The sequence below is a fragment of the Rhodopirellula halodulae genome (assembly GCF_020966775.1).
GTDB lineage: Bacteria > Planctomycetota > Planctomycetia > Pirellulales > Pirellulaceae > Rhodopirellula > Rhodopirellula halodulae.
Genome location: NZ_JAJKFV010000029.1, coordinates 2,210,742 through 2,441,427 on the forward strand (window position 1 = coordinate 2,210,742; position 230,686 = coordinate 2,441,427).

The 230,686-nt window shown below is 55.9% G+C and carries 189 protein-coding genes, 1 tRNA gene, 1 other RNA gene and 1 pseudogene (1 of these 192 running past the window's edge); 99 read left to right on the plus strand and 93 right to left on the minus strand.

The features are described 5' to 3' along the window. From LOC70_RS20865 to LOC70_RS20895, 7 genes are all read left to right on the plus strand, one after another. On the plus strand, positions 1 to 6,712 hold the end of the coding sequence (locus tag LOC70_RS20865) for a hypothetical protein (protein ID WP_230256228.1). 13,196 nt of this gene lie to the left of the window's left edge; only the last 6,712 of its 19,908 coding nucleotides appear in the window; its start codon lies off the left edge, out of view; its stop codon occupies positions 6,710 to 6,712. Between the two features lie 255 nt (positions 6,713 to 6,967). Then, on the plus strand, positions 6,968 to 8,449 hold the full coding sequence (locus LOC70_RS20870) for a sulfatase family protein (protein WP_230255904.1): 1,482 nt from the start codon (positions 6,968 to 6,970) through the stop codon (positions 8,447 to 8,449). 52 nt (positions 8,450 to 8,501) lie between these two features. Then, complete coding sequence (locus LOC70_RS20875) at positions 8,502 to 10,049, plus strand: sulfatase family protein (protein WP_230255905.1); 1,548 nt, start codon at positions 8,502 to 8,504, stop codon at positions 10,047 to 10,049. Positions 10,050 to 10,115: 66 nt separating this feature from the next. Beyond that, positions 10,116 to 11,501 (plus strand): Gfo/Idh/MocA family oxidoreductase, encoded by a 1,386-nt coding sequence (locus tag LOC70_RS20880; protein ID WP_230255906.1) that lies wholly within the window; start codon positions 10,116 to 10,118, stop codon positions 11,499 to 11,501. Between the two features lie 177 nt (positions 11,502 to 11,678). Then, complete coding sequence (locus LOC70_RS20885; protein ID WP_230255907.1) at positions 11,679 to 12,317, plus strand: family 16 glycoside hydrolase; 639 nt, start codon at positions 11,679 to 11,681, stop codon at positions 12,315 to 12,317. Positions 12,318 to 12,413: 96 nt separating this feature from the next. Next, the gene (locus LOC70_RS20890; protein WP_230255908.1) at positions 12,414 to 14,045 is read left to right on the plus strand and encodes a sulfatase-like hydrolase/transferase; all 1,632 of its coding nucleotides are present in this window, start codon (positions 12,414 to 12,416) and stop codon (positions 14,043 to 14,045) included. A 135-nt stretch (positions 14,046 to 14,180) separates the two neighbouring features. Next, complete coding sequence (locus tag LOC70_RS20895; protein WP_230255909.1) at positions 14,181 to 16,616, plus strand: sulfatase-like hydrolase/transferase; 2,436 nt, start codon at positions 14,181 to 14,183, stop codon at positions 16,614 to 16,616. A gap of 39 nt (positions 16,617 to 16,655) precedes the next feature. On the opposite strand, the gene LOC70_RS20900 is transcribed toward LOC70_RS20895, so the two are convergent. The 3 genes from LOC70_RS20900 to LOC70_RS20910 form a co-directional block, all read right to left on the minus strand. Continuing rightward, the gene (locus tag LOC70_RS20900; RefSeq protein ID WP_230255910.1) at positions 16,656 to 17,564 is read right to left on the minus strand and encodes a hypothetical protein; all 909 of its coding nucleotides are present in this window, start codon (positions 17,562 to 17,564) and stop codon (positions 16,656 to 16,658) included. 93 nt (positions 17,565 to 17,657) lie between these two features. Continuing rightward, complete coding sequence (locus LOC70_RS20905) at positions 17,658 to 18,917, minus strand: NAD(P)/FAD-dependent oxidoreductase (protein WP_230255911.1); 1,260 nt, start codon at positions 18,915 to 18,917, stop codon at positions 17,658 to 17,660. 25 nt (positions 18,918 to 18,942) lie between these two features. Continuing rightward, entirely contained in the window at positions 18,943 to 19,914 is a 972-nt protein-coding gene (locus tag LOC70_RS20910; RefSeq protein ID WP_230255912.1) for a dihydrodipicolinate synthase family protein, read from the minus strand. Between the two features lie 121 nt (positions 19,915 to 20,035). Here LOC70_RS20910 and LOC70_RS20915 point away from each other — a divergent pair, with 121 nt between their 5' ends. Continuing rightward, a complete protein-coding gene (locus tag LOC70_RS20915) occupies positions 20,036 to 20,788 on the plus strand; it encodes an AraC family transcriptional regulator (RefSeq protein ID WP_230255913.1) in 753 nt (250 codons plus the stop codon). A gap of 34 nt (positions 20,789 to 20,822) precedes the next feature. Here the strand turns inward: LOC70_RS20915 and LOC70_RS20920 are convergent, their stop codons facing one another. Continuing rightward, positions 20,823 to 22,166, minus strand: a complete 1,344-nt coding sequence (locus LOC70_RS20920) for an outer membrane protein assembly factor BamB family protein (protein ID WP_230255914.1) — start codon at positions 22,164 to 22,166, stop codon at positions 20,823 to 20,825. 307 nt (positions 22,167 to 22,473) lie between these two features. On the opposite strand from LOC70_RS20920, the gene LOC70_RS20925 reads away from it, so the two are divergent. The 4 genes from LOC70_RS20925 to LOC70_RS20940 all read left to right on the plus strand — a co-directional run bounded on the left by LOC70_RS20925 (position 22,474) and on the right by LOC70_RS20940 (position 27,812). Continuing rightward, positions 22,474 to 24,045 (plus strand): hypothetical protein, encoded by a 1,572-nt coding sequence (locus tag LOC70_RS20925; protein WP_230255915.1) that lies wholly within the window; start codon positions 22,474 to 22,476, stop codon positions 24,043 to 24,045. A gap of 201 nt (positions 24,046 to 24,246) precedes the next feature. Beyond that, complete coding sequence (locus LOC70_RS20930) at positions 24,247 to 25,476, plus strand: ankyrin repeat domain-containing protein (protein ID WP_230255916.1); 1,230 nt, start codon at positions 24,247 to 24,249, stop codon at positions 25,474 to 25,476. Positions 25,477 to 25,481: 5 nt separating this feature from the next. Further along, positions 25,482 to 25,964, plus strand: a complete 483-nt coding sequence (locus tag LOC70_RS20935; protein ID WP_230255917.1) for a protease complex subunit PrcB family protein — start codon at positions 25,482 to 25,484, stop codon at positions 25,962 to 25,964. A 237-nt stretch (positions 25,965 to 26,201) separates the two neighbouring features. After that, positions 26,202 to 27,812, plus strand: a complete 1,611-nt coding sequence (locus LOC70_RS20940) for a TolC family protein (RefSeq protein WP_230255918.1) — start codon at positions 26,202 to 26,204, stop codon at positions 27,810 to 27,812. Positions 27,813 to 27,978: 166 nt separating this feature from the next. On the opposite strand, the gene LOC70_RS20945 is transcribed toward LOC70_RS20940, so the two are convergent. Next, on the minus strand, positions 27,979 to 29,454 hold the full coding sequence (locus LOC70_RS20945; protein ID WP_390889065.1) for a sulfatase family protein: 1,476 nt from the start codon (positions 29,452 to 29,454) through the stop codon (positions 27,979 to 27,981). Between the two features lie 612 nt (positions 29,455 to 30,066). Between LOC70_RS20945 and LOC70_RS20950 the strand changes: the two genes are divergently transcribed. The 3 genes from LOC70_RS20950 (at position 30,067) to LOC70_RS24550 (ending at position 33,756) form a co-directional block, all read left to right on the plus strand. Beyond that, entirely contained in the window at positions 30,067 to 31,254 is a 1,188-nt protein-coding gene (locus LOC70_RS20950) for an ABC-three component system protein (RefSeq protein WP_230255920.1), read from the plus strand. After that, entirely contained in the window at positions 31,244 to 31,747 is a 504-nt protein-coding gene (locus LOC70_RS20955; RefSeq protein ID WP_230255921.1) for a three component ABC system middle component, read from the plus strand. Before LOC70_RS20950 ends, LOC70_RS20955 begins: the two co-directional genes overlap by 11 nt. Before the next feature lie 317 nt (positions 31,748 to 32,064). Beyond that, entirely contained in the window at positions 32,065 to 33,756 is a 1,692-nt protein-coding gene (locus LOC70_RS24550; protein ID WP_230255922.1) for a DUF3732 domain-containing protein, read from the plus strand. A gap of 406 nt (positions 33,757 to 34,162) precedes the next feature. Here LOC70_RS24550 and LOC70_RS20965 read toward each other — a convergent pair whose 3' ends face one another. The 3 genes from LOC70_RS20965 to smpB are packed head-to-tail and all read right to left on the minus strand — an operon-like array spanning position 34,163 to position 36,834. After that, on the minus strand, positions 34,163 to 35,530 hold the full coding sequence (locus tag LOC70_RS20965) for an ABC transporter permease (RefSeq protein WP_230255923.1): 1,368 nt from the start codon (positions 35,528 to 35,530) through the stop codon (positions 34,163 to 34,165). After that, positions 35,527 to 36,210 carry an ABC transporter ATP-binding protein gene (locus LOC70_RS20970; RefSeq protein WP_230255924.1) on the minus strand — a complete coding sequence of 228 codons (684 nt, stop codon included), beginning with the start codon at positions 36,208 to 36,210 and terminating at the stop codon, positions 35,527 to 35,529. Before LOC70_RS20970 ends, LOC70_RS20965 begins: the two co-directional genes overlap by 4 nt. 60 nt (positions 36,211 to 36,270) lie before the next feature. Then, positions 36,271 to 36,834, minus strand: coding sequence for an SsrA-binding protein SmpB (gene smpB, locus LOC70_RS20975; protein WP_230255925.1), 564 nt, complete (start codon positions 36,832 to 36,834; stop codon positions 36,271 to 36,273). Between the two features lie 144 nt (positions 36,835 to 36,978). On the opposite strand from smpB, the gene lipA reads away from it, so the two are divergent. Beyond that, positions 36,979 to 37,929 carry a lipoyl synthase gene (lipA, locus tag LOC70_RS20980; RefSeq protein WP_230255926.1) on the plus strand — a complete coding sequence of 317 codons (951 nt, stop codon included), beginning with the start codon at positions 36,979 to 36,981 and terminating at the stop codon, positions 37,927 to 37,929. Positions 37,930 to 38,074: 145 nt separating this feature from the next. On the opposite strand, the gene LOC70_RS20985 is transcribed toward lipA, so the two are convergent. The 8 genes from LOC70_RS20985 to LOC70_RS21020 form a co-directional block, all read right to left on the minus strand. Then, positions 38,075 to 39,250, minus strand: coding sequence for a hypothetical protein (locus tag LOC70_RS20985; RefSeq protein WP_230255927.1), 1,176 nt, complete (start codon positions 39,248 to 39,250; stop codon positions 38,075 to 38,077). A gap of 1 nt (position 39,251) precedes the next feature. Beyond that, positions 39,252 to 40,433, minus strand: coding sequence for a PepSY domain-containing protein (locus LOC70_RS20990; RefSeq protein WP_230255928.1), 1,182 nt, complete (start codon positions 40,431 to 40,433; stop codon positions 39,252 to 39,254). Positions 40,434 to 40,438: 5 nt separating this feature from the next. Next, on the minus strand, positions 40,439 to 41,473 hold the full coding sequence (locus LOC70_RS20995) for a DUF1559 domain-containing protein (RefSeq protein WP_230255929.1): 1,035 nt from the start codon (positions 41,471 to 41,473) through the stop codon (positions 40,439 to 40,441). Positions 41,474 to 41,788: 315 nt separating this feature from the next. Further along, entirely contained in the window at positions 41,789 to 43,375 is a 1,587-nt protein-coding gene (locus LOC70_RS21000; RefSeq protein ID WP_230255930.1) for an aspartate:alanine exchanger family transporter, read from the minus strand. A gap of 140 nt (positions 43,376 to 43,515) precedes the next feature. Then, entirely contained in the window at positions 43,516 to 46,689 is a 3,174-nt protein-coding gene (locus LOC70_RS21005) for an efflux RND transporter permease subunit (RefSeq protein ID WP_230255931.1), read from the minus strand. After that, a complete protein-coding gene (locus tag LOC70_RS21010) occupies positions 46,686 to 48,134 on the minus strand; it encodes an efflux RND transporter periplasmic adaptor subunit (protein ID WP_230255932.1) in 1,449 nt (482 codons plus the stop codon). Before LOC70_RS21010 ends, LOC70_RS21005 begins: the two co-directional genes overlap by 4 nt. Positions 48,135 to 48,169: 35 nt before the next feature. Next, entirely contained in the window at positions 48,170 to 48,985 is an 816-nt protein-coding gene (locus tag LOC70_RS21015) for a TetR/AcrR family transcriptional regulator (RefSeq protein ID WP_230255933.1), read from the minus strand. A 159-nt stretch (positions 48,986 to 49,144) separates the two neighbouring features. Continuing rightward, the gene (locus LOC70_RS21020; RefSeq protein WP_230255934.1) at positions 49,145 to 50,266 is read right to left on the minus strand and encodes an acyl-CoA desaturase; all 1,122 of its coding nucleotides are present in this window, start codon (positions 50,264 to 50,266) and stop codon (positions 49,145 to 49,147) included. Positions 50,267 to 50,655: 389 nt separating this feature from the next. Here LOC70_RS21020 and epmA point away from each other — a divergent pair, with 389 nt between their 5' ends. The 9 genes and pseudogenes from epmA to LOC70_RS24645 all read left to right on the plus strand — a co-directional run. Then, complete coding sequence (epmA, locus tag LOC70_RS21025; protein WP_390889098.1) at positions 50,656 to 51,645, plus strand: EF-P lysine aminoacylase EpmA; 990 nt, start codon at positions 50,656 to 50,658, stop codon at positions 51,643 to 51,645. A 9-nt stretch (positions 51,646 to 51,654) separates the two neighbouring features. Then, on the plus strand, positions 51,655 to 53,262 hold the full coding sequence (locus LOC70_RS21030) for an aquaporin (protein ID WP_230255935.1): 1,608 nt from the start codon (positions 51,655 to 51,657) through the stop codon (positions 53,260 to 53,262). A 76-nt stretch (positions 53,263 to 53,338) separates the two neighbouring features. Continuing rightward, complete coding sequence (locus tag LOC70_RS21035; protein ID WP_230255936.1) at positions 53,339 to 54,901, plus strand: sulfatase family protein; 1,563 nt, start codon at positions 53,339 to 53,341, stop codon at positions 54,899 to 54,901. A 179-nt stretch (positions 54,902 to 55,080) separates the two neighbouring features. Beyond that, positions 55,081 to 56,652 carry an arylsulfatase B gene (locus LOC70_RS21040; RefSeq protein WP_230255937.1) on the plus strand — a complete coding sequence of 524 codons (1,572 nt, stop codon included), beginning with the start codon at positions 55,081 to 55,083 and terminating at the stop codon, positions 56,650 to 56,652. 131 nt (positions 56,653 to 56,783) lie between these two features. Next, positions 56,784 to 57,305, plus strand: a complete 522-nt coding sequence (locus LOC70_RS21045) for a hypothetical protein (protein ID WP_230255938.1) — start codon at positions 56,784 to 56,786, stop codon at positions 57,303 to 57,305. Between the two features lie 32 nt (positions 57,306 to 57,337). After that, positions 57,338 to 57,763 carry a hypothetical protein gene (locus LOC70_RS21050; RefSeq protein WP_230255939.1) on the plus strand — a complete coding sequence of 142 codons (426 nt, stop codon included), beginning with the start codon at positions 57,338 to 57,340 and terminating at the stop codon, positions 57,761 to 57,763. Positions 57,764 to 58,227: 464 nt separating this feature from the next. Beyond that, positions 58,228 to 58,758, plus strand: coding sequence for a DUF6398 domain-containing protein (locus LOC70_RS21055; RefSeq protein WP_230255940.1), 531 nt, complete (start codon positions 58,228 to 58,230; stop codon positions 58,756 to 58,758). Between the two features lie 226 nt (positions 58,759 to 58,984). Further along, positions 58,985 to 59,341, plus strand: a complete 357-nt coding sequence (locus LOC70_RS21060) for a hypothetical protein (protein WP_230255941.1) — start codon at positions 58,985 to 58,987, stop codon at positions 59,339 to 59,341. A gap of 12 nt (positions 59,342 to 59,353) precedes the next feature. After that, positions 59,354 to 59,557: pseudogene (locus LOC70_RS24645) on the plus strand (hypothetical protein); the annotation flags it as partial. Between the two features lie 187 nt (positions 59,558 to 59,744). On the opposite strand, the gene LOC70_RS21065 reads toward LOC70_RS24645, so the two are convergent. Continuing rightward, positions 59,745 to 59,818 (minus strand) — tRNA-Arg (locus LOC70_RS21065). A 188-nt stretch (positions 59,819 to 60,006) separates the two neighbouring features. On the opposite strand from LOC70_RS21065, the gene LOC70_RS21070 reads away from it, so the two are divergent. After that, positions 60,007 to 62,073, plus strand: a complete 2,067-nt coding sequence (locus LOC70_RS21070; RefSeq protein WP_230255942.1) for a hypothetical protein — start codon at positions 60,007 to 60,009, stop codon at positions 62,071 to 62,073. A 75-nt stretch (positions 62,074 to 62,148) separates the two neighbouring features. Continuing rightward, positions 62,149 to 62,580: a hypothetical protein gene (locus LOC70_RS21075; RefSeq protein ID WP_230255943.1), complete on the plus strand. Its 432-nt coding sequence runs from the start codon at positions 62,149 to 62,151 to the stop codon at positions 62,578 to 62,580. 239 nt (positions 62,581 to 62,819) lie between these two features. Here the strand turns inward: LOC70_RS21075 and LOC70_RS21080 are convergent, their stop codons facing one another. The 4 genes from LOC70_RS21080 to LOC70_RS21095 all read right to left on the minus strand — a co-directional run bounded on the left by LOC70_RS21080 (position 62,820) and on the right by LOC70_RS21095 (position 66,713). Further along, positions 62,820 to 64,154: a beta-ketoacyl-[acyl-carrier-protein] synthase family protein gene (locus tag LOC70_RS21080; RefSeq protein ID WP_230255944.1), complete on the minus strand. Its 1,335-nt coding sequence runs from the start codon at positions 64,152 to 64,154 to the stop codon at positions 62,820 to 62,822. A gap of 271 nt (positions 64,155 to 64,425) precedes the next feature. Then, positions 64,426 to 65,775, minus strand: coding sequence for a hypothetical protein (locus tag LOC70_RS21085; protein ID WP_230255945.1), 1,350 nt, complete (start codon positions 65,773 to 65,775; stop codon positions 64,426 to 64,428). A gap of 246 nt (positions 65,776 to 66,021) precedes the next feature. Continuing rightward, positions 66,022 to 66,363: a hypothetical protein gene (locus tag LOC70_RS21090; protein ID WP_230255946.1), complete on the minus strand. Its 342-nt coding sequence runs from the start codon at positions 66,361 to 66,363 to the stop codon at positions 66,022 to 66,024. Further along, complete coding sequence (locus LOC70_RS21095) at positions 66,360 to 66,713, minus strand: 4a-hydroxytetrahydrobiopterin dehydratase (RefSeq protein ID WP_230255947.1); 354 nt, start codon at positions 66,711 to 66,713, stop codon at positions 66,360 to 66,362. The genes LOC70_RS21090 and LOC70_RS21095 overlap by 4 nt, the downstream gene beginning before the upstream one ends. Positions 66,714 to 66,904: 191 nt before the next feature. On the opposite strand from LOC70_RS21095, the gene LOC70_RS21100 reads away from it, so the two are divergent. After that, positions 66,905 to 67,600, plus strand: coding sequence for an RNA polymerase sigma factor (locus LOC70_RS21100; RefSeq protein ID WP_230255948.1), 696 nt, complete (start codon positions 66,905 to 66,907; stop codon positions 67,598 to 67,600). Positions 67,601 to 67,716: 116 nt separating this feature from the next. Beyond that, positions 67,717 to 68,646, plus strand: coding sequence for a YihY/virulence factor BrkB family protein (locus LOC70_RS21105; protein ID WP_230255949.1), 930 nt, complete (start codon positions 67,717 to 67,719; stop codon positions 68,644 to 68,646). A gap of 144 nt (positions 68,647 to 68,790) precedes the next feature. On the opposite strand, the gene LOC70_RS21110 is transcribed toward LOC70_RS21105, so the two are convergent. The 8 genes from LOC70_RS21110 to LOC70_RS21145 form a co-directional block, all read right to left on the minus strand. Then, positions 68,791 to 69,963: an App1 family protein gene (locus LOC70_RS21110; protein WP_230255950.1), complete on the minus strand. Its 1,173-nt coding sequence runs from the start codon at positions 69,961 to 69,963 to the stop codon at positions 68,791 to 68,793. A 69-nt stretch (positions 69,964 to 70,032) separates the two neighbouring features. Beyond that, positions 70,033 to 74,943 carry a chemotaxis protein CheB gene (locus tag LOC70_RS21115; protein WP_230255951.1) on the minus strand — a complete coding sequence of 1,637 codons (4,911 nt, stop codon included), beginning with the start codon at positions 74,941 to 74,943 and terminating at the stop codon, positions 70,033 to 70,035. A gap of 474 nt (positions 74,944 to 75,417) precedes the next feature. After that, a complete protein-coding gene (locus tag LOC70_RS21120) occupies positions 75,418 to 75,867 on the minus strand; it encodes a response regulator (RefSeq protein WP_230255952.1) in 450 nt (149 codons plus the stop codon). Between the two features lie 146 nt (positions 75,868 to 76,013). Beyond that, positions 76,014 to 76,829 carry a CDP-alcohol phosphatidyltransferase family protein gene (locus tag LOC70_RS21125; protein WP_230255953.1) on the minus strand — a complete coding sequence of 272 codons (816 nt, stop codon included), beginning with the start codon at positions 76,827 to 76,829 and terminating at the stop codon, positions 76,014 to 76,016. Then, on the minus strand, positions 76,826 to 77,977 hold the full coding sequence (locus LOC70_RS21130; RefSeq protein WP_230255954.1) for an endonuclease/exonuclease/phosphatase family protein: 1,152 nt from the start codon (positions 77,975 to 77,977) through the stop codon (positions 76,826 to 76,828). Before LOC70_RS21130 ends, LOC70_RS21125 begins: the two co-directional genes overlap by 4 nt. A gap of 65 nt (positions 77,978 to 78,042) precedes the next feature. Further along, positions 78,043 to 78,594 carry a DUF421 domain-containing protein gene (locus LOC70_RS21135; protein ID WP_230255955.1) on the minus strand — a complete coding sequence of 184 codons (552 nt, stop codon included), beginning with the start codon at positions 78,592 to 78,594 and terminating at the stop codon, positions 78,043 to 78,045. 124 nt (positions 78,595 to 78,718) lie between these two features. Further along, entirely contained in the window at positions 78,719 to 78,898 is a 180-nt protein-coding gene (locus LOC70_RS21140; protein ID WP_230255956.1) for a YqaE/Pmp3 family membrane protein, read from the minus strand. Between the two features lie 54 nt (positions 78,899 to 78,952). Then, positions 78,953 to 79,228, minus strand: coding sequence for a hypothetical protein (locus tag LOC70_RS21145; protein ID WP_230255957.1), 276 nt, complete (start codon positions 79,226 to 79,228; stop codon positions 78,953 to 78,955). Between the two features lie 369 nt (positions 79,229 to 79,597). On the opposite strand from LOC70_RS21145, the gene LOC70_RS21150 reads away from it, so the two are divergent. Further along, entirely contained in the window at positions 79,598 to 79,816 is a 219-nt protein-coding gene (locus LOC70_RS21150) for a hypothetical protein (protein ID WP_230255958.1), read from the plus strand. Here the strand turns inward: LOC70_RS21150 and LOC70_RS21155 are convergent. After that, positions 79,813 to 80,052: a carbon storage regulator gene (locus LOC70_RS21155; RefSeq protein ID WP_230255959.1), complete on the minus strand. Its 240-nt coding sequence runs from the start codon at positions 80,050 to 80,052 to the stop codon at positions 79,813 to 79,815. The two genes, LOC70_RS21150 and LOC70_RS21155, sit on opposite strands and share 4 nt — an antisense overlap. Before the next feature lie 384 nt (positions 80,053 to 80,436). Here LOC70_RS21155 and LOC70_RS21160 point away from each other — a divergent pair, with 384 nt between their 5' ends. After that, complete coding sequence (locus tag LOC70_RS21160) at positions 80,437 to 80,610, plus strand: hypothetical protein (protein ID WP_230255960.1); 174 nt, start codon at positions 80,437 to 80,439, stop codon at positions 80,608 to 80,610. A gap of 107 nt (positions 80,611 to 80,717) precedes the next feature. Here the strand turns inward: LOC70_RS21160 and LOC70_RS21165 are convergent, their stop codons facing one another. The 10 genes from LOC70_RS21165 to LOC70_RS21210 all read right to left on the minus strand — a co-directional run bounded on the left by LOC70_RS21165 (position 80,718) and on the right by LOC70_RS21210 (position 87,535). Continuing rightward, positions 80,718 to 81,068: a hypothetical protein gene (locus tag LOC70_RS21165; protein ID WP_230255961.1), complete on the minus strand. Its 351-nt coding sequence runs from the start codon at positions 81,066 to 81,068 to the stop codon at positions 80,718 to 80,720. A gap of 141 nt (positions 81,069 to 81,209) precedes the next feature. Beyond that, on the minus strand, positions 81,210 to 82,676 hold the full coding sequence (locus tag LOC70_RS21170) for a sigma-54-dependent transcriptional regulator (protein WP_230255962.1): 1,467 nt from the start codon (positions 82,674 to 82,676) through the stop codon (positions 81,210 to 81,212). 171 nt (positions 82,677 to 82,847) lie between these two features. After that, entirely contained in the window at positions 82,848 to 83,966 is a 1,119-nt protein-coding gene (locus LOC70_RS21175) for a glutamate--cysteine ligase 2 (protein ID WP_230255963.1), read from the minus strand. A gap of 98 nt (positions 83,967 to 84,064) precedes the next feature. Further along, a complete protein-coding gene (locus LOC70_RS21180) occupies positions 84,065 to 85,273 on the minus strand; it encodes an amidohydrolase (RefSeq protein ID WP_230255964.1) in 1,209 nt (402 codons plus the stop codon). Continuing rightward, on the minus strand, positions 85,270 to 85,620 hold the full coding sequence (locus tag LOC70_RS21185; protein WP_230255965.1) for a DUF4235 domain-containing protein: 351 nt from the start codon (positions 85,618 to 85,620) through the stop codon (positions 85,270 to 85,272). The genes LOC70_RS21180 and LOC70_RS21185 overlap by 4 nt, the downstream gene beginning before the upstream one ends. Before the next feature lie 112 nt (positions 85,621 to 85,732). Further along, positions 85,733 to 86,014: a hypothetical protein gene (locus LOC70_RS21190; protein WP_230255966.1), complete on the minus strand. Its 282-nt coding sequence runs from the start codon at positions 86,012 to 86,014 to the stop codon at positions 85,733 to 85,735. 6 nt (positions 86,015 to 86,020) lie between these two features. Next, a complete protein-coding gene (locus tag LOC70_RS21195; RefSeq protein ID WP_230255967.1) occupies positions 86,021 to 86,506 on the minus strand; it encodes a phage holin family protein in 486 nt (161 codons plus the stop codon). Between the two features lie 8 nt (positions 86,507 to 86,514). Next, positions 86,515 to 86,718 carry a hypothetical protein gene (locus LOC70_RS21200; RefSeq protein WP_230255968.1) on the minus strand — a complete coding sequence of 68 codons (204 nt, stop codon included), beginning with the start codon at positions 86,716 to 86,718 and terminating at the stop codon, positions 86,515 to 86,517. Further along, entirely contained in the window at positions 86,715 to 87,101 is a 387-nt protein-coding gene (locus LOC70_RS21205) for a hypothetical protein (RefSeq protein ID WP_230255969.1), read from the minus strand. Before LOC70_RS21205 ends, LOC70_RS21200 begins: the two co-directional genes overlap by 4 nt. 2 nt (positions 87,102 to 87,103) lie before the next feature. Beyond that, positions 87,104 to 87,535, minus strand: a complete 432-nt coding sequence (locus LOC70_RS21210) for a CsbD family protein (protein WP_230255970.1) — start codon at positions 87,533 to 87,535, stop codon at positions 87,104 to 87,106. A gap of 519 nt (positions 87,536 to 88,054) precedes the next feature. On the opposite strand from LOC70_RS21210, the gene LOC70_RS21215 reads away from it, so the two are divergent. Beyond that, entirely contained in the window at positions 88,055 to 88,543 is a 489-nt protein-coding gene (locus tag LOC70_RS21215; protein ID WP_230255971.1) for a TIGR03067 domain-containing protein, read from the plus strand. Between the two features lie 57 nt (positions 88,544 to 88,600). Further along, the gene (locus LOC70_RS21220) at positions 88,601 to 89,083 is read left to right on the plus strand and encodes a DUF1269 domain-containing protein (RefSeq protein WP_230255972.1); all 483 of its coding nucleotides are present in this window, start codon (positions 88,601 to 88,603) and stop codon (positions 89,081 to 89,083) included. A 195-nt stretch (positions 89,084 to 89,278) separates the two neighbouring features. Here the strand turns inward: LOC70_RS21220 and LOC70_RS21225 are convergent, their stop codons facing one another. Continuing rightward, positions 89,279 to 90,160 carry a GIY-YIG nuclease family protein gene (locus LOC70_RS21225; RefSeq protein ID WP_230255973.1) on the minus strand — a complete coding sequence of 294 codons (882 nt, stop codon included), beginning with the start codon at positions 90,158 to 90,160 and terminating at the stop codon, positions 89,279 to 89,281. Positions 90,161 to 90,269: 109 nt separating this feature from the next. Here LOC70_RS21225 and LOC70_RS21230 point away from each other — a divergent pair, with 109 nt between their 5' ends. The 3 genes from LOC70_RS21230 (at position 90,270) to LOC70_RS21240 (ending at position 91,762) form a co-directional block, all read left to right on the plus strand. Further along, complete coding sequence (locus LOC70_RS21230; RefSeq protein WP_230255974.1) at positions 90,270 to 90,476, plus strand: MerR family transcriptional regulator; 207 nt, start codon at positions 90,270 to 90,272, stop codon at positions 90,474 to 90,476. A 66-nt stretch (positions 90,477 to 90,542) separates the two neighbouring features. Beyond that, positions 90,543 to 90,707 carry a hypothetical protein gene (locus tag LOC70_RS21235; protein ID WP_230255975.1) on the plus strand — a complete coding sequence of 55 codons (165 nt, stop codon included), beginning with the start codon at positions 90,543 to 90,545 and terminating at the stop codon, positions 90,705 to 90,707. Beyond that, positions 90,704 to 91,762 (plus strand): PDDEXK nuclease domain-containing protein, encoded by a 1,059-nt coding sequence (locus LOC70_RS21240; RefSeq protein WP_230255976.1) that lies wholly within the window; start codon positions 90,704 to 90,706, stop codon positions 91,760 to 91,762. The genes LOC70_RS21235 and LOC70_RS21240 overlap by 4 nt, the downstream gene beginning before the upstream one ends. 183 nt (positions 91,763 to 91,945) lie before the next feature. Here LOC70_RS21240 and LOC70_RS21245 read toward each other — a convergent pair whose 3' ends face one another. Continuing rightward, positions 91,946 to 93,022, minus strand: a complete 1,077-nt coding sequence (locus LOC70_RS21245; protein WP_230255977.1) for a YheT family hydrolase — start codon at positions 93,020 to 93,022, stop codon at positions 91,946 to 91,948. Positions 93,023 to 93,169: 147 nt separating this feature from the next. Between LOC70_RS21245 and LOC70_RS21250 the strand changes: the two genes are divergently transcribed. The 5 genes from LOC70_RS21250 to LOC70_RS21270 all read left to right on the plus strand — a co-directional run bounded on the left by LOC70_RS21250 (position 93,170) and on the right by LOC70_RS21270 (position 99,115). Next, entirely contained in the window at positions 93,170 to 93,823 is a 654-nt protein-coding gene (locus tag LOC70_RS21250; RefSeq protein WP_230255978.1) for a hypothetical protein, read from the plus strand. Between the two features lie 117 nt (positions 93,824 to 93,940). Further along, entirely contained in the window at positions 93,941 to 95,473 is a 1,533-nt protein-coding gene (locus LOC70_RS21255) for a mechanosensitive ion channel family protein (RefSeq protein WP_230255979.1), read from the plus strand. Continuing rightward, positions 95,470 to 96,744 (plus strand): DUF2254 domain-containing protein, encoded by a 1,275-nt coding sequence (locus LOC70_RS21260; RefSeq protein WP_230255980.1) that lies wholly within the window; start codon positions 95,470 to 95,472, stop codon positions 96,742 to 96,744. The genes LOC70_RS21255 and LOC70_RS21260 overlap by 4 nt, the downstream gene beginning before the upstream one ends. A gap of 113 nt (positions 96,745 to 96,857) precedes the next feature. Continuing rightward, on the plus strand, positions 96,858 to 98,087 hold the full coding sequence (locus tag LOC70_RS21265) for a mechanosensitive ion channel family protein (RefSeq protein WP_230256221.1): 1,230 nt from the start codon (positions 96,858 to 96,860) through the stop codon (positions 98,085 to 98,087). After that, positions 98,087 to 99,115, plus strand: a complete 1,029-nt coding sequence (locus LOC70_RS21270; protein ID WP_230255981.1) for an AI-2E family transporter — start codon at positions 98,087 to 98,089, stop codon at positions 99,113 to 99,115. The genes LOC70_RS21265 and LOC70_RS21270 overlap by 1 nt, the downstream gene beginning before the upstream one ends. A 139-nt stretch (positions 99,116 to 99,254) precedes the next feature. On the opposite strand, the gene LOC70_RS21275 is transcribed toward LOC70_RS21270, so the two are convergent. From LOC70_RS21275 to LOC70_RS21295, 5 genes are all read right to left on the minus strand, one after another. Continuing rightward, entirely contained in the window at positions 99,255 to 99,737 is a 483-nt protein-coding gene (locus tag LOC70_RS21275) for a pyridoxamine 5'-phosphate oxidase family protein (RefSeq protein WP_315857323.1), read from the minus strand. 279 nt (positions 99,738 to 100,016) lie between these two features. Beyond that, positions 100,017 to 100,277: a GlsB/YeaQ/YmgE family stress response membrane protein gene (locus LOC70_RS21280; protein ID WP_230255983.1), complete on the minus strand. Its 261-nt coding sequence runs from the start codon at positions 100,275 to 100,277 to the stop codon at positions 100,017 to 100,019. A gap of 58 nt (positions 100,278 to 100,335) precedes the next feature. Further along, on the minus strand, positions 100,336 to 100,821 hold the full coding sequence (gene dps, locus LOC70_RS21285) for a DNA starvation/stationary phase protection protein Dps (RefSeq protein ID WP_230255984.1): 486 nt from the start codon (positions 100,819 to 100,821) through the stop codon (positions 100,336 to 100,338). Positions 100,822 to 100,880: 59 nt separating this feature from the next. Beyond that, entirely contained in the window at positions 100,881 to 101,687 is an 807-nt protein-coding gene (locus LOC70_RS21290) for an SDR family oxidoreductase (RefSeq protein WP_230255985.1), read from the minus strand. Positions 101,688 to 101,724: 37 nt separating this feature from the next. Further along, a complete protein-coding gene (locus tag LOC70_RS21295; RefSeq protein ID WP_230255986.1) occupies positions 101,725 to 101,943 on the minus strand; it encodes a hypervirulence associated TUDOR domain-containing protein in 219 nt (72 codons plus the stop codon). A gap of 251 nt (positions 101,944 to 102,194) precedes the next feature. On the opposite strand from LOC70_RS21295, the gene LOC70_RS21300 reads away from it, so the two are divergent. The 3 genes from LOC70_RS21300 to LOC70_RS21310 all read left to right on the plus strand — a co-directional run bounded on the left by LOC70_RS21300 (position 102,195) and on the right by LOC70_RS21310 (position 103,679). Then, positions 102,195 to 102,392 carry a zinc ribbon domain-containing protein gene (locus LOC70_RS21300; protein ID WP_230255987.1) on the plus strand — a complete coding sequence of 66 codons (198 nt, stop codon included), beginning with the start codon at positions 102,195 to 102,197 and terminating at the stop codon, positions 102,390 to 102,392. Positions 102,393 to 102,718: 326 nt separating this feature from the next. Then, on the plus strand, positions 102,719 to 103,216 hold the full coding sequence (locus LOC70_RS21305; RefSeq protein ID WP_230255988.1) for a nucleoside deaminase: 498 nt from the start codon (positions 102,719 to 102,721) through the stop codon (positions 103,214 to 103,216). Further along, positions 103,209 to 103,679 carry a response regulator gene (locus LOC70_RS21310; protein ID WP_230255989.1) on the plus strand — a complete coding sequence of 157 codons (471 nt, stop codon included), beginning with the start codon at positions 103,209 to 103,211 and terminating at the stop codon, positions 103,677 to 103,679. Before LOC70_RS21305 ends, LOC70_RS21310 begins: the two co-directional genes overlap by 8 nt. 60 nt (positions 103,680 to 103,739) lie before the next feature. Here the strand turns inward: LOC70_RS21310 and LOC70_RS21315 are convergent, their stop codons facing one another. The 4 genes from LOC70_RS21315 to LOC70_RS21330 all read right to left on the minus strand — a co-directional run bounded on the left by LOC70_RS21315 (position 103,740) and on the right by LOC70_RS21330 (position 107,044). Then, positions 103,740 to 104,093 (minus strand): SPW repeat domain-containing protein, encoded by a 354-nt coding sequence (locus LOC70_RS21315; RefSeq protein ID WP_230255990.1) that lies wholly within the window; start codon positions 104,091 to 104,093, stop codon positions 103,740 to 103,742. Beyond that, entirely contained in the window at positions 104,093 to 104,725 is a 633-nt protein-coding gene (locus tag LOC70_RS21320) for a vitamin K epoxide reductase family protein (RefSeq protein WP_230255991.1), read from the minus strand. The genes LOC70_RS21315 and LOC70_RS21320 overlap by 1 nt, the downstream gene beginning before the upstream one ends. Positions 104,726 to 104,729: 4 nt before the next feature. Next, a complete protein-coding gene (locus tag LOC70_RS21325) occupies positions 104,730 to 105,785 on the minus strand; it encodes an NAD-dependent epimerase/dehydratase family protein (protein WP_230255992.1) in 1,056 nt (351 codons plus the stop codon). Between the two features lie 197 nt (positions 105,786 to 105,982). Beyond that, entirely contained in the window at positions 105,983 to 107,044 is a 1,062-nt protein-coding gene (locus LOC70_RS21330) for a sodium:calcium antiporter (protein WP_230255993.1), read from the minus strand. Between the two features lie 346 nt (positions 107,045 to 107,390). Between LOC70_RS21330 and LOC70_RS21335 the strand changes: the two genes are divergently transcribed. Both LOC70_RS21335 and LOC70_RS21340 read left to right on the plus strand, forming a co-directional pair. Continuing rightward, positions 107,391 to 107,702, plus strand: a complete 312-nt coding sequence (locus LOC70_RS21335; RefSeq protein ID WP_230255994.1) for a hypothetical protein — start codon at positions 107,391 to 107,393, stop codon at positions 107,700 to 107,702. 6 nt (positions 107,703 to 107,708) lie between these two features. Next, positions 107,709 to 108,326 (plus strand): DedA family protein, encoded by a 618-nt coding sequence (locus LOC70_RS21340; RefSeq protein ID WP_230255995.1) that lies wholly within the window; start codon positions 107,709 to 107,711, stop codon positions 108,324 to 108,326. Positions 108,327 to 108,335: 9 nt separating this feature from the next. On the opposite strand, the gene LOC70_RS21345 is transcribed toward LOC70_RS21340, so the two are convergent. After that, entirely contained in the window at positions 108,336 to 108,845 is a 510-nt protein-coding gene (locus tag LOC70_RS21345; protein WP_230255996.1) for an MgtC/SapB family protein, read from the minus strand. Positions 108,846 to 109,025: 180 nt separating this feature from the next. On the opposite strand from LOC70_RS21345, the gene coxB reads away from it, so the two are divergent. From coxB to LOC70_RS21375, 6 genes are read left to right on the plus strand one after another with little or no spacing between them, the layout of a single operon-like run. Next, a complete protein-coding gene (coxB, locus tag LOC70_RS21350) occupies positions 109,026 to 110,093 on the plus strand; it encodes a cytochrome c oxidase subunit II (RefSeq protein ID WP_230255997.1) in 1,068 nt (355 codons plus the stop codon). Continuing rightward, entirely contained in the window at positions 110,090 to 112,615 is a 2,526-nt protein-coding gene (gene ctaD, locus LOC70_RS21355) for a cytochrome c oxidase subunit I (RefSeq protein WP_230255998.1), read from the plus strand. Before coxB ends, ctaD begins: the two co-directional genes overlap by 4 nt. Beyond that, positions 112,615 to 113,031 (plus strand): transmembrane prediction, encoded by a 417-nt coding sequence (locus LOC70_RS21360; RefSeq protein ID WP_230255999.1) that lies wholly within the window; start codon positions 112,615 to 112,617, stop codon positions 113,029 to 113,031. Before ctaD ends, LOC70_RS21360 begins: the two co-directional genes overlap by 1 nt. Next, the gene (locus LOC70_RS21365; RefSeq protein ID WP_230256000.1) at positions 113,031 to 113,696 is read left to right on the plus strand and encodes a cytochrome c oxidase assembly protein; all 666 of its coding nucleotides are present in this window, start codon (positions 113,031 to 113,033) and stop codon (positions 113,694 to 113,696) included. Before LOC70_RS21360 ends, LOC70_RS21365 begins: the two co-directional genes overlap by 1 nt. 58 nt (positions 113,697 to 113,754) lie before the next feature. Next, positions 113,755 to 114,846, plus strand: coding sequence for a c-type cytochrome (locus LOC70_RS21370; RefSeq protein WP_230256001.1), 1,092 nt, complete (start codon positions 113,755 to 113,757; stop codon positions 114,844 to 114,846). Between the two features lie 32 nt (positions 114,847 to 114,878). Next, positions 114,879 to 115,259, plus strand: coding sequence for a DUF3140 domain-containing protein (locus tag LOC70_RS21375; protein ID WP_230256002.1), 381 nt, complete (start codon positions 114,879 to 114,881; stop codon positions 115,257 to 115,259). Between the two features lie 134 nt (positions 115,260 to 115,393). On the opposite strand, the gene LOC70_RS21380 is transcribed toward LOC70_RS21375, so the two are convergent. Continuing rightward, positions 115,394 to 116,326, minus strand: a complete 933-nt coding sequence (locus LOC70_RS21380) for an SDR family oxidoreductase (RefSeq protein ID WP_230256003.1) — start codon at positions 116,324 to 116,326, stop codon at positions 115,394 to 115,396. A gap of 220 nt (positions 116,327 to 116,546) precedes the next feature. Between LOC70_RS21380 and LOC70_RS21385 the strand changes: the two genes are divergently transcribed. Further along, the gene (locus tag LOC70_RS21385; protein WP_255716528.1) at positions 116,547 to 117,485 is read left to right on the plus strand and encodes an NAD(P)-dependent alcohol dehydrogenase; all 939 of its coding nucleotides are present in this window, start codon (positions 116,547 to 116,549) and stop codon (positions 117,483 to 117,485) included. Between the two features lie 16 nt (positions 117,486 to 117,501). Here the strand turns inward: LOC70_RS21385 and LOC70_RS21390 are convergent, their stop codons facing one another. From LOC70_RS21390 to LOC70_RS21400, 3 genes are all read right to left on the minus strand, one after another. Further along, positions 117,502 to 118,860, minus strand: coding sequence for a dihydrolipoyl dehydrogenase family protein (locus LOC70_RS21390; RefSeq protein ID WP_230256005.1), 1,359 nt, complete (start codon positions 118,858 to 118,860; stop codon positions 117,502 to 117,504). After that, the gene (locus tag LOC70_RS21395) at positions 118,857 to 119,369 is read right to left on the minus strand and encodes a carboxymuconolactone decarboxylase family protein (RefSeq protein ID WP_230256006.1); all 513 of its coding nucleotides are present in this window, start codon (positions 119,367 to 119,369) and stop codon (positions 118,857 to 118,859) included. Before LOC70_RS21395 ends, LOC70_RS21390 begins: the two co-directional genes overlap by 4 nt. A 77-nt stretch (positions 119,370 to 119,446) precedes the next feature. Next, entirely contained in the window at positions 119,447 to 120,013 is a 567-nt protein-coding gene (locus tag LOC70_RS21400) for a type 1 glutamine amidotransferase domain-containing protein (protein ID WP_230256007.1), read from the minus strand. Positions 120,014 to 120,388: 375 nt separating this feature from the next. Between LOC70_RS21400 and LOC70_RS21405 the strand changes: the two genes are divergently transcribed. The 7 genes from LOC70_RS21405 to LOC70_RS21435 all read left to right on the plus strand — a co-directional run bounded on the left by LOC70_RS21405 (position 120,389) and on the right by LOC70_RS21435 (position 136,355). After that, a complete protein-coding gene (locus LOC70_RS21405) occupies positions 120,389 to 121,216 on the plus strand; it encodes a C39 family peptidase (protein WP_230256222.1) in 828 nt (275 codons plus the stop codon). Positions 121,217 to 121,379: 163 nt separating this feature from the next. Beyond that, complete coding sequence (gene sbnA, locus LOC70_RS21410) at positions 121,380 to 122,408, plus strand: 2,3-diaminopropionate biosynthesis protein SbnA (RefSeq protein WP_230256008.1); 1,029 nt, start codon at positions 121,380 to 121,382, stop codon at positions 122,406 to 122,408. Continuing rightward, positions 122,405 to 124,093 (plus strand): FAD/NAD(P)-binding protein, encoded by a 1,689-nt coding sequence (locus tag LOC70_RS21415; protein ID WP_230256009.1) that lies wholly within the window; start codon positions 122,405 to 122,407, stop codon positions 124,091 to 124,093. The genes sbnA and LOC70_RS21415 overlap by 4 nt, the downstream gene beginning before the upstream one ends. A 4-nt stretch (positions 124,094 to 124,097) precedes the next feature. Next, the gene (locus LOC70_RS21420) at positions 124,098 to 125,654 is read left to right on the plus strand and encodes a Y4yA family PLP-dependent enzyme (protein ID WP_230256010.1); all 1,557 of its coding nucleotides are present in this window, start codon (positions 124,098 to 124,100) and stop codon (positions 125,652 to 125,654) included. A 358-nt stretch (positions 125,655 to 126,012) separates the two neighbouring features. Then, positions 126,013 to 127,200 carry an AI-2E family transporter gene (locus LOC70_RS21425; protein WP_230256011.1) on the plus strand — a complete coding sequence of 396 codons (1,188 nt, stop codon included), beginning with the start codon at positions 126,013 to 126,015 and terminating at the stop codon, positions 127,198 to 127,200. A 79-nt stretch (positions 127,201 to 127,279) separates the two neighbouring features. After that, the gene (locus LOC70_RS21430; protein ID WP_230256012.1) at positions 127,280 to 128,761 is read left to right on the plus strand and encodes a catalase; all 1,482 of its coding nucleotides are present in this window, start codon (positions 127,280 to 127,282) and stop codon (positions 128,759 to 128,761) included. A gap of 367 nt (positions 128,762 to 129,128) precedes the next feature. Continuing rightward, positions 129,129 to 136,355 carry a choice-of-anchor Q domain-containing protein gene (locus LOC70_RS21435; RefSeq protein WP_449314301.1) on the plus strand — a complete coding sequence of 2,409 codons (7,227 nt, stop codon included), beginning with the start codon at positions 129,129 to 129,131 and terminating at the stop codon, positions 136,353 to 136,355. A gap of 332 nt (positions 136,356 to 136,687) precedes the next feature. Here the strand turns inward: LOC70_RS21435 and LOC70_RS21440 are convergent, their stop codons facing one another. From LOC70_RS21440 to LOC70_RS21505, 14 genes are all read right to left on the minus strand, one after another. Beyond that, a complete protein-coding gene (locus LOC70_RS21440) occupies positions 136,688 to 138,724 on the minus strand; it encodes a flagellin N-terminal helical domain-containing protein (protein ID WP_230256014.1) in 2,037 nt (678 codons plus the stop codon). Positions 138,725 to 139,058: 334 nt separating this feature from the next. Next, positions 139,059 to 139,529 carry a PA2169 family four-helix-bundle protein gene (locus LOC70_RS21445; RefSeq protein ID WP_230256015.1) on the minus strand — a complete coding sequence of 157 codons (471 nt, stop codon included), beginning with the start codon at positions 139,527 to 139,529 and terminating at the stop codon, positions 139,059 to 139,061. A 210-nt stretch (positions 139,530 to 139,739) separates the two neighbouring features. Then, entirely contained in the window at positions 139,740 to 141,083 is a 1,344-nt protein-coding gene (locus LOC70_RS21450) for a PAS domain-containing sensor histidine kinase (RefSeq protein ID WP_261368043.1), read from the minus strand. Positions 141,084 to 141,105: 22 nt separating this feature from the next. Next, on the minus strand, positions 141,106 to 141,651 hold the full coding sequence (locus LOC70_RS21455) for a heme NO-binding domain-containing protein (protein WP_230256016.1): 546 nt from the start codon (positions 141,649 to 141,651) through the stop codon (positions 141,106 to 141,108). Between the two features lie 108 nt (positions 141,652 to 141,759). Further along, entirely contained in the window at positions 141,760 to 143,142 is a 1,383-nt protein-coding gene (locus LOC70_RS21460) for an ATP-binding protein (RefSeq protein WP_230256017.1), read from the minus strand. 2 nt (positions 143,143 to 143,144) lie between these two features. Then, positions 143,145 to 143,531, minus strand: coding sequence for a response regulator (locus LOC70_RS21465; RefSeq protein WP_230256018.1), 387 nt, complete (start codon positions 143,529 to 143,531; stop codon positions 143,145 to 143,147). Between the two features lie 66 nt (positions 143,532 to 143,597). Beyond that, positions 143,598 to 144,002, minus strand: coding sequence for a response regulator (locus LOC70_RS21470; protein ID WP_230256019.1), 405 nt, complete (start codon positions 144,000 to 144,002; stop codon positions 143,598 to 143,600). A 57-nt stretch (positions 144,003 to 144,059) separates the two neighbouring features. After that, positions 144,060 to 145,196 carry an HD domain-containing phosphohydrolase gene (locus LOC70_RS21475; protein ID WP_230256020.1) on the minus strand — a complete coding sequence of 379 codons (1,137 nt, stop codon included), beginning with the start codon at positions 145,194 to 145,196 and terminating at the stop codon, positions 144,060 to 144,062. After that, the gene (locus tag LOC70_RS21480) at positions 145,193 to 146,401 is read right to left on the minus strand and encodes an HDOD domain-containing protein (protein ID WP_230256021.1); all 1,209 of its coding nucleotides are present in this window, start codon (positions 146,399 to 146,401) and stop codon (positions 145,193 to 145,195) included. Before LOC70_RS21480 ends, LOC70_RS21475 begins: the two co-directional genes overlap by 4 nt. A 3-nt stretch (positions 146,402 to 146,404) precedes the next feature. Further along, on the minus strand, positions 146,405 to 147,673 hold the full coding sequence (locus LOC70_RS21485) for a hybrid sensor histidine kinase/response regulator (protein ID WP_230256022.1): 1,269 nt from the start codon (positions 147,671 to 147,673) through the stop codon (positions 146,405 to 146,407). A gap of 600 nt (positions 147,674 to 148,273) precedes the next feature. Further along, complete coding sequence (locus tag LOC70_RS21490; RefSeq protein ID WP_230256023.1) at positions 148,274 to 149,170, minus strand: glycosyltransferase family 2 protein; 897 nt, start codon at positions 149,168 to 149,170, stop codon at positions 148,274 to 148,276. Then, positions 149,167 to 150,261, minus strand: a complete 1,095-nt coding sequence (locus LOC70_RS21495; protein WP_255716531.1) for a glycosyltransferase — start codon at positions 150,259 to 150,261, stop codon at positions 149,167 to 149,169. The genes LOC70_RS21490 and LOC70_RS21495 overlap by 4 nt, the downstream gene beginning before the upstream one ends. A 44-nt stretch (positions 150,262 to 150,305) precedes the next feature. Then, on the minus strand, positions 150,306 to 151,391 hold the full coding sequence (locus LOC70_RS21500) for a glycosyltransferase family 4 protein (protein WP_230256025.1): 1,086 nt from the start codon (positions 151,389 to 151,391) through the stop codon (positions 150,306 to 150,308). Between the two features lie 144 nt (positions 151,392 to 151,535). Further along, positions 151,536 to 151,817, minus strand: coding sequence for a hypothetical protein (locus tag LOC70_RS21505; RefSeq protein ID WP_230256026.1), 282 nt, complete (start codon positions 151,815 to 151,817; stop codon positions 151,536 to 151,538). Between the two features lie 273 nt (positions 151,818 to 152,090). Between LOC70_RS21505 and LOC70_RS21510 the strand changes: the two genes are divergently transcribed. The 6 genes from LOC70_RS21510 to LOC70_RS21535 all read left to right on the plus strand — a co-directional run bounded on the left by LOC70_RS21510 (position 152,091) and on the right by LOC70_RS21535 (position 159,565). Then, positions 152,091 to 153,515, plus strand: coding sequence for an MATE family efflux transporter (locus tag LOC70_RS21510; RefSeq protein WP_230256027.1), 1,425 nt, complete (start codon positions 152,091 to 152,093; stop codon positions 153,513 to 153,515). A 790-nt stretch (positions 153,516 to 154,305) separates the two neighbouring features. Further along, entirely contained in the window at positions 154,306 to 155,460 is a 1,155-nt protein-coding gene (locus LOC70_RS21515) for an ABC transporter permease (RefSeq protein ID WP_230256028.1), read from the plus strand. 117 nt (positions 155,461 to 155,577) lie between these two features. Continuing rightward, entirely contained in the window at positions 155,578 to 156,099 is a 522-nt protein-coding gene (locus LOC70_RS21520) for a hypothetical protein (protein WP_230256029.1), read from the plus strand. After that, positions 156,099 to 157,658 carry an HlyD family efflux transporter periplasmic adaptor subunit gene (locus LOC70_RS21525; RefSeq protein WP_230256030.1) on the plus strand — a complete coding sequence of 520 codons (1,560 nt, stop codon included), beginning with the start codon at positions 156,099 to 156,101 and terminating at the stop codon, positions 157,656 to 157,658. Before LOC70_RS21520 ends, LOC70_RS21525 begins: the two co-directional genes overlap by 1 nt. Next, positions 157,658 to 158,362, plus strand: a complete 705-nt coding sequence (locus LOC70_RS21530) for an ABC transporter ATP-binding protein (RefSeq protein WP_230256031.1) — start codon at positions 157,658 to 157,660, stop codon at positions 158,360 to 158,362. Before LOC70_RS21525 ends, LOC70_RS21530 begins: the two co-directional genes overlap by 1 nt. A 69-nt stretch (positions 158,363 to 158,431) precedes the next feature. Next, positions 158,432 to 159,565, plus strand: a complete 1,134-nt coding sequence (locus LOC70_RS21535) for an ABC transporter permease (RefSeq protein WP_230256032.1) — start codon at positions 158,432 to 158,434, stop codon at positions 159,563 to 159,565. A gap of 34 nt (positions 159,566 to 159,599) precedes the next feature. On the opposite strand, the gene LOC70_RS21540 is transcribed toward LOC70_RS21535, so the two are convergent. Both LOC70_RS21540 and rnc read right to left on the minus strand, forming a co-directional pair. Further along, complete coding sequence (locus tag LOC70_RS21540) at positions 159,600 to 160,517, minus strand: DMT family transporter (RefSeq protein ID WP_255716532.1); 918 nt, start codon at positions 160,515 to 160,517, stop codon at positions 159,600 to 159,602. Positions 160,518 to 160,752: 235 nt separating this feature from the next. Continuing rightward, the gene (rnc, locus tag LOC70_RS21545; RefSeq protein WP_230256224.1) at positions 160,753 to 161,508 is read right to left on the minus strand and encodes a ribonuclease III; all 756 of its coding nucleotides are present in this window, start codon (positions 161,506 to 161,508) and stop codon (positions 160,753 to 160,755) included. A 636-nt stretch (positions 161,509 to 162,144) separates the two neighbouring features. Here rnc and LOC70_RS21550 point away from each other — a divergent pair. The 5 genes from LOC70_RS21550 to LOC70_RS21570 all read left to right on the plus strand — a co-directional run bounded on the left by LOC70_RS21550 (position 162,145) and on the right by LOC70_RS21570 (position 168,172). After that, positions 162,145 to 164,343: a M28 family peptidase gene (locus tag LOC70_RS21550; RefSeq protein ID WP_230256034.1), complete on the plus strand. Its 2,199-nt coding sequence runs from the start codon at positions 162,145 to 162,147 to the stop codon at positions 164,341 to 164,343. Positions 164,344 to 164,514: 171 nt separating this feature from the next. After that, a complete protein-coding gene (locus LOC70_RS21555) occupies positions 164,515 to 165,117 on the plus strand; it encodes an OmpH family outer membrane protein (RefSeq protein ID WP_230256035.1) in 603 nt (200 codons plus the stop codon). Positions 165,118 to 165,278: 161 nt separating this feature from the next. After that, complete coding sequence (gene lpxC / locus LOC70_RS21560; protein WP_315857291.1) at positions 165,279 to 166,187, plus strand: UDP-3-O-acyl-N-acetylglucosamine deacetylase; 909 nt, start codon at positions 165,279 to 165,281, stop codon at positions 166,185 to 166,187. A gap of 75 nt (positions 166,188 to 166,262) precedes the next feature. Further along, the gene (gene lpxA / locus LOC70_RS21565; protein ID WP_230256037.1) at positions 166,263 to 167,072 is read left to right on the plus strand and encodes an acyl-ACP--UDP-N-acetylglucosamine O-acyltransferase; all 810 of its coding nucleotides are present in this window, start codon (positions 166,263 to 166,265) and stop codon (positions 167,070 to 167,072) included. Then, positions 167,069 to 168,172 carry a Gfo/Idh/MocA family protein gene (locus tag LOC70_RS21570; protein WP_230256038.1) on the plus strand — a complete coding sequence of 368 codons (1,104 nt, stop codon included), beginning with the start codon at positions 167,069 to 167,071 and terminating at the stop codon, positions 168,170 to 168,172. Before lpxA ends, LOC70_RS21570 begins: the two co-directional genes overlap by 4 nt. A 440-nt stretch (positions 168,173 to 168,612) precedes the next feature. On the opposite strand, the gene LOC70_RS21575 is transcribed toward LOC70_RS21570, so the two are convergent. Continuing rightward, entirely contained in the window at positions 168,613 to 168,876 is a 264-nt protein-coding gene (locus LOC70_RS21575) for a hypothetical protein (protein ID WP_230256039.1), read from the minus strand. Between the two features lie 429 nt (positions 168,877 to 169,305). On the opposite strand from LOC70_RS21575, the gene LOC70_RS21580 reads away from it, so the two are divergent. Continuing rightward, positions 169,306 to 172,077: a phosphoenolpyruvate carboxylase gene (locus tag LOC70_RS21580; protein ID WP_230256040.1), complete on the plus strand. Its 2,772-nt coding sequence runs from the start codon at positions 169,306 to 169,308 to the stop codon at positions 172,075 to 172,077. Positions 172,078 to 172,122: 45 nt separating this feature from the next. On the opposite strand, the gene LOC70_RS21585 is transcribed toward LOC70_RS21580, so the two are convergent. Both LOC70_RS21585 and LOC70_RS21590 read right to left on the minus strand, forming a co-directional pair. After that, the gene (locus LOC70_RS21585) at positions 172,123 to 173,358 is read right to left on the minus strand and encodes an O-antigen ligase family protein (protein WP_315857324.1); all 1,236 of its coding nucleotides are present in this window, start codon (positions 173,356 to 173,358) and stop codon (positions 172,123 to 172,125) included. A 125-nt stretch (positions 173,359 to 173,483) separates the two neighbouring features. Next, on the minus strand, positions 173,484 to 174,218 hold the full coding sequence (locus tag LOC70_RS21590) for an apolipoprotein acyltransferase (protein WP_230256042.1): 735 nt from the start codon (positions 174,216 to 174,218) through the stop codon (positions 173,484 to 173,486). An 810-nt stretch (positions 174,219 to 175,028) separates the two neighbouring features. On the opposite strand from LOC70_RS21590, the gene LOC70_RS21595 reads away from it, so the two are divergent. After that, positions 175,029 to 175,469 (plus strand): thioredoxin family protein, encoded by a 441-nt coding sequence (locus tag LOC70_RS21595; protein ID WP_230256043.1) that lies wholly within the window; start codon positions 175,029 to 175,031, stop codon positions 175,467 to 175,469. Between the two features lie 236 nt (positions 175,470 to 175,705). On the opposite strand, the gene LOC70_RS21600 is transcribed toward LOC70_RS21595, so the two are convergent. Next, positions 175,706 to 176,161 carry an FHA domain-containing protein gene (locus LOC70_RS21600; protein WP_230256044.1) on the minus strand — a complete coding sequence of 152 codons (456 nt, stop codon included), beginning with the start codon at positions 176,159 to 176,161 and terminating at the stop codon, positions 175,706 to 175,708. A gap of 214 nt (positions 176,162 to 176,375) precedes the next feature. Between LOC70_RS21600 and LOC70_RS21605 the strand changes: the two genes are divergently transcribed. After that, on the plus strand, positions 176,376 to 177,551 hold the full coding sequence (locus LOC70_RS21605; RefSeq protein ID WP_230256045.1) for a TIGR01212 family radical SAM protein: 1,176 nt from the start codon (positions 176,376 to 176,378) through the stop codon (positions 177,549 to 177,551). Between the two features lie 65 nt (positions 177,552 to 177,616). On the opposite strand, the gene LOC70_RS21610 is transcribed toward LOC70_RS21605, so the two are convergent. Next, the gene (locus LOC70_RS21610) at positions 177,617 to 178,402 is read right to left on the minus strand and encodes a DUF4332 domain-containing protein (protein ID WP_230256046.1); all 786 of its coding nucleotides are present in this window, start codon (positions 178,400 to 178,402) and stop codon (positions 177,617 to 177,619) included. A gap of 317 nt (positions 178,403 to 178,719) precedes the next feature. On the opposite strand from LOC70_RS21610, the gene LOC70_RS21615 reads away from it, so the two are divergent. From LOC70_RS21615 to LOC70_RS21635, 5 genes are all read left to right on the plus strand, one after another. After that, positions 178,720 to 179,337 (plus strand): hypothetical protein, encoded by a 618-nt coding sequence (locus LOC70_RS21615; RefSeq protein WP_230256047.1) that lies wholly within the window; start codon positions 178,720 to 178,722, stop codon positions 179,335 to 179,337. Between the two features lie 223 nt (positions 179,338 to 179,560). Continuing rightward, positions 179,561 to 179,934, plus strand: a transfer-messenger RNA (tmRNA) gene (ssrA, locus tag LOC70_RS21620). Positions 179,935 to 181,049: 1,115 nt separating this feature from the next. Continuing rightward, entirely contained in the window at positions 181,050 to 182,120 is a 1,071-nt protein-coding gene (locus LOC70_RS21625) for a DUF1559 domain-containing protein (RefSeq protein WP_230256048.1), read from the plus strand. Then, entirely contained in the window at positions 182,117 to 182,551 is a 435-nt protein-coding gene (locus LOC70_RS21630; RefSeq protein ID WP_230256049.1) for a hypothetical protein, read from the plus strand. The genes LOC70_RS21625 and LOC70_RS21630 overlap by 4 nt, the downstream gene beginning before the upstream one ends. A gap of 14 nt (positions 182,552 to 182,565) precedes the next feature. Continuing rightward, a complete protein-coding gene (locus tag LOC70_RS21635) occupies positions 182,566 to 183,924 on the plus strand; it encodes a hypothetical protein (RefSeq protein WP_230256050.1) in 1,359 nt (452 codons plus the stop codon). A gap of 98 nt (positions 183,925 to 184,022) precedes the next feature. On the opposite strand, the gene LOC70_RS21640 is transcribed toward LOC70_RS21635, so the two are convergent. Further along, entirely contained in the window at positions 184,023 to 184,946 is a 924-nt protein-coding gene (locus tag LOC70_RS21640) for a sugar phosphate isomerase/epimerase family protein (RefSeq protein WP_230256051.1), read from the minus strand. Positions 184,947 to 185,168: 222 nt separating this feature from the next. Here LOC70_RS21640 and LOC70_RS21645 point away from each other — a divergent pair, with 222 nt between their 5' ends. Then, positions 185,169 to 186,299 carry an NAD(P)-binding domain-containing protein gene (locus LOC70_RS21645; protein ID WP_230256052.1) on the plus strand — a complete coding sequence of 377 codons (1,131 nt, stop codon included), beginning with the start codon at positions 185,169 to 185,171 and terminating at the stop codon, positions 186,297 to 186,299. A gap of 28 nt (positions 186,300 to 186,327) precedes the next feature. Here LOC70_RS21645 and LOC70_RS21650 read toward each other — a convergent pair whose 3' ends face one another. Together LOC70_RS21650 and LOC70_RS21655 are read right to left on the minus strand one after the other, a co-directional pair. Beyond that, a complete protein-coding gene (locus LOC70_RS21650; protein WP_230256053.1) occupies positions 186,328 to 187,941 on the minus strand; it encodes an amidophosphoribosyltransferase in 1,614 nt (537 codons plus the stop codon). Positions 187,942 to 188,076: 135 nt separating this feature from the next. Further along, positions 188,077 to 189,618: a sodium/glutamate symporter gene (locus LOC70_RS21655; RefSeq protein ID WP_230256054.1), complete on the minus strand. Its 1,542-nt coding sequence runs from the start codon at positions 189,616 to 189,618 to the stop codon at positions 188,077 to 188,079. Positions 189,619 to 189,916: 298 nt separating this feature from the next. On the opposite strand from LOC70_RS21655, the gene LOC70_RS21660 reads away from it, so the two are divergent. Further along, a complete protein-coding gene (locus tag LOC70_RS21660) occupies positions 189,917 to 190,720 on the plus strand; it encodes an MBL fold metallo-hydrolase (protein WP_230256055.1) in 804 nt (267 codons plus the stop codon). Positions 190,721 to 190,815: 95 nt separating this feature from the next. Continuing rightward, entirely contained in the window at positions 190,816 to 192,264 is a 1,449-nt protein-coding gene (locus LOC70_RS21665) for a GMC oxidoreductase (RefSeq protein WP_230256056.1), read from the plus strand. Between the two features lie 34 nt (positions 192,265 to 192,298). On the opposite strand, the gene LOC70_RS21670 is transcribed toward LOC70_RS21665, so the two are convergent. After that, entirely contained in the window at positions 192,299 to 192,862 is a 564-nt protein-coding gene (locus tag LOC70_RS21670; RefSeq protein ID WP_230256057.1) for a MaoC family dehydratase, read from the minus strand. Positions 192,863 to 193,445: 583 nt separating this feature from the next. On the opposite strand from LOC70_RS21670, the gene LOC70_RS21675 reads away from it, so the two are divergent. The 8 genes from LOC70_RS21675 to LOC70_RS21710 all read left to right on the plus strand — a co-directional run bounded on the left by LOC70_RS21675 (position 193,446) and on the right by LOC70_RS21710 (position 204,487). Beyond that, complete coding sequence (locus LOC70_RS21675; protein ID WP_390889099.1) at positions 193,446 to 194,180, plus strand: 3-keto-disaccharide hydrolase; 735 nt, start codon at positions 193,446 to 193,448, stop codon at positions 194,178 to 194,180. A gap of 4 nt (positions 194,181 to 194,184) precedes the next feature. Continuing rightward, positions 194,185 to 194,916 (plus strand): class I SAM-dependent methyltransferase, encoded by a 732-nt coding sequence (locus tag LOC70_RS21680; protein ID WP_230256059.1) that lies wholly within the window; start codon positions 194,185 to 194,187, stop codon positions 194,914 to 194,916. 172 nt (positions 194,917 to 195,088) lie between these two features. Next, the gene (locus LOC70_RS21685; protein WP_230256060.1) at positions 195,089 to 200,611 is read left to right on the plus strand and encodes a bifunctional serine/threonine-protein kinase/formylglycine-generating enzyme family protein; all 5,523 of its coding nucleotides are present in this window, start codon (positions 195,089 to 195,091) and stop codon (positions 200,609 to 200,611) included. Between the two features lie 124 nt (positions 200,612 to 200,735). Next, the gene (locus tag LOC70_RS21690; RefSeq protein WP_230256061.1) at positions 200,736 to 201,197 is read left to right on the plus strand and encodes a hypothetical protein; all 462 of its coding nucleotides are present in this window, start codon (positions 200,736 to 200,738) and stop codon (positions 201,195 to 201,197) included. Next, positions 201,194 to 202,564 (plus strand): glycosyltransferase family 2 protein, encoded by a 1,371-nt coding sequence (locus LOC70_RS21695; protein WP_230256062.1) that lies wholly within the window; start codon positions 201,194 to 201,196, stop codon positions 202,562 to 202,564. Before LOC70_RS21690 ends, LOC70_RS21695 begins: the two co-directional genes overlap by 4 nt. Before the next feature lie 13 nt (positions 202,565 to 202,577). Next, positions 202,578 to 203,267 (plus strand): glycosyltransferase family 25 protein, encoded by a 690-nt coding sequence (locus LOC70_RS21700; protein ID WP_230256063.1) that lies wholly within the window; start codon positions 202,578 to 202,580, stop codon positions 203,265 to 203,267. A gap of 253 nt (positions 203,268 to 203,520) precedes the next feature. Then, positions 203,521 to 203,997: a ribosomal protein S18-alanine N-acetyltransferase gene (gene rimI, locus LOC70_RS21705; RefSeq protein ID WP_255712622.1), complete on the plus strand. Its 477-nt coding sequence runs from the start codon at positions 203,521 to 203,523 to the stop codon at positions 203,995 to 203,997. A 91-nt stretch (positions 203,998 to 204,088) separates the two neighbouring features. After that, the gene (locus LOC70_RS21710) at positions 204,089 to 204,487 is read left to right on the plus strand and encodes a cupin domain-containing protein (protein WP_230256065.1); all 399 of its coding nucleotides are present in this window, start codon (positions 204,089 to 204,091) and stop codon (positions 204,485 to 204,487) included. A gap of 65 nt (positions 204,488 to 204,552) precedes the next feature. Here LOC70_RS21710 and LOC70_RS21715 read toward each other — a convergent pair whose 3' ends face one another. The 3 genes from LOC70_RS21715 to LOC70_RS21725 form a co-directional block, all read right to left on the minus strand. Further along, complete coding sequence (locus LOC70_RS21715) at positions 204,553 to 205,407, minus strand: sialate O-acetylesterase (protein WP_230256066.1); 855 nt, start codon at positions 205,405 to 205,407, stop codon at positions 204,553 to 204,555. A gap of 76 nt (positions 205,408 to 205,483) precedes the next feature. Next, the gene (locus LOC70_RS21720) at positions 205,484 to 205,831 is read right to left on the minus strand and encodes a P-II family nitrogen regulator (protein ID WP_230256067.1); all 348 of its coding nucleotides are present in this window, start codon (positions 205,829 to 205,831) and stop codon (positions 205,484 to 205,486) included. Positions 205,832 to 206,187: 356 nt separating this feature from the next. Further along, complete coding sequence (locus LOC70_RS21725; protein WP_230256225.1) at positions 206,188 to 207,594, minus strand: ammonium transporter; 1,407 nt, start codon at positions 207,592 to 207,594, stop codon at positions 206,188 to 206,190. 514 nt (positions 207,595 to 208,108) lie between these two features. On the opposite strand from LOC70_RS21725, the gene LOC70_RS21730 reads away from it, so the two are divergent. The 5 genes from LOC70_RS21730 to LOC70_RS21750 all read left to right on the plus strand — a co-directional run bounded on the left by LOC70_RS21730 (position 208,109) and on the right by LOC70_RS21750 (position 213,502). Continuing rightward, a complete protein-coding gene (locus tag LOC70_RS21730) occupies positions 208,109 to 208,702 on the plus strand; it encodes a DNA-3-methyladenine glycosylase family protein (RefSeq protein ID WP_230256068.1) in 594 nt (197 codons plus the stop codon). A 416-nt stretch (positions 208,703 to 209,118) separates the two neighbouring features. Continuing rightward, entirely contained in the window at positions 209,119 to 210,537 is a 1,419-nt protein-coding gene (gene rho / locus LOC70_RS21735; protein ID WP_438811137.1) for a transcription termination factor Rho, read from the plus strand. A gap of 69 nt (positions 210,538 to 210,606) precedes the next feature. Continuing rightward, positions 210,607 to 211,074 (plus strand): 6,7-dimethyl-8-ribityllumazine synthase, encoded by a 468-nt coding sequence (ribH, locus tag LOC70_RS21740; RefSeq protein ID WP_230256069.1) that lies wholly within the window; start codon positions 210,607 to 210,609, stop codon positions 211,072 to 211,074. 57 nt (positions 211,075 to 211,131) lie between these two features. Beyond that, positions 211,132 to 212,451, plus strand: coding sequence for an ATP-binding protein (locus LOC70_RS21745; protein ID WP_230256070.1), 1,320 nt, complete (start codon positions 211,132 to 211,134; stop codon positions 212,449 to 212,451). A gap of 109 nt (positions 212,452 to 212,560) precedes the next feature. Continuing rightward, positions 212,561 to 213,502: an SGNH/GDSL hydrolase family protein gene (locus tag LOC70_RS21750; RefSeq protein ID WP_230256071.1), complete on the plus strand. Its 942-nt coding sequence runs from the start codon at positions 212,561 to 212,563 to the stop codon at positions 213,500 to 213,502. Here the strand turns inward: LOC70_RS21750 and LOC70_RS21755 are convergent, their stop codons facing one another. The 4 genes from LOC70_RS21755 to LOC70_RS21770 form a co-directional block, all read right to left on the minus strand. After that, positions 213,503 to 215,377 carry an ATP-binding cassette domain-containing protein gene (locus tag LOC70_RS21755; protein ID WP_230256072.1) on the minus strand — a complete coding sequence of 625 codons (1,875 nt, stop codon included), beginning with the start codon at positions 215,375 to 215,377 and terminating at the stop codon, positions 213,503 to 213,505. It lies immediately after the preceding gene. Next, complete coding sequence (locus LOC70_RS21760) at positions 215,374 to 216,378, minus strand: ABC transporter ATP-binding protein (protein WP_230256073.1); 1,005 nt, start codon at positions 216,376 to 216,378, stop codon at positions 215,374 to 215,376. Before LOC70_RS21760 ends, LOC70_RS21755 begins: the two co-directional genes overlap by 4 nt. Positions 216,379 to 216,590: 212 nt before the next feature. Then, complete coding sequence (locus LOC70_RS21765; RefSeq protein ID WP_230256074.1) at positions 216,591 to 218,258, minus strand: PH domain-containing protein; 1,668 nt, start codon at positions 218,256 to 218,258, stop codon at positions 216,591 to 216,593. Then, positions 218,255 to 219,028: a PH domain-containing protein gene (locus LOC70_RS21770; RefSeq protein WP_230256075.1), complete on the minus strand. Its 774-nt coding sequence runs from the start codon at positions 219,026 to 219,028 to the stop codon at positions 218,255 to 218,257. The genes LOC70_RS21765 and LOC70_RS21770 overlap by 4 nt, the downstream gene beginning before the upstream one ends. Before the next feature lie 150 nt (positions 219,029 to 219,178). Here LOC70_RS21770 and LOC70_RS21775 point away from each other — a divergent pair, with 150 nt between their 5' ends. Both LOC70_RS21775 and LOC70_RS21780 read left to right on the plus strand, forming a co-directional pair. Next, positions 219,179 to 221,149 (plus strand): DUF1592 domain-containing protein, encoded by a 1,971-nt coding sequence (locus LOC70_RS21775; RefSeq protein ID WP_230256076.1) that lies wholly within the window; start codon positions 219,179 to 219,181, stop codon positions 221,147 to 221,149. A 17-nt stretch (positions 221,150 to 221,166) separates the two neighbouring features. Then, a complete protein-coding gene (locus tag LOC70_RS21780) occupies positions 221,167 to 222,552 on the plus strand; it encodes a DUF1552 domain-containing protein (protein WP_230256077.1) in 1,386 nt (461 codons plus the stop codon). A gap of 133 nt (positions 222,553 to 222,685) precedes the next feature. Here the strand turns inward: LOC70_RS21780 and LOC70_RS21785 are convergent, their stop codons facing one another. The 4 genes from LOC70_RS21785 to LOC70_RS21800 form a co-directional block, all read right to left on the minus strand. Then, entirely contained in the window at positions 222,686 to 224,158 is a 1,473-nt protein-coding gene (locus tag LOC70_RS21785; protein ID WP_230256078.1) for a FecR family protein, read from the minus strand. Continuing rightward, entirely contained in the window at positions 224,115 to 224,645 is a 531-nt protein-coding gene (locus LOC70_RS21790; protein ID WP_230256079.1) for a sigma-70 family RNA polymerase sigma factor, read from the minus strand. The genes LOC70_RS21785 and LOC70_RS21790 overlap by 44 nt, the downstream gene beginning before the upstream one ends. A 63-nt stretch (positions 224,646 to 224,708) precedes the next feature. Beyond that, on the minus strand, positions 224,709 to 225,794 hold the full coding sequence (locus tag LOC70_RS21795) for a hypothetical protein (RefSeq protein WP_230256080.1): 1,086 nt from the start codon (positions 225,792 to 225,794) through the stop codon (positions 224,709 to 224,711). Further along, on the minus strand, positions 225,794 to 227,665 hold the full coding sequence (locus tag LOC70_RS21800; protein WP_230256081.1) for an FAD-dependent oxidoreductase: 1,872 nt from the start codon (positions 227,663 to 227,665) through the stop codon (positions 225,794 to 225,796). Before LOC70_RS21800 ends, LOC70_RS21795 begins: the two co-directional genes overlap by 1 nt. A gap of 281 nt (positions 227,666 to 227,946) precedes the next feature. Here LOC70_RS21800 and LOC70_RS21805 point away from each other — a divergent pair, with 281 nt between their 5' ends. Together LOC70_RS21805 and LOC70_RS21810 are read left to right on the plus strand one after the other, a co-directional pair. Further along, a complete protein-coding gene (locus LOC70_RS21805; protein WP_230256082.1) occupies positions 227,947 to 229,098 on the plus strand; it encodes a DUF1559 domain-containing protein in 1,152 nt (383 codons plus the stop codon). An 8-nt stretch (positions 229,099 to 229,106) separates the two neighbouring features. After that, positions 229,107 to 229,304 carry a hypothetical protein gene (locus LOC70_RS21810; RefSeq protein ID WP_230256083.1) on the plus strand — a complete coding sequence of 66 codons (198 nt, stop codon included), beginning with the start codon at positions 229,107 to 229,109 and terminating at the stop codon, positions 229,302 to 229,304. 82 nt (positions 229,305 to 229,386) lie between these two features. Here LOC70_RS21810 and nth read toward each other — a convergent pair whose 3' ends face one another. Further along, complete coding sequence (gene nth, locus LOC70_RS21815) at positions 229,387 to 230,040, minus strand: endonuclease III (protein ID WP_230256084.1); 654 nt, start codon at positions 230,038 to 230,040, stop codon at positions 229,387 to 229,389. Between the last annotated feature and the right edge of the window lie 646 nt (positions 230,041 to 230,686).

The following is a 230,686-nucleotide window of genomic DNA, read 5'->3' on the forward strand; positions in this document are numbered from 1 at the left end:
TGACCCCGATGACCCGAATCGTTTGATTGTGACCTTCGATGAAACGAACTGGGACATCCCGGTGCGAATCGGCGTGCAGGCCATCGATGATTTGAAGGTGGACGGTGGCGATACAAAGGTCTTCGCTCCCGGACCAAACACGTTGAGCGGAATCCTGGGGCCCGTGGTGGTCAATGGAGCCGGCGGGGATGGATCGTTGGCGGGGCTTGGCGATCCGGAAATTTTGCCACAAGAAACGAATGTCAAACCAGCGACGGGTGAGGTCGATTCGATCGTTGGAACATCGGTCAACTTGGACGTTTTGACGACCGACCAATTGGCTTCCATCGGGATTTTGCCGGATCTCAGCAATGTCGGGACGTTGATTGGGAAAACGTTCGAAGTCGTTGCCACGTATCCCACCGCGGATTGGCTGCAGGTCTTTCCTTCGGCGACGGTGGGCAGTCCACGAGATCCCGTGGTGGGACAATTTCGATTGATCACCGATGCCACTGTGGATGGCAACCAAATCACGCTGACGTTGAATGAACGTTTTGGTGCGGGAGCGGCGACGTTTGACATTCAACCCGGAGCGACCTCTTCAACGATCGAGGTGGAGTTGTCTCGCCAGGAACAACTGCGGTTGGGCGTTTCGAATGTCAGCGATCTACACGGACGCACCATTGAATTGCTCGATGCGGATGGGACCGAATTGTCATCGGTGGTCATCGACTCGGCTGGAGTGACTTCCGATGGGAAGATCTCCATCGAGGTGCAAGCCGATTGGACGTCGGTGGCGAATGCAACCGCATCTTTCTTCATTCAGTCAGAAGACTTGATCCAAGGATTTGCCATCACCAACGAGAGTCTGAACTTCTTCGTTGATGAGTTCAATGCTGTGGACTACATGTTCGTGCACGACGAAGACAGTCCGGCCGATAGCACCGGGTACCTGACTGCTGAACGATTGTGGGGATTGAACTTGGGACCGGATGTGACGGTCGGCGGGCGGCTTCAGCCGGGCGGTATTCAATACGGCAACTTGGAAGTGTTGCAGGTCGATCTTGGTCGTGGGAACAACGACTTTCATGTGTTGGGAACACACAAGCGTGCGGATGATCCGAGTACCTTGGCGGATGAAACCTTCCAAACATGGACGATCATCAATGGTGGGAACGATGTGTATTGGCCCGTCACTGATCGCATTGGTGATCACTTCACGGTTGGGATCAACGCGGTCGATCATTTTGACGTGGTAGCAGGCACGGTCGCCGAGGGGCACAACCCGAGCGAAACGGAATTGGCGAGTCTGACTGATTCCACCGCCCCGTTTGGCGATACAGATGCCTTGGTGGGCATGGAGGTCACTTTGACCGGAGTCAACGGGACGCAGCAAACGCGAACAATCATTCGCAACACGGTCGACACGTTGTTCATCCGAGGGACTTGGACGGAGCTTCCGACGCTCGGCGACACCTACACCATCACCGATCGTGCCGATGGCCCGCTGGCGATCAACGCGCAGGGTGGTGACGACTCAATTGACGCAACGGGATCAACGTTGGGTGTGGTTGCCTTCGGTGGCCTCGGAAAAGACACGTTGATCGGTGGCTTGGGCGATGACATTCTGTTTGGTGACCAGGGGCGTGTTGACTATTCCACCGTCGCGGATGCCGACGGGCACACCCGCATCGTGACTCGTTTGGGAGATGCTGCATCACCAATTTCCGGCACGGTGACCGGTGATTATGCCGACGCTTCGAACTTGGTTGATTCCTCGGCGAACTTCCCCGTGCCAGACGGATTCGACATCGGCTTGGTTGGGTTGATGGTCGACATCAACAACGGCACCGGCTTCTTGCAAACGCCGCGATTGATCACGGACAACGACGCTAATCGCTTGTCGATTTCACCGGACTCTACAACGACGCTCGATGCCACCAGTGCGTATCGGATCTCGACTGATCCGGAAGACCAAACGGACGGAATCGTTCGCGGACCGACACGTTTGATCACCGTGGATGACCTGCTAGGCGACATCGACACCATCCAAGGCGGTGGTGGAGCGGATCAAATTATTGGTGGTGTCGGGGACGATGATTTGTTCGGCGACGCCGGTGACGACGTGATTTTGGGTGACGCCGGAGTGATTGAGCGGTCCGCCGTGGCCGCCAATGCGACGGGAACCGTCGTCGCCAGCGTTCTGGATCGAGTCCGGACAAAAGCCCCGGATGCTGGTGGCAAAGATCTGATCTCGGGTGGAGATGACAACGACATCGTGTTCGGTGGTTTTGAAACGGACTACATCAACTACGACCGGTCTGAAAATCCGGGCGTCGGCGAGTCCGGCAACGACATCATCGTCGGAGACAACGGACTGGCGGATTTTGACGTCTCGTCCGGAGTCGCCATTTTGGTGGAGGTATCAACGAACGAGCCCACATACGGTGGCGATGATTGGATCACGTCGGGTACTGGTGAAAAGATCTTGCTTGGTGGTGTGGGCGATGATCACTTGCTCGCGGGCAGCGATGCATCTCCCGACATCATCATCGGTGACGAAGGCACTGCGACGTTTGATTCGGAAGCCGGTTTGCGATACCGAATCGCGACTCAGACACCCGGCGTCGGCGGCGTTGACACCATCACGGCAGGAGACGCGTTGAATTTGCTGCTTGGTGGCAGTGGTGGCGACTTCATCACGGGCGGGAATTCCCAAGACGTCATCTTTGGCGACAACGGGGAGATTCTGTTTGATGCCGCTGGAATTCGCCAAAGATTGATCACGACTGACCCAACCTATGGCGGCGTGGACACAATCGCCGGACGTGGCGGTAACGACATCATCATCGGAGGAACCGACGGCGATCTGATCAGCGGCGGATCAGATCACGATGTAATTCTTGGAGATCACGGCGAAGTGGATTTCACGCGTCCCGCTGATCGCAATGTCATCAGCCGTTTCATTGAAGCCAGCGACGGCGGCGGTGATGACACCATTGATGGCGACGACGGCGATGATTTTGTTTGGGGAGGCCAGGGCAACGATTTGATTCGCGGTGGTGCCGGACAAGACGATTTGGTCGGTGGTCACAATGTGCCGTTCGGAAGCGACACGGATGACACGATCGAAGGTGGCGACGATGAAGACGCCTTGCTCGGTGACAACGGAATCATCACCCGAGAGTTGATCGGATCCGAGCTCGGAAACTGGACGACGTACCTAGCACCCTTTGCTCATGTTGTGGTGCGTGAGTTGCAGCCGTTTGATGACCTGGACTTGATCGGTGGCGACGACGTTTTGCGTGGCGATGCCGCGATGGACATGTTGCTCGGACAACGTGGCGACGACACGATCGAAGGTGGCGACCACGACGACGAATTGATCGGTGGACTCGGTGCGGACACGATTCAAGGCGGATCAGGACACGACTTCATCTTGGCCGATGCCGGTCAAATTCTGAAGGATCTTCACAGCGATGGCTCCCCGCAAATTAACCATGATGGCGTTTGGCATCGAGACTTCGTGACGGAACGAATCGCTCGTGTCAGCGATGTCATTCCATTGAGTCCAACCGCTCTGAGCGAGTTGCCCGCTGATCTGGTGGATCGACTGTTGGACGCCGACCAAATCGTGCTCGCGAGCGTGCATCTGCCAACCGGGCAATTCCACACGGATCACAACGGTGTCTCACAAACCGTCGCATTGTTGTTGGATCTGGTCGCCGCCGATGACGACATCGTGGATGGTGGCGATGGCAACGATGTGGTGCTTGGTCAACGTGGGGACGACTTCTTGCGCGGAGGTGCCGGCGATGACCTGTTGGTTGGTGATCACGGAATCAATGTCGCGCCGTATGAAACGGATCTTCCACAGATGGTGGATGCAACGCGTCTGATTGGCACTGTCGCCGGTTATGATTCGTTGTCTGGAATGGAGTTGGATTTGCCGGGACTGGGGCATGTGATTGTTCCTGATTTTGTCGCTGAGCCCGGTAAGCTCGTCGATGAGCGGCCTCGTTGGGATCGCGTCACGGACATCAATTCCGATCTTTCGAACATCGCCAACGACGACCGCATTTCGACCACCGACAATTTGCACCTGTCCGCGTCTGTCATGATCACCCCAGACTTGCAGGGACACACGAGTGTCCTGTCGGGCGGTGATACCGTGTTGGGTGATGATGGGGATGATTGGATCGTCGGTGATCAGTGGATCGTGAACAGCGAACTGCATTCGGGCATCACCGCCGTTGACGAAGCCATCGAACGAGTTCAGTCGACCATCGCCGGCGTCATGCACGCATTGTCCTCGGCGACATTGGATCGTGACGTAGTTCGGCACGAACTCCATTCACAACCGATCGTCGAGACCGACATTCGCGTTGCTAACGACACGCTGCAAGGCGGCGACGACAATGACACGCTGATTGGCGACAATGGCACGGTTGAGTTGCCATCCACGCAAGCGATTCCCGGATCCGGAACGGTGTCTGAGAACGCGTTGACTTTGTTGAATCGATTGAACGCCTACCGAATGATGGCAGACGACGCGATCCAGCTCGTTTCACGCGTGCACTACGGGTTGATCGAACAACTGTTGGCCGATGCCGAGTCGGCTCGTCCGGGATTGCCAAGTTTGTCAACGAACCAGATTGAGTTCGTCCAATATCGCCAATTGTTTTGGGGCAACGATGAGATCGACGGGGACTCTGGCAACGACACGCTGGTCGGTGGCGATTCGTTGATGGTGGCGCCGTACGTTACAAGCGAAGAAGCGGATTTCCCCGAAACCGAAGGCGCGATTGGTCTGGACGCCGATTCACTGAGAGTCTTGGAGCACGAATTGTTTGAACACCTGCGGGTTCAACAAGCTTCACTGGAACAACGTCACCAATCGCGACTGGTCAATGTTGCTCAAGAGATTCAACGCGGGCCTGGATTGGATCGCATCGCCTACGTTCCGTCATGGGATCGTTCATTGGACAACGATACCATTCGGGGCGGAGAAGACGACGATTGGATCGGAGGTGATCTTGGCATTCTTGTGTCGCCGTTACTGCGTGATGTTCCATTGACGGACGATGCACAGCGAGACTTGGATCAACACGTCGAGGCGATGCTCGACCAAATTTCCAATCTTGATCGCGATCAGCACGCGACCAGCTTCGATCGTCGCGTTGGCAGGCTTGCCCAAGCCGCTTCCACGACCGATGCGATGACTCCGGAAGCTCGTCACGACCGGATCCAAGGACAGTGGATCATTGGACAAGACACCCTGTTTGGTGACGGCGGCGACGACATCGTGTTGGGCGATCACGGTTCGATGGTTGCGGCGATCACCGTGCCCACACCAATGGATTACACATCGCTACGGAGATCGAATTACCACCTGGAGTTCATCGACGATTCGATGCGGACGTTCCTGGAATCGTCCACCCTTGATGACGTGGACGTGCGACTTCAAGGCGATGTGATTCGCGGTGGCGATGATGACGACGTGCTGATGGGAGCCGTCGGCAATGATGACATGGATGGTGACGCGGGCAACGACACGTTGCTTGGTGGTAACGGAGCCGACTTGCTCAGCGACGGAAACGGAACCAATTGGATTCGATCCGACGGTGGCAACTATCCCAAATTGGATCTGCAAGTCGAAATGGGACAATTCCGTTTCGATCATCTGTCCTCCATCAACCAACAGTTGTTTTTGGACGCCGCGGCGGGGGCACTCGATCCTGTGGGTTGGAAAGTTCAGTCTGATGGCAATGAGTTCGATCCCGGCAATGGCGATCCCGATGCGCCGGAGACTCCCGAGGAGCGGCAGGTCGATCTCGATGGCGAATTGGATGCCGTGACGGGACAAGCGATTCTCTATTCCGCAACGGTCACGGACTTGCCTGGCGGAGCTTTGGTGGGCTATCTGTGGGAAGTCCACAACGCGGACGGGGAGATCGTTTTGACGGGCGCTGGTCAACGCGTCGCATTCACCCTGCATGCTGCCGGGCAGTACACCGTCCAAGTGCGTTCGTCGGATACTCAGAATGGTGCCGGGGTTGCTGCTCTCACATTGACCGTACACGCAACCCGATTGATTGCCGACGACGATCATCCAGGCAAATTCATTTTGTCGATCGGAGGGACGGACGAAGACAACGACATTCGTTTGATGGCCGATCGCTCCTCGGCCGATTCCGTCGAAATGCGAACGCGAATTGGACGTGGTACTTGGGACCGGCAGTGGTTCACCGATATCTCACGCATCGAGGTTTATGGTGGAGATGGCAATGACGATTTGTCCTCCGACCGACGGCTCCGTATTCCTGTTCGCTTGTTTGGTGGGGCAGGTGATGACGAACTACGTGGAGGGGCCGCGAATGATTTACTCGATGGCGGAGTCGGGGATGACCGGCTGCAAGGACAGTCCGGCAACGATGTGGTGATTGGTGGCTATGGTGCGGATCGAATCGACGGCGGCTTTGATGATGACTTGCTGATCGCTGATGCTTTGGATGCGTTCTCAGCCGATCGTCTGTTGGCGGATTGGTCTGACTCCGCTTTAGAACCCGCCGACCGGATGGCTGGTTTGGTCAACGACATGCTGGCCGCCAAAGTCGCGGATGGTGCCGTCGATGACTTGGATGGTGACCGCGGACTTGATTGGCTCTTTGGACAGACCATCGAAACGCTTCACGCACGACGCGGAGATGACGACCTGACAACGCTCTATTGATTCGGTCGTTGGTGAGACCGAGATCTATATGTTTGGAGCTTTCGAAAAAGCGTGAATCCAAAGGCGGGGTTAGCGCGGGAATCGTCGTGTCGGTGTAGACTGACAGGCCGTTGATGGGATGTTTCTCCTCCGCTCGTATGATGTGCAGGAGCTGATCAAGCCGTTGAGCTTGTCGATCACAACCCCGTCCACGTTCACGTTGGCGGATCGCGAGGGTCCGCGAATGTTTGCCCGCCTCCATCCCCCTGGGTTCTCGTGCTCCGATTCACCATCGCTTTGTTGACGTGTTGCATCACGTCATCGTTGTTCGCGCAAACGCGTCCGAATTTGGTTCTGATCATCGCCGATGACATGAACTGGGACGATTGCGGAGCCTATGGGCATCCGGCAATTCGGACGCCCAATCTAGATCGTTTGGCGGCGGAAGGAATGAAGTTCCAGCACGCCTATTTAACAACCAATTCTTGCAGTCCTTCGCGTGCCAGCATCATCACGGGGAAGTACCCACACAACACGGGGGCGGAGCAACTGCACTGGCCGCTTCCCGATGACAGCGACACCTTCGTCGGACGCTTGAAGGACGCGGGGTACTACACCGCCGCCGCGGGGAAGTGGCACATGGGCGATGCGGTGCGAGACCACTTTGACAAAATCTACGAAGCATCGACGGCGGGGTTTGTACTTCCGTCCGGGAAGGACGGTCAGCCCGCCAAAATGATCGCGGCGCAGCCGAGCGGTTGCGAAGATTGGGAGCGTGCGTGTAAGGAACGTCCTCGCGATCAGCCGTTCTTTCTATGGTTGGCAGCCTTGGATCCGCACCGGGAGTACAACGATGGGGCGTTGGATCCTCCTCATTCGCACGACGACGTGATCGTACCACCGCATCTGCCAGATGTCCCCGACGTTCGCGAGGATTTGCGTTTGTACTATGACGAGATCGGGCGTCTGGATTCGTATGTCGGCAAAGTGATGCGTCAATTGGAACGGCAAGGAGTGGATGACAACACGCTCGTTCTATTCATCAGCGACAACGGGCGCCCTTTCCCTCGCGACAAGACATCGCTGTATGACGGTGGGATTCGAACCCCGTGGATCGTGCGGTATCCCAAAAAGGTTGCTTCTGGGACGACTACCCAGGCATTGGTCAGTGCGGTCGACATCGGTGCGACGTTCTTGACTATGGCTGGCGTTGAAAACCGCAAAAGTTTTTCAGATTCCAGTCGCAGCTTTGCGGCGGTTCTGAACGATCCCACGAAGTCACATCGCGAGTATGCGTTTGCGGAGGATCACTGGCACGATTTCGAAGATCACGCCCGTGCGGTGGCGACCCATCAATACAAGTTGATTCGCAATGACTACGTCGATTTGCCGGCAACACCTTCCGCCGATGCGGGACGCGGGCTGTCTTGGCAAGCGATGTTGCGTTTGCAAGACGAGGGCAAGTTGACCGAAGCACAGCAAGCGTGTTTTCGTTCCCCTCGCGACGCTTGGGAATTGTATGACTTGCAACGCGACCCCGGCGAATTGACCAACCGATTTGACGATCCTGCCTACGCCACGGTTCGAGAGGAACTGCAATCCGCGTTGATGAAATGGACACAGCGGACATCGGACTACATGCCCACCCGACGAACTCCTGATGAATTTGATCGAGTCACCGGGGAACCCGATCACTCGGTTCGCAAGCGACCCCGTCCGTCGAAGCTACAGATGTTTGGGACGAATGGCGCTTACTGAGTTTGTTTCCTGCCACATTGCCCGACTTCTTTCACCAAACAAACGTGACCTTATGAGAAGATTGCTTCCAGCACTATTCGTTTTCGCCAGCTTGAGTTTTCTGTCGTCGACGTCGGCGGATGATCGGCCGAATGTGCTGTGGATCACGATCGAAGATTGGTCCGCGGATCTGTCGTGCTACGGAACGAAAGGCGTGCACACACCGAACGTTGATCAGCTCGCGGCGGAAGGCATCCGTTATGAACGAGCCTTCACCACGTCGCCGGTTTGCTCGACGTCACGTTCCGCAATGATGACGGGCTTTCATCAAAACTACATCGGTGCAAATCAGCACCGTGAGTACAACAAGCAACCTCTGCCGCATGGAGTGCGACCGATTCCGCATCTGTTCGCGGATGCGGGCTACTTTACCGCACTCATGAGCTACAAAACCGACTGCAATTTCCTTCCTGACAAGAAGGAGCAATTATTCGAAGGAACGGATTGGAGTCAGCGTGAAGAAGGGCAGCCGTTCTTTGCACGCATCACCTTTGGGGGCACCCACCGGGCGTGGAAACGTGATCCAAAGCGTCCCATCGCGGAAGAAGACGTGGAACTTCCGCCGTACTACCCCGACACCCAATTCATCCGTCGTGATTGGGCCAATGGTTTGGAGCAAATGCAGTTGGTGGACCGAGAAGTGGGGCAGCTTCTCAAGCGTTTGGATAGCGAGGGACTGACCAAGAACACCATCGTGTTCTTCATCGGGGATCACGGTCGATGCCACATTCGCGGGAAGCAGTTTTTGTATGACGGTGGCATCCGCATTCCGATGATCATGCGTTGGCCTGGCAAGGTGGATGCGGGGCAAGTCAGTGAGGACTTGGTCATGTCGATCGATATCTGTGCCACCATCCTGGAAGCCGCCGGAATCGAGCCTCCCGTCGCCCTGCACGGAATGAGTCTGCTGGATCCAAAGCTCGCCTCACGCCAATACGTTTTCTCGGCACGAGACAAAATGGATGAAACGCATGACGCCATGCGAGCGATCCGTTCGAAGGAATTCAAGTTGATACACAACTTGATGCCGGAACGAGCCTATTGCCAATTCAATCAGTACAAAGAAGGTGCCTACCCGGCGCTGGCGGAGATGAATGTGCTGCACATGCAAGGCAAGTTGAACGCCGCGCAAGCTCATTTCATGGCTTCGGTCAAACCTGAGCTGGAACTCTACGATCTGCGGGAAGATCCGCATGAAGTTCACAATGTGATCGATGACCCAAGCTATGCCGACACACGTGACAATCTGCTCAACCCTCTGAACGAGTGGCGTGAGAACGTGATTTTGGATCAGGGCGTCAGCGAAGACTTCCGTGCATTGAACGTTTTTCCTGCCGCGATCTCCGGCATGAGTGTGGATCGCTGGGTCGAAAATCATCGCGATGAGTACGACTATGAAAAGTACGGATGGCCGAGTTGGTATCCCACTCGCTCGTTGGAACAATGGCAGGCGGCCCGCAAAGCATGGGAACCTTGGGTCTTTCGGGAACCTGATTCCAAGATGGAACGACCCGCGTTGACGCTTCGCCAGCAGAAACGAAAAGCTGCGAAAAAGAAGTGACGTTATGCGTGCGCAAGACATAAGCCGAGTGGACCAACCCGCAACGACTTCCCCGAACGTCTCAACATGGTTTTGAAGATTGAATCACCGTCATCCGCGTGCTCTCGTCGCGGCTTTCTAAAAACCGCTGGCGTGGTTTCAGCAGCGACCTTGACGCCATGGAGCATGCCTGCGCGCCAGGCGTTGGCGAAGTCACCGAATGAACGCAAGCGTTTTGCGTTGATCGGCGTTGGTGGCAATGGGACCCGGACCTCGCCCGTCGGAAAGCAATTCGCGGACTTGGTGGCGTTGTGCGATGTGGATCAGCGACACCTGGATCGCGGCAATGGCTTGCTCTGCGAAGGAAAGGCGGATCTAACCAGCGACTATCGTGACATCATTTCGCGGGACGACATCGACTTCGTCCAAATTTCAACGCCCGATCACTGGCATGCAAAGATCCTGATTGAGGCCATGCTCGCGGGAAAAGACGCCTACTGCGAAAAACCGCTCACGCTGACGATCGATGAAGGGAAGTTGGTTCGCAAAATTCAGCAGCAAACCGGCCGAGTGGTTCAGGTGGGGACGCAGCAGCGAAGCAGTTTTGACAAATTCAATCGGGCTTTGGCCATCATCTCCGAAGGCCGCATTGGCAAGCTGAAGCGGTTGGTGGTCGGAATTGACGCGGGAGGATGGAGCCCGGAAATCGCTTTGGCGGATGTTCCCAAAGAGTTGGATTGGGATCGCTGGTTGGGGCCGACTCCTGAGATGGCGTATCGCTATCAAAAGGATGCCCGACGTGATGATAAAAACTACACGAACGGGCACACCCATTTTCGTTGGTGGTATGAACACTCCGGTGGCAAGCTGACCGACTGGGGTGCCCACCATGTTGACATTGCCATGCTGGGCATCGCTGCCGCGGGACAAAACAACGACCCCGTGTCGGTCGATGGAACGGCCGAACATGATGTGGAATTCCGCGATGGAATGCCCTTGCAAGACAACCGGTACAACACCGCTCGTGCATTCGATTTGAACGTCGCATTCGCCGATGGCGACGTGGTCATGAACATTCGTCATGACGTTGACAATGGCATTTTGTTCGAAGGCGAACACGGACGCATCTTTGTCAATCGAGGACGCTTGGTTGGCAAGCCAGTCGAAGATCTGGAGAACGATCCGCTGCCCGAGGATGCCGTTGCCAAGATTTACCGTGGGATGCCAATGGAAGGCAATGATCGGCCGGCGCACTGGGCCAACTTCATGCACGCGATCGAAAATCGCTCGCAGCCCATTTCAGATGTCCACTCGCACATGAAAATGCTGAATGTGTGTCATTTGGCGGGCATCTGTTGTCGGTTGGGCAGAAGAATCCAATGGGACCAAGCGTCCGAATCCGTGATCGGTGACGAGTTGGCGGCATCGATGATGAAGCGTGACTATCGAGCAGGATACGAGATCCAATTGTGACGCGGGAGTCACTTGCGAATCATTCCGCGTGAACGAGATCCTGTTTCCTTCTCAAGTTTCCCATTGCTTTTCATTCCCAATCTAAAAATGCAATCCATGTGTTTTCTACGTTGTCTCCTGATCCTCTTCGTTTTGACCCTCCAGGGCTTCGCGTCATCACATGCTGATGAGGGAAACGTGGCGAAGGCGAGAGCGTCTTTATTGTTTGAGGATGACTTCGAAGGGCGAAGTCAACTCGGCGATGGCTATCGGACCGGTCGTGGAATGGAAGACGCGTGGACCATTCGTGATGGTGTGCTATTCGGCGAGCAGATTCGTGACGACCACGGATCGACGATGCGAAAACAGATGAACTTTGACGATCTGCATGTTGCTTTTGATTTTCGATTTAACGGTGGCAGTCGATTCAATTTTGTGATTGACGACAACAACGACAAAACAGTGCACGCCGGGCATGTGGCGCGTGCGTCGGTCTCACCCAAACGAATGTCGATCAGCGATGACAAAGTCGGATCGATGAATCTGAAAGTGCGAGAGATGCGGCAAAATAAATCGCTCGCGCCTGCCCCAAAAAAAAAACTCGACGAGATCCTCCGACGTACGCAGGCCTCCGCGAAAGTCAATCTCGCAAGCGGGGAATGGCATCAAATGGAGGTGATCATCCAAGGAACGGTCATGACAGTTCGGTTGGATGGAGAGAAGGTGCTTTCCCTGGACTCGTCCGGTTTCGCTCATCCAACGAAAACCCAGTTTGGCATGACCGTGAATGGATCGAGCATCGACTTTGACAACCTGAAGGTTTACTCGACGGATTGATTCGCTTTCGTCAGTGTTCAACATGCTTCTACCACTCATCAGCCAACGTCCCCAACCATGAACAATCCGATCAGACGCTTTGTGCAAGCTGCGTTGATGACAGTTTTACTGTTTTCGTCCAACTTGCATGCCCAGGATTCACGACCCAACTTCATCTTTGTTCTGACGGACGATCAGTCCTACGGGATGATGGGATGCGATGGCAACGAACGGACTCACACGCCGAACCTGGACCAATTGGCTCGAGAAGGTGTCTTCTTTGACCGAGCTTATGTGACCAGTGCCATTTGCACGCCGAGTCGCATCTCGATTTTCCTCAGTCAGTATGAACGCAAGCACGGCGTCAATTTCAATTCGGGGACCAGTGTCGCTCCAGATGCTTGGAAACAGTCGTACCCGGTGTTGATGCGAGATGGCGGTTACTACACGGGCTATGTCGGAAAGAATCACGCTCCAATTGGCAAGGGAGGATACCAGAGCGGTTTGATGGAAGAATCGTTCGACTATTTCTATGCCGGTCACGGTCATATACGGTTCTACCCCAAAGATGTGCATGACATCTTTGAAGGAGCGGAATACGACACACAGGTGGAGATCGTGAATGAGGGGGCGCAAGATTTCTTGTCCAACGAGCATCGCCTCGAAGGGGCGGTACGTTTTCTCGATGAGCGACCAAACGACAAACCATTTTGTTTGAGTATCTGTCTGAACCTGCCTCACGGTGCCGGAACCAGCACGATGCAAAGGCGAGAGAGCGACGATGAGATTTACAAGACGCTCTACCGCGACATCGATATCCCGCTGCCTGATCATTACGTCGCAAAAGCGGATATTCAAACGCCAAAGTTGCCGGCAAACGTTCTTCACGCGCAGGAGCGTCAAACGGGCTACGACTACGTGGACCAACCAGACACATTGAAGGAACGCGTGATTCGGCAAATGCAAGCGATGACTGGCATCGACCGGATGATCGGGAACCTGCGAACCAAACTTGAAAACGACGGGCTGGATGACAACACGGTGATCATCTTCTGTTCCGATCACGGATTGCTCATGGGACAGCACGGATTGGGCGGAAAGGCACTTTGCTACGAGCAGACGACTCACGTGCCAATGATTGTGTTTGACCCGCAATTGCCTGCGGTTCTGCGAGGTGCTCGCTGCAATGAGTTGGTGCAAACCATCGACATCGCCGCGACCATGTTGGATTTGGCTGAGATCGAATCGCCGTCAACATTCCAAGGGAAATCGCTGCGTCCATTGCTCAGCGGCAGCGGTGGTGAAATCCGTCCGTATGTTTTCACTGAAAACTTGTGGGTCACGCATTTTGGCAACCCTCGGATCGAGGCGGTTCAAGACAAACGTTGGAAGTACATTCGATACTACGAGAATCAACGCACACCGGCTTCACTGAAGCTCAAGGTTGCCAAACAAATGGGCATTCCCGTGTCCAAGATGCTCTACGGCGTTCATGACAATGAGATCCCCGTTTATCGACATCATGCTGAATCGTCGCTGCAGGGCGAAGAGCCAATTTACGAAGAGCTCTACGACCTTCAAAGCGATCCGGACGAACTTGCCAACCTAATTAATGATCCGCATTCGGCGGCCGAATTGCAGCGGCTTCGGGCTGCGTGGAAAGCAGAGTTGACGAAGGCCCGAGGCGAAGGTCCTCCAAAGGTTCTGCGATACACGGTGGAAAGCGAAAAGAACTACAAGTCAAAGTGAGCCGTTTGTCAGCGAGGACGAATGGTTCGTCACAGTGATGGGGCCTTCGCTTTCAATTTGGACGTTTGTTTCCAAACACGCGGCAAAGATTCCGCGAGCCAATAATATTCAATCATCTCGGTGAAGAAACGATCTATGTGTTTTCGAATTTCTTTTGTCATCGCCATCGTCGTCGCGGGAGCGTCCTCTTCGGCTCGTGCGGACGCGGAGGAACGTCCTAATATCGTTCTCATCGTGGCGGACGATTTGGGGTTCAGCGATGTGGGATTCAATGGCTGCCAAGAGATCCCGACGCCTCGATTGGATGCGTTGGCAGAATCGGGCGTTGTCTTCAGCAGCGGTTACGCATCGCATCCTTATTGCAGCCCCAGTCGCGCTGGGTTGCTGACCGGACGCTACCAGCAACGATTCGGACACGAGGCAAACCCGCCCCATGATCCGGAATGGCATGGCGAAGAGACCGCGGGAATGCCTTTGTCGGAACAGACGCTGGCGGATGCATTGAAGGAAGCGGGCTACGTGACCGGGGCGATTGGCAAGTGGCACTTGGGCGATGCGAAACCGATGTGGCCAAACCGACGAGGCTTCGATGAATGGTTCGGTTTCAGTGGTGGCGGACTGAGCTACTGGGGAGCGGTTGGAAACAAACCGCAGCAATTCGGCGTGCACCGCAACGATGAGCACGTGGACGTCGACACTTTGACCCACCTGACCGATGACTTCTCGACGGAAGCGGTCAAGTTCGTGCAGCGTCATCAGGACGATCCGTTCTTTTTGTATTTGGCCTACAACGCACCACACGCACCCGACCAGGCGACTCGGGCCCACCTGAAACACACAGAACACATCGAATACGGCGGTCGAGCCGTTTATGGTGCAATGGTGGCCGGAATGGACGCGGGCATTGGTCGCGTGGTCGACGAGATTGAACGACAAGGATTGTCCGAGAAGACTTTGGTGATCTTCTACAGCGACAATGGTGGACGTCGTGAGCACGCACGAAACTTCCCGTATCGTGGTCACAAAGGCATGCTATTCGAAGGCGGCATTCGCGTGCCGTTCTTGATGACTTGGCCGAACAAATTGCCGTCGGGTGTGCGAGAGGATGCCCCCGTCACGGCGCTGGATTTGTTCCCGACCGTCTTGGCCGCCGCCGGGGTTTCGCCTTCCGAAGAATCAAAGTTGGACGGCGAGAATCTGCTTCCGTCGTTAACACAAAACGATGTGTCCATGCCGAAGCGTCCGTTGTTTTGGCGTTATTCGATGGGTGACGGCAACTATGGCTACGCCGTTCGCGATGGTCGATGGAAATTGGTTGACACGCGGTACAAGGATCGAAAGATGCTTTTCGATCTGCAAAGCGATCCATACGAAACACGCGATCTGTCGGATGACCATCCAGAACGAGTTGCCGAACTCTGGCAGAAAGTCGTGGCGTGGGATGCAGACAACTTGGCTCCGCGTTGGAACGATCCCCATGGTGTGAACGTTCGCAAAGAAGAGGCGGAACGCTCACGGCAAGTTGAAAATGCGGCACGTGGTGAACGCCCCGCCAGCGGCATCAACCTCTCCGCGATGATGCAGCCCGTTCCTGCTCAGGCGAAATTCATTGATGAGGACCAATACATCTGGGGCGGAAGCATGGTCCGCGATGCGGATGGGGTCTGCCATTTGTTCTATAGCCGCTGGCCCCGCGAATTGGGTCACATGGCTTGGGTGACGCATTCCGAGATTGCGCATGCGACGTCCGATCATCCACTGGGGCCGTACAAGTTTGTTGATGTGCCGCTGCCCGCTCGTGGGAAAGAGCTTTGGGATGGTTTGTGCACCCACAATCCAACCGTCCATGAATTCGACGGCAAGTACTACATCTATTACATGGGCAACACGGGCGACGGCAATCCAACGAAGAAGCTGAACTACATTCATCGCAACAACCAACGAATCGGTGTGGCGGTCGCCGATCATCCCAATGGTCCGTGGAAACGCATGGATCAGCCACTGATCGATATCACTCCGGATGATTCCGCACCCGACGCGTTGATGGTTAGCAATCCGTCCATGTTGCGACGCGACGATGGCACCTTTGTTCTGATCTACAAAGCGGTCGGAAAGAACGGACGCGTTCCCTTCGGTGGACCCGTGGTGCATTTAGCAGCGTTGTCTCAATCACCGACAGGTCCGTTCGTGAAAGAGATGGAACCGTTGTTCGCGTCTCCTGGCGTCCAATTCGCTGCCGAAGATCCCTACATTTGGTTCCAAGACGGAAAATGCTGGGCAATCGTCAATGATCATCAGGGGATGTTCAACGGAGTGGACAGTGATTCGCTGGCTCTGTTTGAATCAGTGGACGGACTTCAATGGCAGGTCGCTAAATCATCGCTCGTGACCAAACGCGTGATTGCTTGGGCGGACGGTATCAAACAACCGGTTCATCGTCTGGAACGTCCTCAATTGTTCTTGCAGGATGGTGAGCCCGCGGTCCTATTCTGTGCCGCGGAAGAAACGGAAGCCAAACTGCATTCGTTCAACGTGCACATCCCATTGAAGCCGGTTGAGAGCATCAAGTGATTGAAGTCGATCGGTTCTTTCAATCGAAGAACCAAGCATTCAGCGGTCTGAACTCCGAATCACGTCATTGATCCATTGCCAAGCCTTTGTTCGATCCGCGCTGGGAAGCGACAGCCAGCGGTCGTTGTGGCTAGCTTTGGCAAATTGATTGGGAAATTCGCCCAGAATGGCTTGGGTGTTGATGTTCAAAAACTGAATGTTTTCAGAACGCGGCAGCACGGTTTCAACGAATGACTTGGTTCCGTAGTGCCCGTTTTGGCAGACGAGATAAGGACGACCGGCAACCCGCTTCAGACGGATCGCCGCCTGCTCTCGATACTGGTCCAGAGGGCTGCCCCACTGCGTTCCCGTCCATTCGCGAACCCCATCAAAATGGTCGTGCGTGACAAATGCGGTCCAGAGGTTCGCGATTTCGTCGTCATGCAGCCCGATATGATTCACCGCAATCGCACCGCGGGAGAACCCGCAGAGAAAAACCGCGTTCGGATCAGCGCTGAACCGTTGGATGATTCTCGGCACGTTCGTTTTGGCGTATTGGACCGTTGCGGTCAGGTCGCCCCACCAGCGATCTTCGTTGCGTCGGCCGTCACTGCTGATGAACGGCAAGACCACCCAAATGAATCTGCCTGCCGAAAGGCCAAAACCGAGACCGGCGTCTTCCACCTTGCCCGATGATCCCGATGGCGGATGTCGATTGCCCGTGTATTCGAAAATGATTGGAATCGGGGTGCCGTCTGCCGTCCAATCAGACGGCAGGTACAACGTGTGATGCACCTCGGTGCCGGCGTATTCAACCGGGGTAACAATCGTTCGCGCGCCAGGGGTGGGAGCAGAGTGAACTGCTCTTGGCGTTTGAAGCTTCAACTCCGAATGCATGGGCAACGTGACTTGCGCTGCGACATGCGACGAAACAAAGATCACCCACAAGCAACCAATCCAAACACGCATGCCAGCACACTTTTCGCAGAACAGGATTGCTGGCTTCACCCGGATTCGGACCAGCACCAAGAGTTTAGCTTCTGACCGATGAAGAGACGCGTATCAAAAGCGAGTCGGCGAGTAAGCGTCTGGTTCGAGATGCGGCGATTGTCCGGTCACCAATTCCGCGACCAGTCGCCCGGTCGCCGGAGCAAGGCTCAGCCCAAGCATGTTGTGGCCGGTGGCGAGCATACCGTTGGAGTGATTTGGCAATCGTCCGATGATTGGCAAACTGTCCCATGTCATCGGACGCCATCCATACCAAGTGGACTGGGCGGGGCCGTCCACGGATGCGACCAAGTACGGACGCGCTGACTCGCGAAGTTGTTGGATGCGATGGGGAGGAATCGAGGAATCAAACCCAGAAAACTCCATCATCGAGCCCAATCGCAACCCGTCGGCGAACGGCGAAACGCCCACTTTGTGTTCGGGGAATAAAATCGCGTTGGATGGTGAGTGTTCGGGACGCTCCAGCGTCACTGAATAGCCTTTGCCCGGTTGAACCGGAATCGAACACTGCAATTGTTTTCCCCAGTGTTTACTCCAAGCTCCCATCGCAAACACGTAATGCGTGCTCTGCATTTCGCCAGCGCTGGTTTCCAGCGAAACGATGCGGGACCCTTCCGTGCGAACCGATTTCAATTCGCAGTTCTCGACGAATTCGACATGACGTTGTCTCAGCGAGTTCGCCCACGACAGATTGAGTTTGTCAGGACGAACCGAAGTGTCATCGGGATAGTGGTAGGCACCTGCCAAACCCGAGCGGAGTCCTGAATCGAATCGCGGGAGGTCTTCTCCAGAGATATGGGTTGCCGCGATTCCAAATTCTTCGGTCAGCAGTCGATCGGTTTCGGCAAAGGTTTCCATTCCGCGTTCGGTTTGCAGCACGTACAACAGCCCATCGCTTCTCCATTCGCAATCCAGACCGTGTCGGACGATCAATTCGCGGTATTCGCTCATCGACGAGTCGAGGATGGCTTGAAGAGGACGTCCAGCCGAAAGCATCTGCCGATGGGTACATCGTTTCGCGAATTGGAGCATCCACTTCAGGAGCGAAGGATCCAATTGAGGTTTGACGCGAAATGGCGAGTTGGGTTTAAGCAGCGAACGAAGAGCCATCGCGAACGCGCCGGGTTCGGTCAACGGCAATGCGTGGCTGGGACAGATGTAACCGCAGTTGGCATGCGAACACGCCTCGGCCACGCCGGCTTTGTCGATCACGGAGACGCGAAGACCGGCTTCTGCCAGATAGTGGGCACACGCCAAACCGACAATGCCGGAACCGACGACGGTGACGGAGTCTGATGAAGCAGCGGATGTCATGGTTGATGATCCAAAAGCATCCGGTTCAATTGGCTTGATAGGACTTCCCGGGCCATTGTTTCCACCATGCTTGAAAACGAGCCAGTTGGGCCTCGGCGTAGGTGGCTTGGCTGGCGGTCAGAGCGTCCGATTCATTCAATTGGAATTCGTAGTCCGCGTCGCCGAGCAGATACAGCAGGTACTTGTAGTACAGCACCAAGTCCGGGCCTTCGTCAAAGGTTGAGAGAACCGTCAGCGAGTTGGACAGCTCTTGAGCAAACTGATCCGCTTGCACGTCGCCGGCCGCGGCGGCTTCACAAAGTTCAACGTACTTCAGGACCTCGAAGGGCAGGCAGTTGCCGATTCCAGTGATCGCGCCGACCGCACCGCATCGGACGAACCCGTGGTAGACCTGCGTGTCGACACCGGCCATCAACAGCACGTCGTCGCTTTGGTGGGTGATGTGCTCGCCGGCGTAGGAGAGCGAAGCCGCACCGCCGAATTCTTTGAAGCCGACCAAGTTGGCGTGGTCGCGGCGTAGGTCGAAGAACAGGTCCGCCTTCGTTTCGAACCCGTAGTACGGGCTGTTGTAGATCACCGCGGGCAGTTTGGGTGCCGCGGAAAGGATTGCAGCGAAGTGATTGCGCTGAGCGGCGGGTGAGGTGGCTCGAGATAGAACACGCGGGATCACCATCAACCCGGCGGCACCAACTTCCGCGGCGTGCGCCGCGTGGGCGGCCGCGATGGAGGTGTTTTGTGCACCCGTTCCGACGATGACCGGAACGCCGGCATCGCAGAGAGCTTTGACGCCATCTTGGCGTTGTTGGTCAGTGAGCAGAGGCCAATCACCCATCGACCCGCAGTAGACCACAGCGGTCATTCCCGCGGCCATCATCTCTTTGCCTTTGCGAACGAGGCCATCCAGATTGATTTGCCGGTCCGCATCGCAGGGCGTCATCAAAGCGGGGATGCAGCCACGAAAAACGGACGAGTCGATGGCGGTGTTGGAATCACTCATGAACAAAATGCTCGCAAACAAAATGCAGGACGCGAATGGACGGCAACAGAATAGTTTCGCCGTGCGATGGCTGTCTTGTCGATCACTCGACAACAGGCTTGAAAATGCGCACAATCCAATCATGCCATCTCAACCGCTCACCCACGAACTGTTCGGCCAACTTGCGGACCCCTACACCGCCGAACGTCTGTTCGACGGGCTGCACGACACCGTGTACTTCATCAAGAACGCGGAAGGTCAGTACGTGGTCGTCAACGAAACGTTGGTGGAGCGGTGTGGGATGCAACGAAAAGACCAGTTGATTGGTCGCAAGTCCGATGAGATTCTGCGTCCGCCTTACGGTGAGATCTTTTCCGAGCAGGATCGTTTGGTCCTGCAAACAGGAACGCCACTGATCACTCAGTTGGAACTGCACCTGTATGCGACGCACGATGTCGGATGGTGCTTGACCAACAAGTATCCCTTGCGAGGCAAAGATGGCAGCAACATTGGCCTGGTCGGATTTTCACGAGACTTGGGAAAGCCCAATCAAGCTTCAGACGATTACCGAAGTGTGGCTAAAGCGGTGCAGCTCGCCGAAACGAAGCGGGATCGGCCCATCAACGTCATGGAAATGGCGCAGATCGCTGGTTTGTCGCGATTCCAATTGGATCGACGCATGAGGATCGCTTTTGGGCTGAACACCGGGCAGTGGCTGCTGAAACAACGGATCGACTTTGCTCGCCAGCAACTCGATGGCAGCGACAAGCCCATCGTGACGATCGCGCGAGACGCCGGCTACGCCGATCAAAGTGCGTTCACCCGGCAATTTCGCCGAGCGACGGGGCTTTCGCCGAGCCAGTATCGCAAGACGACCCGGTCCAAGGCTGATTGACTCGGCTCGGAAGTTATTCCATTGCCTCGGGCGATCACTTCCGGATGCAGAACAGATGTTTCGCGGTTCGGAAGTACAAGGCTTCATTGGCGATCGCGGGGGTGGACCAAGTCAACTCGTCGATCTCGTTCTCTGCGATCACTTCGAAATTGGGGCCTCCTCGCAGAACGAACGTCGTTCCGTTGGTGTCCACGCAGAATACTTGATCGCCCATCGTCCAGGGCGAGGCCCAAAACGCTCGAGCACCCGGGATGCGTTTCTGGTACGCCTTTTCGCCGGTTTTCGCATCGATGCAGTGCACCACTCCGCTGCGACGTTCCAGCAAATACAGGTATCCGTTGCAATAGGCCGGAGACGCCATTTGGATTCCCGATCGTTCCACCTTCCATGAAACGAACTCGGTCGAGTCCTGCGAATCCGACGGCGTTAGATCGCCGCTGCCACCAGGTTTGATTGCGAACAGAAAGCCACCGCCATCGTCCGCTCCGCCACGGTTTCGATATTCGGTACCGACGTACAAGCGATCGTTCAACGCCAGTGGCGTGGCTGAGCTGCGTCCTTTTTCCATGTTCAATTGCCACAACAAATCGCCAGTGTTGGGATCGTACGAACGGCAAAAGGTGCCTCCCACGATCAGTTCTGCTCGCTGGCTGTTCCGCCACAGTACTGGCGAGCTGTACTGAGATGATTCCTCGCGATCGACCCGCCAAATGTCTTTGCCGGTCTGAGCGTCCAACGCGACCAGAAAGCTTTGCGATTCGTTGTCGATCTGCAAGTAAAGTTTGTTATCGAACAGGATTGGCGAACTGGAGGTTCCCCACTCGGCACGCATCGGGTAGTTGCCGAGGTCGCGTTGCCAGACCAATTCGCCGTTGATGTCGAAACAGTAGACGCCCATCATTCCAAAGTAGGCGTAAACGTATTTGCCATCGGTGACAGGAGTTTCGGTGGCGTAGGTGTTGCTGCTGTGACGACCCAAAACCGGTCGTCCTTCGCGAGCGGTTTGTCGCCAACGTTCCTCACCCGTTTTCGCATCCAGGCAAACAACTTGCAGTCGATAGGTGCGATCTTTGGGATCCGCTTCCCGGTTCCGGCGTCGATCACCGCCCGTGTTGGTTGCGTCCGGTTGAATTGCCTCTTCGCCAACCGGTACGGCTTCCGTGACGAAAAGCAAATCGTTCCAAACCACGGGGCACGACCAACCTTCGCCTTCCAGATCGGCAACCCACGCGACGTTTTCGGACTCGCTCCAACGAACCGGATGTTCCGTTGTGGCCTGACCATCCATTTGGTCGCCGCGAAATTGCGACCACTGATCCATCGCGGACACCGAACCGGTTGTGATTTCAGCCGCCAGCATCAGAAGGAGGCACGGCATCAAAGCGAGGCACAGGCGAGTTGTTTGGATTCGTAAAGTGTTCATGGAAGATGTTAGGGGGTATTTGGGGGAACGCAAATTCCACGGTCTGACGGCGAGGGCGAACGTCGCCGGAGCTTGCACATTCTATGACATCCATTCGGTCTGTTGGCGAAAACATGGATGCGGTCGGTTGCATTCGCGGGATCCACCCACGGTGGATCGATACGAAAAACGTTTCAAGTGCCGCATCAGGAATTCGTACAATGAAAGATTGAATGGTCGAGTCGAATCATTTCTGTCGCGAGTCGCACGAAGGAAGCAAATCATGGCGGTCCAATCTCATCGAGCAAAATTTCAAGTATCTGGTCAAATGCAGAGACGAGGTTTTCTGGGGGCGGTTGCCAGTGCATCGACCGTGCTCGCGTTGTCGGATCAGTTGCTGATTGGTTCTCTGCCGCGAGTGAGTGCTGCGGAGGCAACGCTGGATGCCAATGCCGTTCGGTTCTCAGATGAGATTGAACCCCTGGTTCGGTTGTTGGAGGAGACGCCTCGCGAACGCGTGGTGGCGGCGTTCGCCGAACGCATTCGCGGAGGCACCAGCTACCGCGAGGTGTTGGCGGCACTCTTGTTGGCCGGCGTTCGAAATGTTCAGCCTCGTCCGTCCGTTGGTTTTAAGTTCCACGCGGTGTTGGTTGTCAACTCGGCTCACTTGGCCAGTTTGGGTTCACCCGACGAAGATCGTTGGTTGCCGATCTTTTGGGCACTCGACTATTTCAAATCCGCTCAGTCGCAAGACATCAACGAAGGCGATTGGACGCTGCACGCCGTTGATGAATCCGCCGTGCCACCGCCTCATCGAGCCAAGCAGGCATTTCACGACGCGATGGATCGTTGGGACGTGGAAGCCGCCGACGCCGCGGTTGCCGGGTACGTGCGGACCGCGGGGGCACATGAGGTATTCGAGTCGCTCGCCCACTACGGATGTCGTGACTTTCGAAGCATCGGTCACAAGGCCATTTATGTTGCCAACGGTTTCCGAACGTTGCAGTGCATTGGCTGGCGATATGCGGAACCGGTGTTGCGATCGCTGACTTACGCGTTGCTGAACCATCATGGCGAACCCAATCCATCCAAGAGCAACCTGGAAGCTGATCGAGCGATTGAGGTCACGCAGGAACGGATCGCTGATTGGAATACGGGTTGGAACCTTGGCAAACCAGACTCGGCGGCAACGCTTTCGCTCTTGCAAACCTTTCGTCAAGCAACGCCCGAAGAGGCGGTGCGTGAGGTCGATCAATTGATGCGATCCGGGATCCAGCCGCAATCGACGATCGATGCGATGTATTTGTCGGCGGCTGAGATGGTGATGCGTCAACCGGCGATTGTGGCGTTGCATTCGGCCACCTCCACCAATGCCTTGCAGTACGCCTATCGCACCGTGGGCAGTGATCGAACACGGATGAGGTTGCTACTCCAGAACGCCGCATTCCTTCCTCACTTTCGCGAGTCGATGCGTTCACGAGGGAAGGTCAGCGACATTCAGATCGACGAGTTGAACGCTGATTCCGCATCCAATGACCTCGGCGATGAAGATCAAAACGTGCGTCAAATCTTTGACTTGGTGGGACGTGATCGAGCATCGGCTGCCGACGCGACGCATCGCTATCTGTCGGTTGACGGGCCGGCGGAAGAGATCATTCATGCGGCTCGGCAGTTGGTGTTTCTGAAAGGAAACGATTCGCACGACTACAAGTACAGCTCCGCGGCGCTCGAAGATTACTACAGCGTCTCGCCTGAATTTCGGAATCGTTATCTGGCTGCGGCAACCTATTTGTTGCCTGGAAACCAGGATCGAGACAACGGATTGGTTCAACGGGTCCGAGAAGCGTTGAGCTAGCAGACCATCCGTTAAAGGCGTGGTAATGCCCACCTTTTGCGGGCAAAATCACGAATTGCCGCGAGTCCGGCAAGCTAATTCATCTTTTTCTTTGAGATGGGTGAGGGGATCGAGCCGAGGTTTTCGCAAGGACTGGTGAAGCGACGTTGCCGTTCAACAAGTCGCTCGCTTTGGCCTCGAAAATGAAAGTACGAATCGATCATGCTCCTCTCAATTCTTCTCGCCGCGTCCGCTCTGCTGAGTCCCCTGCAGTTCGACAAGACAGTCCAGAATGCTTCTGCCGCGATCCAGGCAGACCGAGCAGTCGCGCGAACGGTTGTTCATCCGGCGAGCCCTTCGACAGCGACGTTGAAGCGACGGCTTCGAGGTGTGAACCCGCACTGGCTGACGCATTCCCCCGACTTGCTGGTTCTTGATCGAGTGGCCGCGGATATCGACGAGACCCAATTGCTGAAGCTTCACTTCGGTCTTGTCATTGATGAACTTCAAAACGCGGATGTGTCGCATCTAACCGACGCTCAGTTGCGGGAACGTCGAGCCAATATCGAGCGATTGATCGCCTACATGGAAGCAGGGCAGTTTCCACGCAACATTTATTCTTGCAAACGCACGCCGGTATTCATCGATCTTTGGGGGACTCATTGTGCGGTGGGGCACCTGATCGCGAAATCGGGTCATGCCAAACTGGCTCGGTTGATCAATCAGCAACATTGTTTGGATGTGATTGGTGACATCAAAACCGATGGGGTGTTGGATTGGCAACTCGCGTCAGGATTCAGTGTCCAAGAATTGGCGAAGATTCAGCCTCACTATCACTTCATGCGAAACAGCCAAGGCATCCAGTATCCCGCCGAGATCGAAGACTTGATCTTGGGAGATTCCAGCAAGCTTGTTGAAGGAATCGAAGCAGGGCGAATCGATGTGAACGCTCGCTGTGGTGGAAAGACTTTGCTGCACATCGCGGCCGCATGCGGCGATCTGGAGTTGGTTCAGAAGTTGATTGGACTGGGTGCAGAGATCGATGCTTTGTCTCAAGCCGGGTCAGAAACAAAGCTGGTCATCGGTCAGGGACACTGCAAAGTGGTAGTGCGTTGGGACGAGCCAACGCTGGTTACGAAGCAAAATCATCGTGTCGCGGCGGGACGTTCTTGCGAAACCCCAAATGGGATCTATCTGGTCAACGTCCTGCGAGACTCTGAAGGTGGAGTGGAAGGGAAGAACGCGTTGTACTTCGCAACCGTGGAATCATCCAACAAAGGGCCGTTCCGAAATTACTGGAGTATCACGGTCGCTCCGCCTCACACCCCAGGCTTACGCAAACCGAGTTTGGACAAGAAGGTCGAGCACCCATTGCAAGCTCTGAAAGAGCGTCGTGCCGAAGTGGCGAAGTGGTTGACGCAAAATGGGTTGAAGACTGAGGGTCTGGAGTGATTGCCATGAAGACTCATTCACCTGGAAAGATCCTTGTGACCGTGTTGCTTTTCGCGGTCCTCGGCGGTGTGGGCTGCACTCAGCCGACCTCGCCGTTGCCGATCGCGGAGCAAGACAAAATTTCGATTCTAAGAACCGTGTCTTTGGATCGGATCGAGCAGGAAGGAGTCGAGGTGGTTCGTTCCGAAGCTCAACTGATGAAACTGCTGGGAACCTCATCGAATGAACATCCATCGGGTGCGCCGAAAGTCGATTTCGAGAAGGAAACGTTGTTGATCGCTTCTCTCGGAGAATGCAACTCAACCGGCTGTTCGATTTCCATCCAAGGGATCAGTCTTCAGAACAGTTTGCTGAAGGTTTTCGTGAAGCGGTCTTCGCCAACGCCCGGTCGCATGGTCGGGATGGCGATGACCTATCCGTCACACGCGGTGGTGGTGGCGAAGTTGCCGGCTGACATTGCCGTTGAGGTTGTTTCAATCGAGAGCTGATCCAGACTCCATCAAGTCCGATTCAATTCATTCCGAGCGTGAAACTTCGATCGCAATGCTTGCAAATTCGAAACCCGGTCTCGGTGCAGGAAGCGATCACGCAACCCGAACAATCGTTACAGCTTCTTCGAGTTGCAGGTTGAACCCAACGGGTTGTAACGAAGATGGATCATCGAAGAGTCCTGAGGAACCGATCTAAATTGCGGGCTAGTGCAATTTTGAACGGAAGGGACCGAGGTGCGAACGCGACTCACGAAGGGGTGGAACTCCCAGGCGATCCAGCGTGCGAGCTGCCTGCTCTCGATTGGATTGCTGACTGGATGCCAGACGCTGCCGTCCGGCATCGAGAACAGGAAGACGGCTGAAACAACGCCTCCAAACGCTTCGGTGTTGACCACGGAGTCCAATCTGGTGGATTTCGAATCCATCCCACCAGTTCCGGAGGCGAAGGTTCGTCTGCGTGCCGAGACGAATGTCAAACCAGTGGTGTTTGACCAAGTCGAACCCGTGGCGGCCACGTCTGAAATGGAGCTTGCCTGGCACCTGAGCAGCCATGCCGCAATTGAAACGAATGACTCAACCGCGGCCGCCGCAATCGCGGACGCGGCTGCATGGAAGGCGAGCGTTGATGCAGTTGAGAATCAAGTTGTCGATCCAACACTTTCTTCACCCGCATTGGTCACGCCAGCCAACGGTCTCCGTTTGGAATCGCTTGAAAGCATGGCCATGGCAGCCCACCCGTCCATTTCGGAAGCCCGAGCACGCGTTTCGTTTTCCGACGGGCAAGCGGTTCAAGCTGGATTGCCGTTCAATCCCGTTTTGCAGTACCAGTCCGATGAGATTGGCAACGAACAGTCGTCCGGGATGCACTCGGTCCAAATGTCGCAACAGTTTGTGACCGCCGACAAATTGAAACTTGCCCAACAGGTGCAGGCTCACGAAGCCGAAAAACGTCGCTCACAGCTACGAGCCACTGAATTGGAAGTGCTCACCCGCGTCCGCTCCGCTTTCGCGTCCGCACTCGTTGCTCAACGTCGTGCCGAGATCGCGGAGCAAATTGTTTCGCTGGCTGATGAGTCTCTAAGTTCCGTGAAGACTCTATTGGAAGCCCAAGAAGTATCTCGTGTTGTTTGGTTGCAAGCGAGGGTTGAGGCGGAGCAAGCTCGGATCACGGCTGAGAACGCTCGCACCCAGGCAATGGCCGCACGTCGCGGATTGGTCGCGGCAGTTGGCGCGGGCGAACTGCCGGACGAGCCTTTGGTCGGCGATGTCGCGACCGGGTTGGACGAGGCACCCTGGGAAGCGTTGCTGAGTGAGATTACAGCAACCAGCCCCGAACTGTCCGCGGCGGGATCCGAATTGGAACGAGCCAGGTGGTCGTTGCGGTTGGCGTGTGCACAAGTGGTGCCCAACGTGACCGGACAAATTGGCGTCGGTGTCGACACAGCGTCGGACGATACCTATGCCAGCGTCGGAGTCAGTTTGCCGTTGCCGATTTGGAATCGAAATCAGGGCAACATTCGAAGTGCTCGTGCGAGCATCGCGGAGGCTTCGGCGGCAATGAATCGGACTCGGTTGAGCTTGGAAGGTCGACTCGCGGAGGCTGCTGGGCGATATCATATGGCCTTGGAACGTTACCGGCGATTGAACGATTCCGTGCTGCCAACGTCGGAGGAAACGTATTTGCTTTCGCAACGTGCATTTCAAGCGGGCGAGACGGATTACCTCCAATTGCTGACCATCCAACGCACGCTGTTCAACACTCGACTGAGTGTTCTCGAAGCCGCCGCCGAGGCACGATTGGCCGCCGCAGAGATCGAAGGGCTGCTCGTTACCATCCGCGAATAGTGGTTGCGGGAACTCCCTGAAATGCAGTGACATTCCGTCGCGCGGTATCGACCGTCGACCACGCAGTGCACATCCGTTTGGATCACGATCACAGAGCCCATGACCATGCGGGGCATGGCACCAAGCCCATCGATCGTAGCTTTGGGATATCAGGTGTCGAGTTCAGCTATTTCTTTCCAAGCCCGCGCCATCGATCGACTGGCGGCGATGCGTTGTCGTACTCCTTTCCCGCATGGCTTTGCTTCGACGACTCCAGGAAAGAGAGGATCTCTTCTCGCATGGAAGCGACGCGGTCCGGATGTTGGTCGGCCAAGTTGTTTTGCTCTTTGACGTCGGTCGCGAGATGAAACAAACGGTCTTTTTGGGTGTTTTGGGGAGACTCGATGATCAGCTTGTAGTCATCCGAAACCAGGCAAGCGAAGTTGCCGTAGCGAAAAGGAATTGGTTTGGATCGCTGGGAAATTTCACCTTTCCAAATGGGCCAAGCGTTTTCTCCATCAAGTTGTCGCTGCGGATGGGGCTTCGCTTCGGTGAGATGAGCGATCGTGGGCAGCAGATCCAACACGGAGGTTGGTGTCTCGCTGCGAATCCCGCTCGGCAAGTGCTTGGGCCAATGCACAAACGCGGGGACACGCACACCGCCGTCCAAAACGCTTCGTTTGCGGCCTGAAAACTCGCCTGCGCTGCCGGCTCGCCTCGTTTTCGATCGGTCCTTGGGAACTCCGCCTTCGGGCCCGTTGTCGCTGCAGAAGAAAACCAGCGTGTTGTCGGCAACATGGAGTTCTTGAAGTTTCTCGCGAAGACGACCCACCTGATCGTCGACGGCTGTGATGCAACCGTAGTAGTGGGCCGCTTCCCCGTGGCCTTTATATTTCGCCAAGTACTCGGGGCCTGCCTGGATGTCTTCGTGCGGGGCATGGAACCAGATCACGCTCAAGAATGGTTTTTGTTGCCGAACCGAATCTTCAATGAAGGGAATCGCACGGTCCATCAGCACCCGCGAATCGCAACCGAGCACGTTCTCGTGGGTTGGTTGTCCATTTTCGAAGTAAGGATTGTTTTTCGATCGTGGTCCGATGCCCGGATCCCAGGTGCACACGGCCGATTCCGTGACGAACGACGTGTCATAGTCACGTTCCCACGGCGGCGAATAGTGCAGGTCAGGACGTCGCTTTTGACCCTTCGAGGACATGGTTCGGCTCAGTGTGCCGAGATGCCACTTGCCGAAATGACCGGTCGCGTAGCCTTGATCATGCAGCATCCGAGCGAGCGTGTATTCTTCCGCCGGCAGATGTCCTTGGTTCGCGGTCCAGACTCCCATCCGGTAGTAGTGACGACCGGTCAGAAACGAAGCTCGCGTCGGCGAGCAGACCGGTCCGACGGAATAAAAGTGATCAAGGATCACGCCCTCACTTGCTAATTGGTCCAAGTTCGGCGTTTGGATGATTGTGTTGCCGTTGAAGCCCGTGTCGCCCCACCCCAGATCGTCGCACATCATCAAAACGATGTTTGGCGGTTGTTCGTCGGCCGCCTCGCATGGAAGCGCAACCAACAAGCTAGCAACGATGCAAAAGCACGCAGCGCAAAGCTCGTGGGGCCTGGCTCGTTGCAGAAAAAGCCGAAAAGCGTGTACTCGATTCATAATCACCACTCGGGGAGGAAAGAATACGAATCAGCATAACGCGTCGCACGCCCGATTGGCATTTGATAGCAACGCTCGCAATCAAAATGCTGAAAGCGAACCGGCACACGGGATCCAACACCAACTGCGGAGTACGACCACTCGCAGTCCCCCCTCAGCAGCGATCGAGTGATTCGTCACCGACGCTGGAGCTCACCCGATCCAGCGAAAGAACCAGCATTCAAACTCCGGCGTCGGCCACCGGAGCGAGCCCTGGACGAGCGAACTAATCCATTCCGGATGGCCTTCGAAGCTTCGATCAACTCCTTTTATCTTTCAGATTCAACGTGTTGTTCGACAGAAATCCGCCAGGCGATCAAGGTGCATTGGATGCGTTCTGCCAACAGCCACAGTTTGGCTGCGATGTCAGGCTTGGGTGGGCGAGCCGGAAACTACACTCGCAAAGCCTTTGTGAAGTGCCGTAAAGCGTAGAATCGCAGAATTTAAAAGAGCTCGGTGAGCGGATAATGACACAACTCACGGCATCTCGATAGTTTTAGTGCACCTCTGTTGACGTAGGCATCTTTAGCCCGAAAATGGCAGATCACTGACCTGTATCTGGGCAATCTCAATATGACGAAGCACGACGCAGCGGGGCCGGCGGCTGGCTATCTCTTTCAACCGGAAAAAGCACTTTTGCGGCTTGCGAAAGCACCGAGATCTGCTTGGGTTGGAGTTGAAACAGGAGATGACGTCGTTGAGATGCTCGATGGCGTTGTCACCGACTCCGAGCAATTAAAGAACACAGTTTTGGGCCAGGGCAACCCATTTGCAGACCGTAGTGTTGGGTTGTGGAAAACACTTTCGATTTGGATCTCGGCGTTGGAAGTAGAGCCCGAGCGGGTCAACAATTCTCAACTCATCTTGAGCACGAACCGAAAAATCCCAAGTAATTGCCTAGCCAAAATGCTGGCGGACGCGCGAGAGCCAGAGAGTATTCAAGAGGCTGTCCAACAATTGCGTTACAAAGGAAACACTCCCTCAGATGCAATAAGGGAATTTGTTGAAATAGTCGAACGCACCGACGACGACACTTTGCACGACATCGTTGGTCGAATACGAATCGATGATGGGACAGAGCTATCTAATTCTATTAAGGTAGACACCATTGAGTATTTGCAACTTCCATCAAATGTGGATGGACCACATGTCTATGATTCCTTGCTTGGTTGGCTGAATCAAACGCTCAAGCAACTATGGGATGCATGTGAACCCGGTTGGATATCTGGCGAGGCATTTGCAAATCAAAAACACGCTGTGATCGACAACTGCCATCGCGAAAGTTTGTCGGCTCGAGCTGCTTGTTCAATCAGTGTCTCAGACTCGGAACGCAACGCCAAAAAAAATGACCTTTTCGTCATGCAACTTCAGCTAATTGACGCTGACGATGACGAAACCATCGACGCTATCAACGACTTGATTCGTGAATCAAAAGAGATTTTTCGCCTATGTCAGCGTGGCCTTATCACTAAACCTGAGTTCGTTGCGCGCGACGCTCGGCTGTACGAACGATGGAAACGGATAGCCCGAAGGCATAAGCGGTCACCGGGAGAACGCACGGATCAACAGATCGGGTACTTCATTTACGATGACGCCACTGACCATGATGAACCGTTAGGGAAGTTAAGGCCAATTGATCGTTACATGACGTCGGGAGCGTTTCACCGCCTAGCCAATGACTTGGACTCTGACTTCTTTGTGGGCTGGCACCCCAGTTTCAAAAAGTTACTAAAGACATTGGAGGAATCGAGTGTTCTTTGAAGATCGGCTTGCTGAATTTAAGCTTGTCCAAAACGAAGTTTTCGGTGCCACTATATTATGGAACGCTGTCTCCGAGTGTTTTCAATCGCAAAAAAAAGTACGCGGTATGCCGCTGCCGCTTTGTATGCTCGTCTTGCCGATTTGCTATCACTTGAAGACTGCGGAGAGTATCTCAAAATGTCAGTTGAGCAGTGGGATTTACATGGCTCTATCAAAAGACCCGACCATTCCCGCAGGGCTTCAAGATCGCATGATTGACATGGCGGACCAGACGTTTGAAGCGATTCGAGTTGGAGCAAATGTTGGACTCATTTCCCTCGACAGAACAACAACGTCGATAGACCTTGTTCCCAAAAGAAAAACGAAGCCAGGCGAGTTTAAATTTGATCTCGATCAGACCAAAAATATCGAGCGTACCGCCAAGAGACTGGGAAGGTGGTTTGGTGAATTGCCACTTCCGACAATTTGTTCACTACTGCGAGTAGGTTTTTAGTGCGATTCACAATTGAGAAAATAATCCTTTGGCCGAAAGATCACGATAAGCCGCGACGAGAGATACGGTTTGAGCCGAATTGTGTGAACGTGATTACGGGTCAAAGCGCTACGGGCAAATCAACACTCATTTGGATCATCGACTACTGTCTGGGGTCTAGTAAGTGCGCCATTCCGGTTGGATATCCAATTCGCGAAACCACGGAGTGGTTCGGGATACAGGCCATCGTTGGAAGCAGACCCATCGTTTTCGCGAGACGGAATCCTGGTGACCAAGTTCAGACAAGCGATGTCTTTATCCAAGAGGGAGAAGACGCTGTGCCTCCTGAGATCGTCGAAAAAAACTCCAATGTAACAAACCTGAAAAATCGACTTAATCAGCTTTCAGCTCTTCCCAGCTTAGACTTCGGCTTGACTGAAGGACGTGTCGGCTTCACTGCACGCCCAAGTTTCCGAGACATGATTGCGTTTTGCTACCAACCGCAGCACGTAATTGCAAATCCGTTCACGCTTTTCTACCGAGCGGACACGTCTGAACATCGCGAACGGCTGAAGACGATATTTCCATTGGTGCTGGGAGCGATCAGTAACGAACATCTCGCTTTGCGTCGCGAGTTACGCGAACTCGAAGCCGAGATCCAGAGAGAGGAAAGGAAGTTCCAGAAGCTTCTTGACGCTGCGAACGATTGGCGTAGCCGTGTTTCAGGATTGTTTCTACAGGCCGTCGAACTTGGGCTGATTGACAACAAAAATACCTCGAAATGGAGTGCCTCTGAATACATAGCCGTATTACGGGACTTGCCTGATTCTGTAAGGGAGAACTCGATTCCCAAACTAAATGAAGGACTTACTGCAACGTCAGTCGCACAGTTGACTGACTTGCGTAACCGAGAGGAGGAGGCAGCTTCAAGCTTGGCAATGCAACGAATTCACCTCGCGCGGGTGGATTCCCTTGTGAAAACGGTTGAGAGTTTTGGTGAAGAGGCGAAAAGCAACACCGATCGAATTGTGCCGCTGAAATGGTTTCGCGAACGCGTAGTCGAAAATGCCGAATGCCCTTTGTGCGGAGGTGAAGACAAGAAGAGCAAAGAGCAGATTGACCTCCTAGACGATCTCGCGACAGACTTCCAGGCAGTGACGGCGTCGGTCCAAGAAACACCAATTGTTCTTGACAAGGAAGTCTCCGAAACCAAGGCAGCAATAACTAAGCTGGAACGAGCACTAAACGACATTCGTGTTGAACGGCGAGCCCTCGAAGACAAGTCGAATGAGCTGGCAAACCGACGACAGCAACTCGTTGAAGTATACCGTTTCGTTGGAAGGTTAGAGCAGTCGCTCGAGAATGTTGCGGAAACGGATATCGATAGCGAAACGCAGGCCACGATCAACCAACTTCGGATACGAGTAGACGAGATTCGAGCAAGATTGGATGCGAATTCAGAAAAGACGCGACTTGACGATTCAATCAATCGAATCCGTGGATACATTCGAGATTTTGCAACGATTATCGACCTAGAACGAAAGGACGATCCCGCAACTTTGGACATAAGCGAGTTGACGATTCGCGTTGCTGCCGAAAGTCGACGTGACTACCTATGGGAGATTGGAAGCGGAAAGAACTACATGGGTTTCCATGTGAGCACTATGCTTGCATTGCATTTGCGATTTAGTGAATTAAAGGATAATCCGGTTCCTTCATTTCTGGTTTTCGATCAACCAAGCCAAGTTTACTTCCCAGAGAGGTGGCCGGGGGATCCGGACCCGAACGACCCAGAACGATCTACGTTGTCCGCTGAGGAAATCGAACAATACAAAGAAATCGGAGAAGTGCACAGAGTGTTCCGTGCGTTTGCAGAGGCAGTCACGAAGAGCAAGTCACTCCAAATAATTGTGACAGATCATGCGGGGCCTATTACGTGGCGAGGAATTGACAAAGTTCACCTTGTGGAAGAATGGCGTGGCGAGGCGGACTTTTTAATCCCAAACTCGTGGCTCGCCGAACGTCGCTGATCCCAGTTGCTGGCGTAGCAGGTCGGCCTGGCGTTCGTTGTGAAGCGATTACGCAGCGTTCCAGGACGCTATTCCCATTACATTCCATGGGCTGTTAGGTCGTGAGGTGGGCGCATGCAAACCGGTGCCGAACTGCTCCGGTGGAAGACACCGGAGGGTGGAAGCCGTAGCTTTTGCCGGGGCATCGGTGGATAGAACCTTTCTCTGAACTCACCCTGCAGATGCGCTGCTGGTGGTTTGGGAGCTCTAAAGTAAATTCTGAGATCGGTGATCGGGCGATTGATGGGGATTCGCTGAGCGGGCTGATTCTTGCCGAATGGGTTCGCTTTCACCCGCCTGGACCGGGGCCGCAACCTGCCGCAAATTCTTGGAATGCTGCGGCGCTTTTATTTCGAGCTTGCTCGAATCAAGCCGATAGGTTGGTGCCCACGTCGGTGCGATAGGCGGAGGCCGCCGGGACGATGCCTGCCAGCAAGCTCAGCCCGATCACCAATGGCAATAGGAACAACTCGTATTGCGAGATGCTGAACAAGCCGACCGAAACACCCGTTCGCGATTCAATGAGGGGGCTGGCCAGATAGATTCCCAGGTGAGCCAGGAACCAACCCGCGACGCCACCGATGAGGGCGATGATCAAGCTTTCAAACAGAATGATCCAAGTCACGCTGCCTCGGCGGGCGCCCAAAGCACGCATCACCGCGATGTCTCGTTTGCGGTCATTCATGGAGTTGTAAATCGCGACCAAGACACCCACCGCGGCCACCACGCAGGTGATCAACGTGATTGCCAACAAGGCCTGCATCAATGGTCCCACGATCATCGACATTAACTTGTTGATCTCGCCAATCGGTGTGGCGGCTTCCGCGCGAACGCTTTCCTTGATCCGATTCTGAAGCTGGGGAGCCATCATCAAGTTGCCGTTGCGAACCAGGATCGACGTGACTTCGCGTTCAGGGATCGTCAGCAACAACGGTTCGTCTGGATCAGCGTTGGTCGCGGATTCTGGCAACACGATGACGGCGTCATCCGGAATCGGTTTCGCGTGGCCTTCGAGCAAGTAGAAACCTTCCATGTTCACAAAGGCCGCACGGTCGTTGGGCGTGCCGGTGGAATCCAAAACGCCAACGATCTGGAACCCCTGCCCGTGACCTTTGCCGTCGGGGTCTCCGTGCGTTGGATTCATCACATCGCCCACGCCGACTCCCATCTCGTCAGCAACCCGAGCACCCAGAACACATTCGTAGTAGCTGTTTTCTTCGTTGTGATATTCGAAGTTGCGACCTTCGCGAAACGTGAAGTCTTGATCCACGTCCGGTCCGTGTTTCAGCAGTTCAAAGAAGTCCGGCGTGGTCCCGACGACTCGGAATTCGCCGAAGTAGTCACCCAATGCCAGTGGAATCGCGTAGCCACCTTTCATGTAACCTGCGTACACGCCATCTCGCTCGCCCAAGGCGGGATCGCCGCCGAAGGTGCGGACCATCTCGGCGCGTTCTTCTTTGGTGAAGAACTCCATGTACTCGGTGTAGGGCAGATTCTCGATGGGTTGGCTGAGGTAATAAACCGCGTTCAGCGTCAACTGCAACGTGCTGCCTTTGGGACCGACCACCAAGTTGTAGCCCACTGATGCGTTGCGAACGAAAGCTTCGCTGATGATGCCGTAGATGGACATGACCAACACCACCAAGGCAACGCCGAGTGTCAATGAGAGCGTGGTGAGGAAACTGGACAGTGCACGGTAGCGAAAGTTTCGCCAAGCGATGAATAGAAGGCTCATGATCCGGCTCCCATGGGTGAGAATGCACGGTTGATGTCTTCCAACTTGTCGCAACGCTGGAAACGTTGCGCCACATCCATGCTGTGTGTGACCATCAAAAGAGCGATGCCTTCGTCGCGGCAGGAGTCCATGATCAGATCCAAAACGGTTTCGGAACTGGCGGGGTCCACGTTGGCGGTTGGCTCATCCGCCAAGAGCAACTTGGGCCGTCCGGCGAGAGCTCGTGCGATGGCAACACGCTGTTGTTGTCCCACCGACAACTGGCTGGGCCGATAGCCGGCTCGGTCCGCCAGTCCAACGCGGTCCAGCAAGTCCGAGGCACGAATTGGATCCACATGCCCGCTGCCGAAAGTCATCCCCAGCTTGACGTTTTCCAACGCGGTGAAGGCGGGCAACAAGTTGAACGTTTGGAAAACGTAGCCGATCGTTCCCGCACGGAATCGATCGCGACCTTGTTCGCTCAGTCGAGTCAGTTCCAGGTTGTTGATGCGAATCGAACCGGACGTGGCGGTCAGCATTCCCGCGATCAAATGCAGCAGGGTCGTTTTGCCGCCGCCACTTTGCCCGATCAAGGCGACTTGTTCGCCCGCCGCGATTTGAAAGGACGGGATGTCCAGCACCGTCAATTCGCCTCCGTTGGGTTGGTCGAATCGTTTGATCAGATTTTCAATCTCAAGCATGTCGCAGTCTGAGTTGGGTGGGGGAACCGGCGTGGTTCGGGGGCAGGTGTCGGGCCGTGGCTATTTGCGACGCATCGCCCGTTGCAAACCTCGGTCGGCGTCTCGTTTCTTCAGCGTTTCGCGTTTGTCGTGCAGCTTCTTACCTTTGACCAATCCCATCACGCATTTGGCCAATCCTCGGTCATTGAAGTAAACGCGCAGGGGGATCAGAGTCAGCCCGCGTTCGTGGGCTCGGCCCGCGAATTTGTCAAACTCCTTGGCGTGCACCAGCAATTTTCGGGGGCGGCGTGGATCGTGGTTCCACATGCCCGCGTTGTTGTAATGAGCAATGTCCGAACCCACCAACCACAGTTCGCCATTGGTGACGCGAATGTGGGCTTCATCCAACGACAGTTTGCCTTCGCGCATGGATTTGACTTCGCTGCCCATCAGCATCATGCCGCACTCGATGCTGTCTAAAATCTCGTAGCGGAACTTGGCTTTGCGATTTTCCGCGACCGGGGTGATGTTCGGCTGATTCTTTTTTGCGTTTTTGGCTTTGCCCTTGCCCGACTTTTTACCGGCCGCTTTTTTGGCGCCAGCTTCGGTCAAGGTCGGTTTCTTTTTGCTTTTGTTCTTGGACATGGTCGTGATTGTATCGGGATCCCGCGAAAGCAGGATGGGGCGACCATTTTCGTATCGCTTGTGGCCCATTACACTGGGTAGGTCGGCATGGGTTACGAATCTTCAAATCGAACGGTTCAGCTACCCGACGCCCGCAACTGATTTTTGATTTTTTGCCTATCACCCGGATGGACGCACATGGCTTTTCGTTTGCCAGTTGTCGCCGAACCAGAAATGCCCGTGGGGACCGATGTCAGTTCGACCGGTCGATTGCCGCGATGGCTCAAACGGCCGATCCCCAAATCCAATTCGAATCACCTGACCGATTCGTTGATGGAAGAATATGGGCTGGAGACCGTCTGCGACAACGCGAAGTGTCCGAACCGGATGGAGTGTTACAGTCAGCAGACTGCGACCTTCATGATCTTGGGCAATGTCTGCACGCGGCCATGTGGTTTTTGTGCCGTCAGTCGCGGACGTCCACCGGCCGCTCCCGCCGTGGATGAACCCGAACGCATCGCGAAAGCGGCGGAACGTTTGGGATTGAAACACGTGGTCATCACCAGTGTCACGCGAGACGACTTGCCCGACGGCGGTGCGGATCACTTTTATCAATGCGTGGTCGCGGTTCGCGAGCGGACCGGTGCAACAACCGAGGTGTTGACGCCGGACTTCGTGCATTGCAAGGACGCTTTGGCTCGCGTCATCGAAGCCAAGCCCACGGTGTTCAATCACAACATGGAAACGGTCCCACGTTTGTATCGACGCGTGCGTGGCCCCAAAAGCGACTACGCCTGGACGTTGGGCATGATGAAAGACGTCAAACAATACGACGCCGACGTCAAAACCAAGAGCGGTTTGATGTTGGGATTGGGGGAAGAACGTGGCGAGCTGCTGGATGCTCTGTCCGATCTTCGCGAACACGACGTCGACTTCTTGACGCTCGGGCAATACCTCCAACCAGGCGACAAGTACTTGCCCGTGGTTCGCTATGTGCCACCCGAGGAATTCGACGAGTTGGCTGACATCGCCAAGTCGATGGGATTCAAGAAGGTCGCCAGTGGCCCGTTTGTTCGCAGCAGCTACCACGCTCGCGACATGGCGGAAACCGAATAGTCAACAACGTGGGCATCTCATCCGTTGACGTTGTGTTGCCGACGGATGAGTTCGTTTGTTTGGACGATGTCCAAATCGCTTCGTCCGTGAGTGGTTTGGCCCGAGAGCGACACAAGCCGTGAGCGAATCAGGCAGGGAGCGGGCTTTAACGCTTCAGTGCCGCGTCAACCTGTTCGTCTGACAAGCGACGCGCCGCAGGAAACAACTCGCTCAGTGGCAGGGCTTTGTCTTCGGTGATTCCAAAGGACTCGGCGACACCAGTCGCCTCTTTCGTTCCGAGCCGAGCGTTCAACTCAGTCGACTGAATTTTCTGATCGCCGTTGGTGTCGATGGCGTGCCAAGCGGAGCAAACCGCAATGGCTTTGACCAGCATCTGCGTGCGTCGCTCCAGGCCTCGTTGTTGCCGATCCATGTTGGCCGGGGCTGCGGATGTTGGCGACTCGCCGGAGGTCTCCGTTTCTTCAACCGGTGCAGGCGTCAAAGCTGCGATCAGAGCGGGAATCAGTTCGTCGCGAGTGATCTTGCGGTCGCGGTTGGAATCCAGGGAGACCACAAATTCGGCGTTGGTATTGATGTTGGACTCGGGTGTTGCAGCCGCGCCTCGCCCACGTCCCTGTCCGCCGCCGCGTCCCTGACCACCACCATGACTGTGCCCGCCAGGACCATGCCCACCGGCGCCTCGTCCGCCAGCGCCGCGTCCGCCAGCGCCGCGTCCGCCACCGCCGGCACCCTGGCCACCTCGATTTCCACCACGGTTACCACCGGCACCTCCGCCGCCATGGTTGTGGCCTCCGCCACCGGAGTCCATTCGTGAACGCAGCTCGGCCCAGGCTTCGCTGTATTCTTCGAAGGTGACCTTGTTGTCAGAGCTTGCTGGTTGGCCGCTCATGTACGCGTTGATCTCGTCGCCTTCCCAAACACCGTTGCGATCGCGATCCATGGAGTCGAATTTGGCCCGGATCTCTTCTGGTGAATTGGGGGCAACATGGCCGCCGCCGCTTTGTCCGCCGCCTCGAGCGCTTGCACCCGCGCCGCGTCCTCCTCGTCCGCCTCGACTTCCACCCACCGCATCGGGCGAATCGATTCCTGAGGCCCGCAACACCTTGACCAAACCCAACAGCGAAACCGAGTCCGCGTTGGGTTCGCGGGCGGTTTGTTGGATACCGGCCCACAAGGTTTCCGCCATCGCATCGGCTTTGTCTTCGATGGTGGGTGTGGGCTGATCGTCGGCGAATGATTGAACGCCGCTCAGCATGACTGTGCCGAGGAACGTTGCGGTACAGGCGAATTTGCGACCGCGATTGGTGGATGGCTTCTTCATGTCAAGATCCTTGTGCGTTGGTGTCGATCGTTGTTTGCTGAACGGACTTCATCGTCAAAGCGTCACTGGGGGCTGCCGTTGCGATTGACGCACCGCGGTTGCCGCCTCCTCCTCCGCCACCGCGACCACCGCGTCCGGCACCGGTGGTCATGGAGTCATGCATGTTCATCGCAAGCATGGCGGTGAAAACAAAGCTAGCGATCAACACGCCGGCCCCCAGCATTCGCGTGCGTTTGACTTGCCACCACATCATCAATCCGGAGACACCCCAGAACACCATCGACACAAACATCACATCGACGATCAACGCCCACACCCAGCGGACATCCCAACCGGGCGAGTAGTGGCGAGCCAGGTGAAGCCGTTGAAGAAACGATTTGGTTTCCATCTGTGGTCTTGAATCTTCACGGATCGAGGTGATGCCTCCGTTGCCCATGTTCCAAGTCACGATGCACGGGACTCCGTCGGCGATGGCCGCGAATTCCAGCGATGGCGAACGTCGACCTGTAAACGCTTCGCCGCTTTCCAAACCGAGCTCGTCGAGCACCTTGGGCACCGAGTTTTTCGCAACATCGAGTGGACCGCCGGGGACGGACGCTTGGAAGATGCCCGCGAGTGGATTGAGTTTGGGTTCGTCGTCCGCTGCCTCATCTTCCTTCACCACGTGCGTGGTGCGGATTTCACCGTCGCCAGTGTGTGGGTTGACCGTCACCTGATGCGACGCGGATTCGGTGTTCACGGTGTAGCTCAAGAAGCCGGTGAAACGCGGCGAGCGCGCGTCTGACAACTCGATGTTCGGGCCACCAATCAGAAACGATTCCAAGTTCATCTCTTCCACAACAGATGCCGCCAAAGCATCGGGCGTCGGTAAATCGCGGAGCGATCCATCGGACAGGTCCGCTGCGGCGAACGAGCGAACTTCATCGCCGGTGAACAAACGCGGATGATTGAAGAACCAACCGGTGAAACCATACAGCAGCACGAACGGGAACATGAAGATCCCCGAGTACAGGTGCGTGCGACGGACCAGCATCAGCGAAGATCGTCCAAGCTTTCCGTACCAAGTTTTCTTCTTGGGTTTGCGTTTGGGCTTCGTGGAAGTCGTTTGCGCTGGCTTGTCCGCGAGCCCACTGTTCAAAGTGGTTTCCGACTGGGACTCAGGGCTTTCGATGGTGGCTGACATGACGTTCAAAATTCCGTGGTGATTTCACGACCGCGAACGGTCCACAAGCCTCGGTACAGTTCCAGTTCGATGCTGTCGGTGATGAAGCGAACGCTGCCGTCCGCCAAACCGATCATGACGCCGCCTTCGTGTTGGCTGCGTGGTCCAGCGGCCATGTAAGCGCGGATGGAAAGGTCAGGCAGCGCATTGTTGGGTGTGTACCAACCGTTAATCGATCCGCCACCGCTGCCGAAGCCCGAGATCCAAGCGGTGTTGCGAGTGCCGGACCAGTTGGTATGAGATTCAATGAACGTTCGCGGATCAGTGTTCCAGGTGGTGTCACGAAAGGTTTGCATGTCAGAAACATCGCGTCCCGATCCTGTCGCGATGTACTTGCCGCCTAAATGAAATGGGATCTCGGTCAAATCCGATCCCGGACCCATCAGGGTTTCCGCGACCAAGATGGTGTTGGAGGTCCCGTCCAAGATGTCTCGGAAACGAGTTTCGGAATCGACCCAAAACAGACCGTCGGTGGCGCTGCCCATGTCGACGTTCTCGTCAGTGCCGGTTCCAACGTTCATCGAGTAGTTGAGACCGGCATGTTCCCAACTGTAAGAGTTGCGACCTCGCGTGTAGGTCACCATCTTTTTGGGCGGAACATCGTCACTCGGGCAGTTGTAAAACGGAACCACCGTCGCGGCGGCGACATCATTCGGCGGGTTGAATCCTGCGGTGGAAGCAGCCCGACCCAAACCGGCTTCGAAGTCGATCACGTCATAGAGTCCGGCCTGCTCCGCATAAGGAAGCAATTGTGCTTGGACGCTCCATCCGTTTGAAATCGAATCGCCGATTCCGGGGAATCGTTTGAAGGTTGAGTGGTAGTTGTGAGCGGCGAGCGAAACTTGTTTGACGTTGTTGCTGCAGCTCATGCGGCGGGCTGCCGCACGGGCGGATTGGACCGCGGGAAGCAGCAGGCCCACGAGCACGCCGATGATGGCGATGACCACCAACAGTTCGACCAGGGTAAAACCGGATTGGGATTTGCGCAAAGCTCCGCGCATGAATTCTTCCTTTTGCTAACGTTTGAATCGTTCGATCGAACTTCACAGAACGATCGTGGCGGTCCGACGTTGGCTGGCGAGGGAAGGCTCGTCTGATCCAAAGGCGGGAGGCAAATGAAATTGCCTGGAATCGGATCAGGACACCGGGAGGTGACGCTTCGTTGGCTTGCTACGTGATCGGTAGATGAATTTTGATATTGAGACCGAATCTCAATAGCCGGCATTTTCCACAAGTCACTGGATGTTGCAAGCTTCACTCTGCAAACATTTCGCGAAAGGTTGTAATTTTCCTGTCGAAATCGACCGTTCGCGTCGCTAGGAAAGCAAGCCGACCAGCCAAGGTGCCGCGACGGTGATGAGGACCAAGGCAACCGGGTAGGCCGCGACGTAGCTGGTCGCCGGTTGGCTGGAGTCCGTCGCACCGGTCAAAACCGCCAGCCCGGGAGTCGACGTCATTCCGCCGCAGGTTGCCCCCAGTGATTGCCAAAGTGTTCGTTTGCCCAGGAACCGTGAGCCGCAGAAGCCGACCAGCAACGGGATGATCGCGACCGCCGCCGCAGCAACACACAGCAGCAAACCGCGTTCGCGAAGGACCTGCATGACGTTCGCCCCCGCGTTCAATCCGGCATCCGCTAAGAACAATGCCAATCCGCCCTCCGTCATCAACAACATTGCGGCGGGTGGATAGGAGCCTCGGATGGGACCCAGACGTCGAAAGTGCCCCAAGACCAGCCCAATCATCAGCGGGCCGCCGGCGACTCCCAACGACATCGACACACTGCCGAACTGCAACGACAGTTTTCCCAGCAAGATTCCCGCGACGATACCCGCCACCAACGAGAGCAAATCCGTTTCATTGACGGTTCGAGGCCGGTGCCCCACCGCCGTCGCGATGGACGCGAGCGCATCAGGTTCGCCCACCGCGGTCAAGGTGTCGCCAAACTCCAATCGTGTTCGTGCGGAAGGAACGAATTCGACGTCGTGTCGTTTCACGCGAACGATCGTCACGCCGTACTTGGATCGAAGCCGGAGTTCTTTCAACGTGCGGCCATAAATTTCAGGCGAAGTCACCACCACGTAGCGACGTTCACGATCAGCGTCGACGACCGGATCGGCGACGTTCATCCATTCGCCCAAAGTCTCCGAAACTCGATGCAGATCCGCTTGCTCACCGACCAGCATGACTTCGTCGCCCATCTCGAATTGGTAGTCGGGCGGTGTTGGACGCCAGCGGCCTTCCCGTTGGACGCGAGACATCTGACAAGGTGAATCGGCGAAGGCGACGATTTCGCTGGGACGTTTTCCCGCGACGATCGGGTTGGCAATGCGGACGACGCCTCGACCAATGTCGTGATCGCTCGTCTCCGGCAAGTTCATCTTGGAATCCGACGAGTCCTCGGTTTCCTTTTGGCCAAACGCTTTGATCGCGACTTGCACGAACAGCACCACCGCGATAATGCCAATGGGATAGGCGACCCCAAAGCCAACGGCAACCGACGACGGATCATTCGCGGATTCGGTGATGGCGCCGAGTGCGGGTGTGCTGGTCATCGCCCCGGCCATCAAACCGCCCGCGAGCTCGGCCGGTAAATCCAACAACCGCGCGCAAATGTAGGTCACGATCACTCCGGTCAGGACAATGCTCGATCCGGTGATCGCCATCGCACGGCCGTGAGATGCCAGGCCTCGAAAGAAAGTGGGGCCGGCGGAGATTCCCACGCAGTAAACGAACAGTGCCAAACCCAACGTTCCGAAACCGCTGGGGATCGTCCATCCAAAATGCCCCGCGAGAAGCGCGACAAACAAAATGGCAGAGGTGCCGAGCGAGATCCCTCGAAAGGATACGCGGCCCACCAGCAATCCCAGTGCGATGACGCCGAGTAATACGAGAATGGAATTCATAATCTCCGTGACCCCAGGACTTGGAATTTGGTCGGACGATAAGAGTGATCGACCAAATTCACAACCTGTTGCAAACAAATCTCTGGCGAAGATTTGGCTAGGTCATGATCGTGACCCATAGCCGCGAGTGACGGCGGGCCTCAAGAGAACTGCAGCAGTCGCCGATGCAGTGTCGGCACCAAAACCAAGGCCAAGAGCGTCGCCCCGGCGACACCCCCGGCGATGGATACCGCCATCGGAGGCCAGAACCCGCCGCCATCCAAAATCAACGGGGTGAAACCAGCCATGGTGGTCAGCGTCGTCGCGACGACGTGTCGAGACGTATGCATGGTTTCCTGGACGGTTGCTTCGACGTCACCTTCGCGAGCGGCCGGGTTGGCTCGGATGCCGGCCAGCACAACGATGGAATCATTGATGGCGACACCGATCAATCCCATGGTGCCAATGATCGCCATGAAACCAAACGAATAACCGCTGATGGAAAGAGCCGCCAAAGCCAAGCCGATCGATAGCATGGCGACGACCGAGATGATGCTGGCCATGCGAAAGGAACCGAATGAGAGCACCAACGTTGCCAGCATCAACACCGCCAACACGCCAACGGTCGAAAACAAATTGCCAACCGCATCGTCACGTTTGGATGCTTCGCCGCCGAATTCGACGGAGTAACCCGCGGGCAGTTGCAATGGGTTCAAAAGCAAATCTTCTTCCAGTTGCGACTGAACCGAACTGGGCAGAACTCCCGCATCCAAAAACGCAGCCACTTCATTCATTCGTCGACGGTTCAACCTTGGAATGGCGGCCGATTCCGGTTGCAGGGTGGTCTCCGCGAATGCGGACACGGGCGTGCGTTCAGGCTGGATTGAGTTTCGACCGGTGCCCGTCGATGTCAGCATCAGGTCCATGCTTTCCAGTCGCCCCAGGTCGCCTCGGTGGGAAGCGTCGACGCGAACGATGATGGGGAGTTCTTCGTTTCCTTGAAGCACGCTGCCGCCGCGTTGCCCATCCAAAGCGGTCGCCAATTGTCTGGACAACTCGCCGGGCGTCACGCCGGCTTGTGCGGTCAAGGCGTCGTCGACGTCCAACGTCAGTTGCGGCAACACTTCGGACAGATCTGTTCGCACCGCCACCACATCAGGAATGCGACTCAGCCGAGCGCGAACGTCTTCGCCGATCTCTCGCAAGACCGTCAAATCGGGACCAAACAAACGCACCTCGATCGGGGCGGCAAACGGAGGCCCTTGTTCCAGTTGTCGAACGAGTACTCGTGAGGACAGCACTTCCTGATCGAGTTTCCGTTGCAATTGCCGAATGACGGGCGTTGGGTCACGCCCCTCCGCGATCCGCACCAACCCTTGCGCGAAGTTGGCGGTCCCCTGCCGATTCGCGATCACGTTGTAATAAAACTGCGGGGCACTTTCGCCGTAGAACCAATCGATCCGTTCCGCACCCATCTCTCGCGTCAGTTCGTCGACGACCTGGACCGTCTCTCGAGTTTTCGCAAGCGACGAGGTGGCGTCGCCTTCGACGGTGATATGAAATTGATTGCGTGAGCTTGGCGGAAAGAATTGTTCTTCCAAAGTGGCTGACAATGCAAATCCGAGAATCGGTAACGCAAATGCTAACGCCAGTCCAAACAGTGGGCGTTTCACCGCGGTGCGGACGACTGATTGGAACAGGCCGGCCACTCGCGGAAGGCGAAGGCCATGGTTCCACCAGTGCAATTGTTTGCCGTCGTTGGCACCGGTTGTTTCTGTTTCCTTTGACTCTGCTCGCGGAAGCACTCGTGCGGCGATTGTGGGAATAACGGTCAGCGCCAGGAACAGTGACGATGAGATCGCCAAGATCACACTGATCGCGATGGAGCCAACGAACTCGCCCGCGGGACCAGGCATCAAAGCGATGGGGGCGAACGCCAGAGCCGTGGTCAACGTCGAACCCAGTAGTGGGACGGCCAAATGGGAAACGCTTTGCGTCATTGCGTCGCGAGGGGAGGTTCCTTTTCTTAATCGAGCCTGCACTTCATCGACCACGACGATCGCATTGTCGATCAGCAATCCCAAGGCGATGATCAAACCGGTGATCGACATTTGATGAATGGGAATCCCGGCGATTCGCAAACCGAACAAGACCATCAAACTGGCCAGCGGCAACGTGAGTGTGACGATCAAGGCGGAACGCCAACCCATCAACAACCAGATCACAGCGGCCACCGCCAACGCACCCAACAAGAGGTTTTGGGTCAGCGATTGCAGACGATCATTCACGTAGTCGCTTTGTCGCAGGATCGTGTCCAGCTCAATGCCGTCGGGCAGCGTTTGAGCGACTTCGGCCAGCACGGTTTCCGCTCGATTGGTCCAGGTATCAATGCGATAGGAGGGCCGCACCATCATGCCCAATACAACGGCTTCGCGACCGTCGATCCGCGCGGCCGTGGCGGGCGGGTCCGGCAGCGACAATTCGATGGTTGCGAAGTCACCGAGCCGCACGTCCGTTCCATCGCCCGCGCGAATTGGAATCTCGGCGATCTGTTCCGTGGCGTCGAGTTGATTGCCAATTTCAATCAACATCTGCATCGGCGCGTTTCGAAGTTGGCCTGCGGTCCCCTTAGCATCGTACGAAGCCAACCGTGTGGCGACGTCAGAGGGAGTCAATCCAAGTGACGCCAATCGCCGCGGATCCAATCGCACGTCAATCTCTTCGCCCGGATCGCCGAAACGATCAATCGAATCCGTGCCTGGAAGGTTCTGCATGCGGTCTTGCAGGTCCACGGCCAATCGCCGCATCAACCGGGTGTCGGCGGGGCCGTTTCCGGTCCACGTCAGCCCAATGATCAACGCGTAGGCTCGCACCTCCAATTCGTCAAATTCAGGACGACTGGCGTCCGGTGGCAACGTCGGCAGCGAGTCTTCGATGCGACTGCGGACGCGAGACCACACCGTGTCGGTTTCGTACACCTCGTCGCGTAGTTCAATCGACAGGGTGCTGATGCCGACGCGGCTGACGGACCGGATCTCTTTGATTTCCTCGATGTCACGCAGTCGGTCCTCGATCTTCTCGGTGACCAATGCTTCGACGCGTTCCGCGGCGGCTCCGGGCAAGCGTGTGTTGACCAACGCCACACGCCGCGCCAGCACCGGATCCTCCATTCGAGGCAAAATGGCAAGGCTGCTCAGTCCCGCGACCAGAACCAATGCCAGAATCAGAACGAGCAGTCGACGATCATCAAAGAAACGTTCGGCCGTCGAGGTGATCCAGTCCTTTCTCGTCTGAGTCGAGGCCGCTGCGTTGTTGGTCGAGGGCGAGTCGGTCATCGAGCCTTCCGTTCTTCTTCGGAGGAACTCGAGGGGGCGGTTCTCCAAACAGCGACGGCGCGAACGCCCGGACCGACCCGCTGGGTTCCTTCGATCACCAAAGCGTCCGTGGTGGCGACTGGACCGGAGACAAGCGACATCTGCCCCGCGGTACGCAGAACTTTTACGTCACGTCGTTGGATCGAAACGACCGCCGAAGCGTCGGGTGGTATTTGCGGGAAATCCATGTTTGATTGGCTGGTCCGTTGCGTTGCATCCGCATCGATCTGCGGTTCGGCGACGTAAACCGACCATAGCCCGCGAACACCTCGGACCAACGCCGCTGTCGGCATCCAGAAAGATTGCATTGCGTCGCTGTCTTGATTCACAATCCAGTTGTCACGTTGAGTCTCTGTTTGCGACCAAGGAATCCAAAGCGTTGCTGTGTTGCCGATCAAAGCGATGGAGTCTCGTTCGGATGCCTTTTCCGTGGAGACTTGGGCGGCATGAAGTCGCAACTCGATCCGGCGTGTCCTTGTGATCGGATCAATCTGAGGCTGCATGCGAATGATCGAGCCCGGAATGGATTCCTTGATGCCTCGTTTCCCGATTGAAACTTTGAGTGAATCGTTCAATCGAAGACGGTCTGCCACGTCGACTGGAACGCCAAAGGTCGCGTGAACCGGTGGAGCCTCTAGGATTCGCAGCACGGGTTGGTTGGGCCCGATGATCGCTCCTTCGTCAAACAAACGTTCCGCGATGACACCGTCAAATGGCGCAATGATTTGGCTATCGGCCCGGTCGACTTCAATCTTTTTTCGCGTCGCCTTGGCAGCTTCCAATCGGGCCGCCGCAGCGGCAATTTGTTCTTGTCGTGTGCCCTCACGAAGTTCGCTCAGCGTCGCCATCGCCGCGGCTTGATCGGCTTTGAGTGCGTCCACGGCGTATTTCGCATCATCGAATTCTTGTTGGGTTCCGGCGCCGCGCCTGCGCAGGGATTCCTGACGCAGGAACCGATTTTCAGCGGCCGAGATCTGCGCCGAAAGCTGATCGACGCGTGCGGCGGCCGCATCAATGGTTTGCTGGCGAGGGCCCGCGAACGCTTCGTCCAAAACCGCTTTGGCGGAGGCAACGTCCGCGTCGGCGGTGGCGGCTGCTGCGTCCAGGTCGGAGATGTCGATGCGGGCGAGCACGTCACCTGCTTTGACTGTGTCGCCTTCGTGCACCGCGACTACCACGAGTCGTCCGCCTCGTCGCATCGCCAGGGAACTGTCGCGACGGGCGATGATCTCACCGCGGTATTGATGGAACAATTCCGGGCCTTCGATGGAACCTGCTTCGGCAACTCGAACGTGCAAGCGTGGAGCGGTTTCCTTGGACGCTTGCTGTTCCGCCGCCGGGTCCAACGCGATGACACCGGTGCCCAAGACAATCGACAGAACCGTCGCCAGAACAAGGAAGGTCATCACTAGCGTGATTGATCGGGTGGGCCATCCACGATTCATGAGGAGGCTCCTTGGGTATCAGGTGCAAGCCACCGCATGCAGTCGGGGGATTGCCGGATCTTCTCCGCACAGCTCTCAAGATGTGGGCGAAGTTTTTTGACAAAGGCGTTGTACCGGCGGGGTTCAAACAGTGGTTCCCATCCCACGCTGTCCAGCAATCGATTGCCGTTGCGACGAATGGTTTGTCGTGGATCCTCGATGCCGACGGCGTTGAGCGATGGGCTTGTTGCCTCCAACACCAATCCACCGTAGCTGAGCGACCACAATCCAAAGACCAAGTCTTGAATCAACTGCGATGCGGCTCGGCCTCGCTCCGGTTTCAAGTGTCCTTGGTCGATTGCCCGCTGAATCACGCCACCGAGGGCTCCAATGCATTTCTGTTCGCAATCCGATAGCAAGTCACGACGTCCCGGCGAAGTCTTTTGCCAAACCACGTCGTGGCGAATGATTTGTTCAATCGCGAATTCGTCCGGCATGTGATCGGCGTAAACCTCGACAGCGATGCCAACCGCCGCACATTGGTCACGGGGGACGGTTTGGCTTTGAATCGCACATTGGAACAACGCGATTCGACGCTGAACGGCACGGGTCGCGAGGGCGAGTTGGATTTCTTCTTTGTTGGCAAAGTGGTTGTAGATTGTGCCGCGAGTGCAACCCATTTCTTTCGCGATGGCGTTCATGTTGATCGCGCCCGTGCCACCGCTGCGGAGCATCGGAAACGCTTTGTCCAGAATCCGAGATTCACGTTGCTGAATCTCGAATTGCTTGGGCGTCAGTTGAGGCGGCGTCGATTCGGTGGCGGATGCGTGCATACCGACATCATGGTTGCGACCTGGAATTTGACAAGGCGCCAAAATTGACATTTTGTCAAAAAGTGGGAGCTGGTCATTCGACAATTGGTCCGCGCATGAAAAAAGCCGTGCCTCGGAGGAAGCACGGCTTTTCGATAAAACGTTTGTGAAGGTTGGGAATCAGGCGGCGGTTGCCTTGTCGCCCGCACCTTCTTTCTCGGCCAAACGAGCTTTCTTTTCAGCAACGGTTCGATAGTCGACCACGTCCCAAACCAGTCCAGTCGCACGAAGCAACTTGATGGCTTGCCAGGTGATGTCGAACTCCCACCACTTGTGACCGTGTTTGGCCATGCGTGGGTAAGCGTGGTGATTGTTGTGCCAGCCTTCGCCGTAAGCCACGATGGCGACCAACCAGTTGTTGCGGCTGTCGTCGGTGGTTTCGTAGTTCTTGTAGCCCCACATGTGCGAAGCACTGTTGACCATCCAAGTTGCGTGAAGCACGGCAACCAAACGGACGAACATGCCCCAAACCAGCATCGAGATCCCCAGTTCCCAACCGCCGAAGGCATAGCCGATGCCGAGCAGTGCGAACGAAGCCACGATGTGAATGGGCAGGAAGAGCACGTCAAAGGCACGCATCACGGGATCTTTGTACAGATCCGGCACCCAACGTTTCAGGTAAGCGTCGCGATCGCCGTTGTGCGTGTGGAACGCCAACCAGAACACGTGGCTCCAGACGCTGCCGTCGTGTGGTGAGTGCGGGTCGCCTTCGAGGTCACTGTGGGCGTGGTGTTTGCGGTGATCAGCGACCCAATCCAGTGGAGAACCTTCGCCGGCGAAACAACCGATGGCGGCGAAGGTGTATCGCACCCAGTTGTAAGTCTTCATGCCGGTGTGAGTCAGCAGGCGGTGATAACCCAAGCAAATGCCGAGACTTCCGGCGACCCAGTGAAGCACCAGGGCGGTGATCAAACCGGTCCAGGTGAACGTGAATGGGGCGGCGAGGCAAACGAGGTGAGCCATCGCTAACCAGCCGACTGCCCACCAACTGATGTTGTCCATGCGGACGCGATCGGCCTTGGTCGGTTTGGCTTGATCGCGTTTTTTGGCCTCTTTCTGAGCGACCAGCGACGAAAAACCGTCGGCGTCTTCTTTGCCAGGTTGATCCAAACGCAGGTTCTTGCCCGCATCTGGCGTATCCAAAGTGGCGGGTGCCGATTGGATTTCAGGTGATTGTTTATCCTCGTTGCCCTGCTTTTTGACGGGGCCCCGGTTTTTGGTGGGTTCAACAACGGTCGACATCAGAGAACGATCCTGGTCTCGTGTTCACTACTGGTCCAGTCAAAACGCGGCCAGGGTTGGCGTGCGTCTCGATTCCGCGGGAAGAATAGCAACCCGATGCCGTTTCGAGGTCTCGCTCAATGTAAATCCGTGTAACGGTTGTGTAATTGTTGGCTGGGCCCGCCGATTCCAGAGGGGGCAGGTTGCAGCCGAGGGGGCGATCTGGTTCTTTTGAGGGCGCAGATCGAGCGGTCAATGGGCGGACACCGTCAATCCATGACCCGGTTTGCTTCCCCACCCCACCCATTCGCCCAGCTTCTAGCTATCCGAATCAACCGTCCGAAGTTGCAAGGACGAGTTGAATCGAGGCTCTCGCACACGTGAACACTCCCTCCAACGATTCGGCTGCGGTGAACTCGTCGCACGGCCAAGGTGACGCCGTTCCGTTGGCGATACGTTTGCAACAGCGTGCCGAGATGCTCCGCGAAGTGCGCTGGTTTTTTGACTCACGTGGTTTTATCGAAGTCCAGCCACCGTGTTTGAGTCGCGATTGCGTCGTGGACGCTTTTCTGGATCCGATCGAAGTCGACGCGTCCCAGGTCGGCTGCACCGAATCGGATGCTCCCGAGCGGTTTTATCTGCAAACTTCGCCCGAGTCCGCAATGAAACGGTTGCTGGCCGAAGGTGCCCCGTCCATCTACGCGATCACACCTGTGTTCCGTAAAGGTGAGATCGGGGATCGGCACAACGTCGAATTCACCATGTTGGAATGGTACGAGGTCGCGGGTGACGGGCGATCCGCCATCGCATTGATGGGCGACCTGGCCACGGAAATTTTGCGAGTCCCTTCCTATCAAGTCGTGACTTACCGCGAGGTGTTCCAATCGCATCTTGGTTTCGATCCGATTGATGTGCCGGTGAATGAGTTGTTTCGGCATGTCAATGATTTCGACGCGGTACTGGCTGAGTCAATCGGTCCGGATCGTGATGCGTTGTTGGATGTGCTACTGAGCGAACGGATTGAACCAGTGTTTGCCAGTGAACAGCCCACCATTCTGACTCGCTATCCGCTGACGCAAGCCGCTTTGGCAAAGCCATGCGAAGCAGATCCGCAGTGTGCTGAGCGGTTTGAGTTGTTCTATCGAGGCATCGAGCTGGCCAATGGCTACGACGAACTACTCGACGCAGACGAGTTGGTCCTGCGATACAAGCAAAACAACGAAACGCGAATACGACACGGGCGTCCAGCGTTGCCGGTGCAGACGACTCTCGTGGACGCCATGCGTCGTGGGTTGCCGGAGTGCAGTGGCGTTGCACTCGGCATCGACCGATTGTTGATGCTCCGTGTGAACGCTGACTGCATTGAAGATGTGATTCCTTTCCCCACCCATCGAGCCTGATTGAAGACCATGCAACTTTCCTTGTTCCGTCGATGTGTGTGCGAGGTGATCGGGACTTACTGCTTGGTGCTGCTGGGGTGCGGCGCGATGGTGGTGGAGTCGCAAACGGGGCTGTTGACACATGTGGGTGTCGCCACCGTTTGGGGATTGATCGTTTTGACAATGATCTATTCGATTGGTGACCTGTCGGGAGCTCACATGAATCCGGCGGTTTCGTTGTCGTTTGCTATCGTCAAACGTTTGCCTTTCCCGGATGCCATCGCTTACATCGTTGCGCAGTGCATCGGTGCGACATTGGGTGCGGCATCGCTGTTGATCGTGTTGGGGAACGACGAGATGAAACTCGGGGCCACCATGGCAACGTTGCCGGACGGGTCGGCTTGGGCTGTGGAGTTCATGATGACGGCGATCCTGATGTGGATTGTCATGGGGGTTTCAACGGGTGCGAAAGAGAAGTCCATCACCGCTGGTTTGGCCGTGGGGGCCACCATTGCTATGGAAGCCTTCGTCGCGGGGCCGTTGACCAAAGCGTCGATGAATCCGGCTCGCAGCCTGGGACCCGCGGTCATGTCGAACCACTATGATTTGTTATGGCTGTATCTGACCGCACCGTTTGTGGGAGCCATCGCGGGCGCGTTGCTGTATCAGTTCGTGCGGGTTGAAAGTGATTCCGAGACCGAGGAAACCAAGGTGAATGAAAAACTAGCGACCGTCGTGGTGCTGGCCATCGGTTTGGCGTGGGGAGGCTCGGTCGCCACGGCTGACGATTCGAAAGCTTTGTTGCGTCCCAACGACCGGATCGCCGTCATCGGGGGAACGTTCGTGGAACGCATGCAGCCTCGTGATGAATTGGAAGCCGCGTTGCAAACACGACGACCGGATTGGAAGTTGTCGTTGCGAAACTTGGGGTGGTCCGGAGACACGGTTTCCGCGATCGCACGCAAGCGTTTTGAAACCATCGAAGCCGGGCGAGCTCGCAGAATCGCGGACATCGAGGCCGCTGATCCGACCGTTGCATTGGTCTGGTACGGCCAATCCGAAGCGGGTGACTTTCAAGAGAACGCTGATGCCTACCAAGCGGAACTGATGCGGTTGGTGGACGATTTGCAGGAACGTTCCATTCGAGTGGTACTGCTAACCCCGGTGTCGGTGCCTGGTGATCGCCGACCGGATTACAAGGCCGGTTTGGAGGCTTTCACAACGATGCTTCGTGACGTGGCTCGAGCGAAGTCATTGGCGTTGGTGGAGCTGAATTGGCATCCGACGGAGGAGCAACTTGTGGAGGACCGCTTGCTACCCAGCGATCTCGGCTATCGCCAATTGGCCGCCCAGCTTTCGCAAGCCTTGCTGGCTTCGCCGGAGCACCCAGCAACAGCGGATCATGACGACATATTGGAGGCTGGCGAAGATTCCAGCCGCAATGCTTTGTTGGACGCGATTGCTCGAAAGAACGCTTTCTTTTTTCATCACTACCGGCCGCAAAACGAGACGTACCTGTTTTTGTTCCGCAAGCACGAACAGGGCAACAACGCGGTGGAAGTCGAGCAATTCAAGCCCATCATTCAGGCCGCGGACGAAGCGATTTGGAAGGCGGCTGGCCGGGCTTCGTCTTCGTGATCTCGCCCCATCGCTGAGTGCATGATTCGACTACAATGGCGGCCTCCCCACATCCCGCCTCTCTTTACGGTTGAATATGCGCCCCATCGTTTCAAACCTTCGTTCGTTTCTATTGATCTTGGTTGGTGCCGTTGCCGTCCAGCACGGTGCCAATGCCGCCGACCAACTGCCGCCGACCCCCGAACGTGATGGCGTCCAGCCTCGCAATGTGGTTTTCATCCTGACCGATGATCACCGTTTTGATGCGATGGGCTGCGCCGGGCACCCGTTCTTGGAAACGCCGAACCTGGATTCCATTGCGGCCAACGGAACGCACATCAAGAACGCGTTTGTCACGACCAGCCTTTGTTCACCCAGTCGTGCATCGATCCTGACCGGTTTGTACACGCACAAACACCGTGTGATCGATAACAACCGTTTGGTCCCCGATGGCACGTTGTTCTTTCCCCAGTACTTGCAACGTGCCGGGTACGACACCGCGTTCGTGGGCAAGTGGCACATGGGCGGCCACCACGACGACCCACGTCCCGGGTTCGATCATTGGGTCAGCTTCCGTGGTCAAGGAAATTACTTGCCACCGGGACCGAAGTACACGCTGAATGTGAACGGCGATCGTGTGAAGCAGAAGGGATACATCACGGACGAGTTGACGGACTACGCCGTTGATTGGTTGAAACAACGCAGTGACGACAAGCCGTTCTTTTTGTATCTGTCGCACAAAGCCGTCCACTCCAACTTCACTCCCGCCGAGCGGCACCAAGGTCGCTACGCCGAAGAAGACCTGAGCTTCTTGCCCACGGGGAAAGAGTTATCGGCGGAGAAGAACACGCCTCGCTGGGTCCGTGACCAAAAAAATAGCTGGCACGGAATCGATTTCTCTTATCACAGCGACAAAGGTTTGGATTACCTCTATCGTCGTTACTGCGAGTCAGTTTTGGCTGTGGACGACAGCGTCGGACGAGTGTTACAGCAGCTCAAGGATATGGGAATCCACGACGACACGTTGGTCATCTACATGGGCGACAATGGCTTCATGTGGGGCGAACATGGTTTGATCGACAAACGTGTTTCCTACGAAGCCTCCATTCGGGTGCCGATGTTGATGCAGTGCCCCAATTTGTTCGAAGGCGGAAAGCCGATCGAAAACGTGATCGGCAACATTGATGTCGGCCCAACGATTCTGCACGCGGCCGGCCTTCAAACACCGGAGTACATGGATGGTCAAAGCTTCCTCGATCTGCCCAATGACCGCGATGCGGATTGGCGAAAGTATTTCTTGTACGTGTACTACTGGGAAAAAAACTTTCCTCAAACGCCCACGCAGTTCGCCCTTCGTGGCGACCGGTTCAAGTACATCACGTACTACGGGTTGTGGGACACCGACGAGCTTTATGACTTGCAGACGGATCCGGATGAACTGAACAATCTGATCCACGATCCAAACTACAAATCCGTCGCGAAGGAAATGGAAAACCAACTCTATTCGATGCTTGGTGACGAAGGCGGAATGGACATCCCGATGAACCAGCCGCGTGGTGGTTCGAACAACAAGCGTTGGGCGGAACAAGGTGGTGAGGATGCCGCTGACTTTCCAAAGGCATTCGTGGTGGAACAGCCTTTGAATCGCAACGCCAACTGATCTTTGTGGTCCAGATGACAATTTGTTTCAGCGGAGCGACCTTGCTCGCCCGCTGAAATTCAGCACCGTCGCCGTCCGGTTTCTTTAGTGTGTGTCGTAGCCTCGGTTAACACTCAGCGTGCGGCGATTGCCCTTTTCAACTCATGCACGCCCGTTTGGGCATCCCGAAAGCGTCTCTCATGATGAATCGTTACGCTTGCATCACTTTGTTTTTGGCGGTCGTGGCATGGTCTTGCGAGTCTGCATCGGCTGACGTCGCTGGTTCGCGACCGAACATTGTGTTCGTCATGGCGGATGACATGGGATGGGGCCAGCCCGGGTTCAATGGCGGCGATCCCAAACTGACGCCGAACATGGATCGTTTGGCTTCGGAAGGAATGCGGCTGAACGAGTTTTACACCCACAGTGTGTGTGCTCCGACCCGTTCCGCTTTTTTGACGGGGCGTTACGCATTCCGAACGTGGAGCGATTGGCGGTCGGAAGACTTTGGCAAACCCAGTTACCTTGCCAAATTGGGTTTGGAGCTGGCTCACAATGAACGCGGTGAACCCACGCGACGCATTCACGCGTTGGACACGGACGAGCGAACCATTGCCGAAGCACTGCGAGATGCGGGGTACTTCACTTCACTGATTGGAAAGTGGCACCTGGGCGAATGGCTGCCGGAGCACTTGCCGATGGGGCAAGGTTTCCAACATCAATACGGGCACTACGCTTGGGGAATCGACTACTTCACCAAGACCATTGTTCACAACGCGCCTGCCCGTTTCGCGGTCTACGACTGGCACCGCAATCAACGACCGGTCCAGGAAGACGGCTACGCCACGGATTTGTTTGCGGCGGAAGCCGAACGGGTGATCGCGGAACGCAAGAACGATGACCGCCCGTTTTTTATGTATGTGGCCTTCAATGCGGTGCATGGGCCGTTGAACCCGCCGCCGGGATTTCAAGGTGCTGCGGACGATCCGATGGCAATTCGCGAGGCGATGCTGAAACGATTGGACACCGCACTGGGTCGAATTAGCGACGCCATTGATCAACATGGTTTTCGCGACAACACCGTGTTCATCTTCACCAATGACAATGGGCCGGTGCTGGAAGAACTCAGTCAGCCGTTCCGCGGAACTAAAAACACCACTTTCGAGGGTGGTGTGCGTCAGCCGGCGATCATCCGTTGGCCCGGCCATATCGAGCCGGGAACCAGCAAAGATGGTTTGATGTTCATCGCCGATTTCTTCCCGACCTTCGTGACATTGGCGGGTGGCAGCCACACACAACCACGCCCGGTCGACGGAATTGACATGACTTCCATGTTGTTTGAGGGCGGTCAAAGCAAGCGAGAAGAGATCGTCTTCGATGTTTCGGGCAGCGTGCGGATGCCTACCATTCGGCGAGGTGATTTCAAGTTGATGGGCGATGCGCTCTACGACATCGCAAACGATCCGTTCGAGAGATCCGACGTCGCGTCTGAGCATCCTTTGTTGGTCGCGGAGTTGAAGACTCGATTGTCGGAGATCGGCGAGGAGCGACCACCGCTGGGAGACAAACCGCTACTGATGGATCCTCCCCTGCCTTATGTCTACGGATTGGAGGAACAGCAAGACGTCCCAGCGTGGCTGATCCAGGCCGTCGAGAAGGTCCGTGCCACGCAACCCAAGGAGTGGGCGGAAGGAGAGACGCCTTGGCCCAAAGCTCCCATCGGCCCCGACGCCAGCAAAATGACTGGCCTCAAAGACGAGGCCGTGAAGTGATGCGAATTTGGTTTGATTGTCGCTGACGAGCTCGCTTTCGGTGGATCCTGTCGATGGCATTGGAAGTCGCGAAGAGCGACGCGTGTTGGTTCTTTTTTGTAACTTAAATCCTGCGTCCGGAAGGGGCTTTCATGTCACGGATTCTTTATCTGGCAGTCACCTTGTCGACTTGCGTCTTTGCCGTTTCGGCTGCCGCGGAGAACACCGTCAAAATTGACGGGACCTCACACATGGCAGAATTCAGCAGGGCGGTCATTGAATCGGCCGAACGAGCCAACTTCCTTTTGCATTGCGAGAATCAAGAATCTGGCGCGGGGGCCGGGCTCAAGCACTTCGTCATGAAATACACCGACATCAACAAAATGACGAGAGAGCTGAAGGAGCGAGAGCGGAAACAGTGTGAGAACAGCGACTTTCATTTCTTGGAAATTCTTTTGGCGCACAGTCGCGATGAGGCGGAAACATTCAGGCTGTTGGTGAACCGCGAGTCATTGACGAAAGAAAGCGTGAGGATCTTTCTGGGGCACTGTCTATCGGATAGCGTCCAGGCTTTGGCGGACCAGCATGCAAAACGACTGGATGCCGCGGAATTGAGAGAAGCAAGAAATCGATTTCGAGAGGCGATTTTCAGCACGGTGGCAAACGTCAAGTAACGAACGTTCAAACTCGTTGAGGAAATGAATCCGTGTCTTCGTTGTTGAAAAATGCCTTGGCTTTCGTTGCTGGCGTGGTTTCGGGAAGCGTCGTCAACATGTCGATCATTCTCGTTGGCACGGCATTGATTCCGGTTCCGGACGGAGTCGATATGTCCGATATGGAGCGTTTCTCAGAAAACCTCAGGCTTCTCAAACCGGTCAACTTTTTGACGCCTTTTTTAGCGCATGCGATCGGAACTCTGACGGGTGCCTGGGTGGCTGCAAAACTAGCGGTCAGTGCAAACATGAAGATCGCCTTGGGTATCGGAGCGTTCTTCCTGCTGGGCGGGATCATGATGGTGGCAACGTACGGAGGACCTCTTTGGTTTGCGATCTTGGATCTGCTGGTTGCGTATGTTCCGATGGGATACCTGGGCGGAAAGTTGGCTGGAGCGAAGAAGGTCAGAACCGCCTGAGTCAGCACGCTGTCCACCGGTCCTCGCCGAGTTCTGCGGTTTCGATCGTCCAGCCAGTACAGGAGCACTCAGCTTCGTGGGAGTTCGCAAAGTTCTCCGCCTGTGGGAATTGAGACGTTTTACGATCGAAGGCAACTCGACGCATAACGATGCGGTGTTTACGTCAGCTCTACATCGCACGCACTGACATCAGCGGCGAGGGCTTTGCAGAGCTGCAATCAACATTGTCTAGTTGCAAGGTGGTCGACCAGGTTTGAGTCGATTTCGCTCGAAATGCTTTGTCCGATTGCTGGCCGGTGGTGGGGGGGCGCGTTGTGGCAACCAAGTTTCGAGCTGATCATCAGCAAGCCGATGCATTTGATCTCGAATGCGATTGAGCCCGTTTGTGTTTTCGATATCCATTTTTTCCTTGCCGACTTCGTCGCTATGCTATTGGTTTCTGGATCCACCAACCGAGAGAAAGCATGAGCGGCGCCTCAACCCTCAACGATATTCCGATGCCCTTCCGTGAGCGATACACAGACATCGTTGAAATCGTGGAAGCGTTTTGCCGGGACCACTTGAACGATGAATACTTCGCTGTTTCTCGGGAATTAGCAGCTCACGTTTGCCAAGAAGGCTCGCCGGTGCGTTCGGGGAAAGCTTCTAGCTGGGCGGCAGGAATTTTGTGGGCTGTTGGTCGCGTGAATTTTCTCTCCGACCCGGCTTCTGAGCCTTGCATGACCCAATCGCAATTTGCGAAAGCGATCGGTGTTTCCGTCGCGACCATCAGCGCCAAGTGTCGGGTAATCTGGGACGGGATGGAGCTGATGCAATTGGACCCCAGGTTTTCGATCGCCAGTCAACAAGACTCGAACCCATTGGTTTGGATGGCGGAAGTGAATGGTTTTTTGATGGACCTTCGAACCGCCCCGCGAGAGATACAGGAAGCTGCTTTCGAGCAGGGAGTCATTCCCTACGTTCCCGACGCCCGATCAGACGAGGCATCGGACTGATTGTTGGATGGAGGGCACCAATTTCCGCTTTCAAGCTCCGAGGACGAGCGATCGTGCGATACGATGAAACGCCGATCCAGGAATTGCCTGGAGTCAAAGCTCATGCATTCGTGGATCGGTCGAGGATTGCAGGGAACCCTCAAAGAAAGCAACTTCAATGTCTGTGTGGAAGAATTTACAAGCGTTGTTCGTAGTCACATTTGTGCTTGGATGCACTTCGCGGGAGATGCCTCCTCATCCATTGACACGTCCATTGGTTGAAACGCTTGCTTGCCGGATCGTGGCAAGCGGTGCATACGATGCTGCCTTGGTTGCGGCTGCCCGAGCGGAATCAAGCCGCGTCGTCAGTCAAGCTGGAAAGACCGTTGGTGAATGGGTACCTGTAGCCGACCCGAGCTTGGCTGCTTCCGACATTGACGCACTGCCGGATGCGGTGTTGCGTCAAACTGAGTCAGGTGCAGAAATCCTTGTCGTGTTTTCTGAAGGTGACGTCACCGATGCGGATGTTGCCGCGGTCCACTCTGGTGGTTCCGACCTCGATGGGCAACCGACCATCACGCTCACCCTGACCGATGAGGGCTAAAAAAAGTTTTTCGACTTTTCCGTCAAAAACGCCAGTCGTCATGTGGCGATTATTGTCGGTGACGCGGTCCAGTCGGTGCCTCAGATACAAACGCCGATCAGCGATCAGTTCGTCATCGTTTCTCCGACGCAAGCCGCATCTGACAAACTTGTACTCGCACTGACTTCGCCGCCAACAACGACGGAGTCATCCGATGCGCTCGAGTCACGCAACTGATCGTTTCCAAAGCAGCCGGGGCACCGCAACGAAGTGTGTTCACAAAACGTCGCTTACGGCGCTGAGCAAGCCGCCGACGGTTGCTGAAATCTGCGAGAACCACAGATTCCTTAGGTGGCTTCGATCATCCCCGGCCGATAAGCCATGAGCAAAAGCGAGGATCGATTGCCACTCAAGCAAAGAAGAGCACACCCGGCAGGATTCGAACCTGCAACCCTCGGTTCCGAAGACCGATGCGCTATCCAATTGTGCCACGGGTGCGTTTGAAAGATGGGTGGCTCGCTGGAGAGCTTGCCACGACCTGCGACAGTATGCCGAACATCGCCGGGTGTGACAAGCCGGACAGGATGACTTTCATTTGCTATTCTCTGCCGTCCTGCAGTGAATTGCATCGCTGCGAAACAAGTGATTTGGATGGATCTTCGGTGGCGTTGAATTTGAGGCAAGATGTGAGTCGATCGAGACGCGAAAAGATGGGCTGGACACTGGGATCGCTCTTGCTGGGGTGGATGTTCGCTTGGTCTCCACTGTCGGCTTCCGCAGCAGGGTCGACGAAGTACGCACGTAGCGATAGCGACAAGCCGTTTTTGCATCACATCGATTTGTATGATCGCAACAACCGAAAGATCACCGCGGATTCGACGGAGCCCTATTCGGTTGAGAAGACCTGCGGACGTTGCCACGATCTGGAGACGATCGCCCACGGATGGCACTTCAACGCTTTTGCGAGCGAGCTGGAACGCCAGCGATTGAAGGCGGAAGCGGGGAACGAAGCGGAGTCGTCCGAGGTTGCCAAGCAGTCCGGGGAAAATCCTGACTCAGCGAAAGAATCAATCGCATCTGATCACGCAGTCGAGCACGACGCATCGCTGTATGACGGGCGGCCTGGCGAGCCTTGGATTTGGACGGACGCACGCACTGGGACTCAATTGCCGCTTTCTTATCGAGATTGGAAGGGACGATTCAATCCATCCGAAATTGGAATCAGCACGCATGAGATGACTCAGCAATTTGGCGCTCGGATTCCAGGTGGCGGTGTGGCGGCGGATTGGGATGCAAAGGCTGAGTCGGAACTGCAGGATAGCGAGCCGACTCGTTGGCCGATCACCGGAACGCTCGAAATCGACTGCATGGCGTGTCATGCGAAGTCGGGCGTTTACGATTTCGAACGGCGGCGTGAAATCATCGAGGATCAAAATTTCGCGTGGGCTCCCACCGCGGCGTTGCGATTGGGGGAGGTGTCCGGTTCCGTTGCGCGGTTGAAAACGGGGACAGATCTCAGCGACGAAAAAGTCCAGGCGAGGTTGCCGAAAGTTGAGTATGACAGCCGCCGATTCTCATTGGACGGCACCGTGTTCTTTGACCTCGTGCGAAAGCCTGAAAACGGCGCGTGTTACCAGTGTCACAGTCAGCGAACCGTTTCCGATTCCGGGATCGACGAGCGTTGGAATCACGATCAAGACGTTCACCTCCGCGCGGGCATGGCGTGCGTGGATTGCCATCGCAATGGAATCGATCACCAAACAGTGCGAGGATTTGAAGGCGAACAACACCCGGCCGGGGCAGCCGTCGCGACGCTCAGTTGCCGAGGTTGTCACATGGGCAATGCCAACGAAGCGGACGATCATGGGGGCTCGCTCTCGTTGACCGAAATCGCTTTCCGAGCCGGTCGTTTGGGTTCGCCGTACCCAAATCACGAAGGATTGCCACCAGTACACTTCGAAAAGTTGAGCTGTACGGCTTGTCACAGTGGTCCCATTCCTGGGGACCAGGCCGTTGGCTTGATGACCTCGCTTTCGCATGGGCTGGGCGAAAAAGGCCATCGCACGGGAGCGGAGCTACCCAGCATTCAAGGGCCCGTGTTCGCGAAGGCGGAAAGCAACGGATTGGTGACACCACACCGCGCGATGTGGCCGGCGTATTGGGGCAAGGTCGTCGATGGGCGAGTGTCACCGTTGCCACCGGAAGAGGTTTACGCCAAAACCCGTCGTGCACTACGTGTCCGAAAGGACTTCATCGAAGAGGTTTCGGCCGAAGGGAAGGAGACGTTTGACGAGAAGGTTTCCGCCGCACTGGAGGCCATCGAGAAAACGATGGAGGTGGAGCAAGCGGTTTACGTTTCAACGGGCGTCGTGTTCGCTCGTGGAGAGCAAGACGGCACGCTTCAGGAAGTTACCGTCGCCAACCCGGAGGCAGTCGAAATGGTTCGTTGGCCGATGGCTCACAATGTTCGCCCGGCGGGTTGGGCTTTGGGAGCCACAGGGTGTTTGGAATGTCATTCCGACGATGGGCTGGTGTTCACTTCGACTGTAGCAGCGAAAGGACCGGCGCCGATCGAGGTTGAGCCTGTGAGCATGGCCGCAATTCAAGGACTGGATGAGGCGACTCGATTGGAATGGAACCAATTGTTCGGTGGACGGAAAATGTTCAAGGTCCTCACAGCGACTTCGCTGATCGTGTTGTTGTTGGCTTTGGTGGGGAGTTGTTTGCCAAGCATGAAGTCGCGGATGGATTAGACGGCGACTCAATGAATGAGTTGTTGCTGAGAAGGAATCTGGTTGGTTGATTGGTTTAATCGGAGTCGTGTTTTGTTGTCTTTGATTCGAAACGTTTCGTTGTTGGTTCTCGCGTTCGCGACGGGAGTGTCTTTCGCGACGGCGTTGCCCACGTTGTGGGGCGGGCACTTGGGAGGCGCGACGTTGCGTTTTCACATGATGGCCAGCGGCGCCGTGGTGACGATGTTGCCAGTCTACGCGGTGGTTCAATTGCTGCAGCGAAACCGGGACGCACAAGGTTCGATGCTGGAGATCAGCGTGTTTCGGGCGCTGCTGGTGATGGGAGTGGCAACGATCGCGACCATGTTCGTTTGTATGTTGCCGATTGCGTCCACGGACACCATGCATGAGTTGGTCGAGCTGCATGGATGGTTCGGTTTTGTGCTGGCGGCGCTGGTAGCTCTCAGCGTTTGGATCGCGGTGAAGATGCGGGCGGAACGGAGTTCCAGCGGCCACGCGGCAACATAAGGAACGGTCTAACAGAATTGTCGGCCGCCACGGCGTGCTGAGACCGAGTCAGTATGTAGGCCGGACCGCAGCGAAGCGAAGTTCCGGCAATCCCCAACGTTGTAGCGGAATGGGCGCGAGCCCTCCGGTGTTGCGTCATCGGCAACTGGTTGCCGGCGCGGCCGTTTTGGATGGGAGTCCCGTGCTTGAACCACGGGCAGGTAGCACCGTTGGCCGGCATCGCTTTGCCTGACAGCAACTCAGCGAGGTTTGGAAATCCAAACGGCCGAGGCTTGGCCTTGAGGCGTGATGTTCAGGTTGATGAAGCTGTCGCCGGCGGGGCGATCGTTGCTGGTCACCGCCGCGATCGGGCAACTTGCATCCAGTTCATTCAGGTTGCGAATCGGGAACAGCTCACTTCCGAGGCATTGCAGGCTGGCAATCATTTCCACCATCCCGCTGCCGGCTCCGATGTTGCCCAAATGGCCTTTGGCTGTGGTCACCGGAGGTTGGGCTTCTGGGAATCCGAACACATCCGCGATGGCGGCGGCTTCGCAGGTGTCGGTGTCAACGTCGGACAAACCGTGTGCATGGATGTGCCCAACGTTCACGGGACCATTGCTTTCGACCGAGCCATTTTCGCGTGCGGATCGAATGACGCCTCGCAGGACGTTTGCAAAGCCGGTGCGAGCGGGTTGGTCACCGGCAGCCGGGCCAACGGCACTGCTACTGCAAGCGATGATTTCGCCGTAGATCGTCGCGCCGCGTTTTTCGGCGTGTTCCAATGATTCGCAAAGCAACGCTCCGGCGCCTTCGCCCACCACGCTGCCATCTCGCGTTGCATCAAACGGGCGAGACATCTGCGTTGGGTCTTCTGTGTCCGATGCCAGGTTCTCTTGCATGGAAGCGTGAAGCGTCCGCAATGTGTGCACGCGTGAACCGGTGGAGCCAACGACCAGGGCATCCGCGTGACCGCGGGAGATGGTCGACACGGCTTCCGACAATGCCGCGCCGGCGGAGGCTTCTCGCAGAGTGATCGAGTTGTTGGGACCGCGGAGGTCGTTGTAAATCGCAATGTGCGAAGCGGGCATGTTGGGCAAGTACTTCAGCAACCACAGTGGATTGACTTTGGGCAACCCGAGATCGCCCCACTTGGTGAAATCAAATTCGCCGTCGGTCGTGCAGGCCGCGATGCCTTCGGCGTATTCTTCCGGCAGCGACATGATGTAGTCACATCCGTACACGACACCGGTTCGGTCGCGATCAAAGTCGTCTGGGTTGTGACCGCCGTGATGCAACGCCAGTTGAGCGGCCGCGACACCCATCTCAATTTCGCGGCACATGACCTTGCTGCCTTTGCGGATGGTCCGCTGCAAGGTTTTCTCAAGCGGTCCGTAGTCGCTGATGTGGCCAGTGAATTGGTTGGCCTCGGCTCCATTGCTGATCGGCAATGCATCCGTTGGGATTTGGGTGAACGGAGCGATGCCGCTCTTGTTTTCACGCAATCCGGTGAGAAGTTCGTCCGGGGTGTTACCGAGCGGGCTGATCACGCCGATGCCGGTGATGACAACGCGTTGGGCGGAAGAAGCTGGCATAGACGAAAATGGATCTGAATGGTTTCACCCGAGCCACGCGGGGCCGGATGCAAATGGAGCGGGTTCGGGGGACTTTGCGGGCCGGCGAAGATAGCAAATCCGGCTCCGGTGCGGGAGTCGGATGTTGCTGGGCCAATCGCGGTCGGACGTGGGTTGGCCTCGTTCGAGGGGGCGATTGCCCGTCGAGCGGTTCAAGACACGGGGATTTCATTCGCTCATGAAATTCACTTCCCTGCCGGTGGTCGCGGAGTAAACGACCGGCGAAGGGCGATCAATAGCGGCCGCGATTGGGGGCGGAAACGCGAGTTCCGATTTGCGGAACCAACGGAGTCGTCGTCAGGTTGTCCGACGCTCGGCCACGAAATTCGACGAACATCAGTGCGTCGGAACGTCCCGCGGTGGTTCCGGTGATCGAGCTGAGATTCAACAGCGGAACCATCGATTGATTCCGTTCGGGGCTGGCAACCACGCCGCAAGAGAGCAGTAGGACCATATCCGATGGCCAGCGAAAACGTTCGTGCAAACGCCAGCTGACAAGTTGTGGGACTTCGATCTTGGTGCGGTGGACTTGGTTGTTTGGCAGCGGCAGGTCCAGTTCGACGGGCACAAATTTGTCGACTTGGTCGATGTCGGCTTTGATCACGCAGTCCAGGGTTCGACCGTCGACGCTGAGCAGCGGGCTGACTTCGATTTGAAAGCCTTCTTGGATTTCGCCGGTTTCCGGTTCGTACGGCGGCCAGTGTGCGGGTGACGGTTTGACGTTCAGGACGTAGTTGCGACCGCGGGTGCTGGCGAGTTTTTCCGTTTGGCCGTTGTTCATGATCAGGTCGACGGCTTGAACTTCACGAACGTCGGTACGCGAACGCAGAGTGTTCATGACCAAAGCGGCGTTTTCTTTCGTCAGCAACCAAGCCTGCAGGCCCGGTGACTGAACGTTGACGTGCTGCATCAACATGTGAGCGTTGCTGCGCCAATTTGGATTGCTGACGGTCATCAAACGCAAATTCATGACTTGGGGTTCTTTGTCACCCGCGACGAAACGTTCGACAATGCCCGCGATGACTTGGTGCATTTCGTTGGTGTGATAAACCTTCAGCTCGTCACGGTCGGCACTCATGAAACCGAATGGTTCCGTGTGCCAAACGTCCGTGCCGGTCTCGCGAACGATCCAGTCCACGACGGCTTGGTGCGGGCGATCGTGTTTGGTCAGGTAACCGGTGTAGGGGCTGAGGTTGTAAACGCGGTGTTCTTGTCCAGCTTCGCGAGGCAGTTGACCGCCGGCGGACAGTTGACCCGATGCGGCACCGCTGGACGGCAACGCGTTGTTGGCCGAGCCTCGATTTCCGGACGAGGGTGGCGTTTGCAAGCTTGGCGGTGTGTTGGCAGCGTTCGGTGCCGGCGTTCGCGGCGCGAAGCCTTGCGAATTGTTGTCTGGTGTGTTGCCGGGGGAGGTCGATGGCCCGCGTGCCACCGAGTTGGATGGCAGGCTGAACGATTGGGCGGCGAGCGGCTCGCACGCGATCGCAACGCCAGCGGTCAGCAAGCATGCGGAGGCGATTCCACGAAAAATGCGTGAGCGAACGGATTTTGGGAAGGATCCCAGAAGGTTTGCTTGGGCCATGGTGGGTTGCGATTGAAAAGAGTCGGGCATGAGAAGCCAGCAAAACACGGAAACGGGACCGTGGATCACTCGCACCGACGCCTATACCGAAACCCGCAAACTCGCAGCAAGTCCGAAAGAAACGCGGGAAACTGCGATCCAACTACGATCAGCCCAACTACGATCAGCACGCGAAGCGGCGAAAAAGCGAGCGGCGACCCGTCGAAATGAACGTCCGCGATCCCGCAAGGCCAGCCGGCGTGCGGTTCAATCTTCGAAAACCGCTTCTTTAATGTTGCGAACCAGAGCCTGTCGTGTGAACGAGATCGCTTGGATCGAATCCACGTCGACGCCCAGTTGGCGGCCGAGCTTCAGTGCCAAGTCGACATCGCGGACACCGTGATATTGATTGACGACGCGGCGGCCGAGGTTTGGATCCGGCACCGAGATCGTTTGGTCGCGGTATCGATAGCTGCTTTCGAAGGCGTCGGCCAATTCCTCGATCCAATCTTCGGGAACTCGGCGGAGCCGACAATGTTCCACGCTCCACAGGTCATCCCCATGGCATTCGTCGAGAAGGCTCAACGCCACGTCGAATGGCAGACTCATTGGACGACCGTGTCGATCTTGGCGGCCAAGATAAAATCGTTCTCGCTCAACCCGCCAATGGCGTGCGTGGTCAAGACGACTTCGAGATGCCGATAACCGGTGAGATGCAGATCAGGATGGTGCTGCTCTGCCTCCGCGAGATCCGCGATGGATTGGATCAGGCTCACCGCTTTTACAAAGTTGCCCGTGTTCAACCGTCGACGAATCGTGGTGCCGTTGTCATTGAGTTCCCAATTTGGCAACGCCTTCAAATGGAACGTGGCGGTGTCCGCGCTGATCTGGTCAACGCCACCCTCGCAGGGAACGCAGCGTTTTAATTTCCAGTCGATGTGGGTTGGTTCTGATTTCATTCCTAAATTTTAACATGTCGACGGTGAATTGATCGAGACTTGCATCATCGGTTGTGTCCGGATGTTTCGATCCGTGTCGCTTCTTCGTGAGGTTGTCGATCGATCGGGGAAGGCGACCTCGTTTGTGAAAAATCCACGACGCGAAAAACGCTTGATCGACGAGGTCGGCGTTTGTCGTTAATCTGAAACGCATGAATGCTCCCGGTCCCGACTCCGCCTCTTCCGATCGCGAATTTGAAATTCGTTTGGTGGAGCAGATCCGCGCGGGAGACTCGGATGCTTGGCAACAGTTGATCGATCGCTTCGAAGGTCGTTTGTTGGCCTTTGCCAAACGACGTTTGAACGACACGTCGACCAGCGAGGACATTGTTCAGGAAACCTTTGTGGGGTTCCTGGTTTCGCTTCCCAATTTCGATTCGCGTCGACGGTTGGAGAGCTATCTGTTTTCGATCTGCAGCTACAAGTTGACGGACCATCTGCGGCATGTCGGGCGACGTCCCGAGTTACCGTTGCTCAGTCGCAGCACCCCGTCGGGAACCGGCAGTGGCGAAGTCTTGCAGGCCGATGGAATGCGGTTGCCAAGTTCCATCTGTCGAAGTGCGGAACGACGCGCGTTGGAACAAGATTTGGTGGTGGAGGTCATTCGTGAACAAGTCGCGAATTGGCAATCACGCGGGAACTTTTCCAAGCTGAAGGCGATCGAGATGTTGTTCGTCTTGGGCCGTGGCAATCGAGAAGTCGCCGAACGGCTGGATCTGACCCAGCAGCAAGTCGCGAATTTGAAGAGCGATTTTCTGACCCGAATCGCCGCGGTGATCAAGCGACGCGATCTGAATTTGGACGTGTTTCCGGAATTGCGAGACGAACCCACGTCGTCTGGCGGTTGAACGCTCGGTCCCAAAATGGTGGCCTCACCGCCGTTGCGACACCCCGCAGCAACTTCGGCACGATGGTTGCGTTTGAAGGTTGATGGATCCGTTTCCTTCAAGCATTTGGTGAAGTCGTGGGTTTTCTCAAGCAAACCTTTTCTGAGTTTTCAAAAGACCGCTGCAGCACGTTGGCCGCTGCCCTCGCTTACTACACGGCGTTCGCCCTGCCGCCGCTGTTGTATCTGATGTTGACCGTTTTGACATTCAGTTTGTCGGTGATGTACGACAGTGAACAAGCAACGGAAAAGGCGCAAACCATTCTGCAGAGCCAAGCATCGCAAATGATCGGCAATCCCGCGGCGGTGGATCAGATCGAAACGATCATGAATAACAACGAGGCGGCCTCGGGGAAGTGGTGGAAAACGCTGCTGAGTTTTGTTGGCATTTTGGTCGGGGCCACAGGAGTCGTCGCGGCGCTCCAAGCGGCGTTGAACCAAGTGTGGGAGGTCAAACCGGATCCGGAAACCAGCGGTGTCAAAACAATGATTGGCAAACGATTGCTGTCGTTTGGAATGATCTTAGGGCTTGGTTTTCTGATGCTCGTGTCGTTGGTGGTCTCGTCCGTGCTGTCGGCACTCGGGGATCAAGTCGGCCAATGGGTGGGAATGTCTCAGGTTGGTGCCGAAGCGGCCAATTTTGGCGTGCAGGCACTGGTCGTGTTTGTGATCTTCGCAGCCATTTTCAAATTCATGCCCGATGCGGTCACGCGATGGCGTGACGTTTGTGTCGGAGCCGCGATCACCACGGTGTTGTTTCTGATCGGACGCTACGCGATGCAGTGGTATTTTTCGATCAGTGATCCTGGCGCACAGCTCGGAACCGCGGCGGCTTCGCTGGCCGTCTTGCTGGTCTGGGTTTATTACAACGCGATGATTGTTCTTTTGGGGGCGGAAGCCACTCAGGTTTACGCGGTGCGATACGGAGAAGGCATTCGTCCCGAACCCGATGCCGTTCGCGTGGTCGAGCAGATCAAGCATGGTCGCAATGCACCCAGTGCAGGATAAGCTTCGCTGACTCAATTCGCCGACGTTGTCTGTAGCAACGTCGGCGAACGCTTGATTGATGACGCCGTTCGCGACCCCGTTAGTTTTGTTGGACGGGAGATGTTGTCGGGGAGTGATTGCATCCTTGCTGATTAAGTTTGCTGATCAACCTCGCTGATGATCACGATCGGTGGCCTCTCGAATGGTCGCTAGCGTTTCCGGTTGCAGCAATTCCAATTGCACCGCGATCTCAGCAGCTTCCGTGCTGTCTTTGACCAAATGCATTGGCACACCAGCCCGATAGCTTTTTTCTTGCCACTGAGTGACGCGTTCGTCATGTTTGCTGTTGGAAAGAGGGTTCACGTCGCGAATGAAGATGGCTCGAATACGATCGCCCATCTTTTCTGCTGCGGTGGCATACAGTCGAGCATCTTGTTGACCGGAATCACCCACCAGCACAAACGGTAAGTGCGGGAGGTCATTCATGATTTCCAACGCGCGATGCAGTTTGTGATCATGACCGGCCGCGATGAACTTGTCCGGATCGACTCCAAGGTCTCGCAGGAACAGTGGACCGCTGGGGATCGAATTGTGTTGCAGAAACTCGTCCAGCAGATCGTAAAGGTTCCAAGGTGATGAGGAGACATAAAAAATCGGGTTGCAGTTGGGGCCGTGCAACGTTCCTCGGCGTTGCATGCACTGGTAAAGCTCGGCTGCACCCTCCAGCGGTGCGCGCGAACGTGCGTTGCTGAGCAGAGTGAGCTTTGCCATGGTCAAGAAGTCGGTGGCGGACGAGTGCAAAATCGTGTCATCGACGTCACTGATCACGCCATAAGTCGCCGTTTCCGGGATGTTGAGAATAGGGCACGTCGTGATTGATTCCAACGACGAAACGGCATCATGTTCGGCGATGCAGACGCGTGCTTCCGTCCACAGCTGCGAAGCGGGCTCCGTGCGGCGGTCCGGAATCTGGAAGTGGAAGTAACCTTCGCGGTCGCTTTGGGAAGGGTAGGTTTCGCCGTCCCACTCGGCTTCCAGTAGTACGCCCGGTACTTCATCGCTGGCGAAACGGCGGTACGAGTTGGATAGATTCTGCCACCATCGATCTTGTCGACCGCGAATTTCTCGAGGTGGGTTGGTTAGCACCCGGCCTCGCAAATGAATGTGCTCTGGCGTGGCGTACCCGCGGTAGCTTTGGATTTGTGGAACGCCCACCCATTGTCTGCTCCGACGCAATTTTCGAATGGCATCGTCGGCAATATCATCGACGGAAGAGGCGGCTCGTGTGAGCCACCGACGGACTTGTTGATTGAGGCTGGATGGATCGGAGGTTTGCATGACAATGTGTTTTCGCGAAGTGGGTGAACACTGCTTCGCGAATGCAAACCGCACGCCAGAAGTGTCTGATCAGGCGTCCAGAAGCGACTTGGCGATTCGAAGCAAACGATTGACTTTCAATGGTTTACTCAGGTACTCGTCAAACCCTTCGCTGATCAGTCGCCGCCGCGTGCCTTTCATTGCATCGGCGGTGAGCGCGATGATCGGCAATTCGATGCCTTGCGCGCGAATTTCGTGAACCGCGCCGAGACCGTCCAGTTCCGGCATTTGCATGTCCATCAAACAGAGATCAAACGGAGAATCGGTTTCGATGGAACGCAGGATCATGTCGACGGCTTGGCGACCGTTCTCGGCAACTTCGACTTCGCACCCGGCCTTCTTCAAGAAGTGTTGGGCCACGAATCGCACATCACGCATGTCATCCGCGATCAAAACCTTTGCGTTCAAGTGAACGTCTTGGTCCACTGAATTCTTGTTGCCGTCGTTGTCGTTTTCGTCGTCCGTTTTGATGGTCAGCCGACCCATTTCGCCGATCGGGTCAACCGGCAAACGCACGGTGAATTCGCTGCCCTGCCCTTCGCTGCTCTGAACATCAATCGTGCCGCCGAGTGCGTTGACCAGACGCTTGGTGATGCTGAGTCCTAATCCGGTTCCGCCAAAGCGATTCGAGATCGTCGAGTCCGCCTGCACAAAGGGTTCGAATAGGGTGCGTAACTTTTGTTCGGCGATCCCGATCCCGTTGTCGATGACTTTCAAAATCAAAAACGTTTGATCGTTTTCGCGTTCGGCTCTGGCGACCAAATCAACGCGTCCCTTGGGAGCAAACTTGATCGCGTTGGCGACAAGATTGATCATGATTTGTCGCAGTCGCGCCGGGTCGGTCGTGATGCTGCGAGGAAGCGGTTCGCTGATGTCCAGGTGCAAGGTGTTCTGGTAGTCGAGCGTCCGCATCTGCATCGTTTCGTAGATGTCGCCTAAGACTTCGCTGAGGGAAACGCTGTTGTTCGCAGTCGTGAACTTGTTGGCCTCGATTCGCGATAGATCCAGCACATCGCCGAGCAATCGCAACAAGTAGTCCCCGTTTCGCTGAATGGTTCCGAGATATTCCTGGGTCGTGTTCGGATCCGGATCCTCTTGCAGAATTTTGGTGAACCCGAGCATCGCCGAAAGTGGCGTCCGCAGTTCGTGGCTCATGTTCGCGAGGAATTGGCTCTTGGCTTCATTCGCCGCATCCGCCGCGAGTTTTGCTTCGCGTAATTCGTTTTCCGTTTGCAATCGTTGTTGAATGTTGACGAATGTGACCACGGCGCCGATGAAGTTGCCGTCTTCGCGGATGGGGTGGCACCAATATTCGACGGGGAACGTTTGACCGTCTTTTCGGCAGAACTGTTCATCGAATCGATTGATCGCATCACCGCTGCGGATAGCGGAAAACATGCTGAAGTCTTCACGCTCGATGGACGAGCCATCGGCTTTGCACGGTCGTGCCAGGTCGACCAAGTCCAGCCCCACCAACTCGCTGCCGTTTTCGTAGCCCAGCATTTGAGCCGCTTTTTCGTTGCTGAACGTGCAGCGACCGTCGATGTCCAACCCAAAGATGCCTTCGGCGGTGGAGTCGAGCAACAGACGGATGGTTCGTTCGTTGGTTTCCGTCTGTCTCGCAATTTCAATGCGTTCGGTCACGTCGTTTTGGACACCGATGAAGTGGGTCAGCGTCCCCGTTTCGTCTTGCACCGGCGTGATGAACAAATCATTCCAAAACGGCGTTGAGTCCTTCCGGTAGTTCTTGATCAACGCACGAATCGAGTCGCCTCGATCCAAAGCAACATGGATGTTCCGCACGGTTTGCGGATCGGTGTCTTCGCCTTGAAGGAAACGACAGTTGCGACCGATGACATCCTTCTCGGCGAAGCCGGTCATTTCCAGGAAGCCGCGATTGACGAAGGTGATGGGGTGGTCGGGCTGAGAGCAGTCGGTAATGACCACGCCGTTGGCTGCGGATTGAATCGCTTTGCTGAGCAATCTCATTTGCGATTCATGCGACTTCCGTAACGTGATGTCGCGGATCGAAGCAAATGTGAATTGTTCGTTTTGATTCTCGACCGGCGTCAGAGCAATTTCGACGGGCACATCGAGCCCGCCACGGTTTTTCAAAATGGATTCAAACAGCACCCCGCCGTTTTCGTGAGCCTCTTTCAATCGGTCCGGGAACGATTCCGTTGATTGGGGCGATTTGTAGCGTGACAAGGGATTCGATAGCAATTCATCCCGCGGCATATCGAGGATTTCGCACGCCTTGTGATTGGCGTAGCTGATCTTGCCGTCTTCGTCCAGCAAAGCCAACGCATCGATATTCGCGTCGGCCATGAATTTGAACTTCAAAACGTCTTGTTCGGCTTGGCGAAGTACATCGACGTCCACGAACGCGATCACCACACCGCACATTTCGTGGTTGCGAAGGTACGGTAGGGCGCGAACGAGATAGGCGGTTTGGTGAACAGTGACTTCCCACTCGAGTTCTTTTCGTTCATCTCGAACTTGTTCCAGACGTTCAATGAACGAATCATCAATGACGGGCTGCAGGAAAGTCGAAAAGGCGCGGCCGACGTCGTCTTGTTCAATCAGTAGCAGACGCGAAATTTCGGGTGTGATCCGCCGAATGCGGAGGTCTTCGTCCAGGAAGATCACGCCGGCCCGTGTGGTGCTGAGCAAGTTCACCATGTCGGCGTTGGCTTCGTTCAGTTCATTGACTCGAAGCTGAAGCTCAGCGTTGACGGTGTAGAGCTCTTCGTTGACGCTTTGAAGTTCTTCGTTGGTACTTTGCAGTTCCTCGTTACTGGCCACCATCTCTTCATTTGTGGCCTGCAACTCCTCGTTGGAGGTTTCGAGTTCCTCGATCGTCGCCTGCAAATTTTGGCGATTGAAGTTGAGTTCCTGTTCCAGGTTCTCGATTCGCGAATGCGCGGCGACGCTGAAGTCGTGAGTTTCCTGGGCGGACGAGTCGCTCGCCGATTCCGCCTGCAATTCTGCCAACGTTGATACGATCTCGGTGGGTTTGAACTGGATCAGTGCGAACTTACCGGCGGCGTGAGGCACGTCGTAAGGCTCCACCACCAGTTCCAAGTGCCAATTGGGGCCATCACTTGGCGAGGGGATGCCGTGATAGTGAACTGGTTTTTGTTGCTTCATTGCTTGGGTGACAGCCGCACCAATCGACGCCCGAAGCTCTTTGGTCACCATGTGAAGGATGTTGTCCGTGGGGACACCATTGGGAACCCGCAGGTATTGGTTGACTCCCGGAAAAATATGCAGCACCCGAAAATCGCTGTCGATCAACACGCTGGGTGGCATCTTTTCAGCCAGCAACGCGTTGTAGACCTCGACCATGTTGTCTTGACGGCGGGGTGCTGGCGATGACCCGAGGGAAGCCGAACGCGGTGCCCGATCCGAGATTCGTTGGTCCGTCAGTGGCATCCTGAGTTCGATCGGCAGGCGAACGTCTCGACGTTTGCGAAAGATTTTCCACTGTGCGTTGATCGAGTCGAATTCGTCGCCGATATCGCCAACGCTCTCGCTGGGGCCGAGAAACAACACGCCGTTGGTTTTGAGCGCGAAGTGAAACAGCGAAAGTGTTTTGCGTTGAGCCGGGGATTGCAGATAGATCAACATGTTCCGGCAGGAGACCATGTCCATCTGCGTGAACGGCGGGTCGTTGATGACATTCTGTGCCGCGAAAACGACATTGCGACGCAGCGTGTCTTTGACCACGTAGTCGTTCTCGCGTTGCGTGAAAAAACGCTCGCGACGTTCTTCGGAAACCTCGGCCAGTTGGGCTTCGTTGTAGCAGCCCGCAGCGGCGTATTGCAGTGAGCCTCGGTGAGGGTCCGTGGCGAACATTTTGAAATCAATGTCGCGGCCTGATTTCTCAATCCCCTCGCGCAAGAGCATGGCGATCGAATAGGCTTCTTCGCCCGTGGCGCAACCACAGCACCACACGCGAATGGTTTCGTCGGCGCGTTCGATCAGATCAGGAATGACCACGTCTTGGAGTGCGTCGAAGGCTTCGCGGTCTCGGAAAAATTTGGTCACTCCAATCAACAAGTCTCGGTAGAGCTCGTTGACTTCTTCCAGATGCTCTTCGACGTAGTGCACGTAGTCCGCGAGGCGGTCCAGGTGCAACAAGTCCATCCGACGTTGAATGCGTCGATGGACCGTGCCGGTCTTGTAGTGATTGAAGTCAATGCCGTGGTTCTTCTTCAGCAATTGAAAGACCCGGTCCAAGCCGGTTCTTTGAATGGATTCCAACGTTGAAGTTGTCGTTTGATCGGAGCGCTGCCCATCAAACAGGTATTGCTGGATGGCTTCGCCAATGTGTTCTGGCGGCAATTGCAAGTCGACGACGCCGGTGTTGCGAGCATTCATCGGCATGGAATCAAACTTGCAAGTCGATGGTTCTTGGACGATCACCAAACCGTCGTTGTTGCTGATCTCGACGACGCCGCGCGATCCATCGCTCCCCGTGCCTGACAAGATGATTCCGATCGCATGCTTCCCTTGGTCTTGTGCCAGTGAACGCAAGAATTGGTCGATCGGGTGCGTCAGAATTTTTTCGCTTCCGCGATCGGTCAGCAGCAACTTGCCATTGCTGATCACCATCTCTTTCTTCGCGGGGATCAAATAGATCGTGTCGGGTTGAACCTCAACGCCGTTGTTGACGACTTCCACCGGAATGTTGGTGACTCGCCGTAGCAAATCATCCATGTGGCTTTTGAAGTCGGGGGACAGGTGTTGAACCACGACAAACGATGTGCCCGTCGCCACAGGCATCTTGCTGAATAACTTTTCAAGTGCCTCCAGCCCTCCAGCGGACGCACCGATCCCGACAACGAAGTGTTTTGGTCGAGACGGCGAGGAGGTCTCCGGTTCCGATGCTGATTCGGCGGAGTCGGATTCTTCAGAGTGAACGTTCGGGTCGGCCATGGAGAAGGGTCAAGAAGGACGGGTGGTCATCTTCGGGGCCCTCGGACGCGATGGCGTTTGCGACGCCGGGCTGTGAGCCAGAAGCAAATGGATCGATGGCAATCAGCTCGCATTCATCGCTCATGAATGTACCGGAAAGCGATCGGGGATCGTTTCGACTAAGACTCGAGGGAAGCCGGTGCGTAGCAACAATTGTACCGGACGAAAGCCGATTCCGAGCCAGTTTAGGACCGTGATAAGCGTTGTCAATCAAGCCGAAGATCAACGCACGTTGCCGGGACGAGAACGCGTTTACGTGGGCTGGTTTGGGTGACTTTTCCGCCTGTTTCGAGTCCCATCGACTGATGCATCCATGGGGGCGCACTGAAGGGGCGACTTGGAAGCGTTTTGCTTGGTTCCCCGCAGGTCAGCTTGGTCATTTGGCGACCATCGTCGGTTAAAGACTCAAACGCAGTCGGCAAGCATGGTCCACCATTAGAACTCACGGAATTCCGACGCGATCCGGCGAAATTTCGCGGACACAGCGTGAGCAGGCGACGAGTTGTCGTCAAACCGGATGGCAGGATCGCCTTCGGTGAGTTGTCGAACGCAGGCCGTCAGTTGCTCTTTTGCCACCGGCTTTCTCAGGTAGGCGCTTCCACCCAGTGTTTCAACCATTCGGTGGATTTCGCCGTCCTCCAGACTGCTGGAAACGATGACCGGGGTGGACGCAACTGCTGGATCCGCATCGGTGCGGATGGTTTGTAATAAATGCAAACCACTGAGGTGCGGCATATCGATGTCAGCGATGATCAAATCCGCCGCATCACGCCGCAACGCGGTCAGTGCAGTCGCACCACAGGATGCGTGCACGACCATGTATCCAAGCTCTTTCATCCACTTCCCAAGCTGTTCACGAATGACGCGGACGTCGTCTGCTATCACGCACCGAAGCGAATGTTCGGCCGGAGATGTGGGGTTCAATGGCATAATGTCTCGTGTGGGGAATCGTGGTTCCGCGTCGGAATGCGAAACGTGTGCCAATCGAACGAGTCGCGTGCGTTCTGAGATGAATTGGCGTGGAAGAAGCCTCATGGTTCGCGAAACGGGGATTCATTTGCCCGCAACTGAATCTTGGGTGCTGTTTTGAAAGAGGTGTTGTGAACGCTTCGCGACAAAACGCAAGAGGCAATCGCGTAACAAACCGGATAGATCAACGAGATCCCAAGCAGCCACGGTGGCGGAAGCGGATAGTCCCAAGTCATGCCGAGCAAGGTCAATGACCACAAGGCAGCACCGATGAGGACCCACCCTCGATGACGCTGCGGAGCCAGGTTGGGATAGATCATGCGAATCGGTGAGACCGTCAGCACGGTCAAGCAACCCAGCAAGCATGCGACGGACCAAGGTCCCGCCCACTGAAACAGGATGCCGGCGTAGAACACCGCGATGTTCCAATAGGATGGAAAGCCACGAAAGAAGCCGTTTGCTTCATCCTTGGCGTCGCGGTGAGCGAATCCAAGCAAACTGGCGCCCATCGCCAAGGTGGTTGTCCATCCCAAACCCGCGGGCAACCAATCCATCCGCCAAACCAACAACAGAGGGATGAAAGCAAACGTCAAATAGTCCAGCAGATCATCGATCGTCCGGCCGTCGATGGATGCCGCGAATCGTTTGACATGGAAGCGGCGAGCCAGAGGACCATCGATCGCATCAATGACGGTCGTCACCAGTAAGTAGAGAAACACCACACGAGGATCACAATCTGGTTGCATGATCTCGTGCATCGCTAAAGCGGCGGGCACGATGCCCGACGCGGTTAGCAAATGGACGCAGTACGCCAGAGCCTGCTGGCGAGGCCTCGGTGTGCCGACGACGTCGACATCATCAGATGCGTTGTCGATCACGGCTGCACGGCCGGACTTCGATGGGGAGTCGGTTCCGAAGCCTGCTCTACCAATTCGGCTTCCGCGGCTCGTTCTAGTTTCTCCTTCGCGTCTTCTTCATCCGTCGACTTTTGTTCCAACGGTTCGTGCTCCCTTTGCATGGACGGTTGCAGTTGCAGGTCAATTAATATCGGAAAGTGGTCCGATCCAACGTGCTCGAGTCGTCGAATTTCACGAATTGCGAAATGGTCGGAATGAAAGACGTGGTCCAATGGGAATCGCATCCACCAGCGATCGGCATGGAACGAATTGAAGAAGCCTCGTCCACGGCGAGGATCCAGCAGGCGACTCAAACGTAAAAACAATCGCGTCGATGGTGACCAAGCGACATCGTTCAGATCACCGCCGATGACGATCGGACGGTGGTCTTCGGCAAGCTCCTTGCCCCACAGCACCAACTCGGCGTCTCGTGCGGTCGAGTCATTGTCACGAATGGGTTCCGGTGGGCGTGGGTGAACACCGATGACACGAATGAGTTCACCACTTTCCAGCTCGATCATGGCATCGATCGATGGGATGTCATCCTGGACGCGAAAACGAATCGCGTGTTTCTCGATCGGCAATCGAGACAGCATCGCCATGCCGTACCAGTTGTCTTGCGGGTAAACGATTTGGTTCGGTAGGTCGGCTTTTAAACTTTCAATCGCTGGAAGCCAGTCTTCGCTGATCTCCGCCGCGATGACCATATCGGCATCGGCTTCCTTCACGACTCGCGTCCATGTTTCGTATTTGTCGTTCTCCATCTCAACGTTGGTGACCAGCAAGCGAAGTCGGCGCTGGGACGCATGGTTGGACGTCGCCTGAGTCGATTTCCAGGCGGCCACTTGAGGCTTCGTCAGTGGCGTGTAAGGGATGATTCGAAAGAGATGCCAAAGCGAAATGGTCACGCCAAGTGCCGCGATCACCCACAAGTTCCAACGCATTGCCGCATCGGAATGATTCATCCAGACGAAGATGGCAGTGGCCGCGACGGTGACCAGCACCAATTGGAACCGAGGAAAGTCCCAGCCTCGAATGAACCAGTGTGGGTGCGAGCTGAGCGGAGCAAGCGAACCAAAGATGAGCACCGCAAACAACAGGTAGATCGCAACATTCAACGCGGTCTGCATCGGATCATCCTAGGTGTTTGTGGCATCGAAAAAGAGAGGATTGGGGCACTACGAGCCCGAGTTGGTCAGTTGTTATCCGTCCGGAAACGATCGGCTCCGAAAACATTGGATAGCAGTGTCGGGTCGATTCCTTCGTCATCACAGGCGTGAATCACGCTGACATCTCCCGTCGTTTCAAAAACCACAGCTTTGACGTCGCTAAGACGCCTAGTGTTGGCTTCCCGGAGTTTGCCCATCAGGTCGCTGACCGTCAGATTAGATTTCTTCAGATTGTCGTGGAGGATCTCGCTGCCGTGCATCAACAAAACCGGTTGGTTGTCGATGCAGCGACTGACTTGGGAAGATTTTCGGCGGGCGAATGCGATGGCCCACTGAATAACGAACAATGCGAGCAACGCCAAGCCACCCGCGAAAAGTGTTGGCGACGGTTGAGAGATGGTCGCACCCAAGATCGAACCTGTCGCAATGGTCATTGCGAAATCAGGGGCGGACATTTTCGAAAAGCTCCGCAGTCCGGTGATGCGTGTGTAAAGAAGAACGGCAGCGTAGGCACCAAATGCCGTTATCAAGATGCCGACGACTTCTTTCGTGGAAATGTCAATCCATTTCTCGAACATTAGTTAACAGTTGCTGGAGTGTTCATGTTAGTGGATGGAATGAGCAAAACCTAAAAAGAGAGGCGACGGGTCGGAGTTAACTTCCGGCCATGTCGCCTTCTCAAGTCAGAACGTTCGATGTCGATCAGAGAACGACAATCAAAGCGTGAATGATTCCGACGATCCAGAATCCAACCAAGGTCAAGACGACGTTGAGTAGAAACTGTCCGCCCATGCCTTTGTCCATGAAGACAGCCAGTGGTGGCAATAAGATCGCCAGAACGACTTTCAGAATCGTGTTTTCGTTGCGAATTGCGGTGGTCATTTCATTTCCTCAATGGTTTGCAGGTGGTGATCAGAAAAACGCGTCAGCGTGAGATCACTCGTCGGCTGGAAGGTCGACGTCAATGTCTGGCGTCTTGATGGTTTTCTCTTCGGTGGTGACATCCACATCCGGAACTTCAACCTGGGTCTCTTCCATCTTCATGTCGACTTCTGGTGCATCGACGTCGTAGCCAGGAAGTTGGCCAGGATCGCCTTCAACATTGACGTCCACATCGGGCAGCTCGCCTTCGCGAGTTTGTTCCACGTCACAACCAACGGTTGCGAAGGCAAGTGACAGCGACAGCACGGTCATTGAGAATGTCTTATTCATCGTTCTTTCTTTGTAAGTTTCGTCAGTGACGTGCGGCGGTCGCTGACGTCGTTGTTGTTTGATGGCCGCGGTAGAACAAGCTGGCAAACCCCGTGCCAGAGCATTTGGACGCGGAAGAAAGAACGCTATGTCAGAGCGTTTGTAGATTGAATCTGCCAAGAAAACTCGCGGATCGGGACATGGTTGCCCTTCGCGTTCTGTTTTGCGGTCAGCGAGATGCTGTTGGAGCGATCGAGGCGAATGTGGATCGCCCGGCGACTCTATGAAAGAGGGGCGAGGCTAAGAAAGGAGCTCGACGGCATCGGCAAATGCGATTGCGGGCTGAACGCTGGGCTTCGATTGATCCGCGTGGACGAGAAGCGTCCTTGCATGAAGACCAAGTTGAAAGAGTTTGCGTTGCGGGTCACCGCGAATGCTGAGTGGTTGACTGTTGATCGGTCAGGACGCGCGGACACCGACCAGTCCGTAGGAAGCGTGCTTCTGCTCAGCGGAGTGAATGGGACGATACAGCGTCAGTGGGGTTCGCTTCCGATGCATGTGCTCAGTTGCGAATTCGGCCGTCGTGTTCGTGTGCTAGAGGTCGTCTAGCAATCTGGTTTGGCAGCGACATGAACCGAAGCAGCGGCACCGCGACCTTGCCGCGCGGGGGCTTCTGAGCTCGCTTGGGTGAGTTCGCGTTCGATCAACTCGCCCCGAGTGATCTTCACGTCGTTGGGAGCATCGATTGCAATGGAGACTCGATTGCCGCTGATCTTGGTGACTCGTACGACAATGTTGTCGCCAATGACCAGTTGCTCATCCACTTTTCGGCTCAAAACCAACATCGTTTTCTTCCTTGCAACGAGAATGACTGTTCGGACGGGTTCCAACCAGGCAAATTGCGTTCCCAATTGCGATCGTTTTGATACCGCAATGGCGGACTTGAGCGAAAGTACGCTGAATCTTCAAGTTAATTCCACTTTGAGGGATACCGAGAGTGGGCAGGTGTTCACAGGTCTCTGTGGTCGGAAATGATTCAGTTGGTGCGCGATCGACCGCTTTAGTGGTGCGGTACTGCTCAGTTGCCGTCCATTAACGGTCCATCATGTTCCCCAGCGGAATCGCAGATTTTTGCGAGCTTGTTCAGTTTCGAATGTCTGGCACGAAGGTTGCGTCTCCTTCAGTTGAGCCTCGCAGATTGGGGCGTACTCACACGAAGGATAAACGAAATGTCGAATGAGACAGGTATTGTCGAAGAAACGAAGAAGGCTGTCGCAGATAACGAACGTCCGTTGGGCGAACACGCTCCTGGCACACCGTTCATGTTGGTCGCGTTGAGCTACCTCGCGGTGCTGGCCGCCGTCGCTGGCGTTGTGGCACTGATCATGTGGGCCGGCAACTGACCGGCCCGCTTCGGGGCGGTGTGGCAGCAGTTCGCGCGGTCCCTGCCGTCTAGGTTCGTTTAGTTCGCTTCTGTCGAGCGAAAGCAGTCACGCGGTTCATGGGTGATTCACGGACTGGCGGCGAGTGCCTGGATCTCCACCATCAATTGTTCCAGCTTCGGTGATACCGAACGATGGGCAACCTTTGCCGTGTCCGTGTCTTCATTGCGGGCCGCGTCAATGAACGGTTGGAGTTCGTTGACGGGGGCGCCACTTTCAAAGGTGCTCAGCAGTCCTTTCAGTGCGTGGCCTGTTCTCGCCGCCTCGGTCAAGTTTCCGTTTTCGACGGAGCTTTGAACCTGCTTCAGCATTGGTGGGCCGTCTTCAGCCGCGATATTCGCGAGCATCACGAGCATTTCTTCGTCACCAGCGACACGTTGGAGAGCTTCTGCGAAACGTTGGCGTTGATCTTCTGTCATGGGAGTTCATGCGGGAAGAAAGCGATTCTTCCCGCGAGAGTTGTGAGATGGGATGAGGTGGGAAATCCGCCGACATGTTTTATTGACGTGAGGCAAATGACGATCGGCGGTGCATCGAGAAGAAATCTTGGTCCAGACGACTCAAGATTTCACAGCGACATCGCTCTTCAACACAATGTTGTATGTGTTGATCCGGTCACGAAGTTTGCCGCGTGTGATGCCAAGGATTTCGGCGGCTTGGCTTTGATTGCCATCCGTCGCTTGCAGCACTTGCAGGATCACGAAACGCTCCATGTACTCCATGGCTTCCCCATAAACGTCGGTCGACTTTTCGTCGAGCAAACGTTGCACCAACTGAGGCAGTTGACTGCCGGGTGCGTTCGCTTCGGCTTCTTGTGATGCGGAACCTCCATCACTGGAATCCGTCTTTCCCTTGCCGCCGACAATCGCGTCAGGAAGCACATCGGGTGTGATGACGGGCATCACCGTGTCCAATACACAGCGACGAATCACTGCGCGCAATTGACGAACGTTGCCAGGCCAATCGTAGGAGGTCAGTAATTCGACCGCCTCTGGCGACAGGCCTTCCAAATCCGGTTTGTTGAATTCCTGTTTGGCTTGCGCCAAGAAGAATCGAATTAACGCTGGCACGTCACTCAGACGATCGCGAAGAGGCGGAAGCTCAATCGTCACGCCGTTCAGGCGATAGAGCAAATCCTCGCGGTAGTCACCGTCTTCGACCATTTGTTCCAAAGGTCGGTTCGTTGCGGCGATGATCCGCACGTCAGTCTTCAGTTCCTTGTTGCCGCCGACACGTTCGAAGCGTTGCTCCTGCAACACCCGCAAGACTTTGGCTTGGACGGTTGGTGCCATGTCACCGATTTCGTCGAGGAACAACGTGCCGCCGTTGCACTGTTCGAACTTACCGATGCGACGTGATTCGGCACCGGTGAAGGCACCTTTCTCGTGACCGAACAGTTCGCTCTCCAGCAAATTGTCTGGTAACGCCGCGCAGTTAACCGCCAGGAAGGTCTCGTCGCTGCGATGACTGTATTGGAACAACGCACGAGCCACTAATTCTTTGCCCGTTCCGCTTTCGCCGCGAACGAGAATAGGCACGTCTTGCTTCGCAACTTTGCCGACTGCTTTGAAAACGTCCAGCATGACTGGCGATCGACCGATGAAAAGCTCGGCGGAATTGCCGTCGCCTTCCGCGTCGGCTGAGATCGCAACTGGAACGCTGCTAATTTGGCGTTGCTCAATCGCCTTTTCGACCAAATCACGAAGCGATTCGACGTTCAGCGGTTTGGCGATGTAATCGAACGCTCCCAGCTGCATCGCTTCGATTGCAGTCTTGCTGGCGGCTTCCACCGTCATGAAGATGACCGGGATTCGTCGATCGTGCTCACGGATTTCGCAGTAAACCGCCAATCCGTTCTGATCGGGAAGCTGAATGTCGAGCAGAACCGCGTCGAATTCTTGGCTGCGAAGCAACTCCAAGCCGTCCGCCGCATTCGCCGCGACCGAGATATCCGCGATGGGAGCCAAGGCTTTCTCGGCGAGGGCCAAAATCGTTCGGTCGTCATCAATGACGAGAAGATTAGGCATGGATTTGGACCATTTCGAACGAGGTGCGGGTTGGCTGCCCGTATCGTGCGGGGAAGCTTCGGTTGCGGTGCCTGCTGGCATAAGAGATCACCTGGGCGGTTGTAGATTATCGTGTTCAAAATCGTTTGTCGATCAGTTTGGTTGATCGCCGAGCAATTTCTGGGCCAACTTTCACGCCGGAATCACGTTGGGCACGGTTTCCGCGACGACCTGCGTCACGATGTTGGACAAATCAGAACCACGTCGCTGACGATCGGCACCCGTTCCATCGCTCAAAAGGCGGTTGGCAAAGTGCTCCACCGGCCCGGCTTCCCCGGTGGCTTTGAGTGCGGGAGCCAGCACGTCCATGGTTCGATCCAGCAGTTCACCGGCCGGGACTTTCTCACACGATTCCGCGTCGACCAGATCCTCTGTCATTCCATATCGAGCCGAATGCCAGATGGCGTAGGAGAGGACCGACGGCCGAATCGGTTGGAAATCGATCGCTTGTCGTTCCGCGTCCATCGCGTGCATGACGATGGCGCGAATCAGGCCGACATAACCGACGGTCTCTTCGACCTTGGTCATGACATCGGCGGCTCGAAATTCGATCGTGGGAACGCGGGTCGGCAGTCGAATGTCCCAGTACAGAAAGCTCTCGTCCTTGATCGCACCGCTGCGAATCAGTTGATCGACGCAGTCTTGGTAATCGCTGAGCGAATCAAAGTGCGCCGGCGGGCCCGCCATCGGCCACTGCGCCCACAACTCGCGACGATAGCTCGCGTAACCGGTGTCGACGCCATTCCAGAAAGGCGAGTTCGCGGTGATGGCTTGCAGGATGGGCAGCCAACGACGGCAACGATTCATCACCCGTATCCCGAGGTCTTGATCATCCATTGCAACATGAACATGACAGCCGAAGATAAACAGGTCACGAGCGATCTGTTGATACCGATCCGTCATCGCTTGGTAGCGGTCTTTGGGTGTCAACGCGTCGTCTTCTGGAACGGGGAGCGGGTTGGTGCCGGCGGCCGCCAGTTCAGACTCGTTGGTGCGTGCCGCGTCGACCAGCATCAGCCTGGTTTGGTTCAGCGTGTCTCGGACTTGTTCCAACGATTCGCAAACCTCCGAAGCCATCTCGATTTGATTCAAATGCAACTCGTGTTGAATCTCTGAGTGAGCCTTCTCCTCACCGCCGCTGCGACGAATGGTTTGCATCACCTGTTTGCAATTGGGAATCAAGGATCCGTCTTTCGGATCGACCAATTGATACTCTTCTTCGACGCCGACCGTGGGAATGACGTAGTTCATCGGATCTCCAATCAGGAAGCTCGCCGCCGATTGGAAACCGGACGCGGCATGGGCAAGGGGAAAAAAATAGAAGCGAAGTCGAAAACAACCATTCGCGGTTATTGGTCTTGGCAGTCACCGCTGGTCCGACGGATGGCCGCGAGAGCAAGCACGCTGGCGCCGATCGGCAGTGACGATTCGTCGATGTCGAACTTAGGCGTGTGGAGTGGTTCGCTCCCCAAGTCGATGCCGGCGACTCCCAGTCGAAACATCGCGGCGGGAACTTGTTGAGCGATGAAAGAAAAGTCTTCGGCGCCCATGCTGGGTTGAGCGATGTCGCGAACGTTGCTTTCGCCGAGGAGTTCTTGTCCAGCGTTCCGCAAGCAACGGGAGATTTGCGGGTCGTTGATCACGGGCGGTGTGTGTTGACCGAAGTCCAAATCGATCCGGCAATGATGCATCGTGGCGATGGAACGCGAAATTTCGGCCATCATGTCTTTGGCTTGTTGAGCACTCTCGTTGGAAAGCGTTCGCAGAGTTCCGTGCATGGTTGCGGTGGAGGGCACCACGTTCGCCGCGTTGCCTGAATGGATGCTGCCGACGTTCAAGACAACCGCATCGCGGGCGTCTGTCGAGCGAGGCACGCGTCGGTACACATCCATGACCCATTGCGCGGCGGCTCCGACCAGATCGCCGGTGAGGTGAGGGCGAGCCCCGTGTCCGCCCTGCCCTGACATCTCCACCTGAAACACATCGCAACCCGCCGTGAAAGCACCTTCGCGCACGCCGATCGTGCCGACGGGACGAGTCGGATCAACGTGCAAGGCGATGGCGGAGTGGACGCCTTGAAGAGCACCGGAGCGGATCATGTGCAAACCGCCGCGGCTAGTTTCCTCCTCCGGTTGGAAGATGATCCGCGCGTTGACCGGGACGCCTTCGTTTGCCATCTCATTCAAGATGACCGCGGCACCATAAGCCATCGCGGCGTGGGCGTCGTGACCACAGGCGTGCATGACTTGGTCGGTACCGCTTGCATATTCGTGCTGCACCGAAGTCTGAATCGGCAAAGCATCCACGTCGGCGCGAATCGCGGTGCGTCCCAAGTCCTTTTCTGGACCAATGTCAACGAAGAGTCCTCGGGAATCTTCGGCGATGGTTGGTTCCAACCCGAGGTCGCGAATGATCTCTCCCAGAAACTCCGTCGTTCGGTACTCGTAGCCGGACAATTCGGGATAGCGGTGCAGGTAACGACGTACCTCCCGCATCTTGATTGCCCCCGACCGAGCGAGCTTGGAAACGCGATCGGAGATTGCTTCGCCGGTGATCATGGGGTCGACCGAAACGAGCGGTAAGCACTGGACGATGCTCGTCGCGATGCGATGCGAGCGGCGCCAACGATGGCTCCGGAGACGGCACCCCACAACAACGCCTCCCGCCAAGCCACTTCGTGTGAAGTTGGGTTCTTCGGCGGGTCACGTTTGAGCGCGGCTCGCCAACCATATTGCAAACCTTGTCGGACCAGAAAGGTGCAGCCAATCGCGGTGGCAAATGCCAGCATGTTTTCACCTTGGCCGATGCCAGCGTTACGGCCGTCGGCTTCGGCACTTCCGCCGTCATGATCCGAGTCTAAGAAGTCGGTTGCACGGTCCTTAAGTTGTTCGAGTTGTTCTTGCATCAGTTCGTTCCTTTGCGAAAAAGGGAGCAACCGTCACCGATTGCTCCCGTGTGGAAGGCTCCTGCGATAGAGCGTTTAAAAGTGCGGATGTTCTCCGCGTCTGACGTCGGGATCAGGGCTTGAGTTTCCAACCCACCAAAACGCCAATTCCAAACGCCCAACATGCAGCGACGTCTGGGTTGTCCTTGGCGTACGACTTCATCAGTCCGAAGATGTCTTGCGCGGGTTCACGCACGTAGTGCTGAGCCGCGTCACGGCTGAACTCGACCGCACTGTGGCTGACTCGGTCGGCAGCCTCGCGAGCATGTTGTGACATGCCGTTGGCTTCACTGTTACTCGACGAGGTGCCGGTTGGATTGCTTTGCGATGTTTGCTTTGTCGATGTATCTGTCATGGGTCATTACCTTTGAGAGAGAGGGGAAACAGGATCTGGCGTGTAGTACCGTTGCGACGATCCGTGCGTTTGGAACGATTCGCGACGAAGTTGATTGCGAGCCGACGTGGACGGCGACAACATGGTTGCTTTCAGCCATCGGACGTTCTCGGCAAGCTCCGATTTGGTCTCGCTCATCGCTTGTGCCGCGGCCTGCACTGCCTTGGCGGCAATGAACAGGAACACGCCAACGACGGCGAAGAACACGACGGCAACGATCGATAACGAGGCCCCGGTGGAGAGCTCAGAAAACTCGCCCAAAACGAATCCGAGGCCGATCATCAAAACGGTCAACGCCGATCCCGCCAGGGCCATCGAAACCACAGAAAAGATCACCGCGGTTGTCAGCTTTCGCTTGGCGGCTTGAGCGTCGACCGACAGCAACTGCATTTGCAGTTCGCAAAGATCGAGCACGTCACGCAGAACGTTTTGGATACTGGAATTGGAAGACATGGGATTCTCTATGGGCGGCGTTTCACCAACCAACCCAAAGCGATGCCCACGGCTCCGGCGGCGACCAACGATGCGGCTGGATACTTAGCAACGGAGCAGCGAACCACGTCGAGTTTGGTCGATGATGGATCGTCGGACTCTTGTTCCGGGATGGAGTGCACCGAGACCATCTGAATGCGTCGCGGTGGTTGTGAATGAGCGGGAGCAATCATGAGTTTCGTTGGGTCAAAAGGCGGCTGAGTTGATTGGCCGCGACGGATCCGGCCTGACGCAGTGCAAGTGTCATCACGGTTCCCGCGATACCAGCCACCAACCCCTTCTTGGCTGGCTCGGGAGTGGATTGACCGGACTGCGAAGGCGTTTCACGAATGATGATTCGCTCGGGCGTTCGTTTGTGAGGAACGACCAAGTAACCCAAGATCGCGGCGCCGGCCAGCAACGGCAGTGGATGCCGCTTCATGTGGTACTTCCAATCCGTCAACTGTTTCACTCGCACGCGAGCGTCGTCGACTTCGTAAGGAAGTTCGGTGCGGATCTCGGCCATTCGCTGTTTGATCGCGGCGGCCTGTTTTTCGGTAGCAAGTGTCGTTGCCATGATCACTTCTTGTTGCCGAAGAACAGCAATGCACCTGCGGCGATTCCCAGCCCAAATGCGATGGCCAGAGATTCGCCAGGTCGCGTGCGGACCGTGTCAGCCAACTTTTGACCGTACTCGCCCGATCGCGATGCGAAGCGTTCGTAGTTCTGACGTGCGTAGGCTGCAGCATCCGCAGCGGCTGCCTGTGCGGCGTCCGAATATTGCTGAACGGTCTCCGAGGCTTGATCGCCGAAGTTGCGATTCAACACCCCGTCGAGGAACTTCTCGATTTCGTTTTGTGTTGCACCGGTCTTTTGTTGAACGACGCCTACCAACTGCTCGGCGGATCCGCGAGCTTGTTGGAGGTCATCTTCGGTCAACTGTCCCCAGTGCTCTTTCAGGCGACCTTTGACTTCGTTCCAGTGTCCCTGCAATTCTTGTCGGTTAACCATCGTTGGCTCTCCCATTGATTGAGTGTTCGGTGTTGTGACGCCGATTCGCCAAGCAAGCTTTGGAAGCTGCATCGAAAGGATGTTGTCGCGGTCGGCGGAGGCTTTCGTTCTGAAAGCGTTGGAACAACAGACGCACATGGCGGGCCAATTCCGAAACGTGGTCCGCAAAATTTCTCGCACGAACAAAGTTCTGTCGAAAACCGTCAGCGGCGGCGTTTGATTCTCATCAGTTATTCACGACAGGGCCGTCGATCCGCGTTTCGGGGGTGCAAATGGCTGCGTCTGCGTGTGAGTTGCGACCAGCTTGGTTGATCGTCGATCAAATGCTTCGGAAATGCACATTGAATGACCATCGCGAACTTTCAAACTCAGCTCGCGCGTCATCAGCGGTATGGCGATTGCGTTCCAGCAGAGTGAACGAATAGCCGGTTAGCACTGTGAACGCACAGCCGTCCGCCAAGTGTCCGGCAGTCAATTCTGATGATCAATCAAAGCACAGGGTCAAACCCCAAGGAAAGAATGATGAAACGCAAATTCTCGATCGCCACTGTTCCAGCCATCGCCGCATTGTGTCTGGCTCTGTTCGGCCTGACGCCGTTCGGCCTGGCTTCGCTATCCGCTGAGGAGCACACCGGATCTCTCAAGCAACGTTTGATGGGAGTGTGGGAGGTGGAGGAAGGTGTGAATCAAGGCGAAGAAATTCCGGAGAAGGAATTGGAAGGCACGGTCATGAAAATCGAAAAGAACGTGATCATCACCTACGACAAAGACCAACGTGAGGTGTATCGAGCCATGTTCACGCTGGACGAGACCAAGAAGCCTGTTCACATCGACATGATGACTGAGATGAAGGGCATGCCGCCGATGAAGTCCTTGGGCATCATCAAGATCGAAGACGGCGACGAGTTCGAGTTGTGCTACGCCCTTCCCGGTGCGGAACGTCCCACCAAATTCAAGTCCACCAAGGAAAACAAGACGATGCTGTTCGAAGCTGAACGTGAAGACTGATTCGAGTCGGATCGCAAACGAGCACATCAGCAGACGATCAACGAAAGGAACGAGAAGATGAAACAGCAATGTTTAGTCGCGGAATTCGCGAATCGTGAAAAGCTCGCCATTGCACTTGAGGCACTCGGCAAAGACGGCTATTCACCGCAAGACTACAGCGTTGTCACCGCGTCCGATTCAGCCAATGAACTGAACGGAGGCGACGGCGGCATCGCGGACTCGCCGCCCAGCGAGAAAACAACCGGAGCGGCGACGCTCGCTGGTGGTGCCATCGGAGCGTTGCTGGCTGCACCCACGATGATTGGACCGTTCTTAGTCGCGGGGCCCATCGCGGGAATGGCCGCGGGCGCTGTGGGCGGTGGCCTGCTGGCTTCTGTGAAGAGCTGGGGTTTAGACGACAAAGCTTCCGCCAGCTACGAAAAGAACCTGCAAGCAGGATCGTCGTTGGTCGTCATCGAGGGAGACAATCCCAAGCTGAATGCCGCGGCACAAACCCTGCAAACCTGCGACCCAGTCTCCGTCGATCGCTACCAGGCCTAGTTGCCGATTCGATATTTGCCGACGTGAAACGTCAGCGAGTGGAGGGCCCAAATGCTTGGGGTTCACTCGCTGGCGTTTTTTGCTGTCTGGCCATCATTGCTTCGGCAAATTCTCGATTTGGTTCAGGAACGTGATGGCGGCTTTTTCGTGCCAGCGTTCTCGGTGTTGATCGAAGACGCCGGTGTGGCCACGTCGCTAAGCGTCGGCTGATACGCTATCGATCTCGTTCGTATCTCGGTGAATTTCGCTCAGCGTGGTACCGTTTTGGTCTTTCCATTCAACCCAACCGTTTGCGCTCGCCCCCAACACAACACCGGCAGCAGCGCTTGGTGACGAAAATAAAAAGTCTTGCAAGTAGTGATAGACGCCACCACGTTCCTCCAAGACCCCTGACTCAACCATTCGTTGGCGTTGCGATCGAACAGATTCGGGAGCTGTCGGCGTTTGTCCGGTGCGGGAACGGCTTCCCTCCATCACGACGAACCCATCCTCAACCAATTCGCCAGATGCATCGCATCCACGGGACCGAATAAAGAACAGAGGTGTTTGGCCGACTGTCTTCGATACGGGTTCGAAAACCGGGTAGCCGAGCGTTGAAACTAAAGTGTTGATGGTTTCAAACACGTCCAGCAGTTCCGCTTCCATGGGTTCGGGAACGTAAGTCGAGTCGTCAGGTACTTGGCCATTGTCGAGCGCATAACGATTGACCTCTTTTGCTCTCTGCATGCAGTACCATTCCAAATATCGAATATGGGCTTGCGTGAAGTTTTGAGTCTTGGACACACAGAAAACCGCCGTCTTCCAAAAGGTCTTGGTCTTGTTGTGACTATCGAATCGCTTGCGGGCGTCTTCTGTTTGGCCGATATAGACGATCGGTTTCGCGCCCTCTTCGTCTTCTCCGAACAAGAAGTAGATTCCCGGTAGATCGAGTTCCTTGCGCTGCTTGCCTTGAGCAAGATCGCTGCGAGGAATTAAAACGGCCTGAACAATACGCGTCGTAATTTCCGCAATGCGGATTCCACGTGGCTCGCCCGTGGGCAAATAGATTTGAATGGTCTTGGCGGTCGGCGTCGTCATTGCATTCTCTCTACTGCGATACGAAGGCCTGGAGCATATCGCAGTCGTGCAGACTTTGGTAGACTTGGAGATGCGAGGTTGATCCGAACAACACAACGGGAGTCGCTAGATGCCAAAGCTAAGTGAGTACGTGAAAACGGCCGAAGCAGCAGAGATCCTCGGCGTAGCGCAAAACACGCTTCGCAAGTGGGCTGAGAGCGGTGACATTCCCATGCGACGCAACCCAGCAAACGGATACCGGTTGTTCAAGAAATCGGACCTGGAGCAGTTCTTAAAACAGCTCGACCAACCAACAACTATCAAGCGTCCTAAGTAGCAGAAAATCACTTGAGAGGTGTCCTACACAACGTGCGTCCTTGCAAACGGCCGGTTCTTGTTAGACGTGACGCTGAAAATTCCGCGTCCAAACGAACTAACGGCGATCGCCAAAGTTCTCTCCGACATGGACGCCGAGATAGTCGCCTTGAAGCGACTCCGCGAAAAGACGGTCATGCTCAAGCAGGGGATGATGCAGGAGCTGCTCACCGCAAAAACGAGGTTGATATGAGTGACAAGCAAGAACTGATGCTCATCGAATCAACGCTGCTGCCTGAAATCCGGCAGCTCATTGACCAGTCACGGCAGCGTGCAGCAGTTGCCGTCAACGCGGAGCTGACCATGCTTTACTGGGACGTCGGGAGTGCGATCAGCGAGATGCTTGGTGGTCAGCGAGCTGAGTATGGCCGTGAAATTGTCACTCAGCTCGCCAACGTTCTGACCGCTGAATACGGTCGCAAATGGGGCGTGTCTACCCTTCGACATTGTCTTCGCGCCGTCGAGGCTTTTCCGGACCGTGAGATTGTGTACGCACTGCGTACACAGTTGAGCTGGACCCATTTGAGAAAGATCATTTTCATCGAGGATCCGCTCAAACGCGAGTTTTACACGGAAATGTGCCGTTTGGAAGGCTGGTCGACGCGGCAGCTCAACGAGCGGATCCAGTCGATGCTCTATGAACGGACGGCAATCTCGAAGAAGCCGGAAAAGACAATCCAGAGCGATCTGGAGATCCTTCGTGCTGACGGAAAAGTGTCTGCTGATCTTGCGTTTCGTGATCCCTACGTGCTGGACTTCTTGGGGCTCGCCGACACCTACAGCGAAAACGACCTGGAATCGTCCATACTGGCCGAATTGCAATGCTTCATTACCGAGCTGGGCACCGATTTCGCCTTCATCGCTCGACAGAAACGAATTGTGATCGATGATCGGGATTACTACATCGACCTGCTGTTCTTTCACCGCAGACTCAAGTGTTTGGTCGCCATCGACCTGAAGATCGGTGAATTCGAAGCCGGGTTCAAAGGCCAGATGGAGCTGTATCTCCGCTACTTGGAGAAACACGAGCGTGTGGAGGGAGAGAATCTGCCGGTCGGACTGATTCTATGCAGTGGGAAAAACGAAGAACACGTCGAACTTTTACGACTGGATGAAGCGAATATCCGCGTGGCCGAATACATGACCCAGCTACCAAGTCCAGAATTGTTGCGGCAAAAGCTACACGAATCGATCGAACGCGCCCGAGCCAAGGCCCTCATGGATCAGGAAGACGCCAGCGATGCCTGAACAGTCGCAATCAGAACGACAAACCTAAATTGGGGTGGCCAAACGCTTCACGGACAAATCACACCACAAGTACCTGGGCTATCGGCATCTCTGAGACTGGAGCAAGCGAGAAAACAATTGCCCCATCGAGACGAAGTACTTGAAGGAAAACTTGGTCGAGCGTGGTAAATCCGACGTTCAGATCTAGGTCGGCTTCGGCGAATTCTCTATTTGGTCTAGGAACGTGATGGCGGCTTTTTCGTGCCAGCGTTCTCGGTGTTGATCGAGGAAGCCGGTGTGGCCGCCGGATTCGCACAGCAGCGGGTATAGGTTGTCGTTTTGCGACCACTCGACATCGCGGAAAACATTCGCATCCACGACCGGATCGTCGTTGGCATGAAGCAACAACGTGGGCGTTCGGATTTGATCCAACGTGTCGATGGCCGAATTCTCGGCGTAGTATTCCTCCGCTCCTGAGTATCCGAATCGCGGTGCGGTGAAACGATCGTCCAGTTCCCAAACGCTTGTGACGTGATTCAGGATGTCTCGTTCGGCGTCAGTTAGCTTTGCGTTGCTGCGCAGCAATTCATCGCGTTGCTTGTGAAGCAGGTATTGGTCGAACGGACGATTCGCACCGGTTTGCAGATTTCGAGACGTGATTTCCATGTCGATCGGTGCCGAAACACTGATGGCTGCTTTGAGATCACTCTGCTCGCCTTCTTCGGCCAGATACTTCAGTAGAAGGTTGGCTCCCAGTGAGAACGCGACGCTGGCCAGGCCGTTTCGAGTCCACTCTGGTCGTTCAGCTTTCAGGTGTTCAATCAGATGGCAAACATCGGCGGTCAAACCTGGATGGTGATAGCGTCTGCACTTGGATGCTGACTGCCCCGCACCGCGGTGGTTCCACAGCAGAGCGTCGTATCCGTTGTGGTTGAGTCGTTCAGCCATCGATCGCATGTAACGACTGAGAGCGTGACCACCCATGCCATGGAACACCAGAACCAATGGTCGCGAACTTGATTGGGCGTCCGAGTCGTTGCGGTCTGTGGCGGGAAAGTAGTGGCCGCTCATCTCATCCGGCGGCGTGTGATCGTCGGGAACGGAAATCGAAACCGCGTCGTCTCGGGTGTCCAGCGAGAGTTCAGGCTTCATCCATTTGACGCTGATTGTTTGCAACCAACCGCCTCGGCAAAGTGGATGTGGTTGAAATGGATCGATGCCATCAATGCGTTCAGCAGCGTCGCTCTTGATCGAAAGGGATTCGGTCGTGAGATCGGACATGGCGATGTTTCCGCGTGCGATGAAGAGGATTGGCCGTCGCGATAACAAGAAGCGAATTGCACGCCAAACGGGATTGGCGCGGAGTTTGCGAGGATCCCCTCAGGTCTCCAAACCCTCGAAAAATTCCGTCTCAACTGGAACACAATCATGAAACGTTTTCTGGCATTCACGTTCGTTGCGATCAGTGTCGCAACTTGGACCTCGCTCCCAATCACCGCCGATGACGGTTTGTTCGATACCGACGGAGCCGCCACGGCGACCGGCGACATTTTAGAATCGCAGGGCGACCTTGCCGAAGGTTTGGGACGCGGCGCCGCATTGCGTTCGTTGTCTGCCGTTCGATTGCAGGAAGCCATCGACAAACAACTGGAAAACCGACGCGAATCAGTGGAGCTGTATTACGACCTGAAGCAACTTCGCGAAGAGCAATTGGAAAAGGACCGTCTGTCAGCATCAGAACGAATGAAGATTGCCAACTCGAAGAAGCCCGATCGCTTGAGTGACAATCAGATCCAACGTGACTCGGGCAAGATCTACTGGCCCGAGCCCTTGGACAGCCCCGTGTTGGAGCCGTACCGTCGTCCGATCGAAAAGACTCTGGCAAAACGCAGCAACCCAGAAGCCGACTACAGCGAATTCGACTTCATCAAGGTTCACCGCATGGTCAAGCGAATCGAAGAAGCAATCGAGTCGATTCGTGATGAATTGGACACGCGTGAATTGGTGGCTTTGAAGGACTACCTGGTCCAGATTGATTACGAAGCCCGGTTCGACAGCAAGAACAACCGAGTCGATTTCTAATCACCGGTTGTTCTGTTCGTTGTTTGCCCCTCGTGCTCTGCAGTTCGCGGGTCACGTCTGAATCAACAGTGGGACCTTTGAACGAGTTCCCTGTTGTCTTTCCGTGGCATGCATTCTTTGCTTTGTTCTGCCACTCTCTACTCGCTCCGCATCTCTTCTTTCGCACTGCCCATGTTGTTTGAGCAATCACGTCCGACCATTCGCACTCATCTTGTGTTCTGCGTTTGGGTGTTGGTTTGCCTGTTGTGCTCCGTCGGAGTGCTATCGGCACAGGACGAAACGCCCACCGCGGAAGAAGTGGCAGCGGAGGTCACCGGTGCCGAGGCAGGCGATTCGGCGAAGGATGTCCAAATCGCGGATGAAGTCCAAGTCGAACCGGTCAATAGCGACGAGAAGATAGAAAATCGATTGACAGAAATCATGCGCGCGACGGGTTGGTTCACGGACCCAGAAGTCAAAGTGGATCGCGGTGTGGCCTTCCTATCGGGAACCGTCGACACCAAAGCACATCGAGAATGGGCAGAAGCAACCGCGATCAAAACATCGGACGTGGTGGCCGTGGTCAATCGTCTGTCGGTCGCTGAACCACCGCTTTGGAACTTCGCACCGGCGATCGCTTCGCTGAAACAGCTCGGCCGAGAAACGACGGGCGTCTTGCCGTTGGTGATCGTTGGTATCGCCGTGACGGTGCTGTTCTACATGCTGGCAATCGCCGGCGCTCGAATGACTCGCTGGCTTTCGCGAAACCGGATCGACAGTGCCTTGTTGCGTCAGGTCGTTGGCAACGTCGTTGGCGTGTTGATCTTTATCATTGGGATCTACATCGCGCTGCGTGTGTCGGGGCTGACGCGATTGGCCGTGACCGTGCTGGGCGGTACCGGGTTGGTGGGTCTGGCTCTCGGTTTCGCGTTCCGAGACATTGCGGAAAACTATCTTGCTAGCATTTTGCTATCGCTGAACCATCCGTTCCGCGTGGGTGACCTGATCGAGGTGGAAGGTGCAAAAGGGTTTGTCCGCAAGGTGACGACTCGCGGGACGGTTCTGAACACGCTGGAGGGCAACCAGATCCAGATGCCCAACAGCACGGTCTACAAAGGCAAAATCATCAACTACACCGCAACGCCGCTGAGCCGGCAGGACTTCGCGATTGGAATTGGTTTTGAAGACTCGATCGCGGAAGCGCAAGAAATTGTCATGGAGGTTTTGACGGAGCACGTCGGCGTGGTTTCTGATCCCGCACCTATCGCAATTGTTGAATCGCTCGGGTCGGCGACCGTGAATCTTCGCGTTTACTACTGGTTCGATCAAACCAGTCACTCGCCGTTGAAAGTCAGCAGCAGTGTCATTCGTTTGGTCAAACAACGATTGACCGACGCGGAAATCACGATGCCGGATGAGGCTCGCGAATTGGTATTCCCGCAGGGCGTCCCCGTGCAATTGATGGAGCGTTCATCGAATGAGAACGAGGGCAGCCTAGCCGGCATGGGTGGTGTTAACGAGACCTTGAATGGACGAGTGAAAAACAAACAAAAGACCAAGCCGGCTCGCGAACCGGAAACGTCCGTCGGAGAAGGCGACTTGAAGCCGGAACAGGACGACGTGCTGCGAGCGACGGAAGACGTCGATGACGAGGCGAATCTGATCGCATGAGAGCGTCTCTTCAACAATGGATTTATCGCATTCAAGGCAGCTACTGGTTCATCCCGTCTTTGATGGTGCTGACCGCGATCATGTTGTCGCAATTCACCATTTGGTTGGACCGGACGGTCGGGAGCGAGTGGTTGCAAGACTTCTGGTTTAGTTCGATGAACCAGCCGGACGGTGCTCGAGCGTTGTTGGCAACCGTGGCGGGATCGATGATCACCGTTGCCGGCGTGACGTTTTCGCTGACTATTTTGGCGGTGTCCCACGCGACCTCGCATTTTGGACCGCGGTTGCTTGACAATTTCATGCGGGATCGAGGCAACCAGGTCACGTTGGGGACATTTGTCGCGACCTTTTTGTATTGCTTGTTGGTGTTGAAAGTCGTTCGGGGCGGTTCCGTTCCTGAGGACGCAAGTGACGCCGTGGAGGCATTCGTGCCGCAGTTGTCGCTGCTGATTGGTTTGGTACTGACCATTCTCAGCGTGGCGGAACTGATCTACTTCATTCACCACGTTCCCGACAGCATTCACATCTCGACGGTGCTGCGACGATTGGCGACCGATATGTCGGCCAAGTTCGACGAGTTGTATCCGGAGACTTTGGGCGAAGGCATGTCCGACGTCGACAGCGTCCCGACGCTGATCGATGATTTCCTGCACACGGTTCGATCGGACGTCGCCGGGTATTTGCAGGGTGTCGATGAGGACGAATTGATGAGCTTCGCAAAGAAGCACGACGTGGTGGTCCGGCTGAAGAAACGCCCTGGTGACTTTGTGCGTCGAGACGAATTGATCGCCGAAGTTTCGCGGTGTGAGACTTGGAGCGACGAACGTGCCGACGAAGTGCGACACGGTTTCGCTTTTGGTTACACGCGAACGCCAACTCAAGATGTGTTTTTCATTCTAGACGAGTTCGTCGAGGTTGCTACCAGGGCGTTGTCACCGGGAGTGAATGACCCATTCACCGCGATGCAATGCATGGATTGGTTGTCGGACGGTTTGGTGCAACTTTCGAAACGAAAGATCCCGACTCGCTTTCGCATTGATGAGCAAGACGAATTGCGGATCATCACCACCAACGTGACTCGCGAGGACTTCGTTGAAGCAATGCTTCGGCAGTTGTTGCCTTATGTCAAAGAAGACCGAAACGCGAGCCAGTACTTCGTTCAGTCGATGCAGCAAGTTTTGGAAATCTCCAAAAGCCAGACACTGAACTCGTTGATCGAAGACGCCGTCGCCGAACTAGAAAACGCACGCAATGGCGAGTGTGAACGCTGATGGACGTGCGTTTGCAACGCATCGTCGGTCCGGCATTCGTTTGCCGATACAATCTTTGGAAGGATAGATCGTTGAAGAATCGTTGTTTCGTGCTGGTGGCTGCTTGGCTGCTGATGACCTCTGTCTCGTTGGGACAAGAAGCGGCGGAGGAAGAGCCGGTTCTCGAATCCAACGCACCCGTGGACACGGTTGCGGTCACCGATATCGTTGACGATGAGGCCATCCGAAAGCGTTTAAGTCGCATTTATTCGTCGGCGACCGAGGCGGGGTGGTTACAAGGTGCCGAGGTGCAAATCAGCAACGGCATCGTGACGCTGCAGGGCCAAGCCGACACGGAAGAACATCGACAATGGGCCGAAAACGTCGCCAGGAAGACGGAGGACGTGGTCGCCGTGATCAACGAATTGTCGGTCGATAGTGCGGTGGATTTGGAATCAACCCGCGATGTGGTGTCGAACTCCCTGGGCTCACTCTGGACCGACTTTTTGAAACGATCGCCGTTGCTGCTGGCGGCATTGCTGATCGTGGTGATCACCAGCCTGCTTTCCAAGGGCGTCAGTTGGGCGACGCATCGCGTCTTGGATCGACGTGGGATGCGTGTGAGTTTGAAGGACTTGATCAACCAAATGGCGTCCATCGCGATTTGGATCGTGGGATTGCTGGTGGCGACCGTGGTCGCGTTTCCGGGGATGACGCCATCCAAAGCCTTGACCGTGCTCGGTTTGGGATCCGTTGCCATCGGTTTTGCCTTCAAGGACATCTTTGAAAACTTCTTCGCCGGAGTGTTGATCCTGTGGAACTATCCTTTCGACCGAGGCGATTTCATCACTTGCGAGGAGGTCACCGGCGAAGTGAAGCAAGTCACGATTCGCAACACGATCATTCGCAGATTGGATGGTGAATTGGCGGTCGTTCCCAATGCGACATTGTTCAAGAACAATGTGGATGTTTTGACCAGTCAACCACAACGCCGAGTTCGAATCATCTGCGGCGTGGCGTACGACGAAGACGTGGATGCATCGCGAGAAGTGATTTTGAAAGCGGTGCAGAGTTGCGATTCGGTGCAGGGCAAACGAACGGTCGAAGTGTTCGCACAAGAATTCGCCAGCTCGAGCATCAACTTTGAGGTCGCGTGGTGGACGGGATCCAAACCGGTGGATCTTCGTCGGAGCCGCGATGAAGTGGTTGCGGCGATCAAACGCGAATTGGATGCGGCTGGAATTGAAATCCCGTTCCCGTATCGAACGTTGACATTCAAGAACCCGGAACACTTGGGCTTTCGTTGTGACACGAGCGGCCAAGCGGATTCCGCAAACATGGACAACGAAGGAGACGATGTTTGATGGAAGGCTCAAGTTTTGTTCGGCGGGTGTTGCTCGCGTGTGCCGTGGTGTTGGTTTTTGTCGCTTTGAGCGCGTTGATGGTCGCGGCTCGGGATCTGCTGCCGCTGATCTTCGGTGCGGTTTTGATCGCCGTGGTCTTGAACGCTATGGCGAAAAAGCTCGCGAGGTGGCTACCTGGTTTCTTAGGACAAACCGGACGGGTGAGTTTGGTGATCGCCAGCTTGCTTTTGTTGGCCGGCCTGACGACCTACTCATTCGCGAATTCGGCGGCGCAGAAAACCATGCAGTTTCGCGATCGAATTCAAGAGTCATTTCAAGAAAGCGTCGAAACACTTCGTGATCAACCGGTGATCGGCGAGCAACTGCCCGAGAAAGAAGAGTTGCCTTCGATGATGCCGTCTTCCGGCAAGTCGCTCGGTCTGCTGAAGAATTTCTTCACCTCGACGTTCGGCGGCTTGGTGGATGTGCTGATCCTGTTTTTCTTGGCGTTGTACTTCGCCGTCAGTCCGGAAAAGTATCGAGTCGGGGTGATTCGATTGCTACCGCTGTCGTGGCGTACCCATGTTTCCGAGTTGATGTCAGATTCGAGTGAAACGCTTTGGCGTTGGATGATCGGCCGGCTGATCGCGATGGCTTTGGTGGGAATTCTGTTCGGAGTGGGTTTGAGTTTCATTGGTGTTCCCATGCCGCTGGAACTCGGCGTGTTTGCCGGTTTGGTCACCTTCATTCCAAACATTGGTGGCGTCGCGGCGGTCGTTCCCGCTTTGTTGCTTTCTTTCCAAGAAGGAACATCGGCGATGGTCGCTGTCTTGGTGCTCTATTTGGCGATTCAAACCGTCGAGAGCTACTTCATCACGCCAATGATTCAAGAACGCCAAGTCGAGCTTCCTCCGGCAATGGTGATCCTGGCCCAAATTCTTGGGGGTATCATCTTTGGCTTCTGGGGCGTGGTGTTCGCAACGCCGATGGTCGCGGTGTCGATGCTGTGGATTAACCGACTGTATGTCGAGGAATGGTTGGAGGCATGATTCCCCGCATCTTTCCTTGTGCGGTGCGAACGCAACGGCATGCCTGAGACGTCGGTAGCGGAGTGAAACGAAGACGGGCCCCGAACGTTCTTGCACGTCGGGGCCCGTTGCGTTGATCGCTTGTTGAATTGCGAGTGGACTACATCTTGACCGTCGCGTTGATCTTTTCGTCGGTCTCGGCACGCTCGCCTTTGACGTAAGCGGTGCCGGCTTTGATCAGATAGTTGATGCCGCTCAATCCGCTGTTGTCCCAGTATTCACCTCGTTCAGGCTCGACTCGCAGCAACGTGATGTCTGGATCGTTCTTGCCTTCCGGGAACCAGACCTTCCAGGCTTCTTTCCAAAGCTCGTTGATTTTGCTCCGGTCGTCGATCACGCGGCATTCGCCGGACAGGGTGACGAACTTGTTGGAGCTTTGCATGGTGACCGCGACGTCGCGATCAAGCATCAGTTCAGCGATCTTGCCGGAGTTGCGACTGGTCACGAACCAAATGTGACCGTCTTCGGTTGCCTCGGCGATCGCCATCGGACGGGCGTCCAGTCCGCCGTCATCGGTTTTTGTCACGAGCATCGAGTTGTCGAAATCTTGGATCAGATCGATCAGCTTTTTTTGAGTGTCCATGGTTTCTCCTAAGTTGTCGCGGCGAGGCATCTCAATCACCGCGGCGATCGAATATTTCGTCGATTCGGAACCGCGTCTTGGCCTCACCGCAGATGGCTTCGTTGGAAGATTGAGGTTTCGATAGGAAAGAGAGCAAAGCAGAGGCCAACGATCGCAACTCGTTGTGGACTTTTCATGAAGACATAAAAAAAGCGAGAGGTTTCCCCCTCGCGATTTTCTCGTGCCAGTCGAATGGAACGTCCAAAATTGGGCCGAGCGATGACGACTTGCTGGGTTTGACTAGACGGCCCGTGGGCTTCCCCAGCGAGCGGCGATCGCTAGCACGAGGACGGCTCCAATGATCGACCCGATCCATCCGGAAGCCTGCATTGCGGATCCGCCGAAAAGGAGGAACGCCAGAAAGCCACCGACGAACGACCCGACGACGCCGAGCAGAATGGTTTTGACAAAACCCAGATCTTGACGTCCGGGGTAGAGCAAGCGAGCGATTGCGCCGACGATCAGACCGAACACGATCCAGCCAATGATTGGAATTAACATTTGATACTCCACTCAGTTTGAGTCAGTTGATGATTCGATTCAGGTTTCTTGTGCAGATTCAGGCTTCTTGTGCCTGCAACATCCACAAGTGTTTTTCGAGCTCACCGGAGATGGCGATCAGCATGTCTTCGCTGATGGCGTCCAGCTCGCCCAGTTTCTCGATGGCGTCACGCAACGAGTCGATGACTTGTTTCGTTGCATCCGCAACGCGTGAGATGGTTTCAGGAACCTTCACGAATCCAGCGGGATAATTCTCGACATCGCTTTCCGCAGCGACGGTCGACGAACGTCCGTCAGCGGGGACGCCGAGCGTCGCAATGCGTTCGGCCACTTCATCACTGGCGTCGCGCACCGTGACGATGATCTCGTCCAGTTGCAGGTGAATGCTGCGGAAGTTCGTTCCCACCACGTTCCAGTGTGCCTGCTTCATCAACAGGGCGAGGTCGATCAGATTGGTGAGGTTGTCTTGCAGAATGCCCGCAACATTTTCGGACTTGTCGTCGTTCAGAATGTCGCGAGCGAAGGGAGAGGTCTTGGTAGTCATTTTGAAATCTCTTGGAAGGAAGTGGCAGAAGCTGCCGTAAAAAATGGGTTGAATGCTGACTAGCTCGCCAGCAGGTTTTTGCGAAACGCTTCTGCCGCCAATGGTGTTGCGGCTTCGAAGCCTCCATCAACGGGCCAGCGGGCACCGGTGACGAACCCAGACGTGTCACCGGCGAGAAAGGTCACCACGGCAGCAATTTCATCCGGATGGCCAACACGCCGAACGGGAATGGCATCCCGGTGCGAACTCATCGCGTCATCGGGATCCATGTCATTCATCGGGGTCGCGATCTCGCCAGGAGCCACTGAGTTGACCGTGATGTTCAACGGAGAAAGCTGTAACGCCAGACACTTTACGAGACCGCCAAGAGCGTGTTTGCTCATCGTGTAAAGCGTGTCGTTTGGATTCGCGATCGCTTCGTGAACACTGGTCACAACAATGATTCGTCCCGGCGTTTCGCGTCTGGGTCCTTTCAGGCCTTCGGGCAACATGTGCCCGGCAGCCCGCTGGATCGCGAGCGTTGCACCAATCGTGTTGACGTGGAACAGTTTGGTCGCTGTCTCGACATCCAACTCAGGCATGGTCTTGTTGACCATCATCCCGGCGTTGCTGACGAAAACGTCAAGGCCGCCCAATTCGTCAACCATTTCATCCACGACCGGATCGGCGGTCTCGGGGTTTGAAAGGTCGAGCTTTTTGACGACGCACCTTTGGCCCGTTTTGGCGATCATCTCGGAAGTTTGGTGAGCCTCCTCTTCGCCGTGAGCGTAGGTGATTGCGACATCATGACCGGCACGAGCCAATGCAATTGCGGTGGCTCGGCCGATCCCGGTGCTGCCGCCGGTGACGATTGCTTTGCGTGACATGGTCGGTTGCTCCTGTAGGGAGTGATGTGGTTGAGACTCAAGCGTCGCTGAGTTCGCTTTCGCTTTTCAGGACGTGATCGCCGTCTTCCTGTTCGATGTAGTAGGCGGGATCGTCATCCGTTGCATTCCGAGTCACATCGTTACCTTTGATGGTTTTGGTGACTTTGGATTTGTACGACTCTTTGATTTGGCCCTTGGCAGTGCCGCCGCCGTAGTTCCACTCGACGTATTGGTTGACTTGGAATTTCTGACCCATGACTTGGTTTCGTTAAAAGATTGGGAAGCATCGCGACACGTCGGTTTGGCCGTGTCTCAGCGACATGAAAAAGCTGATCTCGATTGGCATGACCATCAACGCAACTGGTGGGCCAAAGATCAAGCGGATCGATTTGGCTCGATCCTTGCTTGCTTGTTTTCATCCTGTGAGTCGCAGCGAAAACTCACGGGCACCTCAAAAAACAGTTTTTGAGCCAGCCAATATCAATTCCTTTCACCAACGAAAGAATCATGTCGAAATCAACGAATGAACAAGTGCCGTTGAACCACGTTGCCTGTCCTCAGTGCGGCAAAGAGGTGGACGATCGCGTGCCAGCCTGTCCGAAATGCGGCGAAAAGATCTACGTGGAACACCCCGGCGGGATCACTCCCATACGTCACGAGCCACTGTCGGCGAACTCTCACGACAAGCAGGCGGCGAAGGATTGAGCGAAGAGCGATCAGGTTGTCCGGAAAGCCGTCTGGCAACCGCGGTCACTGCGACCGTCCTGTCTGACTTGCCCCTCTACCGGCCGACGCGAAACAACGAATCAACTGGCTTGGCGCGCGTTCGGTTTTTGGCTTGGGGCGAGGTGGCGATACAAACGCATTTGCATTCCATCATTTCGTCGTTGCTGAGGTTGTAAATCGAGCGTCTGTTTCGTCCGCGGCACGTTACTTGCGTTTTCAACAACGTTGTAAACCTTTCCGTACTGACGCTCGGATGAGGTTTCATCGACCGTCGTTCGAATCACTTCTTCTGGCATCCCACTGCAATGAACCCCTCGTGGAACATCGATAGCAAGCTGCTTCGTCAATGGATGAAGTCGGTGCTTGCCGTGACCGTCGAAGGTGTGGCGCGAGGCGAACATCCTTTTGGTGCAGGTGTGTTTCGTGACGACGGATCGCAAGTCGCGATCGCTCACAACGAAGTCGCCTCTCGCAACGATCCAACGGCACACGCGGAGGTCTTGGCTCTCAGCCGAGCTGGCAAGCGTTTGCACTCGCCGGACCTCTCAGGCACTTGGCTGGTCAGCAGCGGTGAACCATGTCCCATGTGCCTCTCGGCAATCGCTTTGTCAGGAATCCAGAACGTTGTTTTTGGGGCGTCCGCTGGCACAATCGAGGCGGCCAATTTCGGAACGTTGGGATTGCCGGCCGCTGAATTGGAGTCGCACCTCAAACCGTCGATCGAATTGATCGGTGGGGTGTTGGAGTACGACTGTTCGGCCTTGTTAATCAATCATCGCAAGAAGGAGACTCAAGATGGTTGAGTTGAATGTGCAAGTGGCGGAACAATTATCTTTGTCCACATTGGGGCTACGCAAAGTATTGATCGTCGACGACGTTTCGGTGATGCGAGTGATCGTCTCACGAATTTTGTCCGATCTGGAGGTCGAGTCGGTCGAGGCAACCGATGGTTACGAAGCTTTCAAACTATTGAACTCGGGTGACTTCGATGCGGTGGTGACCGATGTTGAGATGCCAAAGTGGAGCGGGTTTGAATTGGTGGAAGAGATGCGACGTTCAGATGATCCAAGAATCGCAACCATGCCAGTCGTGGTGACAAGCACCGTCGCCAGCAAGGAAACGGCATTGCGAGCTCGGCAGTATGTCGGTGTCTACTTCCTACCCAAGCCCATCTCTGTCAAGCAACTCAGCGTCACGTTGAAAATGATTGCCACCAGCCGTTGGCTGCATCAACGATACGCGGACGGGAGCAGCATTTCCGCGTAGTCGGAATCGCGTCGTCTCTTGCTTTTGGTCATTGAAGACGTTGGTCTTCTTCTATCTCGCTCACTCGGCGGGTTCGGTGTTTTCTAGCTGCCATGCAAGAGGCGGCAAGGATGCATGGTTGGGGATCAGCGCGATCATCATCAGAAAGAGTCCGGCAACGATGTGGTTTTGATGCGCCGGCGGGGGCGGTGAATCCGCGAAACGCCCCCAAATCACCAGTCCGATCGCGACCAGCAGGATCGCGACGTGCGAGTGGCGTGTCGGATTCCAAAAGGACAGTCCCGATAGGACGCAAATGGTCAGGGCGATCAGCTGATCAGCCCAGAGAATCGATGGATCCGTCTGGACGCCAAAGACGAAGGGGCTGATTGCCAGCCAAACGGCCGTTGTGATTTCGATGACGCGTCCCCACATCAGCTTGTTGCTCCGGATAAAAACTCATTGCCCAGATGTTCGAGTCTGGCCTCACGGTGACCCCAAAATGCTTTCCAGAGAAGGCGTTTGCTTTTGTCGCGTTTCCAGACCAAGTAGAGATAACCGATGGAGACGCGAACTTCGTCCCATGCCATGTAAACGAGAATCAGTGAGATCGTCGCTGTCACGAGGCAAAGAAAACACCACTCGCCGACGATGAATGCTTGGCAAAGTACAAGCACACTGCTGACGATTCCCAATGGAATGACATCAATGCCAAAAAGGATGACCATCCACGGGCGATATTGCCATCGGCGTGTGGATCCCGCGAATCCGAGAACCGCATCACCGAGGTAGGCCAGCACGCCGAGTGCAGCATCGTGGATTCCCAGTAGCCGATACATGAAGTCCGCGGTGTCGGATTTGAGAACGCGGTTGCTGCCGTCGCCAAAGACGGGATCCCAAGTGCTTTCGATCAATCCCCATTGATAGAGCGATAGGTGTGCTGAGATCGCGGCCGCGACAAACGCCAGCAGGCAAATTGGAATGCGCTGGCTCCAAGCAGATGGGTTGTAGGAATAGGGCGGTACCGAAACGTTCCAGCCCGACGTGTCGATGGAAGGAGTCTGCATTCACTCACCCCAGTCCGTTTTTGCGATAGAACGTCTGGGGATCTGATTTGATCAGCCCCGTCATGGTCGCGACTTCGTCGGCCAAGTGGTGCGTGGGTGTCCACTCGAGCAAGGACTGTGCTCGGCTGATATCTAGCGCATAGTGATCATCCGCCATGTCCACCATGAATGGTTTGATGAACGCGCTGCCGCCTTGAACCATATCCGTTGCGGCAGCACCCACTTTGGCCAGACGTTTGGGAATACGAATGGTTGGCCACGCATCACCATGAATTTGACTGCCGATCAAGTGCTGCAACTCAGCGTACGATGGCGGGTCAGGCTCGCCGATCAAAATTGGCGTGCAGGATTCGATCCGATCACGCCGCTGGACGGTCCGGACAATCGCGTCCACCGCGTCGTCCAGGTGCACCGCTGATTGACCCGCCTCTGTATTGCCCGGATAGAAATGGCCCTGGAAGTCTTTTTCGTAGATGCGTTTGATCTGTTGGGCCAATGTCGGTTGTCGACCGAATTCGGTGTAGACGCCACCGATCCGCAAAAAGACCGAACGCACATTGGGATGACCGTCGCGAATCAGTCTTTCTGTGTCGATCTTGCTTTGCGGGTAAGCCCAACGAGCTTTCAGAGGATCATCTTCCCGAATATGCTTGCCGACTTCGCAGGGGGCGTGAACCAACATCGTGCTGGTGAATACAAACTGATCAAGTTCAAAGTCTTCCAGTTCGTTTAGCAGACGGTCGGTTCCCTTGACCGTGACTTCGTCATAGAGCTCGCTGTCCGAACCCGAGAAATCGTAGTAAGCAGCCATGTGGACCACGCTCGCGATTTTGTCACCGGAAAGCTGCCGTACCTTTTGCATCGCGGAACGCACCGATGCCGAGTTGGACACATCGCATTCGATGTCGCGAACGTGTTCCATGACTTTGGGAGGTTCGGGCAAGCCAACACGATCGAAACCGTAAACTTCATACCCGAGGTTGGCGAGTCGCTGGCAAAGTGGATGGCCGAGCAGTCCAGAACTGCCGGTGACGATGACTGCGGGGCGTCGTTCAGACATACCAGATTGATGCGAAGAAGGATGAAGCTGGTGATTTCGTTCGCGAAAGGCTGCCATGATGTCTGCTATTTCAAATCGCAGACCAGACGGAGCGGCGATTTCACCTGAGCCTTCTGGTGATTGGTTGCGTTAAGTTTGTTGCGTGTCGCCGCAAGTCACATGCCAGTCCAGATGTGTGGTCTTGTTGGGTTGTCTGGCTAGAGCGTCCAGTAGATTGCTAGTCCGCCAACGTAGGTCAGCAAGACGGTGAACGAGTCGTAGCCCATGCCGAGAATCGTTCGGTCGCGTCTTTCCAAGATTCCCCAGAGATACAGACTGGTGACAACGATCCCGAGGCATCCAAGGAAAGCCGCGGACGGCGGGACCGCATCGATGATGTTTCCCTCGCGATAGGCAAGTTCAGCGGGGAGAAACAGTGCGATCTCCAAACTGTTTGTTCCAAGAATGTTGGCGGCAGCCATGCTGTACGCGCCGAAACGTACCGCGGAGTAGGTTGTGCTGACTTCTGGAAGGCTGGTGGCGAGCGCGACGAGGGTTGCACCAATGAAGCTTTGTCCCAGTCCCGATTGGTTGGCGATCGCTTCGCCCGATTTCGCGACAACGAATCCTCCCCCGAGGACGGCGAGGGATGCCAAAGCGAAGAAGGCAATCAGCTTTCCAGTGCTGACGTCTCGGAATTTGTCTTCATGAGCGTCTTTCAGATCACGAGCGGATTCGGGTGGTTGAGTGATGTCGCCCCGTGGTTCCCAACGTGGGTCGCCTTCGTATCGGTAAATGACCCACATCGAAAAGAGATAGGCCGCAAAAAGTGCTAGCGGCCAGAAGCCGACGCCGAAGATCGAAAACAGTTCGCCACTGGACACCGCCGCGGACGCGAGAGCGACCAGGCCGATCAATAAGACGCCACTGATCAGAAGTGAAGATTGAGGTGAGAAAAGCGTGAGCGGCTTTCCGCGTAGTACAAAGGCGTCAATGATCGCGAGCACGGCGACTTGCATCACAACGCCACCAAGCAGATTGGTTCCGGCAAGCTCCGCCGCGCCGGACGACGCGCTCGTTAGGGTGGTCGCCAACTCAGGAAGGCTGGTCGCGCCACCGAGAAGAAGGGCTCCGGCGAATGCCTTTCCCATTCCGGTTCGGTCGGCGAACAAATCAACGTATTGGCTCAACTTGGTTCCGGCGAACCATACCATGCCGGCACCAACTAGAAAGACGCCAAGGTTGGCTAGCAACGATTGATCTTGAAGTGAAAGCATCATGCTGCCCCGTCGCCGCAACCGTTGCGCCAGTCAGATGGGCCGGCAGTTGATCGGCGCGATTTGAAGGAGCGTCACCAGTTCGGCTGATCGTCGCTACTGATGGCTGTGATCTTCGCCGTGATCACGCCGAGACGCACCGTTCGTAAGAATGACCGCGAGTGATCGCTGCGGGGTTCACCCATCTCATCTTGTTTCACTTCATCGACGCCTCGGGCGGAACATCCTTTGCGGCACTGTTGATGCCCGTTCAGTATCCATCAGGCACTAAACCGATTGGACATCCATTCGGGCGATGTGATTGTGACGTCGTCTGTGTCAATGAATCGTGACTAAAAAGGAGTCGAATATGTCAACCATTCCAGAGCAAACCCAATTTCACGCAACCGCTCAGCAGCACCGGGCTCGTGAGGCGGGCGAGCTGAACAGCGTCAACGAATCGGGGGGTTGTGAGGGCCGTGTCGCGAAAATGCTTGAATCGCAAACTGCGAAGTTGCCTTCGGACACATGGCTGTACGCCGCGGGAGGATCGATCTTGCTGTCACTTGCGTTGCAGGCGAGCGGGCAAAAACAAAAGGCCCTTTTCGTTGGTAACTGGGCTCCCACCATGTTGTTGTTTGGTATTTACAACAAAATGGTGAAACAACACGGATCGGACTGATTCATTATGGATCAATGGATCGAGCAGGTTCTCGAGCAGTTTGGTGCCGTCGGTGTCGCCGCGTTGATGTTGCTCGAGAATGTCTTCCCGCCCATTCCGTCCGAAGTCGTCATGCCCTGGGCCGGCTACGCTGCAACCCAGGGCTTCTTTTCGTTTCCAGCGGCGGTGCTTGCCGGCAGCATCGGTTCTTTCGCGGGAGCCTTTGGTTGGTACTGGTTGGCTAGGAAAGTCGGCAAAACGCGGCTTGCAAGTTGGGTGGACCGGCACGGAGCGTGGCTGACGTTGTCACTTGGCGATCTCGATGCGGTTGAACGATGGTTCGACAGGTGGGGAACCGTGGCGGTGTTCGTTTGTCGTCTGATCCCGGGATTAAGAACGTTCATCAGCGTTCCCGCTGGTTTCTCGAAGATGCCGATGGGGCCGTTCTGCATTTACACTCTGCTTGGTACTGTCCTTTGGACGGCCATGCTTACCGGTATCGGTGCTTGGTTGGGACGCAATCACGAGGATCTGGCCGGACCACTTGGTTGGATCAGCACGAGCGTGATCATCGCGATGTTCGTTTGGTGGTGCATTCGGTTGGTGCGACAAACGCGACGACGAACGCAACAAAACGTTCACTAGTGGTTTGCATCAACCGCGATCGGTTCGCTTGTCGTCCGGATGCGGTGGCATGTCATTGCGATGAAACCACCGCATCAATCGGTGTTCGATGAAGCCGATCACGAGCAGCACGAAGACCGCGGCCACGGTGACCACCGTGGCAAGTTCCGTTCGCCCGACTGCCACGGCGACCCCGATGCCCGCTGTTAGGAAGATGCTGGCGGCCGTGGTCAAGCCTTCGACCTCTTCGCCTTTTTGGTGGACGATGGTTCCGGCACCAAGGAAGCTGATGCCGACCACGATCGCTTGCAACACACGAATTGGATCGGTATTGAGCATCGAGTCCGCTTCGCGTTGTTGGAATTGATCCACCACTTCTTGGGCAAGCAACATCATCAGGGTCGCGCCCGCACAAACGAAGATGTGCGTTCGGATGCCGGCGGGCTTCCTGGCGAATTCTCGTTCAAGCCCGAGAAGTCCTCCCAGTCCCGCGGAGATGGCGATGGTTTGCAGATTGTTGAGGTCGGTGGCTTCTAACATGTGGCGGCCGGGGTGCAAAACCTGTGCCCCGCGTTGGTTGCTACCAGATCAAAATCGATGGCGTAACGCGTCTCTACGTCGGCATACAGATTGCAGCAACTTGTACCGCTCATCATTCATTTCATTGCCAATGATTGATGTAATGTCAAAGGCTTTCGTGACTCATCGTCGATTAGCTTGATGCTTCCAACGCCATCACAATCTGCGCTCGATCCCGCTGGCACTGGCGCGGAATCAATCGCAACGTTGTTTTGGTGGATGGTCAGCGGTGGCGCGTTGATTTGGGCATTGGTGATCGGGCTGTCGGTCTATGCGATCTACCATCCCGGTCAACACGCTCCGAAGTTGACGCGACGCTTGGTGATTGGGGGTGGTGCTGTGTTCCCCACGATCGTGCTGACTGTGTTGTTGTCATACGGGCTTTCCATGCTGTCTGAGTTGCAGCGACCCGCACCGGATGGAAGCTTGATCGTTGAGGTCTCTGGTGTTCGTTGGTGGTGGCGAATTCGCTATTTGCTGAACGATGCCAATGTTGCGGTCACGGGTGAGCGTTTGACGCAGCAAGCTGCTTCGGACCAGCAGAGCACATTGATCGACGATCCTATTGGCCATAACGATTCGTCGTTCGCGGGTGAGGTCAATCCTGACCTGGATGTTCGTTCCGCTGACTTTGTCGAGAGTGCCAACGAACTGCATTTGCCAGTCGGCGAACCGGTTGAGTTCAAGCTCTTGAGCGAAGACGTGATTCATGCGTTTTGGATTCCGGCTTTGGGTGGCAAGGTCGACATGATGCCAGGTCGCGTCAATCGGTTGAAACTGCATCCGACACGAGAGGGGACGTACCGCGGTCTGTGTGCCGAGTACTGCGGCACCTCTCACACTCAAATGATGTTTGACGTGATCGTGCACTCCCGCGACTCGTTCGATCAGTGGCTTTTGAATCAAACGAAAGCGGCGGATGTCGATCGGTTGCCCGAGCAAGGTTTGGCATTGTTCAAATCAATCGGATGTGGTGCATGTCACACGATCCGAGGTGTCGTAGAAGCCGCCTCGGTGGGGCCTGAGCTGACTCATTTCGGCAGTCGCTTGAGACTGGGGGCGTCGGCGATGGCCAACAACGAGGAAAACCTTCGGCGATGGATTCGGAATGCGAAGGACGTGAAACCCGACGCCGCGATGCCTTCGTTTGAAACGTTGTCCGATGAGGAGCTGAACACGCTGGTTGAATTTTTGGGGGCATTGCAATGAATGACGCCCGCGAAAGTGATCTGGAAAGATCCCAAGCAAGACGTCTGCTGAAAGCTTGGGAAACGCCGCGAGGTTGGCGTTACTGGTCCGCGGTCAACAACAGTGAGGTCGGTCTTTGGTACACCCTGACCGCCTTTGCGTTCTTTTTGTTCGGCGGGGTTCTCGCGCTGGTCATGCGGATTCAATTGGCCGTTCCAGAGAACGACTGGCTGACCCACGATCAATACAACCAAATCTTCACCATGCACGGCAGCGTGATGATGTTTTTGTTCGCGGTGCCGATCCTGGAAGCCATCTCGATCATGTTGTTGCCGGAAATGCTGGGCGCACGCGATCTGCCGTTTCCGCGATTGTCCGCCTACGGATACTGGTGCTTTTTAATTGGCGGGGTGTTTGTCTGCGGTTCACTGTTCTTTGACGCCGCGCCGCGAGGCGGTTGGTTCATGTATCCGCCGATGACGACGCAGTATCAAGACGGAATCGGAGTGGATGTCTGGTTGCTGGGTTTGTCTTTCATCGAGATCGCATCGATTGCCGCAGCGGTCGAGCTGATCGTTGGTGTGTTGAAATGTCGTCCGCCGGGGATGAGGCTAAATCTGATTCCGTTGTACGCGTGGTACATCTTGGTGGTCGCGGTGATGATTCTATTCGCCTTTCCGCCACTCATCGCTGGCGACGTGCTGATGGAATTGGAAAGGGCAATGGACTGGCCGTTTTTTGACGTCAGCCGGGGTGGCGATCCGATGTTGTGGCAGCATCTTTTCTGGATCTTCGGTCATCCGGAGGTCTACATCGTCTTTCTGCCATCGATCGCTTTGGTGGCGATGATGGTTCCAACGTTTGCTCGCACGCCGATGGCGGGTTACGGCTGGATTGTGCTGGCTGCGGTCGGAACCGGCTTCCTTAGCTTCGGTTTGTGGGTGCACCACATGTTCACGACGGGGATCCCGGGAATCTCAATCGGGATCTTCTCCGCTGCATCAGAAGCCGTGGCCATTCCGACCGGGGTGCAGATTTTTTGCTTCATCGCCACGCTGCTGATTGGCCGAGTGAAGCGTGCCGTGTGTTTGCAGTTTGTTTTGGCGGGGCTGGCGACCTTCATCATCGGCGGATTGACGGGTGTAATGGTGGCAATTGCGCCGTTTGACTATCAAGCTCACGATACTTATTTCATCGTTGGACATCTGCACTACGTGCTCGTTGGCGGCACAATCTTTCCCATCGTTGCGGGGTTCTATTACTACTATCCGTTTGTGACGGGCAAGCGGCTGTCTGAACGTTTGGGCAACCTTGCGTTTTGGTTGATGCTCATCGGATTCAACGTGGCCTTCTTTCCGATGCATCTGTCCGGGCTGATCGGGATGCCGCGTCGCGTCGCCACCTATCCCAGCGGAATGGGACTTGAGATTCCGAACATCATCTCCTCAATCGGAGCTTTCGTTTTGGGGCTTGGGTTTGTGGTGTTGCTGTGGGATGTGTTCCGTCCCAAATCGAAACAGCCACTGGTACGGCGAAATGTTTGGGACGCGGGAACGTTGGAGTGGAGCGGCGAAGTTCCGGATCAACCATGGGGAATTCGCTCCATCCCGATCATTCAGTCTCGCTATCCGCTGTGGGAGCAAAAGAACTTGCTCGAAGGCATTGATCGCGGGAAGTTCTACTTGCCGGATGCGGAAGAAGGCCGCCGAGAGACACTGGTCACCAGTGCCGTCGATGCGGAGTTGGTGCATTGTCTGAGAGTTCCAGGCCCATCTTTCCTGCCGTTTTGGGCCGCGGTGTTCACCGGCGGAGTCTTCATCTTCTCGACCTATCACTGGTGGACCGCAGCGGGAGTTTGCGCGGTCATGTCGTTTTGCACGATCGTCACCTGGTTGTGGACTGGTACCGCGGAAATTCCGGAGAAGCCAACGAAGTCTGTTGGCATGGGGCAGTCATTACCGCTTTATGTTTCGGGGCCCTCGGCGGTTGGGTGGTGGGCCATGTTCATCACGATGCTGGGCGACATGACCGCGTTCATGTCGTTGGTGTTTGGCTACTTCTTCTACTGGACGGTCCATGAAGAGTTTCCACCCGCGGAATGGGATGGTGCGGAGGTGTACGGTCCCGGGACGCTTTGGCCAATGGTCGGTGTTGCCTTGGGAATCATGGCTTGGTGTGCCGTGATACTGGCAAGGAAATCGAACCGTTCCGATCGATCCATTGCGTTTTATGGGGCGGCGATCATCGGGATCGTGTGCTCGCTGCTATCTGCATTGGCTTTGTTCTACGGTCCCTATCAAAACGGAATGGACCCAACGCAGCACGTTTACACGTCTTCCACGGCGGTCTTGTTGCTTTGGACCATTCTTCATTTGGTTTTGGGAGGGGTGATGTTGGCGTACTGCATTGCCAGACGAATCGCTGGGCGGATGGATCGGCAGCACGATGCAGATCTTGCGAATGTGACGTTGGCGTGGCACTTCATTGCGTTGACCACCGTGATCACCGGAGCCACCGTTGCACTGTTCCCGTGGGTGGCTTGATGAGCACGGAACCAGACATTCATCCGATCGCGAAACATGATTCTGCGGCGGAACGTCCGTTGTCGCAGCAGCTTTGGTGGATCGTTGTTTCACCGAGCCTTTGGGCGGTGCATTTCATGGTGTGTTATCTCACCGCCGCGATCTGGTGCGAGAAAGCGGGAGTGCAAGCGGATCCGTTTGCGTTGCACTTCGCGATCACCGTCTACACGGTTGTTGTTTTGCCGGTGATGGCATGGGTGGCGTGGAGCAGTCATCGCGAATTCAGGCGTAGCGAACCGCCGGTGCCGTATGATTTTGATGATCCCGCTGACCGAACGCACTTTCTAGGATTCACAGCGTTTTTGCTGTCTCTTTTGAGTCTCGTCGCGACGCTTTTCACCGTGTTGGTGTTTGTCTTCGTGAGGAGTTGTCACTGATGAAGCCGTGGCTTTGGAACATCGGTTGGTTGTTGCTCGCCTTTGGTTGGTTGGGGCCGTTGCCGGAATTGGCCGAGACCTCGTTCGCGGCACACATGACTTTGCACATGTTGGTGGTCAGCATCGCTTCGCCTCTGCTGGCTGTTGCGGCCGCTGGAACGCGACTGGATCCCGTGGAACGTTTTCCGAAACTTTGCTCGCCGGTGATCGCTTCGGTGGGCGAGCTGTTGATCGTTTGGGCTTGGCACGCACCCGTTCTTCACCACTTCGCTCGCCATGCCGCCGTTGGGTTTCTCTGCGAACAAACCATGTTTTTGGGAGCGGGTTATTGGGTCTGGATTTCGGCGTTTGGAGGCGGGACCCCGAGAATTCTTTCGCGAAGCGCGTCTGGCGTGGTTGGTTTGTTGCTGACTTCGATGCACATGACCCTCTTGGGAGCGTTGCTGACGTTGTCTCCTCGTTTGCTGTATTCGCATCATCAGTCGTTGTGGCTGGACCCGATCACGGATCAGCATCTCGGCGGAGCGGTAATGCTGGTCGTTGGTGGCGCTTCGTTTCTCGTGGGTGGATTGGTGCTGACTCGTGATTTGTTGAGGGAGAACCCTGAGTCTGACGGGCCGCCCGCACCGTCGTGGATTCGTTCAGTCACCGGAGCGACGCGATGAGAGATGGAGTGAAGGGACACCGTTGGACCGCGAAGCGAACGATGGAGGAGACAACGTGATGAAGTTGACATGGCGGGCTGTGTTTGCTGGTCTGATTTTGGTTGCGATCGTTGGCGGGATCGTTTTGGTCAGCGGTGTCGTTCCCATCAAGGCGAGCAGTGGGCACTGGGCGATCACTCGGGCATTACTGGATTTTGCGAGCGATCGCTCAGTTGCGTTTCATTCGCGCGATGGGGAGCCGCCGGATGATTCAACAGCAAGGGATTCTCGATTGGGACGAGAGGTTTTTCGTACAAACTGCAAGTTTTGCCACGGTTGGCCCGGTGAACCGATTCCTCCAGTCGCCGCAGGGATGACTCCCAAGCCTCCTGTGCTGGGATCCGAGGTTCTGAAGAAAGAACCGCGGGAGTTGTTCCACATCATCCAACACGGGATCAAGTTCGCGGGTATGCCCGCTTGGCCGGTTCGACAACGTCCCGACGAAGTTTGGCCCGTCGTCGCATTTCTTCGTGAGCAGAACAGCGAGCAAGTTCGAGACGAAGAAGCACTGCATCGCAGTCACGACTCGGCACCGAATCGAGTTGCGGGTTTGGATGCGTGCGCGGCGTGTCACGGCGAAGACGGTTTCAGCCGTGTGGGGTCTCAAGTACCGACCTTGGCTGGTCAATCGCGTGAGTACCTGGTGGCAGCGCTGACGGATTATCGCGAGGGCAAGCGATCCAGCGGGATCATGATGCCAATTGCACATCAGCTCGATGATCGTCAGATCAATTCGCTCGCATTCCACTATGCAAACGCAAACATGGTCATTCCGTCTGCAGCGGAATCGCAAACTACCGTGAAGGATGTCGATGCAGAAGCAATCCAACGTGGGAAACGTCTTGCTGAGCGTGGCGATGGAACGCGAAAGATCGCGGCTTGTTCGGAGTGCCACGACCGAGATGCGACCTCGCATCATTCGAGTTATCCGCGACTGGCCGGGCAAGGAGCATGGTATCTGCGAAAACAGTTGGAACTGTTCGGCGAACAGACTCGCAGTCAAACCGAGCGTGGGCAGCGGATGAGCGAGATCGCGAAGAGTCTGACGGCTCGCGACCGTTCTGACTTGGCAGCTTATTACGCTTCGTTGACGTGGCGTCCGGAAGAATGAAGACCCGTTTGGCCCGATGTTTGCCAGTCTGAATGACGAATCACTCAAAACACACACAAGGAAAAATCATGGCGGCGACATTGTCGGATCAAGCGGAAGAGGTTTACCAAGAGTTTTACGACTTGGTGAACATGCAACCGAAGGAAATTGAGGATTGGTTGGATACGGACGAAGCAAAGTCGGTGGGACAAACCAAAGACGGCGAAGACGAGTCCGTTGGCTATCAATCCGGAAAGAAAATCATTGAAATCAAACGCACCAACAAAGACGAGTTGAGCGACGACCAAATCGATCACATGCGGAAAGTGTGCGGCTACATCAAACGGCACAAAGCACAGCGTCCTGACGGCGATGTGGAAGACACGGATTGGTGTTTCAGTTTAAAGAATTGGGGCCACGACCCGACGAAGTGAGTTGGGTGAAGTGAGTCGAAGAAAGCGTTCATGAAAATGAACAGCTCGCGGTGTCGTTCCAAGACGCCAGCGAGCTGTTTTTGTAATTGGAGGACACGCCTTTTTCGCGAATCCGTCTCTAAGCCGGCAATTGTTTAGACTGGGCTTCGTCCGCCGGTGCAGCCAAAAACTTCGCCGGTGACGTAACTTGCGTCGGTACTGGCGAGCCACACAAACATCGGTGCCAATTCAATCGGTTGAGCCGGACGGCCAAACACCGTGTTGTCCCCAAACTGTTGAAATTTTTCCGCTGGCATCGATCCGGGGATCAGGGGAGTCCAAACGGGACCCGGGGCGACCGCGTTGACTCGAATCCCACGTTCCATGGCCATTTGCGCGAGCGCCTTGGTCATTCCCAACATGGCCGATTTGGTGGATGCATACGGCAGCAAGTAAGGCGACGGATCGTAGCCCTGGATGGAGACCGTGTTGATGATGCTGCCACCTGGCGGCAAATGCTTCATTACGGCTTTTGAAAGCCAAAACGGAGCATAAACATTGGTTTTGAAGATGCGATCGAACAGGTCCGTTGAGAACTCTTCGATTTGATCGGCGGTTTCTTGGTAGGCCGCGTTGTTCACCAAGATGTCGATGCCACCGTGTTCGTCGATGGATTGCGCGACCAAGTCGTTGCAAAACGATTCCTCTCGCAAATCACCGCCGATGACCGACACGTTGACTCCGGATTGTTTGGCAATTTCGGCGGTTTGGTGCGCGTCGTTCTGTTCCGACAAATAATTGATGGTGACGTTGGCTCCTTCGCGGGCGTAACAAATCGCGATGGCTCGCCCAATGCCGCTGTCGGCTCCGGTGATGAGGGCGTTGAGTCCCTTCAATTTGCCGGACCCTTGATAGGTTTCTTCGCCGTGATCAGGCGATGGGGTCATTTTGTCAGTGCTGCCAGGCATCGGCATGGCCTTTTGTTTGTCAAACGGCGGCCGAGCGTAGGCATGCCGCGGATCTTTCAGCTCAACTCGATCGGCGGTTTGATTGTTGGTGTTTGTTCGGGTGGAGGTGGCGGTGGACATCACGTTCCTTTGGGATGTGTTCAATGGAGGTTGAATTCAATCCAGCACGTTTGCAAACGGCGTTCCCAGTCGACTCGGAGACCAGTGGCATGAGGGTTGCGTTCGTTGTCTGTTCAGGACTGAACTATTAATCGACTGAACGAGGAGGCTCAACGTGAATGAGTTGAAAGAGAACGAAGTGGTGAACCCGAAATCGAACAAAAGCGTTCCACCCGGATCGATGAACGCGATTGTTTTCCACGATTACGGAGATTCGAGCGTTCTGCAGCCAGGGGTGATCGACATCCCTGATCGTCTGCCGGGGCAAGTGTTGATTGACGTCAGGGCGTCCAGCGTGAACCCAATCGATTACCGGTTACGGAGCGGTGAGATGAAGGGGCTACTGCCCGGCGGGTTTCCTCGCGTGCCGGGGTATGATGTGGCAGGGGTGATCGCGGATTGTGCCGGAGATTCACCATTCGCGGTGGGCGATCGAGTCATGGCGTTTTTGGATTCGGCTCGAGGCGGAGCGAGTGCGGACTTCGCAGCGGCCGCCATCGATGTGACCGCGTCGATTCCCGATTCCATGTCCTTCAACGAAGCCGCCGCGATCCCATTGGCGGGCACAACGGCGCTTCAATCGCTGCGTGACCACGGAAAATTGGAAGCCGGCCAACGGGTGCTGATCAACGGCGGAAGTGGCGGTGTCGGAATGTTCGCGATTCAAATCGCAATAGCGATGGGTGCGAAGGTCGATGCGGTCGCCAGTGGTGACAACCAAGAGTTTTGCCTGAAGCTTGGAGCGGAACGTTTCTTCAACTATGAAGAAACCGACATCGCCCAGACCAGCGAGACTTGGGACCTGATCTTCGATGCAGCGGGCAAGTTGGACTTTTGGGATGTTCGCGAACGGTTGTCGGAGTCGGGTCACTTTGTGTCAACGGAGCCCGACGTGAAAGGCATGTTGATGACCATCGTGACTTTGCCGATGTCGAAAAAGTCGCGAGTCATGTTGGCTCAGCCCAATGCCGATGATCTTCGGGAGTTGATTCGGTTGCACGAAGAGGGGCAATTGCAAATCACGATCGATGCGATTTATCCGATATCTCAGTTGAGCCGGGCGCATCAACATGTCGAAGAGGGCGTCGAACGTGGGAAAGTTGTGGTCACGTCGGATTGAGTGGGCGACTTTGCCTTCAGAGCATTGAGCGGACATCGGCGGCGGACGTTGGAAACGCGAATAGCGTTGACTTCATGTCCGTCGCGGTGTGTCCGAATCGCATTGCCAAAGCGAACAAGTTGATCGTCTCTTCCGCATTAGGTCCCAGGATATGAGCGCCGACAATCTTGTCTGTTTGTGAGTCGATTAGCAGTTTGTATCCAGCGACCGTGGATCCTGTTTTTCGAACGCTGCCCCAACCGGACATGTCACCCGAACGCACTTCAAGGTTGCTGAATTTCTCGCGAGCTTCCTGTTCCGACAAACCGATCGAAGCGATGCTCGGGATGGTGAATGCAACCTTAGGGACATCGCCGTACCGGGGTACGTAGTCCATTTCTGCGGCAAAGAGATTCTTGCTCACGGCACGAGACTCTTCGTTGGCCACGGGGGTCAAGCGTGGCATTCCGCTGTCAGCACAATCACCCGTCGCGAAAACGGCGGGGTTGGAAGAGCTCCGCATGAATTCGTTGACGGCAATCCCGTTTTCCGAGAAAGCGACATTGCCTTGTGACAGTTGCAACGCACCAATGTTGGGAACACGCCCCGCGCCGTGGACCACCAAGCCCGCATCGATCCGACTTTCGTCTTTCATCGAGACTCGCAGGGAATCCGCGGCATCATCATTCTTAGAAATGCTCTCGATCGTGGCATTGAGGTAAAATTTCACCCCACGGGATTCGTATTCCTTACGCAACTGCTGCACGAGATCTGGATCGAATCCGGACAGAATTTGTTCGTTGCGTTCGATCACGTGAACGCTGTGCCCCGCGGCGGCTACAACGCCAGCGAATTCCATCGAGATGTATCCGCCGCCAATGAACACGACGGTGTGGGGGAGTTGTTTGAGTTGAAGGAAATCGTCGCTTATTGTTACCAGCGATTCGCCTCCGATGCCCAAGTCGCTGGGGCGAGCACCAGTGGCGATCACGATGCGGTTCGCGGATAGCCGTTGACCAGCCACCTCGATTGCCTTCTGGTCAACAAACTTTGCGACACCGTGAAAGGTTTTGATGCCTTTCTCGCGGAAGGCGTCTTCCTTGCCTTCCGCGACCGGTCGAGTGAACTCCTCTTTGAAGTCGTGTAGACCCGACCAGTCAATCCGAACCTGCCCGTCTTCGATGAGCTTTCCGCGAGCCCGGCGAACTTGGTCGGCAAGTTCGCCGGCGTTGACATAAACCTTCTTTGGGTTGCAACCACGAAGCGCGCAGTTGCCACCAAAGGTTCGCGAATCGACCAAGGCGACGGACTTGCCCGCTTCGGCCGCTTTGCTCGCGATCGTTCCACCGGATGGTCCAGTACCAATGACGATCACATCGAAATGTTCGTCGCTCATGGCAGTTGGATGTCCAAACCATGGTTCACGCGATTGGTGAAGTTGGCAAGAGCGACCGCGGCGGCCAGCGTGACCAATTGCTTCTCATCCAGAAAGGCTTGAATCTCTTGCACCAAGGCTGCGTCCATATTGGCTTTGACGGTCAACTGCTCTGCGTACTTCAGCACCGCCTGTTCTTTTGAGTCGAACAAATCAGTCGCCGAAGCATTCATCGAATCAAGCTGTTGGTCAGTGAGGCCGGCTTTCTTGGCTGCTTGACGATGATAATGCGAGCAATAGTCACACGAGTTGAGTTGGGACGCTTTGTAGTACGCCAATTCGCGATACTTTGCCGGCAGGTCATTCTGCAAACCGTCGTTGATCTGCGTCATGCCTCCCAAAACATCCGGTTGATGAGCCAATGTGCTGAAGATGTTCATCGACTGGCCGAACTTTTCTTCGATGGCTCGCAGGATCGGCTGCGATTTCTCAGGAGCGTCCTCGATGGACAATGGTTGTGCATGGGGCATGGAAAGTCCTTTGCAAAATTAAATGGTGGGGATGAAAAGAAACGTCCGCGGCTCGAGGCCGCGGTGTCGCCGGAGGATCAGACCGTTTGTTCTGCGTGTTTTCCTTCCGCGAATTCCTCGACGGCCTTCTCGCAGAACGCTGGAATGTCGTCTGGGTTGCGACTTGTGACCAAGCCTTGGTCGCACACGCATTCTTCATCGACCCACTCCGCACCGGCGTTGATCAGGTCCGTTTTCAAGCTGGGCCATGAGGTCACTCGTCGACCGCGAACCACGTCGGCTTCGATCAACGTCCAAGGCCCGTGGCAGATCGCCGCGACGGGTTTGTGCTGCTTGAAGAAATCTCGAATGAAGCTGACCGAGACCTCGCATGTCCGAAGCGTATCCGGATTAGCGACTCCGCCAGGAAGAACCAAGCCGTCGAAGTTCTCCGCACTGGCGTCTTTGACATTCATGTCGACGTCGAATTGGTCGGCCTTTTCATCGTGATTCATGCCTTGGATCTTGCCGTCTTTTGGCGAGACCAACACGACTTCCGCACCCACGGACTGGATGGCTTGCCACGGCTTTGTCAGCTCGACTTGTTCGAAGCCGTCGGTTGCCAGAAATGCAATTCGTTTGTTTTGAAGTGTTTGATCGCTCATGGTGTTTCCTTTTGGTAGAAGTTTCGATGCAACTCGCGAAAACGCGGATGCGATGCAACGGCTTCCACGCAGATGCCATGCCGCAAACAGGAAGCGAAAAACTTCTTCACGCTCGCACGACGCCTTTTTGTCGGGTGAAGGAGCAGGCTGGTTTGCCAGCGAGCAGAGACCAGGTGGCGGCTCTGGTATGGCTGGTGATCCATTCGGATTGCCGCATCGCAATCGATGAAGTTTTGGTCTATCAATTGCGTGGAAACCGACAGCCACGCTACTGCCGTTGTGTTTCTTGGTTTCAACCCATCCGGAGAAAACGTGTCCGTTATCGCAACCCTGACGCAAGGCGACGCCTCGGATCTGCTGCTTGCAATCGTGGTGATGTCGATGCTATCGCTCGTCGCCGCTTTGTTCGCGTGGAAGGTGGCTTATTCGGACAAGGGTCAGCGAGTCATGTTGATGTTGTCCGTTTCAACGTTGGCAATGATTTACTTTTTGTTCTACGGATCAGGGCAATTGTTTTGGGCCAAGTGGGTGCCTGATTCCGCAGCGATCATTTACACCAACTTTGCTTCGATCTTTGCCGCGTTGGCTGCTGGCTGGGCGTTTCGACTGCCCAACACACCGATGTGGCGTCGCGCTGGATTGTCGTTCTTTCTGGCATGTGCCAGCGTTGCCGCGATCTTTTGGCCTTTGTTGTCGGTTGCGATTCGACCGGCACCCAACGGTGGAAGTGAATGGAAAAACGGTGTGGCCATGCAGACCAGTTGGGCGACCTGCAGTCCAGCCGCGGCAGCGACCTTCCTGAACGCGGAAGGGATTTCGGTCGATGAATCGCAGATGATTCCATTGTGTCTGACCGATTCCAGTGGCACACCCACGCTGGGTTTGTACCGGGGCATCAAGCTGCTTGCGGAGCAGAACCAAGCGGAGGTGGAGGTTCTGGACGAGTCTTTGGATGAGTTGTGGTCGAAGAACGATTTTCCCGTGTTGATGGCGGTGGAGCTTCCTTACGGCGTGGAAGATCGACGCTATGCGGATCAATGGGGTTGGATCCCCGGAATGGGACACAGCGTCGTTGCATTGGGGATTCGTGAAGATGGGCAGCGAATGTTGGTTGGCGACCCATCGATTGGTTTGGAAGAGTGGTCGAAAGACGATCTGGAAGTGCTGTGGCACGGCAATGGGATCCGGTTGCATCGCCCGTGAGGCGACGCTTCGCCAGTTTGTCGAGAACCCAAACTCGCGTTTCGATCGCAGCAGCAATCCAATTGGCGGCTGTATGTAACGGGGGTGGCTTCACCGGTTGTGTTTTGGCACAGGGGTTGCGTTAAGGGAGCGGCAATTCAACCGTGCCCCCGAGACACTTTCTATGAACCCAATCTCCAACCGAGTATGCAACGGTGTGCTGGACGCGATCGGGCACACCCCATTGATTCGACTGAATCGTTTCTTGGATCGCGAAGATGTGGAGCTGTTGATCAAATGGGAAGCCGGCAATCCAGGCGGCAGCGCCAAGGATCGACCTGCTGCGAAAATGTTGGAAGAAGCGTTCGCGCGAGGTGAAATCTCGTCCGAGACCACGATCGTCGAGTCAACTTCCGGCAACATGGGGATTGGTCTGGCACAAGCTTGCCGCTACCACGGGCTGCGCTTCATTTGTGTCGTCGATCCTCGAGCACAGAAACAAAACCTGGCGATCATCGAAGCTTTGGGCGGTCAAATCGAGATGGTGCATCAGCCGCTCGGTGGAGATTTGCTGGCCGCACGAATCGCGAAAGTTTGCGAGTTGATTGAGACGACGCCGAATAGCTATTGGCCCAATCAATACGCCAACCGAGACAATCCACGTTCGCACTTCGAAGGAACCATCGCCGAGATCGATGACGCGTTGAACGGCGAGTTCGACGTGCTGTTCGTCGCCACCAGCAGCACGGGAACCGCACAAGGGTGTCGTGACTATTTGCGTTCACGTGGTCGAGACATCGAAGTCATTGCCGTTGATTCGGTCGGCAGTGTCCTGTTTGGCGGAGCGTCGGGGCCTCGCAAGATTCCCGGACTTGGTGCTGGCAAGGAGCCTCGTTTGGCAGCGGGGCAATCCTTCGATCAAGTCGTCCGCGTGACGGATTTGGACTGCGTGGTGGGTTGTCGAAAGCTGGCCGAACGTGAAGCGATTCTGGTTGGTGGTTCGGCCGGCGGAGTTTTGACCAGCGTCGGACGGATGCAGCACGAACTGGCGGGCAAACGCTGCGTCGCCGTGTTGCACGATTCCGGCACACGTTACTTGGAGACGGTGTTTAACGACCAATGGGTGAGTGATTCGTTGGATTGTTCCTCCGAATCGCTGCACGCATTGGTGCATTCTTCCTCATTCGATGTCATTGAAAAGGTAAACGCATGAGCGTTGCGATATCAGGCGGCAGCATCGCGGATCTTCCGTTCTTTGATGGGGCGAGCCCTCGTTCACCCATCCAGTTGGCAATCGTTGGATGCGGTCCTCGTGGGCTGCAGTGTTTAGATGCGTTGTCGCGAAATTTGTCAAAGGATGAACTGGCTCAGGTGGAGATCACGGTCTTCGAACCTTCCACTCACCCCGGCGCCGGATGTGTGTACGACCTGAAGCAGTCGCGTATGTTGCGTATGAACTTCGCAACCCAGTACATCGATTTTTGGAAAGTCGATCGTGACCAAACAACTTCTAAGTCTGGGTCGCTGATCGGATGGTTGGATCGAAACTATCCCGAGTACGCTGCGTCGGATCAGTTTGTGCCGCGTGCGGTCGTGGGCGAATACCTTCACGATTGTTTCGAGGTGGTTTGCAAACGGTTGCGTCGTTGGACGAAACTGAATGTGGTACGGGCTCGCGTCGAAAGCATCCGTCATTGTGCCGCTGGTGAAGCGAACGCCGAGGTAGCTGCCACCACGAAGGCGATGACGCTGAATGACGATGAGGGTTGGTGGGTGTGGGACGGCAGCGAAGAGCGAAAGTTTGACCGTGTTGTGCTGACCACCGGCCACGAGGGCCTTCGGAGTTCGGACGAGATCCAAAGTCAAGATACGGGGGCGTTTGTGTATCCCGTTGAAAACAGTTTGTCGGAGGAGCGGATTCCTGCGGGAGGTGATGTCTTTCTACGTGGTTTCGGTTTAACCGCGATCGATGCGATCCTGATGTTGACCGAAGGGCGAGGTGGAACGTTCGTGCAAGGCGACGGGCTTCCGACTTACCAGGCCAGCGGTCAGGAGCCGAACTGCATTGCGGTGCATTGCCGGTCGGGGCGTCCGATGTTGGCCAAACCCACCGCGAAGTTGGAGCCGATCAACGATCGATTCTGGGAGCCATACCGGCAAACATTGTCGAAACATGAGGCGAGCCATGGCAGCGTGAAGTTTTGCCGCGACATTTGGACGGTCGTGGCCGAAGCAGCATCGGAATTGCTGATTCGATCCGGTGATGCGGTGTCACGCCGTGATGTCGAAGAATGGTTTCGCGGTTGGTCGCGCTACAAGATGGACGACGTGAGTGCTCGGAAAGCAATGCTGCAGTCGTACGGCGTGGCCACCGGTGCTCGAGAAATGGATGTTCCGTTTGCCTTGGGCGAGGCTTGGCGGCAGTTGTACCCGCAAATTGTGTCGCTGATCAGCTTTGGCGGTTTGGCCGAAGGGCAATGGAAAGCGTATTCACAAACCGCGGCGGAGATGGAACGGATTGCGTTTGGGCCCCCGGCCGAGAGCGTCGCGAAGGTGCTGCGTTTGATCCGCGACGGGAAAGTACGTTTGTGCGAGCAAAACGAACCGTCGCAGGACTCGGTGATTGTCAACGCGGTGATCGCCAGTCCCCATCAAGCCAACGAAGACGGTCCGCTTTCGCAATTGATTCTTCGTGGCGACGTGCAAGTCGATCCGGTGACCGAAGCCGTTCGCGTGAGCGAGTCTGGCAGTGTGTTGGGTGGCCGGAAAGGCTTGGCGATTTTTGGTCGTGCGACGGAAGGTTGGGTGATTGGTAACGATACGCTATCCCGAACCTTGCACCAACAGATTCAAAATTGGGCCGAAACCATTGCGGTCGATGCACACTCTCGAGGTTGATTGAATGCCCATCGCTGTTCCAACTCACCTGACGTCGAACGATTCGTCGGATGCGATTTCCAACCGAACGTCCTCGTTGAATCAATCCGTCGAGTCGTCGGTGGACGTTGCGGACGAAATGGCGGTGCGAAGTTTCTGCATGGGATTGCTGCCGTTGAAGGCTCGTTTGGAGCCGTGGATGGTGCGGGCGGTGCAATCTGAATCCCTGCACGAATGGGTCGAGCAAAATGGTTCGCCGCTTAACCTACTGAACGTGGATCCGATGCGTCGGAACGTGGGTGAGCTGCAACGAGCTGCGTCGGACGCGGAGGTGGATTTGCGAGTGTTCTTTGCTCGTAAGGCCAACAAGTGTTTGAGTTTCGTGGATCTGGCAAATGAAAAAGGCTGGGGCGTTGATACGGCCAGCGAGAACGAATTGAAGCAGTGTTTGCAACGTGGTGTTGCACCCGCGAATTTGATTTGCACGGCGGCGGTCAAAAGCGAAACGCTGATCCGTTTGTGTCTGAACGAAGAAGTTTGCATCGCGGTCGACAATCACGATGAACTGAATCGGATTGCGGATGTCGCAATGAAATGTGCCTGCCGCTCGACGGTTGCGATTCGTTTGGGCGGTTTCGAACACAAGGAAAAGAAGCTGCCCACGCGTTTTGGATTCGATGTGGATCGCGACCGAAATCTGCCGTTCGAACTGGGGAGTTTGCCCGTTGATGTGGAAGGGGTTCACTTTCATTTGGACGGCTACGATGCGGACCAACGCGTGTCTGCTCTTGCGACCGCGATGGATTGGATCGAGCGATTGCAAGACGCTGGTCACGAACCCACGTTCATCGACATGGGAGGCGGAGTCCCGATGCGATACCTCGACGAGGAATCGCAATGGCTCGAATTTTGGCAGCAGCATCGCGCGGCCATGTTGGGTAAGAGTGAGCCATTGACCTATCGCGGTCACGGTTTGGGGACGATGGTTGTTGACGGTCGATTGGTTGGCACACCCAAGGTGTATCCGTTTTATCAATCGCTGATACGTGGGCCTTGGTTGTCAAAGATTCTGAACGCGCGGCTGGGTGATGACTCAGTCGCGGAACGGTTGAAGTCGCTTTCGTTGCAACTGCGATGTGAGCCGGGGCGCAGTGTTCTGGACGGGTGTGGGATGACCGTGGCACGAGTCGAATATCGCAAGCAGAACGCCGACGGCGATTGGTTGGTTGGCGTTTCAATGAATCGAACGCAGTGCCGAACGTCCAGCGAAGACTTTTTGGTCGATCCGCTGGTGGTTCCAAGTTCGAAGGATGCTTCTCGAATCGCCGATGAGACCGATTGCACGATCGAAGGCTACCTCGTCGGCGCGTACTGCACGGAGTCTGAGTTGCTGTGCCTACGCAAGCTGCGTTTCCCAGGCGGGATTCGAGTGGGAGACTTGGTCGTGTTCCCAAACACAGCCGGGTACATGATGCACTTTCTAGAAAGCCGCTCGCATCAATTCCCGTTGGCGAAGAATCTGGTGCTCAGCGGCGAAATTGCAGCCGCGGAACTCGATCTGATCGATCAGAAACCAGATTGATCGTTCGTTGCCGTTCGCTATCGGAATCGGGACTTTGCGAATCAACGGATCGGTAGGGCATTCGTAATATCGAACGCGAATGCTGTGATCTTTGTCCGATTCTGGACCAGCCAGCTCATCGGCACAACGTTTGCGGAATTGGCGACCGTCCTTTCACCGTCTCTCGGTCAGACGCGTCACACGCCGTGAATCTATCCGACCGATGGTGTGATGAGGATTGCTAGTTGTCAGTCTGTATGCAGGCGTTTGCCATGGTCCCTCCTCTTTTCGGTTTGCGGCGTCGAGCTTGTGCGTCATCGAGGTTGGTGTGTCGCCGATGTGAGGATTTTGGCTTGCTGTTTGTTCGGGGAGAGCGTTGATGGTTTCGCACAGTCATCGCTTCCATACGATCCTGACCGGACCTCGATCGGAGCGTTCCAAACCGAAGGCGGAATCGCTGCTCGAGCTGGAGCGGCTTTCTTCGCGAGTGAAGCATGCGAACGTTGGCATTTGGATTTGTGCAATTTTGTTGTCGTTGTATGCACTGTACATCGGTCGCAACCTTTTCATGCCGATTTTGGTTGCTGTGTTTGCCTATTTGACGCTGCGTCCCGTCATTCGCGGGATGGGCCGGATGGGAATCCCGTCCGGCATCGCGGCCGGTTCGATCATGTTGGTGATGGGATTGTCCGTTGGCACCATTGGCTATGTTTTGTCCGGGCCAGCCCAAGAGATTTTGCAACAGATCCCCGGTTCGCTACCGGAAGTCAAAGACAAGTTGGGTTTCATCTTTGAGCACTTGGAAACCGTCAATCAAGCAACCGAAGACATCTCTGACACGGCTGATCAAGAGAACCTGACCGCGGAAGAAAAACCCGTGCCGGTCGAAATCAAGCAACCAGCTTGGACCACCACGTCGCCGTTGATAGCAGGGACCGGCAATGCCGTTTCGTTCATCTCAATCGCGGCCGTGTTGCTCTTCTTTTTGATGGCGGGCGGTGACTCGGTGATTCTGTCGGTCGTCAGCATCTTGCCATCGTTTTCGTCCAAGCGTCGCTTCATGGAAGTGCTGGTCGGCGTGCAAGATGGGCTCAGTAGCTATCTGGCCTGGGTGACCTGCATCAATGCTTGCTTGGGAGTTTGCATTGGCACTGCCATGTGGGCCTTGGGTATGCCATCGCCTTTGTTGTGGGGCGTGGCGGCGATGCTATTGAATTTCATCCCGATGGTCGGGGCACTGATAGGGATCGCCGCGGTTTTCTTCGTTGCGTTGGTCAATGTCGACCACGTGTCATACGCATTCATCGTGGCGGGAGCCTACGCAGCTCTGACCGGTTTGGAAGGCCAGTTCATCACACCGATGTTGCTGGGCAAGAGCATGCGACTTTCGTCCGTCTTGGTATTCCTGTCCATCGTCGTTTGGGGGTGGATGTGGGGCATCCTTGGTGTGTTCCTCGCGGTCCCGATTTTGATTGCCATCGTGATGGTGGTTGAAAAGCTAGAAGCCACCTCACCCGTGCAAGAAATGATCAACGGCACCGTGGGCAAAAACGTTCCTGCTGACTGAGCGTCGGCCGATGCCTTCGTGCTCTTTGCCAATCAATCACTTTAAATCTCTGTTTGTTCCCTTTTCAGAAGACAACACCATGCCTGATGAACCGAAGTGCCCGTTTCAGACTCAACAGTTTGGACGTCCCGTCGACAACAACCAACATTCTCAAACGGCGGGTCCTCGCGGGCCGATGTTGATGCAAGACGTGCATCTGGTTGAGAAGATGGCTCATTTCAATCGGGAACGCATTCCAGAGCGAGTTGTTCACGCGAAGGGGTATGGTGCGTTTGGGACCTTCACCGTGACCAACGATATCACTGAATATTGCATGGCGGATCTCTTCTCCGAAGTCGGGAAGAAGACCGACACGTTCGCAAGGTTCTCCACGGTGGGCGGGGAAAGCGGTTCGGCCGACACGGCCCGTGACCCGCGCGGATTTGCGTTGAAGTTCTACACCGATCAAGGCGTGTGGGACATGGTTGGCAACAACACGCCAATTTTCTTCGTTCGTGACCCGTTGAAGTTCAGCGACTTCATCCGAACGCAGAAACGCGAGCCGCAGAACCACCTGCAACCGCATTGGCGGCGTTGGGATTTTTGGGGCGAGGTGCCCGAGGCGTTGCATCAAGTCATGTTTCTTTACAGTGACCGTGGCACACCCAAGAGTGCACGGTTCATGAATGGTTACGGCAGCCATACCTTCAGCATGTACAACCGCGAAGGCGTGCGTCATTGGGTCAAGTTCCACTTCAAGACGGAACAAGGTTCCGAGAACTTCAGCGCGGATGAAGCCATTCAGATGGCCGGGGAAGCGCCTGACTATTCCACGCGCGACTTGTTCGAGGCAATCGAAAAAGGCGATTACCCGCGATGGCGGATGCACATCCAAGTCATGCCGGAAGCGGATGCTGCCAACTACGAATGGCATCCGTTCGATTTGACGAAGGTTTGGCCTCACGACGACTATCCGTTGATCGAAGTGGGGACCTTTGAACTCAATCGAAACCCATCCAACTACTTCCAAGACGTGGAGCAAGCCGCGTTTGAGCCTGGCAACTTGGTGGAAGGCATTGGTTTGTCACCGGATCGCATGTTGCAGAACCGTGTGCTTTCTTATCCCGACGCTCACCGTTATCGATTGGGCGTGAACTATCACCAAGTCCCGGTGAATCAACCGCGTTGCCCGTATGCGACCTACCATCGTGATGGTGCGATGCGAGTCGATGGAAATGGCGGTGGCACCGTTGATTATGAACCAAACAAGATGGGCGGCCCAAGGGAAACCGGCCAATCAATCGAGCCTCCGATGCCGGTCCACGGTGACGGCGATCGATACGATGAATTCGCTTGCGATGACAAGGATTACTACGGGCAACCGAAGATGTTCTGGAACAAGGTGCTCGACGAAGGGGCTCGCGAAAGGTTGTGCACCGCGATCTCGAACTCGATGGCTGATAGCCCCGAATTCATCCGAGAGAAGATGCTGGCGCAGTTCGCGAAAGTTCACGAAGATTTCGCGGACGGAGTGAAGTCGCGGTTGGAGCAACCGGAGTCACAACCGATCCCAATTGCATAATCGTTTCAATGGTACATCTGTTGCTTTGTTCAGCGGCGACCCTCCCCAGCACGGGCGGTCGTCGCTTTTTTTATGCTTTCGATGCGGTTAAACGCGGGTGGATGCGTGATTTGGGCGGTTTACAGTTCCGTGGCTTCACCCAGTTTTTGACTCATCGGGAAACAGTATGTTCCATTTTCGTTCAATCGGATCGCGCGATAATCAACCAACGGATCAGGAGGTAAGTTCTCGCGGACGGGACGAACGTTTCCACACTCGCAAGCAACATCGACGCTCTTCGAAGCGGCGTCGTACTCGTTTGAGTTCCCTGCTGGGCGAGCGATTGGAAGAACGCCGTGTTTTGGCTGCTTACGTGGTCGACACCGCAATGGATGTGGTTGCGGAAGACGGGATGGTGAGTCTCCGGGAAGCCATCCAGGCGGCGAACTCCAATGCCGCGGTCAATGCTGACACCATCGCTGGCGAACCGACGGCGACTGCAGTTGATCGGATTACATTCGCCGAAGGATTGAGCAGTATCACGCTGAGCGGAGAACTGTCGATCACTGAGTCGATCGAGATTGCGCTCGGCGATGCGTCCAGCCAAATCATCAGCGGGGACGATGCATCCCGGATCTTTTCGATTGACACGTCCGGAGTGGATCCGATCGATGTCGACTTGAGTGGACTGACGTTGCAGGATGGCTTGGCGGAGTCCGGTGGTGCGATCTACCTCGGTCCGGGGCATTCACTCTCGATGACCAACATGACGTTGTCAGATAACGTCGCGACGGGTGCCGCTGCGGACCAAGGTGGCGGTGCAATCTTCATTGATGGAGGAACCGCGACCATCACGGATTCGACGATCACCGGAAACGTCGCGAATGGTGCGTCAGGCAGCGGCGGCGGGATTTTGAACCAAGGCACGTTGGTCGTGTCCGGTGGTTCGATCAGTGAGAACGTTGCCAATCGCGCCGGTGGTGGGATCGAAGCGACCGGTGGAACGTCGACGACGCTGACCAATGTGTTGATGGATCAGAACGTGGCCGGACCGGATGGCACGGCGGCACCTGGAAACGGTGGTGCATTGCACATCAGCGGTGATGGTGACGCGACAATCACCGGCGGCACGGTCAGTAACAACGTGGCGGCTCGCGAGGGCGGTGGCTTGTGGAACAACACCGGTGCGATGACCGTCAGCGGCACGACTTTGATTGGCAACATCGCCTCGGGTGATGCGGCTGATGACGGCGGTGGCGGTATCTTCAACAACGGTGGGACGTTGACGGTGTCTGATGCAACGCTGTCGGGCAACGCTGCGGACGGAACGCTTGGTAGCGGCGGAGCGATCTTCAGCATCGATGGCGATGTGACGATCAATTCGTCTCAGATTGGCGGTCCGCTTGGTTCCGACGGGAACACCGCGAATCGTGCCGGTGGCGGCATCGAAGTGGTGGAAGGCAGCGTGACGTTGAACCTTGGGACGGACGTCTCCAACAACTTCGCCGGGATCAACGGTGGTGGTTTGCACTCGACGGGTGCAGCGGAAGTGATCTCGAATTTTTCGATCTTCGGTAGCAACGTTGCAGCCAGCGAAGGCGGGGGACTATGGAACTCGGCCACGGGGACCATGACGATCAACGGCGGAGCAATCTCTTCCAACACCGCCAGCGGTGATGCTGCTGACAACGGTGGAGGTGGCTTGTTCAACGATGGCGGTGTGATGAATGTCGCCAACGCGGTGATCGGCTTCAACGTGGCCGATGGTGCGTCCGGAAGCGGCGGTGGAATCCTGAATGATGGCGGAACGCTGACGATCACCGGCAACACCACGATCTCGGAGAACCGAGCCAATCGTGCTGGTGGTGGGATCGAAGCCACCGGTGGATCGACGAGCACTTTGACGGGTGTGTCGTTGGACTCCAACAACGTCGGGATCAGTCCCGCGGTTGCATCACCCGGCAATGGCGGTGGTTTGCACATCACGGGTGATGGTGACGTGACGATCACCGGCGGCACGGTCAACAACAATGTGGCGGCATCCGAGGGCGGTGGTCTTTGGAACGGTAGCGGTGTGATGACGGTGACAGGCACGACGATCGATGGCAACGTTGCAAGTGGCGACGATGCTGACAACGGTGGTGGTGGGATCTTCAATGTTGCTGGGACGGTGAACATCACTGACTCAACGGTCACCGGAAACGTCGCGGATGGTGCGTCAGGCAGCGGCGGCGGAATTTTGAACCAAGGCACCTTGGTCGTGTCCGGTGGTTCGATCAGTGAGAACCTCGCCAACCGAGCTGGTGGCGGGATCGAAGCGACCGGTGGAACGTCGACGACGCTGACCAACGTGTTGATGGATCAGAATGTGGCTGGGCCGGATGGCACGGCGGCACCAGGGAACGGTGGTGCGTTGCACATCACCGGCGATGGAGTCGTCGAGCTGTTTGGTGGAACCGTTTCTGGCAACGTGGCAGCAGCCGAAGGCGGCGGGCTATGGAACAGTGTTTCCGGCAGCTTGAGTTTGGATGGGACGGAAGTCAGCGGCAATTCGGCTCCGATTGGCGGCGGTGTCTTCAATGACAGTGGTGTGGATCTTACGACGCAGACTTTCACGACCACTCTGAGCGAGCTGAATGATTCGGGAGTCGCCGGGACGGCGCGTGTCACGGTCGACACCAGTGATCCGGACAACCCTTCGGTGACGGTATCGATTCAGGCATCGGGCTTGGTCCCCAACCAACCTCACATTCAACACATTCACGGCCGCTTTGCTTCGGACCTGGATTCCACCGGAACGATCGACGGGCCTTTCGTTGGCGATGGCGGTTCGTCGATCGATTCGCGAACGCCTGATTTAGGTGATGATACGAACGGTGATGGCTTCGTCACCGTTGGTGAAGGATTGGCGGGTTACGGCAACGTGCTGTTGAACCTTTCTAGTCCACGGGCTCCGGTTCCGATCGAAGGCAACTCGCCGCTGGCTGATTTTGACCTGGCCGACTTTCCAACGGCTCCCGACGGAACGATCGACTTCAGTGAGACCTATGTTTTTGACTTAAGCGATTCGGATCAGGCTCGTCAGTACAACAACCTGTTGCCGATGTCGCTGCGAGAGATCGTGCTTCATGGCGTGAACACCGACATTGACGTCGATGGTGACGGTTCACCGGATGGTTATCGAGTCACCGGTCCGGCGGCAGCGGGAACGCTTTCTGCAGTCGGCGGGACATTGACCATTGCGAACTCGACCATCACCGGGAACACGGCCTCGGGCAACGGCGGCGGAATCGCGAATGAAAGCGGCCGCGTTACGATTACCGATTCGACGATTTCGCAGAACGTCAGCGGTGGCGATGAACTGGGCGAAGGTGGCGGAGGGATCTTCAACGATGGCGGTACGGTCACGCTGACCGATACTGATGTATTTGAAAACACCGCGATCGTTGGACTTGGTAACGGCGGCGGCATTTTGAACAACTCGGGCGGTTTCTTGGTCGTTCGAAGCGGTTCGATTTCGGACAACGATGCGGCGCGAGCTGGCGGTGGCGTTGAGAACGCTGGTGAAGCGACGTTCTTTGAAGTCGAAATGGATAGCAATGACACCGGGATCAATGGAGGCGCGCTACATACCTCGGGACCGTGGACCGCGAATTTCATTGATTCGGTGATCACGAACAACACGGCCGGAGCGGAGGGCGGCGGTGTTTGGAATAGCGACACCGGTGAGATGACATTGGTGGGTACAAGGGTGACCGGCAATACCGCCAGCGGCGATGAAGCGGATCAAGGCGGCGGCGGAGTGTTCAACGATGGTGGCGTGTTGATGATCACGACCTCGACGATCAGTGACAACGTCGCCGATGGAGTGTCGGGCAGTGGCGGTGGTGTGCTGAATACCGGCACGTTGACGGTGTCAGACTCAACGATCAGCGGCAACGTTGCCAATCGTGCTGGTGGTGGGATCGAAGCGACCGCGGGAACGACAACAACACTCACAAATGTTGCATTGAATCTCAACAACGTCGGAATCAGTCCTGCCGCGGCGGCTCCAGGTAACGGCGGTGGTTTGCACATCACCGGCGATGGTGATGTGACGATCACGGGCGGCACGGTCAACAGCAACGTGGCGGCATCCGAGGGCGGTGGTCTTTGGAATGGCAGCGGTGTGATGTCCGTGACCGGCACAACGATCGATGGCAACGTGGCCAGTGGCGACGATGCTGACAACGGTGGTGGTGGCGTCTTCAATGTTGCTGGGACGGTGAACATCACTGACTCGACGGTCACCGGAAACGTCGCGGATGGTGCGTCCGGCAGCGGCGGCGGGATTTTGAACCAAGGCACTTTGGTCGTGTCCGGTGGTTCGATCAGTGAGAACGTCGCCAACCGTGCTGGTGGCGGGATCGAAGCGACCGGTGGAACGTCAACGACGCTGACCAATGTGTTGATGGATCAGAACGTGGCCGGACCGGATGGCACGGCGGCACCGGGTAACGGTGGTGCGTTGCACATCAGCGGCGATGGTGACGCGATAATCACCGGCGGCACGGTCAGCAACAACGTGGCGGCTCGCGAGGGCGGTGGCTTGTGGAACAACACCGGTGTGATGACCGTCAGTGGCACGACTTTGATTGGCAACATCGCCTCGGGTGATGCGGCCGATGACGGTGGTGGCGGTATCTTCAACAACGGTGGAACGTTGACGGTGTCTGATGCGACGCTGTCAGGCAACGCGGCGGACGGAACGCTTGGTAGTGGCGGAGCGATCTTCAGCATTGATGGCGATGTGACGATCAATTCGTCTCAGATTGGCGGTCCGCTTGGTTCCGACGGGAACACCGCGAATCGTGCCGGTGGCGGCATCGAAGTGGTGGAAGGCAGCGTGACGTTGAACCTTGGGACGGACGTCTCCAACAACTTCGCCGGGATCAACGGTGGTGGTATGCACTCGACCGGTGCAGCGGAAGTGATCTCGAATTTTTCGATCTTCGGTAGCAACGTTGCGGCCAGCGAAGGTGGTGGACTATGGAACTCTGCCACTGGAACGATGACGATCAACGGTGGAGCGATCTCCTCCAACGTCGCCAGCGGTGATGCTGCTGACAACGGTGGAGGTGGCTTGTTCAACGATGGTGGTGTGATGAATGTCGCCGACGCGGTGATCGGCTTCAACGTGGCCGATGGTGCGTCCGGAAGCGGCGGTGGAATCCTGAATGATGGCGGAACGCTGACGATCAGCGGCAACACCACGATCTCGGAGAACCGAGCCAATCGTGCTGGTGGTGGTATCGAAGCCACCGGCGGATCGACGAGCACTTTGACGGGTGTGTCGTTGGACTCGAACAACGTCGGGATCAGTCCCGCGGTTGCATCACCCGGCAATGGCGGTGGTTTGCACATCACGGGCGATGGTGATGTGACGATCACGGGCGGCACGGTCAGCAACAACGTGGCGGCATCCGAGGGCGGTGGTCTTTGGAACGGCAGCGGTGTGATGACGGTGACCGGCACGACGATCGATGGCAACGTTGCCAGTGGCGACGATGCTGACAACGGTGGTGGTGGGATCTTCAATGTTGCTGGGACTTTGGTCGTGCAAGATTCGACCATCCAAAACAACGTCGCTGATGGTGCAGCCGGAAGCGGCGGTGGGATCTTCAATGCGGGGACCGCCACCATCACTGGCACTGAGATCACAGAAAACACTGCGAATCGTGCTGGCGGTGGTTTGGAGGTCATCGACGGGACGACGACCACGATTTCGGCCAGCTTACTGGTGGACAACGTTGCTGGCCCGGATGGTTCAGCATCTCCCGGCAATGGTGGTGCACTTCATATCTCCGGCGGTGGTGAGGTGACGATTGTCGACACCTTGGTCGAAGGGAACACGGCGGCCAGCGAAGGAGGTGGTTTGTGGAATAGCAGCACCGGAACGTTGGTCGTCGAACGTTCAACGGTCTCAAACAACTTCTCTGTCGACGGAGGCGGTGTCTTCCAAGACGGCGACGCGGGGATTCTCGAACTGATCAATTCGACAATCGCGATGAACGCTGCGTCGAATGACGGTGGCGGGCTTCTCACCGAAGGCGGCAGCGTTGATTTGATCAGCGTCACCATTGCGGACAACGATGCCGCGACAGGTGGAGGCATGAAGGCTGACAGCGGTACCGTTTCGGTGATCAACTCCATTGTTTCCCGCAACACGGCCACGACTGATTCAGACGTGTCGGGGGCGTATCAGGACGATGGAAATAACTTGGTTGGGACGGAAGCGGGACTGGGAACGCTCGGTGACAACGGTGGCCCCACCCCAACAATTGCTTTGATTCCAGGCAGTCCCGCTTTGGACGCGGGTATTCTCGCGGGATTGAGCGTCGACCAGCGAGGCGTCAGTCGACCGCAGGGAACGGGGGGCGACATTGGCGCGTTCGAGTCCGGATTGTCGGCTCCTGTGGCGGCTTCTTTGTCGATCGCGGCGGACGATGCGGCGATCGCAGAAGGCGATTCAGGCAACACGTCGTTCACCTTCACCGTGACTCGCAGTGACAACACGGCGGGAGCGATCTCTGCCAACTATTCCGTGATTGGTAGCGGGGAAAATTCCGCGGACGCGAGCGATTTCGGGGGCAGTTTCCCAAGCGGCGTTGTGAGCTTTGAAGACGGTCAATCGGTCGCGACAATCACGGTGAACGTGAGCGGAGACGAGACAGTCGAACCGAATGAATCGTTCACGGTAACGCTTGACTCGGCAAGTGACGGGGCTGTCATCGAGCAAGCTTCCGCCGTGGGCACGATCTTGAATGATGACATCAACGCGGTGGAGACCAGGATTCTGATTCCAGAGTTTGTGGCTCGACCTCACCTGCTGATTGGCGATGGGGTTCCAACCGCGATCATCTTCCAGGCTTTGAGTAGCACGACGGTGACCGTGACCCCGGTCGCTCAGGCGAGCGTGAGTGAATCGGTGCGGATCGTGGATGCGGACACTGTGACGATCAGTTCTTATCAGAACGGTGTTGCCACCGCCGATTTGGAAGCTGGCGAGTTGTACGCGGTGATCTTTGGTTCGCTGAGCACCGATCGGATCTATTCCATCCGTTCGTCCGCGGGTGTGGATTCGCTCACCAACCGAGCTGCGACAAACATTTTGCAACCGACCGACACCTCGGCCGACGGAGAAACCACCGCACTGGATGCCTTGATGGTGATTAATGAATTGAATCGCATGAGCGATGCCGGTGGTGAACCCTTGCTGGGTAGTTTCGTCGATGTCAACCGCGATGAGAACGTCACCGCGTTGGATGCGTTGTTGGTAATCAATCACCTGAATCGCACGCAAGCCGTAGGCAACGCGGAAGGTGAGGCGATCGCTCCGCAAGCCTCGTTTGTTGGCAATCCTGATCGCGGCCTAACCGACGACGATGTCGATCAGGTCTTCGCCGATCAGCCGACAATGGGGGTCGGTGAAAATGTTGATTTGGTGCCCGTCGCGGATACGGTCTCCATGCCTGCTCAGGCCGCAGTTGTCGATGAAGTGATGGACGACTTGGGCGACGACGAAGCCTTGCCGCTTGTTCTCGAGGTTGAGCTTTTGGCGGGTTTGACGTTCTAACGACCAGCGGTCATCTGTTTCCGATCGCGACACGGTCTTGAACGAGGCCGTGTGGTTCGGATCGCTTTTTGATTGCAGCGACGGTGGTTGTCGGTACGGCGAACGACGTCGCCTGATGAAACAGTTGAGACAACTGTTCTACAATAGGGCAGTTGCGGCAAATGTTTGACGCTGGTGAGTTGAGAGTAGAACAATTGTCCCCAATTGTTCTGCGTGTGGAGAGAACTTCGCGGGCGATGTCTTCGCCAGCTCAAGTTGGCCGTCGTCTGCGGCTGAGTAACGTGTCGCCGGCGAAGTCGCGTTGGTTCGTTTCTTCCCACGCGTCGCGAAAATTAGCCCAATAGCGACAGCACATTTCTTGGGTTTTGATTCGCCAACGACAGAACATTGGTTCCGGATTGCACCAAGATCTGGGCTCGTGTGAGGTTGGCGGATTCTTGAGCGAAGTCGGCGTCGCGGATGGAGCTTTCCGCTTCTTGCAAATTGGCTTTGGTTTCGTTCAGCGAAATGAGGCTGCTTTCCAGCGTCGTGCTTTGAAACGATCCGAGTCGCCCTCGCATGCCGACGACTTTGCCGATGACTTCGTCGATCACCTCGATCGCGCCTCGCGGATCATTCTCGAGCGATTTGGCTTGTCCACTACCGAGTTCATATAGCCGGCCAGATGATCCGCCAAGTTGTCCGGTGGAAACGCTGCTGATCCCCAGCGTCGCGCGTTGGGTGCTGCTGACATCGGGGCCGATTTGGAAAGTGGCTCCCCCGCCGCTGATGCGAAAACTGAAATTGCTGCTACTGCCCTCTTCGACGGTCAAAGACAAATCGAGGGACGCGGTGTTGATGGAGAAGTGGTTGCCTTTGCCGCCCGCCTCGACCCCGTTGACTGTGGCTTGGATATCCGTTCCTTGCGCACGGGAAACGTTCAAATCATCTTCGAATTTCCCGTTTGCCCCTTCGCTTATCACGTCGACTTCAACCAACGCTTCGCTGCCGTAGTCTTCGCTGGAGAAGGTCAGCCCGTTATCCGTGCTGGCGACAACGCCGGTCGAATCACTGACCAAATTGACTGCTGCGGCGATCTGCAGATTGGTCGTACCAGATGAAAACTGAAACGTTTCGCTTCCTGAGCTGCCTTTCAACTCAAACACCAGATCATCATGAAGGGCGGGTTCAAAGTTGCTGTTGATGGAGTTGAAGTCATCAGCGGTCAAATCAAGTCGTTGTGCCACGCCACTGGCTTCGTTGCCTTCGGAATCGTAGACGGTGGCTTCCAGCTCAACCCCATCGCCGAAACTGGAGAGGTCATTGATGCGTTGAGCGATGTTCAAGAAGGCTTTTTCTTCTTCGTCGGTTCCCAGGTCAACAGTGACGGTGTTGGTTTGTTCGTCGTAGCTGACCGCCGTCGCGGCCTGGTCAGAATCTGTGTACTGAATCGCAATGTTGCCGCCGTCGCTGCGGCTGACTTCGAGGCTTTTATGAACTGCTTTGGGAGTGACGGTTTGTTGCGTGAACTGGTAGGTGAGACCAACCGCTTCAGCTTCGATGCCCGGAAGACTGTTGATTGCCGAAGCACTCAGGGAAATTGAGTGAGGGTGGTCGAATGAGTCGTAGGTCAGCAGCAGATCGCCGTCGGTGATCGAGGCCGCCGGAAAATTGTTGAAGTTGCCGTCGTCAACGAAGCTGACTGTGTCGAATTCGCCCGTGATCCAAATGCCGCTGGTGGGAGAAACGGCATGGTAATACTTGTTGACCGCCAACTCGGTGCTCGCGGCTGCGTTCGCATTCAGTGGCGGGTCAAAAGCGGCGCCGCCTAGATCAACGCTGGCTTGGCTCGCGGCAGATTGCACATTGACTTCCACATCGAGGTTGCCGGTGGCCCCGAGGTTTGCCTGCTCAATCGTGAAATCTTTCACGCCGGGAACGGAGCCGAGGTTACTGATGAAGTCCTGCGAACCGTCCAGCAGCTTGCGACCTTGAAAGGTGGTTGTTTGCGAGATGCGATTGATCGCTTCTAAAGACGAGTCAATTTGCAACTGATTGGCGGAAATTTCTTCTTTGGAGAGTCCGCCGGTGTTGGCCGCTTCGACGAACAAGCCGCGTACTTCGCTGAGTAGATTGCTGACTTGCCCCAATGCATTGTCGGCGGTGCTGATGATTTGGCTTGCACGCGTCGTGTTGCTGATCGCTTTTGTCAGTCCCGTGATTTCGCTGCGAAGGGCTTCACTGGCCAGCAACCCGGCCGGATCATCGGAACCCGCGTTGATCCGTAAACCCGTCGACAATCGCGTCAACGATTGTTGCAGATCCGTGTTGCTGCTCTGCAGTCGGTTTTGAGCAACCAACGAAGAGACGTTCGTGTTGATGCGGGTCATGGCAGCAGGGGCAATGCAAGCCAGAGAACATGAGTTGGACAAATCGAGGTGAGCTCAACCATGACACCTTTTCGGACACACTCCGCTCCCTACAACGCTCGCGTTGGATCAATTTGATCTCGAAAGGTTTTGCCCACCTATCGCAATCATCACAGCCCAAACAAATGGACGATCAAACCACCACGAGGTTCGACAGAAGTTCCCACACGACGTTGCGAACTGTAGCTTATTGATTGGCACTGACGGAGGGGGCAGTTGTGTTTTGGCGGAGCCGAAGGCGCACAAAAAAAGCCGCGTCAACTGACGCGGCTCTCTTTCGGATTCCAAATCAAGCTCAGCTGGCTTTGTAAGCATCACGCAAATCGCGGATCTTATCGTGCCCGGCTTTCACCTTGGCGTACTGGGCGGTTAGCACATCATTCATCGCACTACCGGCGGTGTCCTTCAAGACATCCTCGTAGGCTTCCTTGATATGGTCTTCCCCACGTTCGGCTTCGATCAAGATCACGGTGGCATCGCCTCCGTTCAGCTTGCCGCGAATGTTGATCCAGATGCGGTGCGTTTTGGCTGCGACGCTGCCGTCGTCCTCGGCTTCTTTTCCATTGAACTCAACGTACTGCTGCAATTCGCTGGCCATGGCCGAACGTTCGTCACCAATCGAGCGGAACAGTGTTGAGAGACGTTCGTCTTTCAACTCTTCAGCGGACTCGTGAAAACCGTTGTACGAATCAATGTTCGCACGAATCAGCTTTTGCAGCTTTGCGATGGTGGTTTCATTCAAATCAATTTTAGTTTCAACAGACATTTCAAATCCTTTCAGGTAGATAGTTGGTTTCTCAATTCTCTCGAATTGGCTGATAGGAAAAGAAAGTCGCAATTGACGTGCCAAAGACTCGGTTGTCAGTCACGCATTGCTTGCTTGGGACGCTTGGCAATCAGAACGTCGAGTTCAGGTGTCCGTGATGCATCACGCCGGTTGCTAGTCACGCAATTCGGAGTTTCTTCGGCCAGGCATTCAGGGCGATGGAGCTGATAGCGGCAGTTCCAAACAGACCGACGTCCCGCCCGCAGGGGTGGGAGAGACACGGATTTGGCCACCGTGCTGATCGACGATCACGCTGTATACGAACGCGAGTCCCTGCCCCATGCCTTGGCCGACCTCTTTGGTCGTGAAGAACGGTTCGAAGATGCGATCCAAGATGGATTCGGGAATGCCGGGGCCGTTGTCGTTGACCATGACCCGTGCGGTTTCTTCGGTTCGCTCGGTGTGAACAGTGATCTTTCCGAGGTGGACTCGATCATCGTGTTGCAACGCTTCGCAGGCATTTGCAAGCAAGTTTAGGATGCATTGATTGATCTGGACTGCATTGCAGGGAACATCGTTCAGAGTGGAATCAAGGTTGGTTGCAATCTCAGCGACATCTTGATAGTGGTTTTGCGAAACCTTGATCGCGTTGCGAATCGATCGATTCAAATCCACCAATGCTTTGCAGTCGGCAGTGGGACTGGAAAACTCTTTCATGGCACGGACGATGCCGGCGACTCGTTCAATGCCATCAATCGATTGTTGGATGGCTGTGGGGAGTTCTTCCTTCAGGAACGGAATGTCGGCTGATTCGATCCGTTGTCGGATCTGTTGCAAATTGGATGCAAACGTATCCGACGAAGTCTCCGTTTGTGGAAAGGAGTCGTAGGCATCGAAAAGCGCCTCCAGATCGGTGAAGGCATTCTGCAGGAACAGCAAATTGTCTCCGATGAACTGGATCGGCGTGTTGATCTCGTGGGCGATTCCCGCCGCCAGGTTTCCGACCGACTCCATCTTGCGAGCCTGGTTCAAACGCGACTCCAAGATCTTTCGCTGGGATAGATCGCGAACCAGCATGGTGAAGAGGACAAGGCCGTTGCGGACACAACGACTGATAGCAACCTCCGCACAGAAGCTGGTCCCGCCGTTTCGACGCGCTGACAACTCGATCGGATGCGCACGGCACATCCCGTCTTCAGGCGAGACTTCAAGCGGATGATCGTCCTCCGATGTTGGCATGCAATTTGGAAACAAGGCATCGTGAGTTGCCGACTGCTCTTCGAATAGATCTTGGATTTGCACGGCGACGACATATTCGCGACCGAACAGCTCGCAGGCGGATCGATTGAAGGTTTCGATGCACCCTGATTCGTCGTAAACGATGATGCCTTCGGCGGCCGTTTCCACGATCGCTTTGGTGCGTTCGGCAAGGTCAATCAGTTTTTCGTTGGTTTCATAAACCTCACGCGACTTCTGCTCGAGCAACTGCTCGGCAGATTTTCGTGCGGCTTTTTCTCTGGCAAGCCGTCTTTGCAGCAATTCCAATTCGGACATGAGTCGATCCGATGAGGTGGATTCAACAAGCGATGGGTGTAATCCGGAACTCCGCTTCCGTTCCATCTTTGGCACCCAAATTCTCGCGTGCAATCTCGACGTGATCGCCGTAGTGCTCGGCGGTGGCTTGGATCAGACCTTCGGCGAGATCAGCGAAGGGGCGTTTGGATCGATAGGTCATGACCAGCGTTTGGCCATCCATCGAACAATCAAATGATGGAAGCTCCGCATCTGGATAAAGCTTTCGCACTTCGACGTGGATATAACTTTCGACGAGAGGCAAGAAGTCAAATGTTGATTTCGATGCTGCAAAAAACTGTGGATACAACGCGTGGAATCGACCCAGCAGATGGACGCCGAAGGATCGGACCAATTCGGGAACCGGCACATTGGTCTCCGCCGACAAGGAAAGAACCAATTGGATTAATTGACCGTGGTCGTAGGTCCCCACCGCGGTGTACGCACCATCGTTTTCCAAATCCGCACCCACGATCATGCGGTCGGCGATCTCGATGCCAAGATCGTTTTCCACCATCTCAATCAATTCAGTGAATACGATGCCCTTCATGATTCATCCGTCCTTCAAAACGAGAATTGGTGGAGCCTGCCCCTGGAGGCTGGTGGCGTTTTAACAGTGAGTATTGAAAACGTCAAACTTTTGGGGGCAACGATTGGTTCATGTGGCGGCCGGTTGGCGGACGCAGGGAAGTCGCATGGTGACCTTGGTGCCAATGCCGGCTTCACTTTCGATGCTGATTGAACCGTTGTGTTTCTCAAAGATGCCATAGGCGATGGAAAGCCCAAGCCCGGTTCCTTCGCCAACCGCTTTGGTTGTGAAGAAGGGCTCGAAGACATGTTCAATGTCAGACGCATCGATCCCAATGCCGTTGTCTTCCACAACGATGGTGATGTTGGAATCAATCACATCCGTCCGTAACGTGATGCTGCCGCCGTTGCGACTGGCTTGACCGGAGTTCAACAACACCCCCGCGATGGCTTGCCCGACTTCAGCGGTGTTGCACTGCACCGTAGGCAATTCGGACAAATTCATCTCGACCTCGCAATCCTTTGGTAACTGAGCCGCGATGAGGTTGCAGGTGTTTTGCACGATCTCGTTAACACTCGCTTCCGATTTCCCGTTTCGGTCGACTTGTGAGAAGTCTTTCAAACCCTTCACGATGGACTTGATGCGAGCCACCCCGTCGCGGGTCTCTTCCACCAAACTTTTCGTGTCTTCGATGACGAAGGCGAGTTCCTGTTCCTCGGCATTGGATTGCAGTTTGGAAAGTTCCTCCGGCGTATCAACATCCGCGCTGACCAGGGATTCGCAGAGTGTTTCATACAGTCCGATGGTGGACTCGATGACTTGGATGTAGTCGTTCAGCGTCGTCAGATTCGCATCGACAAAGAACAGCGGGTTGTTGATTTCGTGGGCAACACCCGATGCCAGAACGCCGACCGAAGCCATCTTGGCGGAGTGGACCAACTGTGCCTGTTGTTCCGCAAGATGACGATTGGCGTCCTTCAGTTTGGCGTTGACCGCAACCAGCGAATCCATGGCTTCGGAGTAGGAGGCCGCAAGGTCCAATCGCATCAAATCCAAGCAGAAGTGACATTCGATCTCGCCAAATTCCGTGTTCAAGACACATTTGCCGGTTCGGAACTTGGGATATCGGATCTGACCAAAGTAGATTCTTGGTGCGGTGATCGTGAGTTTGGCATAGGATTCCTGCAAACCAACGATGGCTTCACCGACGATGGTATTGAGCGTTTCGGACATCGCGTCGCAGATGTCTTCCCGGATCTCTTCGCGGTTCTCGTCGGTGATGGTCGTATCCATGCCGATGATTGCGGCCGCGGTGGATTCGTCCATCGCCAACATGTATTCCCCGTAGACCGTTCCTGTGTAATAAATCGACAGGATGAAAGATTTCTCTGTTTGGACGGAGTTGGTGGTTTCAACTTTTGACACGGCCGGCGGTTGGATGCCAAACATTTCCGAACAAGTTCGACTGGCAATCGAAGCGAAGGCGTCGGTGTAGCGGGTGACGTTGTCCATCTTTAAACAGTCCTTCCGGCGGCTTCTTCGATTGCCTCGCACAAGCGTTCGAGGTCGGCTGGGCTTCCGGGACGAATGGGCTTTTTCAGAAAACCACACGCGCCGTATTCGAGACAACGGTCAATGGTTTCCTGATCTTGAATGGCCGACAGCATCACCACGCGAGCGTCGGAATCCATGCGGCGCACGTGTTGCAAACATTCCACTCCGTCCATGTTCGGCATGGTGATGTCAAGCAACAGAACATCCGGACGGTTCGATTCGTACTGGGCGACACCTTCGTGCCCGTCGAATCCCACTCCAACGACTTCGAAGCCCATTCGCTCAACAAGTGCTTTGACTTGCTTGGCCATGAACTTACTGTCGTCGACGACTACAACTCGGATCATTGGGACGGGTCCTTCACGGAATGTGGTTGGATGGTTGTGGCAGGCTTCGTGTGCGACGAGTTCCGGTCAGGTGACCGAAGAGTGCTTTTCCAGATAATCGTCGGGGATGGTTGCTAGTCCGTCGCGGATGGCCAACGCCAATTCGACGTCGCGGATCGGTTTGGTTAGGAAGCGAAACACACCTCCGCGATTGATAACGTCCTGGGCTAAACGGACATTGGGATGGCCGGTGAGCATGATGCGAACCGATTCCGGGAAGTGTTCGCTGATCCAAGCGATCAGTTCTGAGCCAGGGCTGCCGCCTAGGTTTTGGTCGACCACCGACAGATCGAACGCTTCGCGGCGAAACATGCTCTGAGCCTCTTCGCTGGACCGAGCGATGTAGAGTTTGTAGGGCTGGTCGCGAAGGGAGCGGCGTAGGCCGCGAAGCAAATTGAGGTCGTCGTCAACGAGGAGGATAGAGTGCTGCATGGTTTTGTGTTCTCAGTTTTGGGTTGCTACGGATGTGGCGAGGTCGTTGGTGGACAATCAGCTTGCCATGCTGGACGTGACGGACGATGTGTCGATGGGAACCATTCGCCGGACATGAATCGGTTCGCGAACTCCGCTGCCCGAGTTATGGAGCGAGATCAGTTTGTGAATCAGCGTTTCGTGCATTTCGTTGCCACGCGCGATCAGCACACGACCCGCGAGGTCAACCACGTTCTCTTCGAGCACCATGCCTTCGGACAGTTCGGCAACGCTGACTTCCGCGTCTTGGAACGTGGACTGCACAAACTCGCTGAGATGCCGAAGTGCCGCCGCGTCGTATTCGGGGCGTCCTTCCATCGCACGCAGAGCCGCCAGTGGCGATGCGTTGGTTCGGATGCGTTGGAAATCGCCAACGACACGTAGCACACGCGCGGTCGGCAAGGTCGGATCGGTAGGTGGCTCATATTGGGTAGCGATGATCTCGGCAACTCCCTCCAACCGAGGAATTGTCGAGACCAAGTCGCTACCCAATCGCGCCGAGTCTTCGATGGCTTTTCGTTCGACTGAGTTCAGGTCCTCATCGTTGAGGTATCGGTCAATGATTTCCGGCGGAAGGGAAACGCATCCGATACGCATCAGCATCGCTGCGATTTCGACTTCCCAAATGGGACGAAGCTGCATGCCATTGGCGATTGCCCGAGAAAGCGTGCGTGCTTCTTGAGTCAAACCGAAGGCACTGGGCATGGTCAGCGAGAGAACTTGGGTCAGCATGCGAATGCTGCCCGAAAGCGTGTTGTTCAGCAGTTCCGATTCCGCCGTGATCAGCCGGTAGTGCTCAAGTGCAGCGTCCAACGTTTTCGAAAACGCCTCGGCCGCGCAGGGTTTACTCAGAAAGCGGAAGATGCTGCCTTCGTTGACGGCATCCACCGCGGTCTTTTGATCCGCGTTTCCTGTCAGCATCACACGAACGGTTTGCGAATTGAGTTGTCGAATGTGTCCCAATAATTGAACACCATTCATGACCGGCATTTGCATGTCGGAAACGACGACGGCAAACGGTCCGTTTTCTTTGTACTCTTCAATCGCAGCGGCCCCGCCGACGGCGAGCGTCAGGTCGTATCGTTTGCGGAGTTGGCGTTTGATGCCTTGCAAAACGTTGGGTTCATCGTCGACCAAAAGGATTTTCTTGTTCACGACACATTCTCCAAACCGACGGCGCCTTTCCAAATGTCCAAACGGTCGGTGACTCCCAGTCGTTGGAGGTAAGCATGGTCGAGTTGACCGCTGGATATCGTTTCGGCTCCTCCCGCAGCAATCGTGTCGTTGCACCATGCGTTGGCAACGTGGACTGCTGTCAAAGGTGTGAATTGAGTGTCGTGAGCATCGCTGGGGCGGTGATGAAGGGCGACTGCCTCAACGATGGACTGTGAGAGTCCCCACAATCCCAGCAAATGAGCACCGACGGAATCAAATGTGGTGTCCGAGGGGTTTCGGGTCGCGTCGCCGAGTTGCTTCAGCCACTCCTTGTAGTTTGGCGGAGTGGACGGTGAGTCCGACGATTGCTGTATGGAGAAAATCAGTTTGCCAATGTCGTGCAGCAAGCCAGCGATGAAAGCCTCGTCATGCAGTTCGGCTTGATCACTTTCGGTTTGGGCAATGCGACGCGCTGCATTCGCAACTGAAAGACCATGTTGAATTTCGCGGTCCATCTGACTCGCTTGCTGGTCATCGCCGTCGAACTTTCGAAAACCTTTGGAATCAAGAGCCAAAGGCCGGATCACGTTCAGGCCCAGCAGTGAAACGGCATGTTTGGGCGAGGTCACGTGGCTGGGAAGCCCGAAGAAAGATGAGTTGACCAGTTGAAGCACTTTCGCACTCATCGCCAAATCGTTCTCGATGATTGAGCCAACCTTTTCGATGCAAGCGTCCTCCGACTGAAGCTCTTTGACCAGCTCGTTGAAGACATCGGGCAAGCTCGGCAGAGATGTGATTTGGCTGCTGAGCTGCAACAATTCTTCGTTGGGTAAGTGGTCCTGCAGATTAAGAGCCTGTTCGATGGTTTGCATCAATCGATCTGGATCGCACGGCTTGGAAAGAAACTGATGAGCTGGCCCGATCACTCGGAAAATCTTTTCCTGTTCGGATTGACCGCTGAGAACCAAACGGACGGTGTGCGGGTGTTCTTTCGATACTCGAGTCAGTAATTCCGCCCCATCCATGATGGGCATTCGCATGTCAGAAACGATCACGTCGACACGCTGCTCCTGAAGCAGTTCCAAGGCTTTGTCGGATCCACAAGCAAAGTGCATGTCCCAAACTTTGCGTTGCCCGCGGAGCATCCGCCGCAATCCCGAGAGGACGTTGGCTTCGTCGTCAACAAACAGAATCTGTCGTTTCATGGGTTACACCTCGGTGTGAATGGGAGATTGCGGTGCGTGAACGACGCAGACGGGTGCGGTTGGCATGGAGGGGGCGGCGAACGTGCTGCCTTCGCGTCGCGCTTCCAACGGCACTTGGATAATGAAGGTGGTGCCGACGCCGACTTCGCTTTCGACTTCGATCCGACCTCCGTGGTTTTCGACGATCACCGTTTGCGCGATGGCCAAACCTTGCCCGGTACCTTTGCCAGCGGCTTTAGTCGTGTAAAACGGAGCGAACACCTTTTCGACGTCTTCGGCGGGAATGCCAGTGCCCGAATCCGCGATGCGGATTTCAGCGTGCGTTCCACGGAGATGAGTGGAAACCTTGATGGTTCCTTTCTCACCGGGGCGATCACGAATGGTGTCTCCAATCGCGTGGGCGGCGTTCACCACCATGTTCAAAAGAACCTGGTTGAGTTCACCGGGCAAACATGGAACCAATGGGACCTCGGGATCGAATTCCGTTTCCAACTCGGCCACGTATTTCCACTCATTGCGAGCGACCATCAATGTGTTTTCAATCGACTTGGGCAGGTCCGTCGGAACCATCTCCGAAACGCCGGGATGAGCAAATTCTTTCATCGCCCGAACGATGTTGGCGACTCGGTCAACGCCTTCCAATGTTTGCCGAATGGCGGATGGAACCTCTTCCATCAAGTAATCAATGTCGGTCTCTTCCAAGAGAACGCGGATCTCGGACGCAACATCAGCCGACCCAGCGTTATGTGCCAGTTCGCTGCATCGGCTGAGTGCGTCAATGAGATCCACGCATGAGTCTTGTACAAAGCGAGTGTTGTCGCCGACGTATTGGATCGGCGTATTGATCTCGTGAGCGATGCCGGCCGCGAGTTCGCCAATCGATTCCAGTTTCTGTGCTTGAGCCAAACGTTGTTCCAAACGGTTCAAACGTTCTGCGAGCGTGATGTTCGCCTGGATGGCTGAGTTTTGACGCGGATCGAGAATGCAATCCAAGAAGCCTTGTTCGTAGGCGTCTTCCATCACGGAAGAATCATCGTTGGTCAAAGCCACCAAATAGTGACAGTGTGTTCGAAGCAGATCGAGGAAGGCTTCGGGTGAGTCGCTGTAGGTGAGCGGAAAACGAACGAACGCCGCCGAGAGCGGTTCCTTCGAAATCGCCGATTGGGTTTCTTGTTCCGAACCAGAAGTGGAGACTCGAATGCTTTCGGTTGCGATCCTGTCTGCCCAGGCATCACGCAGTTGCGAATCGGGATCAACGATCAGGACATGCATGGTGACTCTCCTCCGTCTGAGGTTGAGCCACATGAAGGCGGCGATGGTTGCAACTCGGCAAAGCTTCGCTTCATCGGCCAAGGTGCATGATCGTCCGCTTTCAATATGCTGTGTGAGCGGGATGCAGATGCGGTGCCCTGAAGAGACTTTCGTGAACGATGTCCGGCTGAACGATCAACGAATGGGTAGAAGATCAACCAGCGAAGTGAGTTGGGACTGGTTGCGATGCGACGCCGGTGCTTTGCGTTGCATGCGTTGGAAAGAGAAATCGCAGACATCGAACTTTGACTCGCTAAGGATGTGTGCCCCCATGCCTAGCAAGAACCGGCGATCACGACTGACGCCGCCTAATGGAACCATGTGATGGAAACCACCCTTAGTCCATTGGTTTCGTGTTTCTCAGCCACGTTGTTGTCGAGAAAGGTTCACCTTTAACGGATGTTCCGTCGCCTCACGGGCGTAGATTTCGCGTTGTTTCAAACGTCACTCGCTCCGCAGTAGGGGAAGCGTCGAAAACGCGAAATGAATTGGCTGAGAGAGAAGTGATTGCAACACGAATAGCTGCGGATCAACTCATCAGGTTGGAGGCTAACGCGGTATTTAGAAGCCGGCCGGCGTCATGGTTTGGCAAGCACGGATTTCAGAATCGGTCGGCAGGCGGTTGATCTGAATGTGATCGGATGCTTGATCAAATTCGATGAAGTCTTCCGCTGCGAAGGCTTTCAACCAAGCTCCCATGGGCCAGCATCCCCACTTCTTTCGAAACTGTTCCGCATTTTGGACGATCGGTTGCAAATGATTCAGAGGTGGTTTGCAGACCGCGTGATGTTGATGGTACGCGACCGCGTCGACGAAACCGAACGGGACACCGGCACGGCGAGCTGAAAACGAAAAGTCCGTGTCTTCCCCGCCGTAGCCATCGAACGACTCATCAAAACCGCCGATGTGATCGAATGAATTGCGTGTGATCGCGAAACACAGGGACCAGAACAGTTCGTATCGATCCGATGCGATCCATTTGTTCTTGTCCAGAGACGGCTGCAACGGATGATCGACGGCTTGTTCGGCTAGCTCGGTCATCGACCACGCGGAAGCGTTGGTCGTCCCCTCGAGAGTTGGTTTGCCGCTTTGTGTTGCACCGGCCGGGAGGTACATCGGGTGTCCCATCCACAACCGATCTTCTTTTGTCAGTGCTTGAGCAAAGCGGTCGAGCATTGACGGTGAAGGAATGCAGTCGACATCCAAGAACACCATCGCGTCCGTGCGGCACAGCGACGCAGCGTGGTTTCTCGCGGCGGCAAGTGGCAACGCTTCCGTGGGATGATGCACACTGCTCGTCCGTATCGTGAATTGATCCGTCGAAGGCAATGAAACGTCTTGATTCATCCCGACCACGACCCATTCGATGGGCGCAAGTTCGGATTGCAACAAACCACGCATTTGATTTTCGAGATGGCTCTGTCGGCCTCGAACGATGGTGAGCACTGAAAGTTTCATAGCGAGATCAATTGAGCGGTTTGACGTTTGTTATGAGACCAACTTGCCACCGAGGCTATATGCTCGGCAGCTTGAATCGCGCCGTCGCGTTGGAACACTTTGTCCCAGCGACTGACATCCAGTTGCAAAGCAGAGCCAATCAAATCAGGCCATTGGTCAGCACTGGGCCAGGCCGAAAGTCCGATCGCGAGACCTTCTCGATCCAGAATGTGTGACTTGCGAACTTGTTCCTCGAAGGGCCGCTCCTCGGCAATGGCGATGAATCGTTGGCGAGATCGGCCCAACTCCATCACACTGTTATGCCCGGCCGATGTGATCACTACGTCGGCGGATCGTAGGATCTCGTCTGGAGAATCGTGCCAACCAAGAAATTGAAGGTTCGTCGGCGTTTCGCGACGGTCGTTGTTGTCCTCTTTGCCGAGCACCAACCATTGTGAATGTGGCAATGATTCTGCTGCTTTGCGAAGATGTTCGTGAACATTGCCGGTGCCTCCACGACCAAACATCACGACCACCCGAAGCGAATCATTCGCGTCGGTGAAGTTACTAACCGAAGTTCGCTCGCTCGCGTTGGTTCCCGTCGTTGATGGATCGCATTCAAAGCGACAGAATCCATCTAGGTAGATGGTCTTTTCCCGAACGAAGTCGGGGGTGATGTCGTCTTCCATGCTTTGGGGAAACGGAGCCAGCAGTGAATGAGCGGCTTCGTACGCGGTGAGGTGAGCCGGGTCATCACGCCGCCCATGTTGTCGCATCACGATCTGTGGCACGGATGCCAAACGAGTCAGCAGGGAGATCTCTGCCGACACGTCAACCACCATCACGTCAGGTCGTCGCTCATCAATCCACCGGGTGTACTGTGCGACACGCCGGGTGACGCTGGGCGTCCACAGAGGAGCGAAGTGCAACGCCGAAACGTCGTCTGCATGTTGCAGTCCCTCCGGGTGAACCTCATCGTTGTCGCAATCAATGCCAATCACTTCATCGAGCGTCGGACCGTTCCAGTCCAACGAATGGATTCGGCTGGTGACGACGCTGGCCGGACACGATAGCTCTCGCAGGATGGATTCCGTTCTGTGTTTATGGCCCATGCCGTGATAATGGACATAGAAACCGACACGAGGTGTTGAATCGTTCACGCGGCAACCTCGGTCGGGAACACCGATCCCGTTTGACTCTTGTACAGTGCCTCGTATTGGTCAACCATTCGATCAAAGCTGAGATGTTCTTGTGCAACGCGTCGGCAAACCTCACCTGGCAAGTCCATGCAATACGTGATGGCACGTGCGAGTTGGCGGACGTTTCCAGGCGAAGCCAATCGTCCCGTGGATGGACTGATCAACTCCGGCATTGCACCACGGCGGAAAGCGGCCACCGGAGTCCCGCATGCGAGCGATTCTGCGACGACCAATCCGAACGGTTCATCCCAACATGGTGAAACAATGGTCACCGCAGATTGGCTGATCAGCCCGCATAGTTCTTCATGAGTGCGATGCCCCAGATAGCGATCCTCGGCTTGCATCAGCGGCATGACTTCACTGTGGAAGTAGTCTTCGTCTGAGATCGGGCCCACCACGTCCAGGGGAATCCCAGCACGATGAGCGGCACGCAAAGCCAAGTGGGTTCCCTTGTCTGGCAAGATCCTTCCAAACCAAATCGCTCGGCGTTTTTTCGGAGCTTGGCAGCGAACCCAAAAATTCGTGTCAACGCCATTGCGAACGATCGTTTGCGACGGTAGCAGCCTTCGCCATGCGTTCGCGTTTGCTTTTGAAATGTTGACGAAGTGGCCGCAATGCTCTGGTCCTCGAACATCAATCTCACTTGCCATGCGTGGCAGCACGGGAGCGTGCAGCGTCGTCAACAAACGTGATGGAAGTAGCTCGGCAAATCGCAACGGGATGGGGCTGAGTGAGTGATTGTGAATCACGTCGAAGTCGCTGGTGCTGAGTTCCGACATCAACGAAGCGTAAGCTTCGTCCTCGACGCCTTCGATCCATTCGTGGCACACACGTCCGGTGCGTGATTGCGATTCAGGGATGGTTGCTGCGGGTGTGATCGATCGCAGCGGAAGTTCGCGATCGGAATCTCCCGATGCGAAGAGCGTGACGTCGTGCCCTCGTAATTGCAACGCTCGTGTGTAAGCGTGAGTGAAGGCTTCCAGTCCACCAGCGAATGGTTTCGCGATCGGGAACTTGAGGTGACCAATGATGCCAATTTTCATCGTGAGATGCTCCCGCGCGGATGGTGACTGAATCGAGTGGTTGATCTGAAAAACCATCCATGGTGTTGCTTTCATTCCGTTGGTCTCGGCGAAAGCAACGCCCGTGCCAAAGTCATCTCGTGGGGAGCAAAGAGATGATTGGCATCATTGATTGCGCGGTTGTGGATTGGATTGTGAAGTCGTTTGTGAGACGATGACTGGAACGCGTTCCGCGTGTGGGACAACGGCGTGAACATTGGTCAGTTTTCGGTCGGATCGGTCGAGGAACCCAGCGAAGGCTTGCACCGTTCGCATCACGCTCCATCCGAAAACGGTGACCGCTTGGGTGATCGGGAAGTTACGGCCAATCGAAGTTGATCGATTTGCGAACACGCGAGCGTTCGAGGCACGGTGGCTGCGGCGACGCAAGACGGTTTCACTGGACATGGCGATGCCTTTGATTGTGATTGAATGTTTGTGATGCGAGAGCGACGTTGGCTGAGTTCTGTGGGAGGTCGCTTTTCGATCAATTGAACTCACGTCGTTTGGATGGCACGTGGTTCGCTTTCAAAATGTGGATCAAGCTCTTAAGCGGGCTGTTCACCCAAGGAGGCGACGGGGTGCGCGAGAGAACGAATCGAGACCATTGACGACAGTGGAATAGGTCAGCATCTTTCGAGCCAGTTTGCCCATTCGATCACCGGAACCATCCGCGAATTCATGTTGCAGTCACCCAATCGCTCGAAAAACGATGCTTTTGGCTATCGAGCGATGGTGTCCGTCGCCATTCCCTTGGCAGCAACGGTGGGTTGTTTCTCGCTCACGTTGTTCACTGACCGCACCCTGTTGATGTGGTATGGTCCGACTTCCTCTGCGGCATCGATGGCGGCGGGAAACCTCTACTGGGCGATTGCGTGCATCCCGGTGACCGCCATGGGGTTCATCACTCCTCTGGCCGCGATGGCACTCGGGAAAAAGCGAAACCGCGGGGCGGTGGCCCAGCGAGTTTGGTCGTTGTTGTGGCAGTGCGTTTGGTTCACGCTCGCATGCGTGCCCGCGTTCGCTTTGATCGGCTGGGCCAGTCCGCTGCTCTTTCAAGGTTTTGGGCATGCCGCCGAATTGGCGGATCAGGAAGCGAAATACTTCCGAACGCTGCTGTTGGTCGCACCAGCATCCATGTTGGAAGCTGGCCTGACCGCGTTCTTCGTCGGACGCCGAGTGACGCGTCCGATTCTTCGTACCAACCTCGCTTCCTCGGCCCTGAATGTGGCATTGGATGTCTGGTTCATTTTCGGCGGTCTGGGCTTGCCAGCGATGGGTGTCTTTGGTGCTGCACTGGCCACGACCGTTTCCATGTGGTTCAAGGTGGCCGTCTTTCTCACCATGTTGCTTCGACTGAAATCGTTTGCACGCCACCGATCATCCGCGTGGAAACCCAGACGCCAATTGATGCGTGAGATCGTCGGCCCCGGTGCAGCGATTGGTTTGCAGCAACTGATTCGTTCCGGCTTGTTCAGTTTTGTTCTGTTGGTCATCGGAGCGGCATCGGTGACCGGGTTGGCTGCGACCTCGGCGGCACTCACGCTGTATCAATTGCTGTCCATCCCCGCGATCGGGTTGGGAACAGCGATCACCGTGGTGACTGGGCAAGCCTTGGCATCCAACGGAATCGGATTGGCGTCGGAGACCATTCGACGTGGAATGACGCTGGGAGTCGCGGTGGCGTTGGCACTGGCGATGATTCTGGTCTTGTTTCCAGATGCGTTGTTGCAGATCCCGTTGGGGGGCGTCGATGCGGCAGAACGCGCGGACATTCAACCTTTGGCGGTGCAGTTGATGCGATACGCCGCGGTGTATGGCTTGGTGGACGTCGCGAGTTTGTTGTTGGCGGCATCAATGAAAGGCATTGGCAAATCGTTTTCGATTCTGATCGCAACGGCGGTACCAGGGATCGCCGTGGTCGGTCTCGGATGGTTGCTCGTCCCTGGAGGTTCTTTCAGCTCGGCGACGGTCGACGATGCAACGGTGGTGACTTATTGGTGGTCCGCCTTGGTGATATGGTCAGCCGCCCAGTCCGCAATTCTGGCCGGGAGTTTGTTTTTCACAACGAAACAATCGAGCGAAGCAATGCTGGAATTGGGATAAGGCAATCCTGAAGCTTCGGAACGGTTGTCGGTCATCTCGCCTCGTTTCCAGCTTGATGCGTTGAATACGCATGGCTAGACTCAGGCTTATGAGAACTCCCTTCCTTGTCGCTTTGCTGGTTGTCAATTTATTGACATGCCCGATGCGTTGTTTGCCTTGCCAAGCGGAAACAACTGGCGACGACACCGCTGCGCCAGCGACCTGCTGCTGTTCTCAGCACTGCGAACCCAACGCAGAGTCTGCGCCATTGAATTCTCGGACATCCGAACGGAGCGAACTGCCTTGCGATGGCGAATGCGCCTGCCCGGGATGCATCTGTGACGGTGCGGTTCGGTGCGGCGAGATCGAGTTTTGTGTTTCCACCGACGTGGTGAATTGGTTGCATGAAGTCGACTTGGTGGACCAATCTTGCCGTGGTGTCGGCGCCATCCTTTTTCGTCATGGACCGCCGGATCCGGTGCGCATGACTGGGCGTCAGGTGCGCGTCGCGCATCAATCTTGGGTGATTTGAGCGGAATGCTTCTCGGCACGCTGCTGCCGGGGAACTCTTGCTTCCGCTGAATCCATTTCTTTCGACGCGATGAACGTGTGCGCCTGCTGTTGCGCCACGATTGTTCAACGTTGCCCTGACAACGGGGCGGAATTGGTTCAGTCATTCGTTGGAACGGTTCCGCTGTCGGGGATCATTCCTGGTCGACCCATGCAATGTATGAAACATGAAATTTGAACGAGCCATGCACGTTGTGCTTCAAGCATTACCCACCCTAACTGAGCGCAGGCGTGATCGCTGATGTTGTTGCCGTGGGAATATGGCGTTCGCAATCTCGCTCGGCGACCCGTGCGAACCACATTGACTTTGGTTGCCCTGGCGACCGTCGTCATGTTGGTTTTTGTGGTGGTTGGTTTCATCCGTGGGTTGGAACGATCGCTAGCGATCAGCGGTGATGAGGACGTCGTCTTGGTCTACTCAGTCAATTCAGAAGAGAACGTCGAAAACTCCTCCATCGCGGCTCGAACACCATCTTTGTTGGCCGCCAGCCTGCGTGGAACGATGCGTCGGTATGGCGTGCAGCACGTATCGCCGGAGCTTTATCTAGGAACACGAGTGGCAACGGGATCGGGTGAGTTTGGATTGGGATTGGTGCGTGGGGTGGAGACGTCGGCGCCTTTGGTGCGGCGAACGGTCCAGATCGTCGATGGTCACTGGCCGTCCGCCGGCGAAGTCATGGTGGGGCGGTTGGTCGCCGCGAAATTGGGCTGTGAGAAAGAGGCGTTGCGAACGGGAAAACAGCTGAAGTTCGAGGGCCGTCAGTGGACAATCAGCGGTCTATTCGCATCGGGCGGATCCGCGTTTGAATCGGAAATCTGGTGCGGTTTGAACGACTTCCAAACGGCGACCAAACGCCAGGATTTGAGTTTAGTTGCGATTCGATTGAAGCCGGGAAGCTCTGCTGCAGAGGTTCAATTGTTCTGCAAAGAAAGGCTGGATCTGGAGCTGCATGCGATTCGTGAAACGGATTACTACGCGTCGCTTCAACAGCACTACAAACCCGTGCGAGTCTTGGCTTGGTTTGTCGTGCTCCTGGTGTCGGGAGCCGGAGTCTTTGCCGGACTCAACATGATGTATGGGGCCGTGGCGGGACGAATTCGAGAGATCGCAACGTTGCAAGCAATTGGCTATCGGCGAAGCGCAATTCTGGTCAGTGTGATCCAGGAAGGTGTGTTACTCGCGGCGGCGGGAGCACTGTTGTCCGGAACGGTGGCGTTGTTTCTGCTCAATGGAATGGCGATTCGATTCACCATGGGAGCTTTTGCGTTACGAATCGATAGCGTTGCGATCTTGGTGGGTTGCGGAGTTGGAATCTTATTGGGTGTTCTGGGCTCGTTGCCCCCAGCACTCAAAGCGTTGCGTCAGGAAGTTGCGACGGGACTGAAGTCCGTGTGACCGGTGGCATCATGCGGGGTGATTTGAATGGTTGCTGGGAAGAACGCAGAGACATTCGAGTCGAAGAAGTTTGCCACCATAAATCAAGTTTTGAATTCTATTTTTAGGAAAGACGAAATGAAGCGTTTCAACATGTTGTTTCTGTCATTGTCTGCAGTCACTCTCCTCGGGTGTGGAGGCCAGCCCGTCGCTGAAAGTGCGAACGAGAGTGGTGGTGCGGATTCAAACTACCTTGCCAGTTCCGAACCTACCGGTGCGATTCCGGTGGGAGAGGCTCGCGAAAAGGTCAGTGATGGGGAGGAGCTGACGTTGGTTGGTATGGTGGGTGGTTCCGCGGAACCATTTGTCGATGGAATCGCCGCGTTCACCGTCGTCGATCCAAAGGTGCCTCATTGCTCGAGCGAAGAAGGTTGCCCCACGCCGTGGGACTATTGCTGCACGCAGGATCAGGTGAAAGAAAACATCGCGACCATCAAGGTCGTTGATGAATCAGGGTCACCGGTACCAACCACGGCTCGGGAATTGTTGGGAATGAAGGAGTTGTCGAAGGTAGTCGTTCAGGGGATTGCGAAGCGAGATGAACAAGGCAACTTGACGGTGGAAGCGAGCGACGTGTTCGTTCAATCGGATCAGGGATAATGGCAAACACTCCGCTCGACCTCGGCCAATTGGCTTTGGATCGCAATCCGAAAGAACATCAGTCTCGGCAACCATCTCGGTACCGTCGATTCGGCATCCGATATTTATTGCCCGCGGCGACCTTGATCGGCTTCGCCGCATTGTTGGGTGTTTCGGCGGGGCGACACTGGTTGCCTCGGCCGAAGGTTTCGGTGATGCCGGTGATTGCCAAGCGAGCTGAGGTGGTTCAAGCGGGGACAGCGTTGTTCCAGGCTCCGGGGTGGATCGAACCGCGACCGACGGCAATCAGCGTCGCGGCTCTGGCTCCCGGAGTGATCGAATCCTTGCTGGTGGTGGAAGGGCAGGCCGTTGAGAAAGGGGAGCCCGTTGCTCGTCTCATTTCCATTGATGCAGAATTGAATGTCGAGCGTGCGAGGAACACGGTTGCCATCCGGGAGGGAGAGTGGAAGCGAGCCAAAGCGGAATTGGCCGCTGCAAAACGTCGACTCAATCATCCATTGCACTTGCAGGTCCAACTGTCCGACGCCGAAAGCATGTTGGCGAAAGCGGAAACGGAGTTGGCCAAGTTGCCATTCCTAGCAGAGGCGGCGAAGGCGAATGTGAAATACGCCGAGCAAAACTTGCAGGGCAAACGGTCCGCTGAAGGAGCGATCTCCGGCCGGCTTCTTTCTCGCGCGGAGAGCGACCTCGCGGCGGAGCAGGCCAAGTTGCAAGAGTTGGAGCAACGTGAGCCGAATTTAAAACGAGACGTCCATGCACTCAGCAACAAGGTGCATGCTTTGAAGAGTCAATTGGAGCTTTTGATTGAGGAAACCCGACAGGTGGAGGAAGCCGAGGCGAAGGTCGATTCCGCCGCAGCGCTTTGGGAAGAAGCGAAGTTGCAATTGCGTCAAGCGAAGTTGGTTTTGGAACGCAATGTGGTGAAATCACCGATGTCGGGGCGCATTTTGAGGTTGGTGGCTTCACCGGGCACGCGTGTTTCCGGGGCTTCGTCATCGGCTTCGCACAGTGCCAGCACGGTGGTCGAGATGTACGATCCCGAACGATTGCAGGTGAGAGCTGACGTGCGTTTGGAAGATGTTCCGATGGTTCAAAAAGGCCAACCGGTGGAGATTGAAACGGCATCGTCTTCTGTGGTGATCCAAGGACGCGTTTTGCAAGCCACCAGCGCGGCGAATGTTCAAAAGAACACGCTGGAGGTCAAAGTCGAACTGATGGATCCGCCCGCCACGGTGAGCCCGGAGATGCTGGTCACCACGACGTTTTTGTCGCCCGAGGTCAATGGTGGTGTCGATGCGTCGGCCGAACGCGAGCGTTTGTTCATCCCCAAATCGTTGATTCAGACGAACGATCAAGGCGACTATGTTTGGTGCGTCAGTGCCGAGTCGATCGCTGAAAGGAAGGCTGTGAGTGTTGGCGGAACGGCTGGGGATGACTTGGTGGAAATTGAATCTGGACTGGATGTCACCGCCAAATTGATCACCAGCCGACCGTCAGGTTTGAAGGATGGTGACTGGGTGGAAATCGAATCGGAAGATCAAACAATGGGGGTGAACTGATGGCATTGGTCGAATTGCGAGGCGTGTCGAAAAGTTTTCAAAAGGGAGATCAGACGATCACGCCGTTGGATCAAATCGATTTAGACATCCACGAGGGTGAGTTTGTCTCGCTGATGGGGCCGAGCGGGACCGGGAAGAGCACTCTGCTGAATTTGGTCAGCGGGATTGATCGGCCCGATGCCGGGACAATTCGCGTGGACGACACCGACGTCACAAGTTTATCGAGGGGGCAGTTGGCGGATTGGCGAGCCGCGAATTTGGGATACATCTTTCAAACTCACAATCTGATTCCCGTCCTGACTGCCTACGAGAACGTGGAATTGCCCACGCTGTTGTTGAAGATGAGCGGCTCGCAACGACGTCAACGGGTGGAGTTGGCATTGGAAGCGGTGGGGCTCAGCGACCGAGCGGATCACTACCCCAGACAGTTGTCTGGCGGACAAGAACAACGTGTCGGAATCGCTCGCGCCATCGTCGCTCATCCGAAAGTCGTGGTCGCGGACGAGCCGACGGGAAGTTTGGACACGGAAACCAGTGAACAAGTGCAAGTCTTGCTTCAACGGCTAAATCGCGAACTCAACATCACCATGTTGATGGTGACTCATGATTTGGACGCAGCCAAAATTGCAAACCGGCAACTGTTGCTGGATCGCGGGAAGTTCATTGAGACCGGGGCGACATCTTCTTCAGCGACGCTCGCGTAAGCAACAGAAGTGTGTCTTTACTCGGCTAGCCGATCAAGAAACCATTCCTTCCTTTTGTCAGCCAACCCTATGTTTCGCTACGTTCTCAAGACGCTGTGGCGGCATCGCACTCGAACGTTGTTGACGGTGACCGGTGCGGCGGTGGCGATGTTTGTGTTTTGTTTTGTGGGGTCGGTTCAAGAAGGAATGCGGCGTTTGACGACGGGGACGGACGCGGATCGAAACTTGATTGTGTTTCAGGAAAATCGGTTTTGCCCGACCAGCAGTCGGTTGCCGGAAGATTACCAACGCATCGTTCAAGAAATCCCGGGTGTTCGCGAAGTGATGCCCATTCAGGTTTGGACCAATAACTGTCGTGCGAGTTTGGACATTGTCGTTTTCAACGGAGCCGACCCAGAGCAAATTCGACGGATGCGTCCGTTGCGGCTTCTCAGCGGAAGCTGGCAGCAGTTTCAGTCCTCCACAGATGCGGCATTGGTCGGACGCAATGTGGCTCAGCGACGCGGGCTAAAAACCGGGGATCAATTCACGATCGGCGAATTGTCCGTTCGTGTCGCGGGAGTTTTCACCTCGAATGTTCCGTCAGAAGAAAACTTGATCTACACGAGTTTGCGATTCTTGCAGTACGCCCGAGGTCTCGACGCGGCGGGTTTGGTCACGCAGCATGAGGTGTCTCTCACGAAAGAAGCCGACCCTGATCGCGTCGCGGCAGCAATTGACGAGAAGCTACGAGCGGCGGCGGTGGCGACAAAGACGCGGCGAAAGGGAGCGTTCCAGGCAAGCACCCTCTCGGACTTGGTTGATTTGATCGGGTTCGCACACTGGTTAGGTTACGCCTGCGTCGGATTGGTGCTTTCGCTGGTGGCGACCACAACGGTGATGAGTGTCCAAGACAGGATCAAAGAATATGCAGTGCTTCAAACGGTCGGCGTCCGTCCGCTGCGAGCCATGCGATTGGTTTTGGCCGAAAGTACGCTCCTGTGTCTGGTCGGCGGAGTCGGCGGGACATTGCTCGCATTGGTGGCATTGGGGCTTGGCGGATTCGCGATCGGAGCGGAGGGGGCGACGATTGCTTTTCGGCCTTCGATTCACCTGGCCATGATGGGAACCATGGTGTCGGTCATCGTGGGGATCTTGGCCGGAATCCTACCCGCGATTCAAGCCGCCACCGTTCCCATCGTCAACGCCTTGCGTCAGGACTGATTTCGTCGCGCGAGATCAATCACCGTTGCAGTTGTCATTTCTTGGCGACCAAGCTGACGCCAACGATGGCGATTCCCATGCCGGCGAAATGTTGCCACGACGATGGTTCGTGCAGAATGAGGATCGCCAGCAACATGGTCAGTACCGGGCCAACGGAACCGATGACCGTCGTCCGCGTGGCACCGATGGTCAGGATCGCTTCGTTAATCATGAAGCTTGGAATGACCGTGCATACAAACGCCAAGATCAATCCGTACGCGTAAACCACCGGTTGCACTGCGAAAAGATCTGACGCCGATCGAAACCAAAAGAAATGGGTCAACGCGAATGCGGTGGAGCCGATCATTGCCAAACTCGTGAATTCGCGACTGCCGATTTGTTGCATCACCGGTTTGGCAAAGAGAACGTAGAACGAATAGCTCAGTGCCGCCGCGAAAACCAGGAAAACTCCCCACGCCGTGTTGCCGTCGGTAGTGAACTGGCTTTCTTGTCCGTACATCAACCAAACGCCCGCGTAAGACAAACCAATCGCCGCCAAAATGCGACGGTTCAAGGTCTCGCCCAAAAACATCCAAGCGAGTGCCGCGACCATCGCTGGGTAGGTGAACAGCGTCAGGCGTTCGAGTTGTGCGGAGATGTACTGCAGCCCAGAAAGGTCCAAGTAAGAGGCCAAGTAGTAGCCCAAGAACCCAAGCGATAAAGCCCGCACCATGATCGGGATCGGCAAACCAGATTTCGGTGCCTGGTCCGACGCAACGCTATTCGGCAAAGACTTGTACCGACGTCGCATCAAGGTTGCAAAGACAGCGGCGTAGAAGGGCAATGCCATCAACATCCGCAGCGTCAACAACAAGGTCGCGTCTGCCCCGGCGGCAAAGGCGAGTTTGATAAAGATGGACTTCAACGCAAAGAGAAACGTGCCGACGATTGCGAGCGTCACGCCCCACGACAACTTGCTCGTGCCGGCGGGGCGGGTGACGGGTGATGCCTCGTTCGGGACGGTCGGGGAACTCACGAGTTCACTTTGTGATGGAGATTCAGCGGCGAAGATAGCCAGCGTGGCGAGCGAAAAGATTCGCCGCAACCGGGCTCACTGACAGCGTGGACACGCTTTGTCCGCCGCGGTTCGGGAATCGCTACCTAATTCCCGCTCTCGGTCGATCATCACGCGAAAACAATCACAACGCTTAGGAGAGCTGTTGTTCGCTGTCGTAAGGAACCGGCGTGCCGTGCAACTCCGCAAGAGCATTCGCGGCGGCACGTTGCTCGGCGTCTTTTTTGTTGTTGCCCCAAGCCGGGGTGAACGTTCGGTCGTCCACCATGGCTCCCATCAAAAACATCTTGCGATGATCAGGACCCGTTTCGCGAATCAGTTTGTAGATTGGCGTCGCTGACAATTCGCGTTGGGCGTATTGCTGCAACACCGATTTGTGATTGCCAGAACCTTGCGTGTCGACCGCGGTGTTGACCTCATCGGCCAGCCAACGCTTCAACCGTTCACGCACCACCTCCGGTCCGCCATCCAAGTACAGCGCCGCGATGACCGCTTCGAAGACATCGCTCACCAACGACTTGGGATAACTGCGATTGCGAGTGACGCCTCGGCCGACGATCAAGCATTGGTCCAGTCCCAATTTGCAAGCTACCTTTCCACAGGAACGCCGGCTCACAACAGCGGATTTGATCTTCGTCAGATCGCCTTCGCTGTATTCGGGGTACTCGTTGAAGAGCCATTCACAAACGGTCAGCCCCAAAACGGAGTCGCCCAAAAACTCCAACCGTTCATTGCTTGCCAAGCGATGTGAGGCGCCCGAGGCGTGCGTCAACGCCGAATGAAGCAGGTCGATGTTTTTGAAGCGATAGCCGAGGATCTCTTGGCAGCGTTCGATCTTGGCCGGCGAGTCCGCGTAGGGTTCGTCGTCGGAGGCGTCCACCAATCGGATCGTTTCTGAACGAAGCGATTCGTCGGTGGGTGGTGGCGACTCGTTGGGCTGCGTCGAGACCGTCGGTTCAGATTCCGACGTGAACGAAGCGTCTCGTGAACCTTCACGAGATGAATTGGATGAGGATGACACGCGCGGTCGGACCTTGGGCGAGTTGGATGAAGATGGACAATCTGTCAGTCTTCAGTCCCGCGCCGGTGACCGAAACCAAACGCAAAAATGCGGGGGATGTCTCGGCCACCGGTGAGCGACTGTTGGAAAAAATCGGAGAGTTTCAAAGCGGAATCTCTCCGATGCCGCCAATGATTCTATCTGGGGGAGTATCATTTTGGCAACGCAATGACGCCCTTGCATCCAAGCAATTTCAATTGGCGCACCGCAAGCGGAATGTGCGGATTCCCTGGGCAGGATTTTTGGGCACCTCCCGAGGGGGCGGATCGCCAATGGGCAGGCTGGGTTGCGAACAACGGTCGGTCGGCGGGCGGTATGTTGTTTTGCCGTGGAACGGTTTCTGAGCGGGGCGATTCGTTGCCGTCACCCGAGACCGACCGATCGAGAGCCATGCGGTCAGCACGAGAACCAGCAAACCGTGAACCAGCAAACATTGCGGCACACGCCAATCAGTGGAAGGAAACCATGACGCGAAGGAATTGGATCAGCTTGGGGCAAACAGGTCGGTGGAAAACGCTCGCTGGGGTGATCGTCATGGCCGCCGTTTTCCTTTTGGGGCGGATGCCGATCACGGAAGCGGAGGATTTGTCCAACAACGTCGCCGCCGCGACCGATGCGAATCTGCGTGCGGATCTGCGTTACCTCACCAGCGAAGAATTGGCAGGTCGCAACGCCGTGGGGAAGGAAATTCAGCTCGCTGCGGAGCATGTTGCGGAACGATTCCAGCAAATCGGCTTGGACACCCATCTCTATGGCGACTCCGCGTTTCAGCCTGTCGAGATGGCGACCGGGTCCGAGCCAACGTCTCGCGACGACAATCGATTGACTTGGTGGACGGCCGAGTCGAACCCTTCTGCGATTGCATTGGACAGCCAGTTTTCGCCACTCGCGATTGGGGCCCTCTCGGGGGATGTGGAATCGGATCTGGTTTGGCTGGGCTACGGCATACGGGCACCAGAATACGGATACGACGATTACCAAGCTTTGGCCGACGCGATGAAGGCGTCTGGGAAATCCACCGATCGGCCTGCTGAGGGCAAGATCGTGATGATGCTCCGCAAAGAACCCGGTTTCGCGAATCCGGACAGTCCGTTTGATGGTGTGAAGAACACGCGGCACGCTTTCTTCGACACCAAAATCGCGACGGCGATCGCGGAAGGCGCGGCGGGTGTGCTGCTCATCAATGATCCGGCCAGCGTCCGGGAATCGGTCCAGCGGGTCGAAAACAATTACGCGGCGGAAGACCGTCGAGTGAAAGCGTTGCAGATGCAGCTCAACGCTCTGCCGGCGGAGGCCACTAAGTTGCGGTCTGTTGTTCAAGAGAAACTGGACGCAGCGAAGGAAATGTTCGGCATTCGAGATTTGGCCGTCGACAAAGCAGGGTGGGGTCTGTTGGGTGTCGCGGAGGCTGGCATGCGGCCTCGGTTGGGCGATCCGGTAAAGGACCCCATCACCGGCGAAACGACTCAGCGTCCCGCGATTCCGGTGGCTTCGATCTCCCGAGACGCCGCGGATCGGATTTTGAAGCAGATGGCAGCCAACGCGGTTGACGATGAGGCCGAAACGTTTGCCGGTGGATTGACCGTGGTGGAAGCCGCGATTGATTCGGATTTCCAGCCGCGCGGCATCGCGGCCGAATCGCTTCGAGCCCGATTGCAGGTTGGATTGACGAAAGGAACCGCCACCAGCCCGAACGTGCTGGGCGTGTTGGAGGGCAAAGGGGAGTTGGCCGATGAGACCATCGTGATCGGTGCCCACTACGACCATGTCGGGATGGGCGGGCAGGGATCCCTGGCACCGGGAACGATCGAGATTCACAACGGTGCGGACGACAACGCGTCTGGCACGGCGACGATGTTAGCGGTCGCGAAGCGAGTCGTCGCTCATTTGGCAGATAAAGAAACTCATCGTCGCGTTTTGTTCATCGCCTTCACCGGAGAAGAACGTGGGCTGCTCGGCAGCAAGTACTATTGCCAGCAACCTCGTTTTCCCATTTCGAAAACGGTTGCGATGATCAACATGGACATGGTCGGGCGGCTTCGCGACAACGAGCTGACCGTCTACGGGACGGGGACGTCCGATGATTTTGAGAACCTCGTCAACGAACTCAACGACGGACTTCCTGAAACTGGCGCGGCCCCAGATTCGCGGCCGTTCAAGCTGAATTTGGTGGCCACCGGGTACGGGCCCAGCGACCATGCTTCGTTTTATGAAGCCGGCGTGCCGGTGCTGTTCTTCTTCACCGGTCTGCACAGCGATTATCACCGTCCAAGTGATGATTTCGAGAAACTTAACATGGACGGGATGATCCGTATAACCGATATCGTTTCTCAGGCCGCCAATCGGATTGCCACGTCACCGCGACGGCCTTCATACACGCAGACGAACAAAGATTTTCAGATTCGACGTCAAATGACGGTCATGCTCGGTGTTCAATTGGACCCGACATCCAATCAAGTCATTGACGTGATGGATCCGAGTGCTGCGAAAGATGGGGGCGTTTTGGAAGGCGATCAATTGGTGAAGGCTGGAAGCAAACCGATTCAATCCATCAACGATTTGCGGGAAGAACTTCGATCGAAGTCACCCGGGGACGTTCTGAACCTGACCGTATTGCGGGATGGTGAAACGGTGGAATTGAGCGTCAGGCTTCGAGCTCGATAATCGCCAAGAAAAAGTCCAATCTGCTGTTGAAACCACCTCGATCCGTCTTGAACTGGTCGAACGGGATTGACAGAATGACCGGCAACAAAGCTTGATTTCGGTGAGGAAACCGAAGCCATTCAAGCGGGCTTGAATTAGACCATCGCATTCACCACGCAAGGAGTAGCGGACGTGCGAACCATCGTTCTTTCGGCCATCGCCATGGCCATGACCACCGTCAGTGTTTTGGCACCGGCTTCGGTTTCTGCCCAAGACAGCGGTCACCGCATCGCCGTCGTCGACGTCGCTTACATCTTCAAAGAAAATGAAGGTATCAAAAAGCAAGTCAAGGCAGTTGAAGACAACCTGAAGGCCTTCGACGCGGAGTTGACCGCGAAACGCGAAGAGTTGAAGGCTGCTGCCGAGAAGCTGAAGACCTTCAACCCAAGTTCGGCTGAGTACACTGCTCAAGAAGAACGCGTCGCTGCCATGGAATCCAAGCTTCGTTTGGACATGGCTCGCAAACGCAAAGAGTTGGCCGATCGCGAAGCGAAGATCTACTACGACAACTACCAGCTCATCGCTGATGGCGTCCAACAGATTGCCGTGTACCACAAAATCAACCTGGTTCTTCGTTACAACAGCGAAAACATGGACCTCGAACGAGGTGAATCGGTCATCCGGGGCGTGATGCGAAACATCGTCTATCACGACGACAAGTTGGACATGACCGGAGCTGTTATGCAGTTCCTGGACAAGAAGTTGATGGCCGGCGGCGCACCAAACCGTCAGTGATCAAGGTCGTCTGACGAAGACAATGAATTCGGTGGTTCAAGTGTTGCTTGGGCCACCACGCGGTGCAGCGAAGGATTCGCGGCACTTGATGACATGCAATGGGGCCATGGGCACGGAGTGCCCGTGGGCAGGTTTCGCTCGCGTGCAAGGAGGCTCGCAGCGTGATGGGGATTCGCAACGAACATACGATCGCGTCGTGCTGTGAAATCAGCGGGCGTGGTTACTGGAGCGGCAAAGACGTTCGCGTCACTTGCTGTCCCGCGCCTGCCGGAACCGGTGTTGTGCTGGTTCGGTCCGATTTGCCGGGCATGCCAGAATGCCCCGCTCACACCCAATTCGCCGACGGCGTTTCCTTCCGCACCAACTTGGTTCAGGGCGACGCTTCGTTCCAGATGGTCGAGCATCTGATGGCCGCGCTGGCCGGACTGGAAATTGACAACTGCCGAGTTGAGATCTCCGCCGAAGAACTACCCGGTTTGGACGGCAGTTCACTCGCCTATGTCGATGCCTTGCAAGAGGCCGGCTTGGTCATTCAAGCAGCAACGTCGCGGCCGCTTGTGATTCGCGATTCGTTCCGGATCGAACATGGTGGCGGCTATGTCGATGTTGCTCCAAGCACGAACCAGGAAACGGTCTACGAATATTCGCTGGACTATGGCGTCGACAGCCCGATTCGTCAGCAGTCGTATCGGTGCGTCCAAACACCTCACACGTTTTCTCGCCAAGTCGCCTCGGCACGCACTTTTGTCACGGCCGAACAAGCCGATCAATTGCGAAGCTCGGGCGTGGCGTCTCATGTAACCCACGACGACCTGCTGGTGATTGGTGAAGACGGGCCCGTCGGCAATGCCTACCGTTTTCGCAACGAATGTGCACGTCACAAGACACTGGATTTGATTGGCGATCTTTCGCTGGCTGGCGTGTCTTTGATAGGACAGTTCACTTCGGTTCGCGGTGGACATTCGCTCAACGCGATTGTCGCGAAACGGCTGGCGGAATTGGCCGCCGAGCAGTCTTTGGTTCGCCAGGATGAGTCGTCTGCCGTGCTAGTTCATCGCCGTGCAGCATGAACCGAACCAACTTGATTTATCAACTCACTTTGTTATCGCATCTCAAACTCAAGACAACGCACCAAGGATCCAAACATGAGTGCTAACATCGCTCGCACCGCCGTCGTTGATCCTCGTGCACAAATCGGTGATGGGGTCCAAATCGGCCACTTCAGCGTCATCGGACCCAACGTGAAGTTGGGCGATCGGACTCGCGTGGGCGACCACGTGACGATCGACGGGGTCACTTCGATCGGTTGCGATAACCAAATTTTTCCGCACGTTTCGATTGGCACGAACCCGCAAGACGTCAGCTATCGCAATACGCCCACTCGCGTTGAGATTGGCGATGGAAATGTTTTTCGTGAGCAGGTCACGATCAACCGTGCCAGTGAAAAAGAAGACGGTGTGACTCGCGTTGGCGATCACAACTATCTGATGACCGGTACACACATCGCTCATGATTGCAGCATTGGGTCACGCATCGTGCTGGCCAACAATTGCATGATCGGTGGGCACGCTCACATCGCTGATGATGTAACCATTGCCGGTGGAGCCGGGGTGCACCAGTTCGTTTCGATCGGAACGCTGAGCTTCGTCGGTGCGATGACTCGTATTCTGCAAGACGTGCCACCGTACGTGATTGTCGACGGCGCGGACGCTCGTCCCCGTTGCATCAACACGGTGGGACTGAAACGTCACGATTACACGCAAGACGACATTGCTGTGTTGACGCAGGCGTTTCGTTTGCTGTATCGGAAGCGTGTCGGTGTGGAACCCGCTCGCGATCAAATGTTCGCGACCGGTCCAATCCGCCCCGTTTTGCGTCACCTGTTTGATTGTTTGGACAACAGTTGCCTTGGTCGTGCCGGCCGAGGACGAGATCGTAGAAAGAAAGCAGCATGAACCGGGAATTGCGAGTCGCCGTCATTGGAGCCGGTCACCTGGGCCGCATCCACGCGAAGCTGATTGCTCAAGTGGAAGGAGCCCGCTTGGTCGCCGTTTGCGATCCGGTGAAGGACGCATGCGATGCCTTGGCGGAAACTCATGGTGTCACCGCGTACAGCGACTACCGCGATTCCATCGAACACATCGACGCAGCCATCATCGCGGCGCCGACGGACCTGCACTGCGACATCGCGTCGACTTTGATCAAGGCCGGCAAGCACCTGATGGTTGAAAAGCCACTGGCCGCTGATTCGGACGACGCACGCCGCCTGGCGTTGATGGCGTCCACTCGCAACTTGGTTTTGCAAGTTGGCCATGTTGAACGATTCAATCCCGCGTTCACCGCGCTGGGTGATTTTGGTGTCGACGTGAAATACGTCGAGGCCACGCGAGCTTCACGCTTCCCCGGACGTTGTTTGGATGTTGGCGTGGTGATGGACTTGATGATTCACGATTTGGATTTGGTGCTGTCGCTGACTCAAGCGTCGGTGCGTTCCATTTCGGCCAGCGGGATTTCCGTGGTCAGCGATCACGAAGACATTGCCGAAGCTCGCTTGGAGTTCGAGTGTGGCTTGGTCGCGAATTTGAAGGCTTCGCGAGTCAGTCCACTGCCTTGTCGCGACATGACTTTGTTCAGTCCGGCCGGATTTGCACAGATCGATTTTGGGAAGCCATCGCTTTCGACCGTTCGTGCGAGTGAAACGTTGTCGACACGGCAGTTTGATTTGGATCAAGCTACCGACAATCCATTGGGATACGCCGATGATTTGTTCGGTGAGCACTTGCAGTGCGAAGTCAACGAGTTGGAGCCTCGCAATGCGATCCTCGATGAGCTGCATGACTTTGTGATCAGCGTCGAGAGTCGCACTTCACCGATCGTTGATGGTTCCGCCGGTGCTCGCGCCGTCACCATCGCATCCGCGATTCTGGATGCCATCGATGAGCGTGCTTGGTACTCGTACGCTGGTGCTGATGAGCGTGGTCCGTTGGCGATTCCACGTCGCCGCGTTGGCCAACCCGCAACGCAAGATGTCGCGGCTTCTCGCCGGGCTGCCTAACCGCGTGCTCTCGCCGGAGCGTTCGCCATTCGTTGCGAAATGCCCGGCTTCATCGACTGGGTGGGTTGCGAGCGAATCCAGCTGTCTTGTTCGCAGCAGGCCAGTGTGTCGGCGAATTGCTTGCAAATTGCTGGGTCTAAAGGTGCGACAGGCTGACGCATCCCTGTTCAGGATTCGCTCTCTGTCGCGTAGAACCGCTCAAAACCCGCAGGAATTTTGCCCCGCAAAGTCGTTTTGATCGTTTTTTCCGGTGTAATTGCACTGGTTGACGCAAGCTGCGTGACACCTAAACTCTGCCCAAATTGCCTCCGCGCGTGTTTGAGGCATTTCCACCTAGTCTAGGAGAGTTTAGATGATTCGATCGATCATGGTCGTCGCCCTGTTCGCTGTTAGCAGCGTTGCTGTGGCCCCACAAGCTGAAGCCGGTTTGTTCGGATGCTTCAAGAAGAAAAGCTGCTGCGAGCCAGCTCCAGTTTGCTGCGAAGCACCTGAGCCAGTTTGCTGCGAACCAGCTCCAGCACCAGTTTGCTGCCCAGAGCCAGCTCCAGCTCCTGTTTGCTGCGAGCCAGCACCTGCACCAGCTCCTTGCTGCGAACCAGCACCTGCTCCAGCTCCCGTTTGCTGCGAGCCAGAACCAGCACCAGTTTGCTGCGAACCAGCTCCTGTTTGCTGCCCAGAGCCAGCACCAGTTTGCTGCGACCCATGCGCAAAGCCAAAGTGTGGCTTGTTCGCAAAGATCAAGGCTCGCTTCGCAGCCAAAAAGTGCTGCCCAGATCCTTGCTGCAACTGAATCACCGGCATTCGTCGGTAGTGGGTTTCGATCGCTGCCGCGAAACACCGTGCTAAGAGCGAGTGCTGTTCATGAACAGTGCTCGTTTTTTTATGCGCCGTCGTTTGGGCTTTGAAATCCATCGCGTGGTTGGATGTGCCCACGAAATTTTGTTGACGACGAACCGCTAATTCGCGTTACCGTCAGATTCTGCACCCAAGCCAGATTCGTATGCGAAAACCGAACGCCATGACGCGAGGCGTGTTGGCTTGTCCCGCCGGTTTGTCAAAATGGGCACTGGCCGTGACGGGATGATGCTACGGCCCGCCGTTTCTTCTTCGACCCAACTCATTGAAAATTCGCAATGGTATCTGCCAGTATTCTCGCTCTCGACGTCGAACAACTGAACCGCGATTGGCAGTGGATGCTGTCGGTGTTGCAGACCGTGTTGCAGCGTGGAGGCGATGAACAGTTGGCTGAGTTGTTGCCGGTTCCCGGATCGAAGTTGGACATCGAAAAGACGCCGGCCGATTCGGTTCAACTGACGCAGGCCTATTCCATCGCGTTTCAATTGCTAAGCATGGCCGAGCAAAGTTCGGCGGCGCAGTTTCGCGATCGCATCGAATCGGAATCCGGCATGGCGGATCTGCCCGCGTTGTGGGGAGAGAGCCTGCAACAGTTGATCGATCGAGGTTGGTCGGCGGACATGATCGCGTCGGAGTTGCCTTCGATGCGGGTGGAATTGGTGCTGACGGCACACCCGACCGAGGCCAAACGTGCCACGGTGTTGGCTCATCACCGTCGATTGTTCCGCCGTTTTCAAATGCGACACCAAGCCGACCTTCCTCCGTGGCGACGTTCGGAAAACGAGCAAGCCATCGAATCGGTGCTGAACATTTTGTGGCGAACCGGTGAGATCTATTTGGACAAACCCGATCTGCAGTCCGAACGCCGCAACGTCATGGACTACTTGACCGTCGTGTTCCCCAAGGCATTGCAACCGCTGGATCAACGGCTTCGTCAGGCTTGGCGCGAGGTCGGGTTGAGCGAAGATGCGATTGCCGATCCGTTGGCACTGCCGCGCTTGACGTTCGGGACGTGGGTCGGTGGTGACCGCGACGGACACCCTTTGGTCACTCCGGAGGTGACGGAAGAAACGCTGATGCAGCTTCGCCGTGGTGCGATTGAGCTGATGCGTGAGGAGCTGGTTCAGTTGGCTCGTTTGACCAGTGTCTCCGCTTACTGGTTGCCGCCGACCAGTGAGTTTCTCAATCGAATCGCCGAGCGGGCCCAAGCGATGGGCGACGTGGGGGCGAAGGCGATCGCTCGCAATCCGAATGAACCCTGGCGTCAATACATCAACTTGATGATGGCCAGTTTGCCAACCGTCAAAGCGAATGGTGGATTGCAGAATGACGCCGGGCAAACGTTCACCTATCAACGTTCGCGAGAATTGTTGGCCGATCTGCGTTGCCTGCATGAAAGTCTGGTCGCGGTCGACATGGCGGATGTGGCTGCCAATGCGGTCGCGCCGACCATGCGGATTGCTCAAACATTCGGGTTCCACTTGGCGGTTTTGGACATTCGTCAAAACAGTGCCAAGCACGACACGGCGATTGAACAGTTGCTTCGCGCGGCCGGTATGTCCGATTGGAAGTTCGCTAGCTGGGACGAAGCCAAGCGGATGAAATTCCTGACTGAAGAGCTTGCCAGTTCACGTCCGCTGACGCACCCGGATTCGTCGGCCGGCGAAGAAGCCGACGCGGTCTTGGGAGCTTTGCGAGTGGTCACCCAGTATCGATCCAAACACGGCGCGGATGGTTTGGGGGCTTTGATCGTCAGCATGACTCGCAACACGTCGGACTTGATGGCGGTCTATTTGTTGGCTCGCGAAGTTGGTCTGCTGCAACGAACCGAGAACGGACCGGTGTGTCCGCTGCCTGTCGTGCCGTTGTTTGAGACGATCGATGACTTGGAACGTTCGCCCGAGATCTACGACCGCTTCTTGCAACACCCCATCACGCGAAACAGTTTGGCGGCCATCGCGCAGCGAGAAGGATCTTCGGCACCGGTCGGACAAGTCATGATCGGATACAGCGACAGCAACAAGGACGGCGGAATCTTGGCCAGCCTCGTGGGGCTTCGACATGCGCAGCGCAAGCTAACTCATGTCGCTCGGTCACACGGCGTACGAGCACGTTTCTTCCACGGTCGAGGTGGCACGATCAGCCGTGGTGCCGGACCAACGCACCGCTTCATCAAGAGCTTGCCTGACCACACGATCGGCGGCGACATGCGTTTGACGGAACAAGGCGAGACCATTGCCCAGAAGTACGCCCATGAGCCGACGGCGATCTACAACCTGGAACTCTTTTTGGCCGGCGTGACTCGCAAGTCGCTCGCGGATTCACGGTCAAAGGAAGCGGAGCATCCGTTGGAGCCAACGTTGGTCAAGCTGGCCGCGTGGGCACGGTCGACTTATTGCGAGTTGCTTCACAGCGAAGGCTTTGTGGAGTTCTTCCGCGAAGCCACGCCGATCGACGCGATTGAACAAAGTCGCATTGGTTCTCGTCCCGCGCGACGGACCGGGCAACAAACTTTGGATGACTTGCGAGCGATCCCCTGGGTGTTCAGTTGGGGCCAAGCACGTTGTTATTTGTCGGGCTGGTACGGCGTTGGAAGTGCACTGAAGAAACTGCAAACGGAATGTCCTGACGAATTTGCCGCCGTCAAGAAATCGTTGCGTGATTGGGCACCGCTTCACTACTTGATCAGCAACGTCGCCACCAGCGTGACCGCGGTCGATATCGAAGTCATGAAGCAGTATGCCGCCTTGGTTGACAATGCAACGCTTCGGGAGCGGTTTGTCACGGACATTGAATCGCAGTGGAAGCTGGCATGCGAGATGGTGGAAGCTGTCTATGGCGGGCCAATGGAATCGCAGCGTCCCAATGTGCAACGCATGATCGCTTTGCGAAGCGAAGGTTTGCGATTGCTGCACCGTCAGCAAATTTCTTTGCTGCAGCGTTGGCGTAGCTACAACAAAATGGGCGAGCATGCTCAGGCGGATGCGTTGCTGCCCGCGTTGCTGCTGAGCGTCAACGCCATTGCATCCGGACTGGGAACCACCGGCTGATTTAGCCGCTGCGGGGTTTGGCAAACTCGGGAACACATCACCGAGTCAGATGTCTTGCGGCGATCCCTGTTGATTGACGCCGATCAGTGCCGGCGTTAGCAGCGCCGCGAACCAGAGCATGGTGAGTGTGGTGGGGAATGATTCCAAGATGGTGTCTTCCACCAAACCAGACACCAACACATAAACCAACACCGCTCGGATCCATTCTTGCGGAGAGGTCGTTCCGAACACGAGCGACCAACCGAGCAGCAGGAGCATCAAGCCGCAAGCGATGACTCCGGCGGAGAACGTGACGTGCAGCAGCAGGTTGTGAGTGCCCGTCGCTTCGCGGCTCATCACGCTGGCGGCACTGTCCATGCCATAGCCGGTCAGCGGTCGCTGGACAATGAAGCTCAACGCTTCTTTCCAAATGGTGGTGCGTCCGGTGAGCGATGTGATCTCTTCCACATCACCGCTCTTGGTCACCGCACTGACGGCCGTTTCTGAAAAGGGGCCTTCGCCCGTGAACAAGGAAATACCAAGGACCAGCACAGCACCCGATGCGACGGCGAGGATTCCCACCGCCATCCCGCCTCGGCCATAAAGGCGATCGATCAGAAGCACGCCGGCCGCCGCGAATCCGGCGAGCATTGCGGTTCGGCTGAGCGTTGCGATCACGGTTGCCACCGCCAACGTGATCACGCCGATCAGAAACAATCGCTTCCATGATCCGCGGACGCCGACGGATGTGATGCTGTCCGTTCGGCCCAAATACATTGCGACGCCGACCAAGACAATGGTGATGGCATTCTTGGCGATGTTGTTGGGGTGACCGGTGCCGCCCATGCGTTTGACAGTCTCGGTGGCACTGACGTATTCCTCGAACGTGCCGAGCTCTGGAACGAGAACGAACAATCCCCACGTCACCAACATGTACAGGCAACTTCCACAGACCACCGCCGCGACCAATTTGCGTGGGCCCAATGTCGCGAGAGCCATCGCGGTGAATAGGACGTAGCCCAGGTAGATTAGCGCGGAGGCTCGGCTGATCGTCGCATTTTGCTCAATAGCGAACAGGCTGGTCAGCGTGAAAACGATGCCAAGGCAGAGCAGTCCCAATCCTGGCAGACTGAACAAAATGCCGCGTGTGCGTGGGCTTACCATAAAGGCCAGACCGCCCCAAAAGGTCGCCAAGCCCGCCAAACCCAGTTTGGCCAAGGTCAGCACGTTGAGACTGCTTGTCGCGCGGTCGAACTCCGCACTGGTCTTGGGTTCGATCGGGTTGATGAACATCGCCAACATCACCACCACGAACACCGCCCACGCAATCCATCCGCTGAAGGAAGATGCTTGAGAGGAGAACTCGTGGGTGGAGTCAGCTTCGCGGTGTTCACCCGCGATTCGGGAAGAAGGCTCGGTGATCGTGGTCAAGACAGTCTCGGCATGTACCAGTCGACTTGCTGTTCTTGATAGATCCGAAACTTCACACCGTGCGACCAGAGATCAAAGTAAGGCTCAAAGGGTTCCTCCACGCGGACGTGATCCATGTAGAGCGGCCACATCAAATGATCGCGAACGCCGGCATCGCAGGAGATGAAGTAATAGGGTGCACGCAGTGCCTCCGCAAAAGGATCCTGCACGTCGACTTGGGTCACGAAGTTCTCAACCAGATCTTGGAACGTCTTCAGCAACTGCGTCTTGTGGTGATCCTCTTTGGGATGTTTGGGAGGAATGCCTTCCAACACACGGTGCTTTTCGATGCCTCGCAAACGGGACGCGGCATCATCGTTCCCCAGTTCCTCTGCCAACTGGATCATGCGGTCGGTCCAATCGGCCGCCTTTGATTCCACCACCACAGGGTCGATGGGCTGTGGTGAGCGGACCAGGAAGAACGCGTCTCGTCCGCCTTGGGGCCGTCGATCGTCGCCGGCGATATCAAACAAGTTCGCCAGCCGTTGTTCCAGTTGCTGGCCGACGTTCAGATTTTCAAAGACACCGTCGAGTCCACGACCATCGGGGCGAAAGGATTGGAAGAAGCCAACGAACTTGTCGTTTTCGAAAACGGAATCATCGTTGATGCCAACGGACTCGCCCATGCGGCGCAGCAAGGCGACGAGTTCCGGATGATCGGGAGGCGTGGCGGGTGGCGGTGGGAACTGCATGAGTGGGCGGAGACGAATCGTGCGGAGTGGCGGAGATGTGTCGGGCGTGCGGTTTTTAGACGAACAAGTCAGAACTTGCCAACATTGTTGTTGGGGCTCAACCCTTTCGCGAGGTTGGACGGATCAGTGCGGCTGCATTTCGCGAGATTGTGCGAAAGACGACGAATTTTTCGTGTTCCGGCGGCGAAGTTTTGGGGCTGTTCTGAGCTCGATCGGTCCAGCTACGACTGCCCCTGAACCCACCAAATTTTCGCGAGTGAACGGGCCAGATGTCCGATCGCCACCCGAAAGGTTTGCCTATCTTGCCAACTCAGCGGGGTGTGGTGGCCCTTTAGCCGGGTTTATCGGGGGATTGAGCCGCTTTTTTGCGAAATTTGCAAAACCGAGGTGCGGATACTTGCACGCATTTGCACCAGTCCTAGAATCCCGCCCAGCCTGTCCGGTCGACGCGACCGGCACAGATTGGCCATTCCCCCACCGGGGGAGGCTGTCTGCGTCGCGGTGTTTCGCCCTTCAGGCCAAGGTCATTTCCGAGATCGATCAGGATGCTATCGGTCGGAGCCGACTTTCAGCGTTTATTCGGACTCATTGAGCCTTCGACAGGAATTCGAAAGCGGATCAGTGAGGTTCGTTGTACAAGCGTTTCGGCGGTACCACTCATCGAATCTTTTCTTGAGCTAGGACGTGGTTTGCGGATGATCTGCAGCCCTCAGGATTTCTTGAGGCGGTCAGTGAAACGGTCGCCCAGCTCGAATGCCGGCAAGGTGCCGCAACCGTCGACTCGTCACACGTTGTATGAGGAAGCTTGGGATGTTGTCACTGTTCTTGGGTCTTACGCTCGCCATGGCGACCAACGGCTCGATTTCGACCGAGGTCTCCCACGATGCGTCGACGCAGACGCCGGACCAGAACTACACACTTGCCTACAAAAAGTCCGTTGAAGAGGACAAACCTTTGATGGTCGTCGTCGGTGCACCTTGGTGCCCCGCTTGCGAAACTCTGAAGAAGACGACCATCGCGAACATGCAAAACAGCGGTGAGCTGGATGATGTCAGCGTCGCATTGGTGGATCGCGACGCAGAACCTGAATTGGCAAAGAGCCTGATGCAGGACGAAAAGATGATCCCGCAAATCATCATGTTCAGCAAAACCGAAGACGGTCGTTGGAGCCGCCGCAAATTGATGGGGTATCAACCTGTTCAGCCTGTTCGCTCGTTGATCAAACGAGTCGTCAGCCTGGGCCAAGGTTGAGCCGCATCCCGTTCTGACGAGCAGCCGATTGGATGGAGAAATCGGCTCGCTGAAGGAATCGCTGAGCGAAGCCATGGAGTCCTTTCGCTCCAATCCGACCTGGTCAAACGACGAAAAAGGCACGTGCAAGTTTCCTTGCACGTGCCTTTCTGTTTGTTTGGCGAGCGAGTCAGTCTTGCGAGCGAGCACGTTTGCGGGTCGGCGGATTCGATCGTTCGCCGACCTAGCGTTTCAAATCAGTCTTCGCTCTTGCGATTGAAGAACCGCTTTTTGGGATCGCGACGACTGATCCCCGCGCGATCCATCAGCGAACTCTTCATGACCTCTTCGATGTAGTCATCGTCGGCTGGTGGCGGACCATAGGCACCCAACAACTGCGGTTCATATTCCAGCGTGTAGTGGTGCTTGGCGATCGAGATCTTGCAGTTTGGATCGGCGCGTTTTCGCATGATGGATCGGCCGTCGACCTTGGTGCCATTGCGGCTGTTGAGATCGCGAATGAACCAATAACCTTGTTCCAAGGTCATTTTGCAATGTTGGCTGGACACGTTCGAGAAATCCAAACAAATGTCACAGTGGCGTCGCCGGCCGATCAAGAGCTTGTCTTTGATCAAGGGGATCGGATCGCCGCCGCCCAATGGCGTCAGCTGTCCGAAAGCACCAGCGAATTCTGGGGCGTCTTCAGCGCTCATGGTACTTGGGGCTTCAAAGATGGAGGATGACAACTAGAAACGCTCCATTCTATTCTCGTGGTGAAACTCAGGCTAGCGTTGGTGCCCCCCGAAAGAGCCGCTTCTGCATTTCGCGAGCGTAGAATTTGACGATTAAGACGATCGCGGCGGGTGGCAGGTTCACTTGGAGTCAGGCGGCGGTTGGTTTCGCCACGCACGTCGATACAATTCGCCCATGCAATCGCCCAACGATCCCGCGTGCTCAACGCAGCACCCTTCCGATGCCACCAATCGCTCGAGCCGCGGTTTCGACGTTCACTCGCTGAACGCAAAGTCAGCGTCGACCGTGAATCCGGAGATCGACTCCCGGTTGGTTTGGCAAACGCAAGGAGAACGCTTCAACGCATTCGGGAAATGGTTGCGACGTCGACATGGCGGCCGTATTCAACGCGTCAGCATCGACGCCGGCTTCACTTGTCCCAACGTGGACGGTGCCGTCACGCGAGGAGGCTGCAACTTTTGCGACAATCGTTCGTTCAGTCCTTCTCGCCGGGTTCGGTTGCAACGCGTGGCGGATCAGCTCCGTGAACAGATCGGACGGGTTCAAGATCGCTACAAAGACGTCCAAGGCTTCATCGCTTACTTTCAGCCAGCGACCAACACCTACGCTCCCATCGATCAGTTGCGAGAGATCTACGAGCTGGCATTGAACGCGGATCCGCGAGTGGTGGGATTGGCGGTTGGAACGCGTCCTGACTGCGTGCCCGACAGCGTTTTAGATCTGCTGCAAGAACTGGCCGTGGACCACGAAGTTTCGCTCGAATTTGGGATGCAATCGGTTCACGACGAAACATTGGACTGGATGAACCGAGCTCACACGCACGCGGACATGGTCAATGCGATTGATCGTTCTCGTGATCGCGGCTTTGAATGTTGTTCGCATGTGATCTTGGGTGTGCCGCGCGAAGATCATTCGATGATGATGAAGTCGGCGGAAGAGATCGGTCGTTTGGGTTTCGACGCGATCAAGCTGCACAACCTTTACAGCGTTCGCGGAACTCCGTTGGGCGAAGAAGTGTTGAGCGGCAAGGTGCAGATGATGGCACGTGATGACTACGTGCGAACGGTGGTGGATTTCCTCGAACTCATCCCGCCCGAAGTCATCGTCGAACGTGTCAGTGGTGATGCACCGCCAGAGTTCTTGATCGAACCCAAATGGTGTGCCGACAAACAAGGCATCCGTCGAGAGATCGAAGCGGAGTTTCAGCGACGTGGTTCGCGGCAAGGCGACCGCTATGTGGCACCGGAGTTACTGCCCAGCGAGCGACCGCGACCGGACGATGCGACTCCGGAATCCATTCGCAAACAAATCGATGTTCGCGGGCGTCTGCCGGTTCTGAAAATTCAGTGACGGGCTTGGACGCGGCGTGCTTGCACGCTCGCCGACGGCCGCGGAATGCTCAGTCGTGAATGACTTCAAGCGGCCAAGCGGGCTTCGCTCGGTTGCGACTGAATCCAATGAGCCACCAATTGCTCGCACTGTCCGACCCAGCTTTTGACACGTCGCAGGCTGGGAACTCCGCGGTTGCCAACCAAACGTTGGCCTTGGCTGCTGAGCGAGAACCGTTCCAGATCTCGATGCAGTGTGGCGGCGGATTCACGAGCGAGCGAGGCCACGCTGCGGCGATGTATGGCGACCAAGATCAACGCATCGCGAGGCATCATGCCATCAACGGCGACCGCCAATCGGATCGCGGCTCGCAAACGTTTGATTGATCGCAATGCTCGTTGTGGATTCTTGTAGGTGCGTGCAATTTGCTCCGGTGCACAGCATGCCAAATCGCCCGCCGTGATGATGCCGGCCTTCGCTAGCAGTCGGCAACGTTTTTCGTTGCAGATTTGCAAGTGTTCGATTCGCATCGAAAAGATGCGTTCACGGTGACTGCTGCGAACACGGCGTGCAGGCTGCTGGATTTGGCAGGTTGCAGGATTCGATGTGGCGGTGACTTTCGCGGCCACGGCGGTTTGGATCGAAAGAGTCGCCGGTTGCGTGACCTCTTCGCGGTGCTGGCTGGTTTGTGATCTCAGCGTGGGGGCTGAATCGGCCGCGGCAAGCTTTGGCGCGGAACGTCGAACGTCGTCGGCAGGTTGTGGGAGTCGCACGCGAAGCACAACGTCCGATGGTTGACTGACCTCGGTGGGAACGGGCGACAGGATTCCGCTGGGGCGCCGTCGTACCAAACGTTTGAATAGCTCGAACATGAGACAAGACTCCTGGGAGGAAGCGATTCGAGAGAGTTGCCGATAGCAGAGCGTCTAGCCGACCGGCTAGGCCAGTTATGGTTTCGTTTTTCCGCAGCGGATTGTCCGCCATTCCACGGTCCAGCCTCAGTTGTGCCAGAACCCGGCTGAAAAACGGCGGGATGCCAGCAATTGCCGTCTTTCAGATGACTCCGGTTTGAGTTGAGGAAAAACAAAAAGAATGCTGAAGAAACTTCAGGGGCAGGCCGATAAAGTTCCCAGACGATCCAAGTTTCGCGACCCGCACGGTCCTTCTTCGCCTGACGAAGCCTCCCCCCATGACACGTCCCACTCACCAACTTTCGCTCGGTCCTGGCTTTCTTTTGGGGATGCTAGCGGCAATGTCGATTTGGTCCGTTGGTTGCGCACCGCTGCAACTGAGCTCGCTGAAGATGCCTGCGATGAACACGCCAAAGCTCAGTCAACTGAGCGGCCTGGCACCGGGAGCCAACGGCGAAAGTCCACGCTACGACACGATGGGATCCGGCGTCGCATTGCCGACCGGATCCTTCACGGAAGAGGTCTACCACAAAGTTCGCGAAGCCAAAGCGAACGATTCGATTGTTCTGCAGGTGGTCGGCGATCGCGTTCCCGTTCGGGTCTTGCCTTTGCCACCGGCCACCGGATCTGGTGCTCAGGGACGTTCGGTGTTCCTCAGCACCCTGCTCAAGCAAACCGGCATCGGCGATCGTTTCGGACGCATGGAAGCCGCTTTGTATCGGCATTCGGCGGACTCGATGGAAGGCATCCGCATGGACGTGCAATTTGCTGACCGTGGTACGGGCGAGGTACGACCGGAATCGGACTACGCCTTGCGTGCCGGAGACCGTTTGGTCATCCGAGAAGCACCGGGGGGCGGATTGGGGTCGCTCGTTGATATGGCGCTGCAACGCTAGGCACTTCACCCAGTTTGAGAGCGTTCTGGCTCGATGCTCTGTGAAGCGTTTATCAAGAATTATTGAAAGAACCCCGCGACGCAACGCGAACCCATCGGGTAGAATGTGCGTCTAACAAGAGTCCGCGAGACGGGTTTTCAAACACGCGATTGAACGTGTTTGGAATGACGCCAAAGCAACTGCCTTGGCGGCCGATTGCGGATGATTCCTGAAAAGGAAGCAAGGGGGCGACTTGGAATCGACCGGATGACAAGAAGCGACGACTTGCGTGTCGTGGTTGATCAGAAGGCCACGTAAAAATCTGATCAAAACTTTTAGTTGCAGAAGAAAACTTTGCACTCGCCGCCTAAGAACAGGTAGCGCGGACTGATGGGGATCGCCGGAGTCGCCTGAATGTCCGTCACAATTCCGGATCGTCGATCGTCCTACTCGAGACGCGATCGGCTAAATTTGATTCGAGTTAGTTGATTGGGGAGCCTGTCAGGTAGCGCCTCATGATGCGAAATGCTCGCAAGAGCACAAATAGTCTGACTACACACGTAGATGGTTGCGTGGATGCATCGCGGGACGGGAGTTCAATCCTCCCCGCCTCCACTTTCAAAAACGAGGCCCGGTGAATTCCGGGGCTCGTTTTTTTGTGCGCACGCGAAGGCTTTCCCTCGGCGACGCCTGTTTGGCGAATTCTTCTCCCGAATAAATCGCGGTCTTGGAAAGCGATGCGGTTTCCAAAGAGTGGTGCGGTCTTGAAAGAGATGCAGCGTGGTGCTGATTCGCACTAACGCGGGCTAGTGTGGCGGAGGTCGCGCTAATCATTTGGGTGCCATCCGGGCGGCTTTCGCACGAGAAAAATGCTCGCGAATCTCGCAAAAGGGGGCTGAACGAACCGCGTCATTTTCGCGTATGCTGACCGAAGTCTTTGGTCGGACCCTGCCCTCAATCGATGCTCCCTGTGCCCCGCGGCTGATTCGTGGTTTCGGTAGTCCAATCCCTCACGACTGTCTTGCTCTGCGTCACGCTGACGCTGGGACATGCGTTGGCATGGTTGCACATCGCAACGTGTTCGCACGAGTCGTGTGAGCATGGCCAGTGTTTGCCGCACGAACATGGGACGCATTCGCACTCGGATCATTCGCACGAACACACGCATGCCTGCGGTCATTGCGATGTTGATCCGAATGTGAACCACGATGAGTCCGATACATCGTGCACGCAGGGTTCTCACACCAGCGAGACCGACCAGGGCTCGCATGATTCGCATGCGTGTTGGATCTGCCAATCGTTGGCGTCGCCATCCGGTGTGCTTCTTGCGTGGCAAATCGACGAGACCAGCGCTCCGATCGAGTTTGCGTGTCTTGCGAAGTTAGTTTCGGCGGATGCCAGTCCGTCGTCTTCTTGGCCACCTCTGCGTGGCCCACCTTCGCGGATTTCTTGAAGTCCGATAGCAGATGGTTTTTCGGCTCGCACGCTCTCTGTGCGCGCTTACCTGGAACCTAGATGCGTTCGTGAAGTGACCCGTTTGATGGCAATTGCCCTGAGACGACGGCTTCATCGAATCAGCAACGCTTCGGCCCAACCTGAAAACAACAACGTCCAAGCTCCGCGCGCGTGAAGCGTGTCAGCGACGTTCGGTCCGACCAAACCCGTGTCGAGGATCGTTTCGCCGCGCGGGGCTGCTGCATTCTGTACGCACCCACATCTCTCCAAAATCTCTGATGAAAAAACGTTTCTTACATACCCATTGTTCTCACGCTCCGTTTCGCAAGGAACGGCACGCATTCACGTTGGTGGAGCTGCTGGTCGTCATTGCGATCATTGGCATCCTGGTTGGTTTGTTGTTGCCGGCGGTCCAAGCCGCTCGCGAAGCCGCACGCCGCATGTCGTGCAGCAACAACATGAAGCAAATTGCGTTGGCGACGCACAACTACGAAAGCACCTTCAAATGCATTCCCGCGATGACGGGATCAAGTAGCTTTTCCGTTCAAGCACGCACGCTGCCGTTCATCGAACAGGCCGGTCTCAGCGAATTGATCGATTTCGAGCAGCCTTTGTTGGTCGGGCCTCCATGGGCAGCGCAGTTCAACCCGCTGCTTCGTGATGCCGTGCAAACGATCGTGCCAACTTTTCTCTGCCCCAGCGATGTGGGTGATCCGCGTTTCTCCACCACGTTTGCCGACGGTGTTGAAGGACACTCCGGTGGTTTGAGCTACATGTTCAGCTACGGGAGTGGCACCGACACCAACTACGACGATCGTTATCGCACCGATGGCATGGTGTGGACCGATTCCTGGGCAGAGTTTCGTGACTGCTTGGACGGCACCAGCCAAACCGTTTTGTTGGCGGAGTCCGTCATGGGGGATCAGACCTCGGGGGTCAGCGAACCAACTCCCGCTGGTCCGCACCGCCGAATTGCGAACTGGAGTGGTACCACCGGCAACACCGCACCCAACCCAGGCTTTCTAGAAGGCGGAGCGTTGATTCAGAACCCTGACCTGGAAACAGTGTTTCCTGCCAAGATCAGTTCCTACTCCGGCACCCGTGGCCAGTCTTGGATCCGCGGCGTGCCTTACGCCACCGTGATCAACGGGTACATGACGCCGAACTCACGCATTCCGGACATTGGGATTCACGGTCGAGGATTCTATTCGTCGCGTTCGTATCACACCGGCGGAACGACGCATGCGATGTTGGACGGCAGTGTTCACTTCATCACCGATTCGATTGATCGAACCATCTATCACGCGTTGCACTCGCGCGATGGACGTGAGGTGGTGGAATGGCCATGAGCGGGCGGCTCCTTCAATCATTTGGATACGGGTGGGGGCTCTTGGCTGTTTTGCTGGCGGGCTGCGGTGGTTCATCGACTGGTCCGCAAGCTTCCACCATTGCCGAAGGCACGCCGGTCGTTCAGGTGCTCTACGAAGGCAAACCCCTGGCAGATGTGCAGGTGTTGCTGAAGCCTTCCAAGGACGCTGCGGTGTTGACGCGAGGTGTTTCTAATCGAAACGGAAACGCTGCGTTGGCGGATCTGCCAAGTCCTGAACCGGAGACCTATCACGTTGCATTGGAATCCATCAGCGATGGTGGATGGATCTTGAACTCGAAGGTGGTTTCCAAATTTTGTGACTCCCTTCGTTTGAAACCTTTTGAACAACAAACTCAACAAGTCATCGAGCTGCCGGCACGCGCTGTCCAGCCGCTCGGTCAATCGCATTGAAAGAAATCAAGAACATGAAAATCATTCACAACACTTTCGCAATGCTGCTGATTGCAGTGTGCAGTGCCTCATCGGTGCAGGCACAGGGGCGAACCGTCGCTCGTTTGTTTTGGCAAGATTACGCCAATGCTGATTTGAAATGGGGCGATCTGAAGAAATCGAAGGACGGGTATTCCCTCGACGAACAATCCATCAGCAACTTCCCCAAGTTGGATGTCGACGAGCAGACCCTGGTCCAGATGCAAACCGACGATGGCTTGCTTGTCGTCGGCGTACGAGATGAAGCCGGTGGCGACATCGGTAGCGGATGGATCGCAATCGAAACCGGCACCGAGAAGGAAGCCCACGGCGATCATTTCCATTGGCGTTTCAATGAGTCGCCTTCCGTGCTGACTCAGTTGGTCGACGAGAACCAGGGCAATCCAGCGCACCTGTATCTCTACGGCAAAACTTTCGCAATGGCCAACGATCAGCGAAATGGTGTGACGCTGATGTCAGCCAAATCGATTCGCGAAGGAAAGACGCCAAGTGAGTGCGGTCGATTCGTCGAAGCTGGTGGCGGGCACATCACGCTGGCGGTTGCCGAAGACCGAGTGCTGTATAGCACCTGGATCCAGCGTGAGGGTGAACAAGCAGGACAAGTCGACGTGGTCTCGCTCGCGAAAACGGTGGGCGATTCCAACGCAGGCGCCGGCCGATACTCCATCCATTGCCCCACCGGTGGACTGCACGGTGCAACATACAATCGCGGCAAAGTCTTCTTGGCACCGACCGATGGCGTCTGTTGGGTCAATGCCGATCTGGACGCGAGCCAATCAGCCGAATCCGTCACCGTCAACCACATCAGCCTCGGCAAAGACTCGGAAGACAAACCTTTGCGGACCGGTGCGTTCACAAATCTGGGAGATTACGTGGTGTTCTCGACCGGCAAGGCCGGCGAATCGCGATTGTGCTGGTTGAACGCTTCGGCGGATCGTCCTGAGTTGCAGTCGCTCGGCATTCAAATTGCCGACGATCAATCGTTGCGAACACCGATCGTTGGCTTTGGGCCGGGGAACTCCCACGTCGCACTTTGCTTTGCTGAATCGAAGGAGTCACCCGATACCGATCAGCTTTACGTCGTTTCGTTGGACCCCAACGGCGACGGCGATTTCGCTGACGCGAAAGCCGGCGAGCCGATGCAGGTTGGGCCGAGTCAATTGGAGGGGCACTTCGGGCACCACGACGCGGTGTTTCTGCCTCGCGGTCGACAGATCGCTGTGACCAACCCCGGTGATTCCAGTATTTGGGTGATCTCGCTGCGTGATCAGACCGTGGAAGCCAAGCTCGAATGCAAAGGCACACCCACCAGTCTGATTTCGATTTCTGATTGAGTTTGCAAATCGATCCATGACGCTGAAACGCGAAACGCATCGTCGGTTGAACCGGCGATGCGTTTTGTTCTGCACGGGTTGAATGAAGCCGCGGGGACTCACATTTTCGGCAGATATTGTCGCAAGTAGTTGTGACTCTGCTTCAGGGCACGCAACCGGTTTTCGAGCGTTCCTTCGTAGGCGCGATCTTCGACCTCCACACAAACCGGCCCGTTGTACCCCACGTCATTCAGCACGCTGAAGAACTGGCTCCAATCGACTTGCCCCAGTCCGGGGATCTTCGGGGTGTGCCACTCGTTTGGGTTCGCAAACACTCCGACTTGATCCAGCAAGACCTGATCGACACGGACATCTTTCGCATGCACATGCACCAAACGATCCGCGAAAGCTCGGATGGGGGTGAGGTAGTCCATGTGCATAAACACGGGATGCGACGGGTCGTAGTTCAACCCGAATTGTTCGGTGGGAAACGTTTCGAACATCCGGCGCCAAATCGCGGGACTGATTGCTAAGTTCTTGCCGCCGGGCCATTCTTCGTCCGTAAAAAGCATCGGGCAGTTTTCGATTCCAATGCGAACGTCAGCCTTGTTGGCGGCATCCAAAATGGGCCCCCAGACCCGTTCAAATTGGGGCCAGTTTTCGTCGATGGTTTTCTTCCAGTCACGGCCCACGAACGTCGTGACGCGACCGATGTTCAGATGAGCTGCCGCATCGATCATTTTCAACAAGTGATCGATGGCCGTTTGAGCTTCGTCCTGGTCCGGTGAGAGTGGGTTGGGATAGTATCCCAGGGCGCTGATCGAAACATCGTATTTTTTGCAGAGAGCATGGATCTCTGAAATCCGATCGTCGCTCAAATCGGTCACGTCAATGTGTGTCACTCCCGCGTAGCGACGTTCCGCCTTTCCCGGTGGCCAGCACATCACCTCGACGCAGTCGTAGCCGCACTGGCTCGCCACTGCGAACACCTGTTCCAGGTCGTATTCGGGCAAGATCGCACTGACAAAGCCAAGTTGCATCATTGATCGAGGTTCCAATTGATCAGGGAAGGCGAAGGCGTCGAACGAGGCCGTTCGTTCGACGGCTGAAATTTTGATAAGTTATAACGCAACAAAACCACTCGTTTGCCCGACCCTGGATCGTGACGGCGGCCTTTTTTTTGCGGGTTCTTGAACGGTGTTTTGTCTTTGAATTGCATGCTTTGGTGCTTGCAGATCATTCCCGTTTGTTGAGTTTGTGTTGTCGTGAAACCATCTGCCCAAATCGAAGCTGAATCGCACGAGCCCAATCGTGTTTGCGATGTGGTGATCGTTGGCGGTGGACCGATCGGGATCGAAACCGCGATCGAGATGCGGCGTCATGGGATTGATGCTCAAGTTTTTGAAGCGGGGCCGTTGGGGCACACCATATCGTGGTGGGCACCGCAGACCCGATGGTTCAGCAGCAATGATCGAATCGCCATTGCCGGCGTGCCGCTGTACACCGTGGACCAGGCCAAGGCCAGCCGCGAAGAATACTTGACGTATTTGCGTTCCGTCGTGGATCTGTTTCAGGTTCCCGTGCAAACCTTTTCGAAGGTTCAAACGATCGAGTCACGACCGGATGATCCGCGACGTTGGCAGGTCCAAGTTCAATCGAATTGGATCGAGGCGTCGGCGGTGGTGTTGGCGATCGGCGGCACCGACCACGCGGCGAAGCTGAAGGTCCCTGGTGAAAATCTCCCGCACGTGGACGGTTATCTACGCGAGGTTCACCAATACCACAATCGTCGCGTGTTGATTGTGGGTGGTCGCAACAGCGCGGTCGAAGCGGCGATTCGTTTGCATCGCGTGGGTGCCAAAGTCACGCTGAGTTATCGTGGCGAGGAACTGCCGACCGCCAGCATCAAGTATTGGCTACGGCCCGAAATCGACGGGCTGATCCGGAGCAAAGCGATCGAGACGCTGTTCCAAAGTCGTGTGACGCAAATCACGGCCGAGCGAGTTGATTTGGAGCAGACGTTGCCCGACGGGCGGACTCATTCGTTGCACATGCCGTTTGATGATGTTCTGACGCTCATCGGGTACGACCAGGACAAAACGCTCTTCAAACAGTTGGGTATCCAAATGGAGGATCCAGGCGACAAACCGGTCTTCAACGAAGAGACGATGGAAACAGAACGACCCGGAATCTACGTTGCTGGAACGGCTGTGGGTGGAACCCAAAGCAGCAAGTACCAAGTGTTTTTAGAGAATTGCCACGTCCACGCGAAGAAGATTACACGCCACCTGCTGGACGGTGGCTTGGGCAAGAGTGACGCGGAACTCAAACCGGAAAAAAAACAATCCGCTCCGAAATCACTTTCGAAGCAGATTGAAATGAATCCTGAAAGCTAGCGGTCGATCGCCGACCTGCTGCAATGACCTACTCGCCCGCGACGGCGGCGGCGAGCTGTTCGTAGGTGCGTTGGTTGTTGACTCGAGCCCCGCGATTGTCGCAAGCGATCTGGTACAGGTGCTGGCCAATCGGGGTGGGATACTTGCCCGTCACACAAGCTTGGCAAAGTTGATCTTCGGGAAGATCAATCGCTCGCGAAATGGCGGAAACCGGCAGGTAACGCAGCGAGTCAGCACCTAAGTCGTCGGCCATGCGTTGTTGCGACTCTTCGTCCAACTCGCCGGTCAGCGAGAAGTACTTCGGTGCAATCAACTGATCGATCGTGCTCATGTCGATCCCGTAGAAACACGGTGCGACGATCGGTGGGCACGCCACACGAACGTGAATTTCCTTCGCCCCGCCGACATCGCGAATGCGGTCCAGCAACGCGTTCATGGTCGTGCTTCGAACGATTGAATCTTCAACCAGAATGACACGTTTGCCCTGTAAGACTTCTCGCAGTGGCGTGTACTTCGCGGCGGCTTTGGCTTTGCGTGCCCGGCCACCTTCGATGAAGGTCCGGCCCGCGTAGCGATTGCGAATCAATCCTTCGCGACACGGAATCGACAGCTCGTACGCCATCGAATCGGCAGCGGCTTTGCTGGTGTCCGGAACCGGCACGATGATTGTGTCGGGATCGTCCAGCGGAACACGGCCAAACTCGCGTTCGGCCGTCGCTAGTTCGCGACCAAGGTTGGTTCGCGAAAGATAAACGCTGCGGTCATCCAGCGTGCTGGCGACGTTGGCGAAGTAGATCCATTCGAAGAAGCAATGTTTCGGCGTTTGCGGTTCGGCAAATTTTTCGATGCGAAGACCTTCATTCGGATCGATCAAAATCGCATGTCCAGGCGGCAGCGAACGAATTTGATCCGGTTCAAAGCCCAGGTTGAGCAGCGCGACGCTCTCGCTGGCACACGCGAACAAGGGGCCTTCGTGGATGTAGCACATCGGTTTGATGCCAAGCGGATCGCGGGCGACCAGCATCTCACCTTCCGCCGTCAACAACGCCATCGAGTAGGCTCCATCGAAGCCTTCGGTGACCTGTTTCAGAACATCGATCCAATCCAAACGCTCCTGCGATTGCGAAAGCAAACGAGCGATCTCATGCAGGATGATTTCGGTATCGGTGTCGAGAGCCAGGTGGTGATCACCGTCCGCGAGCAACCGTTGTTTCAACAGCGTGTAATTTGCGAGCTGGCCGTTGAAACAAAAGCTGAACCATTTCCGTTTGTGAATGTGCCGGCGTTCGAATGGTTGAGCGTAATTGCGATCGTCGGCGCCACAGGTGGCGTAGCGGACGTGCCCAATCGCGGCTCGTCCCGCCAGAGATTTCATCAGCGATTCGGCTTTCGCGCGATGATTCAGTCGAAAAACCTCCGTGACCGTGCCGACGTCCCGACGGGTTTTCAGGAGCGTTGGACGATCGGGATCGAAGGTAGTCATCCCGGCGGCGAGCTGCCCGCGATTTTGGATATCAAGCAACATCCGAGGCAGCAATCGCGAAATTTGCCGCGGCCCGTCGTCGGTGCACACGGGGCTTCGCCCGCGACCAGAGAGGTGATAGATCGCGGCAACGCCGCATTCGTGATTCAATTCAGCCATGAAATCTGCAATGAAGTGATCGCTGGAGCGAGGAAGCTACAGTCTACCGATGAGAGCCTAGAACGCAATTCGCTGAACTGCCCCGTTTGCCAACTCCACCGCCAATCGGGCGGGGGAAAAGGCCGTTTCGAACGGTCAGTGGGACCTTCGGGATCGCACGCCGATCACGATCAAACCGACCAGTAAACTTGCCAACACGATCGCGGGCCACGCGATCGAAACGCGTGAAAGCACCAGCAACGGCAAGGCAACGGTGATCATGCCCCCGCCAATGAACGGTGCGGAGAGCGGTGCGGCCAATGCGTAGTCCTCGGCCGCTCCCGATTCCAATTTGGGGTCGACCACCCGCAGCAACACAAAACCGGTCGCCGTGGTTCCAGTCGACATGCCAAAATTGATGAGACCCAGAGGAAACCACTTCTCAGCCGGTAAAATCTTTCGCGATAAAACGAGCAAACAAAACGTGGACCAGACAGCTCCGGCCACAAACAGAATGGTCAAAGGCACCCATAAAGACGCCACGGCCGCCAAATTCAAAGTGGTCACAGCCGCGACGACTAACAGATCCATCGACGTCGCAGAGATGCGTTGAACCGTGACGGGATCGATCCACTCGAGTTTTCCGGCAAATCGAAGGCACGCACGAACCAATGCCCCGCCAAACAAGGTGTAGATAAACAAAGGAAACGAGCCGACGATGTTCGCCAGTGTCAATCGAGACCGAAGCTGTGATTCGCCGGCGCTTTCAACGCTCTCAGCGGGTTCCGCAACTGGATTAGCGGCCGATGGCTCCTCCGCGGCGCTAACCGACTCAGCGGCCGGACCTCGAAACAACGTTTCAACCGATTCCGCTGCCCAGCCGACGGACGTTTGCATCAAGACGCCGATTCCCATCGCGAGGGAAAGCCAAATGACTTGCAGCAGCAACGGATCCAAAACGCTGCTGTCGATCCTTTCCCGGCCCAGCGAAGTGGACGATGCCAGCGAAGTCTTTGTCATTCGCGAGGCTGGCACATTCGCCGGGGCGTTGGATTGAGCCGGAGCCTTTTTCGCTGACAACTCAGCTTGACTCTCGTCGGGAAGCTGAATCCATCCGAAGTAGGCCGCCACTTGAATCCAAAGAATTCCGGAGACCAGTCCGTAGACCAGCCCGCCGGTGGCCATCATCACGGCGAGGTCGAAGCCTGCCTCCCACTGGATCGTCGGGTGTTGGAAAACGTCTCCCATTGCCGCGGCGGTGCCGTGACCTCCGGCGAATCCCGTTTCGATCAACATGCCCGCCGACGACGGCAAATCAAATTGAGGCCCGATCCACCACCACGTCATCCACAGCCCCACCACCGTCTGACCGATCACGATGATCCAAACCATCAGGCCTTGCTGCATGACGTCGCGAACCAAATGGCGACTGGACTGGTTCGCGGCTGTTTCGCTTTTTCCCAACAACATGGCGGCGAAGACCACGGCGATCAGCGTGGACGGCCAGGGACCCAGCGTTTGCAGCACCGGTTCTTGCCAATGGGCATTTTGAAATTGAGCGAACTGAACTACCAGCAATCCCAGTCCACCGGCGATCAGCGAAGCCGGGATTCGGCCCATTTGGAACCATGCGACCCTTTGCCGCAAAACGACTCCGGCGAGCAGCAACAGACTGACGAAGCAGATGGCAAACAACATGAAGGTCAATCGAAGCGGTGCGGAGAGCGAGACCGGGCGAGAGCCGTAGTGTCGCGGGACTGCAGGCGGGTGCAACCCAACGTGTGCACCCTGAAGCCGGAGTGTGGCGATCGCCCTTGTGAATTGCAGCGTGTTTTGTCGGTTGGCATTCCGTCGGTGGTCAATTCGGTCGTCGAAAAATCCCGGCAGTGACAAATTCCGATTTGCGGCCTAAAACATGGGCCTTCGGAGTTGCCATGGCACCCGCTCTTCTCGGTTCGTTCTCGTCTTCTCGCAACACACGTTCGCACAACACACGATGCTCGCAAGAAAACCACTTTTTCCCGGCGTCATTGAATTGAATTTCCAAGCCGGCGAAGTCTTGGGGTGCAATGTCTATTTGGTGCACGACGCTGACGAGTGGATCCTGATTGATATCGGTTACGAAGAAACCGTCGACGAATTCATCGAAATCATTCGCGGTTTGGACTTCCCGCTGTCGAAGTGCAAAACCTTGGTCGCCACCCATGCCGACGTGGATCACATTCAGGGGCTGGCGAAGACGAAACAGATTTTGAAGACCAGTATTTCGGCGCACCCCAATGCGGTCGAACCACTGACCTCAGGCGACACGCTGAAGACGTTGGCGGTGATCGAGGCGCAAGATTTGATGATGTCGATGCCGCCTGTCCAGATCGAACACGAGATCAATGACGGTGACATTCTGACCGTTGGCGAAAAGCAGATCGAAGTTTGGCACACACCCGGGCACACGGACAGTCAACTCGCGTTTCGAATCGGCGACGTGTTGCTGTCAGGCGACAACCTGTACCGCGACGGATGCATCGGTGCGATTGATGCTCATCATGGCAGTGACATCAAGGCCTTCGTCAAATCGCTGACTCGGATCCGCGAAAGCGACGTGAAGTGGTTGGCACCGAGCCACGGTCCAATCTTCGCCAAAGACAACGACATGTTGGATCGAGTAATCGATCGAGTCAGTGGCTACCTGCACATGGCCGACTTTGGAACGCTTGCGGAAGACTGGCCGCTGATGAACGAGTGGGATGACGAAGTTGCACAAGGCATCCTGCCCGAAGGACTCAAGACACCTCAGTCATAAGCTCTCGCCGGTGGGGCAACGCGTCGGCGACCGCTTCGCTTCGTTCCGTTTCTCTCGTCCAAGCCTTGGCCTCATCGGATTGGAACAGTTCATCGATGGAAGTCAAACGGCCTAAGCAATTCACGAACGCCGATGTGATCTTGGGCGGTGGCTTGTGCGGCTTGTTGTTGGCTGTTGAGCTTGCCACAAGACTTCGTCAGTCCGATCGAAAGATCATCGTTGTGGAAGCCACCGGCGGTGAAGTTCCGCGTCGCAATTTCGAACGCCCGTTTCGCTGGTTGCGTTTGCTTGGATCCGAAGCCGATTACAACCATCCAACCCAACCCTGTGAAGCGTTGGCGGGACGGCAAATCACGTGGCCTCGCGGTCGTGGTTGGGGCGGCAGTGGGCGGATCAATTCGATGATCTGGTTTCCGCCCACCGAGACCGACATCGCGAATTTGGTCGATGTTCTGCGGGAGCACGATGGCGATGTGCCGTCGAAGCTGAACAGCGCATTGGAACAGGCCAAATCATGGATCCGTCCAGAGCCGGCTCGTTGGCTGAGTGGCAGCGGGCGGTTGTTTCTGGACGCCATGAAAGACGCGGACCAATGTCACTTCGCGGCCTATGCTCGATTGAATCGAGGCGGCAGACGTTGGACCGCGTGGCAGGCCGTGAGTGAACTGCTCCAACGAGATCCGCAGGCTGGCCAGCGATTGTCTTTTGTGCGAGCGGATGTCCATTCACTTCGCATCCAAGACGGGCAAGCAACCGATTTGGTTTGGGACGATCGTTCGACCAGCCGTTTCGATGACGATTGCCAAGTCATCTCGTGTCTGGGCACCATTGGCTCGCCCACTTTGCTGCAGCGCAGCGGTCATCAGGTCACTGGATTGGGCGAAAACTTGCACGATCATTTGATCATGCCGGTGATTCACGGCACCGACAGCGACATTCTCACCGATGATGTGACCGACGCACGCTCTTTGGCGAACTGGCAACATTCAGGTGCAGGTCGCATTGCGTGCAACGTGGCCGAATGCGGCGGCTTGGATCCCGACCAACGTTGGCAGTTGCACGTGACGCCGACGGATTACCTTCGGTTCCCAAACTCTCAACGCCGTGGTGCCATGACCATCGGTGTGAATGTGACTCAACCGAGTTCGCGTGGGCGCATCCGATGGACAGCGGATGAGATGTCGATCGAAACCGGCTACTGGAACGATTCAAAGGATCGAGACCAGTTGTTGGCGGGCGTGCACTGGGGTCGTGAACTGGTTTCGCGATCACGATTGGCGACTGTTCTCGGTGCAGAAACCATTCCCGGTGCCAAACGCACTTCCGATGAGGCGTTGATTGCGGCGATGCAGCGATACACTCAAACGCTTTATCACCCCGCCGGGACATGTGCACTCGGAAACGTAGTGGATTCACAGTTCCGAGTCCGCGGGCTCAACAACGTGCGGATGGTGGATGCTTCTCTGCTGCCCAAGCCAACCGTCGGCAATCCCACAGCAACGCTTGCGATGCTCACCTGCTACGCTGCGAACCGAATCACGTAATTCCGAGGCTCAGAGTCTTGGTAGCAAACGAACATCACTTCGGCTGACGAAGATAACGCTTGTTCGATGCCACCAACGTGACGAACTTGCCTTGTTGCAAGGTGCGGCCATCGTCGCTGATCAATTGCCGGTGCCAAGTGATCTTGGCCGCGCGACGTCCATGTGGTTCGGATGACTCGACGGTGGTTCGCACGCGGACTCGTTCACCGAAGAACACTGGATTCTCGAAGTTCCAATCACTGACGCTGACCAGAGCCAGCGTGGCGGCTCGCGGGTGTTCGGTCGACAAACCCGCTAAAACGCTGAGTCCCAATAGTCCGTGTGCAACGGGGCGTCCGAACGGGGATCTTGGCAACGGGCTTTCTTTGCCGTTTTCATTGTGCAAGGGATCGTAGTCGCCGGTCAGTTCCGAGAACGCTCGCACGTCATCGGCACTGATTGTTCGCCAAGGACTCAGCCACTGCATTCCGATTTCGAGGTCTTCGCAGTAAAGCAGATCGGTTGGCTCCGCGACGTCTTTCGCGATGACAACGGTTTCCGGACGAGTCACGTCTTCAGGCGAGACAATCGGATTCTGGGTTGGCATCGAGTCGGACATTCACGTCTTTCCTTGTTGAGTCAACTTTGCCGTGACCATTCAGCACCCGTTTTTCGCGGGGATTGGAACGGTAGACGCGGCTTCATTTCGCGTCCGGCAAAGCCTGTTCGGGGCTCGCGACCGTGCGAGTCGAACCCATGGGACGACATCCCGGCACTGTGGCCAATCAAAATGACCAAAGCAATTCATTGCCGAGCATTTGCCTCATTTCACCCCAAACAGTGTACACAAGATTCCATCTGCGGCGATTGGGCGACTTGTACGGCCGAGTGACAATCGGCAACCAGACGCGGAGGACGACGATGCACGATTCGTGCCAGATTCCGATCGGTGGAATGGGGGCCAACTTGAGATGGAGTCATTCTTTCGTCGTGAGAGGACTGGGGATGCGACACCGTGGCGGTTGATCTGCCGGTTCATCTTTCTGATCGCTTGGATTTGCTTGCGACTGCTTGGATTTGCCCGAGCGGTCAACCATAATTCACTTTCGAAAGCGTCGACTCTCCTAGTCTTCGCAATTCCCACCGTTGGCCCTCCTTTGGATCCCACCTCGATGAAACTGCTTTTGAATCTGTCCTCGCCAATGACCCACCTGATCGCCGCGATTGCATTGGTGGCTTGCACCAGCAACTCGGTCTCTGCTGAATCGCCCGTGAAGCTTCCCGCGGAAACGGGAATGACCGAAATCTTCAACGGCAAGGATTTGACCGGATGGAGCGGCGATGAGCGATTGTGGTCAGTTCGTGATGGCGTCATCCATGGCGAAACCACGCCGGAGCAAAAAGCCAACGGCAACACGTTCTTGATCTGGCAAGACGGCAACACCAAAAACTTCGAAGTGCGATTGGAGTTCCGCTGCAACGCCGTCAATAACTCCGGCATTCAATACCGTTCGAAGCACATCACGGACAAATCCGCTCGCAACGATTGGGTGGTTCGCGGGTATCAGCATGAACTTCGAAATGAGATGAAGTTCCCAAACATCGCCGGTTTCATCTACGACGAAGGTGGACGCCGCGGTCGCATTTGCATGGTTGGCGAAAAGGCGGTTTGGAAAGACGGCAAGAAACAAGTATTGGAAAACTTCCTCAACGAAGAAGAGTTCCAAGCCTTGTTCAATTTGGACGATTGGAATGAAGTCGTGATCATTGGGCGTGGCAACCACATCCAGCACTTCATGAACGGCAAGCTGATCTTGGACTTCACCGACGAGCAGCCTGAGCTTCAGTTGCTGGATGGAAAGTTGGCTCTGCAGTTGCACGCAGGCAAACCCATGTGGGCTGAGTTCAAAAACATTCGTTTCAAGTCTTTGGATTGATCCGATGCGATCCGCATTCCTCGTTGCTATCTGTATCGTTGCGTTGTTGCAAACGTCGCCTGCGTTCACACAAGACGCGGGCACCAAAGATTTGGCACGCCCTGCTCAGAACCAATCGGTGAATCCAGGAATCAATGATTCGTTCCTGGATCCCGAGCTGGACGTGGATGCTTGGCTGCAACGTTTCGAAGTCGAAAGCCGAGAGGTTTATGCGGCCAAGGATGAGATTGTGGCGGCGTTTGGGCTGCAGTCTGGCGACCGTGTCGCCGATATCGGCACGGGGACGGGGCTGTATGTGGAACCTTTTTGCGATGCAGTCGGCAAGGACGGTTGGGTGTATGCAATTGATATCGCACCGAAGTTTGTGCAGCGAGTCAGCCAGATTGCCGAGCACAAACGGTTGGACAACGTCACTCCCGTTCTCGGATCAGGAAACGACATCTGTTTGCCACCCGCGAGCATCGACGCCGCGTTTGTGTGTGATGTCTATCACCATTTCGAATTCCCATCGCAATCGCTTCGGTCGATTCACCGAGCGATGAAACCCGGTGGGCAGTTGGTGGTGATTGATTTTGAACGCATCGAAGGCGTTTCGCGGGAATGGACAATGGGCCATGTGCGAGCTGGTAAAGACGTCTTTCGCAAAGAGATCGAAGCCGCCGGCTTTGAGTTTGTGGAAGAGGTGAAGCTGGAACGTTTCAAAGAAAATTACTTTCTGCGTTTCCGTCGCCCCTAAGCTGCCACTCGTTTGGCTAAGCTAGCCATTACCTCAACAGAACGTCTGCCTACGACGCGAGGCAGGCGTTTTTTCATTGGCGAACGCAGCTTCGTCCACGAGGTGAATCGAAGCAGCTTGGCATCCTATCTGGTTGATAGGAATTCAATCTCGATAGCGATGGGCAGATAGCGTGGCATCGGATCGCGACCCACCAACAAAAAAACAACAGACCCAATCGGATCTGCCTTCGACCAAGTCGTTGTTCGATGCCACGGTTGCATCGGAAGACGGGGAGCGTTTGATCGAAACTCCCGATTGGATTGGTCGCTACCGAATCGTGCGGCGGATCGGGAGTGGTGGTTTTGGATCGGTCTTCCAAGGCAAAGATGAATCGCTCAACCGTGATGTCGCCATCAAAGTCCCGATTCGTTTGCTCGATGACGCCAGCGACGAATATCAGTGGACATCCGAAGCTCGGATGGTTGCTCAACTGGACCATCCCAACATCGTTCCGGTGTACGATATTGGTCAATCCAAGGCGTTGCCGTTTTACGTCGTGTCGAGGTACATCGAGGGAGCCGATCTTTGCGAGCGAATGCAGGCATCCAAACCTGCGTTGGACGAGACCGTTCGATGGGTCACCGAGATCGCGGACGCTCTGCATCACGCGCATCAACAAGGGCTCGTTCATCGCGATGTCAAACCGAGCAACATTCTGATCGATCAGCAGAATCGAGCTTGGCTGACGGATTTCGGTTTGGCCATCAGCGACGATGTTCCACGACCTGTTCGCGGTGGCAGATTGATTGGGACCTATTCGTACATGAGTCCCGAGCAGGCGCGTGGGGAAGGACACTTGGTGGATGGTCGTGCCGACCTCTTCGCACTGGGCATTGTGTTGTACGAGCTTCTGGTTGGACGGCGCCCCTTCGAAGGAGGTTCCAGCCGACAATTGCTGCAGAACATCATGCACGCCGCCCCAAAGCGTCTTTGCCAAGTTAATCCGGAAGTGCCGTTGGAGCTGGAACGCATTTGTTTAAAAGCGTTGGCGTTGCGAGTCTCTGATCGCTACGTCGATGGATTGGCGATGGCGAACGATCTTCGCGGCTTTCAGATGCTTGGATCGACCGCTGATGCAAGTGTTGACCTTTCCGGCGAGTTTTTGCCTTCGTCGGGTAGCGGATCACGGCGATCATCGGGGATGTCGGCCACTGCTACGAGGGCGAATGCACCTCGGGGTGAAGGCGAGCCACGCGTGGTTCCGAAAGGGCTTCGAGCGTTTGATCGTCACGACCAAGATTTCTTTTTGCAATTGGTACCGGGAGCGCGAGACGCCAGAGGCGTTCCGGAGGTGTTGCGGCAGCTTAAGATCCGAGTGGATTCCCGCGAATCGCAAGACACGTTTCGGGTTGGGTTGATCTACGGGCCGTCGGGTTCGGGAAAGTCTTCGTTGATGCACGCGGGTTTGGTGCCGTTGCTATCTCGGTCTGTCGAAGTGGTCTCGGTCGAAGCGAATGCCAAGCACACCGAGTCTCGAATTTTGTCTGAGCTTCAGAAGCTGGATTCCAGTGTTGCTCAGCAGACGACGCTGATTGGTGCGATGGCGCAGATACGCAAGAACAGCGTCAGTGGCGGCAAGAAAGTTCTGTTGGTGATCGACCAATTCGAGCAGTGGTTGCACGCTCATCCAACCATTCGTGACGAAGTCTTGCTGGATGCCATTCGGCAGTGCGATGGAAAAAATCTGCAGTGTTTATTGCTGATCCGAGACGATTTCTGGATGCCCGCAACGCAGTTCTTTCATGAGTTGGATTTGCGTTTGGTGCAAGATTTCAACTGCGTTGCTGTCGATCGATTCGATGTCAAACATGCCGAGTTTGTGCTGAAAGAGTTTGGACGTGCCTACGGTTGTCTGCCAGAGAATCTGGATGGGATGACAGAGGAACAACGCAAGTTTGTCCAGCAAATTGTTCGAGGCGTGCAAGAAAACGGCAAGGTGATTTCCATCCACCTGGCTGTGTTGGCACAGATGTTGAAAGGCCAACAGTGGGATTTGAAAACGTTGGCCGAGTTCGGCGGCGCGGAGGGTGTCGACACGGGCTACTTACGAATGACATTCGAAGGCATCCACGCACCTCCACACCACCGACGATTTCGCGAACCGGCCAAAGCCGTGCTGGCGGCGTTGTTGCCGGAACGCGCGGCAAACATCAAAGGGCAGATGGTTGCGAGTGATCAGCTACAACGGATCGCTGGTTTGGACGATGAGACGTTCGATGAATTCGTTGAGATGATGGACGGCGAACTTCGTTTGATCACGCCGACCGCCGCCACGGAATCAAGCGATTCCGACATTACGAATCGAAGCTATCAGTTGACCCACGATTTTCTCGTGCAGCCCATCCGACAGTGGCTGACCGAAATGGATCAGCAGACGGTTCGAGGCAGAACCAAACTTCGTCTGGCGGAACTGACCGAATATTGGAAACGCAACCGCGACAATCGGTTTCTACCCAGCGGTCTGGAGTATCTGCGTTTCCTCGCCCTGACCGATTCCGGCCAACGCTCTGACGAGCAGCAGCAATTAATGGCGGCGGCGTCAAAACATCACGGTACTCGATGGGCGATCGCGGTGCTGATGATGCTGATGTTGGGAGTGACGGCAGGCATCTTGTCACAGAGTGTGCGTCGTCGGTTGGCGGACCAACAGACCGATTCGAATGTCGCTCGGTTGCTGACCGCCGACATCGCGATGATTCCCGATGCGATCAACTCCATCGCAGACCTGAACGAGGATCCTCCTCAGCAATTGATTGACTTGCTGCAGGAACAAGACGTCTCCGATCGTCAAAAATTCGCGGCGCGATTGGCATTGGTGCAATCTGATCCGGGGCAAGTTGTCCCGCTGATCGAAATGATCCCGCAGTTCAATCCGGATGGTCTTTCGTTGATCGCCGAACGCTTGAAACCTCACCAAACGATCGCGACGCCTGAGCTCTGGTCGCGTTTTGAATCGAGCCGATCCGACGAAACGAATCAGTTGAGATTCGCTTGGGTCTTGGCGCAGCTCGACGCGGCAAGTGGGAAGTGGCAGCGGCACGCATCAACCGTTGTTCGAAGCATCGTCAATCAAAACCCAACACAAGTTGGTGAATTCATTCCCGGGTTGGTTCCGATTGCCAAAGTTCTGATCGAACCCGCCAGTCGCTATTTCGCGGAGTCAGGTTTGGCGGACAATTCTGCCGCGGAAAGCAGCGACATCATCAACCGTGATACGCGTTTGAACGCGGCGTTTCTACTCTCGAAGTGCATCGGGCCCGAGGATGCGGTGCTGGCGGAGTTGCTCGCCGTCGCCGTGGACGATGAGTTTGAGCTGTTGATGTCAGTCGCGGAGCGTGACCCGGATGCGGTTGCAAGTCGTTTGCGAGAAGAATTGCGGCAACACGCCGAACCTGAATGGTCCGATGAACAGGAGTTGTCCGAATTCTCATCCCCCGACGCGGCGCTGGTGCAACGCGTGCAAGCGTTTGGCGGTTTGGTCACAAACACTTTCGCATTGATCCAGAAGTGTCCGTTGGCAAAGTTTTTGGCGGTAGCAGAATCGCTCTCGGAATTCGGCTATCGACCCGAGTGTGTTCGTGTTTACGAGAGTTCCACCGACCCTTGGGTGGCGTCCGTTTTGGTGCGAGACGGCTTGGATTGGGAGTTCACGTTCCCAGCCGATCGCAACGAAGTCGGTGAGTTGCAAACGCAAATGCGGTCTCGAGGAATGTACCCGTGTGACGTTACCGCCATCCCCGCCAATGCAGTTGGGATGGCTGCTGGTGGCGAAGCAATGGACGCGGACGACGTGCCGACCGGGCAAAGATACGGAGTCCTTTGGACTCGGCTTCCTTCCGGAACCTTGGACGCGAAAATTTATGTTGGTCTGAATGAGTCCGAGCATCAGCCCAAGGGGTGGGGGCCGCTTCTCAGCGGTGGGTTTGTTCCAAAAGCGAATTTGAAACAACGCGATTCAAAGGGAACGGACCACTACAGTTCCGTGCGTTTCCGAATGGTCGCGTCTCCGATCACTGATGATACCTGGAACGACAGCCCATTCAGTTTTCGGTCTCGAAACGTGGTGGGCAAGTATCAAACCGATGTCCGTTTGAATCCGCCAGGAGAGTTCGATGAGGAAAGCGTGAGCTACTCCGCGATTTGGTGGAACGGCGGTGACTTTGAATCGAAAACTCTGACGCAGCTACCGATCGACGAGCACCTTGCAAAGGCGAACGAATTGTCGGCGGATAATTATCGAGCCGTCAGTTTGTCGGTGGTTCAAGATGGCGACCAGCTTGTCGCGGCTTCGGTGTGGCATCGGCCCGTGGTGACCGATACGCAGAAAGACCATGTTGCCAGTCGGCAAGCCAATGCAATCATTGCCTTGGCTCGATTGGGAGTTGTTCAGCCGTTGTGGGAGGCATTGCAACTGGAGCCGGATCCTCGTCTACGATCGTTTCTGGTCGATCGTATGGCACGCCTCGAAATGCCTGTTCAGACGCTGCTGGCACGTTTAGAAGACGAGCAAGATGAGTCCACCAAGTTCGCGGTGTTGGCTGCAATTTCCAAGTACCGACCGGATCAATTGTCCAACAGCCAATTGCGGGGACTTCGGGAGCTCACGACCAACTGGGGAACAACGGATCCTCGAGCCTCGATTCATGCAATCTGTCGGTATTTGGCCAACCGTTGGGGATGGGGCGAGACGGTTGCCGCCATCGATGACGCGGAATCGCCCAATGGCAGCAGCACAATTGACTCCGCGAAGGTTGGCTCTGATGGATCGCCCGGATGGATTCGAAACGGGCAAGGACAGACTCTCGTCACGATTTCAGGGCCGGTATCATTTCAAATGGGATCGCCGGCTCACGAGGCTTTTCGCGATCATGGGTTGGAGGCACCGGTCCAAGCCAAGATCCCACGCTCGTTTGCAATCGCGGATTCCGAAGTCACCTTGGAACAATACCAGCGATTTGATCCCGAAGCCGATTACGCCACCCAGTACGCGCTGCATCCGGATTGTCCAATGACATCCGTGCGTTGGTTCCATGCAATCAAATACTGTCGATGGTTGAGCGAGCAAGAAGGCGTTCCTGAATCGCAGATGTGTTATCCGTCGATCGAGGAAATTGAACGCGACTTCGATAGCCCGGATGGGATTCGTCGTCCCAAGGACTTCCTGAAGCGAACCGGGTATCGGCTGCCAACGGAAGCGGAATGGGAATATGCCTGCCGTGGTGGCACCACGACGCCACGTTCCTTCGGCCATTCACCCGAGTTGCTTTCGCAATACGCTTGGACAACCGAGAATTCAGCACGCAACTCGCAGGTGCTGTTTCATCCTGTCAAGCAATTGATGCCCAATCCATTTGGTTTGTTTGATACGCTCGGCAACGTGATGGAATGGTGTGAGACACATGATTTCTCACTTCGCGGCAAACAGACAACGATGGTTGATTCCGAACTTGGTTTGCTCGACACGCGTTCCATTGACCGAGTCGCGCGGGGAAGTGCGGTGTTCTATGTGCCAACAACCATGCGAAGTGCCAAACGCGAACAGGAAAAGGTTTACACGACTCATCCTTATCTTGGTTTCCGAATCGCACGAACGATTCGATCGGAATCGGACGCAAACGACGAATCAACGGCGACGGTCATCGAGACCAATTGATTGCGTGAATCACGGGATGAATTTCCGGCCGAATCTTGCGTGCGGCCTCGAAAACGAATAGCTTTTGCTTGTGAGGTGGGTGCCGGCCCACCCGGTTGTGTCCAGCCAACTCGAATCGCAATCCATGAGCACGCACCCTGAGAAACTTCGTTGCATGGCTTTGTCGGGCACGATTTCCATCCCGCCGCGGTTCCCTGACATCGCGACCATCTCTTTCGAGAAAGGCGATGCTCCCAGTGACCCGGTGTTGATTGTGGCGACTCAAAGATTGTCGCCCAAGTTGACCCTTCGACGATCATTCCGTGCCGAAGACGTTTGTTCGGTTTTTGTTCCCGCTAGCGAAACTCAGGTCGACTACGAAAAGGGAGCTTGGCTGCACGATGTGGAGTTGGCGGACAAGGTTCAATCCATGACCAACAAAGGAGCGATTCGCGGAATCCTTTATGTTCGCGAGCATGCACAATCTCTCTTGGAGATGGATGCCGGCATGACAGCCGCGGAGAGCGCGGAATTTTATCCTCCGCTTCCCGAAGATCGGTCGGTCAATCACTACAACATGGAACCGATTGCGATCCCTTGCCAGTGACTTTCGCTGTTCGGGATGTTCCTGAGATCGATGTGGTGATTCTGTCTCGGGACGAGTCGGCCATCAACGCTACGGTTGTCAGCGCGTTGCGGTCGCAAGTCGGTGTCAATCTGTCCGTCCATCGTATCGTGGGGGCTCCGCGATCGACGGATTCAGGACGTATCGCCACCATCGTGCGAGCACGAAACGAAGGCGTGCACTGTGGGAACTCCGCACTGGTGATGTTTCTCGACGACGACGTGGTTCTCGCGAGTGACTGCATCGCCAGGCTACATCACGCGCTAATGTCGCGACGCGATCAGGCTGGAGTCGCCGCGGATTATCTCGGCGAGTCGAGCGGCGTTTCTCCAAGCAAGCACGTCGCGATGGGGGCAACGTTGTTCTGGAGATCGGTGCTGCAGCAACAGCCGTTTCGCTATGAACCGGGGCGTTGCGAATGTCTGTGCAAGTGTGAAGATGTCCGTCGGCTAGGTTTGCGGATTGACTATGTCGCAGGTGCCCGGGCGGAGCATCGGAAACAAAACCTGCCTTGCCAGAGCCATTCTCATGCCGTCGCAGGAGAGGAGTTCAAAGCAAAAGAGGAACACCCGGCCAAAATATTGGTCGCATTCAATCGGCGAGATGTTCCTCGATTTCGAAATGGCTTTTTGCGAACATTGAGGAGTTGTGGCAACGACGAGCAAGTGATCGCTGTCGGCTATGGTCTTTATCCCAGCGAAATCACACGTCTCGCGAGTGAGCCGAATCTGCGTTTGATTTCCAAACCGTACAACGGCCAGTTGCCGCCAGTGCGTCGGTTGTCTGACTTCGCGAGCGTTGCCGCCGAGTTGCCGGAACAGACTCCGTTGGCTTATTGGGATGCGGGCGATGTCTTGTTCCAGGGAAAACTCTTGCCGTTGTGGGCTCTCGCGCGATCCAATCCGACGAAGATCCTGGCGGTACGAGAACCCAGTGGATATCCAGAAAATCCCGCGATTCGCGGTTGGACTCAAACGATCTCAGATATGTCGATGAGGCGACAGGTGTTCGAGCGATTCGCGACGAACCCGTTCCTCAACAGCGGATTCGCGGCGGGATCGGCCCGTGCGATGCGAGGCTATTTCGAAGAGGCCGTTCGGCTGCGCGCATCGTCTTCGCTGCGAGGGACGACGGATTGGGGCGACCAAACAGCATTGAATTTGTTTTGTCACAGCGATCCAGAACGCTGGGCGGAGGTTCCTCAGGAATGGAACTACTGCGTGCACGATCGCGTCCGCGGTGAAGTTCGAATTTCACCCGAGGGAATCGTGTTCGATCGAAATGGGAAAGTTCCAACAGTCGTCCACGGCAACGCCAGGTCATTGCGGCAGTTTGCCATCCTTCGATGAGCGAGAAATTGGGATGCAATCGATTGACGAAGACACACCGACATTCGTCATCAGTTTGTTGGACGAAGCATCCGAACATCGTCGACGGCAAGTCAAACGTCACTTGGATCGAGCAGGCTTTCGGAATGCGACCTTCGTCCGTGCCAAGTCACCAGACAGCGAGCAATTTGCTCAGCGAGGCTATCCCAGCGAACTACAAGGACGTTGGCGCACTGATTTGCGGCATTTGTGGGGAAGCGCGGCGTGCACCTTGTCGCATTTACAGTTCTACGGACGTGGCACGGATGAATTGCCGGTGATCATTCTGGAAGACGATGTCACGATTCATCCAGACTTCTTTCACTACATGCAGCGAATTGAATTCCCTTGCGAAGTGGATTGGGACATTTGTCATTTGGGGCTGACCAACCCGAAAATCTCCGCGATTGAAAATCCAGAACGCGTGGTGACGCCACAATTGGTTCGTTGTCCGCCGAATGAGGTCGCCTGCACCCACAGCTACATCCTTCGACGTCCAATCTTGGATCGTCTGCTGCCCATGCGAGAGGAGGTGGATTGGCAATTGTCTCGCTGCACCGAGTCAATCCGCAGTTTCGTGATCGATCATGATCCGAAATTGGTTCAGCCTGACTTCCAAATGCCCAGTGTTCGCACGGCGATCGATCATGTTGCGTGGCACCGCAATAATCCAGAAACCGCGTGAAACGCGACGTTTTGTATCGCTGAACCTGTGTCCCAAGTTGCCTGGTTTTCCCGTTTTGTTGCATCGAAAGACGCATGAATTTCTGTCTTGGTGTGGTCAAACTGTTCTGCTAATTTCCCCTCCATCGCCGGTGAGCCAGGATGGCCCCCGCAAACGGCGATGCGAACTTTTCAGAACCGGAAGGGAGTCCGACGTGGAAAACACGCAAAAAACTGGCCCAAATTCGACCGGACAAGCCGCTCATATTCGCTGGATGATTCGTCGCGATATGCCGGATGTCTTGGGCATTGAGAACAACTGTTTTGAGTTCGCATGGTCCGAAGACGATTTCATTCGTTGCCTCCGTCAACGCAATTGCATCGGCATGGTGGCTGAATGTGACGAGCGTGTGGCAGGCTTCATGATCTATGAACTGCATAAGAACCGATTGCACATTTTGAACTTCGCCGTGCACAGCGATTACCGACGACGCGGGATCGGCAACACGATGATGCAAAAGCTGCTCGGCAAACTTTCGCAAGAGCGTCGCAATCGCATCATGTTGGAAGTGCGTGAGACAAATTTGGAGGCTCAGTTGTTCTTCAAGTCGCTCGGATTCAAGGCGATCTCGGTTCTACGAGATTTCTATGATGACGCGACGGAAGACGCCTACCTGATGCAATTCCGTTATCAGCCAACCGCCGAAGAATTGGCGGCTCCTCACAACCGAATTTCGCGGATGGCTGGTTGAAAGCCTTTCCGCAAACAGTCAAAGCAAACAAAAGCCGGCTTCATGAGTCGGCTTTTTTCATAGGTCACAAAGCTGTTTCGAAAGAGTTTCGATGGAGCCGTACAACTTTCAAACGCTCGACTCGAAAGGCCGCCGGGCCCAGGTCATTTCCCGATCGGAGTGGGGATCTTCATCCGATCAGTGGAACGGGGCGTTGGATGGCAAAACGCTCGGGACCAAGCTGACCGTCTTGTTCTACTGCACCGAAACCGTTGGCGAGGGCCCGCGTTGGCACGTGCATCCCTACGACGAGGTCTTCATTGTTCGCCGTGGCCGTGCGCTGTTCACAATCGGTGATCAAAAGGTCGAGGCCAGCGAAGGAGATGTCTTGATGGGACCGGCCGACGTCCCTCACAAATACCACAACCTCGGTCCAGGCAAACTGGAGACAACCGACATCCATCTGTCAGATCGTTGGATTCAAGCCAACCTGGATGATCCCGAGTTGTGAATGCAATTGCTTGAGCTGAGCACTTGCTGACAATTCGCGTTGATTGCGTTCACGACCGTTCAGCCTCAATCGTCGTTCGTCAGTTCCTGATAGGTGGTCCAGTAGCGGCGGCCGAATTCTCGGGCAGCTTCGGCGGAGAAGTGTGTTTGGTCGCCTTTGTGGCCGAGTCCGTCCGATGCGACGAAGGCTGTGTTTTCAATGCGATCGGGCAGTGTCTTGTGTGCCTCGTTCACCAGGAGCCGATGCTTGTTCCAAGGGCGTTCTTCGAATTGCCCCAGTTGCCCGGCGATGAACGGGATCTTGGGCGTCTTAAATTCTGTTCGGAATCGCTCGATCAATTCATCCAACTTGGCTTGGTAGTCGCCAGCGTTCTTTGGGTTGGAATCGGACTCGCCTTGATGCCAAAGAATGCCTTTGAGTTCACCGAACTGAAGTGCCCATCGGACGCGCTGGACGCAATCGTCATAGGGATGCAGTTGGGTAGGCTCGTGGAATCCATCGGGCACCCAGGTTGTGATGGATGAACCACCGACCGCGCAGGGGATCAATCCGACGTGGGCATCCGGGTGAGCCTCGGCGTAGAGCACGCCGAATGTTTTGCCTGGTCCAACACCGACCAGCGAAGGTTTGTCAAAGTGAATCGGGTCAGCGGCGGGGACCCACGTCTGGTCGGGGCTGACCGTCCAAACTCGAGGATGCGGTTGCTGGTCTTCGGCCGAGGGGTTGCCGCGACCCGCCATGTTGGATTGTCCGGCGAGCAGGAATAAATGCAGGTTTGGCGGAGGGGACGCGGTGGCGTTGGCTTGGGCTAAGTCAGCCTTCGAGGCTTCATCCGCGGCGGAGTGATTGAGCCATGTGACCGCCAGCATCAAAGCGGCAAAGCAAATCGCCTCGCGGCGTTGTTTCTTCGTTGTGGACATTGGATTTCCTTTCGTGGGGAAGGGGAATCATATCATCGAACGCCGGCGAAGTTGGTTGACGTGGCATCGAGGATGCTCAGATGGCTTCGCCACCACGCTCGCCGGTGCGGATTCGGACACAGTCGTCCATGGGCAGGACAAAGATTTTGCCGTCACCGATTTCGCCGCTGTCTCCGCTGCGTCCGCCTTCCAAGATGGCGTCGATGGTGGGTTGGACGAATTCTTCGTTGACGCCAATTTGCAACTGGACTTTCCGAAGCAAGTTGACGCCGTAATCACGGCCTCGCATTGATCCGGTCTGTCCGCGTTGTCGGCCGAATCCCTGGCAATCCACCACTGTCAGCCGGTGCACCTCCACACGTGTCAGCGCCTCTTTGATGGCGTCGAGTTTGGAAGGCTGGACGATGGCAATGATCAATTTCATGGACGGTTCAAATTCAATTCGCGAGCGGGCGACTTTCAGCGGGCCGATCGTGCGGGCTTTGAAAAAGCAGTGCCCGGTTCCCCGCTCAGGTCCGCTCCTGACGTGGATCGATGGCCGGTTGCCGTGGTCGCCAAGGAGGAATTTAGACGATCCGATGTGCTTCGCGTAGACCCGTTGGGAAACAGTGTCGGCGCATAAAAAAAGACCCCGATCCGCGACAGGTGAGGCGGACACCCATCGCGGACCATTGGGGCTTCTTCTGGCCCAGGCAAGAGCCGAGAAGTTCAAATCACCGCGCGGCGACGCCGCCGGATGAGGTAACGGCACATCCGGCGGCATCACTGCGGTGGGTAGAACTAGATCACCGACCCGCCAGCGACGGCGTCCGATGGGTAAGCGTGCATGCCGTGCTCGCTGATGTCCAAACCGGCTTGCTCCTCTTGAGGGCTAACTCGAAGCATTCCAACAGCTTTGAGGACACCGAAGACGACCGACATGGTGATGAAGGCCCATGCACAGATCGAAACGGTACCGATCAACTGAATCATGAAGCTGGTCGAGCCTGATTCCAGGTGAGCGTTTGGCAGGATGCCGAGAGCCATGCAGCCCCAGACGCCACAGATGCCGTGGACAGGGAAGGCACCGACAGGGTCGTCGATTTTCATCTTGTCCAAAGCAACAATCGAGAGAACAACCAAAGCACCGGCGACGGCACCGACAACGATGGACATTGTGTTGCTCATGGCGTCACAGCAAGCGGTGATGCCGACCAATCCACCCAGTGCACCGTTGAGACCCATGGTCAGATCTGGTTTGCCGAACAGGCCCCAGGAAACGATGGTGGCAACGATCACACCAGCAGCAGCGGCGAGGGTTGTGTTCACAGCGATGAAGACAGTCGCGTCGATGTCAGCACCCGACTGGAAAGCCAATTGGCTACCAGGGTTGAATCCGTACCAACCCACCCACAGGATAAACACACCCAGAGCGGCGAAAGCAACATTGTGACCTGGCAATGGAACGCTCTTGCCTTCGGCGGTGTAACGACCCAGGCGAGGGCCGAGAAAGATGGCACCGGCCAAGCCAGCGAAACCACCGACTGCGTGAACCACAGCCGAACCAGCAAAGTCCTGAAAGCCCATGGTGTATTCGCCGTCGACCAATTCGCCGAACTGCATCAACCATCCTCCACCCCATTTCCAGTAACCACTGATGGGATAGATCAAACCGGTCAAGATTGCGCTGTAGATCAAGTAAGCGTTGAATTTCATACGGCCAGCAACAGCACCCGAGACGATGGTTGCGGCGGTGGCGGCGAAGACGGCTTGGAAGAACCAATCGACTTGCGGCGAGAATGTTTGGTCAGGACTTGGGTCGTAGATGCCCGAGCCACCGAAGGCGAAGTAGCCGTTGGTCACGTCACCGTAGCTGCCGGGATACATCAACCCGAACCCAATGACAAAGAACAGCAGTGCTCCCACTGACAAGTCCATCAAGTTCTTAGAAAGAATGTTGATGGTGTTCTTGGAGGAGTTGAGCCCGACTTCGACCATGGCGAAGCCAGCCTGCATGAAGAGGACCAAAACCGCACAAAGGAACAAGAACCCGTTGTCAAAGGCGTACCCTACACCTGGATCAGCGGCGGCTTCTTCCTCGACGATTTCAGCGTCACCCGCGTCGGCAACCTCTGCAGTTTCCGTTGCAGCCGCTGGCTCATCCTGAGCCGAAGCTACCGACGCGAGTGAACCGCCGATCCCCATCATCCCCACAAGGAGAGCGATAGTGAGCCCGGCGAGGCGGATACCCGTCCATCCGCCGCCAGGCTGGTGTGTTGTTGATACTGAGATCGAACTCATGTGGTCTTCCTTCTCGTAAAGACAGTTGATGTGTCGTGACGCTGTTGCCTGGGCACCCATTGCCGAGACGAATCATTCACCGCGCCAACTTTTGCGAACTGAGTGCTACTCCTCCGTCCACCGTCCAACTCCTGCCCGGGCCATCCGTAATCGCTCGTGAGTCGTGCGTTGTCCTTTTGGGAAGCACTTCTTTTCGGAGGAGGGCTATTGGCACACAGTGGGCCAAATGCAAAAGCTGGTTTTTGTTTCGGTTTGTAAGTGGCTTGTGGGAAAGGGTTTCGGGGTTTGAGAAAGTTTTTGTTGGTGATCGTTCGCCTTCTGTTGATGAGTTGGGTGCTTAACCCTTGTGCAGGCGAGGAATGGCGGAGCTTAAAAAATGGGCATGAGCCACCGTCAGTCGCGGGGGGATCAATCTGAGGCCTTGTTACGCCTCACAAGAAGCGATCCGGCGTTGCGTTTGGTTTGGCAACGTTTGGGTGATCCGCCGAGCTGGAGTCGGCCCGCGGGCTTGGAAACCCTGGTCCGAATCATCCTGGAGCAAAAGGTTTCGCTGAGATCCGCGGAGGCTGTCTTCTTGCGACTGCGGGAAGCGTCCGGCGGGCGAATCACCGGGCGAAGTCTGTCTTCGGTCCGATCTGAAACGATGGTGCGGTGCGGTGTCAGTCGACAGAAGCAACGCTATCTGCAAGCGATCGCATCCGAGGTGGTCGAGAATCGGTTGCGTCTGGACGAGCTGAAGCTGCAGAGCGATGAGGCTGTCCGAGAACGACTCACCAATTTGCTGGGAGTCGGCAATTGGAGTGCTGATGTCTATCTGATGAGTGCACTGGATCGGCGGGACATTCTCCCAACGGGCGATTTGGGATTGCTCAAAGGGATTGAGGAACTGGACGGAGGCAACTATCCCGATTTTGATGCGGTGATCGAGCGTGCAGAAGTTTGGCGTCCCTATCGTTCGACAGCGACTCGACTGATTTGGGCGTTGTACTTGGACAATCGAGGCTGGGGTGGTTGAGGCTGGGGCCATCGAAATGGAAACGGCTGGATGAGTTTCTTTCCCCCATCTGAAATCAACGTGCCTCAACCTGTTCGACACGAATCGCCGTTGCCGCAAATGCCGCAGCGGTCGCCAAAATCAGTCAGAGCCGTTTGCGTGTCCCCCGGGCAAATTGCCTAAGGCGTGCAGCTGTCCGAAACGTCCGTTCTGCGGCATTTGGCACGCCATCTTCATCGCCCCCTCACATTTCCGCCTGACAGGGGGCAGGCGTTGGTTTAAGATAAGTTGGTGACGTGAAAGCTTTTGCGTCGCCCCCACCCGGATGTCTCGCATCCGTCTCTCCTCTCTTTTCGTCCTACCGATTTGGTTCTCTCCTCATGGAACCTTCCTCCACGCCGGGTCCGGCGCGCAATGGTCGTCGCAGCAATCGCCGCATGCGCCACCCCGATAAAGAAGTCGACAAACGTGTTCGCGAATTGGATGCGGAACGTGATCCGCTGTCGTTACCGGAAGAAATCGTCAGTGAAGTGACGAAGGCCGGTGGACGAGTGGGCATCCCATCCAAGGACAAGTCGCCTCAGCAAGCGTTGAATATCAACGATCTGCAAAAGCTCGAACACGATGAATTGCTGGCTCTGGCTGATACCGAAGGTCTGAAGGAATACGCCGGGCTGCCTCGACAGGAATTGGTGTTCCGGCTGTTGAAGGCTCGGATGAGCGCCAACGGTCTGATGTACGGCGAGGGCACGTTGGAAATTCTGCCCGATGGGTTCGGGTTTCTTCGCAGCGCTCAATACCACTATCTGTCATGTCCTGATGACATTTACGTGTCGCCCAGTCAGATCCGTCGATTTGGGTTGCATACCGGTTCGCACGTGGCAGGGCAAATTCGGCCACCCAAAGAGAACGAACGCTACTTTGCGATGTTGCGGATCGAAGCGATCAACCATGCCGATCCAATGCAGCGTCAGCGATTGACCCCGTTTGACGATCTGACGCCGCTGCATCCTCGCACCCGGATCGTCACCGAGCATCAAGCTCAGGAACTCAGCACCCGAGTGGTGGACTTGTTCACTCCGATTGGGTTTGGTCAACGTGGATTGATCGTCAGTCCGCCTCGTGCCGGCAAAACCATGTTGATGCAGAGCCTGGCTCGTGGTGTGCTCAGCAACTACCCGAACGCTTACGTTGTGGTGTTGCTCATCGATGAGCGGCCAGAAGAAGTCACCGACATGGAACGCGAAATTCAATCGCCGCAGTGTGAGGTGATCAGCAGCACGTTTGATGAACCGCCAGCACGCCACATCCAGGTCGCTCAGATGGTGATCGAAAAAGCGAAGCGGATGGTGGAGTCGGGGACGGACGTGGTCATCTTCTTGGATTCCATCACGCGATTGGCTCGCGCGTTCAACAGTGATACCGAATCAGCCACCGGCAAGCTTTTGACCGGTGGTTTGGACGCGGGTGCGATGCAGAAACCCAAATCGATTTTTGGTTCGGCTCGCAAAGTGGAAGAAGGCGGATCGTTGACGATCCTGGCGACTGCATTGGTCGACACGGGAAGCCGCATGGACGATGTGATCTTCGAAGAATTCAAAGGCACGGGCAACCTCGAGATCGTTCTCGACCAAGACCTTGTTTCGCGACGCGTTTGGCCGGCGATCGATCTGACCCGCAGCGGCACCCGTCGCGAAGAAATGCTGTTGGATCAGGAGGAGCATCGTCGGATCGAATCGTTGCGTCGCAATTTGGCGGAACATTCGCCAGTCGATTCGATGGTGGAGTTGACGAAACGGCTGCGGAAAACGCAAAACAATGCGGAGTTTCTGATGAGCGTTCCCGTCGACGATTGATCGTGTCGCGTGGAACGCTTTCGCAGATTAAGTTTTGCCTTTCTTTCATCCCTCCACCTTGAGTCTTCCATGCCAACCATCGACGGAACAACTGGTTCCTTGCCCAGCGGTCGCGTGGCGATCATTGCCAGTCGCTACAACGCCAACATTTGTGACGCAATGGTTGAGGGATCCATTCGTACGTTGAAAGAAGCGGGCGTTTCGGAGGAACACTTGTGGATCATTCGAGTTCCCGGAGCGTGGGAATTGTGCTGGGCGGTGGAGCAAGCGTTTCAGCATCCCAATGTTGTCGGTGCCGTGGCACTCGGTTGTGTCATTCGAGGCGAGACGACTCACGATGAACACATCAATCGCGCAGTCAGCGACACTTTGATGGAGCAAACCGTGCGTACCGGTCGCCCCGTCGGATTTGGGCTGCTGACTTGCAACAACGTCGAACAAGCCATCCAGCGAAGCGGCGGCACGGTGGGCAACAAAGGGGAAGAAGCCGCCGAGGCGATGCTGGAGATGCTGCGACTGCAAGCCAAAATGCGATAGCCCGCTTCGCAATTGGTCCCGGCGAATGAAGCGAGCGGTGCCTGAAAGGAACCATGAATGACACGCCTTTTCATTCAATTCTTTTGCGGTGTGTTATTGATCTTGTTCATCGCTTGGGGCATTCAAGCGTACGTGTTCCGCGGCACGACCGAGGCTCAAAACATTGCGGTGATTGAGACCGCGCTGAGCGGTGGGGCGTTGCTCGCGCGAGACACCGTTCTGGCAGGTGGTTCAGACCGGATGGATGAGAGTGTGGCGGAGGTTCAGACTCGCTTTCGTTACCCGGTCAAGATTGTTCAGCGATCCGATCGGAACCTGTCGGACGTTCATCACCAACGTCTGAACGATGGCGAAGCGATCTTGCATGGCAGCTACATTTTGGTGGCGTTGCCGGAGTCGTCTGAATTGGTGCGTCTTGGGCCGTTGCCTCAATTCGCAGGACCCCGGCGCAGTGATGTGTTGATCGGTCTGGGAAGTGTGTTGCTATTGGCGGCGACGGCGATCGCGATTTTGCTTCGTCCGATTGCTCGTCAATTTCGCAGCGTCGAACGGACCGCGCTGGCGATCGCCGAAGGTGACTTTTCGGCTCGGATCGACGAATCGGGCCACCGCCGAGGTTTGCCAATCGTCGCGGCGTTCAACACGATGGCCGACCGCGTTGAATCGTTGTTGCGATCTCAAAAGGAATTGTTGCAGGCGGTCTCGCATGAACTCAGAACTCCGCTTGCAAGAATTAAATTCGCGACGGAGTTGGTGCGTTCGGCGGACACGGAGGCCAAACGCAATCAGAGGATTGATTCGATTGACGAAGCCACGGACAAACTCGATGACTTGGTGGCGGAGTTGTTGAACTACACGCGAGTGGATGAGCAATCGCAGGTGGCACCACGCGAGCGAGTGTTGGCCTACGAAATCGCGTGCGAAGCGATGGGGCAATACGATCAGTTGCACCCGAACGTGCAGTTTGTTGTTATCCAACCCGACCGTGACATCGAGTTGGTGACCTATCCGGCGGGGTTGGTCCGCGCCCTAGGAAACCTGATTGGCAACGCGGGGAAATACGCCAAGACGCAGGTGCGGGTATCCATCGAACAGCGAGCCAACCTCGTGTGTTTTCAGGTGGAAGATGACGGCGTGGGAGTTCCGGAGGAACAGCGACGGTACATCTTCGAACCGTTTTTGCGTTTGTCTGGCGACTCGCAACCGGGCACGGGGTTGGGTCTGGCGTTGGTGCGTCGGATCTGTCGCCGGTTGGGAGGCAAGGTCACCGTCGCCGATAGTGAATTGGGCGGAGCTTCGTTTGAAATCGAACTTCGTCAATCGCTTTTGCCCATGCCAGCGACGTCACCCATCAACGGCGATGATGAGACGCAATGATTCTCTGAATTACATCACGCCATGATGTCGTTGGGCAACGTTCATGTGACCATTGGCGATGATTGGATGAGGTAGAATACAAGACCTCGTCCAACGGAGAGCCTGTTTCATGACAACAACATCAATGCTTCGAAAGCCAAGGACATGGCTGTTCATCATCGCAACCGTTGTTTTCGTTGGTGTGCCCGCTTATATCGAATTCAAACTGCGACGCCCGGTGGGTGAAGGCCCGGCAGGGCCATCGGTTGCACGGGAACCATTCGATGAGGTTTGGACCAGCAGGCAAGTGCATTTGTTGGGCATCGGTGACAGCGTCACGCGAGGTCTTGGTGCAAAGTCCAAAAAGCATTCGTACTTCGAACGCTTACGACAGAATCCCGAGGACGAGTTTGAGGGCATGAAGGGCAAGCACCTGTCGGCTGTTTTGCCCAATCTGCAGGCCACCAATGTTGCCGTTTCCGGTTCGACTTCGTTGGACCACGAGCGAGTGGTGTTTGAAGAGTTGGTGCCATTCGCAGAAGACGAATTCGGGTTGATCGTGGTGACGACCGGCGGGAACGATTTGATTCACAGCTACGGTCGACGACCTCCGAAAGAAGGGGCGATGTACGGAGCAAGCTTGGAGCAAGCTCAGCCTTGGATCGAGGCGTTCGAAGATCGTCTGCAGCGGATGGTCACGCGGATCACCGAGTTGTTCCCCGGTGGATGTTTGATCTTTGTGGGTGACATTTACGATCCGACCGATGGCGTTGGCGACGCCCCCAGCATCTTCTTGCCGGATTGGCCCGACGGTTTGGCCATTCACGCTCAGTACAACCAAGTCATTCGCCGAGTCGCGGGGAGGCACGAGCATGTGCACGTCGTTCCGCTTCACGAGACGTTCTTAGGACACGGATCCCACTGCCGACAATTTTGGCGTTCACACTACGATTCCGCGGACCCCACGTACTGGTTTTACAGCAACATCGAAGACCCGAACGATCGCGGCTACGATGCGATTCGTCGTGTGTTTTTGAATGAGATCATTACGCAGCGAGACGCGTTTCGTTGATCAGGATCGTGCTTCCAGCATTTCCCAACGCTCGTATGCCACGGCCAATTCCGACTCTTTCTCTTTCAACGCGTTGGATTTTGCCGCAATGGCATCGCCTCCGGACTGATAGAACTCCGGCGCGGCCATCTCTTCATGAATCGTCGCGATTTCCGTTTCCAACTTTTCAATCTTGGTCGGCAATTGCTTCAGTTCACGCTGTTCGTTGTACGACAACTTCGCGGGGCGGTCCGCGGATTCGGTCTGTTTCGGCTTGGCCGCTACCGAGTTTGCTTTCTTCTGAGCTTCTTGCTGGGCGGCGAGTTCATCACGGCGGCGCTGATGAGCGGCTTCCCATTCGTCGTAGCCTCCGACATATTCGTTGACAATGCCAGGATGGGACTCATCGTCAAACGCCAGCGTGCTGGTGACCACGTTGTTCAGAAACGTCCGGTCGTGGCTGACCATCAACAACGTGCCATTGAAGTTGACCAGTTGTTCTTCCAGTAGTTCCAAGGTTTCTGCATCCAAGTCGTTTGTTGGTTCGTCCAACACAATGACATTGGCCGGTTGAGTCATCAACTTTGCCAACAAGGCTCGGTTGCGTTCGCCCCCGGAGAGAAACTTGACTTGGGTTCGGGCACGTTCGGGCGTGAAAAGGTAATCCTGCAAATAACCCAAGATGTGTTTGGTCGTGTCACCGACTTGCACCTTGTCCGCGCCTTCGCCCACGTTTTCTTGGACCGTCAATTCGGGGTCCAGAGTATCACGCAGTTGATCAAAGTAAGCGATTTTGGAATTGGTACCCAATCGAACAGAACCTTCGGTGGGTTCGAGTTTGCCGAGGATCAATTTCAGCAGCGTCGATTTGCCGGCACCGTTGGGTCCGATGATCCCGATCTTATCACCACGCATGATCAAGGCTGAAAAATCGCGGACGATCGTTCGGTCGGTGTCTGGGTAAGCAAACGAAACGTCGTCAATCTTGGCGACCAATGCACCACTGCGTTCGGCGACTTGCAAGTTGAGTTTCGCCTTGCCCTCCAAACTTCGTCGCTCGCGGGCTTCGTTGCGCATCGATTTCAACGCCCGCACTCGGCCCTCGTTTCGCGTGCGGCGAGCTTTGATGCCCTGGCGGATCCAGGCTTCTTCTTCGGCCAATCGTTTGTCGAACAGTGCGTTTTGCTTTTCTTCCGCTTCTAAGGCGGCGGCTTTGCGTTGCAAAAAGGTTTGGTAGTCGCAGGTCCAATCGAACAGTCGCCCGCGATCAATTTCCCAGATGCGATTCGCGAGGGATTGCAGGAAGGATCGGTCGTGAGTGATGAACATCAACGTGCCCGACCAACGCTGCAGAAAGTCCTCCAACCAAACGATCGATGGAATGTCCAAGTGGTTGGTGGGTTCGTCCAGCAGCAGCATGTCCGGTTCGCTGGCGATGGCTCGAGCCAGCAACACACGTCGGCGCATGCCGCTGCTGAGGCTGTCGAACGGGACGTCGGGATCCAGATTCATGCGGGTGAGCGTTTCTTCAATCTTCTGTTCGATCTCCCAGCTTTCCCAGGTCTCGTGATCGGACGGACCGAGTGAAGTGCCGAGACGGAACGTGGTGCCGAGTTCCGCAAATTGTTCGGCGGGCATGGTGACCAATTCGCGGACGCTGCCCTGAACGTTTTGAGGAACGTCTTGGGTCAAACGAGCCAAACGCACTTTGCCGTCCAGCAAGACCTGTCCGTTGTCCGGAGTCACATCGCCTGACAGAATCTTCAACAGCGTTGTTTTGCCGGCTCCGTTGCGACCGAGCAAACCGATGCGTTGGCCTCGTTCAATCCGAGCCGACACGCCATCAAACAAGGCGGGGCCACGGAAACCAATGGTCAAATCGTCCAAAGTGATCATACGGTGGCTGTGCTTTCGGCTTCGTCCATGGATTCGCGAAACAGGTCGGCGATGACGTCTTCGAGCGGTGGGTCTTCCACGACGACATCCTCGATCGCATGATCACGCAACGTTTCGGCAAGCAGTTTGGGAACGTCACTGCGAGGTACGCGGTAGGTGAGTTTTGGCCAGTTCTCATCAACGACTTCACCCAACCGTTCGGGGCGAGTGAGGTTTTCGGACGCTGCGAATTGCAGCGTGACCAATTTGTAACCGCTGAATTTGTCGACAATGCCCGACAGCGATCCGTCGTACTGGATGGTGCCTTGAGCGATCACGACGACTCGCCGGCAAAGCGCCGCGACGTCCTTCATGTAGTGACTGGTCAGTAGAATCGTGATCTTGCGTTTCTCTTGGTAGTAACGCAGGAACTGTTGAATGTTGTGTTGTGCGATGACGTCCAAGCCGATCGTCGGTTCATCCAGAAACAGCACTTCGGGGCTGTGTAGCAGAGCCGCGATCAGCTCCATCTTCATGCGTTCGCCCAGCGACAATTCGCGAACGGGTTGATCCAGCAGACGCGTCACATCGAGCAGGTCACTGATCTCGTCCAAACGAGACTTGAACTCCGTTTCGGGGATGCCATAGATGTGTTGATGCAATCGATAGGATTCGCGAGCGGGCAAGTCCCACCACAATTGGTTCTTCTGCCCCATTACCAACGCGAACCGACGGCGGTAACCGTCTTTGCGTTCCCAAGGCACAAAACCCATCACCGTCGCCGAGCCGGAGGTGGGCTGGATCACACCGCTGAGGAGTTTCAACGTTGTTGTTTTTCCCGCGCCGTTGGGGCCGAGGAAAGCGACAAACTCGCCCTGGTCCACTTGCAGATCGATCCCACGGACCGCCGTGACCTCGCGAAATTCACGTCGAAACAAGCCGCGGATACTGCCGCCGATGCCTTCGCGTTTTTGATAAACGCGGTAGTTTTTCGTCAGGTCACGGACTTCGATGATCGACATGGGCGATTGGTGCTGAGGCAAGACGCGATCTCGGGTCGCAAAAGCGAACATTGTAGGGACAGATGACAATCCCGCGAGACCGTACCCTGCCGAGATTTGATTGTCTGTCTGATTGCCCTTTTGCTTGTTGGCCCGTCAGTCGCCAACCTGGCCACCGGGACGAATGACGTTGTGGAAGCGAAGCGGACCTGAGAGGCTGACTTGCTCGACGATCAATCCCACACCATTTCGATTTGGGACGTCTTCTGCGTCAGTCGTCGAAACTGAGCGTCGGCAACGTCGTGCGACAACATCGGCAAGCGGTACACATGATTGGCGGGGCCCGCCGCGGCGGTGTCGATCCGAACCGTTCGCATCTTCCAGCGTCGATCAAACGGAGTTTCTTCGCAGCTGATGGACTGAATGCGATCGTAGAAGGTGCAGCTTGTTTTCCGAGTCCAAACACCTTCGCGAATGACAATCCCGTCCTTGGTCGGCAGTTCTGCGAACTGGAAGTGCCGGTGCCGCCGTGAGTTCAGCCAAAGACTGAAAGGTGCAAGACAAATCGCAACGGTCAGCCCACACATTGCCGCGAAAAGCAGCACGCCCCAGGTCGATGAAATTGGTAACCAAGAGGGCGATTGATCCGTCACGAGAAAGGTGAACAACGCCACCAGCAAACCAACACCTTGTATTCGCAACAGCCCTTTGCGGCGGCGGCGTCGAAGTGCACGGTCGTCCAAACCACGCCAATGGAAGGTGTCTTCGTCAAATTGCAAGCCGGGTCGCAATTGCTTCATCAAGCTCGGGACTTCGGATTGAGGCACGATGGGAATGAACCAGCGTCGAGTCACCGTGGTCGCCGCGTTTTCGTTTTGTTGGCCCGCGCCGCCAGCCGTCTCGATGCGGATCGAACACAGCTTCATCCAGCGTTCCAGCGGAGAGGCTTGGATGCTGATCCACTGAATCCGTCGACGAGGCACGGTTGCCGAAACCTTGGTCAGCAAACCGCACGACAGATGAAAATTCTCGTCACGCAGTTCCAAACGGTAACCGTGAAATCGCAAAACGTACCAAGCGATCCCAAGAAGACGAATCGCGAACACCGCAATCACAAGTGCGCCCACCCACAGCAACCAGGAGGACCACCACGAACCCGATAGTTCATCCGGATTGATGTTCCGCGTTGTCAACTCATTGGCAAGCTTGCGAGCCAGTTGGTCGTTGTTGCCGAATTGCTGCGAGATCAAACCCAAAACGATCCCGACCATCACGAATCCGCGATTGCTCGCCAGGCCCGCTTGGACAAGCCACTTCAAAGGGATCTGCAGTAGCGTCGTGGATGCTGCGATGGGCGTGCTGTCTGTCACCGCCGCATCAAGCATCGCGGTTGCTTGGCTATCGGTGAACTGCGGTGGATCGGTTGATGGAGAGTCCGTTGCCGAGCGTGCGGAGACTCTTGCGGCTTCGATTTGTGAACGCAGGGAGTCGACATCTTTTAATGCGAGGACTTTCAAAACGGCTTCGGGTTCGGTGCCGCTGGCAGTTTCCACGCGGACTTCGGCGACTTTCAAAATGCGATGAACGACGTTCTGAACCAAGTCAACGTTTTGGATGCGGCTGACCGGAACCACTCGTTTCGAACGAAAGATCAACCCCGAGGTGACGATCAGTTCTTCACCCAGAAGTTGGTAGCGATACGTCCAATAGTGGAGAAAAGCGAAACCGCCAAACAGAAGCAACAGGACCAGCAACATTCCAACGGCGCCCATCATGCCGAACCAACTGTTGCGAGCCATGTTCCAAGCCACAAACGCGATGGGAAGGAAGACATGCTTGCCGATCGCGAAGGTTTGAAACAGCATCGATACCGGATGCAGCGGACGAGGTGCCAAGTTCATGACGCATCCGTTGCGGGGGCATCGCTGGCCGGATCGGCGGACAGCGGTATTTCCGATGGCGGCATTGAGGACGGCGTTTGGTCGGTTGGCTCGACGGCTTGCTCAACGGGTGGAGCGATGACCGACTGTTCGGATTGCGTTTCGAGACGACCGTTGATCAACGCGTCTCGCAAACGTTCGGCCATCTCGCTGTTCAAGTTCTCCAGTTGCACGGAAGAGTTTTTGGTTCCAGCGGTATGGACGACCAACGTTGACAACCCGTGCATGCGTTGCAGTGGGCCTTGAGCAATGTCGCTATGTTGCATTCGCGAATGAGGCACCGAGATTCGATGTCGCCACCAAACGCCACTGCGGATCTCGAGACCTTCGTTGCTGATTCGCCAAGCGGCGGCTTCATAGGCAGCAGATGGATAGAACCATCCGAAGTAAATTGCCAAACCGAGCAACACGAGGTTGGCGGCACCCGCCCAAATTGTGAGATCGAAATTGAGCATTCGCATCCATGTTGCCAGCCCCCATCCGATCACGCTGGCGAGAAGCAAGCCGACGACCAAGACGGTTCCAATCATGTGGTCGAGTTTCAGCGCCTCGATCGGAAGCGACTGAAATTCTCGCGAATCAAGGTCGACGCCGAGTTCCGCGGTGTTGACATCTTCCGCATGAGCCGACGCTGTTGTGTTCGCGACCGGTCCAACCTCCGGTTTTAGCTCAGCGGCGCTGTGCTCTATAGGCTGGTCGCTCGTGTCGGTCGTTTGGGGGTCAAAGGTCATGCACGCTTCATTGAAAAGAGAAGTCTGATTCGATGGGGCTTTTCGAAGTTGGAGGATATTGGGGGATGAGCTAGACTGTTTGTCCCTCCTGCGGACAATTCCACTTTGTCTGCGAACTTCCCCACCGAAGTGCTTTCCTAGCATTCTTTCATGTCCCGAGCCCAAAAGTCTCCTCGCGTCGCGATCGGTTTTTTGACCGGTTGGGCGTTCTGCAGCGCATTGCCCAGCGTCGCTCAATCGGCGGATGATCCGATGGTTGCTTGGCAGAAGCAATACGACGAAGCAATTTATCCGATTTTGGAAGAGGCTTGTTCGGAGTGCCATTGGGGCGCGGACGCTCAAGGTTTCGACCTCGAGAAATACGTGGAGTCCGACCGTCTGAAAAAGGGGGCCGCGGTTTGGGAAGAGGTGGCCAAACGAGTTCGATTGAACGAGATGCCACCGGAAGGCAGTCCCCAACTGAACGACCAACAAAAGGCACTGGTGCATCGTTGGTTTGATTCGCGTCCGCAACAAGACGAATGCTCTCAGCTCGCCAATGAGGAAACGCAGTCGTGGTACCGCGGCGTGGTGATGAGCCGTCGTTTGACGCGGACGGAGTACCTGAATGCCATCGATGAACTGGTCGGGTTTCCCGTCGACGAAAATCTGGAGATCCCGTCGGATGGGTCTGGTGGAGAAGGATTCGACACGGCGGGGGATGCGCTCTTCACGTCGCCGCTGCACATCGAACAATATTTGGCGGTTGCCAACCAAGTGATCGGCGACGCGATGAAGCACGGAGGTGAATCTTCGTTGGCGGTGCGTCTGTTAGGCACCGTCGATGAGGACGGACCTGGAAGCAACGCATCCGCCCGGTCGGCACTACGAAGGTTTGCTCGCCGAGCTTGGCGACGCCCGATCGAATCGGCGGAACTGGATCGTTTGATGAGCTTGGTGGAACATGCCAAGGCATCGGGCCGCAACATGCCGGAAGCAACCGCGGAGGCTTTCAAGGCCATTCTGGTTTCACCCAACTTCTTGTTCGTGGTGGAAACTGAATCAGAAGCGGGCGGCGTTCAACCTTTGACACCGCATCAGTTGGCGACTCGATTGGCTCTGTTTATTTGGTCATCTGTTCCTGACGAAGCGTTGTTGGATGCTGCGGACGCGAACGAGTTGCAGGCCGACGATCAAATCCTTGCTCAGTTGCGACGGATGCTGGCGGACGAACGCTCTCGGGCACTGGGGGAGAACTTTGGTTTGCAGTGGTTGGGACTTTCGCAGTTCGAAGGCGAGGCGAAGCCGGATGCCAAAATGTTTCCGAACTTCGATGCGAAGCTCGCCGCGGATATGCGGGAAGAAGCCATTCGAACGGTGTGGAATGTCTTTCGCGACGATCGTCCGCTGATGGAACTGATCGACGCCGATTCGATCCACGCCAATGAAACGCTGGCGTCTTACTACGGGTTGGATGTCGCGGAGGAGACTTGGGCAAACGCCGATCCAGAGTTTGGGGATGTGTGGCAACGATTGCCGTTGTCCGATCGCCGACGTGGTGGCGTGATCACCCTGGCCGCTGTGCTGACACGCTCGTCCTACGGTCATCGAACCAGCCCCGTGTTGCGTGGACGATGGGTATTGGAAGAAGTCTTGGGTGGTCGTGTTCCGCCACCACCACCGGGCGTGCCCGCGTTGGAAGAAGCCGAAGCCAACCACGCGACAACATTGCGTGAGCAATTGGAATTGCATCGCAAAGATCCTCAATGTGCGGCATGCCACAATCGAATGGATCCGATCGGTTTTGGTTTGGAAAACTTTGACGCGATCGGACGTTGGCGTGTTGAGCAAGACGGGCTGGCGATTGATTCCAGCGGCAAGCTTCCGTCCGGCGAAACGTTTTCAGGTCCGGAGGAATTGAAACAGTTGTTGTTGAAACGCAGCGGCGAATTCAAGAAACACTTCGTGAAGAAGCTGTTCGGTTTCGCATTGGGGCGTTCACTCAATAAGTTTGACCGTTGTGTGGTCGATGATTCGCTCAAAGCGTTGGATCAAAACGACCAGCGTGCGGTGGTGGTCTTGGAAACCATCGTCACCAGTTATCCGTTTCGGCATCGCTATTTCAAACCGGCTCAAGATTGAGTTCCGATAGGTACATCATGAAAACCAGTATTCCTCGGCGTCGTTTTCTTCGCGGCAGCGGTGTGTTGTTGGGATTGCCCTGGATGGCATCGATGGCGGAAACGCTGCGGGCATCCGAGACTCCGTCCGCGAAAGATTCGTCGGAGTCACCGAAGCCTCCGTTGCGGACCGCGTTTTTATATTTCCCCAATGGTGTTTGGGAGAATGATTGGGTGCCGACGAAGGAGGGCACGGACTACGAGTTGTCGCCGTCGTTGCAGCCGCTATCTGATCTGAAGGATGAGTTTTTGGTACTGTCCGGTTTGGACAAGAAACACTCGCATGGTGGCGACGGTCACTACGCCAAAACCGCCAACTTCCTTACCGGAATGCCCGTCGCGAAGACGACCGGAAAAGACATTAGCAGTGGCGGCGTGTCGATCGACCAATTGATTGCCGCGAAGGTTGGTGCCGAGACACCCCTGCCTTCGTTGGAGCTGGGGATCGATCCCGTGATCAGTGGAATCGATAGCAACGTCGGTTACACGCGGTTGTATGGTTCGCACATCTCATGGCAGTCGCCAACACGTCCCATTGCCAAAGCCATCAATCCTCGAGTGGTTTACGAGCGTTTGTTTGGCAAGCGGTTGCAAGCCAGTGCGCCCGAGGCACAGTCCTATCGCAACTTGTTGGACTTTGTGTTGGAGGATGCTCGTCAAATCCGCCGCGGACTCAGCCGCGATGATCAGTTCAAGATGGATGAGTACCTGGATTCAGTTCGCGAGGTCGAAAAACGAATCGAATTCGCGTCACGCGACCAGAGTCACCGAGCACGTTACGAAGCCGAACGTGAGCGTATCGTGGACGGTCATGCGTTGGAGATTCCCGATCGTGGCACGCCGCACGACTTTCGTCAGCACATCAATCTGATGTTGGACATGATGGTTTTGGCGTTTCAAACGGACTCCACTCGCGTCGCAACGTTCATGTTCGCCAACGATGTTTCCGGACGTTCGTTCCGGTTTCTGGACGGCGTGCATGGTGGCCATCACGAGTTGTCGCACCACGAAAACAAAGAGGAAAAGATCAAGCAGTACCAATTGATCAACCGTTGGCACGTTGAACAATTCGCCCGCTTGCTTCGCAAGATGCAAAGCGTGAAGGAAGGCGACTCGACATTGCTGGACAACAGCATGGTGATGTTTGGAAGTAGCTTTTCCGACGGTAACCGGCACGATCCAGACAACCTGCCGTTGTTGCTGGCGGGACGTGGGGGAGGGACGATTCAGCCCGGCCGTCACTTGGCTGCGAAGGGGCAAGTCCCGGTTTGCAATTTGTATCTGTCAATGGCCAAACGCTATGGAATCGACCTCGAACGATTCGGTGACAGCGAAAAGGAAATGACGGAGCTGTCAGACGCCTGATTCGGCGTCTGGCTCGGTGTCTTCCACATCACGCCGCACGCATCCGCCGGCTTCGCGTCGAACTCGGTCGCGCGGCCAACGGAACAACTGATCTTTGGCCAGTCCCGGTACACGGCCTGGCCCGCGAGTCGCTTCAGTCAGCGGTCGTTGGTGTGACGTGCAATCGCAGCATTGGCGGATTCGCCGTGGGGTGCGTTCGCGTTGCAAACCCGTGAACGTAACTTTGGCTGGGGGCGTTTGGTGTGACGCGCGTGATCACCACTGTCGCCGTGGACCCAATGGCTTGCTGGATGAAGTCCTTCAGTCTTTCGTCTTGAAGCACGAACTGTCCCACGGGTTTGGATTGTGGGACGGTGAACTCGCCCAGCAATTCAATCTTCTTGTCATCCAGTTGATAGGTGTTTTCGCGACGGCCGGGGAAGTGTTCTCGATGGAGGTCTTGCGAGTCCCACGGAATGTTGTGTTCGGGACGAATTCCAAACACTTTGAACTGCGAGTCCGGCACCAAAGACAGATACCCCATGCCTGTCGCGATTCCCTCCAGGCGAAGTTCAGCTTCGCCAATGTCGGATTGAGTGACGCCCGAGAGGTCAAAGCGAATGAACGCTTTGCGATTCCATTCCGGTGATTCGGCTGAGTGCTTGACCAGCAATGCGTCATCGGGTCTCGGAAAATCATTCCCCTCCAATCGAGGTCCAGAGGTGACGTCACCCTCGTCCCCGTTTCCGTAGGCGGAACTGATGTGAATGAATTCGCCATTGGATCGATCGGTTCTGCGTTGATCGGTTACCGTGCGGTTAGTGGGGCGGGAAATCGTTTCTAACTCGTGTTCAGATGCATAGGCTCGTCCGGACCCATCCAACGTCATTTGGCGACCGTTGGTCAAGTGCTTCACGTCCATCTTGCCTTCCATCAGGTCAAGTCGTGCGTCTCCCGCCGAGTCCACAAACACACCGAATTTGGTGCCTCGATCGATGATTTCGGCTCGTGGTGTTTCGACGACGAATCCTTCGCCGCCTTTCGCGACTGAACCGACGATGCTGCCCGAATGAAGCCGGCATCTTTGGGAGGATATCAATTCAATGTCGACCGGGCCTTCCATGCTGACGGTGACTTTGGGGAACTGAATCTCAGCGATGCCGGAGATCAGTCGCAATCGGCCGGATGTGAGTTCTTGTCCGACGGAAGTTGGCAAAGTGCCATTGCCCCATTGGCAGTTGGTGGATGACAAGATCGTCGCCACGGGCTGAGGCTGAAGCGTCGTCCATTCCCAACCGACCGCGGCAATGAAGATCAGCGACGCGGCGATCAGAGGCATGTATCGCCAAAGCCAGTTCGGGTGATCGGGCGCGGAAGAGACCGGTATCGACGGTTGAGAAGTGGTGGGGTGTGCGTCCCAGGCTAAGCTCGATTCTTGATGAGCGTGTTCGATGTAGTCATCCAAGAATTCGTTGGAGGACGCGAGCAGCGTTTGTAGCTCGTCGATCTCGTCCTGCGTGGCAGTTCGGTCCAGGACGGCGTCACGCAAGAAAACATAGCGTTCTCGTTGTTCGATGTTCATGCTAGCCAAGTCCTTCCTGCGATAGGGTTTGATCCACGCAGTCATGCAAGGTGGTTCGGATTCGTCGGAGCATTTTGTAGACGGCTTCCACGCTGGATCCCATTTGGTTGGCGATGGATTCGACGGAGCAGCCCAGCCGATACCGTTGGTCCACGAAGGTTCGTTTCCGCGGGGGAAGTTTCTGGATGCAGTTTTCCAAGGCGTCCAGCCGGCTATCGAAGTATGCGGAGCGATGTTCTTGACGTTCGGAGATCAACATCATGGTTTCGGTGTCAAAGCAGGGCCGCTTGGCCCGCTTCTTGGAAGTGAATGCCCGAACTTGGTTCAGAGCCACCGTGCAGGCCCAGGCTCGGAAATTGGAGCCGGATTCGAATTGGTGATACTCACGCCATAAAACCAGATTGGTTTCCTGCAACACCTCGTCCGCATCATTGCGAGCGGGAATCAGTGAGTGGATGTAGTGGAACAACAGACGCTGGTGTTCCGTCAGTAACTGAATGAATTCGGTCGTGTCCTGATCCGTTTCGCTCATGGAATTGGAAATTGCGGGAGGTTGAGCATCAGGCTGAGCCGTCATCGCGAAAGTGCTGAGCCGTCATCGCGAAAGTTCCGGGGCCGGGCGGTCCAGCTTCGTCGGGCGGTCCAGCTTCGCGAGAAACAAATCCACCAGATTCCTTGCGGTGGTGATGCTGTCGAGATCGTATTGAATGGTTCCGGCGGACTGGAAAGACGAGTCATCGGCATCGGCATCGGTGTCGCTGTCCTCGCCCGAATCGGATGGACTGCCGCTGGTGACCACTCCATGGCCGGTCAGTTCCAAAATTGCATGGGGCATTTCGCGATCTACATCGATCAACGCCGTGTACAGCAGAGATGGTTGACCCCATTCAGAGTCGGTCCAATGTTCGTTCGGGTCCGCTGGTTGATTAAGCTCCACACAAACCACAAATCGGTTGCCTTTGCCGGTTTCCAAATAAGGATCCAAAGCGAATTGGTGTGTTTGGGTCGCGCCGGTCATGCCATCGAGGTTCCCATCAGGATCGATGCCCGTCACTGCGGTGTAAGCGTGTCTCCAAATGGGAAGCACATCGCTGCGACGAACGGGGGCAGAGCTCGCGGTCGAATCGACGCTGTCGGAATACGCAAGGCTTTCGTCCAGATACAACGTTTCGATCATCGTCCCGGTCGTGGATTCGGCCCACACCGCGGCGACGGGAAGTTTGTCGAGGGAGTTCGAAAACCCCAAGTGAACCGCTAACTGCCCGCTGTTCGGGGAGTTCGATTGGCGGACAACCCAAAGACTGTGATCGGTGTTGTGGACAAAACCCGCCAACGAAGACGCACGCACAATTTCTAAACGTTTGCGGGCTTCGTAACTTTGGTCCATGACCCACTGCGACGGTTGCCATGCGGACAGGGATCCCGCCAATAAAATTCCGGCGAAGAGGACGACACTGAGCTTCGTCAATATCCCGATCGGTTTGGCTCGCGACGACACCATGGTTTTCATGTAGGGAATTCGGCCCAGCACATGGCTGACGACCAACCCGACGCAGACAATTCCCGATACCACATGAAGTCGCGTGGTGGTTTGCGAAAATGGCAGCAAAAACACCGCCACCCCGGTGAGAACCAGGGTGGCGAAAAGAAACAGCAATGCGAGATTGACCCAATGGCGCATCAGGTGGTTTGCTTCGTGGGTTCGGTTGTTGGGAATCCGATCCATTCACGCAATTGGCCAATGTGTTTTTGACCGACTTCGCGAGGTGAGGCGTCAAACTTTTTGCACAACGCCGCCGCGTAGCCTGTTGCGACGCCCATCTGAGCACAGGTGTTCATGACACGAGGGCCGGCGAGACCGATGTGTGAACAACTGAAGCAGCGACCGGCCATCATCAAGTTGTCGATGTCTTTGGAATACAGGCTTCGGAACGGAACAAAGTATTCGCCGCCAGTTTTGTAGAACAGGGCGGTCGACAGGAAGTCGACGGCGTGACCTTGCAGCGTTTTTTGGTAGTGAGTGTCGATGTCACGAACTTCGACCACCACCGCATCTTCAAAGGGGCGACGTTCGGCCGCGTCTTGCATGGTGTAGATGTGATCGCCCATCAATCGCCGCGACTCTCGTTTGCCACCGACGAATGAGACCCATTTCAGTTTCCATGGTGCGTTCTTTGGATGCTGCTTCGCGTTGGCGAACGAACCATAGATCGCACGCAGCATGTGGTCGCGAATTTGTTCGGCATCTCGAATTTGGTCCAGGTCGTTGTCGGAGTATTCCCAGTACCATTCGCCGGCGGTGGCTTCGTGGTCCTTGGCAACCGGCATCGCCCAAGGCACGTCGGGGAACTGGCTGCGCTGGTTGGTTTTTTCCGCATTCCATAGCACCGAGGTTCCCATCACACGTTTGTCCGCCTCTTCCGGGCTCCACAAATCGCCGTGTTTGTCCCATTGCTCACCAAATTCCTTGTGAGATTCGCGGCCTTCACGGTACTCCGCTCCGGCCCAATACCCGAGCCAGCCATCACCGGTCGCGTCAACGAACACGGGGGCTTTGAAGCGACGGAGTTTTCCGGTGATCACATCGCGGGCTTCGACCGTTTCGATTTTGCCATCGTTCTTTGAGAGGCCGCATGCGATGTGTCCCGCGAACAGCTCCACACCGGATGCTGCCATGGTGGCTTCGCGTTTGCGTTGGTCTTTCTTGGCTTCGGCACTTCCGTTGGGATAGTGCTCGGTATCAATCGTTTTCAAGATGTCAGAGGAATGACCGTGAATCCCCAGCGTGTGGACGCGAATTTCTTCGGACGCGTTTCCGCCAAAGATTGGTCGGTCTTGGATGAGGGCGACGCGAAGGCCTTTTGATTTCGCAGCCAGAGCGGCACCGCAACCTGACATGCCACCGCCGACGACCACCAAGTCATACTCGGATTCTTCCACTTTCCATGTCGATCGTCCGGACACGAGGTCTTTCCAAGCAACGACTTCGCCGGCGTCGTCCGATGGCAATTCTGGAGAGGCTTCTTTGCTGAAGAAGATCGCGTCGCAGCGACCATCGAATCCCGTCAGGTCTTGGAGTTCGATCTGAACTTGCTTGTCACCGCTGGCTTCGAAGGATCCACCTGACTGCCAGTGCCACGCGGAGTTTTCCGCACCGAATTCAGTCGGCAACGTCGTGCCGTTCAGACGGACTTGGAAACGTCCTGGACTCTTCCAATCACCTGGGCACCAGTCACGTGTTCGCACCCAAACGTTCCATTTGCCAGACGATGGCAGGCTGACCTTCGTCGTGGCGTTTGGGACCGGCGTGCCCATCCCGTGAGCAAGCAAGTAGCAACCGCCCATTTGTTGGTAGTGCTGAGTGTCCAACTTCCAGCCACCCAAATCGTCGAACTGGCTGGCTTCGACCAACACGCCGGTGGAAGTGTCGGAGCTTTGCGATTGGGAGGTGAGTTCCTTGGTGAAGGCGTAACTGGGAGCGGTTGCAGAAAGCACGCCGACGCCGCCGACCACTCGCAGGAATCCGCGTCGTCCAAGTTGTTCGTTTTTCATGTTTGAGGCTGGTATCGATTGGGGGCGTGTGGAGTCGGGACCGAATGGGCAACGAAATCGGGGAAAAACTCCCGTGGGTCAACGCTGCCTCGCCTGTCAAAGAGGGCTGGCGAGCCCGTTTTGGACACTCAATAGAGAAGTTTTTTGAGTCTTTAGGTGAGAATCTTGTCCAATCCAGGCCTGCAGTGCCTCTTGAACATACATGGACGCAAAATGCGTCTGTCCATCTAGTCGAGGGTGCGGCCCCAAAAACTGCATCCGAACCCTTTTCATTCAAGAGGATGCGTATTGTGAATGCACACAAAAGTCGCGGCGGGTTCACGCTCGTCGAATTACTCGTCGTCATCGCAATCATTGGCGTTTTGGTCGGGTTGTTGTTGCCTGCCGTTCAAGCCGCCCGAGAGGCCGCGCGGCGCATGTCGTGCAGCAACAATTTCAAGCAAATTGGGTTGTCTTTGCACAACTATCACGCCGCGTACAACCGGTTGCCGCCCAACGGCACCGGTCCCTTGTATGCGGCCCAGAGAGGCTTGAGTGCGAACGTTGGGCTCATTCCATTCATGGAGCAGCAAGGCCTATGGGAAATGATGTCCAACCCTTTAATGCCAGAAGCCGGTGAGACGCCCACCGACGCGATGTCCACGGGCCAGTGGCCGCCGTTTGGTCCGCGACCTTACGTGGATTTGAATGAGTACGATCCGTACCAAATGCAAACGCCGACGCTACGTTGCCCGTCCGACCCAGGAATGTCTCCATTGGGGACCGGGATGACGAACTACGCGTTCTGTCACGGAGACACGAGTTTGCGGGTGGGTTATCCACCGAGCAGCCAGTGGGCAGACCGAGGCGCATTCCGTGGTTTGTTCATGCGACACACACCTCGCAAGTTTCGTGATGTGCTGGATGGTTTGTCCAATACGATCGCGATGGCAGAAATCAAAACGGACATGGGTGACCGCAGTGTCGGTGGTTCGGTTGTTGATCGCACTTATTTTCCCAATGACGATTCGATGGGTTCGGATCTGACCGTGTGCACCGATGTCATCGATCCGCAGCGGCCTCAGTTCATCGAGCAATCGGTGACGTTGTGGAACAGTGGCGGCACGTCTCGCGGGGGGCGTTGGTGGAACTGTCACCTGATGATCACGGGGATGAACACCATCCTTCCTCCGAACTCGCCCACCTGTGCCATGCAGTGGGGAACGTCGTGGCAATCCGGTGTCTTTAGTTCCGCCAGTCACCACCAAGGTGGCGTGCACGTGTTGCTCGCCGATGGTGCCGTGCGTTTTGTCACGGATTCCATCGACGCGGGGAACCGCCAAGCAAACAGTATTTCCAAAAACTACAACAACGTTGGTCAAGCGAGCCCCTACGGGTTGTGGGGTGCACTCGGTTCCATCGCAGCCAAAGAAACCATCGAAGGATTTGAATGATGCATCGAATGAAAAACAACACCAAAACCATGTTGTCGGGGCGATGCTTGGTCGCAGCCGGTTTGTTGATCAGCGCGGTGGCTTTGCCCGGATGCACCGAAAGTGGTGGTGACGCGCAAAAACTGACCGCGGAGGAAGGGATTGACTGGGAAGCCATCGAAGCCGAAGGAGCGGAGATCGCCGAAGGTCAAAAGCAAGGCGAGTGAACGCTTGTTCGGAAGGACTTTGGGACGCTCGAGCCGGCAGTGTTGCTGGCTCGAGCGTTTTTTTATGCGCGTTGCCTGCGGACTAGGGCTTTTTCCAAACAACGGGCTTGCGTCGGTTGGGATACAATTCGCGGCAAAGGTCGCAGACGCGGCCATCGCATCCTCGGGCGGTGCAGTGCTCTCTTCCGTAGAAGATGATCTGCAGGTGCAGTTTGTTCCACGAGGATTCGGGGAAGAGCTTCTTCAGGTCCTTTTCGGTCTGCACCACGTTTTTCCCGCTGGACAGTCCCCAACGCTGGGCCAATCGATGGATGTGAGTGTCCACCGGGAACGCAGGAAACCCAAACGCTTGGGACATGACCACGCTGGCGGTCTTGTGTCCCACGCCAGGCAAGGCTTCCAGGCTTTCAAAGGTGTTGGGAACCTGGCCGTCGTGCTGGTCGATCAGCATCCCAGATAGCTTGGCCAATGATTTCGCTTTTTGCTTGGAGAGCCCCAGCGGCCGGATGATCTCCAAGATGCCTTCTTCACCGAGGGCACGCATGGCCTGCGGTGTGCCCGCGACTCGGAATAGTTCGGGGGTGACCTCGTTGACCTTTTTGTCCGTGCATTGCGCGCTGAGCAACACGGCGACCAGCAATGTGAACTCGTCGGTGTGGTCCAACGGAATCGGCGGGTCGGGATACAGCGTGTTCAGACGCTGGAGGATGACGGTGGCTCGTTCTTGCTTCAACATCGCCGCAATATAACGATTGAACCCAACCTCACCATCCAGTACCGCGTAGGTCAGGCCTCGCCTGACGATGGTGAAATGCCGAGCGAGTTGCCCCGATCGAGCGATCGATGTCGATCGATGGACGCCTCGCTTCTATCGAAGCATCGGGGCGGGATTCCATGTGAGACATGGCCTACGGAGGATGCCGTGCGCGGTATGAGTTACGGTCTTCGAGGACCACCCTCGTGTAGGTCAGGCCCCGCCTGACGAGGGTGAAATGCCGAGTGAGTTGCCCTGATCGAGCGATCAACATCCATCGATGGACGCCTCGCTTCTATCGAAGCATCGGGCCGGGGTGCCATGTAAGACATGGCCTACGGAGGATGCCGTGCGCGACATGAGTTACAGTCTTCGAGGACCACCCTCGTGTAGGTCAGGCCTCGCCTGACGAGGGTGAAATGCCGGGCGAGTTGGTCCGATCGAGCGATCGATATCGATCGATGGACGCCTCGCTTCTGCCGAAGCATCGGGCCAGGATGCCATGTGAGACATGGCCTACAGGGGGTGCCGTGTGCGACATGGGTTACGGTCTTTGAAGAACACCCTCGTGTAGGTCAGGCCCCGCCTGACGAGGGTGAAATGCCGAGTGAGTTGCCCTGATCGAGCG

Excerpts from the sequence above, each read along its gene's own strand:
- LOC70_RS20875 (WP_230255905.1), top strand. The coding sequence starts at position 8,502 with ATGAGAAGATTGCTTCCAGCACTATTCGTTTTCGCCAGCTTGAGTTTT.
- LOC70_RS20880 (WP_230255906.1), top strand. The coding sequence starts at position 10,116 with ATGGTTTTGAAGATTGAATCACCGTCATCCGCGTGCTCTCGTCGCGGC.
- LOC70_RS20890 (WP_230255908.1), top strand. The coding sequence starts at position 12,414 with ATGACAGTTTTACTGTTTTCGTCCAACTTGCATGCCCAGGATTCACGA.
- LOC70_RS20895 (WP_230255909.1), top strand. The coding sequence starts at position 14,181 with ATGTGTTTTCGAATTTCTTTTGTCATCGCCATCGTCGTCGCGGGAGCG.
- LOC70_RS20900 (WP_230255910.1), bottom strand. The coding sequence starts at position 17,564 with ATGCGTGTTTGGATTGGTTGCTTGTGGGTGATCTTTGTTTCGTCGCAT.
- LOC70_RS20905 (WP_230255911.1), bottom strand. The coding sequence starts at position 18,917 with ATGACATCCGCTGCTTCATCAGACTCCGTCACCGTCGTCGGTTCCGGC.
- LOC70_RS20910 (WP_230255912.1), bottom strand. The coding sequence starts at position 19,914 with ATGAGTGATTCCAACACCGCCATCGACTCGTCCGTTTTTCGTGGCTGC.
- LOC70_RS20915 (WP_230255913.1), top strand. The coding sequence starts at position 20,036 with ATGCCATCTCAACCGCTCACCCACGAACTGTTCGGCCAACTTGCGGAC.
- LOC70_RS20920 (WP_230255914.1), bottom strand. The coding sequence starts at position 22,166 with ATGCCGTGCCTCCTTCTGATGCTGGCGGCTGAAATCACAACCGGTTCG.
- LOC70_RS20925 (WP_230255915.1), top strand. The coding sequence starts at position 22,474 with ATGGCGGTCCAATCTCATCGAGCAAAATTTCAAGTATCTGGTCAAATG.
- LOC70_RS20930 (WP_230255916.1), top strand. The coding sequence starts at position 24,247 with ATGCTCCTCTCAATTCTTCTCGCCGCGTCCGCTCTGCTGAGTCCCCTG.
- LOC70_RS20935 (WP_230255917.1), top strand. The coding sequence starts at position 25,482 with ATGAAGACTCATTCACCTGGAAAGATCCTTGTGACCGTGTTGCTTTTC.
- LOC70_RS20945 (WP_390889065.1), bottom strand. The coding sequence starts at position 29,454 with ATGAATCGAGTACACGCTTTTCGGCTTTTTCTGCAACGAGCCAGGCCC.
- LOC70_RS20950 (WP_230255920.1), top strand. The coding sequence starts at position 30,067 with ATGACGAAGCACGACGCAGCGGGGCCGGCGGCTGGCTATCTCTTTCAA.
- LOC70_RS20965 (WP_230255923.1), bottom strand. The coding sequence starts at position 35,530 with ATGAGCCTTCTATTCATCGCTTGGCGAAACTTTCGCTACCGTGCACTG.
- LOC70_RS20970 (WP_230255924.1), bottom strand. The coding sequence starts at position 36,210 with ATGCTTGAGATTGAAAATCTGATCAAACGATTCGACCAACCCAACGGA.
- smpB (WP_230255925.1), bottom strand. The coding sequence starts at position 36,834 with ATGTCCAAGAACAAAAGCAAAAAGAAACCGACCTTGACCGAAGCTGGC.
- LOC70_RS20985 (WP_230255927.1), bottom strand. The coding sequence starts at position 39,250 with ATGAAGAAGCCATCCACCAATCGCGGTCGCAAATTCGCCTGTACCGCA.
- LOC70_RS20990 (WP_230255928.1), bottom strand. The coding sequence starts at position 40,433 with ATGTCAGCCACCATCGAAAGCCCTGAGTCCCAGTCGGAAACCACTTTG.
- LOC70_RS20995 (WP_230255929.1), bottom strand. The coding sequence starts at position 41,473 with ATGCGCGGAGCTTTGCGCAAATCCCAATCCGGTTTTACCCTGGTCGAA.
- LOC70_RS21000 (WP_230255930.1), bottom strand. The coding sequence starts at position 43,375 with ATGAATTCCATTCTCGTATTACTCGGCGTCATCGCACTGGGATTGCTG.
- LOC70_RS21005 (WP_230255931.1), bottom strand. The coding sequence starts at position 46,689 with ATGACCGACTCGCCCTCGACCAACAACGCAGCGGCCTCGACTCAGACG.
- LOC70_RS21010 (WP_230255932.1), bottom strand. The coding sequence starts at position 48,134 with ATGACCTTCCTTGTTCTGGCGACGGTTCTGTCGATTGTCTTGGGCACC.
- LOC70_RS21015 (WP_230255933.1), bottom strand. The coding sequence starts at position 48,985 with ATGCACGCATCCGCCACCGAATCGACGCCGCCTCAACTGACGCCCAAG.
- LOC70_RS21020 (WP_230255934.1), bottom strand. The coding sequence starts at position 50,266 with ATGTCGACCGTTGTTGAACCCACCAAAAACCGGGGCCCCGTCAAAAAG.
- LOC70_RS21030 (WP_230255935.1), top strand. The coding sequence starts at position 51,655 with ATGCAACTTTCCTTGTTCCGTCGATGTGTGTGCGAGGTGATCGGGACT.
- LOC70_RS21035 (WP_230255936.1), top strand. The coding sequence starts at position 53,339 with ATGCGCCCCATCGTTTCAAACCTTCGTTCGTTTCTATTGATCTTGGTT.
- LOC70_RS21040 (WP_230255937.1), top strand. The coding sequence starts at position 55,081 with ATGATGAATCGTTACGCTTGCATCACTTTGTTTTTGGCGGTCGTGGCA.
- LOC70_RS21045 (WP_230255938.1), top strand. The coding sequence starts at position 56,784 with ATGTCACGGATTCTTTATCTGGCAGTCACCTTGTCGACTTGCGTCTTT.
- LOC70_RS21055 (WP_230255940.1), top strand. The coding sequence starts at position 58,228 with ATGAGCGGCGCCTCAACCCTCAACGATATTCCGATGCCCTTCCGTGAG.
- LOC70_RS21060 (WP_230255941.1), top strand. The coding sequence starts at position 58,985 with ATGCCTCCTCATCCATTGACACGTCCATTGGTTGAAACGCTTGCTTGC.
- LOC70_RS21080 (WP_230255944.1), bottom strand. The coding sequence starts at position 64,154 with ATGCCAGCTTCTTCCGCCCAACGCGTTGTCATCACCGGCATCGGCGTG.
- LOC70_RS21085 (WP_230255945.1), bottom strand. The coding sequence starts at position 65,775 with ATGGCCCAAGCAAACCTTCTGGGATCCTTCCCAAAATCCGTTCGCTCA.
- LOC70_RS21090 (WP_230255946.1), bottom strand. The coding sequence starts at position 66,363 with ATGAGTCTGCCATTCGACGTGGCGTTGAGCCTTCTCGACGAATGCCAT.
- LOC70_RS21095 (WP_230255947.1), bottom strand. The coding sequence starts at position 66,713 with ATGAAATCAGAACCAACCCACATCGACTGGAAATTAAAACGCTGCGTT.
- LOC70_RS21100 (WP_230255948.1), top strand. The coding sequence starts at position 66,905 with ATGAATGCTCCCGGTCCCGACTCCGCCTCTTCCGATCGCGAATTTGAA.
- LOC70_RS21110 (WP_230255950.1), bottom strand. The coding sequence starts at position 69,963 with ATGCAAACCTCCGATCCATCCAGCCTCAATCAACAAGTCCGTCGGTGG.
- LOC70_RS21115 (WP_230255951.1), bottom strand. The coding sequence starts at position 74,943 with ATGGCCGACCCGAACGTTCACTCTGAAGAATCCGACTCCGCCGAATCA.
- LOC70_RS21130 (WP_230255954.1), bottom strand. The coding sequence starts at position 77,977 with ATGCAGACCGCGTTGAATGTTGCGATCTACCTGTTGTTTGCGGTGCTC.
- LOC70_RS21135 (WP_230255955.1), bottom strand. The coding sequence starts at position 78,594 with ATGTTCGAGAAATGGATTGACATTTCCACGAAAGAAGTCGTCGGCATC.
- LOC70_RS21140 (WP_230255956.1), bottom strand. The coding sequence starts at position 78,898 with ATGACCACCGCAATTCGCAACGAAAACACGATTCTGAAAGTCGTTCTG.
- LOC70_RS21145 (WP_230255957.1), bottom strand. The coding sequence starts at position 79,228 with ATGAATAAGACATTCTCAATGACCGTGCTGTCGCTGTCACTTGCCTTC.
- LOC70_RS21150 (WP_230255958.1), top strand. The coding sequence starts at position 79,598 with ATGAAGACCAAGTTGAAAGAGTTTGCGTTGCGGGTCACCGCGAATGCT.
- LOC70_RS21155 (WP_230255959.1), bottom strand. The coding sequence starts at position 80,052 with ATGTTGGTTTTGAGCCGAAAAGTGGATGAGCAACTGGTCATTGGCGAC.
- LOC70_RS21160 (WP_230255960.1), top strand. The coding sequence starts at position 80,437 with ATGTCGAATGAGACAGGTATTGTCGAAGAAACGAAGAAGGCTGTCGCA.
- LOC70_RS21165 (WP_230255961.1), bottom strand. The coding sequence starts at position 81,068 with ATGACAGAAGATCAACGCCAACGTTTCGCAGAAGCTCTCCAACGTGTC.
- LOC70_RS21170 (WP_230255962.1), bottom strand. The coding sequence starts at position 82,676 with ATGCCTAATCTTCTCGTCATTGATGACGACCGAACGATTTTGGCCCTC.
- LOC70_RS21175 (WP_230255963.1), bottom strand. The coding sequence starts at position 83,966 with ATGAACTACGTCATTCCCACGGTCGGCGTCGAAGAAGAGTATCAATTG.
- LOC70_RS21180 (WP_230255964.1), bottom strand. The coding sequence starts at position 85,273 with ATGATCACCGGCGAAGCAATCTCCGATCGCGTTTCCAAGCTCGCTCGG.
- LOC70_RS21185 (WP_230255965.1), bottom strand. The coding sequence starts at position 85,620 with ATGCAAGAACAACTCGAACAACTTAAGGACCGTGCAACCGACTTCTTA.
- LOC70_RS21190 (WP_230255966.1), bottom strand. The coding sequence starts at position 86,014 with ATGACAGATACATCGACAAAGCAAACATCGCAAAGCAATCCAACCGGC.
- LOC70_RS21195 (WP_230255967.1), bottom strand. The coding sequence starts at position 86,506 with ATGTCTTCCAATTCCAGTATCCAAAACGTTCTGCGTGACGTGCTCGAT.
- LOC70_RS21200 (WP_230255968.1), bottom strand. The coding sequence starts at position 86,718 with ATGATTGCTCCCGCTCATTCACAACCACCGCGACGCATTCAGATGGTC.
- LOC70_RS21205 (WP_230255969.1), bottom strand. The coding sequence starts at position 87,101 with ATGGCAACGACACTTGCTACCGAAAAACAGGCCGCCGCGATCAAACAG.
- LOC70_RS21210 (WP_230255970.1), bottom strand. The coding sequence starts at position 87,535 with ATGGTTAACCGACAAGAATTGCAGGGACACTGGAACGAAGTCAAAGGT.
- LOC70_RS21215 (WP_230255971.1), top strand. The coding sequence starts at position 88,055 with ATGATGAAACGCAAATTCTCGATCGCCACTGTTCCAGCCATCGCCGCA.
- LOC70_RS21220 (WP_230255972.1), top strand. The coding sequence starts at position 88,601 with ATGAAACAGCAATGTTTAGTCGCGGAATTCGCGAATCGTGAAAAGCTC.
- LOC70_RS21225 (WP_230255973.1), bottom strand. The coding sequence starts at position 90,160 with ATGACGACGCCGACCGCCAAGACCATTCAAATCTATTTGCCCACGGGC.
- LOC70_RS21230 (WP_230255974.1), top strand. The coding sequence starts at position 90,270 with ATGCCAAAGCTAAGTGAGTACGTGAAAACGGCCGAAGCAGCAGAGATC.
- LOC70_RS21240 (WP_230255976.1), top strand. The coding sequence starts at position 90,704 with ATGAGTGACAAGCAAGAACTGATGCTCATCGAATCAACGCTGCTGCCT.
- LOC70_RS21245 (WP_230255977.1), bottom strand. The coding sequence starts at position 93,022 with ATGTCCGATCTCACGACCGAATCCCTTTCGATCAAGAGCGACGCTGCT.
- LOC70_RS21250 (WP_230255978.1), top strand. The coding sequence starts at position 93,170 with ATGAAACGTTTTCTGGCATTCACGTTCGTTGCGATCAGTGTCGCAACT.
- LOC70_RS21260 (WP_230255980.1), top strand. The coding sequence starts at position 95,470 with ATGAGAGCGTCTCTTCAACAATGGATTTATCGCATTCAAGGCAGCTAC.
- LOC70_RS21265 (WP_230256221.1), top strand. The coding sequence starts at position 96,858 with ATGACCTCTGTCTCGTTGGGACAAGAAGCGGCGGAGGAAGAGCCGGTT.
- LOC70_RS21270 (WP_230255981.1), top strand. The coding sequence starts at position 98,087 with ATGGAAGGCTCAAGTTTTGTTCGGCGGGTGTTGCTCGCGTGTGCCGTG.
- LOC70_RS21275 (WP_315857323.1), bottom strand. The coding sequence starts at position 99,737 with ATGGACACTCAAAAAAAGCTGATCGATCTGATCCAAGATTTCGACAAC.
- LOC70_RS21280 (WP_230255983.1), bottom strand. The coding sequence starts at position 100,277 with ATGTTAATTCCAATCATTGGCTGGATCGTGTTCGGTCTGATCGTCGGC.
- dps (WP_230255984.1), bottom strand. The coding sequence starts at position 100,821 with ATGACTACCAAGACCTCTCCCTTCGCTCGCGACATTCTGAACGACGAC.
- LOC70_RS21290 (WP_230255985.1), bottom strand. The coding sequence starts at position 101,687 with ATGTCACGCAAAGCAATCGTCACCGGCGGCAGCACCGGGATCGGCCGA.
- LOC70_RS21295 (WP_230255986.1), bottom strand. The coding sequence starts at position 101,943 with ATGGGTCAGAAATTCCAAGTCAACCAATACGTCGAGTGGAACTACGGC.
- LOC70_RS21300 (WP_230255987.1), top strand. The coding sequence starts at position 102,195 with ATGTCGAAATCAACGAATGAACAAGTGCCGTTGAACCACGTTGCCTGT.
- LOC70_RS21305 (WP_230255988.1), top strand. The coding sequence starts at position 102,719 with ATGAACCCCTCGTGGAACATCGATAGCAAGCTGCTTCGTCAATGGATG.
- LOC70_RS21310 (WP_230255989.1), top strand. The coding sequence starts at position 103,209 with ATGGTTGAGTTGAATGTGCAAGTGGCGGAACAATTATCTTTGTCCACA.
- LOC70_RS21315 (WP_230255990.1), bottom strand. The coding sequence starts at position 104,093 with ATGTGGGGACGCGTCATCGAAATCACAACGGCCGTTTGGCTGGCAATC.
- LOC70_RS21320 (WP_230255991.1), bottom strand. The coding sequence starts at position 104,725 with ATGCAGACTCCTTCCATCGACACGTCGGGCTGGAACGTTTCGGTACCG.
- LOC70_RS21325 (WP_230255992.1), bottom strand. The coding sequence starts at position 105,785 with ATGTCTGAACGACGCCCCGCAGTCATCGTCACCGGCAGTTCTGGACTG.
- LOC70_RS21330 (WP_230255993.1), bottom strand. The coding sequence starts at position 107,044 with ATGATGCTTTCACTTCAAGATCAATCGTTGCTAGCCAACCTTGGCGTC.
- LOC70_RS21335 (WP_230255994.1), top strand. The coding sequence starts at position 107,391 with ATGTCAACCATTCCAGAGCAAACCCAATTTCACGCAACCGCTCAGCAG.
- LOC70_RS21340 (WP_230255995.1), top strand. The coding sequence starts at position 107,709 with ATGGATCAATGGATCGAGCAGGTTCTCGAGCAGTTTGGTGCCGTCGGT.
- LOC70_RS21345 (WP_230255996.1), bottom strand. The coding sequence starts at position 108,845 with ATGTTAGAAGCCACCGACCTCAACAATCTGCAAACCATCGCCATCTCC.
- coxB (WP_230255997.1), top strand. The coding sequence starts at position 109,026 with ATGCTTCCAACGCCATCACAATCTGCGCTCGATCCCGCTGGCACTGGC.
- ctaD (WP_230255998.1), top strand. The coding sequence starts at position 110,090 with ATGAATGACGCCCGCGAAAGTGATCTGGAAAGATCCCAAGCAAGACGT.
- LOC70_RS21360 (WP_230255999.1), top strand. The coding sequence starts at position 112,615 with ATGAGCACGGAACCAGACATTCATCCGATCGCGAAACATGATTCTGCG.
- LOC70_RS21365 (WP_230256000.1), top strand. The coding sequence starts at position 113,031 with ATGAAGCCGTGGCTTTGGAACATCGGTTGGTTGTTGCTCGCCTTTGGT.
- LOC70_RS21370 (WP_230256001.1), top strand. The coding sequence starts at position 113,755 with ATGAAGTTGACATGGCGGGCTGTGTTTGCTGGTCTGATTTTGGTTGCG.
- LOC70_RS21375 (WP_230256002.1), top strand. The coding sequence starts at position 114,879 with ATGACGAATCACTCAAAACACACACAAGGAAAAATCATGGCGGCGACA.
- LOC70_RS21380 (WP_230256003.1), bottom strand. The coding sequence starts at position 116,326 with ATGTCCACCGCCACCTCCACCCGAACAAACACCAACAATCAAACCGCC.
- LOC70_RS21385 (WP_255716528.1), top strand. The coding sequence starts at position 116,547 with ATGAACGCGATTGTTTTCCACGATTACGGAGATTCGAGCGTTCTGCAG.
- LOC70_RS21390 (WP_230256005.1), bottom strand. The coding sequence starts at position 118,860 with ATGAGCGACGAACATTTCGATGTGATCGTCATTGGTACTGGACCATCC.
- LOC70_RS21395 (WP_230256006.1), bottom strand. The coding sequence starts at position 119,369 with ATGCCCCATGCACAACCATTGTCCATCGAGGACGCTCCTGAGAAATCG.
- LOC70_RS21400 (WP_230256007.1), bottom strand. The coding sequence starts at position 120,013 with ATGAGCGATCAAACACTTCAAAACAAACGAATTGCATTTCTGGCAACC.
- LOC70_RS21405 (WP_230256222.1), top strand. The coding sequence starts at position 120,389 with ATGTCGATGCTATCGCTCGTCGCCGCTTTGTTCGCGTGGAAGGTGGCT.
- sbnA (WP_230256008.1), top strand. The coding sequence starts at position 121,380 with ATGAACCCAATCTCCAACCGAGTATGCAACGGTGTGCTGGACGCGATC.
- LOC70_RS21415 (WP_230256009.1), top strand. The coding sequence starts at position 122,405 with ATGAGCGTTGCGATATCAGGCGGCAGCATCGCGGATCTTCCGTTCTTT.
- LOC70_RS21420 (WP_230256010.1), top strand. The coding sequence starts at position 124,098 with ATGCCCATCGCTGTTCCAACTCACCTGACGTCGAACGATTCGTCGGAT.
- LOC70_RS21425 (WP_230256011.1), top strand. The coding sequence starts at position 126,013 with ATGGTTTCGCACAGTCATCGCTTCCATACGATCCTGACCGGACCTCGA.
- LOC70_RS21430 (WP_230256012.1), top strand. The coding sequence starts at position 127,280 with ATGCCTGATGAACCGAAGTGCCCGTTTCAGACTCAACAGTTTGGACGT.
- LOC70_RS21435 (WP_449314301.1), top strand. The coding sequence starts at position 129,129 with ATGGATGTGGTTGCGGAAGACGGGATGGTGAGTCTCCGGGAAGCCATC.
- LOC70_RS21440 (WP_230256014.1), bottom strand. The coding sequence starts at position 138,724 with ATGACCCGCATCAACACGAACGTCTCTTCGTTGGTTGCTCAAAACCGA.
- LOC70_RS21445 (WP_230256015.1), bottom strand. The coding sequence starts at position 139,529 with ATGTCTGTTGAAACTAAAATTGATTTGAATGAAACCACCATCGCAAAG.
- LOC70_RS21450 (WP_261368043.1), bottom strand. The coding sequence starts at position 141,083 with ATGTCCGAATTGGAATTGCTGCAAAGACGGCTTGCCAGAGAAAAAGCC.
- LOC70_RS21455 (WP_230256016.1), bottom strand. The coding sequence starts at position 141,651 with ATGAAGGGCATCGTATTCACTGAATTGATTGAGATGGTGGAAAACGAT.
- LOC70_RS21460 (WP_230256017.1), bottom strand. The coding sequence starts at position 143,142 with ATGGACAACGTCACCCGCTACACCGACGCCTTCGCTTCGATTGCCAGT.
- LOC70_RS21465 (WP_230256018.1), bottom strand. The coding sequence starts at position 143,531 with ATGATCCGAGTTGTAGTCGTCGACGACAGTAAGTTCATGGCCAAGCAA.
- LOC70_RS21470 (WP_230256019.1), bottom strand. The coding sequence starts at position 144,002 with ATGCAGCACTCTATCCTCCTCGTTGACGACGACCTCAATTTGCTTCGC.
- LOC70_RS21480 (WP_230256021.1), bottom strand. The coding sequence starts at position 146,401 with ATGAAACGACAGATTCTGTTTGTTGACGACGAAGCCAACGTCCTCTCG.
- LOC70_RS21485 (WP_230256022.1), bottom strand. The coding sequence starts at position 147,673 with ATGCATGTCCTGATCGTTGATCCCGATTCGCAACTGCGTGATGCCTGG.
- LOC70_RS21490 (WP_230256023.1), bottom strand. The coding sequence starts at position 149,170 with ATGAAACTTTCAGTGCTCACCATCGTTCGAGGCCGACAGAGCCATCTC.
- LOC70_RS21495 (WP_255716531.1), bottom strand. The coding sequence starts at position 150,261 with ATGGGCCATAAACACAGAACGGAATCCATCCTGCGAGAGCTATCGTGT.
- LOC70_RS21500 (WP_230256025.1), bottom strand. The coding sequence starts at position 151,391 with ATGAAAATTGGCATCATTGGTCACCTCAAGTTCCCGATCGCGAAACCA.
- LOC70_RS21505 (WP_230256026.1), bottom strand. The coding sequence starts at position 151,817 with ATGTCCAGTGAAACCGTCTTGCGTCGCCGCAGCCACCGTGCCTCGAAC.
- LOC70_RS21510 (WP_230256027.1), top strand. The coding sequence starts at position 152,091 with ATGTTGCAGTCACCCAATCGCTCGAAAAACGATGCTTTTGGCTATCGA.
- LOC70_RS21515 (WP_230256028.1), top strand. The coding sequence starts at position 154,306 with ATGTTGTTGCCGTGGGAATATGGCGTTCGCAATCTCGCTCGGCGACCC.
- LOC70_RS21520 (WP_230256029.1), top strand. The coding sequence starts at position 155,578 with ATGAAGCGTTTCAACATGTTGTTTCTGTCATTGTCTGCAGTCACTCTC.
- LOC70_RS21525 (WP_230256030.1), top strand. The coding sequence starts at position 156,099 with ATGGCAAACACTCCGCTCGACCTCGGCCAATTGGCTTTGGATCGCAAT.
- LOC70_RS21530 (WP_230256031.1), top strand. The coding sequence starts at position 157,658 with ATGGCATTGGTCGAATTGCGAGGCGTGTCGAAAAGTTTTCAAAAGGGA.
- LOC70_RS21535 (WP_230256032.1), top strand. The coding sequence starts at position 158,432 with ATGTTTCGCTACGTTCTCAAGACGCTGTGGCGGCATCGCACTCGAACG.
- LOC70_RS21550 (WP_230256034.1), top strand. The coding sequence starts at position 162,145 with ATGACGCGAAGGAATTGGATCAGCTTGGGGCAAACAGGTCGGTGGAAA.
- lpxA (WP_230256037.1), top strand. The coding sequence starts at position 166,263 with ATGAGTGCTAACATCGCTCGCACCGCCGTCGTTGATCCTCGTGCACAA.
- LOC70_RS21570 (WP_230256038.1), top strand. The coding sequence starts at position 167,069 with ATGAACCGGGAATTGCGAGTCGCCGTCATTGGAGCCGGTCACCTGGGC.
- LOC70_RS21575 (WP_230256039.1), bottom strand. The coding sequence starts at position 168,876 with ATGGGTCGCAGCAAACTGGTGCTGGCTCTGGGCAGCAAACAGGAGCTG.
- LOC70_RS21580 (WP_230256040.1), top strand. The coding sequence starts at position 169,306 with ATGGTATCTGCCAGTATTCTCGCTCTCGACGTCGAACAACTGAACCGC.
- LOC70_RS21585 (WP_315857324.1), bottom strand. The coding sequence starts at position 173,358 with ATGTTGGCGATGTTCATCAACCCGATCGAACCCAAGACCAGTGCGGAG.
- LOC70_RS21590 (WP_230256042.1), bottom strand. The coding sequence starts at position 174,218 with ATGCAGTTCCCACCGCCACCCGCCACGCCTCCCGATCATCCGGAACTC.
- LOC70_RS21595 (WP_230256043.1), top strand. The coding sequence starts at position 175,029 with ATGTTGTCACTGTTCTTGGGTCTTACGCTCGCCATGGCGACCAACGGC.
- LOC70_RS21600 (WP_230256044.1), bottom strand. The coding sequence starts at position 176,161 with ATGAGCGCTGAAGACGCCCCAGAATTCGCTGGTGCTTTCGGACAGCTG.
- LOC70_RS21605 (WP_230256045.1), top strand. The coding sequence starts at position 176,376 with ATGCAATCGCCCAACGATCCCGCGTGCTCAACGCAGCACCCTTCCGAT.
- LOC70_RS21610 (WP_230256046.1), bottom strand. The coding sequence starts at position 178,402 with ATGTTCGAGCTATTCAAACGTTTGGTACGACGGCGCCCCAGCGGAATC.
- LOC70_RS21615 (WP_230256047.1), top strand. The coding sequence starts at position 178,720 with ATGACACGTCCCACTCACCAACTTTCGCTCGGTCCTGGCTTTCTTTTG.
- LOC70_RS21625 (WP_230256048.1), top strand. The coding sequence starts at position 181,050 with ATGAAAAAACGTTTCTTACATACCCATTGTTCTCACGCTCCGTTTCGC.
- LOC70_RS21630 (WP_230256049.1), top strand. The coding sequence starts at position 182,117 with ATGAGCGGGCGGCTCCTTCAATCATTTGGATACGGGTGGGGGCTCTTG.
- LOC70_RS21635 (WP_230256050.1), top strand. The coding sequence starts at position 182,566 with ATGAAAATCATTCACAACACTTTCGCAATGCTGCTGATTGCAGTGTGC.
- LOC70_RS21640 (WP_230256051.1), bottom strand. The coding sequence starts at position 184,946 with ATGATGCAACTTGGCTTTGTCAGTGCGATCTTGCCCGAATACGACCTG.
- LOC70_RS21650 (WP_230256053.1), bottom strand. The coding sequence starts at position 187,941 with ATGGCTGAATTGAATCACGAATGCGGCGTTGCCGCGATCTATCACCTC.
- LOC70_RS21655 (WP_230256054.1), bottom strand. The coding sequence starts at position 189,618 with ATGTTGTTTGCCATCTGCTTCGTCAGTCTGTTGCTGCTCGCCGGAGTC.
- LOC70_RS21660 (WP_230256055.1), top strand. The coding sequence starts at position 189,917 with ATGCTCGCAAGAAAACCACTTTTTCCCGGCGTCATTGAATTGAATTTC.
- LOC70_RS21665 (WP_230256056.1), top strand. The coding sequence starts at position 190,816 with ATGGAAGTCAAACGGCCTAAGCAATTCACGAACGCCGATGTGATCTTG.
- LOC70_RS21670 (WP_230256057.1), bottom strand. The coding sequence starts at position 192,862 with ATGTCCGACTCGATGCCAACCCAGAATCCGATTGTCTCGCCTGAAGAC.
- LOC70_RS21675 (WP_390889099.1), top strand. The coding sequence starts at position 193,446 with ATGACCCACCTGATCGCCGCGATTGCATTGGTGGCTTGCACCAGCAAC.
- LOC70_RS21680 (WP_230256059.1), top strand. The coding sequence starts at position 194,185 with ATGCGATCCGCATTCCTCGTTGCTATCTGTATCGTTGCGTTGTTGCAA.
- LOC70_RS21690 (WP_230256061.1), top strand. The coding sequence starts at position 200,736 with ATGAGCACGCACCCTGAGAAACTTCGTTGCATGGCTTTGTCGGGCACG.
- LOC70_RS21700 (WP_230256063.1), top strand. The coding sequence starts at position 202,578 with ATGCAATCGATTGACGAAGACACACCGACATTCGTCATCAGTTTGTTG.
- rimI (WP_255712622.1), top strand. The coding sequence starts at position 203,521 with ATGATTCGTCGCGATATGCCGGATGTCTTGGGCATTGAGAACAACTGT.
- LOC70_RS21710 (WP_230256065.1), top strand. The coding sequence starts at position 204,089 with ATGGAGCCGTACAACTTTCAAACGCTCGACTCGAAAGGCCGCCGGGCC.
- LOC70_RS21715 (WP_230256066.1), bottom strand. The coding sequence starts at position 205,407 with ATGTCCACAACGAAGAAACAACGCCGCGAGGCGATTTGCTTTGCCGCT.
- LOC70_RS21720 (WP_230256067.1), bottom strand. The coding sequence starts at position 205,831 with ATGAAATTGATCATTGCCATCGTCCAGCCTTCCAAACTCGACGCCATC.
- LOC70_RS21725 (WP_230256225.1), bottom strand. The coding sequence starts at position 207,594 with ATGATGGGGATCGGCGGTTCACTCGCGTCGGTAGCTTCGGCTCAGGAT.
- rho (WP_438811137.1), top strand. The coding sequence starts at position 209,119 with ATGCGCCACCCCGATAAAGAAGTCGACAAACGTGTTCGCGAATTGGAT.
- ribH (WP_230256069.1), top strand. The coding sequence starts at position 210,607 with ATGCCAACCATCGACGGAACAACTGGTTCCTTGCCCAGCGGTCGCGTG.
- LOC70_RS21745 (WP_230256070.1), top strand. The coding sequence starts at position 211,132 with ATGACACGCCTTTTCATTCAATTCTTTTGCGGTGTGTTATTGATCTTG.
- LOC70_RS21750 (WP_230256071.1), top strand. The coding sequence starts at position 212,561 with ATGACAACAACATCAATGCTTCGAAAGCCAAGGACATGGCTGTTCATC.
- LOC70_RS21755 (WP_230256072.1), bottom strand. The coding sequence starts at position 215,377 with ATGATCACTTTGGACGATTTGACCATTGGTTTCCGTGGCCCCGCCTTG.
- LOC70_RS21760 (WP_230256073.1), bottom strand. The coding sequence starts at position 216,378 with ATGTCGATCATCGAAGTCCGTGACCTGACGAAAAACTACCGCGTTTAT.
- LOC70_RS21765 (WP_230256074.1), bottom strand. The coding sequence starts at position 218,258 with ATGAACTTGGCACCTCGTCCGCTGCATCCGGTATCGATGCTGTTTCAA.
- LOC70_RS21770 (WP_230256075.1), bottom strand. The coding sequence starts at position 219,028 with ATGACCTTTGACCCCCAAACGACCGACACGAGCGACCAGCCTATAGAG.
- LOC70_RS21775 (WP_230256076.1), top strand. The coding sequence starts at position 219,179 with ATGTCCCGAGCCCAAAAGTCTCCTCGCGTCGCGATCGGTTTTTTGACC.
- LOC70_RS21780 (WP_230256077.1), top strand. The coding sequence starts at position 221,167 with ATGAAAACCAGTATTCCTCGGCGTCGTTTTCTTCGCGGCAGCGGTGTG.
- LOC70_RS21785 (WP_230256078.1), bottom strand. The coding sequence starts at position 224,158 with ATGACTGCGTGGATCAAACCCTATCGCAGGAAGGACTTGGCTAGCATG.
- LOC70_RS21790 (WP_230256079.1), bottom strand. The coding sequence starts at position 224,645 with ATGAGCGAAACGGATCAGGACACGACCGAATTCATTCAGTTACTGACG.
- LOC70_RS21795 (WP_230256080.1), bottom strand. The coding sequence starts at position 225,794 with ATGCGCCATTGGGTCAATCTCGCATTGCTGTTTCTTTTCGCCACCCTG.
- LOC70_RS21800 (WP_230256081.1), bottom strand. The coding sequence starts at position 227,665 with ATGAAAAACGAACAACTTGGACGACGCGGATTCCTGCGAGTGGTCGGC.
- LOC70_RS21805 (WP_230256082.1), top strand. The coding sequence starts at position 227,947 with ATGCGTATTGTGAATGCACACAAAAGTCGCGGCGGGTTCACGCTCGTC.
- LOC70_RS21810 (WP_230256083.1), top strand. The coding sequence starts at position 229,107 with ATGAAAAACAACACCAAAACCATGTTGTCGGGGCGATGCTTGGTCGCA.
- nth (WP_230256084.1), bottom strand. The coding sequence starts at position 230,040 with ATGTTGAAGCAAGAACGAGCCACCGTCATCCTCCAGCGTCTGAACACG.